At 49.1% G+C, this 230,686-nt stretch carries 204 protein-coding genes, 1 pseudogene and 1 riboswitch (1 of these 206 only partly in view); of the genes and pseudogenes, 80 read left to right on the top strand and 125 right to left on the bottom strand.

Annotated features, from left to right (window positions below):
* Window positions 1–170: 170 nt before the first annotated feature.
* Together IYN85_RS14005 and IYN85_RS14010 are read left to right on the top strand one after the other, a co-directional pair.
* Window positions 171–1,340: an ATP-grasp domain-containing protein gene (locus IYN85_RS14005; RefSeq protein WP_196159528.1), complete on the top strand. Its 1,170-nt coding sequence runs from the start codon at window positions 171–173 to the stop codon at window positions 1,338–1,340.
* Window positions 1,341–1,345: 5 nt separating this feature from the next.
* Window positions 1,346–2,329 carry a polysaccharide deacetylase family protein gene (locus tag IYN85_RS14010; protein ID WP_196159529.1) on the top strand — a complete coding sequence of 328 codons (984 nt, stop codon included), beginning with the start codon at window positions 1,346–1,348 and terminating at the stop codon, window positions 2,327–2,329.
* Here the strand turns inward: IYN85_RS14010 and IYN85_RS14015 are convergent.
* Window positions 2,326–3,777, bottom strand: a complete 1,452-nt coding sequence (locus IYN85_RS14015; protein WP_196159530.1) for an archaeosortase/exosortase family protein — start codon at window positions 3,775–3,777, stop codon at window positions 2,326–2,328. The genes IYN85_RS14010 and IYN85_RS14015 overlap by 4 nt on opposite strands.
* A 129-nt stretch (window positions 3,778–3,906) precedes the next feature.
* Here IYN85_RS14015 and IYN85_RS14020 point away from each other — a divergent pair, with 129 nt between their 5' ends.
* The 4 genes from IYN85_RS14020 to IYN85_RS14035 all read left to right on the top strand — a co-directional run bounded on the left by IYN85_RS14020 (window position 3,907) and on the right by IYN85_RS14035 (window position 9,413).
* On the top strand, window positions 3,907–5,307 hold the full coding sequence (locus IYN85_RS14020; RefSeq protein WP_196159531.1) for a FemAB family XrtA/PEP-CTERM system-associated protein: 1,401 nt from the start codon (window positions 3,907–3,909) through the stop codon (window positions 5,305–5,307).
* A gap of 165 nt (window positions 5,308–5,472) precedes the next feature.
* Window positions 5,473–6,441 (top strand): polysaccharide deacetylase family protein, encoded by a 969-nt coding sequence (locus tag IYN85_RS14025; RefSeq protein ID WP_196159532.1) that lies wholly within the window; start codon window positions 5,473–5,475, stop codon window positions 6,439–6,441.
* Window positions 6,442–6,524: 83 nt separating this feature from the next.
* Window positions 6,525–7,607 (top strand): GNAT family N-acetyltransferase, encoded by a 1,083-nt coding sequence (locus tag IYN85_RS14030; RefSeq protein ID WP_196159533.1) that lies wholly within the window; start codon window positions 6,525–6,527, stop codon window positions 7,605–7,607.
* A gap of 348 nt (window positions 7,608–7,955) precedes the next feature.
* On the top strand, window positions 7,956–9,413 hold the full coding sequence (locus tag IYN85_RS14035; RefSeq protein WP_196159534.1) for a caspase family protein: 1,458 nt from the start codon (window positions 7,956–7,958) through the stop codon (window positions 9,411–9,413).
* A 156-nt stretch (window positions 9,414–9,569) separates the two neighbouring features.
* On the opposite strand, the gene IYN85_RS26415 is transcribed toward IYN85_RS14035, so the two are convergent.
* Window positions 9,570–11,177, bottom strand: coding sequence for a formyltransferase family protein (locus IYN85_RS26415; protein ID WP_196159535.1), 1,608 nt, complete (start codon window positions 11,175–11,177; stop codon window positions 9,570–9,572).
* A 104-nt stretch (window positions 11,178–11,281) separates the two neighbouring features.
* The gene (locus IYN85_RS14045; protein WP_196159536.1) at window positions 11,282–12,289 is read right to left on the bottom strand and encodes a GNAT family N-acetyltransferase; all 1,008 of its coding nucleotides are present in this window, start codon (window positions 12,287–12,289) and stop codon (window positions 11,282–11,284) included.
* Window positions 12,290–12,462: 173 nt separating this feature from the next.
* On the opposite strand from IYN85_RS14045, the gene IYN85_RS14050 reads away from it, so the two are divergent.
* From IYN85_RS14050 to IYN85_RS14085, 8 genes are all read left to right on the top strand, one after another.
* A complete protein-coding gene (locus IYN85_RS14050) occupies window positions 12,463–12,702 on the top strand; it encodes an acyl carrier protein (protein ID WP_196159537.1) in 240 nt (79 codons plus the stop codon).
* 20 nt (window positions 12,703–12,722) lie between these two features.
* Window positions 12,723–13,898: an acyl-CoA dehydrogenase family protein gene (locus tag IYN85_RS14055; protein ID WP_196159538.1), complete on the top strand. Its 1,176-nt coding sequence runs from the start codon at window positions 12,723–12,725 to the stop codon at window positions 13,896–13,898.
* Between the two features lie 54 nt (window positions 13,899–13,952).
* Window positions 13,953–14,927, top strand: coding sequence for a DUF1839 family protein (locus tag IYN85_RS14060; RefSeq protein ID WP_196159539.1), 975 nt, complete (start codon window positions 13,953–13,955; stop codon window positions 14,925–14,927).
* Between the two features lie 8 nt (window positions 14,928–14,935).
* Window positions 14,936–17,350, top strand: coding sequence for a hypothetical protein (locus tag IYN85_RS14065; protein ID WP_196159540.1), 2,415 nt, complete (start codon window positions 14,936–14,938; stop codon window positions 17,348–17,350).
* Entirely contained in the window at window positions 17,350–19,140 is a 1,791-nt protein-coding gene (locus IYN85_RS14070) for an alpha/beta hydrolase (RefSeq protein WP_196159541.1), read from the top strand. The genes IYN85_RS14065 and IYN85_RS14070 overlap by 1 nt, the downstream gene beginning before the upstream one ends.
* 13 nt (window positions 19,141–19,153) lie before the next feature.
* Window positions 19,154–19,399, top strand: a complete 246-nt coding sequence (locus tag IYN85_RS14075) for an acyl carrier protein (protein WP_196159542.1) — start codon at window positions 19,154–19,156, stop codon at window positions 19,397–19,399.
* Window positions 19,396–21,024, top strand: coding sequence for an HAD-IIIC family phosphatase (locus tag IYN85_RS14080; protein WP_196159543.1), 1,629 nt, complete (start codon window positions 19,396–19,398; stop codon window positions 21,022–21,024). The genes IYN85_RS14075 and IYN85_RS14080 overlap by 4 nt, the downstream gene beginning before the upstream one ends.
* A 112-nt stretch (window positions 21,025–21,136) precedes the next feature.
* Window positions 21,137–22,699, top strand: a complete 1,563-nt coding sequence (locus IYN85_RS14085; protein ID WP_196159544.1) for a hypothetical protein — start codon at window positions 21,137–21,139, stop codon at window positions 22,697–22,699.
* Window positions 22,700–22,737: 38 nt separating this feature from the next.
* Here IYN85_RS14085 and IYN85_RS14090 read toward each other — a convergent pair whose 3' ends face one another.
* From IYN85_RS14090 to IYN85_RS14115, 6 genes are all read right to left on the bottom strand, one after another.
* The gene (locus IYN85_RS14090) at window positions 22,738–24,279 is read right to left on the bottom strand and encodes an amino acid adenylation domain-containing protein (RefSeq protein WP_196159545.1); all 1,542 of its coding nucleotides are present in this window, start codon (window positions 24,277–24,279) and stop codon (window positions 22,738–22,740) included.
* Between the two features lie 14 nt (window positions 24,280–24,293).
* On the bottom strand, window positions 24,294–25,391 hold the full coding sequence (locus IYN85_RS14095) for a hypothetical protein (RefSeq protein ID WP_196159546.1): 1,098 nt from the start codon (window positions 25,389–25,391) through the stop codon (window positions 24,294–24,296).
* Window positions 25,392–25,481: 90 nt separating this feature from the next.
* Window positions 25,482–26,333 carry a polysaccharide biosynthesis protein gene (locus tag IYN85_RS14100; protein ID WP_196159547.1) on the bottom strand — a complete coding sequence of 284 codons (852 nt, stop codon included), beginning with the start codon at window positions 26,331–26,333 and terminating at the stop codon, window positions 25,482–25,484.
* A gap of 17 nt (window positions 26,334–26,350) precedes the next feature.
* On the bottom strand, window positions 26,351–27,862 hold the full coding sequence (locus IYN85_RS14105) for a chain length-determining protein (RefSeq protein WP_196159548.1): 1,512 nt from the start codon (window positions 27,860–27,862) through the stop codon (window positions 26,351–26,353).
* Window positions 27,862–28,497, bottom strand: a complete 636-nt coding sequence (locus IYN85_RS14110) for a polysaccharide biosynthesis/export family protein (RefSeq protein ID WP_370592204.1) — start codon at window positions 28,495–28,497, stop codon at window positions 27,862–27,864. Before IYN85_RS14110 ends, IYN85_RS14105 begins: the two co-directional genes overlap by 1 nt.
* Complete coding sequence (locus tag IYN85_RS14115; RefSeq protein ID WP_196159549.1) at window positions 28,497–29,903, bottom strand: TIGR03013 family XrtA/PEP-CTERM system glycosyltransferase; 1,407 nt, start codon at window positions 29,901–29,903, stop codon at window positions 28,497–28,499. Before IYN85_RS14115 ends, IYN85_RS14110 begins: the two co-directional genes overlap by 1 nt.
* A gap of 210 nt (window positions 29,904–30,113) precedes the next feature.
* Between IYN85_RS14115 and IYN85_RS14120 the strand changes: the two genes are divergently transcribed.
* The 4 genes from IYN85_RS14120 (at window position 30,114) to IYN85_RS14135 (ending at window position 34,349) form a co-directional block, all read left to right on the top strand.
* On the top strand, window positions 30,114–31,037 hold the full coding sequence (locus IYN85_RS14120) for an XrtA system polysaccharide deacetylase (RefSeq protein WP_196159550.1): 924 nt from the start codon (window positions 30,114–30,116) through the stop codon (window positions 31,035–31,037).
* A gap of 21 nt (window positions 31,038–31,058) precedes the next feature.
* Window positions 31,059–32,351, top strand: a complete 1,293-nt coding sequence (locus IYN85_RS14125) for a nucleotide sugar dehydrogenase (RefSeq protein WP_196159551.1) — start codon at window positions 31,059–31,061, stop codon at window positions 32,349–32,351.
* Window positions 32,352–32,375: 24 nt separating this feature from the next.
* Window positions 32,376–33,383 carry an ExeA family protein gene (locus IYN85_RS14130; protein WP_196159552.1) on the top strand — a complete coding sequence of 336 codons (1,008 nt, stop codon included), beginning with the start codon at window positions 32,376–32,378 and terminating at the stop codon, window positions 33,381–33,383.
* 111 nt (window positions 33,384–33,494) lie between these two features.
* The gene (locus IYN85_RS14135; protein WP_230390741.1) at window positions 33,495–34,349 is read left to right on the top strand and encodes an MBL fold metallo-hydrolase; all 855 of its coding nucleotides are present in this window, start codon (window positions 33,495–33,497) and stop codon (window positions 34,347–34,349) included.
* A gap of 13 nt (window positions 34,350–34,362) precedes the next feature.
* Here IYN85_RS14135 and IYN85_RS14140 read toward each other — a convergent pair whose 3' ends face one another.
* The 4 genes from IYN85_RS14140 to IYN85_RS14155 all read right to left on the bottom strand — a co-directional run bounded on the left by IYN85_RS14140 (window position 34,363) and on the right by IYN85_RS14155 (window position 37,063).
* Window positions 34,363–35,313, bottom strand: coding sequence for an AEC family transporter (locus tag IYN85_RS14140; RefSeq protein ID WP_196159553.1), 951 nt, complete (start codon window positions 35,311–35,313; stop codon window positions 34,363–34,365).
* 171 nt (window positions 35,314–35,484) lie between these two features.
* Complete coding sequence (locus tag IYN85_RS14145; RefSeq protein WP_196159554.1) at window positions 35,485–35,865, bottom strand: DUF3461 family protein; 381 nt, start codon at window positions 35,863–35,865, stop codon at window positions 35,485–35,487.
* A 140-nt stretch (window positions 35,866–36,005) separates the two neighbouring features.
* Entirely contained in the window at window positions 36,006–36,536 is a 531-nt protein-coding gene (locus IYN85_RS14150) for a hypothetical protein (RefSeq protein ID WP_196159555.1), read from the bottom strand.
* A 23-nt stretch (window positions 36,537–36,559) separates the two neighbouring features.
* A complete protein-coding gene (locus tag IYN85_RS14155) occupies window positions 36,560–37,063 on the bottom strand; it encodes a hypothetical protein (RefSeq protein WP_196159556.1) in 504 nt (167 codons plus the stop codon).
* A gap of 186 nt (window positions 37,064–37,249) precedes the next feature.
* Between IYN85_RS14155 and IYN85_RS14160 the strand changes: the two genes are divergently transcribed.
* The 7 genes from IYN85_RS14160 to IYN85_RS14190 all read left to right on the top strand — a co-directional run bounded on the left by IYN85_RS14160 (window position 37,250) and on the right by IYN85_RS14190 (window position 43,407).
* The gene (locus tag IYN85_RS14160) at window positions 37,250–37,534 is read left to right on the top strand and encodes a hypothetical protein (protein ID WP_196159557.1); all 285 of its coding nucleotides are present in this window, start codon (window positions 37,250–37,252) and stop codon (window positions 37,532–37,534) included.
* Between the two features lie 84 nt (window positions 37,535–37,618).
* Complete coding sequence (locus IYN85_RS14165; RefSeq protein WP_196159558.1) at window positions 37,619–40,414, top strand: monovalent cation/H+ antiporter subunit A; 2,796 nt, start codon at window positions 37,619–37,621, stop codon at window positions 40,412–40,414.
* A gap of 1 nt (window position 40,415) precedes the next feature.
* Complete coding sequence (locus IYN85_RS14170; protein ID WP_196159559.1) at window positions 40,416–40,778, top strand: Na+/H+ antiporter subunit C; 363 nt, start codon at window positions 40,416–40,418, stop codon at window positions 40,776–40,778.
* The gene (locus IYN85_RS14175; protein WP_196159560.1) at window positions 40,775–42,298 is read left to right on the top strand and encodes a monovalent cation/H+ antiporter subunit D; all 1,524 of its coding nucleotides are present in this window, start codon (window positions 40,775–40,777) and stop codon (window positions 42,296–42,298) included. The genes IYN85_RS14170 and IYN85_RS14175 overlap by 4 nt, the downstream gene beginning before the upstream one ends.
* On the top strand, window positions 42,285–42,785 hold the full coding sequence (locus tag IYN85_RS14180) for a Na+/H+ antiporter subunit E (RefSeq protein ID WP_196159561.1): 501 nt from the start codon (window positions 42,285–42,287) through the stop codon (window positions 42,783–42,785). The genes IYN85_RS14175 and IYN85_RS14180 overlap by 14 nt, the downstream gene beginning before the upstream one ends.
* The gene (locus IYN85_RS14185) at window positions 42,779–43,048 is read left to right on the top strand and encodes a K+/H+ antiporter subunit F (protein ID WP_196159562.1); all 270 of its coding nucleotides are present in this window, start codon (window positions 42,779–42,781) and stop codon (window positions 43,046–43,048) included. Before IYN85_RS14180 ends, IYN85_RS14185 begins: the two co-directional genes overlap by 7 nt.
* Window positions 43,049–43,059: 11 nt before the next feature.
* Window positions 43,060–43,407, top strand: coding sequence for a Na+/H+ antiporter subunit G (locus tag IYN85_RS14190; RefSeq protein WP_196159563.1), 348 nt, complete (start codon window positions 43,060–43,062; stop codon window positions 43,405–43,407).
* A gap of 57 nt (window positions 43,408–43,464) precedes the next feature.
* Here the strand turns inward: IYN85_RS14190 and IYN85_RS14195 are convergent, their stop codons facing one another.
* Window positions 43,465–43,977 carry a DNA-deoxyinosine glycosylase gene (locus IYN85_RS14195; protein ID WP_196159564.1) on the bottom strand — a complete coding sequence of 171 codons (513 nt, stop codon included), beginning with the start codon at window positions 43,975–43,977 and terminating at the stop codon, window positions 43,465–43,467.
* A gap of 2 nt (window positions 43,978–43,979) precedes the next feature.
* On the bottom strand, window positions 43,980–46,142 hold the full coding sequence (uvrD, locus tag IYN85_RS14200; RefSeq protein ID WP_196159565.1) for a DNA helicase II: 2,163 nt from the start codon (window positions 46,140–46,142) through the stop codon (window positions 43,980–43,982).
* Between the two features lie 189 nt (window positions 46,143–46,331).
* On the opposite strand from uvrD, the gene IYN85_RS14205 reads away from it, so the two are divergent.
* Entirely contained in the window at window positions 46,332–49,076 is a 2,745-nt protein-coding gene (locus IYN85_RS14205; protein ID WP_196159566.1) for a bifunctional diguanylate cyclase/phosphodiesterase, read from the top strand.
* Between the two features lie 305 nt (window positions 49,077–49,381).
* Window positions 49,382–49,573, top strand: a complete 192-nt coding sequence (locus IYN85_RS14210; RefSeq protein ID WP_196159567.1) for a PA3496 family putative envelope integrity protein — start codon at window positions 49,382–49,384, stop codon at window positions 49,571–49,573.
* Window positions 49,574–50,370: 797 nt separating this feature from the next.
* On the opposite strand, the gene dctP is transcribed toward IYN85_RS14210, so the two are convergent.
* Both dctP and IYN85_RS14220 read right to left on the bottom strand, forming a co-directional pair.
* Complete coding sequence (gene dctP, locus IYN85_RS14215; protein WP_196159568.1) at window positions 50,371–51,261, bottom strand: TRAP transporter substrate-binding protein DctP; 891 nt, start codon at window positions 51,259–51,261, stop codon at window positions 50,371–50,373.
* 271 nt (window positions 51,262–51,532) lie between these two features.
* Window positions 51,533–52,075 carry a gamma carbonic anhydrase family protein gene (locus IYN85_RS14220; protein ID WP_255533747.1) on the bottom strand — a complete coding sequence of 181 codons (543 nt, stop codon included), beginning with the start codon at window positions 52,073–52,075 and terminating at the stop codon, window positions 51,533–51,535.
* 54 nt (window positions 52,076–52,129) lie between these two features.
* Here IYN85_RS14220 and IYN85_RS14225 point away from each other — a divergent pair, with 54 nt between their 5' ends.
* Window positions 52,130–53,647 (top strand): Ppx/GppA phosphatase family protein, encoded by a 1,518-nt coding sequence (locus IYN85_RS14225; RefSeq protein WP_196159569.1) that lies wholly within the window; start codon window positions 52,130–52,132, stop codon window positions 53,645–53,647.
* A 20-nt stretch (window positions 53,648–53,667) separates the two neighbouring features.
* Here IYN85_RS14225 and ppk1 read toward each other — a convergent pair whose 3' ends face one another.
* The 11 genes from ppk1 to IYN85_RS14280 form a co-directional block, all read right to left on the bottom strand.
* A complete protein-coding gene (gene ppk1 / locus IYN85_RS14230) occupies window positions 53,668–55,761 on the bottom strand; it encodes a polyphosphate kinase 1 (RefSeq protein WP_196159570.1) in 2,094 nt (697 codons plus the stop codon).
* Window positions 55,762–55,915: 154 nt separating this feature from the next.
* A complete protein-coding gene (gene malG / locus IYN85_RS25940; RefSeq protein ID WP_230390742.1) occupies window positions 55,916–57,175 on the bottom strand; it encodes a maltose ABC transporter permease MalG in 1,260 nt (419 codons plus the stop codon).
* Between the two features lie 18 nt (window positions 57,176–57,193).
* On the bottom strand, window positions 57,194–58,774 hold the full coding sequence (malF, locus tag IYN85_RS14240) for a maltose ABC transporter permease MalF (RefSeq protein WP_196159571.1): 1,581 nt from the start codon (window positions 58,772–58,774) through the stop codon (window positions 57,194–57,196).
* A 255-nt stretch (window positions 58,775–59,029) separates the two neighbouring features.
* Window positions 59,030–60,211 (bottom strand): maltose/maltodextrin ABC transporter substrate-binding protein MalE, encoded by a 1,182-nt coding sequence (gene malE, locus IYN85_RS14245; RefSeq protein ID WP_230390743.1) that lies wholly within the window; start codon window positions 60,209–60,211, stop codon window positions 59,030–59,032.
* A 329-nt stretch (window positions 60,212–60,540) separates the two neighbouring features.
* Window positions 60,541–60,717 carry a hypothetical protein gene (locus tag IYN85_RS14250; protein WP_196159572.1) on the bottom strand — a complete coding sequence of 59 codons (177 nt, stop codon included), beginning with the start codon at window positions 60,715–60,717 and terminating at the stop codon, window positions 60,541–60,543.
* Window positions 60,718–61,049: 332 nt separating this feature from the next.
* Entirely contained in the window at window positions 61,050–62,801 is a 1,752-nt protein-coding gene (locus tag IYN85_RS14255) for a methyl-accepting chemotaxis protein (RefSeq protein WP_196159573.1), read from the bottom strand.
* Window positions 62,802–63,027: 226 nt separating this feature from the next.
* Window positions 63,028–64,299 (bottom strand): hypothetical protein, encoded by a 1,272-nt coding sequence (locus IYN85_RS14260; RefSeq protein WP_196159574.1) that lies wholly within the window; start codon window positions 64,297–64,299, stop codon window positions 63,028–63,030.
* A 56-nt stretch (window positions 64,300–64,355) separates the two neighbouring features.
* Window positions 64,356–64,817, bottom strand: a complete 462-nt coding sequence (locus IYN85_RS14265; protein ID WP_196159575.1) for a hypothetical protein — start codon at window positions 64,815–64,817, stop codon at window positions 64,356–64,358.
* A gap of 150 nt (window positions 64,818–64,967) precedes the next feature.
* Window positions 64,968–66,197 carry a phosphoglycerate dehydrogenase gene (serA, locus tag IYN85_RS14270; RefSeq protein WP_196159576.1) on the bottom strand — a complete coding sequence of 410 codons (1,230 nt, stop codon included), beginning with the start codon at window positions 66,195–66,197 and terminating at the stop codon, window positions 64,968–64,970.
* Window positions 66,198–66,298: 101 nt separating this feature from the next.
* Window positions 66,299–67,297, bottom strand: coding sequence for a glutathione S-transferase family protein (locus IYN85_RS14275; protein ID WP_196159577.1), 999 nt, complete (start codon window positions 67,295–67,297; stop codon window positions 66,299–66,301).
* 27 nt (window positions 67,298–67,324) lie between these two features.
* Window positions 67,325–67,921 carry an FMN-dependent NADH-azoreductase gene (locus IYN85_RS14280; protein ID WP_196159578.1) on the bottom strand — a complete coding sequence of 199 codons (597 nt, stop codon included), beginning with the start codon at window positions 67,919–67,921 and terminating at the stop codon, window positions 67,325–67,327.
* Window positions 67,922–68,255: 334 nt separating this feature from the next.
* On the opposite strand from IYN85_RS14280, the gene IYN85_RS14285 reads away from it, so the two are divergent.
* Together IYN85_RS14285 and IYN85_RS14290 are read left to right on the top strand one after the other, a co-directional pair.
* Window positions 68,256–69,362, top strand: a complete 1,107-nt coding sequence (locus IYN85_RS14285) for an ABC transporter substrate-binding protein (RefSeq protein ID WP_196159579.1) — start codon at window positions 68,256–68,258, stop codon at window positions 69,360–69,362.
* Window positions 69,363–69,366: 4 nt separating this feature from the next.
* Window positions 69,367–71,337, top strand: a complete 1,971-nt coding sequence (locus IYN85_RS14290) for a sensor histidine kinase (protein WP_196159580.1) — start codon at window positions 69,367–69,369, stop codon at window positions 71,335–71,337.
* Between the two features lie 96 nt (window positions 71,338–71,433).
* Here the strand turns inward: IYN85_RS14290 and IYN85_RS14295 are convergent, their stop codons facing one another.
* Entirely contained in the window at window positions 71,434–71,850 is a 417-nt protein-coding gene (locus tag IYN85_RS14295; protein WP_196159581.1) for a cytochrome c5 family protein, read from the bottom strand.
* A gap of 169 nt (window positions 71,851–72,019) precedes the next feature.
* Between IYN85_RS14295 and aguB the strand changes: the two genes are divergently transcribed.
* On the top strand, window positions 72,020–72,943 hold the full coding sequence (gene aguB, locus IYN85_RS14300) for an N-carbamoylputrescine amidase (protein ID WP_196159757.1): 924 nt from the start codon (window positions 72,020–72,022) through the stop codon (window positions 72,941–72,943).
* Between the two features lie 405 nt (window positions 72,944–73,348).
* Window positions 73,349–73,474, top strand: a complete 126-nt coding sequence (locus IYN85_RS26170; RefSeq protein WP_255533748.1) for a hypothetical protein — start codon at window positions 73,349–73,351, stop codon at window positions 73,472–73,474.
* An 86-nt stretch (window positions 73,475–73,560) separates the two neighbouring features.
* Here the strand turns inward: IYN85_RS26170 and IYN85_RS14305 are convergent, their stop codons facing one another.
* The 3 genes from IYN85_RS14305 to IYN85_RS14315 all read right to left on the bottom strand — a co-directional run bounded on the left by IYN85_RS14305 (window position 73,561) and on the right by IYN85_RS14315 (window position 78,989).
* Complete coding sequence (locus IYN85_RS14305; protein WP_196159582.1) at window positions 73,561–75,765, bottom strand: ATP-dependent helicase; 2,205 nt, start codon at window positions 75,763–75,765, stop codon at window positions 73,561–73,563.
* A 507-nt stretch (window positions 75,766–76,272) separates the two neighbouring features.
* A complete protein-coding gene (locus tag IYN85_RS14310) occupies window positions 76,273–77,604 on the bottom strand; it encodes a TldD/PmbA family protein (RefSeq protein WP_196159583.1) in 1,332 nt (443 codons plus the stop codon).
* Entirely contained in the window at window positions 77,604–78,989 is a 1,386-nt protein-coding gene (locus IYN85_RS14315) for a TldD/PmbA family protein (RefSeq protein WP_196159584.1), read from the bottom strand. Before IYN85_RS14315 ends, IYN85_RS14310 begins: the two co-directional genes overlap by 1 nt.
* A gap of 167 nt (window positions 78,990–79,156) precedes the next feature.
* Here IYN85_RS14315 and IYN85_RS14320 point away from each other — a divergent pair, with 167 nt between their 5' ends.
* A complete protein-coding gene (locus tag IYN85_RS14320; RefSeq protein ID WP_196159585.1) occupies window positions 79,157–79,411 on the top strand; it encodes a DUF4404 family protein in 255 nt (84 codons plus the stop codon).
* 90 nt (window positions 79,412–79,501) lie between these two features.
* Here the strand turns inward: IYN85_RS14320 and rmuC are convergent, their stop codons facing one another.
* Genes rmuC through IYN85_RS14335 form a run of 3 tightly spaced genes read right to left on the bottom strand, consistent with a single transcriptional unit; the run spans window position 79,502 to window position 82,095 of the window.
* Entirely contained in the window at window positions 79,502–81,019 is a 1,518-nt protein-coding gene (rmuC, locus tag IYN85_RS14325) for a DNA recombination protein RmuC (RefSeq protein WP_196159586.1), read from the bottom strand.
* Between the two features lie 10 nt (window positions 81,020–81,029).
* A complete protein-coding gene (locus IYN85_RS14330; protein ID WP_196159587.1) occupies window positions 81,030–81,674 on the bottom strand; it encodes a TIGR01621 family pseudouridine synthase in 645 nt (214 codons plus the stop codon).
* Window positions 81,661–82,095 (bottom strand): SRPBCC domain-containing protein, encoded by a 435-nt coding sequence (locus tag IYN85_RS14335; RefSeq protein ID WP_196159588.1) that lies wholly within the window; start codon window positions 82,093–82,095, stop codon window positions 81,661–81,663. Before IYN85_RS14335 ends, IYN85_RS14330 begins: the two co-directional genes overlap by 14 nt.
* A gap of 58 nt (window positions 82,096–82,153) precedes the next feature.
* Between IYN85_RS14335 and IYN85_RS14340 the strand changes: the two genes are divergently transcribed.
* The gene (locus IYN85_RS14340) at window positions 82,154–83,137 is read left to right on the top strand and encodes a hypothetical protein (RefSeq protein ID WP_196159589.1); all 984 of its coding nucleotides are present in this window, start codon (window positions 82,154–82,156) and stop codon (window positions 83,135–83,137) included.
* Between the two features lie 9 nt (window positions 83,138–83,146).
* On the opposite strand, the gene IYN85_RS14345 is transcribed toward IYN85_RS14340, so the two are convergent.
* Entirely contained in the window at window positions 83,147–83,452 is a 306-nt protein-coding gene (locus tag IYN85_RS14345; protein ID WP_196159590.1) for a PilZ domain-containing protein, read from the bottom strand.
* Between the two features lie 263 nt (window positions 83,453–83,715).
* On the opposite strand from IYN85_RS14345, the gene IYN85_RS14350 reads away from it, so the two are divergent.
* The gene (locus IYN85_RS14350; protein ID WP_196159591.1) at window positions 83,716–86,373 is read left to right on the top strand and encodes an EAL domain-containing protein; all 2,658 of its coding nucleotides are present in this window, start codon (window positions 83,716–83,718) and stop codon (window positions 86,371–86,373) included.
* 34 nt (window positions 86,374–86,407) lie between these two features.
* Here IYN85_RS14350 and IYN85_RS14355 read toward each other — a convergent pair whose 3' ends face one another.
* From IYN85_RS14355 to mnmG, 15 genes are all read right to left on the bottom strand, one after another.
* On the bottom strand, window positions 86,408–87,325 hold the full coding sequence (locus IYN85_RS14355) for a DMT family transporter (RefSeq protein WP_196159592.1): 918 nt from the start codon (window positions 87,323–87,325) through the stop codon (window positions 86,408–86,410).
* A gap of 85 nt (window positions 87,326–87,410) precedes the next feature.
* Window positions 87,411–88,421: a class 1 fructose-bisphosphatase gene (fbp, locus tag IYN85_RS14360; protein ID WP_196159593.1), complete on the bottom strand. Its 1,011-nt coding sequence runs from the start codon at window positions 88,419–88,421 to the stop codon at window positions 87,411–87,413.
* A gap of 378 nt (window positions 88,422–88,799) precedes the next feature.
* Window positions 88,800–89,225: a F0F1 ATP synthase subunit epsilon gene (locus IYN85_RS14365; RefSeq protein WP_196159594.1), complete on the bottom strand. Its 426-nt coding sequence runs from the start codon at window positions 89,223–89,225 to the stop codon at window positions 88,800–88,802.
* 23 nt (window positions 89,226–89,248) lie between these two features.
* Window positions 89,249–90,649 carry a F0F1 ATP synthase subunit beta gene (gene atpD / locus IYN85_RS14370; protein WP_196159595.1) on the bottom strand — a complete coding sequence of 467 codons (1,401 nt, stop codon included), beginning with the start codon at window positions 90,647–90,649 and terminating at the stop codon, window positions 89,249–89,251.
* 21 nt (window positions 90,650–90,670) lie between these two features.
* Entirely contained in the window at window positions 90,671–91,537 is an 867-nt protein-coding gene (gene atpG, locus IYN85_RS14375) for a F0F1 ATP synthase subunit gamma (RefSeq protein ID WP_196159596.1), read from the bottom strand.
* A gap of 42 nt (window positions 91,538–91,579) precedes the next feature.
* Window positions 91,580–93,124 carry a F0F1 ATP synthase subunit alpha gene (gene atpA / locus IYN85_RS14380; RefSeq protein WP_196159597.1) on the bottom strand — a complete coding sequence of 515 codons (1,545 nt, stop codon included), beginning with the start codon at window positions 93,122–93,124 and terminating at the stop codon, window positions 91,580–91,582.
* A gap of 13 nt (window positions 93,125–93,137) precedes the next feature.
* Window positions 93,138–93,674 carry a F0F1 ATP synthase subunit delta gene (locus IYN85_RS14385; RefSeq protein ID WP_196159598.1) on the bottom strand — a complete coding sequence of 179 codons (537 nt, stop codon included), beginning with the start codon at window positions 93,672–93,674 and terminating at the stop codon, window positions 93,138–93,140.
* A gap of 11 nt (window positions 93,675–93,685) precedes the next feature.
* Window positions 93,686–94,156 carry a F0F1 ATP synthase subunit B gene (locus tag IYN85_RS14390; RefSeq protein WP_196159599.1) on the bottom strand — a complete coding sequence of 157 codons (471 nt, stop codon included), beginning with the start codon at window positions 94,154–94,156 and terminating at the stop codon, window positions 93,686–93,688.
* Window positions 94,157–94,207: 51 nt separating this feature from the next.
* Window positions 94,208–94,435: a F0F1 ATP synthase subunit C gene (gene atpE, locus IYN85_RS14395; RefSeq protein ID WP_196159600.1), complete on the bottom strand. Its 228-nt coding sequence runs from the start codon at window positions 94,433–94,435 to the stop codon at window positions 94,208–94,210.
* 104 nt (window positions 94,436–94,539) lie between these two features.
* Window positions 94,540–95,433 (bottom strand): F0F1 ATP synthase subunit A, encoded by an 894-nt coding sequence (gene atpB / locus IYN85_RS14400; RefSeq protein WP_196159601.1) that lies wholly within the window; start codon window positions 95,431–95,433, stop codon window positions 94,540–94,542.
* Between the two features lie 32 nt (window positions 95,434–95,465).
* Window positions 95,466–95,870: an ATP synthase subunit I gene (locus IYN85_RS14405; protein WP_196159602.1), complete on the bottom strand. Its 405-nt coding sequence runs from the start codon at window positions 95,868–95,870 to the stop codon at window positions 95,466–95,468.
* A gap of 257 nt (window positions 95,871–96,127) precedes the next feature.
* Complete coding sequence (locus tag IYN85_RS14410) at window positions 96,128–97,018, bottom strand: ParB/RepB/Spo0J family partition protein (protein ID WP_196159603.1); 891 nt, start codon at window positions 97,016–97,018, stop codon at window positions 96,128–96,130.
* A gap of 6 nt (window positions 97,019–97,024) precedes the next feature.
* Window positions 97,025–97,840, bottom strand: coding sequence for a ParA family protein (locus tag IYN85_RS14415; RefSeq protein WP_196159604.1), 816 nt, complete (start codon window positions 97,838–97,840; stop codon window positions 97,025–97,027).
* An 18-nt stretch (window positions 97,841–97,858) separates the two neighbouring features.
* Entirely contained in the window at window positions 97,859–98,488 is a 630-nt protein-coding gene (gene rsmG, locus IYN85_RS14420; protein ID WP_196159605.1) for a 16S rRNA (guanine(527)-N(7))-methyltransferase RsmG, read from the bottom strand.
* The gene (gene mnmG / locus IYN85_RS14425; RefSeq protein WP_196159606.1) at window positions 98,485–100,371 is read right to left on the bottom strand and encodes a tRNA uridine-5-carboxymethylaminomethyl(34) synthesis enzyme MnmG; all 1,887 of its coding nucleotides are present in this window, start codon (window positions 100,369–100,371) and stop codon (window positions 98,485–98,487) included. Before mnmG ends, rsmG begins: the two co-directional genes overlap by 4 nt.
* 234 nt (window positions 100,372–100,605) lie before the next feature.
* Here mnmG and IYN85_RS14430 point away from each other — a divergent pair, with 234 nt between their 5' ends.
* Window positions 100,606–101,970 (top strand): hypothetical protein, encoded by a 1,365-nt coding sequence (locus tag IYN85_RS14430; protein WP_196159607.1) that lies wholly within the window; start codon window positions 100,606–100,608, stop codon window positions 101,968–101,970.
* A 43-nt stretch (window positions 101,971–102,013) separates the two neighbouring features.
* Here IYN85_RS14430 and IYN85_RS14435 read toward each other — a convergent pair whose 3' ends face one another.
* Window positions 102,014–104,404 (bottom strand): Lon protease family protein, encoded by a 2,391-nt coding sequence (locus IYN85_RS14435; protein WP_196159608.1) that lies wholly within the window; start codon window positions 104,402–104,404, stop codon window positions 102,014–102,016.
* A 166-nt stretch (window positions 104,405–104,570) separates the two neighbouring features.
* Between IYN85_RS14435 and IYN85_RS14440 the strand changes: the two genes are divergently transcribed.
* A complete protein-coding gene (locus IYN85_RS14440; protein WP_196159609.1) occupies window positions 104,571–106,013 on the top strand; it encodes a hypothetical protein in 1,443 nt (480 codons plus the stop codon).
* 322 nt (window positions 106,014–106,335) lie between these two features.
* On the opposite strand, the gene IYN85_RS14445 is transcribed toward IYN85_RS14440, so the two are convergent.
* The 5 genes from IYN85_RS14445 to IYN85_RS14465 all read right to left on the bottom strand — a co-directional run bounded on the left by IYN85_RS14445 (window position 106,336) and on the right by IYN85_RS14465 (window position 111,654).
* Window positions 106,336–107,187, bottom strand: coding sequence for a thymidylate synthase (locus tag IYN85_RS14445; protein WP_196159610.1), 852 nt, complete (start codon window positions 107,185–107,187; stop codon window positions 106,336–106,338).
* Window positions 107,184–108,026: a prolipoprotein diacylglyceryl transferase gene (lgt, locus tag IYN85_RS14450; protein ID WP_196159611.1), complete on the bottom strand. Its 843-nt coding sequence runs from the start codon at window positions 108,024–108,026 to the stop codon at window positions 107,184–107,186. Before lgt ends, IYN85_RS14445 begins: the two co-directional genes overlap by 4 nt.
* A gap of 77 nt (window positions 108,027–108,103) precedes the next feature.
* Window positions 108,104–109,318, bottom strand: coding sequence for an acyltransferase (locus tag IYN85_RS14455; protein ID WP_196159612.1), 1,215 nt, complete (start codon window positions 109,316–109,318; stop codon window positions 108,104–108,106).
* A 98-nt stretch (window positions 109,319–109,416) separates the two neighbouring features.
* Window positions 109,417–111,246 carry a protein kinase gene (locus tag IYN85_RS14460; RefSeq protein WP_196159613.1) on the bottom strand — a complete coding sequence of 610 codons (1,830 nt, stop codon included), beginning with the start codon at window positions 111,244–111,246 and terminating at the stop codon, window positions 109,417–109,419.
* A gap of 90 nt (window positions 111,247–111,336) precedes the next feature.
* Window positions 111,337–111,654 carry a GIY-YIG nuclease family protein gene (locus tag IYN85_RS14465; protein ID WP_304627156.1) on the bottom strand — a complete coding sequence of 106 codons (318 nt, stop codon included), beginning with the start codon at window positions 111,652–111,654 and terminating at the stop codon, window positions 111,337–111,339.
* Window positions 111,655–111,686: 32 nt separating this feature from the next.
* On the opposite strand from IYN85_RS14465, the gene IYN85_RS14470 reads away from it, so the two are divergent.
* The 4 genes from IYN85_RS14470 (at window position 111,687) to IYN85_RS14485 (ending at window position 118,080) form a co-directional block, all read left to right on the top strand.
* A complete protein-coding gene (locus IYN85_RS14470) occupies window positions 111,687–113,126 on the top strand; it encodes an efflux RND transporter periplasmic adaptor subunit (protein WP_196159614.1) in 1,440 nt (479 codons plus the stop codon).
* Complete coding sequence (locus IYN85_RS14475) at window positions 113,123–116,200, top strand: efflux RND transporter permease subunit (protein WP_196159615.1); 3,078 nt, start codon at window positions 113,123–113,125, stop codon at window positions 116,198–116,200. Before IYN85_RS14470 ends, IYN85_RS14475 begins: the two co-directional genes overlap by 4 nt.
* Window positions 116,201–116,550: 350 nt before the next feature.
* Window positions 116,551–117,342 carry a transporter substrate-binding domain-containing protein gene (locus IYN85_RS14480; protein ID WP_196159616.1) on the top strand — a complete coding sequence of 264 codons (792 nt, stop codon included), beginning with the start codon at window positions 116,551–116,553 and terminating at the stop codon, window positions 117,340–117,342.
* 84 nt (window positions 117,343–117,426) lie between these two features.
* Window positions 117,427–118,080 (top strand): NAD(P)H-binding protein, encoded by a 654-nt coding sequence (locus IYN85_RS14485; RefSeq protein WP_196159617.1) that lies wholly within the window; start codon window positions 117,427–117,429, stop codon window positions 118,078–118,080.
* Here the strand turns inward: IYN85_RS14485 and IYN85_RS14490 are convergent.
* Complete coding sequence (locus IYN85_RS14490; protein ID WP_196159618.1) at window positions 118,054–118,566, bottom strand: hypothetical protein; 513 nt, start codon at window positions 118,564–118,566, stop codon at window positions 118,054–118,056. The two genes, IYN85_RS14485 and IYN85_RS14490, sit on opposite strands and share 27 nt — an antisense overlap.
* A gap of 124 nt (window positions 118,567–118,690) precedes the next feature.
* On the opposite strand from IYN85_RS14490, the gene IYN85_RS14495 reads away from it, so the two are divergent.
* Window positions 118,691–120,193: a YifB family Mg chelatase-like AAA ATPase gene (locus tag IYN85_RS14495; RefSeq protein ID WP_196159619.1), complete on the top strand. Its 1,503-nt coding sequence runs from the start codon at window positions 118,691–118,693 to the stop codon at window positions 120,191–120,193.
* A 41-nt stretch (window positions 120,194–120,234) separates the two neighbouring features.
* Here IYN85_RS14495 and IYN85_RS14500 read toward each other — a convergent pair whose 3' ends face one another.
* Window positions 120,235–120,996: an exodeoxyribonuclease III gene (locus tag IYN85_RS14500; RefSeq protein ID WP_196159620.1), complete on the bottom strand. Its 762-nt coding sequence runs from the start codon at window positions 120,994–120,996 to the stop codon at window positions 120,235–120,237.
* Between the two features lie 194 nt (window positions 120,997–121,190).
* Between IYN85_RS14500 and pyrE the strand changes: the two genes are divergently transcribed.
* From pyrE to IYN85_RS14520, 4 genes are all read left to right on the top strand, one after another.
* A complete protein-coding gene (gene pyrE / locus IYN85_RS14505; protein ID WP_196159759.1) occupies window positions 121,191–121,841 on the top strand; it encodes an orotate phosphoribosyltransferase in 651 nt (216 codons plus the stop codon).
* Between the two features lie 110 nt (window positions 121,842–121,951).
* Window positions 121,952–122,554, top strand: coding sequence for a DUF4124 domain-containing protein (locus tag IYN85_RS14510; protein ID WP_196159621.1), 603 nt, complete (start codon window positions 121,952–121,954; stop codon window positions 122,552–122,554).
* A gap of 115 nt (window positions 122,555–122,669) precedes the next feature.
* On the top strand, window positions 122,670–123,479 hold the full coding sequence (locus IYN85_RS14515) for a DUF547 domain-containing protein (RefSeq protein WP_196159622.1): 810 nt from the start codon (window positions 122,670–122,672) through the stop codon (window positions 123,477–123,479).
* Complete coding sequence (locus IYN85_RS14520; protein ID WP_196159623.1) at window positions 123,476–124,177, top strand: TVP38/TMEM64 family protein; 702 nt, start codon at window positions 123,476–123,478, stop codon at window positions 124,175–124,177. The genes IYN85_RS14515 and IYN85_RS14520 overlap by 4 nt, the downstream gene beginning before the upstream one ends.
* A gap of 80 nt (window positions 124,178–124,257) precedes the next feature.
* Here the strand turns inward: IYN85_RS14520 and IYN85_RS14525 are convergent, their stop codons facing one another.
* Window positions 124,258–124,407, bottom strand: coding sequence for a hypothetical protein (locus tag IYN85_RS14525; protein WP_196159624.1), 150 nt, complete (start codon window positions 124,405–124,407; stop codon window positions 124,258–124,260).
* Between IYN85_RS14525 and IYN85_RS14530 the strand changes: the two genes are divergently transcribed.
* The 4 genes from IYN85_RS14530 to IYN85_RS14545 all read left to right on the top strand — a co-directional run bounded on the left by IYN85_RS14530 (window position 124,406) and on the right by IYN85_RS14545 (window position 128,014).
* Window positions 124,406–125,032, top strand: a complete 627-nt coding sequence (locus tag IYN85_RS14530; protein WP_196159625.1) for a transporter substrate-binding domain-containing protein — start codon at window positions 124,406–124,408, stop codon at window positions 125,030–125,032. The genes IYN85_RS14525 and IYN85_RS14530 overlap by 2 nt on opposite strands.
* Window positions 125,033–125,257: 225 nt before the next feature.
* The gene (gene lysA, locus IYN85_RS14535; protein WP_230390744.1) at window positions 125,258–126,514 is read left to right on the top strand and encodes a diaminopimelate decarboxylase; all 1,257 of its coding nucleotides are present in this window, start codon (window positions 125,258–125,260) and stop codon (window positions 126,512–126,514) included.
* A 7-nt stretch (window positions 126,515–126,521) separates the two neighbouring features.
* A complete protein-coding gene (dapF, locus tag IYN85_RS14540) occupies window positions 126,522–127,346 on the top strand; it encodes a diaminopimelate epimerase (protein WP_196159626.1) in 825 nt (274 codons plus the stop codon).
* A 5-nt stretch (window positions 127,347–127,351) separates the two neighbouring features.
* On the top strand, window positions 127,352–128,014 hold the full coding sequence (locus IYN85_RS14545; RefSeq protein ID WP_230390777.1) for a DUF484 family protein: 663 nt from the start codon (window positions 127,352–127,354) through the stop codon (window positions 128,012–128,014).
* 31 nt (window positions 128,015–128,045) lie between these two features.
* On the opposite strand, the gene IYN85_RS14550 is transcribed toward IYN85_RS14545, so the two are convergent.
* Together IYN85_RS14550 and IYN85_RS14555 are read right to left on the bottom strand one after the other, a co-directional pair.
* Window positions 128,046–128,939 (bottom strand): aspartoacylase, encoded by an 894-nt coding sequence (locus IYN85_RS14550; RefSeq protein WP_196159628.1) that lies wholly within the window; start codon window positions 128,937–128,939, stop codon window positions 128,046–128,048.
* Window positions 128,940–129,022: 83 nt separating this feature from the next.
* On the bottom strand, window positions 129,023–129,592 hold the full coding sequence (locus IYN85_RS14555; protein WP_196159629.1) for a hypoxanthine-guanine phosphoribosyltransferase: 570 nt from the start codon (window positions 129,590–129,592) through the stop codon (window positions 129,023–129,025).
* A gap of 129 nt (window positions 129,593–129,721) precedes the next feature.
* Here IYN85_RS14555 and IYN85_RS14560 point away from each other — a divergent pair, with 129 nt between their 5' ends.
* Together IYN85_RS14560 and IYN85_RS14565 are read left to right on the top strand one after the other, a co-directional pair.
* A complete protein-coding gene (locus IYN85_RS14560; protein WP_196159630.1) occupies window positions 129,722–130,231 on the top strand; it encodes a dihydrofolate reductase in 510 nt (169 codons plus the stop codon).
* A 412-nt stretch (window positions 130,232–130,643) separates the two neighbouring features.
* Complete coding sequence (locus IYN85_RS14565) at window positions 130,644–131,315, top strand: pirin-like bicupin family protein (RefSeq protein ID WP_196159631.1); 672 nt, start codon at window positions 130,644–130,646, stop codon at window positions 131,313–131,315.
* A 236-nt stretch (window positions 131,316–131,551) separates the two neighbouring features.
* Here the strand turns inward: IYN85_RS14565 and IYN85_RS14570 are convergent, their stop codons facing one another.
* A complete protein-coding gene (locus IYN85_RS14570; RefSeq protein WP_196159632.1) occupies window positions 131,552–131,923 on the bottom strand; it encodes a VOC family protein in 372 nt (123 codons plus the stop codon).
* Window positions 131,924–132,039: 116 nt separating this feature from the next.
* The gene (locus tag IYN85_RS14575; protein WP_196159633.1) at window positions 132,040–133,269 is read right to left on the bottom strand and encodes a multidrug effflux MFS transporter; all 1,230 of its coding nucleotides are present in this window, start codon (window positions 133,267–133,269) and stop codon (window positions 132,040–132,042) included.
* Between the two features lie 342 nt (window positions 133,270–133,611).
* On the opposite strand from IYN85_RS14575, the gene IYN85_RS14580 reads away from it, so the two are divergent.
* A complete protein-coding gene (locus tag IYN85_RS14580; protein WP_196159634.1) occupies window positions 133,612–134,700 on the top strand; it encodes a Glu/Leu/Phe/Val dehydrogenase in 1,089 nt (362 codons plus the stop codon).
* Window positions 134,701–134,764: 64 nt separating this feature from the next.
* On the opposite strand, the gene IYN85_RS14585 is transcribed toward IYN85_RS14580, so the two are convergent.
* The 4 genes from IYN85_RS14585 to IYN85_RS26420 all read right to left on the bottom strand — a co-directional run bounded on the left by IYN85_RS14585 (window position 134,765) and on the right by IYN85_RS26420 (window position 138,935).
* Window positions 134,765–135,190, bottom strand: a complete 426-nt coding sequence (locus tag IYN85_RS14585) for a GNAT family N-acetyltransferase (protein WP_370592208.1) — start codon at window positions 135,188–135,190, stop codon at window positions 134,765–134,767.
* 31 nt (window positions 135,191–135,221) lie between these two features.
* The gene (locus tag IYN85_RS14590) at window positions 135,222–135,707 is read right to left on the bottom strand and encodes a DinB family protein (protein WP_196159635.1); all 486 of its coding nucleotides are present in this window, start codon (window positions 135,705–135,707) and stop codon (window positions 135,222–135,224) included.
* 66 nt (window positions 135,708–135,773) lie between these two features.
* A complete protein-coding gene (locus IYN85_RS14595) occupies window positions 135,774–137,888 on the bottom strand; it encodes a molybdopterin-dependent oxidoreductase (RefSeq protein WP_196159636.1) in 2,115 nt (704 codons plus the stop codon).
* A gap of 153 nt (window positions 137,889–138,041) precedes the next feature.
* Window positions 138,042–138,935, bottom strand: a complete 894-nt coding sequence (locus IYN85_RS26420) for an AraC family transcriptional regulator (protein ID WP_196159637.1) — start codon at window positions 138,933–138,935, stop codon at window positions 138,042–138,044.
* 138 nt (window positions 138,936–139,073) lie between these two features.
* Between IYN85_RS26420 and IYN85_RS14605 the strand changes: the two genes are divergently transcribed.
* Window positions 139,074–140,270: a sugar efflux transporter gene (locus IYN85_RS14605; protein ID WP_196159638.1), complete on the top strand. Its 1,197-nt coding sequence runs from the start codon at window positions 139,074–139,076 to the stop codon at window positions 140,268–140,270.
* A 187-nt stretch (window positions 140,271–140,457) separates the two neighbouring features.
* Window positions 140,458–142,134, top strand: a complete 1,677-nt coding sequence (locus IYN85_RS14610; RefSeq protein ID WP_196159639.1) for a bifunctional protein tyrosine phosphatase family protein/NAD(P)/FAD-dependent oxidoreductase — start codon at window positions 140,458–140,460, stop codon at window positions 142,132–142,134.
* A 628-nt stretch (window positions 142,135–142,762) separates the two neighbouring features.
* Here IYN85_RS14610 and IYN85_RS14615 read toward each other — a convergent pair.
* Together IYN85_RS14615 and IYN85_RS14620 are read right to left on the bottom strand one after the other, a co-directional pair.
* Complete coding sequence (locus IYN85_RS14615) at window positions 142,763–143,065, bottom strand: hypothetical protein (RefSeq protein WP_196159640.1); 303 nt, start codon at window positions 143,063–143,065, stop codon at window positions 142,763–142,765.
* A 158-nt stretch (window positions 143,066–143,223) separates the two neighbouring features.
* Window positions 143,224–143,946: an SDR family NAD(P)-dependent oxidoreductase gene (locus tag IYN85_RS14620; protein ID WP_196159641.1), complete on the bottom strand. Its 723-nt coding sequence runs from the start codon at window positions 143,944–143,946 to the stop codon at window positions 143,224–143,226.
* A 202-nt stretch (window positions 143,947–144,148) separates the two neighbouring features.
* Window positions 144,149–144,321, top strand: a riboswitch (cobalamin riboswitch).
* A gap of 114 nt (window positions 144,322–144,435) precedes the next feature.
* Here IYN85_RS14620 and nrdD point away from each other — a divergent pair.
* Together nrdD and nrdG are read left to right on the top strand one after the other, a co-directional pair.
* Window positions 144,436–146,568 (top strand): anaerobic ribonucleoside-triphosphate reductase, encoded by a 2,133-nt coding sequence (nrdD, locus tag IYN85_RS14625; protein ID WP_196159642.1) that lies wholly within the window; start codon window positions 144,436–144,438, stop codon window positions 146,566–146,568.
* Window positions 146,565–147,074 carry an anaerobic ribonucleoside-triphosphate reductase-activating protein gene (nrdG, locus tag IYN85_RS14630; RefSeq protein WP_196159643.1) on the top strand — a complete coding sequence of 170 codons (510 nt, stop codon included), beginning with the start codon at window positions 146,565–146,567 and terminating at the stop codon, window positions 147,072–147,074. The genes nrdD and nrdG overlap by 4 nt, the downstream gene beginning before the upstream one ends.
* A 317-nt stretch (window positions 147,075–147,391) precedes the next feature.
* Here the strand turns inward: nrdG and IYN85_RS14635 are convergent, their stop codons facing one another.
* From IYN85_RS14635 to IYN85_RS14730, 20 genes and pseudogenes are all read right to left on the bottom strand, one after another.
* On the bottom strand, window positions 147,392–147,715 hold the full coding sequence (locus tag IYN85_RS14635) for a hypothetical protein (protein WP_196159644.1): 324 nt from the start codon (window positions 147,713–147,715) through the stop codon (window positions 147,392–147,394).
* A gap of 91 nt (window positions 147,716–147,806) precedes the next feature.
* Window positions 147,807–148,265, bottom strand: a complete 459-nt coding sequence (locus IYN85_RS14640) for a RidA family protein (RefSeq protein WP_196159645.1) — start codon at window positions 148,263–148,265, stop codon at window positions 147,807–147,809.
* 54 nt (window positions 148,266–148,319) lie between these two features.
* On the bottom strand, window positions 148,320–148,784 hold the full coding sequence (locus IYN85_RS14645; protein WP_196159646.1) for a GNAT family N-acetyltransferase: 465 nt from the start codon (window positions 148,782–148,784) through the stop codon (window positions 148,320–148,322).
* A 132-nt stretch (window positions 148,785–148,916) separates the two neighbouring features.
* Window positions 148,917–149,492, bottom strand: coding sequence for a histidine phosphatase family protein (locus IYN85_RS14650; RefSeq protein WP_196159647.1), 576 nt, complete (start codon window positions 149,490–149,492; stop codon window positions 148,917–148,919).
* A 322-nt stretch (window positions 149,493–149,814) separates the two neighbouring features.
* A complete protein-coding gene (locus tag IYN85_RS14655; protein ID WP_196159648.1) occupies window positions 149,815–150,342 on the bottom strand; it encodes a hypothetical protein in 528 nt (175 codons plus the stop codon).
* 259 nt (window positions 150,343–150,601) lie between these two features.
* Complete coding sequence (locus IYN85_RS26425; protein WP_196159649.1) at window positions 150,602–150,760, bottom strand: ATP-dependent Clp protease adaptor ClpS; 159 nt, start codon at window positions 150,758–150,760, stop codon at window positions 150,602–150,604.
* Window positions 150,761–150,964: 204 nt separating this feature from the next.
* A complete protein-coding gene (locus IYN85_RS26430) occupies window positions 150,965–151,267 on the bottom strand; it encodes a site-2 protease family protein (protein ID WP_196159650.1) in 303 nt (100 codons plus the stop codon).
* A 444-nt stretch (window positions 151,268–151,711) separates the two neighbouring features.
* Window positions 151,712–152,221, bottom strand: a complete 510-nt coding sequence (locus IYN85_RS14670) for a hypothetical protein (protein WP_196159651.1) — start codon at window positions 152,219–152,221, stop codon at window positions 151,712–151,714.
* Between the two features lie 127 nt (window positions 152,222–152,348).
* Window positions 152,349–152,651: a GNAT family N-acetyltransferase gene (locus tag IYN85_RS26435; protein WP_196159762.1), complete on the bottom strand. Its 303-nt coding sequence runs from the start codon at window positions 152,649–152,651 to the stop codon at window positions 152,349–152,351.
* A 182-nt stretch (window positions 152,652–152,833) separates the two neighbouring features.
* Window positions 152,834–153,229, bottom strand: coding sequence for a hypothetical protein (locus IYN85_RS14680; protein ID WP_196159652.1), 396 nt, complete (start codon window positions 153,227–153,229; stop codon window positions 152,834–152,836).
* 85 nt (window positions 153,230–153,314) lie between these two features.
* Window positions 153,315–153,743 (bottom strand): hypothetical protein, encoded by a 429-nt coding sequence (locus IYN85_RS14685; protein ID WP_196159653.1) that lies wholly within the window; start codon window positions 153,741–153,743, stop codon window positions 153,315–153,317.
* A gap of 48 nt (window positions 153,744–153,791) precedes the next feature.
* Window positions 153,792–154,169, bottom strand: coding sequence for a hypothetical protein (locus IYN85_RS14690; RefSeq protein WP_196159654.1), 378 nt, complete (start codon window positions 154,167–154,169; stop codon window positions 153,792–153,794).
* A 155-nt stretch (window positions 154,170–154,324) separates the two neighbouring features.
* A complete protein-coding gene (locus IYN85_RS14695) occupies window positions 154,325–154,663 on the bottom strand; it encodes a hypothetical protein (protein ID WP_196159655.1) in 339 nt (112 codons plus the stop codon).
* Window positions 154,664–154,762: 99 nt separating this feature from the next.
* Window positions 154,763–155,290: pseudogene (locus IYN85_RS14700) on the bottom strand (CbrC family protein).
* A 115-nt stretch (window positions 155,291–155,405) separates the two neighbouring features.
* Complete coding sequence (locus IYN85_RS14705; RefSeq protein WP_196159656.1) at window positions 155,406–155,870, bottom strand: hypothetical protein; 465 nt, start codon at window positions 155,868–155,870, stop codon at window positions 155,406–155,408.
* A gap of 198 nt (window positions 155,871–156,068) precedes the next feature.
* Window positions 156,069–156,701 (bottom strand): hypothetical protein, encoded by a 633-nt coding sequence (locus IYN85_RS14710; RefSeq protein WP_196159657.1) that lies wholly within the window; start codon window positions 156,699–156,701, stop codon window positions 156,069–156,071.
* Between the two features lie 103 nt (window positions 156,702–156,804).
* Window positions 156,805–157,128, bottom strand: a complete 324-nt coding sequence (locus IYN85_RS14715; RefSeq protein WP_196159658.1) for a hypothetical protein — start codon at window positions 157,126–157,128, stop codon at window positions 156,805–156,807.
* A 698-nt stretch (window positions 157,129–157,826) separates the two neighbouring features.
* Window positions 157,827–158,312, bottom strand: coding sequence for a JAB domain-containing protein (locus IYN85_RS14720; RefSeq protein ID WP_196159659.1), 486 nt, complete (start codon window positions 158,310–158,312; stop codon window positions 157,827–157,829).
* Between the two features lie 116 nt (window positions 158,313–158,428).
* Window positions 158,429–158,779, bottom strand: coding sequence for a hypothetical protein (locus IYN85_RS14725; protein ID WP_196159660.1), 351 nt, complete (start codon window positions 158,777–158,779; stop codon window positions 158,429–158,431).
* Window positions 158,780–159,406: 627 nt separating this feature from the next.
* A complete protein-coding gene (locus IYN85_RS14730; protein ID WP_196159661.1) occupies window positions 159,407–159,772 on the bottom strand; it encodes a cupin domain-containing protein in 366 nt (121 codons plus the stop codon).
* Window positions 159,773–159,991: 219 nt separating this feature from the next.
* Here IYN85_RS14730 and IYN85_RS14735 point away from each other — a divergent pair, with 219 nt between their 5' ends.
* From IYN85_RS14735 to IYN85_RS14745, 3 genes are all read left to right on the top strand, one after another.
* Entirely contained in the window at window positions 159,992–160,390 is a 399-nt protein-coding gene (locus tag IYN85_RS14735; RefSeq protein ID WP_196159662.1) for a hypothetical protein, read from the top strand.
* 350 nt (window positions 160,391–160,740) lie between these two features.
* Window positions 160,741–164,232, top strand: coding sequence for a discoidin domain-containing protein (locus tag IYN85_RS14740; protein WP_196159663.1), 3,492 nt, complete (start codon window positions 160,741–160,743; stop codon window positions 164,230–164,232).
* 150 nt (window positions 164,233–164,382) lie between these two features.
* Window positions 164,383–165,162: an AraC family transcriptional regulator gene (locus tag IYN85_RS14745; protein ID WP_196159664.1), complete on the top strand. Its 780-nt coding sequence runs from the start codon at window positions 164,383–164,385 to the stop codon at window positions 165,160–165,162.
* Window positions 165,163–165,364: 202 nt separating this feature from the next.
* Here the strand turns inward: IYN85_RS14745 and IYN85_RS14750 are convergent, their stop codons facing one another.
* On the bottom strand, window positions 165,365–166,864 hold the full coding sequence (locus tag IYN85_RS14750) for a cytochrome-c peroxidase (RefSeq protein WP_196159665.1): 1,500 nt from the start codon (window positions 166,862–166,864) through the stop codon (window positions 165,365–165,367).
* A gap of 81 nt (window positions 166,865–166,945) precedes the next feature.
* On the opposite strand from IYN85_RS14750, the gene IYN85_RS25955 reads away from it, so the two are divergent.
* Together IYN85_RS25955 and IYN85_RS14755 are read left to right on the top strand one after the other, a co-directional pair.
* The gene (locus tag IYN85_RS25955; protein WP_230390745.1) at window positions 166,946–167,149 is read left to right on the top strand and encodes a hypothetical protein; all 204 of its coding nucleotides are present in this window, start codon (window positions 166,946–166,948) and stop codon (window positions 167,147–167,149) included.
* Window positions 167,146–167,391, top strand: coding sequence for a DUF2200 family protein (locus IYN85_RS14755; RefSeq protein WP_370592212.1), 246 nt, complete (start codon window positions 167,146–167,148; stop codon window positions 167,389–167,391). The genes IYN85_RS25955 and IYN85_RS14755 overlap by 4 nt, the downstream gene beginning before the upstream one ends.
* A 710-nt stretch (window positions 167,392–168,101) precedes the next feature.
* Here IYN85_RS14755 and IYN85_RS14760 read toward each other — a convergent pair.
* Entirely contained in the window at window positions 168,102–168,977 is an 876-nt protein-coding gene (locus IYN85_RS14760; RefSeq protein WP_196159666.1) for an HDOD domain-containing protein, read from the bottom strand.
* 265 nt (window positions 168,978–169,242) lie between these two features.
* Between IYN85_RS14760 and IYN85_RS14765 the strand changes: the two genes are divergently transcribed.
* Window positions 169,243–170,157, top strand: coding sequence for an MBL fold metallo-hydrolase (locus tag IYN85_RS14765; RefSeq protein WP_196159667.1), 915 nt, complete (start codon window positions 169,243–169,245; stop codon window positions 170,155–170,157).
* On the top strand, window positions 170,139–170,957 hold the full coding sequence (locus IYN85_RS14770; protein WP_196159668.1) for a LysR family transcriptional regulator: 819 nt from the start codon (window positions 170,139–170,141) through the stop codon (window positions 170,955–170,957). The genes IYN85_RS14765 and IYN85_RS14770 overlap by 19 nt, the downstream gene beginning before the upstream one ends.
* A 26-nt stretch (window positions 170,958–170,983) precedes the next feature.
* On the opposite strand, the gene IYN85_RS14775 is transcribed toward IYN85_RS14770, so the two are convergent.
* From IYN85_RS14775 to IYN85_RS14785, 3 genes are all read right to left on the bottom strand, one after another.
* Window positions 170,984–171,325, bottom strand: a complete 342-nt coding sequence (locus tag IYN85_RS14775) for a hypothetical protein (RefSeq protein WP_196159669.1) — start codon at window positions 171,323–171,325, stop codon at window positions 170,984–170,986.
* Window positions 171,326–171,569: 244 nt separating this feature from the next.
* The gene (locus IYN85_RS14780) at window positions 171,570–172,553 is read right to left on the bottom strand and encodes an MDR family oxidoreductase (RefSeq protein ID WP_196159670.1); all 984 of its coding nucleotides are present in this window, start codon (window positions 172,551–172,553) and stop codon (window positions 171,570–171,572) included.
* Between the two features lie 82 nt (window positions 172,554–172,635).
* A complete protein-coding gene (locus tag IYN85_RS14785) occupies window positions 172,636–173,484 on the bottom strand; it encodes a M90 family metallopeptidase (RefSeq protein ID WP_196159671.1) in 849 nt (282 codons plus the stop codon).
* A gap of 670 nt (window positions 173,485–174,154) precedes the next feature.
* Here IYN85_RS14785 and IYN85_RS14790 point away from each other — a divergent pair.
* Window positions 174,155–175,138 carry an LLM class flavin-dependent oxidoreductase gene (locus tag IYN85_RS14790; protein ID WP_196159672.1) on the top strand — a complete coding sequence of 328 codons (984 nt, stop codon included), beginning with the start codon at window positions 174,155–174,157 and terminating at the stop codon, window positions 175,136–175,138.
* A gap of 79 nt (window positions 175,139–175,217) precedes the next feature.
* A complete protein-coding gene (locus tag IYN85_RS14795; RefSeq protein WP_196159673.1) occupies window positions 175,218–176,051 on the top strand; it encodes an HDOD domain-containing protein in 834 nt (277 codons plus the stop codon).
* Window positions 176,052–176,062: 11 nt separating this feature from the next.
* Here the strand turns inward: IYN85_RS14795 and IYN85_RS14800 are convergent, their stop codons facing one another.
* Window positions 176,063–176,725, bottom strand: a complete 663-nt coding sequence (locus IYN85_RS14800; protein WP_196159674.1) for a dienelactone hydrolase family protein — start codon at window positions 176,723–176,725, stop codon at window positions 176,063–176,065.
* Between the two features lie 204 nt (window positions 176,726–176,929).
* Here IYN85_RS14800 and IYN85_RS14805 point away from each other — a divergent pair, with 204 nt between their 5' ends.
* Window positions 176,930–177,319 (top strand): STAS/SEC14 domain-containing protein, encoded by a 390-nt coding sequence (locus IYN85_RS14805; protein ID WP_196159675.1) that lies wholly within the window; start codon window positions 176,930–176,932, stop codon window positions 177,317–177,319.
* Window positions 177,320–177,330: 11 nt separating this feature from the next.
* Here the strand turns inward: IYN85_RS14805 and IYN85_RS14810 are convergent, their stop codons facing one another.
* Window positions 177,331–177,942, bottom strand: a complete 612-nt coding sequence (locus tag IYN85_RS14810; protein WP_196159676.1) for a hypothetical protein — start codon at window positions 177,940–177,942, stop codon at window positions 177,331–177,333.
* Window positions 177,943–178,077: 135 nt separating this feature from the next.
* On the opposite strand from IYN85_RS14810, the gene IYN85_RS14815 reads away from it, so the two are divergent.
* Window positions 178,078–178,302, top strand: coding sequence for a YecH family protein (locus IYN85_RS14815; protein WP_196159677.1), 225 nt, complete (start codon window positions 178,078–178,080; stop codon window positions 178,300–178,302).
* On the opposite strand, the gene IYN85_RS14820 is transcribed toward IYN85_RS14815, so the two are convergent.
* Window positions 178,284–178,976, bottom strand: a complete 693-nt coding sequence (locus IYN85_RS14820; RefSeq protein ID WP_196159678.1) for a response regulator transcription factor — start codon at window positions 178,974–178,976, stop codon at window positions 178,284–178,286. The two genes, IYN85_RS14815 and IYN85_RS14820, sit on opposite strands and share 19 nt — an antisense overlap.
* Window positions 178,966–180,780 carry a HAMP domain-containing sensor histidine kinase gene (locus IYN85_RS14825; RefSeq protein ID WP_196159679.1) on the bottom strand — a complete coding sequence of 605 codons (1,815 nt, stop codon included), beginning with the start codon at window positions 180,778–180,780 and terminating at the stop codon, window positions 178,966–178,968. The genes IYN85_RS14820 and IYN85_RS14825 overlap by 11 nt, the downstream gene beginning before the upstream one ends.
* Window positions 180,781–180,823: 43 nt before the next feature.
* Here IYN85_RS14825 and IYN85_RS14830 point away from each other — a divergent pair, with 43 nt between their 5' ends.
* The 5 genes from IYN85_RS14830 to IYN85_RS14850 are packed head-to-tail and all read left to right on the top strand — an operon-like array spanning window position 180,824 to window position 186,727.
* Window positions 180,824–182,119, top strand: a complete 1,296-nt coding sequence (locus tag IYN85_RS14830) for an efflux RND transporter periplasmic adaptor subunit (protein ID WP_196159680.1) — start codon at window positions 180,824–180,826, stop codon at window positions 182,117–182,119.
* Between the two features lie 2 nt (window positions 182,120–182,121).
* Window positions 182,122–182,796, top strand: a complete 675-nt coding sequence (locus tag IYN85_RS14835; protein ID WP_196159681.1) for an ABC transporter ATP-binding protein — start codon at window positions 182,122–182,124, stop codon at window positions 182,794–182,796.
* Window positions 182,793–184,151 (top strand): ABC transporter permease, encoded by a 1,359-nt coding sequence (locus tag IYN85_RS14840; protein WP_196159682.1) that lies wholly within the window; start codon window positions 182,793–182,795, stop codon window positions 184,149–184,151. The genes IYN85_RS14835 and IYN85_RS14840 overlap by 4 nt, the downstream gene beginning before the upstream one ends.
* 10 nt (window positions 184,152–184,161) lie before the next feature.
* Complete coding sequence (locus IYN85_RS14845) at window positions 184,162–185,460, top strand: ABC transporter permease (protein ID WP_196159683.1); 1,299 nt, start codon at window positions 184,162–184,164, stop codon at window positions 185,458–185,460.
* Window positions 185,453–186,727, top strand: a complete 1,275-nt coding sequence (locus IYN85_RS14850; RefSeq protein ID WP_196159684.1) for a TolC family protein — start codon at window positions 185,453–185,455, stop codon at window positions 186,725–186,727. Before IYN85_RS14845 ends, IYN85_RS14850 begins: the two co-directional genes overlap by 8 nt.
* 16 nt (window positions 186,728–186,743) lie before the next feature.
* On the opposite strand, the gene IYN85_RS14855 is transcribed toward IYN85_RS14850, so the two are convergent.
* From IYN85_RS14855 to xdhA, 9 genes are all read right to left on the bottom strand, one after another.
* The gene (locus IYN85_RS14855) at window positions 186,744–187,226 is read right to left on the bottom strand and encodes a GNAT family N-acetyltransferase (RefSeq protein WP_196159685.1); all 483 of its coding nucleotides are present in this window, start codon (window positions 187,224–187,226) and stop codon (window positions 186,744–186,746) included.
* A 685-nt stretch (window positions 187,227–187,911) separates the two neighbouring features.
* A complete protein-coding gene (locus IYN85_RS14860) occupies window positions 187,912–189,102 on the bottom strand; it encodes a urate hydroxylase PuuD (RefSeq protein WP_196159686.1) in 1,191 nt (396 codons plus the stop codon).
* 166 nt (window positions 189,103–189,268) lie between these two features.
* Window positions 189,269–190,570, bottom strand: coding sequence for a guanine deaminase (gene guaD, locus IYN85_RS14865; RefSeq protein ID WP_196159687.1), 1,302 nt, complete (start codon window positions 190,568–190,570; stop codon window positions 189,269–189,271).
* A 2-nt stretch (window positions 190,571–190,572) separates the two neighbouring features.
* A complete protein-coding gene (gene uraH / locus IYN85_RS14870; RefSeq protein WP_196159688.1) occupies window positions 190,573–190,908 on the bottom strand; it encodes a hydroxyisourate hydrolase in 336 nt (111 codons plus the stop codon).
* A gap of 1 nt (window position 190,909) precedes the next feature.
* The gene (uraD, locus tag IYN85_RS14875) at window positions 190,910–191,416 is read right to left on the bottom strand and encodes a 2-oxo-4-hydroxy-4-carboxy-5-ureidoimidazoline decarboxylase (protein WP_196159689.1); all 507 of its coding nucleotides are present in this window, start codon (window positions 191,414–191,416) and stop codon (window positions 190,910–190,912) included.
* On the bottom strand, window positions 191,413–192,765 hold the full coding sequence (allB, locus tag IYN85_RS14880; protein WP_196159690.1) for an allantoinase AllB: 1,353 nt from the start codon (window positions 192,763–192,765) through the stop codon (window positions 191,413–191,415). Before allB ends, uraD begins: the two co-directional genes overlap by 4 nt.
* Complete coding sequence (gene xdhC / locus IYN85_RS14885; RefSeq protein WP_196159691.1) at window positions 192,752–193,639, bottom strand: xanthine dehydrogenase accessory protein XdhC; 888 nt, start codon at window positions 193,637–193,639, stop codon at window positions 192,752–192,754. The genes allB and xdhC overlap by 14 nt, the downstream gene beginning before the upstream one ends.
* Window positions 193,629–195,983 (bottom strand): xanthine dehydrogenase molybdopterin binding subunit, encoded by a 2,355-nt coding sequence (gene xdhB, locus IYN85_RS14890; protein WP_196159692.1) that lies wholly within the window; start codon window positions 195,981–195,983, stop codon window positions 193,629–193,631. The genes xdhC and xdhB overlap by 11 nt, the downstream gene beginning before the upstream one ends.
* Complete coding sequence (gene xdhA / locus IYN85_RS14895; RefSeq protein ID WP_196159693.1) at window positions 195,970–197,418, bottom strand: xanthine dehydrogenase small subunit; 1,449 nt, start codon at window positions 197,416–197,418, stop codon at window positions 195,970–195,972. The genes xdhB and xdhA overlap by 14 nt, the downstream gene beginning before the upstream one ends.
* 208 nt (window positions 197,419–197,626) lie before the next feature.
* Between xdhA and IYN85_RS14900 the strand changes: the two genes are divergently transcribed.
* The 6 genes from IYN85_RS14900 to IYN85_RS14925 all read left to right on the top strand — a co-directional run bounded on the left by IYN85_RS14900 (window position 197,627) and on the right by IYN85_RS14925 (window position 205,443).
* Window positions 197,627–199,156 (top strand): ABC transporter ATP-binding protein, encoded by a 1,530-nt coding sequence (locus tag IYN85_RS14900; RefSeq protein WP_370592209.1) that lies wholly within the window; start codon window positions 197,627–197,629, stop codon window positions 199,154–199,156.
* Entirely contained in the window at window positions 199,156–200,235 is a 1,080-nt protein-coding gene (locus IYN85_RS14905) for an ABC transporter permease (RefSeq protein WP_230390746.1), read from the top strand. Before IYN85_RS14900 ends, IYN85_RS14905 begins: the two co-directional genes overlap by 1 nt.
* Entirely contained in the window at window positions 200,235–201,161 is a 927-nt protein-coding gene (locus IYN85_RS14910; protein ID WP_196159694.1) for an ABC transporter permease, read from the top strand. Before IYN85_RS14905 ends, IYN85_RS14910 begins: the two co-directional genes overlap by 1 nt.
* Before the next feature lie 34 nt (window positions 201,162–201,195).
* Window positions 201,196–202,263 carry a BMP family ABC transporter substrate-binding protein gene (locus IYN85_RS14915; protein WP_196159695.1) on the top strand — a complete coding sequence of 356 codons (1,068 nt, stop codon included), beginning with the start codon at window positions 201,196–201,198 and terminating at the stop codon, window positions 202,261–202,263.
* A 327-nt stretch (window positions 202,264–202,590) separates the two neighbouring features.
* Window positions 202,591–203,523: an isopenicillin N synthase family oxygenase gene (locus IYN85_RS14920; RefSeq protein WP_196159696.1), complete on the top strand. Its 933-nt coding sequence runs from the start codon at window positions 202,591–202,593 to the stop codon at window positions 203,521–203,523.
* An 804-nt stretch (window positions 203,524–204,327) separates the two neighbouring features.
* Window positions 204,328–205,443, top strand: a complete 1,116-nt coding sequence (locus IYN85_RS14925; RefSeq protein ID WP_196159697.1) for an extracellular solute-binding protein — start codon at window positions 204,328–204,330, stop codon at window positions 205,441–205,443.
* 72 nt (window positions 205,444–205,515) lie between these two features.
* On the opposite strand, the gene IYN85_RS14930 is transcribed toward IYN85_RS14925, so the two are convergent.
* Both IYN85_RS14930 and IYN85_RS14935 read right to left on the bottom strand, forming a co-directional pair.
* Complete coding sequence (locus tag IYN85_RS14930; RefSeq protein WP_370592210.1) at window positions 205,516–207,429, bottom strand: rhamnogalacturonan lyase B N-terminal domain-containing protein; 1,914 nt, start codon at window positions 207,427–207,429, stop codon at window positions 205,516–205,518.
* A gap of 249 nt (window positions 207,430–207,678) precedes the next feature.
* Window positions 207,679–208,248: a phosphoribosyltransferase gene (locus tag IYN85_RS14935; RefSeq protein ID WP_196159698.1), complete on the bottom strand. Its 570-nt coding sequence runs from the start codon at window positions 208,246–208,248 to the stop codon at window positions 207,679–207,681.
* 66 nt (window positions 208,249–208,314) lie between these two features.
* Here IYN85_RS14935 and IYN85_RS14940 point away from each other — a divergent pair, with 66 nt between their 5' ends.
* Complete coding sequence (locus IYN85_RS14940) at window positions 208,315–208,878, top strand: phosphoribosyltransferase (RefSeq protein ID WP_196159699.1); 564 nt, start codon at window positions 208,315–208,317, stop codon at window positions 208,876–208,878.
* Here IYN85_RS14940 and IYN85_RS14945 read toward each other — a convergent pair.
* From IYN85_RS14945 to rplK, 15 genes are all read right to left on the bottom strand, one after another.
* Entirely contained in the window at window positions 208,870–210,108 is a 1,239-nt protein-coding gene (locus IYN85_RS14945) for an allantoate amidohydrolase (RefSeq protein ID WP_196159700.1), read from the bottom strand. The genes IYN85_RS14940 and IYN85_RS14945 overlap by 9 nt on opposite strands.
* Window positions 210,098–211,327, bottom strand: a complete 1,230-nt coding sequence (locus IYN85_RS14950) for an alanine--glyoxylate aminotransferase family protein (RefSeq protein ID WP_196159701.1) — start codon at window positions 211,325–211,327, stop codon at window positions 210,098–210,100. Before IYN85_RS14950 ends, IYN85_RS14945 begins: the two co-directional genes overlap by 11 nt.
* A 4-nt stretch (window positions 211,328–211,331) precedes the next feature.
* On the bottom strand, window positions 211,332–212,156 hold the full coding sequence (locus IYN85_RS14955; RefSeq protein WP_196159702.1) for a sulfite exporter TauE/SafE family protein: 825 nt from the start codon (window positions 212,154–212,156) through the stop codon (window positions 211,332–211,334).
* 55 nt (window positions 212,157–212,211) lie between these two features.
* Window positions 212,212–213,777, bottom strand: coding sequence for a gamma-glutamyltransferase family protein (locus IYN85_RS14960; RefSeq protein ID WP_196159703.1), 1,566 nt, complete (start codon window positions 213,775–213,777; stop codon window positions 212,212–212,214).
* A complete protein-coding gene (locus IYN85_RS14965; RefSeq protein WP_196159704.1) occupies window positions 213,774–214,991 on the bottom strand; it encodes an amidase family protein in 1,218 nt (405 codons plus the stop codon). The genes IYN85_RS14960 and IYN85_RS14965 overlap by 4 nt, the downstream gene beginning before the upstream one ends.
* 499 nt (window positions 214,992–215,490) lie before the next feature.
* Entirely contained in the window at window positions 215,491–216,684 is a 1,194-nt protein-coding gene (gene tuf / locus IYN85_RS14970; protein WP_196159705.1) for an elongation factor Tu, read from the bottom strand.
* A 31-nt stretch (window positions 216,685–216,715) separates the two neighbouring features.
* Window positions 216,716–218,812: an elongation factor G gene (gene fusA, locus IYN85_RS14975; RefSeq protein WP_196159706.1), complete on the bottom strand. Its 2,097-nt coding sequence runs from the start codon at window positions 218,810–218,812 to the stop codon at window positions 216,716–216,718.
* A 25-nt stretch (window positions 218,813–218,837) separates the two neighbouring features.
* The gene (gene rpsG / locus IYN85_RS14980) at window positions 218,838–219,308 is read right to left on the bottom strand and encodes a 30S ribosomal protein S7 (protein ID WP_196159707.1); all 471 of its coding nucleotides are present in this window, start codon (window positions 219,306–219,308) and stop codon (window positions 218,838–218,840) included.
* A gap of 123 nt (window positions 219,309–219,431) precedes the next feature.
* Complete coding sequence (gene rpsL / locus IYN85_RS14985; RefSeq protein ID WP_196159708.1) at window positions 219,432–219,806, bottom strand: 30S ribosomal protein S12; 375 nt, start codon at window positions 219,804–219,806, stop codon at window positions 219,432–219,434.
* 160 nt (window positions 219,807–219,966) lie between these two features.
* Window positions 219,967–224,163 (bottom strand): DNA-directed RNA polymerase subunit beta', encoded by a 4,197-nt coding sequence (gene rpoC, locus IYN85_RS14990; protein ID WP_196159709.1) that lies wholly within the window; start codon window positions 224,161–224,163, stop codon window positions 219,967–219,969.
* Between the two features lie 58 nt (window positions 224,164–224,221).
* A complete protein-coding gene (gene rpoB / locus IYN85_RS14995; RefSeq protein WP_196159710.1) occupies window positions 224,222–228,304 on the bottom strand; it encodes a DNA-directed RNA polymerase subunit beta in 4,083 nt (1,360 codons plus the stop codon).
* A 283-nt stretch (window positions 228,305–228,587) separates the two neighbouring features.
* A complete protein-coding gene (gene rplL / locus IYN85_RS15000) occupies window positions 228,588–228,950 on the bottom strand; it encodes a 50S ribosomal protein L7/L12 (protein ID WP_196159711.1) in 363 nt (120 codons plus the stop codon).
* Between the two features lie 81 nt (window positions 228,951–229,031).
* Window positions 229,032–229,526: a 50S ribosomal protein L10 gene (rplJ, locus tag IYN85_RS15005; RefSeq protein WP_196159712.1), complete on the bottom strand. Its 495-nt coding sequence runs from the start codon at window positions 229,524–229,526 to the stop codon at window positions 229,032–229,034.
* A gap of 204 nt (window positions 229,527–229,730) precedes the next feature.
* Complete coding sequence (gene rplA, locus IYN85_RS15010; RefSeq protein WP_196159713.1) at window positions 229,731–230,426, bottom strand: 50S ribosomal protein L1; 696 nt, start codon at window positions 230,424–230,426, stop codon at window positions 229,731–229,733.
* Window positions 230,426–230,686, bottom strand: the 3' portion of a protein-coding gene (gene rplK, locus IYN85_RS15015) for a 50S ribosomal protein L11 (RefSeq protein WP_196159714.1). It continues 174 nt past the right edge of the window; the window shows 261 of its 435 coding nt (coding positions 175–435); the start codon falls outside the window, past its right edge; its stop codon occupies window positions 230,426–230,428. Before rplK ends, rplA begins: the two co-directional genes overlap by 1 nt.

Here is a 230,686-nt window from a genome sequence, read left to right on the forward strand (position 1 = left end):
AGAACCGCACGACAACTGTGCACTCCAGCCCCAAGTTCACGTGAAAAACCGATTTATAAGCCCCTCGTCCATAACTAGAGCGCGACTTATCCACATTCAAAGGCTTAACCTCTATAATTTAGGCCAAAATTCATTAAAATAGCTTGGGTTTATAACTACAGGCTATTGGAATGGATTCTAACGCTTTTCGATTTTTAATTTTGGACGCTAACCAACGGAGCGCTTTGGCAGTCACGCGTGCACTTGGTAAGCACTTCCCTTGCTCTAGAGTTGAAACAGCGGAGAGCCGATCCGACGCTTTGGCGGGAGCATCAAAGTATTCCAAAGCGCAATGGACTTACCCTGATACTGCAGTTCAACCCAGAGAATTTGTAAACTGGCTTAGAAAACACTGCGAAGGTAATAGGTATGATTTGATACTGCCTATGACAGAGATTACCTGCCAACTAATTCTTCTTCATAATGAACTAGCGCACCTGCCGGTAGCATTAGCTCCTATAGATACTGTCATGAAGATCGCCAACAAAGCCAACTTAGTTAAACTGGCGATTAAGAATGATATCCCTGTCCCTAAGTCGCAATATTTTGAAAATGCCAGTCAGTTACAAGTTGACAACCTGGCATTCCCCTGCGTTTTAAAACCTGCTTTATCGAAGATATTCACTGGCTCTAGCTGGATCTCAACAACAGTGCAAATCGTCAAGTCGCTGCACCATTTAGAGCAGATTCTTGATCAAGAAGCATACCTGCACGAATATCCTTTCATGATTCAAGAGTACATACCTGGTCACGGCGCAGGATTATTCTGCTTATACAACCAAGGCGAACCCGTCCAATTTTTTGCACATCAACGCTTGCGTGAAAAACCACCTGAAGGTGGTGTCAGCGTCCTGAGCCAGTCTGCGGATGTCGATGAAACCCAAAAGAACATAGCTGTCAGGCTACTCAATGAAGCAAAATGGCACGGCGTTGCAATGGTTGAGTTCAGGGTTTCTAGTGATGGAACGCCCTATCTGATGGAAGTAAACACTCGCTTCTGGGGATCCTTACAACTCGCGATCGATAGCGATGTGAACTTTCCAGTCCAGTTAGTCAGCATTATGCTCGGGATACCTTTTAAAACGGTAGAATCCTATAGAAAGCAACAACAACTCCGATGGCTTTTGGGTGACCTTGACAGTCTTTATATCTACTTAAAGCGGAAGCATTCCATTCGAGACAAAATGCACAGAGCGATGAGTTTTTTACTTCCTCGGTTTAATCGTCGCAAACACGAGGTCAACCGTACAGGGGATTTCCGCCCCTTCCTCCGAGAACTTAAACAATACTTTTCAGGTTAAATGACATGAAAAATACGATAAAAAGCGCCCTGGATATTGTCTGCGACTTGTCTGGCCCACACCGCTTTTCAGCGTCAAAAACACCTAAACTGTGGGTATTAATGTATCATCGCGTCTTACCAGCCACAGACCCTCGCTACGCTTCAGAGGAGCCTGGCATGGTCGTCACTCCTGAAACTTTTGATATGCACTTATCAGAAATAAAGAAGTTTTTCGAGGTGGTCGCCCTGGACGAATGGATGACAAAGCTTGAACAAGGCGCTTACTTACCGCGTAAAGCATGCGCGATTACATTCGATGACGGCTGGCGAGACAACTACCAATATGCGACACCATTATTAGAGAAGCACCAACTCCCCGCTACCATATTCATTGTTCAGAATAAAATAGGGACAACTTTTAATTTTTGGCCAAACAAGGTAGCTGAGCAGTTGCTAGCGCAAAGCAACTCACTCAAAAGCCACCCTCTTTTTGCTCAAGCCATAGGCGAACTCGCATACCCACTTAATAGAGAGTGCATTGCGCAGATAATCGAGAAACTAAAAGAGCATTCTGATGCGGAAATTTACGAAGCACTACAAACAGTGAGTGATCAACAGCGGGAGATCCGATCACTCATGAACTGGGAAGAAGTGAAAGCTCTAAATAACAATGAGCTTTTTAGCATTCAGAGCCACACTAACAACCATTTTCGACTGGACAATTCCCTTTCTGAGGAAACCTTACTGAATGAAATCGTACACAGTAAACGCGAGATAGAAAATCAACTCAAAACAGAGGTTCGTCACTTCTGCTACCCCAACGGCGACTATTCCCATGCCGCTTTAATGAAAGTGAAAAGCAACTACAAAGCAGCTGTAACGACAAAACACGGCATAAACAAGGCCAGCAATCTTGAACTCCACGAGCTTCTACGAATATCAATTCACGAAGATGCAACCAACAGTCCGTTAAAGTTCAGAGGAAAACTGTCTGGATGGCGCAACTAAAGCCTAGCCCTAGCCTCACTTATCCAGTGTTCGACTACATTGGTATTTCGACTGATGAAGTTTAGCTCCGCCGAACAAGTATCACTCTTACAAGTGACACTGGAATACCAAAGAGCGACGGTTTTATTACCTTTCATGATTTCTGCAAACTGTGCGATTTTTGTTTCTGTAGCGCTTACTGCGACTGAGCTACCCACGATGTTGGTATGTAGTACCAGCAAACTCCGCCCCTTATGCTTAATAACATCAGCTAGAAAAGGGGTTTTCTCTGCAGTTACGAACATAACTGTTGGCACCACATTGCCAGAAGTACTTAGGCGATTCTCATCAGACACCAGCTCCTTACCTTGCTTCTGAATGTAATAGATAAGTAGACCCTCATTCCAGTACACAGAGTTTGCATAACGAACTGACTGCTCTGCAGCGTCGAATCCACCGTATACTGGGTAGTATATCTGTTCATTCGCAATTGAAGCCTGATTATCTTTAACCTGCGGGTTCGAATCGATACTAGAAATCAACACAATTGGGACAAGCAGGATTAAGAAAGGCAATATAAAAAACCACCTTTCAATGCTCGAAGACTCACTGTGGAAGCAGAAGTTCTCTCGCTGCTCTGGAACCCACCGTAAAAAGAACAAGAAAAGGAGGAAGAACAAGCTGAATATAATCCACCCAAAATAACCATGATCCGAGACCAGAGGGTGCTGCATTTCACTGTAATGAGCGACAAGAATGAGCAAATAGACGCGTATCCAATTGCCTACTATTGAAAAAAACACCAATAACGCTGTTGTAGCAACCAGATGGGTAAACTTATATTTTTTAACTAGCCCGTTAATACCGCCTAAAGCCACCCCCATCAAGAAAAAGCTCAATCCCGCACAGCTATTTGCGATCATGACAGTCCCCGAAGGCAATGAAAACGAATATCCATCGATATAGGCAGGTATGTGCAACATTCGAACGAAGTACATATTCACATATGTTGTCACATTTCTTAACATGGGCAGCAGCACCTCCCAAACCGGCAGCGTCAAGGTCAATAGCGCTAATGGCACGGCCACGCGGCGAATACCTTGATATGTCATTGGTATCGTCACCAGCAACGCTACCGCCAACCAAAGACTAATTTGCTGCAAAATCATTACCTGCATCGCATAACCCGCAGCCCAAAAGCCATAGGGAATAAGCAAAAGAGGAAGGCGCCAAAGAAAAGATGACTGAGGTACAGGCTCTCGAAGCACCGCAGAAACAATATAGTAACCGCAAACAACAATCAGCAGGTAGCCATGAGAATAGGCCTCATCCCATTTGATCCATCGACTGTGCAGATCAAATGCCGCATCACTCATTCCCAAAAGAATGAAGAAGAAGCTGATCGAAAAAGAGACCAGTCGAACGATCCTTTGGCCATCCTCAAACTGCAACAAAATCCTTTTTAACACTGAATCTCACCTGCCTTGATTACCACTGAAAAACAACATTGCCCTAAATTGATATGTTTAAGTACAATAGCAAGTTAATCGTATATCTTTACCTCCAGCACTTACACGCAATTACAATGGAATGTGATCATGAATGCAAAGGATGTGCTAGCTGCACCTCATCAATACTTGCCAACTTTAGCACTAGTCAACTCAGAATCCCAATCAACTTTATTGGCATTGTCAGAGAAATTTACAAAGCAAAAAAAGGCACTAAAATCCGCCTCAAAGCAAAAGAAAACCCTAACTCCAAAGTTCAAACAACTACAGGGTAACCCTGAGTCCCTGGCAATGTTAAAAGCCGAGATGGCACATATTTCCGCCAGCATTAAAGAAATTGAACTTCAACTGAAAGAGACTGTTAAACAGACTGAACAGCTGATCGCGCAAGCACAGGAAGTGCAGAGCCTACCTTCATACCCGCCTTGCTTTGACCAACCAACAGAACATTACAATGGTAGTTTTACTATTGCGGAACTCGATGACAGCGACAGGGCTCAATGGAATAAATACTTGAAGCAAAACATCGATTTAACAAACACCTATCAGCTTACAGACATATTCGACACTATTAGCTCCGCTTTCAAACACCCATCAATAACCTTGATTGCCCGTAGTGATGATAACCAGATAATTGGAGGACTCACATTGACGGCAATGAAGAGCAGACTGTTTGGAGAGCACCTAGTTTCAACACCTTTCTTCAATTATGGAGGGCCGGCTAGTCGCTTCATAAACGTATCAACTGAGCTCATCAGATCAGCCGCTGAACTAGCCAGCCGTAAAACTCTGGGTCTTGTTGAAATACGCACAACCTTTCCTTCCCTACCATTTCCATGTTCTGACAAAAAAGTCAGTATGGTGAGGCGTTTAGAATCATCGACCGCCGAATTAAACAGCGCACTCGGCACCAAAGTACGTGCGCAGATCAAAAAAGCCAATGACTATAATCCAAAGATTCGCTTTGGCGGTTTGGATCTTCTCGATGACTATTACGCAGTTTTCTCTCGCAACATGCGAGATCTTGGAACCCCAGTATACGGAAAGAAATGGTTTAGATTGATATTGGAATGCACAAGTCTCGATACAACTGTCGCAGTGGCGTATGTATCGGGCAAGCCAGTATCCTGTGGTTTTCTACTTGGACATAACAATACTCTTGAGATACCGTGGGCTTCAACACTTAAAAGCGCTAACCACATGAACATAAACATGTGGACATATCATCAAATATTGGAGTTTTCTGTAAAAAACGGGTATCAATTCTTCGATTTTGGGCGATCGACTAAAGATGCCCCAACATATCGTTTTAAAAAGCAATGGGGAGCAGAACCCATCCCTCACTACTGGTATTACCCTGGAGCTTCGGAAACGATTAATACCGCTAACCCAGACAACCCAAAATACAAGCTGCTCATTACAATATGGAAACGATTACCTCTTTTTGTAACGAACTTAATAGGCCCGACGATAATTAAGTCTATACCATAGACAGATTAGAATTGAGACTCATTCACAATTATTTTCTTTAGATTTTCTAATTTTTGTGACACAGTTATATCTATTCTTGTTCACTGCTAGCGATTGATGATGTTAAGGAAGACGCTCACCACGATTGCAGTTAGTACCTTGGCAAGCCGCCCCATCAGTGCTGTCATGCTACCTGTAAGAAAACACAGCATCCCCATATTTATGCTGCACAGGCCAAGTGACCCGAAACTTGGGGTTTCCGGTCATTCCCAGCAATTCATTAGTGAAGCTCTCAATTTTGTGAAAAAGTCAGGCTACACTGCCATTTCGCTGAGAAAATTGGTAAATTCAGCGGTTAACGGTGACCCACTGCCCAAAATGTCAATTTGCTTCACAATGGATGATGGGTTTTCAGACCAAGCAGAAAAAATTCTACCAATATTCGAAGAATATCAAGTCCCAATCACATTCTTTCTAGCCACAGACATGCTGGATCGGCAATATTGGTCATGGGACTTTCAATTGGATTACGTTATTTCTAGAACATCATTAAAGCAATTGAACGCCATCATTGCTGGCAAACCTTTCAAATCGACTCTAGGCAACCCAACTGACAGGAGAAACCTCATTCGAAAAGTGAGGTCCCACCTTAAAACAAAAGGGATTGATGTATCTCGTCGAGAGGTTTTACACATTGCAAACGTACTGTGTGTAGATATCCCTAAAACAGCCCCAGCGTCATTTACCCCAATGTCATGGGATCAAGCACGTGAGTTGGAATCTGACTTTGTTGAATTTGGTCCACATAGCTGCGAACACTCCATTCTAACCCAGTTAGATGGTGACCAAGCGAAGCGTGAAATCGAACACAGCTGGCAAAGACTTAAAGATGAGCTCACCAATCCTACACCCATTTTCTGCTACCCAACTGGCAGAGAAGGTATGGATTTCACTGAAAGGGACAAGATCTTAGTGAAAAATAGCGAACTAACCGCTGCTGTATCTGCAGACCCTGGTTACGCAAACCTCAATTCATCAGATCTTGACCTATATGCCTTGAAACGGTTTAGTTTCCCAATGAATGATTTGACACAATTCAAGCAGTACTGCAGCTGGATTGAGCGAGCCAAGGAAATTATCACTGGCAGGATTTGATTCCAGTCAATACCCAACCTAAGCTTATCGTACAAAATCAAAATGCCCAGATATTTACTCTCAAGGAACTAGGGTAGCGGCTAATGACATCAGAATCGAACTATCGTTTTAAAAAAATTGCAAACGATGCAAGCCTGCTTGACTTTAAGGATCATTGGCAACAACTCGTTGAAACGTGTATTGATAGCAGCTTCGTCCATGAATTTAACTGGCTGCATTCAGTTGCTACTATCCTAACGAGAAATGTAACGCTCGTAACTGCATTTTGTGAAAGCAAGCTCATTGCCATATTTCCAATCGATCTCTCCTGTTCTAAAGTTTTAACAATTCCGTACTGTACGCAAACAGATCTAGTCGATTTCATCATCGACCCGAAGCATTGTAACGAGGCACTGGCAAACGGCTTCCTTAACTATCTATCTTCATTAAGACCTGGATGGAAGCTACTTAAATGCTCTCCAATTAGAACGACTAGTGGAGCTGCCCAGTTACTAGGCAACGCAAAAGCTTTTAAACATATAGACCCTCATCTTTCTAATTATTTTTTTAACACGACATCACCTGAAAAATGTACCAGAATCTCAAAAAAACAAATTAAAAACATAACTAGACTTCAGCGCAAACTGGAAGCCACAGGGGCGCAACTACAAATGCACGAGACAACTCTTGCAGAATTTATTGAGCTGGAGAATCTCAGCTGGAAAGGACAAGTAAGCCGGTCGAACATCGAAAGCGATCAAAAAACACTTGGATTCTATCGTACTCTTTGTGACCGTTATGCAAAGACGGGCCAATTGAAGATTGTCGGGCTCTTTGACAACCAAAGGTTAATTTCCGGTCAATTAGCCTTGCAAAAATCAGGGCGCCTTTCTATTCTCAAGATTGCATACGATCCAGAATATGAGCAATACTCCGTCGGTAGCATATTATTAGGCATGACTATTGATATGGCAATTCAAGATGAAAACATCTTAGAATGTAATTTGGTTACTGGCCCTTCTTGGGCAAAAAGGTGGCATCCCGAATCCATTGAAGTTAATGAACTGATAATATTCAGAAGCAGTATTTGTGGCGCGCTAGGTTACATCAAAGCAGTACTTAAAGACGCTCTTAGACCGATAAAACTACAGATACTAAACCTACTATCTAGCGGGTCTAAACTTTGATACGTTTTCTTTTCTTGGCAACCATCTCTAGTGCACTCCTTGTTTTCGCTTCCATCCTACCCGACATCCTAATTGGATCGGGTGAATTAATTCAAGACTGGGAATTCGGATCTAAACGAAAACTGGCACTTGACCTAATGAGCTTTACGGTCCTTTTAGTTATACCTTACTGGACGACTATTGGAATAACCCTACTTCTCAAACAGAGTCACTTTCATCGAATATCTTTTATAGTTCCTCTTTCTTCTACAATTTTACTAGCAATACTGTCCCACGTTCAGGTGGGATTACTCCTGGCATGGGCATTAAGCCTTTCAGTTTTTTTCTCATTTCACATTAGGTTTCATCGTGAAGATATTAGGAACTAATTCTTTTTTACTACCTGTCGTTATGAGCTTAGTAGCATTTGCACAAGCCAATGACTATGCAGTCATTATCGGTGGCGGATCCAATCCCTCAAAGACCCAAGTCTCAATAGAGGCGAATGCTATTTGGTTTCAGCAAATAATGTCTGACCAACAATTCCACGATATCAAAACACTTTTTGGTAGTGGTCGCGAAAACGCTTACGAAGTCATGATTCCAAGCGCTAAGCATTATGCCTCGAAAGACAATGCTATTGAAAATGTATTTTCCACTACAAAAGATATTCAGTCTGATTTTCGAAAAATATCAGATCTTCTTTCGGTTGACCTGCCCGCCACCCCACAATCCATTACAAACTACTTTAAAGAAACCATTGCAAAGCCATCTAACGGTGACTCTGTATTTATGATTTACAGTGGACATGGTGGTCGAGCCAGTACTGATCCAGAAAACTCCCTATTACTATGGGATGATACTCGCTTAACTGTTAATGCTCTCTATCACACACTAAAATCTCAACCCAATGACTCTACCGTCAGATTTATTTTGCCTCAATGCTACTCTGGTGCTTTCGCACTATTACCTTTTAACAACCTGAATCCCAAAGATGGCCTAAAAAGCAATGGCCAAGTTTGTGGCTTTACTTCAGTAGCGGAGGACTCAATTGCAGAGGGATGCACTGTTAGTATTAATACCGATGAATACAGGGACTATGGCAGTGCAATGATGAGAGCAATTACCAACTCAGATCACTCAGGATTCGCATTAACCATCGATGCAGACTTTAATAAAAACGGGAATGTTTCGTTACGCGAGGCTCACCTATACACTATCGGGCACACTATCAGTACTGACATACCCCGCTCAACGAGTGAAGTATTCCTACTTTCGACTGAAAGATGGTATGAACGCTGGCAATCTTATCAACCGAAAGGCGAACTCAATGAATTTGACCATGTAGCGATAGAACTGTCGATGGATTTTGACTCCGCATTTGGAACTATCGCCTATAACCGCGAACTCAACTCACGCGTTACCACATCACATACATCCTATTTAGCATCTGAGAAGATGATCCAAGAACAGGAAGAATCAATAAGCTCTATTAAGACAAAGTTGCGCGAAGAAATTCTATCACTATGGCCACAGCTAGCCTCCCCATATCGTTCAGACTTCAGCGACTTTTATCGCGACCATAGACTAGAAATAAACCAATGGATCGAGCAAAAAGATTTATATCAAGACCTAGTGAATAGCTTGTCTGATCTTGAGCACTTTAAGCAAAATGCAGTCGATGATTTGCGTAGTCACATTAGATTTCGCCGAATACAGCATCTCCTTAAATTAAGCAGACTCCATGAGTCTATCAACAACAAAGATCGCGAGATAAATCAGCAGTATAACAAGTTACGGCAATGCGAAGAATGGGAACTACCTTGATTTCTCGTTTATTCAAAATCTCCGCAGGTGAAGACTGCGCGGTAAGAAAAATTAGTTAAGACACATGTTTTCTTATCACTGCAGTCGCCAAAAAGTGAGTAAGGGGTCCTGACCCGAGGCTGCCATAATATCCGAGTTTTTTAAGTACTAAGATCTTCACAAATAGATAGTCGGACACTGTTGCCCCAACTTAATCTTTAATCTATTTATGGAAAACTTCACGAACGCCAGGATTCCTTTTCTCCGGGAGAAGGAAACGAAACCATCAGCCACATAAAACCGTAGCTCTCCCTTAATAGTATGGAACCCATGCATTCCATCGGTTTCACATTCCTGATAACCTGAGACCTGATAAGGTAACCAACCTCTATATCCTATTGGACTAGGAAAGAGCTCCGGCCACTTTTGAATATAAGAACAGACCCTCATCAGCTGGCCTGCCAACCAACAGTCAAGTGGGCATTCTTTAATCCAACGATTTAGCGTAACCTGTTTTGCGAAAACAGTGTCCGACTGAGCTGGCTGCTCCACGCTAGAAACACCACCCTCCCGACTCGCAATCACAAGCAATTGACTGAGTACACTAGCAGCATTACTACGAGCAAGCATCGACCTTACATATTTGCTCGAATCTACAGCAATAGGAAAGGCTTGCTGAGCTAATATAGCACCGCGATCGATTCCTTCATTCACAAGATGAACCGTAACGCCTGTGGATTGAACTCCATCCCAAGCCTGCCAGAACAAAGGCAAGCCACCCCGATAAGACGGTAGCAAAGATGGATGTATATTCCACGTTTGTTTTTTCGGTGCCTCAAACACGTTCCGATGCAAAAGAGGCGCGCCATAGGAAATCAGGTAGTCGATCCCCGCTTGCCTTATCGAATCTTTGATAAAGATGTCATCACCAGAACTAAAATTCATGTAGCCGACACGGCGATATCGACACCAATCTTCCAAGTCTAGATCACGATTTAGTCGATATAGTATCCGCTTCTTAAACTTCTGGATCATTGAGAAATTTGGCGCGCCGCAATCAATTACTAGCTTCAGTCCGGCTGTAGAGAACGCCACTTCGAGAGCTGGATTAATGAAGGGAGTAATAAAAGCAATGCTTGGCACGCTACCTGTTCTCTCAAATTCAGGTCCTGGCAAACCCAACCAATAATCTTTCTTTTGTACGAATGGGCGATACCGGTTAAACCAATTTAACCGGGAATAGCAATACCCCATTGCCTGCCCCGACCGGATAGATGGAAAATTATTCCAAGCGATCGCGGACAGAATCCCGCGTTTACCATTCGTTTGAGCATAATCAAGCGCAGCCTTAACGATTCCAGATCTTACGCCTTTTCCTCTGAAGTCGCTGTGGACCCAAGCTCCATACCCACAAATCCAATCTGAATTAAAAAAAGCATACACCGAATCGCTATGGTGATATGGCTTTAACGCATACCAGCCCAAGGCCACGAGCCGATCAGACACAAAGCCACCGATACAAATCGATACGCCATCAATAATACGTTGAACATCCTCCTCTTTGCAGTGAATCTCAGCAGAATACATAGCTTCGCGAAGCTTTTCCGGAGATAACACTTGAGTTTGCACGGCTATCAAAGGCGCTGAGTTACTGGACCAAGAGCTTAATGTATATAGCCTTTCAATTCTTGAAATTCCAAACTTGCCTACAATAGAATTAAGCACCTCTACAATAAAGCAGCGAACTCCATACTCACGCAAAACTGACTTATATGCCTCAAACACAGCTATTCCCTTATCATTCAGGCCAATAATGCATCACAAGATGTTTCTTGTGTGCTCAAATGTCGATCAACGTTAAACTCAACACGGTATAAGTCTAAAGACGGTCATCTATTAGACCTCCGAAGTTCATTAATTTGATATAGCCATTGCAACCATTTCGGCTTAACGACTACAAAGTCAGCAAGCTCAATTGCTGATGTTGCGAGCTTTTGCTTATACGCTGTATTCTTGCCTTGACCAGCCAGCATGTCATACCAGTAAATACCTGGCTTCTTCATAGCATCTTCTATCGAGTAGCCTAAGTGCAACAAACCAAGTGATAGCCCTTTGCTCAATGATTGATCGTAACCAAGCTGCAAATTAAACACTCTGTTGCCGTATTCAATATCGAGTGCAACAGACACAACTCGCTGGTCGAGTTTCAAAGCGGATAGATTCACAGCCTTATTCTGTTTGCCAAGATTTAATAATAGCGTTTTAACGAAACTCAAGTTTTTGCCTTGAAAACAAGGTTTTGACCACCTCGCTTCATGAAAATGATTTAAAATATCTATGAAAGCATCAACATCAGGCCACATGTTCCCAACAGTTACGGTGCCCATTGTTTTTAGTCGCGTTCTGCGATTAAAGACTTTTGCCCTCGTATTCCCGGACAGCTGAAAAAGGTAGCGTTCAAAGTCCCCTTCTCTGCAATCCACTGAATAAGCCAGCTCTTTGTTGCGAACAACTAATTGACACCCAGATTTAGCGACCAGAGAGGCTATCACTTTAGCGGTAGGCCCTTGGACTATGACATCTGGTATTATCATTTGCCCAGCGAAACTCGTTATAGCCTGAGCAACGATAGCCTCAGAGAACCTTTCCGATATCTGAAAATATTCGCTGCGTACACCCGAGTTTGCGTCTGAATGACTGCCACATGGAACGAAACTATCAACATAAAGCCATCCTTTTAGCTGCTGAGTAACCTGGTAAAAATGCTTATGATGTGGAGCATCAGACATTTGAATTGGATTGCTGCCCCCCCAAACATCGGTCCAGGCAGAATGCCAAGCATCACTCTGAAACAAGTTACTGTTTAGATCTAAGTCATACCCACGAAGCAGCAACAAAACAACACCCTTTTTTATAGTAAACACAAGGTCCCAACAGCTTGCATTGAGGGAAAAGGTCTATTAAAACTCATATGGAACGGCAAAAAAAAATGGAAATGGTTCACATTTCGCATTAGCATATCTGCACATAAAAGATATACTAACCTTCCAAATTCTCAAGGAGTAGAGATATGTCAATAGATCGCATTCGTAACATTGTCGCCGAAAACGTCAAACTCGCCAAAAATATCGCTGAAATCAGCAACAACGATGACCTTTATTCATTGGGCTTAACCTCTCTGACCACTGTTAATCTAATGTTGTCATTAGAGGACGAATTCGACGTTGAGTTTGACGATGCCATGCTGTCAAGACATACATTTGAAAGCATAGCGGCATTAAACGAAGCCATATCTGAATTACTCGACTAATTTCCTCAAGGAGATCGCACATGGAAGCGCTCACAGCCCGCAGCTTTGAACAACTCAAGTCAACAATGCACGAAATAGGTAGCAGCGTTGTATCAGAACATGCCACAGATGTAGATGAAAAAGCGAGATTTCCTGATGAAGCGTTTTCTGCGTTCAAGCACAACAAACTGCTTAGTGTCTATGTACCCAAGGAATACGGGGGAGACGGATTAAACATCACAGAAGTTAGCGAACTTTGTCGCATTCTAGGCCTTTACTGTGGTTCTACTGCAATGATCTATGCAATGCATCAGATCCAAGTTGCCTGCATTGTTCATCATGGACAACAAAGTAGCTATTTCCAGTCTTATCTGCAGCAGATAGCCGAGAATCAGCTGTTACTAGCGAGTGCAACGACCGAAATTGGCGTTGGCGGCGACCTTCGATCCAGTATCTGTCATGTCGATATCGATGGTGAGTCATTTACGATAGAGAAAAAAGCGCCAGTCATTTCCTATGCATTGAACGCAGACGCCATTTTAGTTACCTGTAGAGCCAATAAAGAAGCGCCGGCCAGTGATCAGGTTCAGGTTGTGATTAATAAAAGTCAGCTGGAACTCGAGCCTATATCAGGTTGGGACACTCTGGGGTTTCGCGGCACGTGCAGCAGCGGCTTCATCCTTAAAGGAAGTGGCTCGAAAGATCAAATTCTGCCTACCCCGTTTGCATTAGTCCTCTCTCACAGTATGCACCCAGTATCTCATCTTACTTGGGGCTCTCTTTGGACCGGAATCGCTCAAGGAGCTGTAAATAAAGCCCGGCAGTCTGTTCGAGATATGATGCGTCGCTCAAACGAAATGCCACAGATTACCGCTATCCGTTTGGCTGAGTTGGACGAAGTCCTGTTCAGCATGAAAGGCGGTGTTCAAATGGCATTAAAAGAATACCAATCCATACTCGACAGCCAAAATCTATATAAAGCAGAAAAATATGGATTTTCAACCCAAATCAATAATGTAAAAACACGCTGCTCTGAACTTATCGTAGATGTAGTTGGAAAGGCTATGCTGGTAATCGGTATCAATGGCTACCGAAATGACAGTAAATACAGCCTCAGTCGGGAATTAAGAGATTCTTATGGAGCTGCACTTATGGTAAACAATGATCGCATACGCGGACATAACGCAACAATGCAGATAGCGATTAAAGAAAGCTGACACGCGGTAAGCGACTCAACTAGACAAACCAATCGCACGCCAACGGAAATTGACATGCAGCAAATAAGAACACTGGACGTTCAAACTTATCAACCTCACTATATTCACGGTCCAAATCGAATTTGGACCGAAACCAATTGCTACGTGGACGTAGTGATTGAGCTCATACATGCCTTGGGCTTCGACCCAGTCGCAGCACTACCCTTTACATTAACTGTTGATTTCGAAGGCGATCAATGGACCTTCTTTAAATATTCACACCAGGATCTATTTGAGCTTTATGGACTTGAGATACAAGAACTAAACCCTTGGGAAAACCTTGAAGCTCATATTGAGAAGCAGATAGGTATGGGTCGGCCCGTTTTGGTCGAACTTGATTCATACTATCTGCCAGATACAGCAGGCACGACATATGGTAGCGAGCATGTTAAATCCACGGTCGCTGTAAATGCAATAAGCGTACAAGAACAACGGCTAGGTTACTTCCACGGGCAATCTTACTATCAATTACAAGGCAATGATTTCCGTAATATTTTTCAGACCAATGGCATAGAGCACCCAAGAATCCTTCCACCTTATATTGAGCTGGTGAAACTGCACAAAAAGCCTTCAGAAATCACACTGCAAGAAACCGTTGATAAGTCACTACTGGCTCTTGAAAGGCAACTCAAATATCTACCAAATAGAAATCCGTTTGAGTCTTTTCTTTGCAGCTTTGAAAAAGATTTGCCTAAGTTAAAAAATGCAGGAATAGAGCACTTTCACCAGTACTCTTTTGCAACATTGAGGCAGTTAGGCGCATGCTTTGAACTTGCCTCTACATACCTACAATGGCTATCCATTAATACCCCTCTGGACTTACAGGTAGCCGTAGAATCCTTTTTAGAAATTAGCAAGCAAAGCAAATCGATGCAATTCCAACTAGCAAGAGCGGTAAGCCGAGACAAGCCAGTATCCCTCGCTACATTGGAAGCTATGGGTAACCAATGGCAAATTGCCCAAAGTGAATTACAAAGAAGTCTTGGGTAGAAACATCCATGGAAAACTGCGTATTAAAATGGACGCTCACAGGCTATGACGATGACTCAAGCCAGCCAATCGTACAACGCGTTATTGATAAAGCTAAGAATGTTAACTCTGTTTTTCCCGAAATAACGAATGCTGCTGACTTACGCTGGGTCTATGAGACCTCAATTGAGCTCAAAAATTCAGAGGAAAATCAGTTAAACTTCAGCGCTCTATCACCACAGACCAGAGTTTTTATCGATGGAGAACTCTTGCATACTGCGTGTAATCGATTCCATCAGCACAAAGTACGCTTACCAAATACCGAAACAAGAAAATACAGTATTCGAGTCGAGTTTCCATCACTAAATGAAAAACTGTCGGAAAAAAAACCTCGTCCACGATGGAAAACCAATCTTGCAAATAATAACTTGAGGTTTATACGTACTAGCTTGCTAGGACATATCGTTGGCTGGGCAGCCCAGACGCCAGAAATCGGTATTTGTGGACCCGTAACTATTGAGTCGAGCCCAAAAACAGATGCAGATCAGTTTGCTTTCCGCGCTACCGAAAAAAATGGAATCGCGATACTGGATTGCACCAATAACAGTTTGCATTCGGTAAAAAAAATCACAATTAAAACAGGCAACAGAGAGTATATCCATGAGTGGCTTGGAAACCAAAAAACAATTCAAGTTGCTCTACCCGACCTCGAATTATGGTGGCCACATACTCATGGCAAACCAGCTTTACACCAAATAGATATCAATATCCAATTCGCCAGTTCAAGTTTATCTATTAAACAAGTATGCGGCTTCAAAAGTTCAGAACTGATTGACAGTAATTTGGCACCTAGATTTAGCATTAACGGTCAGTCATTTTTTGCACGCGGTGCGTGCTGGACACACAGCAATATAACTGATTACCAGTTTGATGAACTTAAAACCGAAAAGATACTGAAGAACGCAGTCCAGCTCGGTTTCAACATGATCCGGATCGGGGGCACTATGACTTACGAAAACAGTCGCCTCTATGAAATGTGTGATGAACTAGGGATATTAGTCTGGCAAGACTTTATGTTCGCGAATTTCGATTACCCTGACTCAGAAGAATTTAGAGAACTAGTTAAACCTGAATTGCAATTTCAAATTAACCGACTAGAAAAACATGCCTGTGTTGCGATTTGGTGCGGCAATAGTGAAGTCGAGCAACAGGCCAACATGGTAGGTATTTCGACTGACGAACACATACTACCTCTTTTCTACGATTGGATTCCTGCCGAACTCTCCAATGCGAATTCAAAGCTACCGTACGTGCCTTCATCACCATTTGGTGGTGACTTCGCTTTCGACACAAACATTGGTTTATCACACTACTTTGGCCTTGGCGCATACAAACGAGATGAATCAGATTTAGAGCTTTCAGATGTAAAGTTTACCTCTGAGTGCTTAGGTCATTCTCATTGTCCAGACATTAGTGAAACCAAAACGATCTATGGCACCCCAACACCAAACACAACATCTTCAGCATGGAAACATGGTGTACCCAGAGACGCCAACGTTGGCTGGGATTTCGAGGACATTCGCAATCACTATGTTGAAGGTTACTTCGGGATAGAACCGTCCAACCTCAGACAAGTAGATACCGCAAGGTATTTGGAAATTAGCCGAGTAACGACGGGGTACCTATTGGCTCAAGCATTTAATTTTTGGCGAAGCGACAGAAGCAAGTGCAATGGAGCTCTTATTTGGTGGCTAAATGACTTATATCCAGGATCGGGATGGGGACTGATATCGGCAAGCGGTAGAATGAAACCAGCTGGCTATATATTAAAAAGTCAACTTCAACCAATTCATTTATCGATAATTGATAACGGTCTTAATGGCCATAACATCTGTTGGCAAAATGAAACCAATACAGATATTGAAACAACTATTAAGGTACACTGCGTTAAAACATATAGAGATCACATTGAGCACTTCCCCACTGAAGTTAGCCTATTATCGAACAGCCGTGGGTGCTTTTCCGTTAATAGCATTATAGGCCAGTTCAGAGATACAACTAATGCGTATAGTTTTACGCCAGAAGCGTGGGACGCCATTGCAGTATCAATGGAATACCAGAGCAAGACAATATCCTATGTGCATTTTCCAAGCGGACTAAATTTGCCAATGAAAACAAACTTAGAAAACTTGAAAATAGATATAGAACATAGGATACAGAATAATGAGCTCCTAATTATGCTTAAGTCAAATGCGCTAATTGCATTTGCTGAAATAACAATTAGAGGAATGCAACTGCAGGAAAATTTTCAAACCTTGATTCCAGGCGTTAGTCATTCTTTTATAGCATCCCCTGAAAATGGCATCCTAGGCGACGAGTATTCTCTTGTTGTAAAGGGTACGAACATGATTGCGTCTAAAAGACTATCGTTGAGTTTGCAGTAATGGATTTTGAGAATACAACTAAAAAACCCTCCTGGTTGCGGGCTGGGGATCAAAGTATTTTCTATTGGTACTATAAACCAGTTGATTGCAAAGCGAGCGTATTGTTAGTACCGTCAATCGGACATGAGGCATACCATTGTCATAGATTTTATAACCGATTAGCCGAAGTATTGTGTGCAAATAACATTGAAGTAATCCGATTTGATCTTCCAGGTACGCAGGATTCATTAGGTACGGTCACTGACAAGCAAACTTTCACTTGCTGGCCAGAATGCCTGTCGCTGTTAGAATCTCAGTTCCAAGAGAATACAGATTTAACCTTAATTGGATTTCGAATGGGCGCCACTATCGCGGACTTTTTTTGCGGTAGAAGTAGTCGAGTTCAGCGCTTTATTGCTTTAGAACCGGTTCTTTCTGGGAAGAGATTTTCTAGAGAAATAAATGCAACCAGTCGCGTTTCAGAAACCAACTCCCTAGCCGAGGATTTTCTTGAAGCTGGCGGATTTCAATACACTCATGAATTTCTAGACTGGATTAGTACGCTTAAACTGGATTTCAGCGCAAAGAAACAAAAAGTACTAGTCTATACGAAGTCAGAGAGAACCCGAAAATCCTTAGAACGACTTAATTTAGAGCATGTTAAGACTCAAACACTACGGCACTATGAAGATATCATCGCCGAGCCACAATTCACGAGAATTCCTGAAGATTTAATTTTTAGCATTGTTACGGAAATTACAGATGAGCAACCAACAAAAGTAAGAAAGCCAGTTGCTTTACGCCTTTCGGAGAAAGCTAAAGTTGAGGGCAATGATTTCATAGAATCCTGCTTCACAGACTCACTGGGCCAATTTGGAATCATAACATCTCCAACCACTACTCAGGTGAACAGACGATTGTTATTTGTTTTGGTCAACTCAGGAAGCGGAACACATACTGGCCCGAACCGGGTATACGTAGAAATATCCCGGAGCTTAGTGCATTCTGGGATTACTACAGTAAGATTCGATATGAAGAATCTAGCCGACAGCTATACCATTGGCACAGAACAAGAAAACCATTGCTACCCAAAAGAATCTACGCACTACTATGACGCAATGATTAAGGCTTTAAAGCTCGAGTATCCTGACTACACATTTGTCATTGGAGGAATCTGCTCTGGCTCCCATCATTCATTTCACTATGCATTGAAACATGGTACCAATGTCTCGGCGGCAATCTGCATTAACCCGCTGACATTCTATTGGAAAGAAGGAATGTCTCTTAAGACACCAGAGGAGCAAAGGACTACTGTCGATGCTAACTATTACGCTAATGTAATCCGAGATCCAAATGCTTGGATTAAGTTACTAAAGGGAAAGGCGAATGTCCGGTATATATTGCTATTCATTCAGCGATTTATTACAAAAAAAACATCGAACTTAATTTCTTCCATGAAAGAAATATTACAACCCATACCTAATACAAGGTTTAATTGTGACATTGCTACAATAAGACAGTCGAATACCAACCTTGAATTCATAATCTCAGACAGTGATCCAGGTTGGGGGCTCATTAGAGATAATAGTATGCTATCGAAGGTTAAGTTCTTAAAGCGCTTAAGGGTAAAAGGGCACACGATACCCAGGGCAAATCATACTTTTTCGTCACAAGAATCACGAAGAAAGCTTTGTTCATTACTAGCTGAGATTTTATCTCAGTACATATCTGACTCCGAAAGCAAATTACTGCAAACTAAACTAAGTTCGAGCTCACTTCCTAACTCTAGCGCTCGCGCTAGGGAACTTTAGAAAGGATATACCTATGGAAATGCAACAAATTGAATCCATCACCAAAGAAGTATTCGAATGTTTCTTCACGAATCATAGTGATTCAGAGTTGTCTGAATTGAAGCGGGATATCAGCGACCAGTGGGATTCCATGTTGCATGTTAATCTGATCTCCGCCTTGGAAGGCGAGTTTGATGTTGTAATCGATACCGCAGCCGCAATCAACCTGAATACAATGCAAGATTGTGTAACACTTATTTCGGCCCTAACAGAAGAATGAAATTCTTAGAAGCGAAGAAAACTATAGACAAGTTAAACGACAATGCTGACATTCAGACAGTATTGTTAGCAACTTCATTTCAGTCTGATGCCATTGACATCTATCTTCAGGCTCAATTTGCATTAAGAAACTTCAAGTTAGTTCTTGAGCACATACCCTTTGGAAATTTTCAACAGTTTATAAATGACAATGCAAAAACTGATCGAAGAAATTTGGCAATTATCTATCCTTGGGATGTGTTACCGCAGTTAGATTGGCGCTTGGGCTACCATGACTTTAAGGAAGATCTCGAATCTCTCCTGGAGTTAGCCAAAAAAAATTGTGTAAAAATCTCTAGTCGAGTGGATTTTGGTGTCTACTTAGACGTCCCTGGTAAACCTATATTCCAGCATGATAGTGACAACCAGTTAATTCAGCTCTATATCAAAAGACAGTTAAGGTTAATGGGCATTAATCTGCTAGAGAATATTGATTTTGATTTGGCCAATTACTTACAAACTGGCCAACCCTTCAATGGACGAACTATAAGTCTCCTTGCGAATGAGCTTTCTAAAACTTACTTCTCAGGTATCGTCGAGCTTAAAAAAATACTAGTTACGGATCTGGACAATACAATATGGTCAGGAATTATTGGAGAAGATGGTCCTAACGGAATACAGTATGATGCAGAAGGGGCAGGATACCCTCACTATATTTACCAGTCTTTGTTGAAGACATATAAAGGCAAAGGAATACTATTAGCCGCAGTAAGTAAGAATGATCAAGATCTAGCAGAATTACCCTTCTTGCAAAACAAGATGCTCCTGAATAAGCGTGACTTTGTCGCAATTATTGGTAACTATGAAGCAAAATCTGCACAAATTGCATCGCTAGCAACGAAACTTAACCTTGGACTGGAATCATTCGTTTTTGTTGATGATAACCCCCTTGAAATTGCCGAAGTCCAAAAAGCCCTCCCAGAAGTCACAAGCCTACTTTTCTCGGCAGATAAAGACTCTTACGTCTCTTTACTTAGGGTACTAAATTCATTATTTCCAGCAGAAGCATTCTCAGAAGAAGACGCAAATCGAACTGAGCTCTATCAGGCAAAACTCAATAGTGATCTCGCTGTACAATGCGCGGGCTCCGAACTAGGCGATTTTCTAAATAGCTTAGAAATGCAACTATCAATCAGGCCTGTTACTGATTCATTAGCCGATCGAGCATTTCAATTGCTCAATAAATCAAATCAGTTCAACCTTAATGGATTAAGAATAACCGAAGATGCCAAGCATAAAATTTTGAATGATAATCTCGTCGTTTTCACTGGATCACTCTCTGACAAATTTGGTAGACACGGAGAAGTCATTACTGCCGTTGTTGATAGAGACTGCATTACCTATCTCGCCATGTCCTGCAGGGTATTGAACCGCACTGTAGAGCACGCTTTCATATCAGCAATTATGCAACACCTAGACATAAATTCAATTAAGATGAACTACCTCGAAACGGAAAGGAATACTCCTATGCAGAAGTTCATGAAGAACCATTCGTCTGCAGATAAAACCCTTGAACTAAGTAGCTTGCAAAACGACTCTAATTTCAACTATCAAAATTTTAATATAATTATTCCTGAAAATGACTAGTCAGCTCTCATGCTGGATAAGCTCCGGCCAATACCACATATTTACTTTCGTCTACCAGAATAGAGGGACTCGCGCACCGATACTCATTATTCCTCCGATTGGCCCGGAGTATATGCATAGTAAAGCCACTATTCGGCAGCTCGCGTACAACCTTGCAGAAAACGGTCACAGTGCATGGACCTTTGACTTTCCTGGTTACGGAAATAGCAGTGGGATGTTGCCGCTTGAAAACGCTATAGAAGACAACGCTGTTGTAATCAAAGATTTAAATCGCCATATCAAGGAACAGACAGGCAGCACCCCGATTCTTATTTGCCTTCGTAGCGCTTCACTTCTTCTCAGCAGAGATCTATTGGAAGACCATGAATCAGGAATCGTATTTTGGCATGCCTATAGTCAGGGTGCGGCATTCGTTCGCGACCTCGAGTTGATAGATCACAGTTTAGGGCTGTCTTCTTCGGATCCAAAACTAATAGTCGCAGGCGGGTATCCTTTTAAAGTTTCAGAAATTGAAAAACTAAAGCTAGCGAAACTGGCTTCACTTGAATGCCCTTCAGTTCAGAAGGCACTTTACATTCATGCTCCAACAGTCAGACGGTTCTCTTTTTTAGACAGTATGCAGAAGGGGGGGACAAATATAGAGAAACTAGAGTCGTCTGATTTGAGTTTAATGATGCGATCTCCCGAAGTCTCAAAGATTGCTTGGAACGATGTCCGTGGCATTACCAATTGGGTATCTACTTTCACCGATCATGACGCGCTTGGGCAATTCCACACATCTAATCAGTTTTTTAACGACAGCAGTATTAGTGAACGAGTGTTAGCCACTCCAGATAACTTATTTGGAATATTAACTGAACCTACAAGAACAGAGGCTGAAGTATGCTTATTGATACCCAACACTGGCTCTGGTCATCATGCGGGACCAAATGGTTTACATACTTCACTTGCACGTAGTGTCGCCAGGAGAGGTGTTAGTGCCTATCGATTTGATCTTTCGAACTTAGGCAATAGCGGCATCCCAGCCACGAACAATAATCACGCCTATACAAAAAATGCGACACGGGATATTACAGCTGTTATCCAGCACTTGAAAACTAAGGGTTACAGTCGATTTATCTTATTCGGATTATGCTCTGGCGCCTTTAGTTCATTTGACTATGCACGGCAGAGCAAGGGTACAGACTTGGCCGCGCTTTTTCTGGTGAACAGCAACACGCTCTATTGGGAGGAAGGAGATGACCCCATCATCCCTAACTCGGCGGCTGAAGCGATCAGCGAAGCTTACTATAAAGACCAAGCACGCGATCTTAGTGCATGGTTAAAAGTGGCTAGAACACCAACTAAATGGCTACCTTTAACTAGGCGCATACTGCACGTTATCAAATCCAAAGCTCACGCCCGAATAGCAACCACACAAAATAGAACATCGAAACTTGAAAAAGATTTCACTCATATTGTAAATCAGAACACTAAAATATTTTTTTATTTTTCCCCCAACGAACCCGGCTATACTAATTTGAAGAATAATACTGGAAAAACCTTTCGCACGTTAATTAGTGACAGAAAAGTTGAGCTAAAGGTATGCGAAGCTGGCGACCATACTTTCACCACGATTGAAAGCAGAAGTAGCCTTATCTCTGAGGCTACGGAATATTGCTTACAGTATAAATAGAAGATGGCGGCTATAGTAACCGCCTATAATGACTAAGTTTATAGAGATTGACGGGCTTCAATTTCCATTAAGATTGCTTTTCTGTCATATTTCCCATTTGGAGTCCTTGGAAAATCTTTCTCGGTAGTAGCAATGACAGAAGGCACCATATAAGAAGGTAGTCGACTTTTCAGTTCTAGTGTCAACGAATCGAGGTCGTCGTTATCCTTCAGATTTACGAGTAGCGCCAGAAAGTCATCTCCATCACCAGTCCCCTTGCTAAAAACAACAACAGCCTCTAAAACCGTTTCAATCGCCTGAACACGAGACTCTATTTCGCCAAGTTCAATTCTATATCCCATATATTTTATTTGATTGTCTATTCGCCCAACAAAATGAAAATCCAGATTATCATCAATAGTGACAATATCACCAGTGCAATAGAGAGGGTCATAGAAATATTGATTTGCAGGGTTCTGTATAAACGAAAGAGAAGTTTTCTGCTCGTCTGCTAAGTAGCCATACGCAACTGAGTTGCCTCGAACCAACAACTCACCTTTAGCGCCAGATTGCTGAGATAACTGCCCGTTCTCAGCTCTCACAAATAGCTCCATGTTTGGACGAGCTTTGCCAATTGGGATACTCGTACATTCGGGCGAAGGTAAATCCACTATTCGATGAAAGCTACAATCAACGGTAATTTCAGTCGGACCATACATGTTGGTAAATCTTATGTTTGGGTATAGCATCATCCATTGCCGAATAACATATGGCGGCAAAACTTCCCCCGCAACTAAAACCTGCTGCAAGTAGCTGAATGAATCAGATTTTAGTCGCCTTGATTTCAGAAGCATGGTAAGAACTGACGGCACACAGAAAAACACCGTTATTCGGCTTTCTTCCAACCACTTTATCAGCCGAGGAAGCACGGCATTCAATCTTTCCGGGACAAGGTGCAGTGTCGCTCCAGTTTTGAAAGCTGTGTACAGGTCAAACGTAGAGTTATCAAAGTATAGAGGAGCATGATTGGATATCTCGTCACTTTCATTAAGATCATACTCTGCAACACACCAGTCAATATAATCTGTAACGCATTGGTGTGAGATCATAACACCTTTCGGAACACCAGTTGATCCAGATGTAAACAATACATATGCCAAGTCAACAGATAACGCTTCAGACACAGGCAGACTTTCAACCTCATTCGCCAGAGCAGAAACGTTGACGACTTCAATGTCAGTTCCTTCTAAATAAAGCAAAGCTTTTGCTTCAGCCTCCTCACTGACCAGGACTACCTTACTACCTGTTGCAGCTAATATGGCTTCAAAGCGGTCTTTTGGAGAATTGTAATCAATGGGAACATACGCAAACCCAGCCTTTAGAATACCCAAAATACACGTAATCGCGTCAATTGATTTTGGCATGAAAAATGGAATCAATCTTGGCTCGGTCGCCCCCTTGTTTTGCAGCAAACATGCTAATCGATTTGAATTGTGATCGAGTTCAGAATATGTCAGCCTGTCTCCATCATGCACTACTGCATACTTATCAGGAAAACGTTGCGCCGATTGAGTAAAGTACTCATGAATTCGAGTAACCATGTGCATCCCTTTTATTAAAATTGATAGCCCAAACCAAAGGAAACATTGTAAGTAGTAGAAACAGTTTCAGCTGTTATGTACTGAGCAGTTATAGACCTAGACCAATGTGACGACATGACGTCTTGATAGGAGAGCTCAGTTAGCAACACACTATCAGTTGAATTCCAAGTATTACTGAAACCCAGTTCTAGAATTGAATTTCTGGACAGAGCAAAGTCCAGAGAAACATCAATATTCCCGTTCTTTTCAACATTACTAGCATTAGAAAGGTTGTCGCGAAGTAAAGACTCTACTTCGCTCAGCTGAATCACGGCGCTTGCAGTCAACTTAGGAGTAAGACGATAGCCTTCAACGGAAAGAGCATATCGCGTTAAAGTTATTATACTTTGAACGGACAGATCGGCTGCGGGCTCGAAGGATTCGAAAAGTGAGATAGTATCGGTATTATCTTTTGTTAACGACAATGTGACCGTAGCAGGAGAAAGATCTCGCTGAACGACCAGATTCCAAATCAAGTTATTCGATCTATTATTAAGAAGTTCAGAATCAGATATACCTAAATATGCTGTGAGTGCTAATAAACTTTTTACGTATTGACCGCCAACTCCAGCTGAACGAACAATAGACCCAGAATCTATAGAAGCAATGTTCAATTGGGTGTTATAGCTGATACCCCGCGATGGATTGTACGACAACTGATATTCAGCGGTTAGTTGAGTTTCATTGAGATCATTCCCCATTGAATCCCAGACATGCCTTGTCCCAATTGACGAACCAAATAGTTGTCCAATCAAGCCTAAACCTACCGTCCTCATCTGCCCATTTAAATAAACCTGGTCCCGAGTCTGAGTAATATCGGTAAGAACTGAGTTATTTTGTTGACGTGATTGTTCAATCGACAGCGAAATGCTCGGCTGTTTTTCAAAGAAAGACAGGGTAGTTTCTCCTTGCCATTCAAAGCTGGTATCGCCTCTTTCGTATTCTACTTCACTGCTGATGCTTGAATTTAATTGTATCTGGGGATGTGCATAACGTAAATCAAAAGCAGGGGATGCAGATACTGAAGAACCGGTGTCGGAAAGCGCAACCTGGCTTACGACACCAAGATCCATGTTGATTTCAGACTGAACATAAGAAGTTAAAAGAACACCCAATAGCAGTGGGCTTATTTGCCGCTTTCGCATCAATCGTACTCTTAACATCTATTGTTGGTATACCACACCCGTGACATTTGCGGCACCAATGGCATCTACTGACTCTTCAATTTTATCAACACTTGCTGTCCCATAGGGGACGGTTAATACCGTGTGATCACAATATCGCGTCAATACACGCGCTTCACTACTAGACAGGACTGGCGGAGCATTAATGACGATAAAACGGTCTGAATACCGATTCTTCAACTCATAGACTAAATTCTGCATGGCCTTAGATGAGAACATTTCAACCGCTGCTGCAGGATTATTACCTGCAGGAATCACATTTACACGCTCAATTCCGCTGGGATATATTATTGATTCGAGAGAAAGATTATCGTCCTGAACAAAATCAGTTATACCTGCTTCAAACTTTGAGGTAACCAGACTTTGTAATTCAGTTCCATACGGATTACAGTCCACAAGTAGAGCTGAGGAAGAAACATCTAGTGAAAACGAAATAGCAAGGTTCATTGCAGTTACTATCGAGTTATCTTTCGCATCCACAGAACTTAACAAAACAGTTATATTTTGTGACTCACTTAAGTCTATAAGCTTGATTCGAAGTTCTCGATATGCATTTAAAACAGACCGATTCTTCATACCCGAATAAACTAGTTTCTTTCTTCTCATATCAGCAATACTCATCGGATTAGGATTACGCATTTCACTTAAAATTGCATTCCTATCCATGATTGTTGAGGATGGTACCAGATCAGAAATTACTTTCGATGCAGACTCCTCTTTTGTCGGCGCAGTATATGCATCTCTGTCTGGAGTCGCGGAAGGATTGGATGCATCAAGCTCACGCTTAGCTCTCTCACGTTCAAAAGCTTTAAATAACTTGCTTTGGGCCAAAACCAATTCTCCAATAATTAGATCGAAATTCCAATCAACGCCAGCACTCCAACACCATTGCTGAGAGCCGCGTATAGGACTAAATACAATATACAAAGTGCAGAGAGAACAATAAGACTGCGCTTACTAGCAAATTCACTTACAGCACTTTCATAAAGTGGAATAGTCGTAATTACATTTATGTGTGCAGATAGGTTGTCTGCCATAAAACTACCGGATCTAACCCGTGGATCCATCAAAACCATTGCAACCAATAGACCGATCGGAGTGATAAAGCCCAATACAGGTCCAATTAGTGCAAAATGCTTTAGCTGAAGACCGTCAGAGTGGACAGGATAGGAAGCTGGCTCGTGAATTTTGTATGAGACGCCCTGTCCCTCTATATCTAGAGTCATCGATAAACGAGCGCTTTCTCTGCGCTTCAGCATGTCCTCATATACTTCTTTAGTAACAGAGTAATCTCGTGTGAGATCCTTATATGTAGCTTGTTTTGAGGCGACTGTTTCCGCATTTGATAGTGCTATTTCCAAGAGTTGCTTAGTATTGGACAAGCGGTTCCTGGCAGCTTTTAAATCAGCCCGTTCACTGTTGATCAATTCTTTTAATTGCGTATATGCAGTATTTTCAACTTGTGTATATTGCTTGTTTTGCTCAGATTTCTCGACTATTGAATCTACTTTAACACGCAATGTTTCTATCTGATCTTTCAAACTAACAATATCTGGATGCGTATCCTGATAGCTCAACCTAAGGTCAGCCAATTGACGTTCAAATGATTCCAGCTGCCTTTCTTCAAAGCTTTCTTGTCGCTCTGTTTCTATCTTTAAGAACTCAGACTCTTTTGCCAATTCATCTTCAAAACTACTTAACCGCGACTGACTATCTTCTATTTCTAAGGTTAAAATTTGAATATCATTTTTGTAATTTGTAACTCTATTGGCAACACTATCTTCAGTAATGTCTATATTTTGCGCTGAAAACGCTTTTAAAGCATCTTCAGCTTCCTCAAGCTGTCTTTTATAGCTCGACACCTGAGCGTCGATAAACTCATATGCAGATTGCGACTCTTCACGTTTTTTTCGACTAGTTTCCATTAGGAATGCTTGCGTAACAGCATCTATAACAGAAAACGCCTCATCACGTGAAGATGATGAATACAGAATAGAAACATAGTCACCGTTAGCAGTAATCTTCATTTTGGCTCGAAGTTTTGCAACCGTGTTTTCGTTCTCGGGCAAATTTGCTTTCACCGCGACTGAGCGCATAATTCGTTCTGTAAAAATTATATCCCTGGCTTCCTTCGCCCGATCTATCTTGGTAATTTCTGCCTTCCCCTCAAGCAAATTTCCAATAATATTAGTAACATCTGCATGCAATACTACTCTCGATGTATAAGTCTTAGGCATAAAAAAGCCTGCCGCGAGTACCACTGACGAAACTAATATAAACAGAACCACAATTGCATAACGATATTTAAGAATCTCAATTTTCAAGGCAAACAAAAGCTCTTTGATGTTCGTCGGATCCATTAGAACTCACCTCTCCAAAATTTCTTCTCTGGTATTGTCAAAATATCTGACGGCTGCAAGTAGTAGTTGGTAGTGATATCACCTTCATCTAAAATGTCATTTAGATAAACTGGATACTCAACGTACCCGGTAGGCGTTAGTCGATTTAAACTCGCTCGATTTCCAGCTCCGTATGTACCAACGCCTCCTGCAGCAAGAACCAAATCCATGACTGTCATCCCGTCCACAAAAGCAACAGAAACAGGCTGATTTACCTGCCCCATGGCTCGAACCCTAAACTGGTAAGCGATGCTGACTGGAGTCTCAACCGTAACAGTCACCTCGGGCTTTTTAATCACTTCTAAAAGTGCTTCTCGTATAACTTCAGCCAACGCCTCCGGCGTTCGCCCTTCTGCTTCAACATCACCCATAAGCGGCATAGTGATATAACCATCAGGTCGAACGGTGACCGCTCTGCTCAAATCAGTATTACGCCAAATATCAACTCGCAACTGATCTGATACACCTATAACATACGGTTGTTGTTTATAGGTTAATTCTGGTTGAGAAATTTCATCCTTCTGACCCAAGAAGGCACACGACGACAAGAAAAGCCCAAGAACGAAGGATAAAAATGCATTCACTTTTGAATTCACTAATGTACTCCTTTACCGAGCAAGACTACTTCGACTGTCTGAATCATGATAAGTATATCCATAATAAAACTGTGATTTTTAGTGTAATACAGGTCGTATTCTAGCTTGCCTTTCGCATCTGCGACTGATGCACCATAAGGATAGTTCAGCTGTGCCCAACCCATAAGCCCCGGTTTCACAGCATGCCGATGACGGTAAAATGGAATTTCCTCATTTAATTGATCGACAAATTCAGGCCTTTCAGGTCTAGGGCCAACGAAACTCATTTCACCTTTAACCACGTTCCACAACTGAGGTATTTCGTCCAATCGAGTATTGCGAATAAAAGCACCAACTTTAGTGATTCGTGAATCATTCGCTTTAGCCCATACTGCTTTACCACCTTTTTCCGCATCCTGTCGCATAGAGCGGATCTTATATATTTTGAATGGTTTGCCATCTTTACCGGTACGAATTTGAGAATAGAGTATGGGTCGACCGGTTTCAAAAAAGACGAGTGCAGCAGCGAGGATAATGGCAGGTAGCAGGATGATTGCGAGCAGTACGCTGACGACTAAATCAAAAAGACGCTTCGCAAAGTCCCGTGACTTGGATACGCGAAATCCGTCTGAAAACACGATCCAAGAGGGTTGCAGGATATCCAGTTTCACCTGATTGAGTTCCCGCTCATAGAAACTAAGTGCATTAATAACTTCTATCCCGCTCAATTTACAACGAATAAACTGATCCAGGGGAAAACTTCCACCGTCGGAGCGGCGCCGTTCCTGCTGTGCAACAATAATTTCACTGATGCGGTTTTCTTTACAGAACTTCAGCCAGTCCTGTGGCTCATTCAGGCAATGTTTTGCATCAATCGCGTCATCAGACCGCCCAATATAGCCTAGCACACGAATGCTGAGGCCCCGCTTATTACGCTCATACGCTCGTTGCAACTCTCTCGCCGGTTTGCCCGTACCCAGTACAATGACCCGCCGCGACAATTGATCTGAATCCACCAATTGACTGAAAACCTGCCTTGCCGTCAAAGTCATCCCTGTGGATACCATAACGACCCAAAACAAATTGCTTCCACCAAGATTAAAAACAGGCCATATATAAGATAAAACAGTGATTCCCAGCGCACCAAGGAAGCAATAAGCAACAAGTGTCCGGAAAAACATGGCGGTAAACCCTTCACGCATCAATGCAAGGTAAACGCCCATGGCTAACGAACCACAGCTTAATAACAGAGCGTATGTAAGTGCGAGTAAAGGATTAGCTGGAATATGCGATTCAGGTACGACGTTTAACGCCTGCTGAATATTGAGCACGATATAAAAACTGGCAAACAGTAAAATGAATTCCAGACAGCCCAGAATCAGATAGGGGACATGCAAATAGTGCTTGCGAATGCGAATATAAGACACAATGGCTTCCTTGCTTTTGCGTTCGGTGACGGCATCCAGTCACCTTACAGAACTTTCTATGTGCCGGTATTTTGCGCTTTTCACACCAAAACTACAAGTAGCAGTATTATCAATACGCTATACAAGCAATCCCCTTTGGCGGTAGAATTTCCACTCAAGTAAGCATTAAGTTAGAAAACAAGTCACCTCTATGTTACAGGATGTAAAAAGATGTTGAATTCCAGGGATAAGAATTCGTTGAACTCACCCATTCATGCTATGACCATTGACGTTGAAGACTATTTCCACGTAGCCGCACTCAGCCAGGTTGTCAGCCCTTCACAATGGGATATGCAGCCGTCACGGGTTGTAAATAACACGCAACGATTATTAAAGCTTTTCGACGAAAAAAACATCAAGGCGACGTTTTTCATTCTGGGTTGGGTAGCGGATAAATTTCCGGACCTAGTGCGTGACATTGACCAACTAGGACATGAAATCGCTTCACATGGTTACAGTCACCAACTGATTTATTCGCAAAGCCAATCTGTATTTCGGGAAGAAACTTACCGTTCTAAAGAAATCCTAGAAAATCTTACACAAAAACCTGTTCTGGGATATCGAGCGGCAAGCTATTCCATCACAAAAAAGTCGTTATGGGCATTGGATATTTTGAGTGAACTGGGTTTTACATGGGACTCCAGCATATTCCCTATTTATCACGATAATTACGGTATTCCTGACACACCTGATCAACCCTATTTGATTCGAACCCGAAGTGGGGGAGAGATCCGGGAATTCCCAATTACATCCGCAAAAGTGTTAGGTTTGTCAGTGCCTGCTGCAGGTGGCGGCTACTTCCGCCAATTCCCTTACCCACTATTTCGTTACCTGTTCAAAACAGCAAGTGCAAACAATACAGTTCCAAAGATTTTTTATTTGCACCCATGGGAAATTGACGCTGACCAACCCCGGTTTAATGAAGCCAGCTGGTTCTCTCGGTTCCGCCACTACACTAATTTAGATAAGTGTGAAAACCGACTGACTCGTCTGATCGACGACTTTCAATTCGGCACCCTATCCGAAAGCCTTGATCGCTACCAAAATACTGAAACCTACACCAATCTGGAAAACGCATTGGTTAGGCTCGCCTGAATTAATTTGTAAGGAAACATTATGACTCAGCAACACAATCGCACCGTCTCCGTGATCGGTTTGGGCTATGTCGGCCTGCCTGTCGCTGTTGCCTTTGGCAAACAAAAGCAAACGGTAGGCTTTGATATCAACCCAAAACGCATCGCAGAGTTGCGTAATGGTATAGACAATACCCTGGAAGTTAGCGCGGATGAGTTAGCCGCGACAGATATCCTGTTTACCGCAAATGCAGAAGACCTGCGCAAAGCAGATTTTCACATCATCGGCGTTCCAACACCGATCAACGATTCAAAGCAACCAGACTTAACACCGCTGATAAAAGCATCTGAAACAATTGGCCCCCAATTAAAAAAAGGCGATATCGTCGTTTATGAGTCCACCGTATACCCCGGCACCACGGAAGAAGACTGTGTACCGGTTTTAGAGCGTACGTCAGGCCTGGTATGTGGTCAGGACTTCTTTGTTGGTTACTCCCCTGAACGCATTAATCCAGGCGACAAAGAACGGACTTTTACCAATATTCTAAAAATTGTATCTGGCCAGACTCCTGAAATTCTTGAAATCGTCGCGAAAGTCTATGAATCCGTCGTCAAGCCCGGTGTCCATCGTGCAGCCAGTATCAAAGTGGCCGAAGCAGCGAAAGTGATCGAAAACACGCAACGTGACCTGAATATTGCGTTGATGAATGAGTTATCGATTATTTTTAACCATATGGGCATTGATACACTTGAGGTATTGGAGGCCGCTGGCACGAAATGGAACTTCTTACCGTTCCGTCCAGGCTTGGTTGGTGGACATTGCATTGGTGTCGACCCGTACTATCTTACCCACAAGGCAGAGAAGCTTGGCTACCACCCAGACGTCATTCTTGCCGGCAGACGTATTAACGACGGTATGGGTGAGTATCTTGCCGGACAAGTCGTGAAGGAAATGATTGCGCACAACCAACCGGTTAAGGGTGCCAAGGTGGGCATCCAGGGCATAACCTTCAAGGAAGACTGCCCTGACATCCGCAATTCCAAGGTCATTGACGTTATCCGCGCACTTCAAAGCTGGGGGCTAGAAGTGATCGTGCACGATCCTCATGCAGACTCCGCTGATACCGAGCATGAATACGGTATTCGTCTAAGTGACAATAGTGAATTTACCAATCTTGACGCCGTCGTCACTTGCGTTGCACACCGCGAATACCGCAGTATGACTTCGAGTGATTTTAAACAGATGCTGAAGCCACAGGCCGGTGTGTATGACATCAAATCCATTATGGATCGAGACAGCTTTGCACGTGAAGGCGTGCGCTTGTGGCGTCTGTAAACACATAGTTTTGAGGAAATCGTCATGTACCTAGACCATTTTGGCTTCGAGCGTCATCCGTTCCGAATGGCCCCGGAAGAAGACTTTCTCTATATGTCGCGACAGCACTCAAGAGCCTTCGTTTTTATGGACTCCGCCGTCTGGAGTCCTGAAGGTTTTGTCGTGATCAGCGGGGAAATAGGCTCTGGTAAGACAACATTATTGAAAAAAATGATTTCGGACATTAAGGACGAAGTCACTTTGTTTCACATCGCTTACACAAATTTACAAGGCGATGACCTGTTTCAGTTGATTATGCAACAGGCTGGCATACGTGTTGCCGATAGCAATAAGGTATCCATGCTGTTTGCCATCAATGAGCATTTACGCCAACTGGCAGCCCGTGGGACACCAGTCTTGCTGGCGATAGATGAAGCACAGAACCTCACACATGAGAATCTCGAAGACATCCGAATGCTTGCCGGCATGGAGGGTCCGAACGGACCGATTCTTAGGGTCATCCTGCTGGGACAACCGGAATTAAAAGATAACATCGCCGATATTCCACAGTTGACGCAACGAGTTAAGCTCTTTTTTCACCTGGAAGGCCTCTCGTTTGAAGACACCCAACACTATATCTATCACCGTCTGACTGTTGCGGGATTCACCAATAAAGAATTGTTTCCGGAACCGATCATTAAACTCATTCACGAGAATTCCAACGGCATCCCTCGGCTGATCAATAAAATCAGTGATGGATTATTGCTTTGTGCATTTGCAGAAGACAGGTTCACACTGCAAGGCACTGACATTGATGAAATTCGCCATGAGCTGCTGGTTTCGACGGATGATATTATTCAGACCCGATCCAAAAAGGCGGCGGCAAGTGAAGCCACTGCGGCTGCTCAGTCTGCCGCTAATGGCAACGCGTTGGAGCGTATTGCCATGGCACTGGAAGGTATCGAAGCAAAATTGGATCATCTGGTGGACGCCAACAACCCAAAGATTCGACTCTTTGAGGAGGCCCGCAAGCGGCTGAAAGACGGCAATTAGAACGGGTTGGCTGTCAGCTGTTATTGACACATCAATCAGGTGAAACATCAGGACCGCGCTTGGCGGTCCTTTTTTTTGCCATTAAGGTGAGTGTTAAAACAAGGAACAGAGATGGCTATGAAACTAACATCACTACTTGGCAACTCCCAGAAACTAGACGGCGGAGCCATGTTTGGCAATGCGCCAAAAGCCTTGTGGCAACAGTGGTATCCATGCGACGAACAAAATCGCATACATCTGCAATGTCGCTGCCTGTTAGTACAGGAAGACGATCGGAACATTCTGTTTGAAACCGGCATAGGTGCTTTTTTTGAACCAAAGCTGAAACAACGCTTCGGTGTACAAGAAGACGAACATTGCCTACTCAACGCTCTATCTGAGTTGGGGCTCTCACCCAGCGATATCGATATCATAGTACTTTCACACCTACACTTTGATCATGCGGGGGGGCTATTGAAGGCCTACCAAGAGCTGAAAGCGCCCACACTCGCTTTTCCAAACGCACAAGTCATAGTTAGTGAAACAGCCTGGCAACGAGCGCTGAACCCGCATGCCAGAGATAAAGCCTCCTTTATTGCAGACCTTCAACCACTGCTCGAAGCATCCGGACGATTGGAGCGGGTCAGGGGTACACGCAGTGCTCTGTTGGGCGACCGTTATCGGTTCCACTACAGCGACGGCCACACTCCAGGCATGCTATTGACGGAAATCGAAACAGATGACGGCGCATTGGTGTTTGCGGCCGACCTGATCCCAGGCACCGCCTGGGTACATTTGCCCATTACCATGGGTTACGACCGGTTTCCAGAAATGCTGATTGATGAAAAACGCAGGCTGTTGGCAGACTTACACGCCAGAGGGGGCCACCTGTTTTTTACCCATGACCCGGAAATTGCGTCGGCGGCATTGCAACAGGATGATCGCGGTAAATTTTCAGCAGCGAACGCTGTACACAAGCTGGCTTAATCCAGATAAATGGTTATATCCAGTGCAGAGCTTTCATCACCACCAGCCCAAAACTGGTGGTGAACAGACTGCATACCGTGGTGACCGCGATTATACTGGCGGCCAAACTGGCATTCCCCCCCATCGCACGTACCATCATGTAACTGGCTGCCGCCGTTGGGGTTGCCATCATCAGATACATCACACCGAGCTCCATACCACGGAAACCTAGCAGATACGCTACAGTCGCCGCGAGGTATGGAATCACAATCAACTTTAAGACCGATGCCCAGGCGGTAACCTTGCCAGCCGAGACAAAACCAGCCCATGAAAGGCTGGCACCAATACTAAGCAAGGCCAGCGGCAACGTCATCTGAGCAAGATACCCCGCTGACTCCACGATAAATTCAGGCACATGAATCCCTGATACCCGCCAGCAACCGGCGATAACAATTGCAATAATCAGAGGGTTTTTAACCAAGCTTGTTAGGGTAGACAACACCACATTGGTGCTTTCGCCCGATTGCTTCCAGCGATTTAATGTCACCACAGCCAACACGTTATACAACAAAGACAGGGCCGCCAAGTAAATGGACGCGAGTGTCGCCCCCTCGGCACCAAAGGCACTAATGCAGAAACCCAAACCCACTATACCCATATTGCCGCGAAACGAGCCTTGCACGAAGACACCACGCTCCTCGCGAATGGCTGTGACCCAATGGCTGAGAATCGATAACACGACAAATGATGCCAGCGTAAACACGACACCAAAGCCGATTATTGTCCAATTGATACCTGAGTCCGCGTCGGCTTTGACAATACTGACGAACAGCAAAGACGGTAAAGCCACATTGAATACCAATTTAGATGCGCCCTTATTAAAAGGCTCATTAATCCAGTCCAGACGCATAAACAAAACGCCGAGCAAAACCAGAACGGCAATGGGTAGAGTAACTTGCAGTGAAAACAACAATAATGACAACACAGCTGGCTCCAGGAAAGATAAGGCTGATTCTTAAGAAATGGCATTAAATAGATTGCGACGAATGTCGACCAAGGTGGGCTTCAGAGGCGTCTGCATCTGGCTTTGCAGTGTATCAGAAGTCAATAGTCAGGACTGCAATGCAGACCTGACCATAATCAATAGAACTGGCAATTATAGACGTTCGAGATCAGCTTCAATTTCCGCGATCTTTGCACTGACAACCTTTTCCAAGTGGCTCAGGTCAGACAAAATCTTCTTCTTCAGATCCACTTCTTTCAAAACTTCACGCTTGGCGATCTGATCCAGTTCTTCTATGACGTACCGCAACGTCGATGCGATTTCACTGGTGTCATTGTAAGTGCCGGTGCCACTATCAACTTTCACTCGCTTTTGTTGACGCGGGTACTTGAATTTTTCACTGCGTGCAAAAAGGTCTCCCTTATCGCGCGAGTAATAGATTTTAAGTACATCACTTTTGCCTTCAGTACGAACGGTATATTTCTCGATGCGATCAACGTCGGTAATGCCGATAGCGGTTAAATTTGGGTACATGCATTCATCTCTTCACAGGGTTGGGTATAACGGACTGTTATCATTTAAGCCTAGACTAATATGAACACCTTTCCAATACGCGTGTCACATAGAGGAAAGGCTGGCTTGCTTACGCCTCGTAGTGATCAGTTTACAATCGATTAACGTACCCATCCGATGGCAAAATGAATAGCTGGTAATAAGGCCACATCGGCCGGATCATCCACTTTAAACAGCAACGCCGCGCCCAGTCCGAAGCTGACGTTGAATGTTTTCCAGCGCCAAAAATAGCCATGATCAATACGCGTTCGCAGTGCACCCTGCGCGTCAAGTCCGCACTGCTCCTGATCAATATCCCATAAACAGTAGGAACCTTTGTCGGAGTCATAGTAGCGCCCATCATAAACATCCTGACTGTAACCGACTTCAAAACCGGTCACCCAACCGGGCTGATAGGTTTGTTGCTCAAAGTAAGTCGCGCGTATACCGACATCGTAAAGTGGTTGATCGGTCGCCGAACGCGCATAGGGACCCACCGCCCAATGACTGTTAAGTTTCATATCGACAGCCAAATCAACATATTGGCTGCCGACGATCATAAATGGATCCGTCTGGATATTTAAAAAATCATCCGCTCGGCTAAACAATGGAAGTGTCAGCAGGAGTAGCATCACGCTCTTTTTCAATGTCATTTCAAAATTCCTTCTCATCAGCGTTAAAAGGCGCGGCCAATTGCGATTTCCCACGCGGGCAACATCCACGACTGAAATCCGTCATATCGGCTATCAGACATTTGCTCTGATTCCACCAGAAACTGCACCCCGATACCAAAGTTGGCATATATATCGCGCCAGAGAACCTGATATGTCTGTGTCAGCTTCAAGCGTGTTCTGGCGTAACGCGCGGACTGCAGATCCACCTTCACCATGGCATTGGAATGCCAACCGCTTGCAAAGACCCCCTCCTCAAACCAGTCCAGACGCACGCCAATTGAAGTCTCGTCCTGATTGTCAAAGCTTCCCCAACTGGCATCGTCCAAATGCCAAAACATCAGCCCAGCCGAAACCATCGACGATATCTGCCGATCCAGTTGCACATTCGCGTAACCGGCAGCCGCCATGGTTGGATCAATATGAACTTTATAATCAGGCTGTTCAGCAAGTGCCGACCCCGCACCCAACAGCCCCCCGACAACACCAAACAATGTACTGATTTTCATGAAAGATCCTTCTGTGCACACCACGAATAGTGCCAATATAATACACGCAATAAAAAATCAAAAACAAACAAAGATCAATAATACGCAACTTCAATAATAATTGACGGCAACTATACTGAATTTATTCAAATCACGACTAAAAAGCAGTTAGGATGATTCCCATTATTGTCGACCAAACTGAAATTTATGGCATTACACCTGAGACTTTTACAAATCGAAATGTATTTACCTAACGTATCTTCCACATCGGATTTACATCGCGCGTTGGGGCCACTTAAGCGGTTCTGCAAAGAACAGGATAATATTGCGTTGTCGATCGAATCATTCGATACCAACGACCGCGGACAGTTTTCCCTGATTGTTGCCGGTAACGACAAACGTAATGTCGAACAGGAAAGTGAACATCTGCTGGCGTGGATTGAATCCCGGATTAACGGGCAAAGCCTAGCATCGAACATTACCTGGCTGTAGACAGCGCGCGATCGGTTCGAACTTTGTTACAATTTACAGCTATTCTGAAACAAATCTAAAAAACTATACGGAGAGCAGGTCAGGATGAATCTGTATTGGATTCCGCTACTAACGTTTATCGGGTGCTTTATCCCGCTGGCAACTGTCAAATGGGGACGCAGTCTCTGCACGGCAGCGACAGCTTTGTTTCCAGCACTGGCGCTGCTCATTGTGCTGCAGAATCTAGGTGCGGTCCTGCATGGCGAAGATATACGCTTTAGCCAGTCATGGATTCCAGCCCTTGGTCTGGACATCAGCTTTCGGCTGGATGGCCTGTCATTGCTCTTTGCGTTGCTGATTCTGGGCATTGGTCTATTGGTTATTCTATACGCCCGCTATTACCTATCCGAAAAAGAACAAATGGGACGATTTTACGGCTACCTGATGCTGTTTATGACCGCGATGATCGGATTTGTCTTGTCCAACAATTTATTACAGATGTGGTTTTTCTGGGAGCTGACCAGCATCAGCTCATTTCTGTTAATCAGTTATTGGCATCATCGCAGTGACGCCCGCAAGGGCGCGCGTATGGCGCTCACCATTACTGGTGCTGGGGGTCTGGCGCTACTAGCCGGTATTGTCTTAATTGGGCAACTGCTCGGTTCCTACGATCTGGATGTCGTGCTGAACAGCGGCGATGCGATCCGTGACGCTGACAACTACTTGGTCATCCTTGTTTTGGTATTGCTCGGGGCCTTCACCAAATCGGCACAGTTTCCGTTTTACTTCTGGTTGCCTCACGCTATGGCGGCACCGACGCCGGTCAGTGCGTACTTGCATTCAGCGACCATGGTAAAGGCTGGTATATTCCTAATGGCCCGGATGTTCCCGGTCTTGGCTGGTACCGAAAGCTGGTTCCTGATCGTCAGCATCACAGGCTTATTAACGTTGCTCATTGGTGCCTACATGGCATTGTTTAAGCACGACTTGAAGGGTTTACTGGCCTATTCGACCGTGAGTCATTTGGGTCTTATTACTCTGCTACTGGGCATCGGTACCGATCTGGCTGCTGTCGCCGCTGTGTTCCACATTATCAATCACGCTACCTTTAAAGCGTCGCTGTTTATGGCCGCCGGAATTATCGATCACGAGACCGGCTCAAGGGATATGCGCCAATTGAACGGGCTGTGGAAATACATGCCACAAACGGCCACGCTGGCGATGGTCGCCGCGGCCGCTATGGCGGGTGTTCCGTTATTGAACGGATTCCTTTCCAAAGAAATGTTTTTTGCCGAAACACTGGATCAAAGTACGTTGGGTTCCATTTCCTGGATGATCCCCGTATTTGCCACCATTGGTGCCGCGTTCTCAGTAGCCTATTCGTTACGTTTCATTCACGACGTCTTCTTTAATGGTGAGCCGGTCGACTTACCGAAAACGCCCCACGAACCACCTAGGTACATGCGCGTGCCGGTCGAAATACTGGTTGGACTATGCTTGGTCGTCGGTATATTCCCGGAGCAAACCGTGGGCCATCTGCTGGCGGCGGCCTCAACGTCGGTTCTTGGCGGCTATTTGCCAGAATACCATCTCTATATCTGGCACGGACTGAATCTACCGTTCATCATGAGTATTATCGCGATGGCCGGTGGCGCTGTTTTGTACCTGAATAGACAACGCCTGTTTCGCTTTCAAGCGCATTTCCCTGAGCGCAATGAAAGCCAGTTATTTGATACGTCCGTTAAAAAACTGCGCGATTTCATCCGTGTCTTTTTAGCCTGGTTTGATAACGGCTCAACGCAGCGCTCTGTTTTCTGGCTGCTTTTTCTGGCCCTGGCTTTTACCTTGTTTCCATTAATGCAGTTAAATACCACTGCGGGGCACAGGCCACAGATTCCTGTGGATACTGTTATGTTAGCGGGTGCCACCTTACTCTGCGTTGCGTCTATCGCGACAGTGATCTGGCATCATTTGCGTCTGTTAGCGTTGTTGTTACTGTCAGTCGTTGGCATGATCGTTTCCATTGCGTTTGCCCTGTTCTCTGCACCAGACTTAGCACTGACTCAGTTGTCGGTTGAAGTCGTCACCATTGTCTTGTTGCTGCTTGCGTTATATTTCCTACCGCAACGCATACGAAATTACTCCTCACCAAGCCGCATTGTGCGCGACCTGTCTTTGTCTGTGCTGATCGGAGGAGTGGTGGGCACGATCACCTATGCATTAATGACTCGTCCGTTTGATACCATTTCGGGTTTTTTCACGGAAAATGCCAAGACCCTGGGTGGTGGCACCAACATTGTAAACGTCATTCTTGTCGACTTCCGGGGCTTCGATACCTTTGGTGAAATCACAGTACTTGGAATTGCTGCATTGGGTATTTATAAGCTGATTGCGCGTATGCGCCTATTCCAACTGCACGCCGATACCAATGGCCTGCCCTGGACAGAGGACAAACACCCGATTATGTTTCAGATCATCTCACAAGCGTTGTTGCCTCTGGCGCTGATGGTTTCGGTGTACATTTTTTTACGCGGTCACAACTTACCGGGTGGCGGTTTCATTGCGGGCCTGATTACCTCGGTCGCGATCATTCAGCAGTATATCGCACGGGGTTATGTCTGGTTGCAGGATCGCATCCGCATTAATTATCTCACCCTGATCGGTACCGGGCTCAGTATTGCCTTTCTGACCGGCGTCGGGAGTTTTATCTGGCAGCAACCGTTCCTGAAAAGCTGGCACGATTATGTGCACATTCCGCTGATTGGCGAGATTGAACTAGCCAGTGCCATGGCCTTTGACCTGGGTGTGTATCTCACCGTGGTCGGGGCGTCGATGTTAATTTTGGCGAACCTGGGCGGTTTGACCAGCAGTGAACGACTGCGCGTGGAGGATGATCAATAAGATGGAATTAATATTTGCATTGTGCGTCGGCATCTTAACTGCCTGCGGCGTTTACCTGACCTTACGTGGCAGCACATTTACGGTGGTCATTGGGCTGACTTTACTGTCTTATGCCGTGAATCTGTTTCTGTTTGCCAGTGGTCGCCTGGCATTAAATGCTGCCCCCATACTCAAGCAGGCAGAGCAACACACGGACCCGCTGCCACAAGCTCTGGTACTTACCGCCATCGTCATTGGCTTCGCCATGACCGCCTTTGCTGTCATCCTCGCCATGCGTGCCCGAGCTGACTTGGGTAACGATCACGTCGATGGGAATCCTCCGGAGTTGGAACAGACTCTGCAACATAAGGATAAGCGCTCATGAACCACTTGACAATTGCGCCTATTCTTATTCCATCCATCACTGCCATCTTAATGTTGTTACCTCCGCTTGCCGAACGCATTGTGTTGCAGCGCTGGTTGGCCTGGGTCAGCTTTGTCCTTTTATTGGCAGCGAGTACCGCATTGTTGCTACAGGTAGATCAGCAAACCCAAGTTTATTTGCTTGGAGGTTGGCAGCCACCCTTTGGCATTATGCTTTTGGCAGACCGGCTCTCAGTAATGCTGGTGACCTTAACGGCGTTTTTGGCGTTGTGCGCTTGCTTGTATGGCTCTGCGCATGAAGAAACCACCGGTCGCTTTTTCTATCCGTTGTTTATGTTTCAGGTCATGGGTATTAACGGCGCTTTCTTGACCGGCGATATTTTCAACTTGTTCGTCTTTTTTGAAGTCCTACTGATCGCAAGCTATGCGCTGTTGGTGCACGGCGGAGGCAAGGAAAAAACCAAAGCCAGTTTCCACTACATAACGCTAAACCTACTTGGCTCTGCTTTTTTTCTGATTGCGCTGGGTACGCTGTACGGAACCGTCGGAACGCTTAACATGGCGGATCTGTCTGCCAAAGTGCCATTGTTAGCCGCAGAAACACAGGCGATTGCCAAAGCCGGTGCCTTACTGCTGCTGTTGGTGTTTGGTTTAAAGTCGGCAATGATGCCTTTGCAATTCTGGCTCACTAGAACCTACGCGGCTGCAGCAGCTCCAGTAGCCGCGCTTTTCGCTATTATGACCAAGGTCGGCCTGTATTCTATTTACCGGGTTTTCGGTGGAATTTTCGGCGACAGTGCCGGAGATCTGGCCAACATTGCGACACCATGGATATGGCCGCTCGCCATAGCCACGCTGGTTTTTGGGATGCTGGGGGCCATAGCGGCACCTTCGTTGCGCTTGTTGACCGCCAATATGGTGTTGATCTCAGTCGGCACGCTGCTGCTCAGTTTTGTTATGAATGGCGGTCAATCACTCGCCGCAGGCCTCTACTACCTGATGCATTCAACGCTCGTAGCCGCGGCACTTTTTTTACTCGCGGATCAAATCCACGTTCAGCGCGGTCATGCCCAAGACCGCTTCGTGGTGTCTCGCCCTATGAAGCAGGCAGGTATTCTGGGCGCGTTTTACTTCACCGCCGCCATCGCGATCATTGGCTTGCCACCGCTGTCTGGTTTTGTCGGCAAGGCGTTACTTTTACAGGGCGTCACTGATTCCTCGGAGAGGATCTGGGTCTGGAGCAGCTTACTGATCAGCAGCCTGTTTGCGCTCATTGCCTTCAGCCGAGCTGGAACCTCGCTATTCTGGCACTTGTCGGGTAGCAAATCGGGCACTGAAGTCGCCAAACTAGCGCAATTGGTCGCCATTGCACTGCTGTTATTGGCGTCGCCGTTATTAACCCTCTTCGCTGGACCAGTCACATCCTTTACCGAACGAGCCGCACAGGATATTCGCCAGAGCACCGTACTCGTCCAACAGGTGATTGCAGAATCTGAGGAGTTAACTTATGACACCCACTAATCGCTCATGGATACCAAGCACATTTAACTTCGTACTGCTGTTTGTGGTTTGGTTACTTTTGACCAATAGCTTTACGATCGGCAACATTCTTTTAGCGACGTTTCTGGCTTGGGGCATTCCTTTTCTGATCAGTGGACTGCAATCGGAAACGTCTCGGGTCAAAAAACCACTTAAAGCGGCTCAGTATCTATTCATCTTGTTGTGGGACATCATAATCTCCAATGTTGTGGTTGCGCGCCAGGTGTTAGGCAACACCCACCATCTGCAGCCGGGCTTTCTAGCCATTCCTCTCGATCTGACCGACCCGCTTCCCATAACCTTGTTAGCTAGTACCATCTCGCTGACGCCCGGTACCGTCAGTACCGAAGTGTCTGTCGACTTGAAAACGTTGTATGTCCACGCGTTGAATGTCGATGACGAGCAAATTCTGATCGCCAGCATTAAGCAGCGTTATGAATCGCGATTGAAGGAGATTTTCGGATGCTAGAAAACACAGTCTTGGCGGTCAGTGCGGCCATCGGCGTATCGCTGCTTCTTAACCTCTGGCGCTTCATGAAAGGGCCACACATGCTGGACCGTATATTGGCACTCGACACCATGTACATTAACGCCATTGCACTCATCGTTTTGCTGGGTATCTACATGGGCTCACCGCTGTATTACGAAGGTGCGCTACTCATTGCAATGTTAGGCTTTGTCAGCACATCGGCGGTATGCAAATTTATTTTGCGTGGCGACATCATCGAATAGGTCGGAATAACATGATAATTCTCGAATATTTAACGGTTATTTTTCTTTTAATTGGCGGTTTTTTTCTGCTGGTAGGGTCCATCGGTTTGTTCCGCTTACCGGATTTCTACATGCGACTGCATGCACCGACCAAAGCGTCTACCCTGGGGATAGGGTCCATTCTCGTGGCATCCATCATTTTTTACAGTTTCAAAGGAGATGGCGTCAGCATCAAAGAATTTCTCATTACCCTGTTTATGTTTTTAACGGCGCCCATTACCGCACACATGCTGTCGAAAGCTGCACTGCATGTACGTCAACCGCCGCGGCCAGACACTCTCAATATCGATCAGTTGGAAAACATCCGTGATCGAAAATAGTCGAAACCACTGGTTAGAAAGACTATCGGGTGTTAACGGTCAGCAAGAACAATAAAATTAGTGCCGGTAAACCAGATCCAGCGCTGCATGCCAGCGTTGCAGTTTTTTCTGGAATGGCATTGCAGCATAGGCAGGACTGGTCGATGGCAGGGTGAGAACGCTCACTTCTCCTTGCGTCGAAATCCCACTGAAGTGCTTGTTAAATTCCCGACCCGCAGTACCACCATTCAACAAGATCAACGCGACCTCCGGGTGTGACTGCAACCAGTCGGCAATTGGGTTCACCTGAATCGTTTGCGTTCTTATCTCACTGTCGAGGCTGCCTGGTCGCTCGCAACGCTGCAACACGTCCCACAGAGCTACCTGATGACGATTCAATTGAGCCAACCTCGTCTCGTAAGCCAACGTCGGATTAAATTGAAAATACGCACCCATGATCGGCCAGAAAGCATTGCGCGGATGCGCGTAATACTGAACGGCCTGCAATGAAGCCACGCCGGGAATCGACCCTAACACCAGAACCCGTGCTCCGGACTTTGCTTCAGGCTCAAAGGATTGAATCAGCGACACTGTTACAACGCTTGAAGATTGGCGTATTGCAGCATAAGCGTGCGTTCTTTTCCATCATCAAAAGCCACCATGACCCGGGTCTGTGCACCGCCACCTTCTGCATTGACAATGACCCCTTCGCCAAACATGGCATGTGACACTCGCTGACCTATGGCCAGCCCGGCATCTTCGACGGCGATCTGCTGCTGCATGCCAAAATCGACCGGTCGTGAAACAGTAGAGCGCAAACGTACTTCACTGACCAACTCCGCCGGAATTTCACGCACAAAGCGTGACAGCGTATTGAAGGTTTCGCTGCCATAAAGACGGCGGCTCTCCGCGTACGTCAGGGTCAGTTCTTTCCGCGCCCGGGTAATGCCAACATAAGCCAGTCGCCGTTCTTCCTGCAGACCGCCAGGATCACCCATCGACATTTTGTGCGGAAACAGATTTTCTTCAAGTCCGGCCAAAAACACATGATCAAACTCCAGGCCCTTGGCACTGTGCAAGGTCATGAGGTTTACACTGTCTTCAAATTCATCCGCCTGCGCATCGCCTGCATCCAGTGAGGCTTCGGAAATAAACTGCGCCAACAATTCAGCAGAGGTATCAAAATCCAGTTCGGTCGAAAAGCTTTGCGCCGCACTGATCAACTCATTCAGGTTTTCGACCCGGGCCCGACCCTTCTCCCCTTTCTCTTTCTGGTGATATTCGATCATGCCGGAGGCATCGTTAACGAACTTAACCATGTCGCCCAGATCATTCTGCTCCAGCACCGCCGCATCCATATCGGTGATCAATTGCATGAAGTTTTCTAACGCATTGGCCGCCCGCTTGGCTAAAACCGTATTGGTCAATGCCATTTCCGCCGCCTGCCATAAGGAGCAACCCTGATCACGGGCCAACACCCGCAATGTTTCCAGAGTTTTATTGCCGATACCGCGCGGTGGCACATTCAGGATACGCTCCATCGAAGCATCGTCCTGCCGATTCAAAATCAATCGTAAATAAGCCACCGAATTGCGAATTTCCATTCGCTCATAAAAGCGGACGCCGCCATAAATGCGGTAAGGCACCTGCAAATGAATTAACGACTCTTCTAGCACGCGGGACTGGGCATTAGATCGATACAGTAACGCAATCTGTGTGGGATTGACGCCGGATTCTATTAACCGGTTCATTTCATCGGCGATATAACGGGCTTCGTCCTGCTCATTAAACCCCGCATACAGACGGATCGGATCACCTTTTTCACCATCTGTCCATAAGTCCTTACCCAGTCGCCCCTGATTGTTCTGAATGACCGAATTGGCCGCTGCCAGAATGGTGGAGGTCGAGCGATAGTTCTGTTCCAACCGCACCACCTCAGCATTCTGGTATTCCAATTCAAAACTCTGGATGTTCTCGACTTTCGCGCCGCGCCAACCGTAAATGGACTGGTCATCATCACCGACAATGGTCATGCTGAGCTTATCGCCAATCAACACTTTCAACCAAGCGTACTGAATGTCGTTGATGTCCTGGAATTCGTCTACCAGCACATGAGTAAAGCGCGACTGATAGTGCTCCAAAACGGAAACGTCGTTCAACCACAATTCGTGGGCGCGCAACAGCAATTCGCCAAAGTCAACCAAACCACTTTGCTGGCAGATTTCTTCATAACGGGTGTAGATTTCTTTAACCGTGTCCTGATACCAATCCCCGTGCGTCAGCACATACGCTGCCCGGCGACCTTCATCTTTCTGTCCATTAATAAACCACTGCACCTGTTTCGGCTGAATACGATCATCGAGAATGTTCATCTCTGCGATGATTCGTTTTACCAGCCGCAATTGGTCATCACTGTCCATCACCTGAAAATTTTGCGGTAATTTCGCCTGCTGCCAATGCGCTTTCAGTAACCGATGAGCCAAACCGTGAAAGGTGCCAATCCACAACCCATGAGATGAAGTTTCCAGCAAAGTCTCAATCCGGCTTTTCATTTCTCGTGCCGCTTTGTTGGTAAAGGTGACCGCTAACACGCTGTAAGGCGAAGCCAGCCCAGCCGCAATCAGCCAGCCGATACGATGAGTCAACACTCGGGTTTTACCGGAACCTGCGCCGGCCAATACCAACAAATTCTGAGCATCACTGGTGACGGCTGCACGTTGTTGAGGATTCAGGGTATCAAGTTGTAATGAGTTCATGACGGGCTACTGTATATAAAAACAGGCAGAGTGTATCAGATGCGAGTATTTTTCACAGGGGGGCCTGGCCCGCCAATAAGCCCCATAACTCAAATAAATCGTGCAAATCAGTCACTAGAACACTGCTTTAAAGCGGTCTTTATGCGATCCTATGCCTATACTGAACTGAACCATAAAAAATAAGAATCTATGCAGTCGACCAACGAAACACTCCGATACCGGAGAACACAGATATTGCTGAATAACGCCCATATGTTTTGGTGGTCTTCTATAGCATTGAGCCTGCTGTGTGCAGTCACTTCCATGCTGATTACCGCGTCCTTCAACGCGGTGGGCGGGGCGGTACTAATCTGTCTGATTTCCGCAGCGGGTCTGTTTTCCATTGATTACAGTCGAAAAATGCTCAAGCAAAAACCCTTCTGGAGCCCGTTTCTTTGGTTTGCGGCCTTGATCAGTGCTAATGCCGTATTGTGGGGACTGACTGCCCGTAATGGGGGGCTGTGTACGACATTGGCAATTGCAGAAGCGGGTTTTGCGGGCGTATACCTGGTGTCTCACGGTCGCCTGATGATTGCCGGTATTGCGCCGGTGGCCTTCATCCCGATCCCGTTTTTATTATGGAATCATGATGCTGTCCTGTTTCAGGTTCACTTTCCACTGATGCTGTTGATTATTGTGGCCAGTTGGCAAGGGCACCGTCTGGCGGTGCGCAATACCCGCACCGAAATGGAATCTGAACGGCTTAACCGTCTGCTCACCGACAACCAGTCGCAGTTGCAATCTAAGATCAAGAAACGAACATCGGAAATTGAACAAGCCAACAAACGCCTCAGTCTTGAAGTGCAGTTACGTAAAGAAGTCAATCAGGCATTGATTCAAAGCGAGGAACAACTCAATCTCGCAATGACAGCCTCGGGTATCGGATTCTGGGACTGGGACATCCTCAACCGCAAAGTCTACCATTCCGACAGTGAGCGATTTTTCGGCAATGGCGATTCATTAACAGAAGATCAGTTTTCTTTGTCCGATCACATCGTTCAGGAGGATATTCCCGCGGTACGCAAAGCCATGAGTGCGCACCTCAAAGGTCAAACTGATTATTATCAGGCCCGCTACCGCGTCTTGCTGCCAGACTCCAATCAGCCACGTTGGTTAGAAGATATCGGTAAAGTCACCGAACGGAATGAAAAGAACATTGCCACACGGATGATCGGAACCCGACGCGACATCAGTAAAGACATGCAATTACAAGAAGACCTGAGTCTGTCTTCCAGCCTGTTTAATAACAGTTCTGAAGGGGTCTTCGTACTCGACGCTCACCAGCATTTCCGTACCTGCAACCGTGTTTTTTGCCAGATATTCGGCCGCCAGAAAGGCGAGCTGATTGATCAGCCATTGTTCGATGTCATCCGCACGGAGCAAAACCACCGGATTAGCCAGGGCATGGTCAATAACGGACGCTGGAGCGGCGATCTGATGGCGATGCGCACCGATAACGAACGTTTTCCGTTGTCCTTAACCCTGACAACCATTCGCCGTGACGACAACAGCGTGTCGCATTATCTGGGCATCTGCCGGGACCAATCCGAGTCGCACCGTTCGGAAAAAGAAATCCGTTATCTCAACAATTACGACAAACTCACGGGGTTGTTCAATCGCGCTTATTTCCACGAAGTGTTACGACAGTTTCGTGAGCATCAGCCATTGCAGGATAATCACTATGCCGTATGTGTGTTGAATCTGGACCGGTTTAAATCGATTAACGAAAGCCTCGGTTTGGAAGTGGGTGATCAGTTACTGAAAGACCTGGCGGCTCGTTTGAGTAATTTCGAGGAACCGATCCGGCAAATTGCCCGTCTGGCCAGCGACGAATTTGCCCTGGTTATTGAATATGAGCAGGACAGAGACGCCCTGCTAAAGACCTTGGAACATTTGCAAGCCGAGATTACCCGCCCATTTTTGGTCAGTGAGCATGAGCTCATCGTCACCGCCAGTATCGGGGTCTGCATCGTTCAGGAAGGCAATATTGCCCAGTTGCTGAATCACGCCATTGCCGCTATGAATCAGGCTCGCTACCAAGGGGGAAATAACTACCAGTTTTATCACCAGAAGCTGGCCACCTCACCTTTGGAGCGACTGCAGTTGGAAAAAGCGCTGCGCAAGTCCATCGCTAATAATGAATTTTCAGTCAGCTATCAACCGAAGATGAATCTACACACAGGCATCATTGATTCTGTCGAAGCGCTGGTCCGCTGGCGCCACCCGCACAAAGGGCTTATCGAACCGGATGATTTTATTCCGCTTGCCGAAGAAACCGGCTTGATTTCCGCTATAGGTGAGCAGGTTCTCAACAAAGCGTGCATCGAAGCCGCAGCATGGCGGGAAAGCGGTTTTGGCGACATATCCATCTCGGTGAATTTATCCAGCCACCAAATCCGGCGAGACGATCTGTACGACGTGGTACACAACGCCTTGCGCAACTCCCAGTTACCAGCGGAGTACCTGGAGCTGGAATTGACCGAAGGCATGCTGATGGAAGATATTAATCACGCGCAAGACTTCCTAAACCAATTACGCTCTCTTGGGGTGCGTTTAGCGCTCGACGACTTTGGCACCGGCTATTCGTCACTGAGTTATCTCAAGCGATTGCCGATCGACACGCTGAAAATCGACAAATCTTTTGTCGCTGAAGCCCGCAATGGACAGACCAGTCCGATCGTGGAGGCGGTGATGGCCATGTCAGAAAGCCTGAGATTGAATGTGGTCGCGGAAGGCGTCGAAACCAAAGAGCAGCTGGATTACCTGGAAAAACTGGGTTGTGACTACGCACAAGGCTATTTCATCAGCCGAGCATTGCCAGCCTCTGAGGTCTTAACCCTAATCCGTCACAGCAATCTGCAGACGCTGACTCAGTCCAGCGATTCCGTGCATTAACGACAGCGCTCAAATCCGGCAGACCTCAAGGTCTGCTCTGGTCACAGAATTCGGCGCTTGACTTCTGATATTTTAATATATTCAACACCCCTTCAAATTGGGCATCATTCTTGCTTTTTATAGCGAAGTCTTTTATTCCTATTTCATTTAGTAACAAAGATGTTGTGGAGGCTTCGATCCATTTCACAGAACTGAAACAGGAATAAACTAGACTAAGACGCCAACGCTGAGATCCAGCGGCAGCGCCAACAGCAGTACTGATTTAATAACAAAAATCGGCAGTCGCCACGAAGGAGCTAAACACCATGTCTACGAACCTGTTTGAGCTAGAACTCGCCAACATTGAAGATAACATTCTTCATAAACCCGCTGATGCCAGTGAAAACAAGCGCAACGAGAATCACCGCCGTCTCGCCGCGCGACGGGCCATTGAGGACCACCTGGAGCAGCAACGATTGCGAAGCGAATATCAGGATCTGGAACTTGAGATATATTAGTCCTTGTTCACTTGAAAAGGGCGCCAGAAGGCGCCCTTTTTTTGTGCGACGAATCCCCTGAATGATCCAGAAAGTATCTGTTTTCTTGTCTTGCGAACAGGCAAAGTTTCCAAATATAGAATCCTCAATCAACACCGGAGGTAACAACACATTTAGTTTCAAGTGTTACTAACCGTTACCTGTTAGCCGGGAGTAGGATGAATGGTACTTACATAGGCTTGTCCAATGGAATTTGCATCAATGCGTAACTTCGTTTCACTGAGGTTTTTTACTTAAAGTACTAAATCTGTTTCGAAGACTATGGTTTCGTTTTTAACCAAAAGATCTTTTTCCCAAGGGGAGACCCCCTTGATCCGGTCTTCACCAGAGTTGAAGTCGTGAAAATCGAATCGAAGACCTTCGCTCATAATAGATCCCCCCCCCTTCTTTCGCCCGCGTTGGTATTCTGCCTTATTTGTATTTTCTTCGAACGGTCGCTTGAGCGTGCATCCCTACACGCGCGGTGTTTGCAAGGGCATCCATGCCCTTGAATCCGTAGCGACGCACCAATTAAATCAACCAAAGCAGATTCGACCGAATGGTTAATTACGCCGATACCGGCAATGTCTTTCAATTGATGAGTTTGAACTATTTATAGAACAGAGGCATAGAAAACCATATCTATCGCGAAAATAACGGCACCGTCTGTCACCATCTTTCAAACGACCACATGAAGCAATGTCACGGAATGAGACTATTGCTGCATACATATTCTAAATCAGCTTAAACAAGTACCATTCGGCGTAGGATTCGCTGTTTCAGCGTTGGCTGATGCGCAAGTTTTGCAAATCCTTCTCGCTGAAGGTTTGCGGGGTTAAGAGCTGTTGGATCGCGTCACGCGCGCGCTGATTACTGACGCGTAATCGGATGTCCAAGTTCTCCGCCCATTCGGTCAACAAACCCCGAGCCAGCTCGCGCTCCTGCTCTGAAAGCCTGTTCAGTGTTTTTTCCGGAATGAGCAACATACCCCAGGTATAGATAACTGGCGTCTGGGTCACGTAGTTGAAACGGCTGTGCCAATTCAAAGTCAGCGCGGCGGCAGGTGGGGCAATCAACGTATCGATCGCGCCGGTATCGAGCCCGGTCAGGACATCACCGATGTTCATGACCAAGTACGAGATATTCAATTCACGAGTCATCCGCTGAATATCGGCGGTATTGGGCAACCAGAGTTTGGCATCCCGTAGAGCCGACAGGGTCGGGATTTTCTGTTTGGACATCAGATAGGAAAATCCACCGTCCAGCGGACCAAAGCCCAACCAGCCGGCATCCAGCAGTCGCTGCCGGAATTCCTCATCAACCTCGTCACGCTGTCGATAGACCTGATCCAAACTATCGAACTGAAACGGATCGCTGAGATCACTGACATCGGCTTCCAGATTTTCAAGCGTTGCGGCGCTGACCAGGGCGCCCTGCAGTTGGCCAATGCGGATCTTCCGCAACACTGTTGCATCATCGCCCATCACGCCACCGGGGTAGACTTTCAGCGTGATTTTGCCACCCAACGCAACGTTCAGCTGCTCAGATAATGTCTGCAGAGAAACGACAACCTCGGAACCCGGAGGATACAGAGTGGCCACTTTGATAGTCGTCTGTGCCAACCCAGCCAATGGAGCCAAGACAAACAGCAATACCGCACAAATACGCATAGGAACCTCATCGTTATTAACGTCATACGGCCAGCTGTCCTATAAGGATTGCTTTGACCGCCGTTCATCTCGTGATGCGCCGATCGAACTGCCCAGACCTACTGCCCAAATCTTTCAATAAAGCTTAGTAACGGTGTCACCAGCGCCCCATGTGGCCATAGAATGGGGCAATGTCACCGGGCAGCCCCCCGACAAGACGACCGGAGATAAAAACACGTCCAACCTACCCCAACTAAGTGACAACCGTATGACGTTGCATCGGCTCGTCTGTTCAGTCGGTCAACCCTTCGGTCAGATACTCATTTTTCAGTTTCACATAGTTGCCTGCGGTGTATTTGAAATAAGATTTCTCTTTATCACTCAACGGGCGAGCTTTCTGTACAGGGCTGCCTTTGTACATATAGCCGGACTCAAGGCGTTTACCGGGCGGTACAAGAGCGCCAGCCGCAACGATAACCTGATCTTCAACGACTGCACCGTCCAGGATAGTTGCACCAATACCAATAAGCACTTCATTGCCGACATGACAGCCGTGTAAACATGCCTGATGTCCTATGGTGACGTCATTGCCGATGACCAATGGATGACCCTCCGGGTTGTAGTCACTGGCGTGGGTAATATGCAACACCACACCATCTTGAACCGACGTTCGCTCCCCGATGTGAATGCTGTGCATGTCGCCCCGTATAATAGCACCCGGCCAGATTGACGAATCGGTGCCAATAGTGACATCCCCCAAGACATAGGCTTGAGGTGAAATCATCACCCGATCGGCAATGGCCGGTTGTACTCCCCGAAATGAATGTATCGCCAAAACACCTTCCCCTTTACTATAGTTAGAATTGATTCCAAGAATTTGAGCAGCCCCATGTTAAAACTTTCCGGATTCTGGCGACATCGAAATGAAGAGATTGCCGCCATCGACCTCGGTTCCAACTCCTTTCACATGATTATAGCCCGCGTGGCCGATGGGCAAATCAGCATCATTGACCGCCTGAAAGAGACCGTCCGTTTGGGTTACGGACTTGACGAAGACGGGAATCTCGACGAGCTGTCACAGAAAAGAGCACTGGATTGTCTGGAAAGATTCGCGCAGCGCATCAAGCATCTGCCCCCGTCGAGTGTCCGCGCCGTGGGAACACGTACCTTGCGAATGACGAAAAATGTTTACCCGTTTCTGGCCAAAGCCGAACGTGCGTTGGGGTTCGATATTCAGATTATCGCTGGTGCGGAAGAGGCTCGCTTGGTGTATCAAGGCGTTGCGTTTGGCCTGGAAGACGACCAGCAAACCCGTTTGGTAATTGATATCGGTGGTGCCAGTACCGAACTGATTATCGGAGAGGATTTCACGCCTATCTCACTGGAATCCTTGGGCATGGGTTGCGTCTCGATCAGCAAACGCTTCTTTGACTCCGGCCAAATCACCGCAGCGTCGGTACGCGCCGCCGACATCTACTGTCAGCGTAAACTGGAACCCATCCGTAGCAGTTTCCGCCGCAGTCAATGGCAACGGGTCATCGGGTGCTCAGGCTCGATCAAATCCATTTCCAGCGTACTCGAACAATTGAACGGACATCCGGCCATCACGCCTGAAGGCATTGATCAGATACTGCAACAGTGCCTGGCAACGGGCACGATCGACGAACTCAAACTACCTGGGCTCAGTAGCGACCGGCAACCGGTTTTCATTGGCGGATTAATCGTGTTGCGCAGCTGTATGAATGCGTTAAAGCTGGACAGCATGGAAGCTTCGCCTTGGGCGTTACGTGAAGGCGTCTTGTTTGACCTGCTGGGGCACGACTCGATGTCTGACATGCGCGAACGCACAGTCATGGAAATGGCGAAGCGCTTTCACGCTGACCTTGATCATGCTCAGCAATGCAACAACGTCGCCCAAAAAATGCTCGCGCAGATCAGCAAGCAGGTGCCGCTGGATGAACACTGGTCCCGATACTTACATTGGGCCTGCCTGCTGCAGGAAATTGGGTTAGACATAAACCACGATAAATTCCATGTCCACAGCGGCTACATTATTGAAAACAGCCACCTCGCCGGTTTCGGACATGATGAGCAACATCGTTTGACCTGTTTGGTACGCAACCAACGTAAAAAACCCGATTGGTTGCAGATTCAGCGATTACCCGAAGAAGAACACACTAGCTTTACTATTGTGTTGCACATTTTCCGGTTGGCTTGTGTACTGACGCGGGCTCGCAATGATATCCAGGATATCGGTTGGTCGCTGAGTCTGAAAGCGTCGTCTTTGGCGTTCAACGCGCCGCCGGTATGGTGGGAAAGCCAACCGCTCGCCGCGGCGGATCTCAATGCGGAAGTCAGTTACATGAAAAAAAGTGAACTCCAGCTGGTGCTCAATCAACCCCAATGACCGACACTCTATGCAGCCGCTCAATTACGAGCGGTTGCCGCGGTTAGCAAACTCATTTGGGCCGAAATAAGTTCTTCACCCTCCAGCGCGGTGACCGGGTGATAATCGCCCTGACTGTCCAGTTCCCACGCCTGCACATTATCGAGCAGATAGAGTTCCAAGTCTGCGATTACCTTGTCCCGATTCTTCTTAGACAACAACGGGAAACCTGTTTCCACACGGTGGAACATATTGCGCATCATCCAATCCGCACTGGCCAGAATCACTTCCGGATCGCCATCGTTGTGAAAACAAAATGCCCGAGTATGCTCAAGAAACCGCCCCACCACAGAGCGAACGGTGATGTTATCGGATACACCGGGAATACCGGGGCGAACCTGACAAATACCCCGGATAATCAGATCGATCTTCACCCCGGCTTGACTGGCTTCATACAGCTTATGAATCAATTTTTCTTCGGCCAGTGAGTTCATCTTGGCAATGATCCGTGCCGCTCGCCCATCTTTGGCAAATTGAATTTCGCGGTCGATATGACGCATTAATGTTTTATGCAGCGTAAACGGCGCCTGCAGGACTTTGTCGAGTTTCGACACCCGACCCAGACTGGTCAGCTGCAAAAAAATTCGGTTCACATCATCTCCGATCTGCTTATTGGCGGTAATCAATCCATAGTCGGTATAGATGGTGGCCGTTTTTGGGTGGTAGTTCCCCGTTCCCAAATGCACATAGTGACGAAGACGGTTCTTTTCCTTGCGCGCTATCATCAACAATTTAGCGTGCGTCTTGTAACCGAACACCCCGTACACAACGTGGATACCGTATTCCTGCAAACGAGTTGCCAGTGCAACGTTAGCCTCTTCGTCGAACCTGGCCAGCAACTCAATCACCACTGTCACTTCCTTACCGGCGCGAGCTGCAGCAACCAGCGCATCAACGATGATCGACTTGGCACCGGTTCGATATAGCGTCTGTTTGATAGTCACCACATCCGGGTCCTTGGCGGCTTGTCGGATCAGATCAACAATCGGCAAAAAGGAATCGAACGGGTGTTGCAAGAGCACATCGCTGCGCGCAACGGAATCAAAGATACCGCTTTTGCGTCTCAAAACCTTAGGGTAATGAGGTTCAAACTGGGGGTACAACAGATCCGGGCGATTCACATGATCTATCAGCTCCAACAACCGGTTTAAATTAACCGGACCATTCACCCGGTAACAATCCAGCGCCCGGATTTCAAACTGCGCCATCAAAAAATCGACCATTTCCGGTGGGCTGTTCTCAGCCACTTCCAAGCGGACTTCATCGCCGTATTGACGATAAACCAACTCACCTTCAATCGCGCGGCGCAAATCATCCGTTTCTTCTTTATCGACAAACAGGTCGGAATTTCGTGTTACTCGAAATTGATAAGACCCTTTTACTGTCATGCCAAAGAAAATCTCATCCATAAAGTAGTGAATGATCGATGACATGAACACGAACTGGTTACCCGTTTCAACATCGGGCAACTCCAAACGGACCAGGTTTGGCAACGACCGAGGGCACTGCACTATAGCGCGGCCACTGTTGCGGCCAAACGCATCTTTACCTTGCAAAAACACCATGAAATTAAGTGATTTATTCAGAATTCGGGGGAACGGATGCGCGGGATCCAAACCGATGGGGCTCAACAGGGGGAGCACTTCGTGATGAAAGTAATCTTTCAACCAAGCAATCTGCGCTTTATTCCAATTCTCGCGCTTGACGATTTCAATACCTTCGGCCGCCAGCAATGGCAGCAGAACATGGTTGAAAATGTCATATTGACTATCGACCAATTCATGCGCAAAACTAGCAATGCCTTCAAGCTGCAGCTCCGGCGACAAACCATCTATATCCGGTAAGGTCGAGCCGGCTTCGTGACGCTCTTTCAGGCCTCCAACGCGTACCTCAAAGAACTCATCGAGATTGGTGCTGGAAATGCAGAGAAACCGCAGTCGTTCCAGCAACGGAATACTATCATTTTTGGCCTGTTCCATGACCCGCTGATGAAATTTCAGCAAGGACAGTTCCCGGTTTAGAAAATGCTCCGGGCCAATGGTCACTGTGTCTGGTAGCTGCTCTACATCCGTCATTATCAATCCTCACTTCGATAGACCTATCCTATCTGAAATCGCGCGCAAGATAATGACAATTATATGACAGTGTTTGAGTGTTCGCTGAAAACTCGTCACAGCCAAAAACAAAAAAAGCCCCGTGGGGCTTTTCAGAACAACAATTCAGAGAGACTTATCCCTTAACGCCGCCCGATGTCAGGCCACCGACCAGGAATTTCTGTGCAATCAGAAACACAATGGTAATTGGGATGCCCGCCAACACGGCCGCTGCCGCGAAGTCACCCCACAACTGGTTCTGTGCTTGAATATACTGCTGTGCGCCAACGGCCAAGGTCATCTTATCGATATCGGAAATCAACACCGATGACAGAGCATATTCATTGACAATGCCAATGAAGGTCAGAATAAACACAACGGCCAAAATGGGGACACTCAATGGCAACAGAATACGGTAAAACGTTTGCCATGGTGTCGCACCATCAATCGACGCAGACTCTTCCATCGCCGGATCAATGGTGTCGAAATAACCGATGATCATGAAAATATTCAACGCCATCGAACCCATGTACCCGATAATCAACGCGGAGTGTGTGTTCAGGCTCATGAAGCCAATGAAGCTACCCAGTTTTTCAAAAATCAGGTACAAGGCCGCGAGAAACAACGTTGCCGGAAACTGTTGTAAGACCAACAGCGTCTTCAACATCGGACCTTTGCCGGTGAATCCCAGCCGGCCGAAAGCATAAGCACTGGTGGTAGACAGCAACAACACCAGAATCGACGTGATAACCGCGACTTTCACCGTATTCATTAACCAGCTCAATACTGGAAACGGCGGTTCAGATACATAAGCCCCACCATATTGAATTGTAGTGCGGGAAGCGCCCGCCGGCATCGCCGGGATGTCCAGCTTACCTTGCAGCCTTCCATCGGGTGTCACAAACAGCACGTCATCGCCATAGGCAGCTGCGTTTTCAGCCAAATCGAGGATGATGTCAGTGCGACCAAGATAACCCTCTTTATCAGCACCGGGCACCGTAACTTTGTCGCCAACGTTACTCAAAAACGACACTGCCAGGTAGGACTTCAACGGGAAATCCGCTTCGTCGAATTTCGGGTTCGCCGTGAAGCTCCAGGAACCGTCCGCGTTCACAGTGACATCACCAAGACCGTTGTTGAAGGACACTTTCGCCTGTCCATCGATATCTTTTTTCAACGGGTTCATGCCGGTGTAATTCTGTTCTAACGCCAACGCCCAATGCTCTAAAGTGGGGTTAGAAGGGAATAAAAAGTTTTCTGGGTCGACCAGCGTGTGCCCGGTCCGGAAGGAAATAGACACCACATACGCCAACGGATAGATGACGAAGAACAAAAACGTCAGTAAGAATAAGTGCACGCCAATAACACGAGCAGTGTGTGATTTAGATTTAACCATGATTTATCTCTCCTGCTCTTATTTCTTAATGCCGACTTCAATTTTAGCGGCTTTCAAATAGGCGATTGCAAAGATACCAACCATCATAAAGATAAAGGTCGAGACCGTAGCACCCAATGCGAAGTCTTGAGTGTCACCCATAAACGCAAGACGGAACGCATAGTTCACCAGCAGATCGGTTTCACCCGCTTGTGGCGATGAACCAATGATGATGGGCTCGCCACGTGTTAACAGCTGAATCAGTACGAAGTTGTTAAAGTTAAACGCAAAGGATGCAATCAACAGCGGCAACATGGGTCGCAATACCAGTGGAAAGGTAATCTTAAAGAAATTTGTAATCGGGCCAGCACCTTCCAGGCTGGAAGCCTCATACAGATCCTTAGGAATAGACTGCAACATACCCAAACTCAAGATGAACATGTAAGGGTAACCCATGAACAAGTTGACCATAAGAATCATCATACGTGACATATTCGGGTCCGCGTTCCAGGATGGCGCAATATTGAATAGCAGTTCCAACACATGGTTGATTTGACCGAAATTCTGGTTAAACAACGCCCGGAAAATCATGATCAGAATGAAACTCGGTACCGCATAAGGCAGAATCAACAACACTTGATACAGACCACGGAACTTGATCGGCTCCCATTGCACGAAACTGGCGATCATCATGCCGAGGAAGAAGGTAAACACCACCGTAAAAATGGCGAAGAACATGGTCCAGGTAAAGATCTGCAGGAAGGGGGCAAACATACCGTCTTCTGTCAGCACCCGGACATAGTTGTCGAAACCTACATTGGTTTGGAAACCGGGAGTGAAATAGGAACCTTCAGAATCGAAGAAAAAGCCTTCGTCCATATCGGCGGTCAATACGATACCGTCTTTCTGATTGACGATTTTATACGGATCGGTTTCATCGGCTTGCCATAAAGGATACTGTTCCGCGTATTCACGCAATTTAGACTTCGCCAGTACCGTCCCATTTGGTAACTCAATCTTAACGTTGGACAACTCGTTTCGGTAAGTAATGGTGGCATTGCGCGGCGCTGACTCTAACGCAGGCTCCATTAAGATACTGGACGCCTTAACGACGATGGCCTCCAAATGGGTCATGTCCACCGCTTCGTCGGTCATGTACATGTTGCCCGCTTCGTCTTCCAGGGCCAGGAAATAGCCGTCTGAGTCGGCGTCCAGGTACAGGTCTAAATCGAACTTGTGAGAGCCTTCAGCCACATACGTTTGCTGCAAGAAATAGGCTTTAGATTGAGCGAATGACAACAGGTGAAGGTTGGATTTGTTGGTGAAGGTCAACCCCAGCGTGTACATGATCGGAAAAATCACAAACACGGTAACGCCTACTAAACCCGGAAAAACATAACGCCAGACATAAGCGCGGTTGGACAGAAAAACAAAGGCAAATAATGCCGTAAACACCAGAATCATGGTGCCGTAGAGCATTTCACCTTGCGCGTACATCACCAAAGTAATGTATAAGAAGAAGACCGTTAAAGATCCTACCACTGCGTATTGTAGCCAGGTTTTCCATCGTGCTTGGGTCGCCGCTTCGGGCACCATCGGGATGGCGTTAGCGTTTGCCATAGTTAACCTCTTCATAACGTTCCATTCGTAAATAATGATTCAAAAACCAAAGTGGCTTTTCAATCATCACTCTTCTGAGTGCGTATATTAGTGTTTTCCACCGGAATTGCCGGTTGGCATTGGGTGGATTTTCCCGAAAAAATTGGGTGGATTTTTGTAAAAAAAAAGAGCTTAAAACCCTTGCAGGTATTAAGCTCCTTTGCGTTTTCAGGTTGAGCCGTCCCATAAGGACGGGCTCAGTTTTTAAATCAGCACTTACTTAGTGATACGTGCTGCTGCGTCGTTCAATGCTTCTTCAACGCCCTGACGGCCTTGAGTGATCGCAGTCAATGCAGGGCCCATGTTGCTCCAGAAAGCACCCATTTCAGGGATATTCGGCATAGGTTCACCAGCTTGCCATACTTTGTATGCATCAGCCAAAGTGTCGTTTTCTTTCGCAAGAGACTTCATGAATTTCTTGTGAGTAACGGCACCCAACGCGCGGTCATCATTAACCAACGCCAGACCTTCTTCCTGCAGCAAGTAACCTTCCAGGAATTCAACCGCCAAGTCTTTGTTTGGCGTAGAAGCGTTTACAGCAGCTGAAAGTACACCAGTGAAACCAGCAGGTGTGCCTTTGTCAACTTTAGGGTATGGACCAATGATCATGTCGATACCGGCTTTTTCATAGTCTGCCCACGCCCAAGGACCATTGATGACACAAGCGACTTCGCCCGCTTTAAATGCTGCGTCGAATACACCGTAATCAACACCTTCTGGCATAACTCCGCTGTCGATCAGGTCTTTCATCATAGACGCGCCAGCGACGGCACCAGCATTCGCCATACCAGTAACTTTAGGGTTGTAAACGCCATCAACGTTTTCAAATGCGAAACCGCCTTCAGCAGTCAGGAAGCCATACGTGAAGTAGGTGTTGTTGTAATCCCACATCAACGCTTTCTTGCCGTCAGCTGCTAACTCAGCTGCAGCTTTCTTAACGTCATCGATTGATTTGAAAGGCTTCTTAACGATGTCTGCGTTACAGATCTGAGTTGGACCTTCAATCGCGATTGGGTAACCAAATGTCTGACCGTTGTACTGTACAGCACCCCAGAAAGCATCATCCAAGTCTTTCATGACGTCTTTGCTTGGCTCTACTGGAGAGATCAAACCAGACTTAGCCCAGTCACCAAAACGGTCATGCGCCCAAATAAAGATGTCTGGACCTTTACCAATAGAAGCTTCTTGTTGGAATTTTTCTGTGACAGAGTCAGGTGTTTCAACCTTCACCGCAACACCGGTGTCCGCAGCGAAGTTGTCGCCCACTGCCTGCAAACCGTTATAACCTTTATCTGAGTTGATCCAGATTAAAAGGCTGCCTTCTTCCCAAGCTAGGGCTTGAGTACCCATAGTTGCACCAGCGACGGCCAATGCAGTAACAAGCGTTTTCTTCATCATAATTGCGTTTCCTGTCTTATTGTTGTTGTAGAGAGTTACCTCTTAACGGAGCTTAAATTAACTGCAATTCCTTAGCGGTTGAAGACCTCTTTTTCCGTTCTAAGGTAAAATCCACCTAATCAAACCCCCGGCGTATCGGGTGTGCTTTTCTAAGCTAAAGTTCGACTTTAGCCATAGGTGGAATCGTGACACAGACCGCTGAACCACAACTGAATGATAGGATTCCCATCTGGCAGGAGAGGTTTTCACATTCGAATCGCTTATTCGGTTTTCATCACACATAAAAAAAAGAGACCGAAGTCTCTTTTTGAATTGGCACTCATGGTGGGTCAGGCATCGTCAAGTATGGAGTATCGGGCCTGCATTTGGTACGCCAGCAAGAAACCAAACAAAGCTCCAAGTGCACAAATAACTGAATCACGGAAAATACCATTATCAATAAAGACCATCGCCGCTCCCAGCATAACGCAAGCCACCACGACCACCATCAAGAATAACCACTTCATACCCAACTCCTGAATGCCCGATTGATGGACATTTCTAATTGATCCAAAACCCATGAATTGGATTGTAGTCACTGATAATTGTGATGCCATTCACAAAAACAATTTTCTACGCACTGACCTTTTTTTGACACATCGCAAAACAAGCAGATCAAATTGACACGCTAAAAAAGCGAGAAAACATCCTTGGGATGTCAACAATTTGCCACCTTAGCGCAGAAGGTTTTTCGTGAGGGGTAAACACTTCGAAGTAAAGAAGGGGTATTGAGTCATGTGGGGAAGTATAACTGGCCGGGCCAACCCTTCGTAGTAGCTGACCCGGATCCTGATGAGCCTTATCGCGTAACGAAGCTGTCCACCAGCGATTTCAATTGCTCACTGATATCCCGCAGTGATTCCGCTGCACGTTCACGTTTTGAGGCGTTCTCTGACAGTTCACTGACCTGCGAAGAAATGCGGCTGATGGATTCGTCGATGCTACCGGCCACTTCGGACTGTTCACCCGAGGCTTGGGCAATCTGTCCGTTCAATTCATTGATCTGCTCTACCGCATTGGCAACTTCGGCCATAGTGTCGGCGGCTTCGCGGATGCGTTGCATGTTTTCCAGTCCACTGCTTTTGCTTTTTTCAATTTCAGCCACTGCCGATTGAGCACCTTCCTGCAACTTGGCTACCGTTTCCTGAATTTCGATGGTGGATTGATTGGTTCGGCTGGCCAAGTTACGCACTTCATCGGCGACGACAGCAAAGCCTCGACCCTGCTCACCGGCACGCGCAGCTTCAATAGCGGCATTCAATGCCAAGAGATTGGTTTGCTCGGAAATACCGCGAATCACGTCCAGCACACTGCCGATTTCGTCCGTGTTTTTAGCCAGATCATCGATCACCTGCGCAGCAGCCGTCACCCTATTAGTCAGATCTTCCAAACTGGCGACGCTGCGTTCCATAGTCTGCCGACCCGAATTGGTGGTTGTTTTCGCGTCTGCGGCAAGGTCAGAGGCCTGATCCGTATTCTGTTTAATATTGTGGGCAGAGGCAGACATTTGTGTTGTAGCCGTGGCTACCATATCGGTTTCTTCCTGTTGAGCGCGCACGCTGGCTGAGAGTTCAACACTGCCACTGCGCGCCGAATTGGCAATGGCCATCAGATCGCTAGCGCTTTCAGACATACGTTCGATCGTGCCCTGGAATTTGTTCATCATCGAATCGAAGGCATTCGCGATATAGCCCAGTTCGTCTTTACGGTGGTATTGGGTTCGTAGCGACACATTATTGGTCGATTCAATGTTCTGGATGACTTGGGTCAGGTTACGGATCGGAATGAGCAAGCCCCGTAAAAAGACTAACCCCATCACCGCGCCAATCACCACCACAATAAAGGTCACCATGATCGCGGCGCGAACGCTGGTATCCACCTGTTTACGAATCAAGGTTCCACCCTGATCGACCACTTTACTGGCGGCCGCTACGTTACCCGCAGCATCGACCACCAGCTGCATCGCATCTGCCTGCTGCGCGACGTATTTTGAGCGCAGAGTGTTGAGCAGAGTCGATACTTTGTCAGACTGATCTTTGGCACCCTGTGCCATTGATGCCCCCATTGACACCGAATTAGACTCGTACATGACAAACATACGCTCAACATAAAGTTTGTAGGTTTCCAATTCTTCCCGAACGGACGCAAAGACTTCTGTACTGGCCGGGTCCTGAGATTCCAGATCCGCCAACTGACTGAGTAGCTGCTGTTGCAATTCACGCCCCGTCTCAACTGACTCAATCAACAGGGTGAGTGCCCCTTGAAAATACCAGTAATTCATATCGGCAATGGTGGTAATCGCGGCGTTGATTTTATTCACTCGCTCGATGACCGATTGCGCATCCTGAATCGAAGTTTGCTGCCGTTCGACCAGTGTTATCTGACTATCGATTTGCTTGGCCTGTTCGGCAACCTGCCCGTTGATCCCTCGAATCTGCCCAACAATAAACGCGTTCGCAACCAGCACGATCAATATAATAACCGACACTAACGCAATGGTTTTCACTTTGATCGTGAACCCATTACCAATTTGAATAGGGTTAGCTGCCATTTTCATACTCCGAATAACACTGCGATTGATTCAAGCGTAGCACTCTGTATCGGTTCTGCTGTGGAAACGCAGGTCAGAGCCGTTCGGTGCCTTAACTGAAACGGTTACACTGGTTTTGACATCGTTGCCGTGACGATGAGTCTAAACAGGTCATGGATAGATAACGGCCACAAAACCAATTTCTGAAGTTTAGAAAGCAATATAATCCCCGCAAGTTGAATCCAACTTAGGGTAGAAAGGACCACTGCGCTGAGCTGGAGATGTCTGAAACCTGGGTAAGATCTGCTGACCATATCCACCAGGACTTACGACGGTATGGCAATGCTTCGGGCAGGTCCAGTTCATTGGGCAGTTGCAGCGCCAGGTACCTGGCATTAGCCTGTTCAACGACCGCGACATTCCGCCCGGTCAAATGCCGCCACCACCGAGTCATCAACACCAGTCGACTCTCCTGGCTGAGCTGTTTGGTTAAGAAGCCCTGTTGAATCGATACCGGCATCTCGCTTTGGGAGAAGTCCATCTTTAACCAAGACGCGAATCGCCTGGTCTTTGTCAATACGTCTTCCGACGCCCATAACGACTGAACCTGGTCGAAAAGATAATCCGGAAAGGGTTCGTTAAAACGCGTTTCAATGGTGGCCGGACGCAAGGCAATGTGTGCCCAATGCGAGGGGATGGACAGACTCACCGCCACGGTTCTGTTGGCGGTCGGTACTTGGTAGCCAACCGAGGTAAAATCGTTCGTTGCGGCGCGGTGGTTTTGTGATACCCAGCGGACCGATTGCGTCTTGCCCCCCCAGTCGCCGGGCGTGAACGTGAGATCCGATGCCGAGGTCTCGCTCAAGGCTAACCAATGGTACCCGTTCTGCACATACAGCGGCCAATCGCTCACCGCACGGCAGGCCAGCAACACGACCCACTGCTCACCGGCGCGGGCGAGCTGAACATTGAACCCCGCCTGTTTCCAAAAAGACGTCAGAAAGGCGTTTTGCTGATCAGGGCTAAGCGAGGTGGCGCTGTATAAGCCAACGAGTTTGACCACTTCATAGTCACTCCAGCCGGTTTCCTGCTGCACCGCCATAACGCGCTGAATCAGGAAGGTTAAATCCCGGCTTAGCCAGCCTTGCACAGCCTCGATAAACGCAAGATTAGGCACGGACAAAGGGGTTAACTCTGGCAGTTTGAGCGTTTGACCAGATTGCTCAACAACAATACCGGTTTGCGATACATTGGGCGTTCGCCTCACCACCGGCGCTGAAAACACCTGCTCGGCCGTGCCCCTCATTGGCGCAACAGGAACAGACGAAACAGCCTGCTCAACTGGATCTAGCGTTATGGATGCTCGGTAGCGGATTTGAGTGACGCTGACAGTGCTCGCTGTGGGATTGGTAAGAAGGGCCAACCATGTACGTTCAGCAGATGTCAGCAAACGTTGCCCCTGAAACTGATTTTCGTAAGACTGCCACAGCAAGGAAGGGTCGCCGACTGAAGCGGACATGACTTGCCCGCACAACACAAGAATGATCAGTGTACTGTACCGTCTCTTCACCGGGCTCAGTCCACTGCAGGTGCCAGCCCTAAACGGGTTTGCTGTTCAATCTCGTCAAGCGTCACAGGTAAACCGATCAGCAACCAAAGGTAGCCTTTAGGGCTAACCCGGCTGCGCACTACCCTGGATTGCTCGACCAACCAGGGTAGCAAATATTGCTGCGCGGCAGCCCGTTCAGACTCACTACTGAACCACTGTTGCGACCATTGCTCGGACCACTGTTCCAGTTGATCGTTCAAGGTTAATTCTATGCGCTCGCTGACGGAAGTATCGGATGGTTCGGAAGAGCGCAATACAGTTAACGGAAAACCAGGAATCGTCGCATCACAAAGAAACGCTGGACCGGGCGTTCGGGGACTGTCCGGAAACGCGCAGCGGGATAATTCGGACTCCACTGAGCGCGTGCTACAGGCCGTTAATGCCAACAGAAGAACCATTAATATCGAAACATATCGCGCAGCGTTCATACATTGCACCTTTTTCAAACTGTATAGATAGCAAATGGCTGACTGAATAAAGCACCATTAACAGCGATGAACAGGCGAGATAAACGATCCATTCACCTTTTGGTGACAGAGCAGCCAGTTGCCTGCCTGCTCAGTTTGGCGTAAGAAGACTTAAAACAAAACCCGTGCGCGCAAGGTTCCTTTGACTTCCAGTACTTTTTCCAACGCTTTTTGCGAACACTCCTGGGCAACATCGATTACAACGTAACCAATTTTATCGGAAGTCTGCAAATATTGCCCCATGATGTTGATGTTGTTGCTGGAAAAGACCTGGTTAATCTCAGACAGTACACCCGGAATATTTTCATGAATATGCAGGATTCGGTGCGCGTTCGGATGAGCTGGTAGCGCCACTTCCGGAAAGTTAACCGCCGACAGACTGGTCCCGATGTCGGAATAGGTAGCCAGTTTCTCAGCGACTTCGATACCAATATTGTACTGTGCTTCCTGCGTGGAACCACCGACATGTGGGGTCAGAATTACGTTATCAAACTCGCGCAAAGGGGAGACAAATTCGTCGTCATTAGATCGTGGTTCGACCGGGAAGACATCGACCGCGGCACCCAATAGCTTTTTACTGCGCAATACGCCAGCCAAGGCATCAATATCGACAACCGTACCGCGTGCCGCGTTGATGAAGACACTGCCTTGCTTCATCGCAGCGAATTGCGCTTCACCCATCATCCACTTGGTGGAATCCGTTTCAGGTACGTGCAGTGTCACCACATCCGATTGACTCAACAACTCAGTGAGTGAGCCGACTTGCCGGGCGTTACCCAACGGCAACTTGGTTACGATGTCATAAAAAATGACTTCCATACCCAAGCTTTCGGCCATGATACCCAACTGTGTACCGATGCTGCCGTAACCGACAATACCCAAGGTTTTACCACGGATCTCAAAGCTGTCGGTGGCGCTTTTAATCCAGCCACCCCGGTGACAGGACGCATTTTTCTCAGGAATACCGCGCAGCAATAAAATAGCTTCAGCAATCACCAATTCTGCAACCGATCGGGTGTTGGAAAAAGGCGCATTGAAGACTGGAATGCCGCGCACAGCTGCCGCATCCAGATTAACCTGGTTGGTGCCAATACAAAAACAACCGACGGCCACCAAACGCTCAGCTGCGGCAAATACTTGCTCAGTCAGCTGGGTTCGCGAGCGCAGGCCAACAAAATGTACGTCTTTGATTTTTTCGACCAACTCATCTTCAGGTAAGGAACCCTTCAGATATTCAATGTTGGTGTAACCGGCTTTTTGAAAAGTATCCAGCGCACTTTGATGCACGCCTTCCAACAATAAGATTTTAATCTTACTTTTATCCAGAGAAGTTTGAGTCATCGTTAGGCTCTATGGCGAAGTTTAAGCGCGCGAATTCTATCACAGCCATTAGCCGGTTGATGACCCAATTTTGCAATGCAATGGTTTAAAAATTGCGTTTTTTAAACCTTCTGAAATCTTGACCGATCGTGCGGCAAACTCAGGTCCTGTATTGGGCCCTTCGGAATGACACCTGTTGGATTGATCGTACGGTGACTGAAATAGTAATGGCGTTTGATGTGGGTGAAGTCGACAGTGTCCGCCACAGCGGGCCATTGATACAGAGCTCTTACGTAATTTGACAAATTGGGGTAATCCACAATCCGCTTTGCATTGCATTTAAAATGCCCGAAATAGACGGCGTCAAAACGAACGAGAGTGGTGAACAAGCGCCAATCCGCAACAGTGACTTGAGAACCGACCAGAAACTGCTGGCGAGACAGACGGTCTTCCAGCCAATCCAGACTCTCAAACAGCTCATTGAAGGCCTCGTCATAGGCTTCTTGTGTCGTCGCAAAGCCAGTTTTGTACACACCGTTATTCACGGTGTGATACACCCGTTCATTCACCGCGTCGATCTCAGACCTGAGTTCAATGGGGTAGTAATCATCGGTATTCCCGGTCAAACCGTTAAACGCCGAATTCATCATCAGGATGATGTCCGCACTTTCATTACTGACAATCGTCTCTTGCTGTTTGTCCCACAGCACCGGCACTGTTACCCGGCCGCTGTAGTGCGGATCTGCCCGAGTATAGAGTTCATGATAACAACGGCTGTTGTACAGATGGTCCTTTACCAGTGCATGGCTATCGATTTCAGGGCCGATAAACATCCAGCCCTCTTCCAGCATATCGCTGTGCACTACGGAGACCGATACGTGCTCGGTCAATTGTTTTAGCTGGCGCATAATCAACGTTCTGTGCGCCCAAGGACAGGCCAAGGATACATACAGATGATAACGCCCGCTTTCGGCTTTGAAGCCAGCGTTACCGGTCGATCCCGCACTGCCGTCTGGCGTGACCCAATGACGGAATTGCGCTTCACTGCGGATGAACTTACCGCCGCTGGCTTTGGTGTCGTACCACTTATCGGTCCACTGACCATCTACAAGCAATCCCATCACTGCACCTCCTGCTGTTAAGTTGGTCTAAGCGAATTCAACCAATTCGGTCTCGAATTTTGACAAACTTTCTGCTTTCGCGCTGTCACCCATATTCAATCCCTCAACATACACAATACGAACGTCTTGCAATCCGATGAATCCGAGAATCGTGCGGATGAAGGGGGTTTGCGAATCCGACGGCTGCCCCTGATGCACGCCACCTCGCGCAGCAACCACGTAGACGGGCTTATCAGCCAGCAAGCCTTTAGGACCCTGCTCAGTATAGGTGAAGGTAACACCGGCCCGCGCCAGTAAGTCGAACCAGCTTTTCATCTGCGCCGGTATACCGAAATTGTACATGGGCAAACCGAGAACAATGGCATCGGCCTCTTTGACTTCCTCAATCAGCAAATCCGACAGCGCAACGATCTTCTGTTGGGCAGCGGTTCGGTTTGGCGCATCGCTGTTCAGTGCCATAGCCACTTCAGCATCGAAATATGGCAATGGTTGAGTGGATAAATCGCGCTCGGTCACGATGACGTTTTCGGCTTCACGACTCAGCTTATCAACGACTTGCTTGACCAACTGAGTCGAGTTGGAGTGGTCGCCAAAAATGCCCGACTGTATGGATAAAATTTTCATGATGTGCTCCGATAATTAGATGGTTAACGGTGCATAAGATACGCCCTGTCCGTCGTGTTAAAAGCGGGAGATATTGACCTTCACCTTCAAATTTCCTGAACAATCAACCTGTCTGTCGCAGCGAAATACCCGAGCACAGCCAAAACTAAGGTTGTAAGATCAATTCCCGGTATACAAATGACGCGTCATCCCTACAAATACCAGCAGAGTCCTACTCTTAAACGGACTACCCGCGAATGCCGCTCAAAAAAATCAACGTGACCCAAGGACTCTTTAGACAAACGTCAGGCTCACTTCTACACTCAATTCAAGTCGTTAACCGTTTGGCTCATCCATGCTACGTCACTTTGGATTACTGTTGTGCTTACCCTTATTTGCCTGTGATCAATCAGACACAGTCACTATCGGCTTCGTCGGTAGCTTAACCGGCTCCACCGCGGATATCGGCAGCCAGGCCAGAAACGGCACCATCCTTGCCGTTGAGCATTGGAACGAAGCTGGCGGTATCAACGGCAAAGCCATCGAACTGGTAACAAAAGACGATAAAAACGAACCTGATATTGCCCAGTTGAGCTTTAATGCTCTGGTCGAGCTGGGTGTGGCTGGCATCATCGGCCCCACAAGCAGCAGCAACGCAGAAGCGATCATACCGTTGGCCAATAAGGCTCAGATGCCAATCATCGGGACAACCGTTACGTCTGATTTGTTTAATGATCAGGACGACTACTTTTTCCGGCCTGCGGCTTCTACCCGTTCAGGTACCGAACAACTCAGCGACTTTCTAACTGCCCAATTTTCTATTCAACACTATGCCATTATCACCGACCTGAGCAATGCAGCCTTTACCGGTAGCTGGAAAGCCCAGTTTGGGCAATGGATGCGCGAGAAAGGGATTGAACCCAATTTTGAACAGGATTTTGTCTCCGGCGATAACCTGGCTTTACTCGACGTATCGCAGCAATTAGCGCTGATGGATACCGATCTGATTGTTCTGGTCACCAATGCTCGGGACTCTGCCTTATTAATCAAACAAATCCGCAGTATTAACACGAACGTGCCGATTGCCACCAGCGCATGGGCCGGTACCGACGAATTTCTGCGTTTAATCGGACGTGATGGCGAAGGATTGATCATTCCCCGCTATATAAATGATGCCAGCGATTCTGAACGGTTCCGGCTTCTGCAGGTCCAGTACGAAGAGCGTTTTCAACAACGTATGGGCTATGCCGCGCTGCTCGGCTATAACGCCAGCCAACTCTTGCTGACGGCCATGACTCAGAAAGATAAAAAACAATCGATTAAGGAGTACCTGTTATCAACGAAGGTGTTTGATGGCGTGTTGGCGGATTTTGAGCTCAATGAATTTGGCGACGAAGTGCGCAATGCCTTCTACTTCATCACAGAAGTCCGGGATGGTCAGTTTATGACCTTGGAGCCATAAGCCGATGCGCCGCACTCTGTTTCTGGAGTTGCTCCGACAGCAGTTCACTGTCGCGCTGATACCGATCGTCCTAATCGGCGGCGTCGCCTACCAGATTCTGTTCCCACGGTTAACCGAAGAGCTTCGTCAAAACCGGCAGACACTTGCGCTGTCCGTCGGCGAGCAGGTTGAGGCTCGCTTGGCGTCCTCTGAAGATCACCTGAAGTTGATTGCATTGGATATCATAAACAACCCTAACGCGGCTTCTCTTGCCAACCGGCTCGATGCCTTTGTCCAAGTGTCCGATATTTTCGAGGCGATTTACGTGACCGGTATGGACGGCAAGATCGACCACATTGGTCTGCCGATTGCTGACATTAGTACACGTCGCCTGTTCCAGGATATGGACGTTTCATTTACGGCACTGAGCGCGGAACAACAGCCTTTGGAGCCGGGCCGTTACTATTGGTCAAACGTGTTCATATCGCCCATCAGTGGTCAACAATCGGTGGCATTGTTCACCGCCATCGGCACCAGCCATCTGATTGCGGAAATCGATCTTCGCGAACTACCCTCGTTGTCGCAACGCTTGTCTCGCGGGGAGATTATGGTCTTACTATTGGACGACAAAGCGACATTAATCGCACACCCAGATATGGATATCAGTCAGCAACAGTTCAGTCTAGGATACGCATCCCTGTTCACGGAAAACATGGCATCTTTGCGTACCGGTACTTTCATATGGAACAGCATCGAACAGTTTGCGACAGTTGTGCCTTTAGCAGCCACTCGTTGGCAAGTTGTCGTCTCACAACCGCTGACGTCTTTCAACGCCACCATACAGTACCTAACAGTAATCTGGCTGCTGCTGGCCAGTGCGACTTTCGTCATCACAGCGTTCATCGCCTATCGGACAGCCGTTCGAGAAAGCAAGCCTATTACCGAACTACAAGCGATGACTGAAGCTGTGTCCCAAGGGAATTATGATGTACCGCGAATTGAAACGCACATTGACGAATTCGAAAGCGTGTCTAATGCCTTCATTGCAATGGCCTCACAAATCCAATCCAGAGAACGTGAACTGAACGACTTGAATACCGCACTGGAAGGCCGGGTGGCTGAACGAACGGCGGAATTAATGAGCATTAACGAAGCATTGACCAACAGCGTGTTACGACTGGAAACCACTATGGAACAACTGGTGCAGTCCGAAAAGCTGGCATCGTTAGGTAGTCTGGTTGCAGGTATCGCCCACGAACTGAACACGCCCATCGGCAATGCAAAAATTGCGGTGACCTCACAACAAGACTATATCCGCGATGTCCGACAAGACCTCGAACAGGGTCGGCTGACCAAAAGTTTATTGGATCAATTCATGGAAGATATTGACTCGACTGCCGATATGGCACTGCGCAACATGAATCGTGCTTCTGATTTAATCCGCTCGTTCAAACAGGTCGCTGTCGATCAAACCAGCTCCAACCTGCGGACGTTTAATCTGGCCACGGTCATCAATGAGGTTCTGGTCACCTTGCGACCGACACTCAAACGATCGCCGGTTCATGTCGAAACTCAAGTACCCGCAAATATCGACATGCATTCATTACCGGGATCTGTATCGCAAGTGCTGACAAACCTGATTAACAACGCTGTGCATCATGGCCTCAGCGACAATCACAAAAGCCTGACCATTAACATTTCGGCGGACCTCAAAGATGACTTAGTTCTGCTCACGGTGCGGGACAATGGCATTGGCATGCCGGCAGAAAATATCAAACGTGCTTTTGATCCATTCTTTACGACAAAAATGGGGCAAGGCGGCAGCGGACTGGGATTGAATATCGTACACAGAATGGTCAGAGGGATGCTGAAGGGCAATATTGAACTCACTTCCAGGGAAGGTCAGGGAACAACCTTTGTCATGACATTGCCGCGTGATGTCACTGGACAGCTGTCAGCGACACAAGCAAATGTCATGATGAATCACCATGGCTAATACGCATAGCCCTCAACAGCGGGTAAATACGTCAGGCACAAAAAAAGCGCCGCAGCGCCTTTTCTATTTCCACGATTAGGTTATCGACGACTTGGGTTACTGCACAGACGCAACCATGTGGTCAACCGCTGCCTTCACTTCTTCATCGCTTAACGAGGCATTGCCGCCTTTGGCTGGCATCGCGTTAAAGCCAGCAATCGCGTGGGTATACAGGGTATCAACGCCCTGTGCAATACGCGGCGCCCATGCTTCTGCATCTGCCAGTTTGGGCGCATTCAGCGCACCAGTACCATGGCAGGCGGCACAGGCAGTGGTATAAACTTCATCGCCGCTCTTCGGACCGGCACTTTCGGAACTGGCAACAGCTGCTGTCGCGGTTTCACAAACCTGGCCTTCAACACAGACATTTCCAGCGGGTTTTAAACGTTCCGCGACCTGTTCTTCATAGCTTTTTGACTCAGCAATCGCAAAGCCGACAGCTAAGGTGGCAACCAACACGAGCAGTTTTTTCATGAGTTTATCCGTTCCATTAACGTCATTATTCTAAAAGTCGGGCGATTATAGCGACTATGCCCCCTATGAACAATTCTACGAGCGGAAGATGCAACGGATACTGGATCGAAACAGCCCCTTTTCACTTTCAAATCGCTGTTTTTCAACTATGATGGCTGCTTTTAACCGAATGCAGACGTTTGCTGATCTGCATCGCTTCGAGAGGATAGGATACGTGAGAAAGGTCACCGTCGCTGCTACGCAAATGCCCTGCGGATGGGATGTTGCCGATAACATTGCGCGTGCAGAAAAACTGGTGCGCCAGGCTGCAGCCGAAGGCGCGAATATTATCCTGCTGCAGGAGCTGTTTGAGCGGGTGTATTTTTGCCAGTATCAGCGGGAAGCATTCCGAGCATTTGCAACGCCAATTGATGAGAACCCCGCTGTGGCTCATTTTCAGACTATTGCCCAGGAACTCAACGTGGTATTGCCAATCAGTATTTTTGAGCGAGCCGGGCAGGTATCGTTTAACACGGTTGTCATGATAGACGCCAACGGTGACATTCTGGGCATCTACCGCAAGACACACATTCCAGATGGCCCCGGGTATTGTGAAAAATTCTATTTTTCTCCCGGCGATACCGGCTTCAAAGTCTGGCAAACGCAATTCGGACGCATCGGTGTCGGTATATGCTGGGATCAGTGGTTTCCCGAAACTGCGCGCGCCATGGCCTTAATGGGCGCAGAAATGCTGCTCTACCCAACCGCCATCGGCAGTGAACCTTACAATGATGCGATCGACTCCAGCGGCCACTGGCAACGTACCCAGCAGGGACACGCGGCTGCCAATGTAATGCCGGTGATCGCCAGTAACCGTGTTGGGCGCGAAGAAATCGAAGATTCGCACATCACTTTTTACGGCTCTTCATTTATCGCCGATGCAACCGGTGCCATGGTAAAAACACTCGATAAAACCGAAACGGGGGTTATCTGCGCCAGCTTCGATCTGGAAGCTCTCGATCAACTGCGTCAGGAATGGGGCCTGTTTCGGGATCGTCGCCCCAGCGAGTACAGCCCACTGCTCACCAAAGATGGCGTTCACCAAAGCCGATAATCAACCTTCCCTTTTCTGACGGTTAGAATCGACAGCAACCGGTGACTCATGTCATCGGTTGACTTTCAACTTCCTACGATCTTCAGTTCGGTGCTTTTTGCACCTTGAGTTTCCCATCATGCAGAACAAGCGGCCAATCCCTCTCAGCAATTCTTTAAACGCCGTTCACACCTTCAGCGTGCTCAGTTGGCAACACTTATGGCTACAGTTCACACGCTGTTCATTTGATCGTTTAAATCGGCAATAGTGTGACTTCTTTGGCAGTTTATTCCTTTGTTTCATCTAATCTGGCCACACCCACGACAAAGACGGGTGTCTCAAGTGCTGTTTTTTCTTGCAAGACAAGCCGGGCGATTCAACACGAATCGCCGACAGTAAAGGATGGGTACCAGAGGAGGAAAGGTTATGCCCAATCGAAGTCTCGCCATAAAACAACAACAAGCTTATCGTCAGATTCTGGCACTTACCGTCGTTGGCGGTGCCGTTATTCTGTTGCTCGGCACCATGATCGCGATGATGTATCTCCAATAAAAAAACGCCTGCTACTCACTGAGAAATTCCCCCTGTTAAAGTTTGCCATCACCGCTCAATGCACCCGCGCTGCGAGCGGTTTTTTTTTAACCCGGTAAAATATCCAGAATGGGCAAGACAATTGCTCGATCAAACGATCGTTGGCGAGTGTCACGCACAAACTGAATGACAACCCGCTGTGTGTCTTCCTGCACAATTTGCCCAAGACCGAGACTCGGGTGCCTGACCGTTCTGTTGAGTAATTCTGTCGTCGAGGTCGTTGCCCGCCAAGACACGGGTCCCAATGATTTCACCACGGCATAATGTTCCACACTGGCCTGATGCATCCCCGCAGGTAACACAGCGGGAGAATCGGGCTGCTGCAACCAACTGAGAAAGGGCGACAAACCCGAAACATAGTCGATGGGCATCAACGGCGAATGGTCACTCACCTGTTCGGCGAGCGGTGTCACCAAAATCAGCGATTGTTTCGCCCGGGTCATCGCGACATACAACAGCCGCCGCTCACTCGTCACACTGGCTGGAATGGTCATGTCGCTGTCGGGCTGATAGGGATAAAACCGATGGTTGAACTCAGGAATTATCACGCACGGCCATTCCCGCCCTTTCGATTTATGAATCGAGGTGATTAACAGGGCATCTTGGTCGTTCGGCGTTTTACGTGCCATCAGCTCGGCCAATTGCGCCGATGCGCTGGCCAATGGCCATTGCTGCTGACGCACAAACATAGCAAAGGCTTTCACCGTCGCCACCTGGTCCTCGACCGCAGCGGCCGAAAAAGCGTTATCCCGCAATGCCGACATATAGTCTGTGGCCTGAATCCAACCCTGAATAAGATTGTAGGTATCCCCCTGTCCGCGCTCGGCTTTATCGATCCAACGTGCACGTTCAAAAAGTGCCTCACTCTGATACGCTGACAACGGCTCAGGTACCGCATTGCGCAAAGCTTGTCCCCAGCGGGTGGGTGCATGCGCCAATGTTTGAATCAGCTCGTCAACAATACTCTTTTTAATCTTCAGGTAAGGTTGTGTCAGCAGCGATTGCCAGGCAATGCGTCGTGTTTTCAAGTTCCAGTCACCTGCCTGACCGCTGGCCAGCTGCAGCAAAACCCGAAACGGACGCAGTTCATGCCGCTCCAGTACCGTCTGATGATTATCCAGGCGAAACGGTATGTTATTCGCCAGCAACAGCAGTTCCAACCTGGCGCTGTTAGCCCACAACCGGTTGATCACGGCAATATCGGATAACGGATACTGTTCTGACCACTGCACAATGGAATTCAGTACCCCTTGGGCACTGTCTTTAGCAGGCAATAATTGCACATCGGTAGCGCTGGCGGCTTCGTGCGATATGCACTGGGTTCGCTTCGATGGGTCGGGATAGTTGCCGGCAATAACCTGGTTCGCCAACAGGCTCAGACCGTCGCCAAAACGAAACGTATGGCTGAGCTGATAGTCCTGACAATCGCGAAAGATCTGCTCAAAATGTTGCGTCAGAAGAGTGGGTTTAGAGCCCCGGAACTCGTAAATGGTTTGATCCGGGTCGCCAACCACCATCACTTGTGCCACGTCGCCAGCCAGGGTTTCCAATAAGAAATGCTGAGCCGGGTTTATGTCCTGAAATTCGTCAACGATGATCTCCGCCATGTGCCCTGAAAACTGCTCCGCCAGGGCAGGATCTTTGCGGAAACGCTGCACCGGTTCGTAAATCAGATCGGAAAACGTCAAGCAGCCCTGCTCTTTTCGCCAATCCTCAAAGCGGTAAAAAGCCTCGATAAAAAACTGACATACTGCAGGCAGACCAATTCGCTCAAATACAAGTTCCGGGCTGTCCAATGAGCTTTTCACCAGTTCGAAATAGGCGACAGCGGGCTCTACCCATTTTTTCTTCCGGGTCAGCACATCGTCGGCGATCGATTCATCAGCCAAATGACGCAGAATTCGCCACGTCGCCGACTCGATGTCAGCGTCTGCCATCAGGTTTTTGTTGAAAGCTGGCATGTCACCCTGACGGACCAAGGTTTGACAGATGCGATAACCCAGCGAATGAAAGGTACGGATATCTGGGGTTGTATTTCCCTGCAGGGCAATGCCCAAGCGACGTTCAAAATCAACCTGCGCCGATTTGTTATACATCAGAACCAGCAGGCGACGCGGATTAGCGCCGTCGGACAGTCTTTTTTGCACATACGCCGTAAGGGTTTGGGTTTTGCCGGAACCGGCCACTGCGATGATACGAGCGTGCCCACCGCCATGGTGGATAATCGTCTGTTGTTCGGTGGTGTATTGCACAAAAAAAACCGGCGCTGAAAATCGGAGGTCGCACAGAATAGCAGATTTTAGCCTGTGCGGCGTGGCTCGCTAGGATAAACCGGGTTGACCCGAATGGTACTTACTTAACCAGATTTAATTCATGTCATCAGGTTTTGTTTAATACAGTGCCATAGTTTCATTAGGATATTTGCGCCGTCAAGGGTCAGGTATGGAAGAGAAGCAAAGCGGGCGACATACAGGGGGTTAAAATCGATTAAAAGCGAAGCCCCAATGGGCTTCGATTCGATTTTAACGACTTCACCCCTGGTGAAGGCCGGATCAAGGGGATCTCCCCTTGGAAAGAAAAAACCTCCGAAACATTCATTAAGAACTGCGAACGAATCGTCAGATCTGACTGGTTATTCAGGACAAGGGATACACAGTACAACCAGATCGCAGATGCCATTGAAATAAAAAGTCACATGCCAACTAAGTACGAACCGTTCAGGTTACCCCCTGCCCATGCCCAACATTGGCCTTTTAACGCTACTGACCGGTAACGGAAAGATCGGCAAAGCGGATCGGCGCCATGCACGAGGATCGGCTATCATTCCACAGCATCTGATTCCCGACAGTAACCACCTGGTTGAACATCTGATACAGGTTACCGGCAACGGTGACACCCCGGACCGACTGCACCCGTTCCCCGTTCCGCCACAGATAACCAGAGGCGCCACAGCTAAAATCACCGGATATTGGCTTAGTACCACTGTGCAAACCGTCCAATTGGGTTACTTCAAAAACACAGCCTTCATGCAGTTGGTCAGGGCTAGCATCGCCGGCCAGTAAATGTAACTGATGCAATCCAACGGAGAGCGCCGCTTTTGCACTACGTTGCGCGTGAGCAGTATTAGCGACGTCAAAATAGGCAGCGGTCGCGGAGTTATGCGCCAAAGTTTTCAGCACACCGTGTTCGACCAACGTGACTGGTGCTGTGCAAAAACCTTCTGCGTCAAAGGCTTCATAACCCAAACCGGAGATGTTCCGGGGTTGATCCACAAAATTCAATCGCCGGTCAAAAACAGCCTGTCCCAACTTGTCACGCATCGGGTTTACCTGATCCATGGCAGCCTTGCCCGACCACATCAGACTGAAGGCACCCAACAGTTCAGCCTGTGTGTTCGGCGCGAAGATCACATCGTATTGACCGCTTTGAATCGGTCCGCCCGCGAGCAACGCGCGTGAGTCATCATAAGCGGTCGTGACAATCTGCTCGGCATTCAACTCGAGAAAATGTCGGCCAGCCATCACTCCTGGCGCCATGGCCGTTTGGCCGTTATTTTCTGCCAAGGGGTACGCATAAGCCATTATCCGCCGCGCCTGTTGCTCGGTGTGTCGGCCATAAGAATTGAACAGCGCCTGAGTGTAGGTCACGTCGGAGAGTGCATTGTAGGGCACGTTTCGAATTCCCTCGCGAGCGAGCAGTTCTTGCTCTATGCCAACGATAAAGTTGATTTTTGCATCGATATCCGTGTCATCTTCCGGCAGTAACGAAGGTTCTTCCGCACGTTCCTGGCCACTAATTTGCGGGATGCGTTCATGTTGCTGCGGTGCTTGAAAACGTGCATTAATGAGCGCCTGACCCACCATGAACTTGAGCGATTCATCGTCAACCGCTTCCGACGACGCCATACCAACCTGGCCGTCACTGACCACCCGCAGACCTACAATGAACGAGGAATTCACCGAATGTTCGTCCAGGCGGCCATCTAACGCCTTCAGGGTCAGAGACTGCGAAGTTTGCATAACCAAGTCTGCCTCGGCGTTTTGTTGGGTAACCCAGTGCAGGACTTTTTCGGCGATCTGCTGAGTACTCATCAGGCATTACCTCCAACCAAAATGCGGTCAACCTTGATCGCGGGCTGCCCTACGGTGGTTGGAATCGCACCACTCACCGAACCACACATACCGCACGCCAACTCCAGATTGTCGCTGACCATAGAGATTTCCTTCAACACTTTCGGTCCCGTCGAGATCAATGTCGCCCCCTTAACCGGGTATAAAATTTTACCGTTTTCCACGTAATACCCTTCCTGTACGGCGAAGTTAAATTCCCCGGTTCCCGGTTTCACCGAACCGCCACCCAGGTGCGATGCATAAATCCCCCGATCAATGGAGGCAATCATGTCTTCAAACCGATCATCACCGGCTTCTATAAACGTATTGCGCATGCGCGAGGCAGGGGCGTATTTATAGGATTCGCGACGGCCACTGCCCGTCCTGGCGTAGCCGGTCTTTTCACTGCCTAATCGATCAACCAAAAAGCTAGTCAGCTGCCCGTTCTTAATCAGTTGAGTGCGTTGTGTGGCCATGCCTTCATCATCAATATTGATCGAACCCCAGGCATTTTTCAGGGTACCATCGTCAACGGCACTGACCTTGGTGTGCGCGATCTGCGCACCCATCTGATCATGAAATACGGAAGCTTTTTTCGCGACGGAGGTGGTTTCCAAAAGATGACCGCACGCTTCATGAAAAATAACGCCACCAAAACCATTACCCATGACTACCGGCATTTCGCCTCCGGGACAGGGGCGCGCAGACAGATTGACCAGAGCCTGGCGGCCTGCTTCGGCACCCAACGCGGCAGCATCTACTGCATCAGCGAGTTCCCAGCCTTGTAGTCCGCCCATGTCTTTCTGCCCATGTGCCTGCGCGCTACCGTCGGAGGCTATCGCTACCATCACCGCTCGAACATAGTGCCGGGTATCTTCAACATGCAACCCTTCGCTGTTGAACAGCGCGATGTGCTGTTCTCGCTGTAACTGCGTGCCTTTGGTTTGAGTGATTTGAGCACCTGCCCGTTGGGCCGCCCGGCTGGCAGCGAGCAGAAACTCAATTTTGGCGTCGATCATGGCATCTGCAGATAAAGGCTTTAAACCCGAGTGCAATGCTTCAACCTGCCGGAAATCAAAGGCGGTCGCCACCACTTTTGGGTCGCGCCGATCCTTGACGGCCAACTCATTGGCGATTCGTTTGAGTTCGTCCGCGTGTGGCTTATTGGTATAGCCATAAAGCACTTTGCCCGCGAACACCATGCGCAGACCAATACCGAATTCGACGCCAGACTGCACGGAATCGACCTTTTCGGATAAGGTCGTCAGCGTCGATCGCAACTGACGTTCGACAAACAATTCGGCGAAATCGGCCCCAAGACTAAGTGCGTAATCGATCACGGAACGGGCAACTTCCGGGCTAAGCATAGGATTTCCTCTGATGAGTTGAGAACAGTGCAACGATAGCAGATCGTAATCGCTGAGCCGAGTACGTGACGGAAGTCTGATACGGATCAGAAGTAGAACGATAATTCAGACACAGTTCAAGCGGTTCTTTGCTATAGTCTTAGCAACCTCCTCAGAAGGAAAGCACTATGCCAAAACAAGAACTGAAAAGCCTTTTTCAACGTTTGCGTGATCACTTACCCGAGGGTGAAGCCAGCGCCCAACAGAAGATGCTGATGGATCAGATTGCTTACCATTTACACGACGAAGGCAGCCCGGATCCGGTCGATCCGAGCTTACGCAGTTCGGTTGAGGCGTTGATCGGCGATATCGAAACGGACCATCCGAAAAGTGCCGCCATTGCCAAAAATATTCTGGAAACACTGGCATCCATTGGTATTTAAACCGGATCAGAAAGGGCGTGGCACTTGGGCTCTACCGTGACAACACAATTTATCTTAACGGCAGCCGACATGCGCCAATTTCGAGTTGACCTAGCCGTTTTTTGCTAACGCATCCAACCCGTCTACCGGTTCTGAGGCCTCGGATCCGGTATCGCGCTCCAAACTGAAGCTCGGCGCCAGCGTTTTACTGACCGGCGCACCATAGTCCTTCAGGCGGTTCACGTAACTGATCATGGAACCCCGCCCCTCGGTCAGGCTGCTCATCGCGTCATGAAACGATTTATCGGCGCCGGATATCTGCTGACCCAGTTTTTCCATTTTATGGCTGAATACCGCAACTTTGTCGTAAATTTTGCCGGCCAGGGCATACAGCTCTTTGGCGTTTTCGTTCTGACGTTCGAGCGACCAAAGATTGGCGACCGTGCGTAATGTTGCCAGCAGCGTGGTAGGCGTCACCACAACGATATGACGTTCAAAAGCTTCATTGAACAGGCTGGGGTCGGCTTCAAATGCCGCGATAAACGCGCTTTCGATGGGCATAAACATCAACACGAAATCCGGTGCATTGAGGGCTGGTAAAGCGGGGTAGTTTTTATCACTTAAATTGCGAATGTGCTGGCGTATGGCACCGACATGTTCCCGAAGCGATTGTTCGCGGCTTCGTTCATTTTCTGCACCCACGACCGCCTGATAGGCATTCAGGCTGACCTTACTGTCGACAATAATATGCTTGCCTTCTGGCAGATGAATAATGAAATCCGGACGGCGATTGCGCCCCTGTTCATCTTTGAAATTAGGTTCGCGTTCAAACTCACGTCCTTGCTGAAGACCGGCACTTTCGAGAATACGCTCAAGCTGCAGTTCGCCCCAATTGCCCTGCAATTTCTTGTCGCCTTTCAGCGCCCGAGTCAAATCCCCGGCCTGTTTATGCAACTGACTGTTCAGATCTTTTAACAATCCTAACTGAGCCAGCAGCTGAGAACGCCCTTGGGTATCTTGGGTGTGAATGTCATCCACGCGTTTGCGAAACTGCTCAATCTGTTTATTGAACGGATCCAACAACGCCGTCAACGATTGCTGAGAAGCTTCGCTGAAGGTACGCTGTTTCTGCTCGAAGATCGCATTCGCCACTACGCTGAATTCTTTGCTCAACTGTTCTTTGGCGTCCTGTAAAAGCGCCAGTTGTGCGGCATGGTGTGCAGCTTCGCTTTCTGCGCGCGCCTTTAGGTCTGCAAGCTGGTTTTCGGCCAGCCGCAAGGCTTCACGGGTCTGCGTCAGCAGCGCATCTTTTTCGGTCAATTGGTTTTGCAGGGATTGAAGCTGAGCCATTTGCGCGCTGAGAGCGGCAACCTTAGCTTGATACTGACTCAGTTGACGCTGCAGATCCTGAGCCTGATCCCGACTTTGATCGAGGGCGTTTTCGCGCTCGATCAAGGTCGATTTTAAGAACGCATGCTGTCCCAGGATCTGAGTATATTGCCGATCCAGTGCGTCATAGCGACGCTGATTGCGGTGCATGACCAGGGCCAGAATCAACAGTGCGGGAATGAGACCGGCGCCGAGGCCGATAAGCAGTATCTGGAAATGCGTAGTTATCCAAGTCAGCAAAATATGTCCTTCAGGTGTGTTCAAGCGAAGCGGTTGCCCATTTCTGTTGCCAGTCTTCATCCGGCTCAACGCAAACCTGAATCATCCGCCCTTGATAGTCAAATTGCAGTTGCCAGGCGTGCAGATACAAACGTGCTGCTTCGGTACCACCATATAGCGTATCGCCAAGGATCGGGCAAGCCAGGGATTTCAGCGCCACGCGCAGTTGATGCGTTTTCCCCGTTTTCGGTGACAATACGAAACCCCGGTTGCCATCGTCGAGTGCGAGGCTTCGAAATTGGGTGATAGCCGGACGCTCATTGGTGCGCAGCAATTTCCATTGACTACGCCGACTCGGCGCCATGTCGCCCTTTACCCACCCCTGTTTTTTCTTTGGTTTCCGGTCGCTGATGGCAAGGTACGTTTTCTGGATCTGACGCTGGGCGAACGACTGACTTAACAGCCGATTGCTCTGCTCGTGCTTGGCAACAATCAGCAAACCAGAGGTTGGTTTGTCTATTCGATGAACCGGGTACGCCGTGGCTTGATGTTGCTCATTCAACCAAGCCAATACACTGGGCGCGTTGGTGTCCCGTTGTACAGTCCAGCCGATAGGCTTGTTCAGGATCCAGAAATCGACGTGGTCGAACACCAACGATGGTTCAGGTCCAGGCATTTAGGTCTTCATCGTCCAGGGTGTCAATTTCTTGCTGAAGCTGATCGCGCAACCGCTCCATCCAAATGCCCCATTGCGTATTGAGGCGAGCAAGCTGTTCAGCGGATTTGCGCAAGTCACGATGCTCTGCGATCAAACTGAGACCGGCTTCTTTGCGTCCTATTCGCCAGTGCACCAAGGTGTTATGAAAATCATCTTCACCTTGCACACATAGCCATTCCAGCACCTTGTCCGGTACTTCTTCAACCACGCGAAACACCAACGTCACGTCATGGTCTTCATGCTGGAAGCGCCAACTATCACCGCCGTGAATGGATATTTCACCGGGCCACCAACGATTCAACCCAGCCCTCGTTGTCAACAAACTCCAGACACGGTCGGGCGAAGTCATCACTTCAATTTCATGATAAAGTGTCGTCATTATTTTGTCCGTGAGCTACAAGTTAAGGTAGCCCTTAAGTCTAGCAGGTTCCCTCTGGATGCTTAACAATCTATTTATTGAACATGCATTAACCATGCGTCCGGAAGGCTCACTGAATCATTTGCCGGTCAACACTCTGCTGCTGAGCCCTCAGGACCCTTTACTGAATCACAAACAAGTGACTGGTGCGACATTGGTATCGCGCAATGCATTGTTGACACTGCTGAGTGACAGCGGACATCCTTTGGCTCACTCGGTGCGCCAGTTTCTGACCGAATTTGATGCTAATAATCCACAGGATCGAGCGATTCTGGACATCTTTGCCGGGCGTTTCACGGCCATCATTAAAACCGCACGCGGTGGTGATCACTGGCGTTGTGGAAGTGATTTTCAACAAGCCTTAACCCGTCATTGGCAGCAGTGCCAGACGTTGACCATTTCCGGCGGCCTAACCTCGCATCAGTTTGGTCTGAGCCTGGCGGAGCGGATTGAAGCCAATTTCGCCGATCTGGTGGTTATCAGCTCGCCGTGGGGCGGCTTAACCGCACTGTATGGCCTGGCGCAAACGGTAGGTCAGCGCGATGATTTATTGGTGATGGATTTTGGCGCGACAGGCGTAAAACGCGGTATTGCCCGCAAATACGGGAATCGCCTGGAACTGTTACCCGACTTGAAGGTGGCGCCTTTTAAAACGGATGGGCTGATTCGAAAAGAAGCATTATTGGAAATGTTCCGTAACACCCGGGACATGCTCGATCAGTCCATGCCTGTCGCTATCAGCATCGCATGCTACCTGCACCAGGGTCATCCGTTCGATTATCACAGTGGCATCTATCATCGTCTGGGAGACGATTGCCACCATCTGGCGACGGATTTACATGAGCAATGGCTACCGGATTGTGGCTTGCAGGGTTTGGCGCTGCTAGAACATGACAGCACCGCTGCCGCACTGGCCTTCCGGTTTAAACACCCTGCGATGATGGTGACCCTTGGAACGGGTTTGGGCTCTGCGCCCTGCCCGATAAGTGGCACCCCTGAATAGTCAGCTAATTTAACCGGATTCGGAACGCTTTGGTGAGGCCTCGGGGTTAACTTCACTTTGCTGAAGAAAACGGACGCCCACCCCGTCTTGTGCCACTCGCTCGACCTGCATCCAGACTTCGACCAACTGACCGCGCTGCAGCATTTTGCTGCGGAACAACATACCCTGCTGCAAAGCCACCTCTGGACTCAAAAACCGCAGAAGAGCGCCCGTGCTCGATATGTTCAAACAGGCACACTGGCATTCCCGACCTTGTCGGTCTTGTAGCGTCAGTGGTATTTCAATTTTATCGAAACGGGGTGCCCTTGAATCCATGTGCGGTCACTCTTTACGGTGCGCGAAAACGAGTCATTAAAGATGAAAATCACGCAACCGTCTACCCTATGACTTAAACAACCTCGTAAACCGAGGCCTCAGTACATCTACAGAAAGTGTCAGCCATGAATGTCGCTTCATTAATGTTTATGGCATTTGCTGACAGAGGCCAGATGCTGTCTATACTGCAGTGAGATGCAATCTATACTTGATCAGACAATATTCATGATGGAACCATTCAACCCGATACTTTGGGGGCAATTTTGCTTCCGATACTAAAAATGGCCCTGATCGCGGTCGCACTGGCGTGTCTGGTGTTGATTCCTTTTACATCATCACCCTGGCTCGATGTTACTTTAACGCTGGCCGCGATAACCGCAACCGTGGCGATCATCCTCGTTCACGCGACGAATGTATTGCCATTCCTCATGATCATGGCCGCTGCACCGATTATTCCTTTCGTAAAATGGTTTGAACCTGCCTTTGAAAAACAGGCAATTGAATCCGAAATACAGGCACTGAACAGTGAACTCGACGTAGTCGAAGGTAGCATCAATCAATTTTTTCTGAACAACGCCTCGGCACTTGAGTCCATTGAAGTATTGATCGGCCATGAACAGGAGATCGATGACGCTCTCTACCAACGATGGCTGTTGCAGATTCTGCCGGCCGCGCGCAATCAGTTTCTGAATGTAGCCCTGTCTAGAGATCTCGTTATTGAACATGTTTATCCGAGGACCGATACCAACTTGAAGGTCATCGGAGTGGACCAGGCGAACATTCCTAATCAGGGACTGTTGTATAAATACGCCGCCAGCACACGGCAACCCTTGATTATTGGTCCGGTGATGCTACTACAGGGTGTGCCTGGCATTATCTATGTCCGTCCGGTAAAGGGCACTGACGATTTAATTTTGGCCGGGGTTCTGTCACTTGATTTTTTACGCACGGATCTGGAGTTATTGTTGCCAACCTACGTGCGACTGGGCGTCGATATTTCTACGCTGGCGGTGAGTTATCCATTAATGGAAACGCCAGATACCAATGCACTGAATCAACTGGAACGCTCATTGAAATTTGGCGAAATCGACGTATCCCTCAAGGTATCCTCTACCCAAGTTGACGACATTATCAACAGAACACAGACCATCACCCGAACGTCTGCGGTTGCGTTTTGGCTCGCTATCTCGCTCATTCTCAGCCTGCAGCATATCAACTACCGTATGCGAGAGGCGCAGCGACAAGCGCTGAAGAAAAGTGAATCGAAGTTCGTTGCAGCGCAAAGGCTGGGACAAATGGGCTCCTGGAGCAGCGACGATAGCGCCACCATGATTTTATCGGAACCATTGCAAGAACTTATACTGACCACCAGTGAGACGATGACTCTAGACGACTTCTTCTCCCGGCTGCATCCTGCGACCCGCGAACAGGAAAGCAAGCAAATTCGCCAGTTTCTGAACAGCGACAAAAAAAATCTAACCATCGAGCATCAATTGAAAGCCAATGATGACTATCGTTGGTTTGAGCATCGCATTGCGAAGAGTAAAGAAAAAGGCTGTACCGGCATACTGAGGGATGTGCACACGTTGCGCAAACGCGATGAACAGGTAGCACTGCTGGAATCCTTCGACTCATTAACCGGTGCGGCGAATCGGCATTACTTCAAACAGCTCACCATTCAGAATCTGGCAGTGTGCGAACGAAGACGTACCACGCTCGCACTGGTTCTGGTCAATATTGATGATTTCCGCGCGATCAATGAAAAACACGGCCATGTCATGGGCGACGAATTACTCAAGCAAGTGACTCACCGATTGCAATCCAGTTCCCGCAAGTCTGACACCATTGCCCGCTTATCGGGAGATACTTTTGCGATTGCCTTAGTGGACATCGGTAAAAACAAGCAGTCTGTTCTGGTGATTGAGCAGATCCTGCGTCGATTGAAAGAACCTTATGTGCTGACGGAAGACATTTATCCGCAATTCACTCTGGGCGCATCTATGTATCCTGACGACGGCTACAACTATGACACTTTGCTGCGCATGGCTGAATCTGCCCTCAGCTCCGCTAAGTCTCACGCTCGTGGTCATTATCGGTTTTATTCCGCTGAACTCAGTGAACAAACGGATCGGCGTCAGAAAGTTCTGGCGGCCATACCTGCTGCTATTCGCAACAATCATCTGTCATTGGTGTATCAGCCGCGCGTGAACAGCCACCTCACAACAAATACCACGAGTATGGAAGCACTGGTGCGCTGGAATGACCCTGAATTAGGTTTTGTTTCACCGGGTGAATTTATTCCGATTGCCGAACAAAGCTCACTGATCGCCGATATCGGTCAATGGGTCATGGAGCACGTCTTTGCAACGGTTGCCCAATATGGACATGCAATTCCCGAGCAACTGTCCATTTCCATTAACCTGTCACCTCGGCAACTGGAAGATTCTGGACTGGTCACCGTTGTTAAAGAACTTGTGCAAAAATACAAAGTCAGAGCGTGTCAGTTTGAATTGGAAATCACCGAGTATTCTATCTCCGAAGAATCGGAGGCAGTTTTGAACAACATGCGCGAATTGAATGCCATGGGTTTTCGTTTTGCGTTGGACGATTTTGGCACCGGTTACTCCAACCTGGGAATCTTACAATCACTACCCTTGCATGTATTAAAGGTGGATATGAGCTTTATCAGAGCCATTGGCGCTTCTGACAAATCGGATGAACTGGTCAAAGCCATTGTCAGTATCGGACATACTCTGGGCTTGAGCGTGGTGGCAGAAGGTGTCGAAAGCGCGGCACAGGTCAGTTTTCTGCGCGAGTTGAATTGCGACGAGTTACAAGGCTTCTATTTCTTCAAACCAACGGCCATCGAAGACTTGCTACCGCATCTCAGTATTGAGCAACACAAGACTGAGATGCGATAAGCGGCGCGTAATTGTATGTTCTGCGGACAATTATTCAAGGACTGACAGCAGCGGTTCGACGGGAAATCAACAACGCACCAGCAACACCGACAATCACTACCGCGATCCCAATCCATTGCGCCAACGAAATACTTGCGTGCAGGAAGATGATCGACAGTAACGCGTTAAATAGTGGAGCGGAGGTCACCATTAACCCGGCGATGGTGGCATCGCCAATTTTGACGGCCGCATTCCAGCACATAAAGGACACGATGGACGGAAAGACAGCCACAAACAGTACCGACCACCACAGCGTTCCCGAAGGAACAAACACTGGTTCAGTGACGATATCGAAGACCCAAAAAGGCAAGATTAACAAAGTTCCGATGCCCACAAAGAAGGTTAGCAGACCTATCATATCCACGGCCTGGTGCGGCATTTTTTTCAGCAGCACCGAATAAAGCGCCCAACTTGTAATCGCCAGTACCATCAGCACCTCGCCAACACCCGCTGACTGGCCAGAAAATACCTGCAGCGGATGTCCATCCGTCACTACGGTCATGGCTCCAGTCACAGCGACCGCAGACATCACCCATTCCATCAAGGTTTGTCGACGACCGCCAAACACACTCGACACAATGGAAATACTTAATGGCATTAGCGCAAGCATCGCACCAACCTTGACTGGCTCGGTATACTCCAGCGACCAATACTGCAAGGTGTTGTAAAAGGTAACGCTGAGCACCGATAGCGCTATTAATGCTAACAGATTCTGACGGTACCAGAGTCGTTGTCGCAAGATTCTGGGGATACCAAATGGAGCCAAAAAAACAAACGCCAAACTCCAGCGAAATTGAGATAAGGTAAATGCCGGTAAGCTGGCGATGGCGGCCTTTCCGACAATGGCATTAGCCGCCCAGAACAGATTAGCCACTGCCGCTAACGCGGCAGCGATCAAAACAGATTGTCGCAAGAGTAACCCCTGATTGTATTATTGTTTTCGACCTACTATAGCGGAAAAGACTTAGGGTCTCCTCCGCCATAGGTCGCAGATTGAATCAGGAAAATTCGCGCAGGAACCGTTCGAGTTTGTTGACCATGTTGACAGAGCCAACAAAGAAAGGGACACGCTGATGCAGCTCGGTCGGATTAATGTCTAGCACGCGTTCAGAAACACCCGCGATTGCTTTACCACCCGCTTGCTCTGCCAAGAAAGCCATTGGATTACACTCATACAACAAACGCAATTTGCCGGACGGATGCAGCGACGACGATGGATAAAGAAAAATACCACCTTTGATCAGATTTCGGTGAAAATCTGAGACCAATGACCCAATATAGCGGCTGGTGTAAGGTCGGTTCGTGCGTTGATCTTCCACCTGACAATACTTGATGTACTGCTTCACGCCATCGTGGAAATGCACATAGTTACCTTCATTGACCGAATAAATCACACCGTCTTCGGGGTAAGTCATATCCGGATGCGACAAACAGAAAATTCCGAGACTAGGGTCATAGGTAAACCCATGAACACCGTTACCTGTACTGTAGACCAGCATGGTAGAGGAACCATAGATAACATAACCGGCAGCGACCTGAGCATTACCAGGTTGCAGGAAGTCTTCTTCGGTCACCGGTCCACCAATGGGTGACAAACGTCGGTAAACAGAAAATATGGTACCTACGGACACATTCACGTCGATATTCGATGAACCGTCAACGGGGTCAATTAACACCACATACTTGCCATTCAGATTCAGGCCATCATCAAAGTGAACGTAGCTATCCTCTTCTTCCGATGCCAGGCCACAAACTACGCCACGTGCGGCTAAAGCCGTTTTAAAACGTTCATTCGCATAGACATCCAGTTTCTGCTGCTGCTCGCCTTGAATATTTTCACTGCCAACACCGCCAGTAATATCCGCAAGGCCAGCCTTGTTGATTTCGCGATGAACCAGTTTTGACGCTAAACGAATGGATGCAAAAATTGACGACAGCTCCCCTGTCGCATCGGGGTATTCAGACTGCTTTTCGATGATAAATTCACCGAGAGTTTTGGTAATTTCCATATTGTCTCCGCTGGAGATGCCAGGTTGATAGTCGTATTTGCCCAATTATTTTGTAGTTGTTAAACCCGATAAACGAGTTCGGCGGCTGGGCTCCACAGTATCGTGTCCTGAATCTCTCGTATCGTTAAGATACCGAGCTACTGCAGGGCCGGACTGTCTTGGGATAGTAACATAGCAGGATTTTTAAACACCGACTGTAATAGTCAGTATTTTGTGGACAAATGATTGGCGTACACACGTTCCGGAACCTCAAACGTTATCTGCGCGAATACCAGAGATCGACAAAGTCTGAGTTAAACTGGAACTCTGGGACGATGACATAATAGAGCGGACAAAAAAAAGCGACCGATTGGCCGCTTTTTTATGACAAAGGATATATTACTTACCTAGTGCCTTTCGTGCTTCTTTGATGGTTCGAAGCTTACCAATGGCTTTCGCCAGTTGGGAAGCAACCTCAGCAAACTCTTTGCTCGCCATTTTATCTGCAATCTGTTTTTCTGCAGCATCTTTGGCGCGATTGGCAGCGGCTTCATCAATATCTGATGCGCGCACCGCCGTATCTGCCAATACAGTAATCAGGTTAGGCTGTACTTCGAGATAGCCACCTTCAACATAGACCACTTCATCATGACCATGCTGTTTTACCATATGCACTGGACCCGGACTTAAACGAGTCAACAAAGGGGCGTGGCCAGGTTTGATACCCAGCTCGCCCTGTTCACCGGTACACACCAAAATCTCGACAAGGCCTGAAAAGACCTTCTCTTCGGCACTGACGATGTCACAATGTACTGTCATAGCCATAGTGCTGTTACCTCCGGTGCCGATTAGCTGCGAGCGTTGTGCGCTTCAACAACTTCTTCGATTGAACCCTTCATGTAGAAGTCTTGTTCTGCAATGTGATCGTATTCGCCATCCAAGATACCTTTGAAACCACGAATGGTGTCCTTCAAAGAAACGTATTTACCTGGTGCGCCTGTGAACACTTCTGCCACATGGAATGGTTGTGACAAGAAACGTTCAATCTTACGAGCACGGCTTACAGTCAGTTTGTCTTCATCAGACAATTCATCCATACCCAAAATCGCGATGATGTCCTTCAGTTCTTTGTAGCCCTGAAGAACACCCTGCACGCCACGGGCAACATCGTAATGCTCATGACCGATAACCAATGGGTCCAACTGACGTGAAGTTGAGTCAAGTGGGTCAACCGCAGGGTAAATACCCAGTGCAGCGATGTCACGAGACAATACAACAGTTGCGTCCAAGTGAGCAAAGGTGGTTGCTGGAGATGGGTCAGTCAAGTCATCCGCAGGTACATATACCGCTTGCACAGAGGTAATAGAGCCCGCTTTTGTTGACGTAATACGTTCCTGAAGAACACCCATTTCTTCTGCCAACGTCGGCTGATAACCTACCGCAGAAGGCATACGACCCAACAGTGCCGAAACCTCGGTACCTGCCAGAGTATAGCGGTAAATGTTATCGACGAAGAACAAAACGTCACGGCCTTCATCACGGAACTTCTCTGCCATAGTCAAACCAGTCAACGCAACACGCAGACGGTTACCCGGTGGCTCGTTCATCTGACCGTAAACCATCGCAACTTTTGATTCAGGCAGGTTATCCAGTTTGATAACACCCGCATCAGACATTTCGTGGTAGAAGTCATTACCTTCACGAGTACGCTCACCAACACCAGCAAAAACAGACAAACCTGAGTGTTCTGTTGCGATGTTGTTGATCAACTCCAGCATGTTTACAGTTTTACCAACACCGGCACCACCGAACAAACCAACTTTACCACCCTTGGCAAACGGACATACCAGGTCAATAACCTTGATACCGGTTTCCAGAATGTCTTGAGATTGGGATTGCTCTGCATAAGAAGGGGCATCACGGTGAATAACCGCGCGCTCTTCTGTCTGAATGTCGCCACGCTCGTCAATGGGGTTACCCAAAACGTCCATGATTCGACCCAGTGTCGCAGAACCAACCGGTACCGAAATACCTGCGCCAGTATTGCTGACATTTGAACCACGCTGCAGGCCTTCAGTAGACCCCATCGCAATGGTACGTACAACACCGTCACCCAGCTGCTGCTGAACTTCCAGTGTAATGCCCTTGGCATCAATAATTAGTGCGTCGTAAACCTTTGGTACGCTGTCTCGTGGGAATTCCACGTCGACAACAGCACCGATGATTTGCGTAATACGTCCGCTACTCATGTTTGTGTCCTCTTAAATCCGTTATTGCACCGCCGCAGCGCCGCCAACAATTTCGGAGATCTCTTGAGTAATGGCCGCTTGACGCGCCTTGTTATACTCAAGCTTCAGGTTATCGATCAAATCACCAGCATTATCGGTTGCGGCTTTCATTGCCATCATCCGAGATGCCTGCTCGCAGGCTCCGTTCTCAACAACACCCTGATACACTTGGGCCTCGATAAAACGGGACAAAAGACCATTCAACAGTGATTCCGCATCCGGCTCATACAGGTAATCCCATGCATAGGCCCGATTGGTATCATCATCGCCTGACTTCAACGGCAACAACTGATCAATTCTCGGTTTCTGCACCATGGTGTTTACGAATTCGTTGTAAACGACATGCAGTTGGTCGATCTTGCCGGATTCAAAATCATCTAACATGACTTTGACACCGCCGATCAAGTCCGCCACCGCAGGTTGCTCACCGACGTGAGTAATGGAAGCCACTACGTCGAAGCCACGTGCTTTGAAGAACCCTGTGCCTTTACTACCAATGGCACAAACCTGAGTCTCAACGCCTTTTGCTTTCAGCTCTGCTGCTTGTTTAGCAACCGCTTTAAACAAATTGACGTTAAGACCACCACAGAGACCACGGTCAGTGGAGACTACAATGTAGCCTACACGCTTTACTTCACGTTCTCGCAGATAAACGTGTTTAAACTCAGTATTCGCATTCGCTAAATGCCCAATCACCGCACGGACTTTTTGTGCGTAAGGTTGACTGGTCAGCATACGATCCTGAGCTTTACGCATCTTACTGGCGGCAACCAATTGCATTGCCGACGTAATTTTACGCGTATTATTAATGCTATTTATCTGCGTTCGTATCTCTTTTCCGACTGCCATAGCATTAGCCTCAGTTAGTGGCCGCTTACGCGGCCTGATTCATTACCAGCTTTGAGTTGCCTTGAACGTATCAAGGGCAGACTTAAAGGTTCCGGCGATTTCATCATTCCATGCACCTGATTCATTGATGTTTTTCATCAAATCGGCATGTTCGGAATTCATGTAAGCATGCAAAGCCGTTTCGAATGGCAGTACCTGATTCACGTCAAGATCTTTCAGATAACCTTCGTTAGCTGCATAAACTGACAAAGCCATCTCACCCACCGTCATTGGTGAGTATTGATTCTGCTTCATCAGTTCGGTTACACGAGCACCGTGCTCTAACTGTGCTTTAGTTGCTTCGTCCAAGTCAGACGCAAACTGCGAGAAAGCAGCCAGTTCGCGATACTGAGCCAATGCAGTACGAATACCACCGGCCAGCTTTTTAATAACTTTGGTCTGCGCTGAACCACCGACACGTGAGACCGAAATACCGGCGTTCATTGCAGGACGGATACCCGCGTTAAACAAGTCAGTTTCCAAGAAGATCTGACCGTCAGTAATCGAAATTACGTTGGTAGGTACGAACGCAGAAACGTCACCACCTTGAGTTTCAATGATTGGCAGTGCGGTCAAAGAACCGGTCTTACCTTTCACTTCACCTTTAGTAAACTCTTCTACATACTCAGCGTTAACGCGTGAGGCGCGCTCCAACAAACGGGAGTGCAAATAGAAGACGTCCCCAGGATAGGCTTCACGGCCCGGTGGACGACGTAACAAAAGTGAGATCTGACGGTAAGCAACCGCTTGCTTAGACAGATCATCATAAATAATCAGGGCGTCTTCACCGCGGTCACGGAAGTACTCACCCATAGAGCAGCCGGCGTATGGTGCAATAAATTGCATTGACGCGGGTTCGGACGCTGAAGCCACAACAACCGTTGTGTATTCCATTGCGCCATGCTCTTCCAGTTTACGTACCACGTTAGCAATGGTAGAACGCTTCTGGCCAACAGCAACATAGACACATTTAATGCCTGTGCCCTTCTGCGCCAGAATAGCGTCGACGGCCAATGCGGTTTTACCCGTCTGACGGTCACCAATGATCAGCTCGCGCTGGCCACGGCCGATAGGTACCATGGAGTCAACTGCCTTATAACCTGTCTGAACAGGTTGATCGACTGATTGACGGGCAATAACGCCTGGTGCCACTTTTTCGATGGGGTCTGTCAACTTTGCGTTGATGTCACCTTTACCATCAATAGCATTACCCAACGAGTCAACGACACGGCCAAGCAATTCAGGGCCCACAGGGACTTCCAGAATACGACCGGTACATTTACAGGTTTGGCCTTCCGCTAAGTTCTTGTATTCACCAAGAACAACGGCACCAACAGAGTCTTGCTCAAGGTTAAGCGCCATACCAAAGACGCCACCTTCAAATTCGATCATTTCGCCATACATCACGTCGGCGAGACCATGAATACGTACAATACCGTCGGAAACCCCAACGATAGTACCTTCATTTTGTGCTTTAGAGCCTGTATCCAGTTTCGCGATACGCTCTTTGATAATGTCACTGATTTCTGAAGGATTCAGGTGCTGCATGCGTTTTCCCTCATTAGGAATTCATTGCGTCAGCGAGTTTCGACAATTTTCCGCGAACGGAGTCGTCGATAACAAGATCGCCAGCTTTTATGATTACGCCACCGATAAGTGCCGAATCGACGTTTACGTTTAGAGTCACTACGCGGGAAAATTTCGCGGTTAACTTTTCAACTAACGTTTTATGCTGTGCGTCGCTGAGTTCAAATGCACTGGTTACAACTACGTCAACACTCTTTTCGTGATCTGCCTTCAGCAGTTCAAATTGAGCGCTGATTTCCGGTAGTAATGCGAAACGATCGTTCTCTGCCAACACGGTCAACAGATTAGAAGCGCCTTCATTACAGTCTTCACCGGCTACATCCGCAATTGCTTTCGCTTTAACCAATGCGCTTACTGACGGACTGAGAATCAACTCGGCCACTTTGTCAGTTTTCGTAATTACCGCAAGCGTTTGCAGGGCTGTTGACCAACCGGCGATATCGCCGGAATCAACTGCGGCTGAAAACGCAGCCTTAGCGTAAGGTCGGGCGAGCGTACTTAATTCTGCCATGTTCCGTCCCCTTACAGCTGCGCTGCCAGCTTATCCAACAACTCGCTGTGTTTGCTCTGATCAACTTCAGCCTGCAGAATTTTCTCTGCACCGGCTACCGTCAATTCAGCTACCTTGGCCCGCAGTTCTTCGCGCGCCAGATTGCGTTCTTTGTCCACATCAGACTGTGCGGCTGTGACGATTCGTTTGGCTTCTGCTTCTGCTTCTGCCTTAGCCTCGTCAACAATAACGGCCGCACGGCGATTGGCTTGCTCTATCAGCGCCGCTGCCTGCTCTTTCGCTTCGCGAATTTTGCCGGCTGCGTCGTGTTGAGCAACTTCCAAAGCCTTATCTGCACGTGATGCAGCATCGAGACCTTCGGCAATTTTCTTCTGACGCTCTTGCATGGCGGCCATAATTGGCGGCCAGACATATTTTGCGCACAACACGACGAAAATAGCGAAGACGATGATTTGGCCAATAAATGTTGCGTTAAAATTCACGCCATCACCTCGTTAATAGTTTGTGGAAAGTCATCACTTACGAAGTGAGAATTAAGCACCAACAACGAAGATCAGATACATCGCGATACCAACACCGATAATTGGAATCGCATCGATCAAGCCAGCAACGATGAAGAACTTGGTTTGCAACATTGGACCAAGCTCAGGCTGACGAGCCGTGGACTCAAGCAATTTGCTACCAAGCAAACCAACGCCGATTGCAGCACCGATTGCACCTAAACCCATCATTAAGCCAGCGGCAAGGAAGATAAATTCCATGTGTTTCTCCTAGTTTTTTTTAATTACCAAGTTTTGTGTTTTAAGTAAGGGTATAACCCAGTTTGCAAGCAGCTGCTAACGAGCACAGCCCCCTGCGAATTCTATTAATGATCTTCATGTGCCTGCGACAGATAAACGATCGTCAGCACCATAAAAATAAAGGCTTGCAATGGAATGACCAAAATGTGGAACGCAGCCCATGCCAATTGCATTACACCACCCAGCACACCGAAAATGATACCCCCACCGAACATCAGTGCGATCAGGATAAAGATGATTTCCGCTGCATAGAGGTTACCGAACAATCGCAAACCGAGTGAAAATGGTTTCGCGATCAAGCCGACTAATTCGAGTGGCAGGTTGAACCAAATCAACCATGGGGTATTAAATGGCGTGAATGACAGCTCTTTTATAAAGCCAAAGCCTTTCACTTTAAAGGAGTAATAGAGCATCAAGATAAAGACAAATACCGCGGTACCCAGGGTAACATTCGGGTCAGTTGACGGCACAATCTTCTGGAATTTGACACCAGCCTGTTCAAGCAACCATGGCACCAAATCCACCGGTAAAATATCCATCAGGTTAGAGAGTAGCACCCAGCAGAATACCGTCAACGCGATCGGAGCTATCCAAGGGTTACGTCCATGAAAGACGTCACGAACGTTGTTGTCGACGAACTCAACGATGGTTTCAACAAAATTTTGCATACCTGTGGGTACGCCCGCGGTGACCGATTTGGCCACACGCCAGAAAACCAACAGAAATACCAAACCAAGTCCTATTGACCAAGCCATACTGTCGACATTGATTGCATTAAACCCCATGGCTTTCGCTTCGGCACCACACTGTGCAAAGCCCCAGTGTGCTTCTGTTACGGTGTGCCCGTCACAGGTTTCTGCACCTACTGGCAATTTCCCATAAGTCAGATTGGTTAAGTGATGCTGGATATACTCCGAAGCATTCGCGTAACCGTGTTCCTCGTTTCCACTACTCGCCATAAAAACCAAAGCCCCTTAATTTTAATGGATGGCTATGAAGCCACTCTTTTAACTAAAACCGGTAACAGAAGTGCGCCCAGGGTATGCACAAAAAAGACACTCAAGTAGAGCACTCCTGCGTTTAATTCATCTATTTTAATTACGGCGAGCAAACTACCTGCAATTATGATCAGCCACTTACCCCACATTGCGCTATAGGTTGCCGAGATGACTAAACCTACGTTACCGCTTCCAAAATGGCGCAATGCTCTGAAACTGTAAAATGCCTGGCCTGCAATGCTAATCAGCCCACCTAATGCTACCGACGCACCAATATTGGGTGCTACTAAAATGCCGACTAAAGTACCTATCATCGTGACCAACATTTCAATCAGTAATACCCGAGATGCAATAGGTCGGCTGATTGTCGTTTGACGATGTACCTTAAAGTATGACATTTATCCTGCTTTCTTGTGACAGGCGCTATCGGTGCCAAAATTTGAGCCGCAGAGTATATTGGGTTCCCAGCACCGCATCAACCAGTTGCCGTAACCTATTGTTGCCAATCGATGAATGACGTACATCAATAGTCGTAATGATGATATTACGCGTATTTTGTATACCAATTTTCCTACCAAGAGTAATCGACATATTCCGATGACCTCGCGAGGAACTCTTGCCATCCATACAATGCGTTGTAAAAGCGCTGCAGGCCTTATTTTACGTGCTCCAGAATGCCATCCAACTCATCAAGGCTGGTGTACTTGATAGTTAGCGATCCACGTCCGCCGGCACCATGCTTAATTTGCACAGAAGCTCCAAGGCGCTTAGACAGCATCTCTTCCAAACGCTTAATATTTACGTCATGTTTAGAATCATTCTTAGGCAGTGAGACTTTGTTCGGTTGGGAAAGCGACCGAACCAGGGCTTCGGTCTGGCGTACGGTCATACCTTTCGCCACTACCTGACGTGCCGCTTCGATCTGCTTTTCACCGGGCAAGCCCAGCAAAGCACGGGCATGACCCATTTCCAAATCACCATGCTCAAGCATTTTTTTAACTTCGGTTTCCAGGCTGATCAAACGCAGCAGGTTGGTCACCGTTACCCGGGATTTACCCACGGCTTCTGCCACTTCCGCCTGGGTCAAGTCAAATTCTTTCTGCAGACGCTGCAATGCGATTGCTTCTTCAATAGGGTTAAGGTTTTCACGTTGAATATTTTCGATCAGTGCCATGGCAATGGCATCTTCATCGGCAACGTCACGGATTACCGCCGGAATAGTATCCAGGCCAACCATTTGCGATGCTCGCCAGCGGCGTTCTCCGGCGATTAACTCATACGTTTGGGGTCCTAGCGGTCGCACAACAACCGGTTGCATAACCCCCTGAGCGCGAATAGAGTTCGCTAACTCCTCCAACGCATCGGTCGACATGTCTCGTCGTGGCTGGTACACGCCCCGCTGCACCCACTCGATGGGTAGGTGCTTTAACGTTCCATCTGTTTCCTTAACATGCTCAACCGGCTTCTCAGATATCTCTTTGACTTCGGCCTGGGTCGTTATCAGAGAACCAAAATTGCGCCCTAATCCTTTCTTTTTCACTGACATACCTACTTAACCCGTTACCTTTTCAATATCACTGGAGACGGAGATGTCCGCCTTTTCGCCTTCAACACGGCGAATGAATTCCCCGGCCAGAGCCAAATAAGACTTGGCGCCGGTCGAGGTCTTATCGTAATGCAGCGCGGGCATCCCATAACTGGGCGCCTCAGCCAAACGGACATTACGGGGAATAACAGCGCTGTAGACTTTGTCACCAAAATATTCTTTCAGCTGATCGGATACATCATTGGTCAGGGTGTTGCGTGGGTCATACATAGTGCGTAACAGACCACCGATCTCTAAACCGGGGTTCACTACCTTCTGAATTTCGCCAATGGTTTCCAGCAGCGCCGCAAGCCCTTCTAACGCATAGTATTCACATTGCATGGGGATGAAGATGCTTTGTGCAGCGGTGAGTGCGTTGACGGTCAACATATTGAGCGAGGGCGGACAGTCAATAAATATGTAGTCGTAATTCTGTTTCACTTCGGCCAGAGCATACTGCAGACGATGTTCTTTCATCTTCATCGACAACAGCTCTACTTCGGCGGCGGTTAAGTCACCGTTCGCAGGCAACAAGTCGAAACCCGCCTGCTCTGCATGGACAATGGCCTCGGCGCACTGACATTTACCAGTGAGTACGTCATAAGCGGACAATTCAAGATCACTTTTATCGACGCCACTGCCCATGGTGGCATTTCCCTGTGGGTCCATATCGACCACCAGCACTTTGCGCTTCATGGCAACAAGAGATGCCGGCAAATTGATTGCTGTGGTGGTTTTGCCAACGCCGCCTTTTTGGTTGGTAATAGCGAAGATATGACTCAAGGCAGTTTCCTTTATTGGTTACTTAAGACCCAATTCAACAAGATGACGTTCACCATCCGTACCTGGGACCTGTAATGGTTTTACAGCGATTAACGTTACATCAGCCGGCAGTTCCGCGAGTTCGGCTTCAGGGAACTGACCTTTCATGGCCAGAAAACGACCATTTGGAGCCAGCAAATGGCGCGAAAAGCTTACCATATCAGAAAGGGTAGCGAACGCTCTAGACGTAATCTGCGCAAATTTGACATCGGGCTGCCAGCTTTCCAGACGGTGATGTACCACAGTGACGTTGTCAGCACCCAAAGACATTTTCACCTGATTCAGAAACCGGGTTTTCTTGCCGTTACTGTCCAACAACCAAACCTTCAATTCAGGTTTGATCAATGCGATGACCATACCCGGCAGTCCAGGTCCGGTGCCGACATCAATTAAGTCACCGTCGCTCAGGGTGTGCACCATGCTCAGACTATCGATTAGGTGGCGGTCGATCATCTGCGCGGCGTCACGGACCGAGGTCAGGTTATACGCTTTATTCCACTTAACCAATAAGGCGTGATAGGCCAACAAACGCGCTATCGCTTCCTCTGGCAACTCCAATGTGAGCCGCTGCAGCCCACGCTCTAACTGTGCTTTAAATGCTTCGGTCATGCGCTTTGCCGACTCGCATTATGTTTTTTAATGTGTACCAGCAACATCGAGACGGCGGCTGGTGTCACACCGGATATACGCGATGCCTGGGCCAGCGTTTCCGGCTGAACCTCTTTCAACTTCTGTTTCACTTCGTTCGAAAGGCCACCAATGGCGTCAATGTCCAGCGTTGTTGGCAGTTTCATGTGCTCATGTCGACGCATGGTGTCGATTTCATCCTGCTGACGCTGAATGTAACCTTCGTATTTAGCGGAGATTTCCACCTGCTCCTGTTCAGCAAAGTCCAACTCAACGTCTGGCGCACTAGCCGCATGAATATCGCGATAGGTCAGCTCGGGTCGCTTCAGGAGATCCCGCAAACTGAACTCACGAGCCAAGGCCTGCGGCAGTTTTTCAGCCAACACAGCAGCTGCGTCAGATTTCGGTTGCACATAGGTCGTGCGCAATCGCTCCTGCTCCCGGGCAATGCTTTCCTGCTTAGCGCTAAATGCAGCCCAGCGCTGATCATCAACCAAACCGAGTTTACGTCCGGTTTCGGTCAGGCGGGCATCTGCATTATCTTCTCGCAACAGTAAGCGATATTCCGCTCGGCTGGTAAACATACGATAGGGCTCGCGGGTACCCATAGTAATGAGATCATCAACCAACACCCCTATGTAGGCTTCGTCACGGTGGGGATACCACATCTCCTCACCCTGCGCCTTACGGGCCGCATTCAAACCAGCCAGCAAACCCTGTGCACCGGCCTCTTCATAGCCCGTGGTACCGTTTATCTGACCGGCAAAAAACAGGTTCTCAATAAACTTGCTTTCCAGCGAGTGTTTCAGGTCCTGTGGGTCGTAGTAATCATATTCAATGGCATAGCCCGGTCGCGTAATGTGCGCATTTTCGAACCCTTTCATGGTTCGGATAAAATCGACCTGAACATCAAACGGCAAACTGGTTGAAATGCCGTTCGGGTAAAGTTCGTAGGTAGTCAATCCTTCGGGCTCAACAAATATCTGATGGCTGGTTTTGTCCGCAAACCGAGTTATTTTGTCTTCAATCGATGGGCAATAGCGTGGCCCGGTGCCTTCGATATTGCCGGAATACATGGCCGAGCGACCGAGGTTATTGCGGATAATGTCGTGCGTTTGCTCGGTGGTGTGCGTGATGTGGCAGCTCACCTGGCGAGGGTGCTGTTCGACACGCCCCATATAGGACATGACCGGCAACGGTGAATCGCCGGGTTGTTCGACCATCACACTGAAATCAACCGAACGAGCATCAATTCGTGCCGGCGTTCCTGTTTTCAGGCGCCCAGTGCGCATGGGTAATTCTTTCAGGCGTTCCGCCAAGGAGATACTGGGTGTATCGCCCATTCGGCCGCCCGCGTAGTTGTCGGTGCCCACGTGAATTTTACCGTTCAAGAAGGTGCCGGCCGTCAAAACGACCGATTTGGCCAAAATTCGGATGCCGGTTTGGGTGACCGCACCAATGACTTTGTCACCCTGCAGAATCAGGTCGTCGGCTGCCTGAGCAAATACGTCCAGATTGGGTTGTTGTTCGACAATTTGTCGGATAGCCGCGCGATACAGCTGGCGATCCGCCTGTGCCCGGGTTGCACGCACGGCTGGCCCTTTACGGCTGTTCAGCACACGCCATTGAATGCCCGCGAGATCCGTCGCGCGGGCCATCGCACCGCCCAAAGCATCAATTTCCTTCACCAGATGGCTTTTACCAATACCTCCAATAGCCGGGTTACACGACATAACACCAACGGTATCAATATTATGCGTCAATAACAGGGTCTGGCTGCCCATACGCGCGGCGGCCAAAGCTGCTTCAGTACCGGCATGGCCACCACCAATGACAATGACGTCATACTGTTTCGGAAAATCCACTTATCACCTCAATTACGGGACAGGAACTGGCTGCACTCAGACCAGCTTGAATTCAAAAGGGTGCGGGATTATACGCAGTTTTTTCCAGTTTAGCAGCCTAAAAATTAATCAAACACCCACCATAACGGCGTTCTACTGCGACGCTTGAAACCGAACAGCCAATACTGAAGCAACCTTGCATGTCAGGAAAGCTGGCTATACTGCAAATTGGGCAGGTTAAGAGGTGGATTCGACATGGGTAGACTATGGCTGGCTTTATTTTTCATCACCTGTTGCGGCTCGGCAATGGCAGCGGGCAACCTGCTCCTGGTCACCGACTTGAGCGATGAGAACCTCAATTACCGACCTGACCTGCGTTTGATTGCCACGAATGCTATAAATCGCTTGCAGGACTATGAAGTCGCGAACGCAAAGACCGCAGTCCGACCCAACAGCGCCGAAGCAATAGGAGCCATGATTGACGCTGCAGCCAAAGCGAACTTGCAGGCTGTTGCCGTTGTCACGCTTTACAACAAAGGCCGCAAGGCCACAGTAACTGCCTCTATCTATAACGTTGGTACCGGCGAACTGGTCATTCAACGTGCGTTGGAATTTCGTTTTAAGGAGATTCCCGCTTTATTGGCACAACTCGAGTACGAACTTCCTCTGATGCTGAAACGCGAATTCCGCGAATTGGGATCGGTGGTGAAAGTCACAGCCGATCAGGTCTATTTTGACCTCGGCGCTAACGCAGGGATTGAAGTAGGCCAGATTTTCCGCGTATTCCGCCGCGGCACCGAAATTAAGAGCAGCAGCGGTGAAAGTTTTGGCTTTGTCGATGAACAGAGCGGCATTCTGGAGGTCACTGACATCAGTTCAATCTACTCCGTCGCCGACATCCGCCTGGGCCGCCGCTCCATTCGCAATAACGATTGGGTCGAGCTTGCCGATCAAAGCATTCAGATTCAAGGTAAGGTGCTGTCTAAGCTGGACGAGCAAGTTGCCATTAATATTGGCCGTAAAACCGGTGTGGTGCCAGGCGCTTATTTTGCCGTGTATAAAGACATCAAGGAAATCGATGAAAACGACGCATTCCGAGAAATCATAGGCCGCATCCGCATTACCGATGTCGATGCCAATGGAGCGCGCGGCGAAATCGCTCGGTCCGATCATTATCGGCTGGCAAAAGCGCTGATTAACGAAGGTGACACCATTGAAGAAGTCAGCTATCTACATCGCAACCAGCTACTACTTGGACAAACAAGCTTTGGCATTTTGGGCGATACCCAATCCATCTGGAATGCCGGACTCAACGTTGAATCCGGTTTCAGCAGTGACATGGCATTCCGTTTTCGTGGCGCCTATGGTAGCAATTGGTTTGTCAGTACTGGGGTAAACGCCGCGCTGGATCATTCGGAGAGCTTTCGCTACGGGCTGGATTTTGTTTATGGTACGGATGGCTTTGGCACCTACCTGTTCACCGATGCCAACATTCCCACGCCACTGAACCGTTATGTTCTGTTTGCCATCGAGGCTGGGTACCTGATCGGTGCCAATGAGGATGTGGAGGGTCTATCTGTTGGTCTGAGTGCCAAGTTCGGGCTGGACAGTTTGTTTTAAAACGGACAGCTATCAGCACCCGGCTGATAGCTGGTCGCTGATCTCACTCTTCTTCCGTTTCCTGGTAGAGCTCAAACAGAGTCTTTAGCGCTTTTTGTGCTTTGCCGTTCAGCGTTTCCGGCGGGAATTCACCTTTTTCATTTGCGATACCGGTTTCCATTTGCATCAGCAAGTGCAACGCCTCATAGACGTGACGAACCGCGTAGATATGAAACTTCCCACTTTGTACCGCGTCGATGACATCTTGGTGCAGCATCAGGTGCTTGATATTGTCATGGGGGACAATAACGCCCTGCTTCCCATTCAGTCCCCGGATTTCACAGAGCTTGAAAAAACCCTCGATCTTTTCGTTAACGCCACCAATGGCCTGCACTTCGCCGAGCTGGTTCATCGAACCGGTAATCGCAAAACTCTGCTTGACCGGCGTCTGCGTAATGGCGGAAATCAATGAACAATATTCCGCCACGGTCGCGCTGTCACCGTCGATGTAGCCATAACTTTGCTCCATAGCGATATGTGACGATAAGGTCAGTGGAAAGCTGCGACCAAATTCATGCCCCAGAAACCCGCTGAGAATCATCACGCCTTTACTATGAATGGATTGACCCAGCTCGACTTCCCGTTCGATGTCGACAACTCCTTTACCGCCAACGTGCACGGTAGAAGTGATGCGCGCAGGAGAACCAAAGCGACTTTCGCCAATTTCCATCACGGTTAAACCATTCACGCAGCCAATGCGATCTCCTTCGGTATCGATCAAAATTGTGCCTTCTTCAATTTCCATCAACATCTGATCAGCAATTCGGCCATTGCGATACTCGGCCGCTTCCAGGGCCGCAGATACATGCGTTTCGTTAATCAATCTGGCATCCTGATGTCGGCAGATAAAATCCGCCTCTGCAAACACCTTAAATACTTTAACCACTTGCGCAGACAACCGCTGCTGATGCTCCGCTTCACGCAGGCTGTATTCGATCAGTTTTTCAATGGCTGCCTTAGTTAAAGGCTTAAAGCCCTTTTCTTCGCCGTAATCCTTAATGCGCAGAATGAGGTTGTCGATGTTGTCTTTGGTACGGGGAATGAAGCTGTCGAAATCGACTGGCACACGAAACAGCTCCATAAACTCAGGGTCCCACTCCTGCAACTGATAATATATGTCGCGGGAGCCAAGCAGAATCACCTTAATATTCAGCTTGATTGACGCTGGACTCAAGGTCACGGAATGCATCAAGCTGGCATCCGCATAGGGTGATTCCATTTTCAGTTCTTTGGTTTTTAGCGCCATTTTTAGCGCATCCCAGGCAAAGGGTTCCATCAGCAATTTTTCTGCGTCAAGAATCAGATAGCCTCCATTGGCTTTTAACAGACTGCCAGGACGAATCAATTGATAGTTGGTAATGGGGATACCCTGTTGTGTGGAATATTCGATCCGACCAAACAGGTTCTGGTAGGTTGGCAGCATTTCATAGACCACTGGCGCACCACTATTGATGTCGTGCTGCATCATCAGATTCGGGATAAGCCAATGCTCCAACGATTTGCGACGATCCTGATCAGTGCGGGTATCCGACAGAGATTCCTCAGCGAACAGATCGACAATCAGCTGTGGTAAGTGGTGTTTTATAGCGCGGATGAACCGCAACACTGACAGCAAACTCTGATTCTTAACTTCTAAGTCTTTCAACAGCGGTTTAATTGCCTGCTGAACGGTTTCCAGATTCAGCTGACGTAGCTTCTCTGAAGATTTGCGTCGCCAGGTGGGTAATTCCAACACCTGTTCGTTCAGATATTCTTCAATGTCGTTGATCCGACTCTGAAACTCGCTGCGGATCTCTTCAGGCAATTGAGCAAATTCCGTGTCATCCAGCGCACGACCCTCAACAACCGGCAAGAGCATAACCGAGCCACCATCAGACACCACGGCGACTTCTTTTTCATTGGCAAATCGCTCGACCATCTTCAGTGCAGCGTCGTACTTCTGGTTAAAGTCGCGATCAATCGCAGAACGTTTGCGTTGATAGGTCGGACTTTCAAAAGCGGCTGGGAAAGTGTCCATCAGATCATTCAGGAATTGATTGATCTGAGCCTTCAGTTCATCTCCCCGTCCAGCGGGAAGCTCCAGCGAGTTCGGCTCCCGAGGGTTCTCAAAATTATTAATGTAGGCCCATTCACTCGGTGCCTGTTGTGACTCTGCCAATTCCCGTACGTATTTAGACACCAACGATTGCCTACCTGTTCCGGTATCGCCCATCACATAGAGGTTATAACCACCGCCTCGCATGGCGATGCCGAATTCCAACGACTTTTTGGCTCGTGGTTGACCCAGAAAGCTGGAAACGCCCTCTAAATCTGCCGTTGATTCAATGTTTAGGTAGCTGAGGTCAATGTGTGCACGAAGCTCAGTCGCGCTTAACGGGGCAATCTTTGTGGTCATTCAATGGAGCCTAATACGGAGTTTTGACTAGTATGTCACACCCTGAACAAGAGGTAGAAGTGTTTCATAGCTTTCAAATTGACACCCATAACCGGCAAATCTAAGCTTTACACTTTGGTCAGACTTGACCTCATCTGTTCACACGTCCAAATTGGGAGTCATCAACATGAAAAAGAAATTACTTGTCAGCGCAGTGGCCTTTGCCACATTTTCAACTGCTCAGGCATCCACATTTTTGTCACAGGATCCCGTCGAATCCGTCTATGACTACGACACAGCCTTTGATAATCCTGCGTACCTAGCAACAACAGAAAATCAGCTATCATTCAGTGATTTCGGTACAGCCGGATATGTTAACAACGCATTTGGCCAAAAAATCGGAATACATGTTGGGCGCCTGAGTACGAACCTGGGTAATACCATAAATAACGTCGATTTATTTTGGGCTGGAAATGTCGGCATTGGCGCTGTTGGTGTACGAGTTGGTTACGGTTTGGATACCAATAAAGACGACTTTAAACAGGACTTCTTAACTACCGACGGTCTGAGTTCGTTAAATGTAGATGCTTTAACCGATTATGACTATTTTGAAAATGATGGCACAACGACAATTAATGTTGGCGCTGCGGATACAGCTAGTCTGGATGTGGATGCGAATGAAACGGTCAACAATGCCAGCATGAGCCAAATTCAAGCTGGTTTAAAACTGAATGACTTGCCTTTAGACCTTGTTTTCAGTTTCTCGCTACCGACGTCAGATGAGACAGACACGTTTAACGTGACCGATGTTTATAATACAGACGGGCAAACTACGGCGACGAATCGAACCACTAACACACTGGAATACACGGAAGGAACGAAACGAACTGGAGGTTTGATCACGTCACTTAGCGGTCGATTCCAACTACGTGACGACATGTTTGTTCTCGGCGCATTGAGCATTGATAACAATGAAACGACAGAAACCATTTCAGCAAGTTTTGACGAACTTGATATTGATCTTACTGGTCCTACGACCAATGTCGATCAGCTCACTGAAGAAGAAACAAAGTCAGTAGTTGCTGACAACAATACCACCTTAATGCTGGGTCTGGATCATCGAGTTGCTTTGGGCGCCGCAAAGTTCAAGGTGCAACCTTCCGTTTGGTATACCAGCAGCAAAACAGAAACCAAAAATAGTGTTGTAAAAGACACATTTACGAATACCCTTAACGCCGCAGCCAACACAACAGCAGCTACTGGTGTAACCGATCTTGAACTCATTGAGAGCACTAACATCACCGGTAATATAGCCGTGCAGGCTGAGTATGCAACCAGTGCAAAATGGATTTGGCGGGCTGGCACCACTATCGGTCTGCTGGATATCAATAGCACGACAACAACAACCAAAGTTAATAAAGTAAATCAAGCAGCTGATGGCTATGAAGAGGATTATGTACAAATCAACTCCGAAGCCACCGATGTAGAGTTCTTGAACTTTACTAACACATTGAACCTAGGCTTCACCGTTAAGGCTAATGATATCGTTTCTCTGGACGTCAATCTGGAAAGCAATCAGAACGCGTTACAAAACTGGACTGCTGATTTCGGCCTAAAAATTCTTTACTAATACTCTATAAATGACAACTAAAAAACCGGCGCCGGCCGGTTTTTTGCTAGGGCAACTCTGAATAATTGCTATCTACCTCAGCGGGTGAATAAATGCGCAAAGTTCGATGCAATTTCTGCAGGCAATATTCATCATCTTGGCAAAGGACTGAACAAAGAAATTGGCCATTTCAGCCCCGCCCTCCAGGTCCTTCAGATCGATGACTGAGCTTTGTTTTGTGTTTTGAAAAGGACTCGCCATTCCCTACAACACACGCTTCACTCATTTTTCGATCTGATAGGTCTGAGGTGATTTGAATTAATCAGAATTGCCCTAGGTGCGACTAGACTGAAAACGGATATGCAATCGCCGGGTGGTGTTCGTACCCTTCCACACTGAAATCATCCATCGTGACCCAGGTTTCTAAATCCTCAAGTGATTTGATGTCTGGATTAATAATCAATTTTGGGGAAGGAAAAGGCTCACGTTTCAATTGCACGTCGCGCATTAACTCAAGCTGATCTTCGTAGATGTGTGCATTAACAATTTTATGGTAAGCCTTACCTGGTTTGTGACCGGTAATCTGCGCCACTATGGCGAGAAAGAAAAATACCTGGACCTGATTAAAATTCAAACCCAGTGGAACATCACAGGATCGCTGATAGCTGGTGAGATACAGGGTCTCGCCCAGCAACGAGAAAGTATGCGTATGCATACAGGGTCGCAAGCACCCCATATGAAACTCACCAGGATTATAAAAGCTCAGGATCTCGCCACGATCATCAATTCCTTTTTTCAGGTTATCGACAATCTTACGCAGTTGATCAACACTGCCACCATCCGGTTTCGCCCAAGCGCGCCCCTGCACACCATAAACTCGCCCCATGTCATCGTCGCCTTTACGATGCGAGTTCGCCAGCCATGCGGCGTTGTCGTTGGCGTTCGCATCCCAGGTTTTAGTGCCCAGTTTGCGGAAATCCGCCGCGTTATCGTAGCCGCGGATATACCCAAGAAACTCAGCGATGGCCGATTTGTAAAAACTCTTACGTGTTGTGATCAGGGGAAAGTGATTGTTGGCAACATCGTATGTCAGGTCAGCATTTATGACGGTCAGGCAGCGCTTACCGGTTCGTTCATTTTCAATCCAATGACCTTCATCGATGATTCGCTGACATAAATCCAAATACTGCTTCATTTTTTCTTACCTTTCTTTGCGCCCTGTGTTTTTGGATGTTTTACCTCAACCACCTCAAATACCGGCGTTCGATACGCGAAAACCATCATGACCGCACCAATGAACACCATCGGCAAACTAAGCAACATCCCCTGAGTCAGGTAACCGCCCAATAAATAACCAATATGCGCATCCGGCTCCCGGAAGTACTCCGCAATGGTACGCAGTACCCCATATCCAATCATGAACATAGCTGCAACGGACATCCGCGGGCGAGGTTTGCGACTGAACCACCACAGAAACACAAACAGTAGAAACCCTTCACCCGCCATTTGATAAAGTTGCGATGGGTGACGCGTCAGCGAATCGACATTCGGAAAAATCATGCCCCAGGCAACATCGGTCGGCCGGCCCCACAGTTCTCCGTTTATGAAGTTGCCAAAACGGCCAAAAAATATCCCCGGAGGTACCAGCGGCGCAACAAAATCGCCAACGGTAAATATGTGTTTTTTCTTGTTCCGGGCAAACAGAATCACGGCAGCCGCCACGCCTAAAAAGCCACCATGAAAGCTCATTCCACCTTCGTTGATTTTGATCAGATACAGGGGGTTTTGTAAGAACAAATCCATATGGTAGAACAGAACATAGCCAATTCTACCGCCTAATATGATGCCGACGACGATATAAAACAGCAGGTCTTTAACTTCATCTGGGGTGAAATTGCGCCAAGCATCCCGCCCCGCTCGCCAGATACCCAGGTACTGCCCCGCCAAAAAGCCCAGCAGGTACATAATGCCATACCAATGAATTGACAGAGGTCCAATACTGAACGCGATTGGATCAAATTGTGGGTGAACCATAGTGACGGAAACCTCAGTAAATCGATAAGGGCGCCACTATATCAGATCGTTTCGAAATCATTTAGCAGGTCTAGGAACTATTCTCTGGCCAATAGACCTATTATTTTGTTTCGAGGTCGACCCGAAAACCAATCCAAGCAAGGCTTCTCGACACGGTACCAGGACAAAGTTGCAATACCGATGGTGAAGGTGATTGTCACTATCATTGCGATAAACCAATCTACGAGTGGCATCCCCCCATTAAAGGTAAAAGAAGGAAATAACCAAACGGTCACCCATTCTATTACCAACATATGCCATATATAAATTCCAAAGGAAATTTTTGCAATAAACCTAAGTGGCGCAAAGTCGAACACCCGAAACAGATGAGTTGTCAATGGGAGTATTGCTAGCCACAATCCTATTAAACTGGGAAATACAGGCCAAAAATACAAGCTGTGAAACACACCGCTAAATGAATCATCAATTGTAAAAATCATTACAATTCCAGCAAATAGGGACAAAATAGTCCCTAAAATTAGATAAATATCGAATTTTCCATGCTGTTTCCATTTCGCATGAGCATAGATGTGTAACGAACCAAAAATAATTCCAATGACGAAATGATTAAATAGTGAAAAAGGATTGGTATATGGCATCCACGATCGCGCATATCCAATAATTCCATAATCCCACCCTATAAATCTGGTTGGAATGCCTACAATGCTAACCCATATTAAATGGAAGAAGATGGACAATAGCCCGACGACCAATATAAAGCATAAAGCCGCAGAATATTTAAGTGATGGGAAAAAGTGGAATAGTATCATCATGCTGACTAAAAGCATGGCATAGCAAAGGACCTCAAACCCGATAGACCACAGGGCCCCGTTTATGTCGGCCGGAAATAATGTGACTGGGTGAAAGCTGTTTAAAAACAAGAATGCGGATGTGAAACGAACAATCAGCTGACTGTCAAACACCGATATAGAGCTGGACAAGGCATAAAATGTGGTCACTGTGAGCACAAGATAGTAGCCAGGGGCAATGCGGGCTAAACGCCTTTTAATAAACTCGGTGTAACTCGGTCTTTTCGTCGAATAAAAGAGAGAACGCCAGAACGGAATGGACAACAAATAGCCACTGAGAACAAAAAAAATTGAAACACCCGCTTGACCAAACTCTCCGAAAGACTGAACAAGCTTGCTTAACAGTGTTTCTGACGTTGGTAGGCGAGGCAAGGTGTGGTGAGCCAGCACTAAAAGGCAGGCGATCGCCCGCATCCCGTCAAGGCCTTTAATTCGATAATTCATTAGGCGTCATGTCCTTTGATTTTTACTACTTCCTTTCAATACATCATAACTAGCTTTTACATCACGATCCAGTAATGTCGAAGATGTATCGTATAGCATCAACTTCTAACAGCATTCAAAGGGTTTCGGGGATAATAACGTTCAGGACAACTGCTAATATGCTCGAAGAAACGGGTATCCTTGTAGGGCATTTTCATAAACCCGCCAATACCAATACCCCGGATATCCTGAACCGCGTTCAGAATATTCAGCAAATGCTGGCTGAATTCCTGCTCTCGGCTGGGGTCGAGCAATCGATAGTAATTATGGATTTTCAGATTCTTCGGCAATGCTTCAAAAATGATACAACCGGTATGATGAATATCATCCAGCGCCTGAATCTCCTTCATGATGCTGTCTGGCAGTACTAAGTGCTCATCCGGATCGCGACCGTCTTCAAAGTATGAGTGCATTTTTTCATTTAAACTGCCTTCCGGCGCTGGCGTGACACTGAACGGAATACGAATACGCTTGGGCACCCGAAACGGTTGTTGCTCTGATACTCGGTCAATATGGATCGTATCGCGCGCATCGTACATCACAGCCTTGAAAGTGCCTTCCTGATAGAGCGCTCGAGCCAGTGACACCATGCTGTTCAGCGCTTGAATAAAGGACTTCTTCATCTGTACATCGAATAAGCTGAACGCCGATTCAATGCGAATACCATCCGTCTGCCATTTAACCGTTAGCCCACCCACAATCGGGAACCGACCCAGCCGAGATACCGCTGCGACAAAACCTTTTTCAGTCTCACCCATGCCCTGTAAATAGTTCTTGTAATATTTGTCGAGCTGCTCGTCTTCAATGGCATCCACATCAATATCCGGATGCTGCTGACGTAAAAAAGACTTACGCGAACTGTACACGACGGTATCTATATTCCGGTCGGTGTCGCCGATCCAGACCGGAAGTTTTGGCACCGGACCCGGTTCGCGTAGCTCTGGTAACACCAAGTGCTGCAGGCGCCCCATGTGACTCAGGAAATAGTCAGCCGCTTCGTGCTGCTGTTTTACCTCATGATTCATCATGCCGTTCAAGATCTTAGCGAATTCCAATGGCAACCCTAACGACAATGGCGTCACGACCTTGCGGCCAAAACGAGCCCCCTGTCCGGAGGCTAAAGCATAGAGGGTGGCAGCCACGCCCTGTTCATCGAAGCGTGGGCTGGAAAGCCCACCGTTCAGCTGATCATCGCCAATAAAGTAAATATCCCCTAACTTGGCATTGGTTGATTGCAAGTCACTCGACATCAGATCCATGACGCCATTCGCCATAAACTGGCCTTGAGCATCGAGTTGAGCAAACACAGATGAACCCCAATCCACCAGCTGAATGGTTTCGGTTTGATCATCATAGACAAGGTTTGAAGGTTTGATATCACCGTGCACAATGGGTCTATGCAGACGGTCTTCCGTCTGAAAATGTCTCAGGTAGAGAAGCAGTTCGGCCAACTGAGCGGCTATTTTTACCGTCAATCGAGGGGAGAAACTGCCGTGCTGTAGGGTATACCAGTCCAGATCCCTGCCTGGTGCCCGAGTCATCACCAGAATCCGTTGCTTACCCACACGCACATAATCAATGACTTTAGGTATACGAGGGTGGCTCAACAACGACTGAATATAGCTTTCTTCTTCTAGCCGATCCTGAACGTGCTGAGGCAGGTTAATGCGCGAAAACTTAAATACCAACTCCGTTCCAGCCGATGTCGTGCCACCAAAGACAAACCCAAAAGCACCTTTTCCGATCAGCTCAATATCCTGGTAACCCAAGCGTTCCAACTGTCGGATGCACAGTTTAATCCAGGCCTTGAGCTTGGCGGCATCCTGATGTGACAGCAAATAGATACTTTGCTCTTCAGGTATGTAGAAGTGTTTTAAATTATGTTCCATCGCCGCAGTTTAGAAGCAAAGCCAGCTACTGGGAACGTTCGCGCTAAAAGAAAAGATGTATGTGAGGCGTGCAGCTTTGGCTATAGACCTCTAGCCCCTATCTTCTTGTTCCAGGATCAGCCGATGTTTCCCAGCTTTCGGCAATTTTCGTAATTGATACTCACGTTTTGAAGCCTCCGAACGGTCGTCACAGGTCTCTGAATACACCAGCCTGACCGGACGTCTGCTTTTGGTATATTTTGCACCCCCGGCCTGGTCACCGTTGTGTTGAGCCAGTCGACGATCTAGATTAGTGCTAATTCCCGTATAGAGCGTGCCATCACGACACTCAACGAAATAAACCCACCATTGTTGTTTTGTTGAATTCGCGGCCATTTTTCTTGCACATTTGACGTTTAGATTGGACATAATTTTGTCTGTCCGCACAGAGTATAAAAGCAATGATAAAAAAACTCGCGATTTCCGTGTTTATTTTGGCCTTGGGCATAGCCGGTTATCAATGGCTGAACAGAGACAGTGCGCCCAGAGCCGGTGGCCCGCGCCCAACGACGACATCGGCACAAACTGCGTCGCCACAAACGCCTCCAGCACCAACACCACAACCAGCGAATTCCGGCCAGGAATCGCCTAATCTTCAAAAACCGAGTGGCCAGTCCCAAACGAACAATGAGACCAATCCGAACCTTGCGGAGAATGCCAATGCCGAACGCCCTCAACAGCGTCGAGGCGGCGGCATGGGTATGAATGCAGGTATACTGGCGCGCCAGGCTTCTACGTCGGTGGAAGTTATGCGCTCTGTTCCGCAACAGCACATCGCCAAACTCAGTGTCTTCGGCGTCATTGATGCTCAAACGGCCACGGCATTGACCGCGACCAGTGGCGCAAGCGTCATACAGGTGCACCGACAAGAGGGTGACCGGGTCAGTACCGGAGATCTGCTTATCACACTCGCCAGTGACAATGCCCAAGAACAACTGAGGCAACGACGCGCCGCCCTGTCCGAAATTGATGCCCGTATCCGCAATGAACAGAAAAAACAAGAACATGACCTTGCGGCACTCGAGCTGGAGCGTGAATTACTGCGCATCAGTAAAAATTCCGTCGACCGATTCACCAGCTTGAATGCCCAGCAGTTGAGTTCGAATACCGACTACGAAACTGCCTTGCGCAGTTATCAGAGCCAATTACTGTCGGTGCAGAACCGAGAGCTGATCATCGCCCAGTACGATGACAACATGAAACAATGGCAAGCCCAACGCGCGCAGTTGCAGTCACAGATCCGCCAGTCAGAGCAATTGGTCACAGAGTTGATGGTACGTGCCCCGTTCAATGGTGTGCTGGCAAAAATAAATGTAAACGACGGTCAGGAAGTCCGTGCTGGCGATACTGTCGTTGAACTGTATAACCCAGACAGTTTAGCCTTGTTTGTTCGAGTGCCTATTCGCTATCGGTTGGATCAGAATCAGCTGTCCGACCTGAATGCCATAGATGATCAGGGTATCGTATGGCAGGCCAAGGCCATTCGCCCGGTAAATGAATCGGGCGCTCAACGGCTGACGCTCATTCCGGCTTCCGGTCAGGAAATTGAATCATTACCCGGCACACATTTATCACTGACATTGAGCTACCCATTACCGAAGCCCACCATCGATGTTCCGTTAACAGCTGTTTACGACCAGCAGCGAGTGTACAGTTTAGACCGAGACAGCGGTGCCATTCAGGCAAACGACATAACCATTCTTGGCCGCTCAGAGTCCGGCTATCTGATTGATGCAGAAGGACTCAAGCACGGTGCTCCGATTGTGACCACCCGGCTTAAAAACCCCGTCACAGGCATGCGGGTATCGCCGTCGCGAGGGCAGCAAGGAGACCGGTCATGAACCGTTGGATCGAGTTATTTGCCAGCCATCGCATTGCCGCCAACGGCGCAATGATCATTATCGTGGCAGCCGGCTTATGGGGTATGTCCCAGGTAAACAATCAGTTTTTTCCAGACTTTGAATTCGAACGAATTAACGTGTCGGCCAGCTGGAATGGCGTCAGCGCCGAAGATATGTACGATGTTGCCGGTGTACCGTTACAGCAGGCGCTGCTGGGCATGCCCGAGATTGAGTCGCTGACAACACGGGCCCGAGAAGGGCGGGTTGATCTCTCCATCGGCATTAGCGATCGCGCGGAGAGCCTGTCCAGTGCCGCCGACCTAATTGAGACAACCATCAGCGGCGTCGCCTTGCCATCCGATATGGAGTCGCCACGCGTCAGCACACCGCAACGACGGGAATCAGTGGCCGACATATTGGTCTACGGCGATGTCGAACGCGACGAGTTGGCGGCGCTTGCGTACCGTATACAAACCGGATTGCTGACCGCAGGTTTTGCGCAGATCAACCTGTCTGGCTTGCCACAGCAGCAACTGGAAATTACCGTCGATATGACCGCGCTGCTCGACACCGGACTGACGCTGAGCCAAATCGCTGCAGCAGTCAACAATGAATATACTCCGCAACCGGCCGGTACCACCGAAAGCAACAGCATGACATTACAATTACGCAGTCAAACCGAGCGTATTGACTTGCAGAGCCTGCTGGACACGGTCATTTTCACCTGGTCGGATGGCAGCGCGTTGAGACTGGGCGATATAGCCGGTGTTGAACGCGTCATCAGTCGCAATTCGAACGAGCTTTATTACCAAGGCAAACCAGCAATACGCCTGTCTCTTTTGCGTACTGCCGGAGAAGACACTCTAGAAAACGCCGAGTCGATGCAAACCTGGTTGGCCGAATTCGAGCCAACCTTACCGGCTTCGGTGCAACTGCACGTTTATAACGAAACCTGGCAGATCGTCGCATCACAGCTGTCCATGCTGCTGAAAAATGGCGCACTCGGCATGGCGTTGGTGTTGATTTCATTATTCTTCTTTTTAAATACCCGCTTGGCTTTCTGGGTTGCTATAGGCATACCAATCAGTTTTATGGCCACGTTCCTGTTTATGTCCCAGACCGGCACCAGCCTGAACACCATCAGCCTGTTTGGCTTCATGATTGCACTTGGAATCATCGTGGACGATGCGATTGTGGTGGGCGAGCAAACCCGCGCCTATCAGCAACAGGGGCTGCCAGCCAATATTGCCGCAGTCAGAGCGGCGAAACGCATGTGGCCTCCGGTGCTCGCCTCCAGCTTAACCACCATTGCCGCGTTCTTGCCATTAACCTTGATTGGCGGCCCCATTGGTCGTTTGGCGATCGATATACCAATTATAGTCACCATAGCCATTCTGGCGTCACTAATTGAATGCTTTCTGATCTTGCCCGGTCACCTGTCACACAGCCGCCACAAAGCAGATCGCCCTATCCGACTGCGTCTCGACGCTGGGTTTAATTATGTACGCGATCGATTATTCCGACCGGTAGTCCGAGCAACTTTGCGCAACCGAATGATTTTACTGGCGTTCATTCTGGCTAATTTCATCCTGGCCATTGGTTTAATCACCAGCCGGACAGTACCGTTTCAGTTTCAACCCAATGTCGAATCACCATCCCTCTCGGTAGGCGTAACCTTCGCGGAAGGCGTTGAGGCAGCGAAAGTCGATGGATTTGTTGATCACCTGACAGAGCAACTGCAAATATTGGAGGACAACACCGGTTACGACTTCATCAAAACGGCTGTGGTCACCAAGAACCTAGGCAATAAGGTTAATCAAGCCCGCATTGATGTAGAACTGATCAGTGATCAGAATCGTCCTTACACCAATCAGGAACTGGTGAATCAATGGCGAGCACAAACCGTACTGCCATCGGAAATCGACACCATTAGTTTTGGCCGGGGGCGCCGCTTCGGTAGTGACAGCGGCGATATTGTGATCAATTTGTCCGGCCACAACATCGCAGACCTGAAAAACGCATCGTTATCATTGCAGACGCAGTTAAACCGAGTGAACGGCTTATCTGACGCAACCGACGACCTGCCCTACGGTGATGAACAATTACAATTTTCACTGACACCTCTGGCACGAAACCTGGGTATCAGTGAAGCCAGCATTGCCCAGTTTCTGCGCCAGAACTTGGAAGGCGTTATCGCGACGGAGCAGGTAATCGGCTTGCAAACCCTCACCGTCCGAGTGTTGCTGCCCTCCGCACAACGCAGCAACCTACCTGCTTTGCTAAGCCTGCCTTATCGCATCGCCAATGGCGAACTCATTCCACTGGATGATCTGATAGACAGCCGCTACACACGGGGGCTAAATCAAATCAGCGCGGAAAATGGTGTTATTTCGTTAAACGTCCTCGCCACACTCGATGACTCACTAATGACCAGTAATGATATGTACGGTTTGCTGGAAACCGATGTATTACCCGCATTTCAGGCGCAATTCGGCACCATTGACGCACAATTAAGTGGTCTAGCACGTGAACAGGAGGCTTTTTTTACCGATACGCTGTTAGTATTGCTGGCAGTCTTAGCGCTCATTTACGGGATTCTGGCCTGGGTTTTTGAAAGCTGGATCTGGCCGCTGGCGATTCTGGCAACCATTCCGTTTGGCTTAACAGGCGCTATATACGGCCACTGGTTAATCGATTTACCGCTGTCATCGTTATCCGTTTTGGGGCTGTTTGGTTTGGCCGGTATAGTGATCAATGACAGCATTGTGCTGGTTACTGTCTACCGAGATTTACGTCACGAAGGATTGGAAATGTTAAGCGCTCTTGAGGAAGCCGTGGCCAGTCGTCTGCGTCCAGTGATTCTGACCACTCTGACCACCATGGCCGGACTCGCCCCGCTGTTGTTTGAAACCAGCCTGGATGCTCAGTTCCTAAAACCGATTGCAGCTGGATTGGTGTTTGGGCTATTAATGGGTACTTCCCTGATTTTGCTGTTTGTCCCCGCGATGTTGCTTTCTCTGGAGCAGATCGTGGCGGCCGTAGGGCGCTTGCGCCATAAAGCCATCTCGATCTGAATAATGAGGTTAGGTCATCGAGACCGGCGACAGCCCCCCCCTACTGTACGGCCAATTACCGTTTATACTGGGCTGACCCTCAATGATTTTTCATTAATTTGAGAAAAATCGTGTCTCTTTTTTGAAATCTATGTCACTTTCAGGCGTAATAGACTGGTGAACCCATAATAATAAGCGATTTATACGTCACGGAATGCAGGTCACACAGACGTCCGATTGACTGGGAAGGCGCCAAGATACCTTGGTTCAACGGACGGAATGGGATGATACGCAAAGTCCTGAACACGATTTACCGCGACCCCTCACTGGCGTAAGCCACGGTCGTTATCGCAATTTAACTGAGAGTACATATGAATAAGAAATTATTAGCCCTGGTCGGCCTCATCATCATCGGCACTGCATCTGCAAGTGGCTGGTTGTTTTTCCTTCCCTCTTCATACGATTTATCCAAATACGACAAAATCACCTTCGGAGTTGACGCGCCTTACCCGCCTTATGAGTTTTTTAACAGTAAAGGCGAATTGACTGGCTTTGAAATTGAGCTGGGCAACAAAGTATGTGAATTCCTCGAATTGAAATGCGAATGGTTGGTGACCCCTTGGGATACCATTATTCCCGATCTGAATGCCGGAAAATTCGACGTCATTATGTCGTCTATGTCCATTGAAAGTGAGCGCGCAAAACAGGTCGATTTCAGCAAGCCATACTATTCCACGCCTTCCGTATTTTTTGCTCGTCGGGGAGAAAACATCGGTGGCCATTCTGCGCGTCAACTGACTGGCAAAACCGTGGCGGTACAACGTGGAACATTGCAGCACGATTACATGCTGGCAGAATATGGCGATGACGTGAAAATTATGGCCCTGGATGGCTGGGAAGACGTCAGTGCCGCCTTCCGTGCCGCGGAAGCAGATCTGGTATTTACCGACTACCCTCAGTGGGAAGAAGAATTTTTCCTTGAGAAGGTCTATGAAATAGTCGGTGACACCGTTAGCCTCGGTAAAGGTGTAGGCCTAGCGTTCCGTCAAGACGACGATGACTTGCGCAAAGCCATGGACGCGGCCTTGGAAGAACTCAAGGAAAACGGTGAATATCAGCGTATTCGTCGTAAATATTTCCTATACGACATCATGGTTAAGTAACCGTCAATCAAAGCAAATATACTCAAACGGGCCAATGCACATCGGCCCGTTTTTTTTGCATTGAATTCACAAGGGGATGTTGCAATGAGCCACATGATAGTCGCCGGTTCCACGGGGTTAATTGGAAGCCATATCGCACAACAATTAACCGACCCACAACAACGGGTCACCTTGCTGTCTCGACGAAAAATATCGCCGCCTCACGTTCACCAGCAAACCAATATTGACTACTTTACCTCTGGCCAGTTACCCGCCAGCACATCCATTCAAGACACCGTATTCTGTGCCTTGGGTACAACCATAAAAAAAGCCGGCTCAAAACCAGCCTTTGAACAAGTAGACTTGACACTCGTGGTTGAGTTAGCGACAGCGGCGAAAGCCGCGGGTTTTAAGAAATTTGTCGTGGTATCGAGTTTAGGCGTAAAGCCGGACACAACGAATTTCTACCTGGCCACAAAAGCAAAAATGGAAGCCGCTTTAACCGATCTGGGATTCGCATCGCTTGTCATCGTTCGACCATCGCTGTTACTCGGGCAACGTTCTGAGTTTCGCATGGGGGAACGGTTTGCGGAATTTGCAGCAACCCTATTGTCGCCGTTATTCAAAGGAAAGCTGGCGCGTTATAAGCCTGTCCAAGCCGAGGATGTTGCCCGGGCGATGATTCACTTGGCGACGCATGAAACCACACCGGTCTCGGTGGTGGAATCCGAATCAATCCAACAGTTGGCAGCCCAATAAGGACACCAACTGCCAGCCAGAGGCTTTCTTCTCGATCACCAGGCATTCGTTGTTGCTGATGATTTCCCGACGCGATAAATCGGTTTTCTCAAAGTTCAGCAACTCATCGGGCATTTCACGTTGTTGCAGATAACTCGTCAGCCAACGTAAAAACTGCTTGTCATTGGTCAGGAAACTGCTGGCTTGAGGCAGCAACAATTGCGCGCTGGCCTGCGGGTCAGGGACCCCGGTTTTGGACAAATCATCAATCAGCTGACGCAGGGTTATCTGCTGTGCCTCTGCACGGATCGACTCGACATCCACCTCCGCAATTTTCAGCGACTCGGACTGGTTCACCACTCTTAACAAATGCTGCATCAAAGCCTGAGGTTGGGCGGAATAGTTGTGATAGTAGCGGTAGATCGCAAAACTGGCCAACAAGGCTAGACAGACGAAGATCAGCGCGGTAATTTGATGAATTCGTTTTGACGTTGTAACGATATACACAATTTCAGTTTCTTAAAGTCTTAATCAGATAAACACGATACCAAGGATTTGTCGGCCAGCCAGTCGAGCGCTAACCGATAACGGATACGTTGTCAGACTTTACTCAACAAAGCAAGGATGTCCTATGCCACTCGCAGTGACATACAGCCGCGCGCATATCGGAATGGAGGCTCCTCTGGTCACCATTGAAGCGCATCTATCCAGTGGATTACCTGCCTTTAATATTGTCGGACTCCCCGAAGCGGCGGTACGTGAAGCCAAAGATCGGGTTCGATCTGCCATACTCAACAGCCAATTCGATTTTCCCAACGGTCGCATCACCGTCAACATGGCACCGGCGGATTTACCGAAACAGGGAGGTCAGTTTGATTTAGCGATTGCACTGGGTATTTTGGCCGCCAGTGAACAGATAGATGCCGCCAAACTTACCCAATACGAATGGTTGGGTGAGTTAGCGCTAAGTGGTCATCTGCGCAAAGGTCCTGGCGCTTTGCCTGCCGCGATCAGTTGTCTGCGAGATCGTCGGGTTTTGGTCTGCAGCCCGGAAAATGCTCAGGAGGCTTCATTGGTAGCCAACGCCTCTGTGTTGGCGGCAGAGCATTTACTGCAGGTCGCTCGGGCACTGAAGGATGATCAATACCGGTTAACCGAACCCCAGTTTCAACCGGAAGCCGCGCCCGCCCATTACCCGGATCTGCGCGATGTTAAAGGGCAACAGGCAGCACGCCGCGCTCTGGAAATCGCCGCTGCCGGTCGACATAATCTGCTTTACTTTGGTCCGCCAGGAACCGGGAAAACGCTGTTGGCCTCACGTTTACCAGGTATCTTACCGCCCTTGAACGATGACGAAGCACTGGAAATAGCGGCAGTGCAGTCGGTCTCCGGCGTTCCCCTAGAATGGCGTCGCCGACCGTATCGGGCGCCCCACCATACCGCTTCTGCTGCGGCATTGATCGGTGGCGGCAGCGTGCCACGCCCGGGAGAAGTCACTCTAGCCCATCGCGGTGTTCTATTTTTGGATGAGTTAGCGGAATTTCCGCGTACGGTATTGGATGTGCTCCGCGAACCGCTGGAAAGCCACGAAGTGTGCATTTCACGCGCGGCCAAGCAATGTACGTTTCCTGCCAACTTCCAACTGGTCGCGGCGATGAACCCATCGCCTGGTGGCTATGCGGCGGACGATCCGCGCTCGCATCGGTACAACGCAGAACAGATACAAAAATACCTATCGCGGTTGTCGGGGCCGTTTCTGGATCGAATAGACCTGCATATCGAAGTCCCCTCACTACCCAAAGAAGTCCTGATGGCTAACGAAACACCCGAAGATTCCGCCACGGTACGTCAGCGTGTCATTGCGGCCTGGAATGTGCAGATGACCAGACAGGGCTGTGCCAATTCAGCCTTAACGGGCAAAGCATTGGAACAGCATGCCATGTTAGGGGAAAGTGAGTTTCAGTTGCTCGACAAAGCAATGGATAAACTCGGCCTGAGCGCTCGGGCATATCACCGCTTGTTGCGCGTCGCTCGTACCATTGCTGATTTAAATGGACAAAACCACATTGACCGACAGGCCATCATTGAAGCATTGAACTGCCGGCAATTGGAGAAATTAACGGGCCGGCAGTAAGTGAAGAAAAAGAAACAGGGACGACCATCTGTGATGGTCGATTACAGATCCATATCGTATTCGATAACCACCGGGCAGTGCGGGCTTAAACGTGGCTCGCGGAGAATCTGCGCACTGATGACGAAATCGGCCAGGTTCGGGGTGATCAATTGGTAATCCAACCGTGAACCATTGGCCTGCGCTTCATCGAAAGGCCAGAAGGTGTGCTGACGATCCTTCTTATTCAGCAGACGGAAGGCATCCACAAAACCAATGGGGCCAAGCGCCTGGTCCATCCAAGCTCGCTCTTCCGGTAAAAAGCTGGGATCGCGCTGATGGCGTTCCCAATTGCCCAGATCGACAGAACGATGTGCGATCTGATAACAACCGGCAAAAATAAAATCACGGCGTTTACGGCGCGTTCGCTTTAAATGTTGTTGCAGAGCGTCCAGATATTCCAGCTTGCTGTCGATATCTTCCAGATACAAAGCTTCAGGCACCCACACGGAAGCCACACTGACGTTGTCGAAATCGGCCTGAATGAAGCCACCTTCCAGATCATAAAGCGGGTTACCAAAGCCACGAATAATGGCCTTCGGCATCGTGCGGCTATAGATGGCAGTGCCCGCGTGGCCATCTTTTTCAGCATCGAAGAAAAATGCGTTGTAACCGGGGACTTCCAGAAACGCCTCAGGTAATTGATATTCCTTAGCCCTAGTGTCCTGAACACAAACCACATCTGCATCCTGCTGCTCTAACCATTCTAAAAAACCACGCGCAGCTGCATTGACAATGCCATTTACATTAAGGGTGATGACCTTCATCTGTTCCTTCCAATCGTATTCTTCGCACTATAATACCGGACACCGTTCAATACGAGCAGTGCGCCGAACTGCGTATGTTACCTGAATTTGCGGTACAATGCGGCCAAATATCGTCTGATGACACTTATATTCTTTATTGTTTTTGAAAGGCCTGTTGAATGAATAGTACAAAATCCACGCAAAGTACAGTGGCACTGCAAAACTGGCAGCAAGAATTTATTGATTTTTCCATTTCCAAGAACGTGCTCCAATTTGGGGATTTTACGCTAAAGTCTGGCCGTCAAAGCCCCTACTTTTTTAACGCTGGACATTTCGACGATGGTTTGTCGCAGCAGAAGCTGGGCGAAATCTACGCGCAAACCCTGTTAGATTCTGGCGTCGAATTTGACATGATCTTCGGACCTGCATACAAAGGCATTCCATTGGCGACATCGACCGTGTACGCACTCAGCGCAAAACATGACCGCAATGTGCCTTTCGCTTTTAACCGTAAAGAAGCCAAGGAACATGGCGAAGGGGGAAACCTGGTGGGTGCGCCCCTGCAGGGCAATGTCGTTCTGGTTGATGATGTTATTACCGCGGGGACAGCCATTCGCGAAACCCTGGCCATTCTCGAACATCACCCCAAGGCAACATTGGTGGCGGCTGTGGTCTTGATTGACCGGATGGAGCGTCTCGCAGACTCGGAATTGTCGGCCATTCAATCATTGGAGCGCGATTTTGGCTTGCGTATTCTGCCAGCCATCCGCCTGGATCAGATTATGGCGCATATCGCCACGAAACCCGCGTTTGCGGAATTTTTACCGCAAATGGAAGACTATCGCCAAAAGCACGGTGTCGCCTGACGCGATAGTGAATTAAGCTATGGTTCAGATGTGATCGTATACGCTGTCCACCAAATTCGAGAATCGTAAATTGAGACGTTAATTCTATGACCTTTATTCGCAGTCTGATTATGACATGTATTTGCCTTAGCACCGCCGCATACGCGGGTCAGTTTTACCGCTGGGTCGACAGTGAAGGCAACACCTTCATTCAAAGCAGTATTCCGCCAGAATACGTTGCCGGTGGCTATGAGGTTATCGATGACAATGGCGTAGTCCTGAAAACTGTTGCACCTCAGATCAGTGACGCGGAGCGTCGTGCCAATGAGGCCGCGACGGTCTCCGCTGAAATGCAACGTGCGCGGGACGAAGAATTGCTCAAGCTTTATCGTTCCCCGTCTGACGTCGACCGGGCCATGAAGACCTGGCTGTCTCGTATGGATATGGAAGTACGCGTGAAGCAAAACCGCATCCGCATCAAAGAAAACGAATTTGATACTCTGCAAGCTAGAGCAGCGAACCTCGAAAAAACCGGGCAGGCGATCGATGAAGAACTGCTGGGAAAGATGAAAGCTATCGAACTAGAAATCGCCCAATTCAAACTGGAAATCCGACAGGTCGAGCTGCGTCAGGATGAGTCTAGGGCTGAATTCATGCTCGATCGCGAGCGTATGGTTGAGTTGTGGCAGATATTGCATGATGAACCTTGGGTAGAGCCAACCCCTTCCGAATAAGCAGCCACATTGGCTGCTTTTTTTTGGCCAAACGATTGAGTTATCCATCTTTCACTGGTCTTTGAACTAAATCCGTTCGTACTGGTCAGACGCTCAGACACTTTGGAGTATAAAAATGTTACGTGTATTTTTAGTCTGTTTGCTGTCTTGTTCGGTAAGCATGGCAGAAGTACTGCCTGAATGGTCAGGCTGGAATGACAACAATAAGGCAACGGTTGATCACGGCCTTTGGCAAACCTTTCTTGACGACTATCTGCGCAAAGATGATTTTGGCCAAACTTACTTTGCTTATGCGCAGGTTAGCTCAACAAAACAACAAGAACTGGAACGTTACATCCAAAGCCTTGAAGACACCGACCCATTAACCCTGAATAAAAACGAGCAAAAGGCTTACTGGTTCAATCTGTATAACGCGACCACGGTCAGGATTATCCTGCAAAACTATCCTGTTACCAGTATCCGCAAAATCGGCGGACCTTTCGGAGGTTTTATTCCAAGCGGCCCATGGAAACAGAAAGTGGTCGAAATTAATGGCCAGCCACTGAGCCTAGACGATATAGAACACGCCATTGTAAGGCCGAAATTCAACGATTACCGGGTGCATTTCGCGCTGAACTGCGCAGCAATGGGCTGCCCCAATCTGGCACAAAACGCCTACACCAGCGCGAATATCGAAGCGCTGCTATCAGAGGGGACACGCAGTTTCGTCAATCATCAGCGAGGGGTACGATTTCAGGGCGGGACATTGATCGTGTCGAAAATATTCGATTGGTATCAAACCGATTTTGTGGCCTCTGAAGACGAACTGACCACCTTTCTTGCTCAGTTTGCGGAACCAAAACTAAGAGCGCAGCTCAAAGGCTATACAGGCAACATAAAATATGAATATGACTGGTCATTAAACGAAGTTCGGGACTCACAATGAAAAAATTTATATTACTGGGCGTATTCGCCATCGCTGTCGGCGCTTATTTTTATTTCGATCTGGGACAATGGCTGACATTGGATCAGCTCAAAGCGCAACAAACCGGGCTTGAGCAGTACCGTGCCCAGCATCCCGTCTTAGTGGCTTTGGTCTATATCCTTACCTACATCGTTGTCACCGCCTTGTCTCTGCCCGGCGCGACTATCCTGACTTTGTCCGGCGGGGCGATATTTGGCGTGGTATGGGGCACTGTTTTCGCCAACATTTCCGCCACGATAGGCGCTACACTAGCCTTTTTAATTGCCCGTTTTGTCATTGGGGACTGGGTGCAACAAAAGTTTGGTGAACGTATTAGCGTTATCAACAAGGGGATTGAACAGGATGGCGCCTTTTATCTGTTTTCATTGCGACTGGTCCCCTTGTTTCCGTTCTTCATCATCAATGTTGTAATGGGGCTGACCAAAATTAAAACCCTGACCTTCTTTTGGGTCAGCTCCGTCGGCATGATTGCCGGAGCAGCCGTTTACGCCAACGCCGGGACACAACTGGCGAAGCTAGACAGCTTGGCAGGCATTGCTTCACCGGGTTTATTGATTTCGTTCGCCCTGCTTGGCCTGTTTCCGTTAATTGCCCGTAAAGGGCTCGATTGGCTGAAATCCCGCCGGGAAGCCTTGTTAACCGCAGAATCCGAGCGCTAGCCAACTATTGAACAGCCTCTGGTCAGCATCGGTTCTCCCCGACTGGCCAGAAAGTGCTAAACTGAGCAAACATTTATCAGTCAATGGGCGCCTTGGTGTTGCCGTTGTAGTTCCGTTTCAATGCGATTTCTTGCTTTACTGTTCAGTTCTTTTCTAATTTCAAACAGCGCTTTCGCCGACGCTAGAGCAACCTTGACCGTCGTATCGGATATCTGGCCCCCTTTTGTCATGGAATCTCCAGAAATGCCCGGTGTTGACGTGGAAGTGATGAGCGCCGTATTGGACCAACTGGGTTACGACGTCGATTTCAGAATCTACCCGTGGAAGCGCGCTCAGTTGATTACAGAAAGTGGTGAAGCGGATGCACTGTTGGATGTCTTCATCACCGAACCACGCAAAGCACTCTACTGGTTTCCGGATGAGCCCATCAGCAGCACCGAAACCGCTCTGTTTTGCCAGAATTGTGATCCAGACCAGCAGGTCACGGAAGCCGATTTCGAGCGGCGAACAATGATCATCAACCGGGGTTATCAATACGCTCGTTTTGGCAATAACCCCAACATTCGGAAATTCGAAGTGAACAACTTCGAACAAGGCTTCAAAATGCTGATCAGCGGTCGAGCGGACTATTATCTGGTCAACCGCACCGTAGGCCAGTTCACTCTGAACCAAATGAACCTGCAATACGTGCACCCTTTGAAGATGAAAATTGATGACCCTTCCGATGTTTATCTCGCCTTTAACAAAAGCGAAGCACTCAAGCCCATCAGCGACGCCTTTGCGCGCCAGCTTCGACAATTTAAAAAGACAGAGGCCTACCAGCGTATTCTTGCCAAATATGGAATACAGCCCTGACAAAACAAGCGTTCGCAGCCATGCGCCCTTTCGGTATACTGCCCCTTTTTAATTCCATCAGGCTCCTGACTATGCGCTCATTCCTGCCGACGCTCTTTTTGCTTATGTGTTCCATCACAATATTAACGGCCTGCGGAAATAAACCGGTGCAACTTGAGCTACCCAGCGAAACGCCAACAACCGCCGAGAACGCGGCACCGACCGGAAATTAAAAGGCTTTACAACATGACAATAGTTCCATTTCAGTATCAGAACAATGAACTCCAGGCTGAGCAGGTCTCGGTTGCTGCGTTGGCCAAGCAATACGGAACGCCACTGTATATTTACTCCCGTACCGCGATTGAGCAGCAATTCGATGCCTACCAGGCAGGCCTGGGTGATCACCCTGGGTTAATCTGTTACGCCGTTAAGGCCAACTCCAATCTAGGAGTACTCAGTGCCTTGGCAAAGCGCGGCGCCGGATTTGATATCGTTTCCGTCGGTGAATTAGAGCGGGTTTTAGCCGCAGGTGGCAACCCTAACAAAATCGTTTTTTCTGGTGTTGCCAAAAAAGCTGATGAAATGGCGCGTGCGCTGGAAGTGGGTATTCACTGTTTTAACGTGGAATCGAGCGCCGAGCTTGAACGCCTGAATCAGGTGGCCGCTTCGTTGGGCAAAATCGCCCCGATCTCCTTACGCGTCAACCCGGATGTGGATGCGAAAACGCACCCCTACATCTCAACCGGCTTGAAAGAAAACAAATTCGGGGTCGACTTCCGCCAGGCCAAATCCTTCTATCAACGCGCTCAAACCCTTGATCATATCAAGATCGTTGGCATGGATTGCCATATTGGCTCTCAATTGCTGGAATCGAAACCGTTTGAAGACGCAGTGGATCGTTTATTGGCCTTAGCGGATGAACTAAAAGCGGAAGGCATCGAACTTGAGCACATCGACATGGGTGGCGGTATAGGAGTGAAGTATACCGACAAGGACATCGAACCGGATGTCGCAGCCTATATTGCACGGCTGGTGAACCACCTGAAAGATCGGAAGCTGGCACTGGTCCTGGAACCCGGTCGCAGCATTGTGGCCAATGCCGGTATTCTGGTCACCCAGGTTGAGTATCTGAAAGATAACGGTGAGCATCACTTCGGCATCATCGATGCGGGCATGAACGATCTGATCCGACCGGCGCTGTATCAAGCCTGGATGGACATCAAGCCAGTCAAAATCACCAACCAGGGCAAATCAGCGCAGTGGGATATTGTTGGCCCCATATGCGAAACCGGCGATTTCTTAGGCAAAAACCGAGCCTTGTCTCTGCAGGCTGACGATCTGTTAGCCGTGATGTCGGCGGGCGCCTATAGCTTTGTCATGGCGTCCAACTATAATACCCGGGCACGTCCTGCCGAGATTATGGTTCAGGGCGAGCTGCACCAGGTGGTGCGACAACGCGAAACAATAACCGATCTTTGGGCGCTGGAGTCCATTGTAGACTGAGGTATCAATGCGGCTTAAGTTCACAAAAATGCATGGACTGGGAAACGACTTCATGGTCATCGACGGCGTCACCCAGAACGTTGAGCTCAATGCCGAAGATATCGAACGGTGGGCAGACCGACACTTTGGTATCGGTTTTGATCAACTGTTGTTGGTAGAGCCACCCACACGTCCTGACAGAGATTTCCGTTACCGAATCTTCAATGCCGATGGCAGCGAAGTGGAAAATTGTGGCAATGGCGCTCGCTGTTTTGCCCGTTTCGTCCTGGATGCTCAGCTCACCAATCGGCACAACATCCGCGTTGAAACCGCCGGCGGCGATCTGGAGCTGCAAGTTCAGGATGATGGCCAAGTCACCGTTGACATGGGCCGCCCACGGTTACGTCCTGAAAAAATCCCCTTTTTGGCCACCGACCGGGCGTTGCTTTACCCCTTGACCGTCGGTGACCAAACCCTGCAAATCAGCGCAATAAACATCGGTAACCCCCATTGTGTATTGCGCGTAGACGATGTTCTCACAGCCGATGTCGAAACCTTGGGACCGGCCATTGAAAGCCATTCGGCCTTCCCTCAACGGGTGAATGCCGGATTTATGCAAGTGGTTGACCGAAGCAAAATCCGCCTGCGCGTGTTTGAACGCGGTGTTGGTGAAACCCTGGCCTGTGGCACCGGCGCCTGCGCGGCCGTGGTTGCAGGGATTATCAACGGCTGGCTTGACGATACGGTTTCTGTCACACTGCCCGGTGGTGTTTTAACCATTCACTGGCCCGGCGAAGGCAACATCATGATGACCGGGCCTGTCAGTCGAGTATTCGAAGGGGTTTTGTCGTGACTGAAATGTACGACCCGATTGAAGTATCCGAAGACGATGTGGTGCGTTACCTGAAACAGCATCCGCACTTTTTCGAAGACCAGCAAAACCTGCTTAAAAAGCTGCATCTCAAACACGACAGTGGTATGGCGGTATCTCTGATTGAGCGTCAGAATCACATCCTGCGCAAAGAAAACACTGACCTGATTGACCGTCTGAATCAGTTTATCCGCGTCGCTCAACGTAACGACCAGTTGTTTTTGAACCTGCAAACGCTGGTCGTCGAGTTGATCGCCTGCCGTTCCATTAACGAAATCAGCAAAACATTGAACCGTGTACTCACCGAACGCTTTGACGTCGATGACGTGCAAATGGTGTTAACCAACCGGTTAACCACCGACGGTGACAATTGGCTCTATTGCGACACCGACACGCTGGTGAACCATTTCCCAGCGGCTATGAAAGAAGCCCGCCACGAATGTGGCGAATTTGACCTGCAAGCCCGACAATTGCTGTTCGGCGACAGTGAGATCAAGTCCGTGGCAATCGGATCCATCACCAAAGATGGCAAAGGAATTGGCATTATTGCGCTGGGTAGTCGCTCCGCCAGTCACTTCCGCTCCAGTACGGACACCCTATTTCTCGGGCACTTAGCCAAAGTAGTCAGCCAGCTGCTGGTGACGCTATAACGCAGGCTATGCACACCGATAGCGGGTGTGCTCAGCCCGGTTTGCGTTCTATCTGAATTTTTTCCATCAAGCTTAAGCCCACGTGCGCGTCGTAGTAGGCGGCTTCGTTAATGAACGCCCCGTAAACAACGCCATCGCCATCATAGGGCAGCGTTTCGCCGTCGAGCGTCATGAAAAACGGATCCCCTGGCGCGATGGGCTGATAATCCTGATCCTGCAACGCCGGGTGCAACATGGCTGTGATCTCACCTAATTCATTTTCCGGTAACTGCACTTTGCGGATGAAGCGATAGCCTTCACGCCGTTCCGGTAAATCCGGGACCGTGCCCAAGTTGTAGGCTTCGAGATAATCCAGGCAATGCAGAACGGCGGTTTTAGTCTCATTATAGACATCGGCCCGCAGCAGACCTTGCGGAATAGGACCCACCTCAATCAAAAATCCGTTGTGTCTTCCCAGGGAGGTCAGAAAGTTATCTTCCAGGCGGTCAGCAGGGTCAAAAAACAGCGTGGCGTGAGGCATTTTCTGTTGCACGTAAAACGCCATGCCCACCACCAAAGGATCATCGGTATTGAAAATCAACGACATGCCCATATTGGCCGTGGTCGTGTGCAGGTCAATAACAAAATCTACACGAGGATCTTCTTTCGGACCCAATAACGCGTTTAGGGATTTCGCGCGGTTCTGTTCATAGCCGCACAGCTCGTGATTGTTCAGATCCGCCAGTTTAAATTGGCGATTCAAATCCTGATCGATATAGCGCCGGTTCTGAGCATTGGCCTTCGGATTGGCCAGATGCATTTCGGTCACGAAGCTGCTGCGCGCCACTTCTTGGGGTTTCTGCCGCCAATGCTTGAGCAGATGAACGCCAGTCAGCTCGTTACCATGCGTACCACCGGTAATCGCTACGTGTTTGATTGAAGCCATGTCTGTGCAACCCTTTGAATGAGATAAAGCATGGGCCAGTGTATCGGGCTTCACGCTGCCCGACCAGTAGCCCAACGTGACGTTTACCGTCCCTTAACCGCGTAAACGCCGGGTGCGTTACGCCAATAACCTTTGTAATCCATACCGTAGCCAAAGACATAGCGGTCTTCACACTGCAAGCCAATGTAGTCCGGAATAATATCCGGCCGAGCTTTGCGATTGTGTCGCTTATCGACCAGCACCGCGATATGAATGTCACCAACCTCTTCGGTTTTAAAATGATCGACAATCGCGCCCAACGTGGCACCTTCGTCGTAAATGTCGTCAACAATAAGAATGTTGCGACCCTTGAGGGTCTGGTGAGGACGAGTACGCCATTGCAGTTTAGGCTCCGGATCGGGTTCAGCCTCTGTCTCGCCATAACGGGTGGCGTGCAAATAAGATATTTCCAGCGGAAAGCCCAGTTTGGTGACCAGTTTGCCGGTGAGTACCATGCCGCCGTTCATCACGCTGAACACGATAGGATTTTTGTCGGCCAGGTGTTCGCTGATACCGGCGGCCATGTTGTCGATAGCGCGCTCGACCTGAGATTCAGAAAACAGGCATTCAGCGTCCTGCATGACCTGTCTAATTTCGGAGGGAATGGAAACCATGTTTGTCTCTTGTGTGCTTGCGGATAATTAACGCGGGCTAAGCCCAGCGGGTTGTTATGATACACTGCGATTTTCGGCTGCAGTATAGCAGACCCCTCTCAGACAACTGAACCAGCACAGGAGTTCATCATGCGCATCGCCATGATTTGGGCAATGGCGGAAAATCGAGTGATTGGCCGCGACAACAAACTGCCATGGCATCTGCCGAACGATCTTAAATATTTCAAACGCCTGACCACCGGCAAGCCAGTCATCATGGGCCGTAAAACCTATGACAGCATCGGTCGGCCACTGCCAAACCGTATCAACATTGTGGTAACGCGTGATCCGTCGTTTTCCGCGTCTGGTGTGAAGGTCGTACACGATCTGCAATCGGCTATCGACCTTGCAGAAGCGGAATGCCTGATCTCTGGTGCCGATGAAGTCATTGTGATGGGGGGCGCTGAAATCTACCGTCAGGCTTTGCCGTTGGCAGACCGATTGTACATCACCTTCGTCCACGCTCAGGTCGACGGCGACGCCTATTTCCCGGAGTTCGACTTGAGCGCTTACCAGGAAATAGGCCGGGATGGTTTTCAGGCCGATGGTCCTAACCCGTACGATTATTCTTTCTGCATCTTCGACAAAGTCGCCCATTAGTGTCCTGTGTCTGAAGTTCGTATCGTTTCAGAGCTCATGGGAAGCGCTAGTACAAGGCGCTCTTCGTAGAGAATATCGAGATCTTTTCAAGGAGAGCAACGCCGTAATAGTGTTTTCCATGAGCTCCCTTCGGGCGCGACATTCAAGCTCTCTAGCGTTGTTCTGCCTCTTGCCAATGGAACAACCATTAACTGCGAGACACGCCTAGCTATAGAACTTGAATGGCACGCTGAATTCATGCGAACTTCAGACTCAGGACACTAGTGTCCTGTGTCTGAAGTTCGTATCGTTTCAGAGCTCATGGCACTACCGCCACGTTCAGGAAATTTGAACGTGGCTGACGAATTCTTTCGCTATCCTGTCCCCGTTCTTCCTCCTATTCTGCTGCCAACAAACAGACAGGAGAAGCAACATGACATTTCGAGCGGCAAACGAACGTGGCCGGGCAAATTTTGGCTGGTTGGACAGCCATCACACCTTCTCTTTCGGACACTATTACGACCCGAAACACATGGGAATTTCAGCGCTGCGGGTGATCAACGACGATGTGGTCGCGCCGGGCACCGGCTTTGATACGCACGGTCACCGTGATATGGAAATATTGTCTTATGTGTTGGATGGGGTTATCGAACATAAAGACAGCATGGGACATAAACAGCAGATCAGCGCCGGAGAGTTCCAGATCATGAGCGCCGGTACCGGGGTGACACACAGTGAGTACAACGCCTCGAAGGACGCGCGACTGCACTTTTTACAGATCTGGCTGTTACCGAATCAAATGAACGTGACTCCAGCCTATGGTCAGAAAACTTTTGCAAACACGGCGGGTTTAACGGCCATTGTTCACCCTTCAGCCGACGGCGCCCTGCGTGCGCACAGCGACGCCCGGGTGTATCGATATCTGGGCGGACAACCCGCAGCGATGACCAGTGACGGCCAACAGTTTTACGTGCATGCCGTGACCGGACCAATCCAGGTGGGGCTCACGACACTGCAGGAAGGCGATGGTCTGCACGTTGCGCAGAACGAACTGCACATTACCGGCGAGGCGAATACCGAAGCGCTGGTGTTTGACCTGCCCTAGTGGTCCATGCGTGAAATGAGGTAAGTAAAGCGCATAGCAATTGCGCCGAAGGCAAGGTGGAAAAGCAAAGGCAAAGTGGTGCTCTGTCGAACTATTCCAACGCAGGCTTCGGTACGAGAGTGAAGCGATCTGCCACCTTTTTTCCGCATGGCCTACTTGTGTCCGGAGTCTAAAGTTCGCATGTCTTCAGCGCTTCCCATGAGCTCTGAAACGATACGAACTTCCGACTAAAGACACTAAACGTGTTGATCGATTAAGATCGCATTACCGTCTGGGTCCAGCAGAGAGATGTGGGCCGGTCCTGAACCGTCTGGGTCGGCCGTTTCTTTCAGTTCAACACCCTGGCTTTGCAGGTGCCGTTGAATAACGCGTACATCGTCGAATGCATTCAAGGTTTGTGCATCCTGATCCCAGCCTGGGTTAAAGGTCAACACGTTGCCTTCAAACATGCCCTGAAACAGGCCAATAATATGGTCACCGTTTTTCATAATCAGCCAGCGTTGATCTTCTTCACCGCCGAATTTTTCAAAACCGAGTTTTTGGTAAAAAGCTTTTGAGGCCTGCAAGTCTTTCACACTTAAGCTGACCGAAAACGCACCAAGTTTCATCGTGTCCTCCTTTTAGTTCAGATTCAGTTGATGGACTGCAAGCTCATCCACAAGGCAGGGTACCCCGTCTGAAGCCGAACAAAAAGGCTGCTTCAATTACTTGTTTTCAGCTCCGATTACGCCAGCGGGGAATCGTCGCTGTGTCGAATCAACAGAATCAGCACAAGCGCCAACACAGCGCACACACACAGACCTATTAAAATAGGCAACAGCGTGTCATTGAAAAACCAACCCACCACACCGGACACCAAGACCGCGACGACGTTAGAAACCGAACCAATAACTGCAGCACCAATACCGGCCATGCGACCCAGGGGCACCATGGCCAGCGAATTCAGGTTACCAAACAGAATGCCCACGCAGAAAAACATGGCAAAGCCCAGCCCCATAAAGATTACCAGCGGAGGTACGCCCTGATAGAAGAACGCGATTACAACCAGAGTGGTCGCCAAAGTCAGCATCCCCAGTAAGCCCAGAATCGACAACCGTTGCGCACCGAAACGCATAACCAGAGAGCTGTTGGCCAGAGACGCCAGCCCGATGCCGAAAGCCAGTGCCGCGAAGTAGTATGGGAAGTTATCCCCCAATTGATAGATGCCCTGAAAGATTGCCTGCGCTGACGCGACATACGACAGCAACCCGCCAAAGACCAGACCCGCTGTAATCGAGAAGCCCAGTACCCGTGGGTGCTTGAGCACCTGTAATGCGGTTTTAAGAACGCTGCCCAAGCGGAACGGACGGCGGGATTCAACCGCGAGCGTTTCCGGCTGACGGACATTCAGCCACAGCGCGGCAAAGACCGACAAGCCAATAAACAACGCAAAGATTGCACGCCAACCCCAGAGATGGAGTATGCCCTGACCGACGATCGGGGCAATCATGGGGACCAAAATAAAGACCATCATAACGAACGACATAACACGCGCCATTTGATCGCCCACGTATTTGTCCCGAACCAACGCCATAGATGCGATACGCGGACCGGACACGCCGATGCCCTGAATCACGCGCCCAAGCAATAGCATGGGCAAGCTGGTGGCCATCATCGACACCACCGACCCCACGCAAAACAGCGCAATGCCAGACAAAATACCAAAACGACGACCATAGGCGTCGGACAGCGGTCCAAACAACAATTGTCCGAAGGACATTCCGAAGATCAGCGAGGTAATGACCCACTGTGTCTGGCGGTAGTCAACCACCGATAAATCATCAGCAATGTTGGGCAGCGCAGGCAACATCGCGTCAATGGATAACGCGACTAACGAGGTGATGAGCGCAATAAGGGCAATAAATTCCGGCAGCGATGGGCCGCGCACTACGGGCTGAGTCGTCGAAATGGTCATTGGCTTCCTAAAATCTGTTTACGGGTATCCAAACCGCCGGTTCTTTATCAAAAAGACAGGCTGAAATGAAAAAGGGAGCGGATGTTAACACAGATGAACGGACAGTTTTTAACCAATTTACGGAGCGTTACAACCGCGATTTGGCAACAAAAGCGTACGGACAAACGCCTTCAAAATTGGGACCTTTGCCGTCTGGGATCTGGACACCCGCGACAGGCGGTTTATGTTTAACAAAGGGCCTGTTACCACAAGTAAAGAGGCCCAACGATTATAACCGCTCACAACACAACAGCCGACGCAGTGATCCTGCCGAACGCGCATAATAGAGAGAAGGACTGGGCCATGAGTTTTTTTGACCACAAAGACTTTGACAATCACGAACAGGTAACCTTTTTTACCGACCCGAAAACCGGTTTAAAAGCCATTATTGCCATACACAACACCACCCTCGGTCCATCCCTGGGCGGCACACGATTTTACCCTTACGCCAGCGATGAAGACGCCCTGACCGATGTTCTGCGGCTATCGCGCGGTATGACCTATAAATCCGCCATGGCGCGATTACCCCTGGGTGGTGGTAAATCGGTCATCATCGGTAACCCGAAAACAGACAAGACCCCGGAATTGTTACGTTCGTTTGCGCAAAGCCTGAATCGACTGGGTGGCCGTTACATTGCTGCAGAAGACTCCGGCACCTCCGTTGCCGACATGAAAATCATCCATGAAACGTCGAATCACGTGAGTGGCTATCATGAGAAAAAAGACGCCCACGGCGGCAACAAATCGGGCGATCCATCGCCGGCCACCGCTTACGGTTGCTATCTCGGCATCAAAGCGGCGGTAAAACACCGCCTGAATCTGGATACATTAAAGGGTTTAACCGTGGGCATTCAGGGCTTGGGTAACGTCGGCTACCGACTGGCTGAAATGCTTGCGAAAGACGGCGTCAAGATTGTCGCTTGCGACATCAACGACGAGGCGCTAAGTAAAGCGGAAGCTGAATTGGGCGCAACCATCGTCTCCCTGGAGGATATCTACAGCGCTGAAATGGACGTGTTTGCCCCTTGCGCACTGGGCGCCTCAGTAAACCTAGCGACGGTTGATAAACTGACGGCCAGTATCATCGCCGGCAGCGCCAACAATCAGCTCGACACGCTGTCGACAGGCGAGTTACTGCACGCTCGCAACATCTGCTATGCACCGGACTACGTCATCAATGCCGGCGGTATTATCGATGTCTGCTATGAACAGATCGGTCAATATGATCCTGCTGCGGTGAACAAACACATCGAGGGTATTTACGACACCCTGATGGAAATTTTCCAGCGTTCGGCGGCGGATAATATTCCGGCGTCGCATCTGGCAGACACCATCGCACGGGAACGGTTAGCCGAAAAGCACCCTGTTGTTGAGTTCAAACAGACGGCATAACCAAAAAAAAAAAATGCAGCCGCTCTGGCTGCATTTTTATTGTCTCGTCCTGTTGTTGGCATGCTCAGTCTGCGATCAAATAATCCGAGCGCCCCGGGTATCGTGCCATGGCTGTTTTGTGCTTTTTAAAACCCAAACTCCTGTAGAAGTTCACTGCCTCAAACGATGAAGTCAATCCGGTTAAGAGTGCTTCGTTTCCTTCACGCAGCGTTTCAATCAGCATCCTGCCTATTCCCTGTTTCCGGTACGCTGGCAATACCGCAACGTCATGAATCCAGGCATAGCATTCGCCATCGGAAATCATCCGGCCCGCACCGACAATTCGACCATCCTGCCAGCCGGTGACATAGCGATAACTGTTCTCATAAGCCCGCCGGATTTTCGCCAAATCACGACGTTTACCATGCCCCAGAAACATATCCGTTTCGTCATAAAGATCGACCAACAATAGCCAATCCTGTTCCTGTAACAACGTTTTATACTCAATCACACGAAAGTCCTTAACCGAAAGGTTAGCGATTTTAAACCCTGCGCTGCGGCTGCGACATATGCAGAAAGCGTGTGAAAATATCGATGGGCTTATCGACACCACAGTCGGCGAGGATCATACCGATGTTCCCGCGATGATAGGCGCCATGGATCAACAGGTGCGACAATATCTCGCGCACCGTCATATTGCCCTTGTCACCGTCGGTAAAGGTGAATGAGACAAGCCGGTCCAACGTGTCGTCGGTGGCTTTCGCAACGTAATCGATAAACCACTGATCGCTGTGAGCAATATTTTTCTGCAACTCAGTCAGCAAAGGCGTCTCATCGGTATTTACCCAATGGTAACCATGTTCTTGCTGCAAAATGTGCGCTTTAAAAATCTGATCCGTCACATAGGTATGGTTGAGCAATCGCACCGCCAACCGGAACTTTTCTGGGAAGGTATCAGAATCGATCTGACGGATGTGGTCAATCAACTCGGCGTTTGCCCATTTTTTGTAGTCGTATTCATTCTGCATCTTACACGCTCCCAGGTGATCACCGGTAATCTGCCATATTTTCGACGACCGTCAAAGATGTCTGTCTCACAACTCGCCACTCACGGCAGATATTGCCACCGGCGTGCCATTAAACGCTGCGTTACCGGTCAGCTCGTCGATCCGGTTCGGGTCCGTGATGTCATTTATACTGACACCCGGCTGCGATTGGGCAACGTGCATTTGAGTGCCCGACCGGTTGTGCCCCCAGCCCTGCGGAATACTGACCACACCGGGCAGAATGTCATCGTTAATCACGACCGGTAATTCAATGGTTCCAACTCGTGACGCCACGCGAACCTGTTGCCCGTTTTGCACGTTCAACACAGCCGCATCGTCACTGTGCATCTGCACCGTGACCGGGTTCTTGCCTTTCACCAATCTTTGCGAATTCTGCGTCCAGGTATTATGACTGCGCGCCAAACGTCGACTGATTAATGTAAAAGGAAAGTGTTCGCGCAACGCATCCTGCTCCTGTTGCCAACGACTCAACCGGGGTAAATCGGCGACAAAAAAATCCGGTGCGAGAACGATCCGTTCATCGTCGGTTTGAATACGCTGCATCAGGCACGGTTGCAACGCGCCAAGGTCGACACCGTGAGGATTGTCCCGGAGCGTGGACAAGCTCATGCCTTGTTCAGCGTAGGCGCCCTGTTTTAAACCGGCATCCAGAATCTGTTCCGGTGTTGTGTCATCGTCTGCCATACCGGTCAACGCCAGCGACAGTGCTTTCAAAATTTCCCAGTCATAACGTTGCTCGTCTTTTTTGGGGAATAAAGGTTCTGAATATTTCGCGGTATTGCGCACGGCGAACGCGTTAAAAAACAGATCATAGTGCGGCACTTCCAGCCCGGTGGCGGCCGGTAAAATGATGTCAGCGTGTTGCGTGGTTTCGTTGATGTATATGTCTACGGCGACCATGAAATCGAGACTTTCCAGCGCGTGCGCCAGACGCTCACCGCCCGGGCTGGATAACACCGGATTACCGGCAATGGTCAGCAGCGCTTTAATCTGCCCCTCGCCCGAGGTGAGAATTTCGTCGGCCAGAGTCGCAACCGGGAACTCGCTGTTGAAATACGGCAAGTTGCGCACCCGGCTGTTAAAACGCCCATAATTCCCTGGCTTGCCTTTTTTCGGGCGAACCATTTCAAAGGCAGGTTGCGGGAACATTGCCCCACCGGCACGATCAAAATTCCCGGTAATTATGTTCAGTGCATTGGTTAACCACTGACAGAGACCACCAAAGGTCTGCGTCGACGCGCCCATACGGCTGTAACAAACAGCGCTGTCAGCATCCGCGAAATCCAGGGCCAGTTGCCGGATGGTTTGCGCGGTTGTGCCACAGGTGTGCGCGACACGTTCGGGCGTAAAGTCACGACTGACGGCTTCCAGCTCGGCCAAACCGTCCACGTGATCGGCCAGATGCCTCAGGGACACTCGCTGCTCAGAAAACAGCGTCTGGATCATGGCCAGTAACAGCAGCGCGTCGGTTTCCGGTCGGATAAACAGGTGCTGGTCTGCTTTTTTCGCGGTTTCCGTCCGTCGAGGATCAACCACAGCGACTTTTCCGCCGCGTTCCTGAATCGCTTTCATGCGCCGTTCCACACCCGCCGCACTCATCATACTGCCGTTGGAGACCACCGGATTGCCGCCAATAATCAACCAAAAATTGGTACGGTCAATATCCGGCACGGGAATCAGTAACCCGGCCCCGAGCATGAAATTCGACGCCACATGGTGCGGTAACTGGTCCGCCGACGCGGAACTGAAGCGGTTAAAAGTGCCTAGCGCCTTGAAAAACGTTGGCAAGGTCAGCGCATTGCCATAGTTATGCGCGTTCGGATTCCCCAGATACACGGCCACCGCGTTCTGTCCGTGCGCTTGCTGAGTCGCCCGTAATCGCTGGGCAATTTCAGTTATCGCCTCCTCCCAACTGATGTCCTGCCAGCCGTCGGCGGTGCGCTTTAGGGGTGTTTTTAGTCGGTCAGGGTCGGTGTAATAGTCCTGCAAGGCGACCGCTTTCGGGCAAATATGTCCCTGACTGAATGGATCTTCCTTGTCGCCTTTGATCGACAGGATTTCACGGCCCCGATGTTCAATCACCAGGCCACACATGGCCTCACAGATATTACAGGTGCGATAGTGGCGCTGAATCTCGCTCATGTTGCTCTCTCATTCGTTTGTTGTTGTTTTTATTCGACCAGCGCTACAGCTTGAAACGGATGGCGGTAATGCCTCTATCGTGGCGGGTGAACTCGCACGGCGCAAGTTTGCCCCCGAATTAATGAAATTCGTACACAAAAAGCGATTAAAACGTCAAGCCCTGGCCCGCACGGATTTGTCGGATAATGCCTGCGCATTCACATATCGCTGACGAAACTCCCTCGGTGTCATCGCTTTGCATTGACGGAAATGACGGTTGAAGTTCGACAGGTTCAGAAAACCGACTGACTCGGATATCAGCGCAATAGGGCGCTCGGTATTAATCAGTAACTCACAGGCCTTACCGATACGGTATTGTTTCAGATGTTCGGAGAAACTTTCGCGGTAGTGTTTACTGAACAAACGTTGCAGGCTGCTTTTACTGGTGTGCAATTGAGCAGCCATCTGCTCGATAGTGATCTGTTCGTGGTAATGCTCATCGATAAATTGCGCAATGTGCGCAACGCGGTCCTGATCTTTACTGTCCACCACCAACGCCAGAGGTCCGTATTTATTCATTCGCTGGCGCTGCGCATTGGCCATGACGATTAACACTTCGAGGAAACGATGGCTTTGCAGGCTGATATCCAAATCGTCGAAGTTTTCTATCAACGCGTTCACCGCCTCGGCGGTGTGGGTGTCAAAGAGCAAGCCATGCCGGGCATCGGCCAGCAGGGTTTCCAACACGCTCAACTCAGGCATAACCGCCAGAATCCGGTTGACCCAACCCGCGCTGAACCACAATACATATGCATTGTTCTGATCAAACTGCCCCCGCGATTCCATGTAACTGGTGTGGGGCAGATGCGGTCCAAACATGGCCAGGGTATTGTGATGAAAGTCACCACTGTAGTTACCCGCAAACAGCTGGCCATGACTGTGCCGCAACAGGACGATCTCGTATTCCAGGTGGTAGTGCCAGTCGAAACGGCTTTGCGGGTAATTCATAGCCTTGAGCCGCCAATTGAAATGACGTTCACGACTCACTTGCTCGATATATGGCTTCACTTGCTCATTTGCCCCACGAAGTACGCTAAAAATGAAACGATAGTATCAGTAAATGCACCCTGCTCACCACTTTTTGCAGTGGGAATCCGTACGATTTGCCGCCTGCAATATCTATGTTGTTATCAGAAACGAGGCTCTATGCTGCACCCTACCCGTTTATTGTTTTTAACCGCGACCTTCTTTTGTGGGCTCGCCTTTGCGTTTATGTTTCCGCTGGTCAGCCTGTATCTGGTCGATGAGATCGGCACCAGCCCGCTGGTCATGGGCCTGTTCCTGACCAGCATGGTGTTAAGCAGCATTGTCGTGTCCGCTTATATTGGTAAAAAATCGGATCAGGGCTGGCGGCGCAAGCGCATCATACTGGTGGCGCAGGTCAGTTATGCGCTGGCCATGCTGGTGTTTATCTTCACCCGGGATCTGGCGTTCGCCTTTGCGGCGGCGATCTTATTGTTGAGCGTCAGTGGTGCCACGTTGCCACAGATTTTTACCATGGGCCGACTCTACGCCGACCGTGATATCAAAACCGGCGGCAGCCTGTTCATGTCGTTGATGCGTGCAGGCATTGCGGTTGCCTGGGTCGTTGGCCCGCCACTGGCGTTTCTGGCAAAAGAACACTTTGGATTCAACGTGGCGTTTTCGCTGTCGCTGATCAGCGCCCTGCTCATGGTGGCCATCGTCATGTTATTGCCGGAAATACAGGCAACAGAGCACGCCGAAGACAGCGCCACCGTGAAAAAAGGCTGGTATCGGAATCGCCCCATGGTGCTGTTCTTACTGAGCACCGCCTTAATGTTCAGTGCAATCAACATGTACATCAATTCCATTCCACTGTATCTGGCCAAAGAGCTGGCTGTCGGCTCACATTGGGCGGGTTATTTCATGGGCCTTGCCGCCTTTTTTGAAATCCCGTTTATGGTGTTGGCCGGGCTACTCGGTCCGAAGCTTGGCAACAAGCGCTTGATGGTCGTCGGCCTCGGTTTCGGCACCGCCTTTTTTATCGGTTTATTGCTGGCGGACTCCGTCGCCCAACTGCTGTTCCTGCAATTATTCAACGGTGTCTACGTGGCCATTATTGCGTGTCTGGGTATGCTACTGGCGCAAGATCTGATGAAACGAGAAATGGGCATGGCGACAACCCTGTTCAACGGGGCTCAGCAAGTCAGCATGCTTATCGGCAACCTGACGGTCGGACTAGTCGCACAGTTCTTAAGTTACTACGCCATTTTTTATGTGTGCGTAGCGGTCACGTTAGTTGCGTTGCTGCTGTTGTTATTGGTGAAAGAAGAACCCCCATTGCGGCAAACCGCGACCCCAGAGTGTGCGCCTGCAGGCTGAACCGGCTAGATTTCCTACAAACCCTGCTCGACACTGGTTCGGGTAGGGGCCTACTTCCTCATTCGTCAACACAAACCAACCTAGGATTGTCGTCACTCCCTGTACAGAACAATTTCCGACCAAAGTCTCTGTAGTATATTAATAATATCTATATTAGAATTATCTAATAATACAAGAGGAGCTTCCCATGGAAAGCCGCGCAATTACCGAAACCCTGAGCATATCTGGCCAAATCAGCATTGCCGATGTGACCTCACTGGCCCAGGCCAATGTCAAAACTATTATTGTGAACCGTCCGGACGGCGAAGGTCCGGACCAGGTTAATGTCGAAGAAATTCAAGCCGCTGCTGACGCGCTGGGCATAAACGTGCACTATCTGCCGGTCACATCCGGTGCGGTGACCGACGAACAGGCGCGTGAATTTGGAACGCTGCTGAGTAACGCTCAAGGCCGCGTCCACGCCTATTGCCGCACCGGCATGCGCAGCGCAACTTTGTGGGCCATTCACCGCACAGCCGAAGGTGAAGGTTTTGAATACATTCAGAATCGATTGGCTGAAGCCGGTTACGACATCAGCGGGTTAGCGGGTCGGTTAACCGGCTTTACCGGCAACGCAGAACATATTCCGGCGTATGATGTCGTCATCGTCGGGGCAGGTGCCGGAGGTCTGGCAGCCGCCAGCAGTATCCGCAAACGTGACCCCCGCCTGCGCATCGCGCTCATTGATCCGGCCGACACCCATTATTACCAACCCGGCTGGACATTGGTCGGCGCGGGCATCTTTAAGCCAGAGAAAACCAGACGCCCCATGGCCCGGTTGATTCCTACCGGCGTGGAGTGGATCAATTCCGCTGTTGCTCTGTTCGAGCCAGAAAAGAACCAACTGCAATTGGAAGGTTGCCGCCCGATCAAATACAAACAACTGGTTGTTGCCGCCGGTTTGAAACTGGATTGGGACGCCATCGACGGGCTGAACGACACGCTCGGCAAAAATGGCGTCACCTCAAATTATCGCTACGATCTTGCTCCCTACACTTGGGATCTGGTGCAAAACCTGAAGCGCGGCAAAGCAGTTTTCACGCAACCGCCGATGCCAATCAAATGCGCCGGTGCACCTCAAAAAGTCATGTACTTATCATCGGATCACTGGCGTGACCAAGGCACACTAAAGGACATCAAGGTTCAGTTTTTCAATACCGGACCAGCTCTGTTTGGCGTTAAAGAGTATGTCCCTGCTCTGATGGAATACATCGATAAATATGGCATTGAACTGACGTTCCAACACCAACTGGTGAAAGTCGACGGACCCAACAAAAAAGCCTGGTTTAAGCACGTCGGTGAGAACACAGAAGAGGCACTGATTGAAGTCGACTTTGACATGCTGCACGTCACACCGCCGCAGGTCGCTCCGGACTTTATCCGTGTCAGCCCGTTGGCAGATGAGGCCGGCTGGGTCGACGTCGACGCCCATACACTGCAACACAAACGCTACGAAAATGTCTGGGCACTGGGCGATGTCATGAACGCACCGAACGCCAAAACCGCTGCCGCTGCGCGAATGCAAGCACCCGTGGTTGCTTACAACCTCGTCAACGCCATGCAAGAAGGTAATCGGCAGTCGCTTTATAACGGCTACGGCAGCTGTCCACTGACCGTTGAAAAAGGAAAAATTGTCCTCGCCGAATTCGGTTACGGTGGCAAACTGCTGCCCAGCTTTCCGAACTGGGTCATCAATGGACTTAAACCCACCCGCGCGGCTTGGTTCATGAAAGAACGCCTGTTGCCGGAAATCTATTGGTCTCTCATGCTCAAAGGCCACGAATGGATGATTAAACCCACCATTCAAGACGCCGAGTCCGCATAACGATCAATTCAAAAAGCACCAAAACGCCAGCCAGCTCTGGCGTTTTTTTAATCGAATTATTAGCAATAGTCAGACGGAAACTCGCTAAAAGACATTGCCAACATCGGCGCTTGTTTAGTTTTTTCCGCCTTTCAAACGACCACGCGAAGCAATTCGCGTCTCACAAGTTATTCAAGCAGGGATGCTTGCGCAAGTGAGTCGGAAATGGCGGTCCGACGTTTCGGTGGCCGTCGCGAACGACCTGTCGAAGACGAAATTGAGAAGTGTGATCACTCGTTTGTGGCGGCGGCTGGGATCGTTAAGGGCCGAGCCCGAATCGTCGGAACGATTCGGTCCTTGACGGCGAAAAACTCCCAACGAAACCAGGTCACTGCATGATGCAAACGCTAAAGATAAAAACCAAATACGCTTAAGTAAGTGCCATTCGGATCGCCCCCTAGGAAAGAAAGAACCTCCGAAAGACTCTTTCATTCAGAACTATAAACGAATCGTCAGATCTGACCGATTCTTCACGGCAAGGGACACACCGTTAAACCAGTTCGCTGCTGCTTTCGCAGTGAAAATTGACACACCAATTAAGCGGAAGAAAGTGCCATTCGCGCAGACCCGTAGGTAAGAAAAAACGACACTACAACGTAATCTGATAGCCCGCCATGGACAACAATCGATGACAGTAAAACAACATCACCACACACATAATGATAAATATCGCTTCGCCAAATAACTGTTGCCACAAAATATGCCAGCCAAAACGACCAATATAGCCATACACTAAAACCCAGAAAACAAAGCCGCTGAATAAGGGGTAAAATCCAGCAAAAAGATCAACACTCATTTGGTTGCTAAAGGGGAGTGCCCACACTTTAATGACCGGCAGCAGTAACAAAAGAAAGGTTGCCGCGGATAACCGCATTCCATTAATTCTGTTCATTCACATCCCACTTCTGATCCCTCTCATGAGCGTACGATGTTGTATCTTCGATGAAAACCGATAAAGGTCACTTTATGATCAAGTTCTAAAAGCAGAGTCAAATACCTTTATTCAACTTCACGTCTTCGCGCCCAGCAATCGTTATCAACAACAGTCCCTTAACCCGCGATCATCATCCGCTCAAACAATGATGGCAGCCAACGATGCAACCGCAATCCCCAACGCGCTTTGCCAACCGCAATGGTGGTGTGCCCTGCCTGCCATTGTCGAATAATTTCTTGCGCCACCCAATCGGCCGACACGGCTTGTTCACTATTGCCTTGCTCCCCCAAGCCCGTTGCCGTTACCGGAGGCAAAACCTCAACAACATTCACGCCAGTGTTACGGCATTGAAACCTAAGTGAATGCGTTAGGGAGCGCAATGCCGCTTTCGACGCGTTATACACCGGCGTACTTTGCTTCGGGGCGACCGCCAAAACCGATGTCACATTAATCAACCAGCTTTCTGGTTGAGCCATTAACCGCGGTAGCAATAATGCACTCAGTGCCAACGGTGCATGAAAGTTAAGGTTCATTTCCTCGTGCAGATAATCCATGCTTTGCGGTTGCAAAACGTTCCATTTATTTTGCACTCCAGCGTTGTTGATCAGCACACTCAACTCCGGAAAACGTTGCGCGAGATCCGTCGCCAGATGCCTAACCAGGGTGAGATCGGTTAAATCGGCCACGACGGTGTCCACACCGTAACGCTGGCGCAATTCGGCGAGCTTCTCATTGTCGCGAGCGACAGCGATCACCCGATTATGTTGCGCCAGTTGAGCGGCCAATGCCTGGCCAATTCCACGTGTCGCTCCGGTAATAACAATGGTTTGATTTTTCATGAAGCGTCTCTTTAAGAGTGAACCATGATCATCCCCTAGGCTTATCCGCTGTTCCTTAAACTGGGTTAAGAAATCATGCTACCGGAGTAGACAAACCAAGGACTAAACGGGAAACGCGGGTCATTTGTTTATCTCAACATGACTCAGATCAGCGAACCAGCACATTCACCAACCCTCAAAAACACCATATATTGACTTAAATACAACATAGACCACTATATGTGGTGTCAGAAAAGGGAATCTTGTGAAAAACAAGAGCTGCCCCCGCAACTGTAATGAACGAGCTAACCAAGGTAACCACTGGCATCACGCTGGGAAGGGTTGGAAAGCGCGGAGTTCAGAGCCAGGAGACCTGCTGACACACAAAGAGAAGTCGCGCATAAAGCCGCCGACTTCATTAATCCAATCTGGGCGGGGCGCACCAGAGTCACCGGAAACCGTGCACAAGGTGGCGCATGCCTGTCCATTATCATTCGGGGTTGAGTGATCATGCCAGAACACGTCATCAAACGAGACGGACAGACGATTCCGTTTAACATCCACCGCATTGAAACCGCCATCGTGAAAGCCATGGGCTCGGTACAATGCCACCAAACCCATCTGCTGCCTTTATTATGCACGGACATCGAACGCGAACTATCCGGGCACCAGCCGTGCGATATCGACACCATTCAGCAGGTCGTCGAAGCTGCGCTCATCCGCCACCGGTTAGTGGATGTGGCGCGCAGCTACATTGCCTACCGTCGCACGCGGGATATCGAACGCGAACGACGCAGCAAACTGAATGATGACATCGTTGGCCTTATTTCCCGACGCAATTCCGCCTTGCTTAACGAAAACGCCAACAAAGACAGTTATGTCATACCCACACAGCGCGATCTGTTGGCGGGCATTGTTGCCCGCCATATCGCCAAAACCCAATTGCTGCCTCAGGACGTTGTGCAAGCGCACGAGCACGGCGATATACACTATCATGATCTCGACTACGCCCCTTTTTTCCCAATGTTTAACTGCATGTTGGTGGACTTGGAAGGCATGCTCACGCAAGGATTCCGGATGGGCAATGCGGAAATCGAACCGCCGAAATCCATTACCACAGCGGCGCATGTCACGGCGCAGATAATCGCCCAGGTGGCTTCGCATATTTACGGTGGCACCACCATTGACCGCATCGATGAAATTCTCGCACCGTACGTGACCGCCAGTTTTCACAAACACTTGACCACCGCCGAACAATGGAACATTGCCGACGTAAACGCCTACGCCATGCAGCAGACCGAACGCGAATGTTTCGACGCTTTTCAGGCATTGGAATACGAAGTTAACACGCTGCACACCAGTAATGGCCAAACCCCATTTGTGACTTTTGGGTTCGGTCTGGGCCAGGGTTGGCAGGAACGACTGATACAAAAAGCTATTTTAAAAGTACGTTTGGCCGGGCTCGGCCGAAACCGAAAAACGGCGGTATTTCCGAAACTGGTGCTCGCCATTAAAGAGGGACTGAACCGTTCAACCAACGACCCCAACTACGATATTAAACAACTCGCACTGCAATGCGCGTCGCAACGCATGTACCCGGACATACTCAACTATGATCAGGTGGTGCTTGCCACGGGATCGTTCAAAACGCCGATGGGTTGCCGCAGTTTCCTGGACAACCGTCAACAGAATTCCGAGCACCCGCACGCCGGGCGCAACAACCTCGGTGTGGTCAGTATTAATCTGCCGCGCATCGCATTACTGGCCGAGCAAGACAGTGCACGTTTTTTCGCGTTGCTGCACCAACGATTGGCGCTTTGCTTCAGCGCGTTGATGTCTCGCGTTGACCGGTTAAAAGGCGTTAAAGCCAGAGTGGCACCCATACTGTACATGGAAGGCGCCTGCGGAATACGCCTGAAGGCCGACGACGATATTTTCCAACTGTTCCACGACGGGCGAGCGACCGTATCACTGGGGTACATCGGTCTGCACGAAACCGCGAATGCGCTGTTTGGGCGTGAACCACACATCTACGACTGTGAGCACAAACAACGCTTCGCCATTGCGGTGGTGGAAACGCTCAAACAAGCCACCGACCAATGGCGACAAAAAACCGATTTAGGGTTCAGCTTGTACAGCACCCCAAGTGAGAGTTTGTGCGCGCGGTTTTGCGAACTCGACACCAAGGAATTTGGCGTCATACCGGGCGTGACCGACAAAGGCTACTACACCAATTCCTTTCATCTGGATGTGGAAAAAAAAGTCACCCCTTACGATAAGATACTGTTTGAAAAACCCTACCCACGCATCGCCAGTGGCGGCTTCATTTGTTACGGTGAGTTTCCCAACCTGCAACACAACTTGAAAGCACTCGAAGATGTCTGGGACTTCAGCTACCGACACGTGCCCTACTACGGCACCAACACCCCTATTGATGAGTGTTTCCGCTGTGGTTTTCAGGGTGAATTCAACTGCACGGCAAAAGGCTTTTGTTGCCCCGCCTGCGCGAACCATGACCCGCAAAGTATATCGGTGACCAGACGCGTTTGTGGTTACCTGGGCGCACCAAATGCGCGACCGTTTAATGCCGGTAAGCAGGAAGAGGTAAAGCGGCGTGTGAAGCATTTGGCGACTCCGTTATGAACTATCACGCCTACTACCCTATTGATGTGGTGAATGGCCCCGGAACTCGCTGCACCCTGTTTGTATCCGGCTGCGAACACCGGTGCCGGGGCTGTTACAACGCTGCAACATGGAACCCCCACAACGGATTACCGTTCACGCCTCAACTCGAAGAACGCATTCTGCAGGATCTGGCCGACACCGATATTCCACGCCAAGGGTTGAGCTTGAGTGGCGGTGACCCGTTGTACCCAGCGAACCTCAGCGCTGTGTTTTCGTTGGTAAAACGAGTTAAACAGGAATTACCCGACAAAGATATCTGGTGCTGGACGGGTTACCGTTTGGGGCAGTTAACCAAGCAACAGCAACGTGTGCTGTCGTTCATCGACGTGCTGATTGACGGACCGTTTGTTGAACCCCTCAAAGACCCCAGATTGGTTTGGCGAGGAAGCCAGAATCAGCGCGTTGTACCCATCGCCGCTTGGTTGGCGGCGAACCATCGGGTGGATACTCAATCCATTGGTTGAAAAAGCGTTGTTGTGCACGCATTTCCAACAACGCTTGCCTAACAGGACCAAGGATGGTCCAAATAGGGTTAGACCGCAGAAAGCCCGCATGAAAAACCGCTAAGAAAATTTGCTGCGAAACATAAAATACACGGCGGCCACCAAGCATAACCCGGCCCACAAATAGGGTAACTCTGATCAATTCACTTCATTCCTATCAGATCGAAGGATGAGCGAAGCGTGTGTTGCAGGGAATGGCGAGCCCTTTTCAAAACACGAAACAATACTCAGTCATCGATTTGATAGGTCTGAGCTGATTTGAATTAATCAAAGTTGCTCTAGGGCTTCTCGAACTTCGTAAACATATAGAAGCCGCCAATGCCCACCAATACAAGAAACCAACAAACTGCTTCTACAAAGGGAATATCGAACAGCGCGACTCCAAAAAGAAAATCAATCCATACGATTGAAAATAAAGGGAGCATAAACGCGAACATCCAATTACTCCACTTACTACTCAAGGTTACTACCTCGCCACAATGCGGGCAGACTTTTACAGTCTGCGATAATTCGTACCATCGATAACGCTCTTTCAATGGTTTCTTCTTGACCTGCATTAAAGCAACGGGCTTCCCACACCAGGGGCAGATTTTCTGTAACATTAAACGCATCCCAACTTCAAAGTAATCCCTCAAAAAGCTCTTTCGTTTCGTGAACTCTGTTTTCTGCAGAAATCGCCGACAACGAAAAACATCAAATCAATTCAAAAATCGAATCAATCACCAACGGCAGATTCGCCCGGACGGACATTGCACCAAACACCGAACGTGCGTGCAGTCCCCTTTCGCCAAACACCTCGACCATTAAATCTGAACAACCATCCAATACTTTTGGGTGTTGTTCAAACTGTGCTGTGGCATTGATAAACCCCTGCAACTTAACCACCCGTGCAACCTTATTCAGCGTACCGAGTTCATGTTGCAGCGCCGATAGAATATCCAGGCCTGTCAGCCGGGCAAACTGGTAGCCTTCTTCCACACTGTAACGCTCACCCAACTTCCCTTTCGGGACCTCAGCCAACCCTGCGACCGGCCCTTTACCGGAGACAAACAGCAGGTTCCCGGTTTGCACAACATTGGCATAATTACCCTGAGGGCTGCTGGCAATAGGCAACTGCAGCCCAAGCTCGATAATGCGTTGATCAAAATCCACCGTGACTCCCCTATTCTTCCATTAATACGATTGTTCTCAACCCCGCCCTACATACTACAACGGCTGGTACATGTACCCGTCTAGGTCGGTAAAACCCGCGCGTTCATAAACGCCTTTACCCAGTTCAGAAGCATGCAGCCGGACGGACGAGAAATTCAACGCTTTCGCTTCCTCAACCAGCAAATTCAGCAAATGCGACGATATGCCCTGCCGCCGGTGAGGTACCCGCGTATACATATTGGTAATGTACGCGATTCGACCCGTGGGGTTACTGAATGTGGGCGGTAACTGATAAAAGCAGAGCCCGGACGTACCCACAATGCTCCCATCGACAACGGCGACCCAACAGATCAATGAACCATCTGCCAGGCCAACAGTAAAGTAATGCGTCAGTTCTGCGCGGATATCCCTGATTTCCGGGTAACCCTCATCAACCAACTGTTGGATGCGACAGTCCACTAATTGCGGAATATCGTCAGCATCCGCCTTGCGGTACGTGACGTTGTTGGTAGACGACATTGGAACTCCTTGCAGATAAATGTGTTGTTAAACAGAGCCAGACACGGTTGATATCGGGTTGCCTCAATCTACTATTTGAGACCTGGGTCGAGAGCAGTGGTTGGTTGCAACCAATGCCACCGGATACCAGCATTAACAGCAAACCAAGCGCGTTATGCCTGGATCAACAGGCTCAAACAGGTGCGCCGATTCATTGAAAAACTCAAAATCCCAACTGCCGTTATAGGTTAACTTGGTTACTCCGGTATACGCCATATCATGCCCGAACGATTTGCCGGTCAGCTTCTTTAATAAATACAGAATGAAACAACCATGGGCGACAACAATCACCTGATCGTTACCGGCCAACGTCAGCAGGTGATTATCTATAAAACGCTGCACCCGTTCTTTTTGCCGCTGGAACTCCGCCAAATCGGTATTGCCCAGGTTTTTACCGATGCATTCACAGAATATTTCCCGAATCTCGGACAACACCGAGTGCTTAGCCGCACTGACATTCAGCTGGTCAAAGGTTTCAATTGCGCGAAGGTAATCGCTGCTATAGGAATGGCTGAAGTTCAGGTGGGTAAAAACACTACGCAATCGCTCCGCCTGAGTAAGCCCGAGCCTGGTTAATGGCTTGTCATACTCATTTTTGGGTGTATAGGTAACTTCGTTGATGCGTTCATCACCGGCCTCTCCGTGCCGGACCAAATAAACTGTGCTCATGATACTTTTTAAAATCCTTTTCGTTGATCGATTTGCTTCATGCGATGGAATTACACTAAACCTTTTTGAATACGAGATAGGGCTATGAAACACGCCCTGTAAACACAGTAATGCGGGGTTGGTTGATTACTTTTTAACGCATGCTAAACCGCATTAAGAAAATCTAATATAACCGACTACCCAATTCGATAAAACAGGGTACCCCCTCTCTTCTTTGCAATTCAATGACTCATACAGTCAGCACAGTAGATCTGACCTTACCGAATTATTTGTGCAGACCTAAGGCCACTACCAGAGCTACCAAAAGTGTTGCACAGTGAAACTAATACCCTTGAGGCCTTTGCCCGATCCCAACAACCTCTAACTGCCCAAACGCATTGTAATAGACATGAAGCATAGGACCGTTGTTAGCCTGCACATTAAAATGCGCGACCATGCCGTCGTTAAAGCCATGATGCAAGGCCCACCCTTCAAAGCCGTGGTGCCATTGACCCACTATGGCATAGTGGCCGTTCACAATTGGTGGCAAATTAATAATTTGGTTCAACGCCAACGCATTAACTGGCGCATTATTTGCTATGTTCGGGTAGGGAGCCACCAGAGGTTGCTGAGCCTGTGCTTGAGGCTGTGGTTGTTGCGCTTGAGGAACAAAGTCTGCTGCATTAGGGTTTAACCCCTTCTTTTTTCCTCCGTTCATTTGCATCATCAACTGTAAGGTTCTCTGCTCCTTAACGGCTGGTCTATTATCGACGATGTTGTGCGCTTGTTGACTACTACTCGTGTTCTTATTGTCTACCGTGCTTGCCGTGTTTTGCTTCTTTTCTTCTGTACTGCCTGCGTATATTTTCATAAACACCCTCACTGGTCCTTTTGATTTCTACTTTACATATAGCGTTTCGCTACAGCAGCAAACTTGACGCAGTAAAGTTAATAAAAATTTTGATAGATCTTAATACTATTGAACAGTATAGACAGGGCGTTCCAGGAGGAACCTATTCAACATGTAAATTAATTTACGCCTTTACAACCTTACAGGCAAAGGAGAATCCGTACTTACTCGCTTCCTTTGCAATTAGCTCCACTAAATTAGTAGCACTCAGGGCGTCCAATCAGCCGAATCGAGCATACCCGTTCCTATGCACTTCCACCGTTAAAAGTGCAGCACTCAGATCGTTTAGATTTAAGTAGTTTCTGAATACATCGATAACGAACTCAAACTCAGTTGTGTCTTCGTTCTCGAACTCCAGTTGGACTAAACTGTCATTCATTTGGTCACGATCTATAAATTCAGCGTCAGCCAGTGGTTTTTCAAAATCATACCTTCTTGCAGCCCTAACCTTTCTCGCGAATGCGAGCAGACCAAAAAAGCTTTCCCGTCACTTTCAATACCCAAGCCTTTAACACGAGAAGGCAGAATATTCAACAAGCCTAATCCAATTGAAAACCACCCATTCACAAATAAAAAACCCATTCTAAGTGAGAAAATGGAAACTGATAACCGGTAATGAACCGACAACTAAATTAGACAAAATACCACTGGAAATGATCACCAATTCACCCAGTAAAGTGGTTTTTTTAGATTGCTTTCGTACTTTACATATCCTGTTACCAGATCCCTCCGAAATACAAAAAACGTACTTTTCTTCTTTTCGTTCGATAACATTTGGACCCACAACAAAACTATTAACCTTATGTCCGTTCCATAGAATGGCCACCAGATGACCCAGCTCATGGATGAGAACTGAAACAAGAATGCTGGAAAAATATAAGAACAAAAATTTTTAGCGCTACCAAGCCTAAACCCTTCCTGTATGAAAAAAGAATTTTCCCAGAGAGCTTTTGCTCCTAAAATAGAGATATATCATTTAAAACCGACCGCCAAACTGAAAATAGATACAAAAAATTGCGACCAAGCTTATTACCAAAAGCAAACCATAAAGTAGGAAAATCTTATTTTCTAGATTGTGACTCACACTTCGCTTAAAGAAAAACCGACTCAGAAAAATGATTTGCACAGGGATCGAAAAGAGGTAGAAAACAGCACCAGAGGAATTACTGGAACTCGCTTTAACCGCATAGAACTGGTAAACCCCGAAAGAAAAAGAACATACAATACCGGCAACGAACACCAACAAGATATCTTTTCTTACAACCATAGTCTTTTACCTTAATAGCACTATTAAAAAAACACAGTAATTACCAACTAAAAAAAGGACTCTTCATTTCCCGAGGACACCGGTGGCAACGAGGAAGATCACCAGCAGCAAAAGCGCGATAGATGAGCCGATAATCAAGACCCTATCCGGCAACACTAACGAACGGTCTTTCTCATCTATCGTATGAACGACATTTAAATTCAGATGACGTTCAATAAAATCGCGAAATAGCGAATTGCTTTGCGCAAAGTTAAACTCTTGCTTGTGGGACCGCCAAAACACAACAAATCTCTTTGGCACCTCACCTGAGCCGTAAGATTCTATGCGTATGATATCTCGCACTAAAATACTGACCGGCTTGGTAAGAAGGTTTCTTTGAACCTTGAGATACTCACCCGATATACTGGCGATGGGTCGAACGACCAACAGCACCAACATCAATAGTAAAAATACCATAAACACTATGCCTATCGGTCTACTAGACGTTTCATCGAAGAAAATAGCGACATAGAGCAACAGGATTACCGGATAAATAGAATCAACCTTACTTCTTTTCAATGAAACAGTTTTCATCACTATTCTAAATACCTCAATTTAACACAACTTGTTGCCATCGAAATTATTCGATGGTTAACAATCCGGGAGTACCATGCTACGCGATACATCTCCCAGAATTTTTGTCTGATTTACTACCAAGACGTCAACTCGTCGCTTTATCTTTTTTAAAGTACAACCGGTTGACACCATCCTCCCCAAACTCGTTACCTACCTCAACATAAGCAAGCTTCAGGATTATCCGCTTAGAAATGAGGTTCGTCTCTCTGACGCAGGCCTTTACGCACAACGCGCGCAACGAAAATGCAAAATCCGTAAGAGCCGTGACGATTCCTGTCGCCAGACCCAAACCCCAAAAACTCGGGTTCAGGACATATCCAATTTCATAATCCTCATGTTCAATTGGAAAGAGAATCAGCTGAGCGTTAACTTTCTGCCCTTTTTGAATCCGTGCTTAGTCAATGCCTTGTCGTACTCGTTTTGGCTGTATAGGTAACATCGCTGATACGATCGTCACCGGCCTCGCCGAGCCGGACCAAATAAACTGTGCTCATAATGCATTAGTGCCCTTTTTGTTAACTGCGACGCGGATATTGGTGGGACAACTTGCAAACGTGCCCTGCTCACTAATTAACCAAGTTGAACATCCTTAAATTCTGGCCTACTTTCAAAAAGATTCATAAAGTAACGACAGCAAGGATCAGAAGCGTCCATTTTTTCACGCCCTAATAATTTATCGTAAAAACTACGGTGCTTAACGACCTGAAGGACCCACTCAACTTCACCCTCTTGCTTTTCGCCGACTTCCAACAATGCACAAGAACCAATTAAATAAGATTTACCCTCGAAATAAATCTTACAATACCAACCCCAATCTTCTGGCTCAGGCTTTGCAAAAGTCAGTTCAGCTAAGCTTTCGCTCTGTAGCCATTCAAGCAGGGATAATCCGTAAATTGGATTAATCGGATTTTCTCTTTCTGCTGCCACGTCAAACAAGGAGGTTTTGAAATGTATGGCTTGATTCATGGCTTTCCTTGCTACTAACGTTTCCGTTTAAGGTTAATTGGTGCGAAGCAGAAACTAATCCACAAGACGGGCCTGTTACATTTAATCAGAACAATCCGAGGAACTTCTTTTTTCTAATAGGTTTATCTAAAGGTCGACCAAAATCACTCAGTAACTCAGCATCCAAAGAGTCAGCCAGTTTGAAAAGTAGATCTAGATGGTTCTTTCCGTTTTGACCGACGTCTATTACACCTTGACGAAACCTCAACTCAAGAACCTCTTCAGGGTTTTGTATTCGAAAGTAAAACAAGTGCTCACCAGAATTGAATGAATCTACTGAACTATCATATTCACCTGATAACTGAAGATCTGCTGCGGCATTGATACTTATTAAATGGTCGCTATAGTTACTGAGCTCCGCTTTTACAACATTTTCACGAAATAGAGTGCTATTAAATTCTGACTCATCAACAAGTTCATGAGGTGCAATTTCCCCTCTTACAGATATTTGTTGTTGATTCCTTCTTATACGCATGTTCTACCTCAAATGTAACGCCTTACTCAGCGCCCTGGAGCTAATTTTTTATGTGATTTCAAAAAGTACCTTTTCCCTAAATTCAAATTCCGGGAAGATGATTTCTGATAACTTTAGGCCTTTGGAATCTTCGTGTTTTTTCCACTGATCCCCGTCCCAACAGGTATAAATTTGGTACTTGAATCCTTTTAATACTCCAGCTGAAATCAGGTAACCCAGAGCATCATAGTCTTTCTGGATTTGGACTTTTTCAATCCCATCTGAAGCTCCTTCCTTGATAAATCCACAGCCACATCCTTGATGGGAACCCAAAGAATAAACGTGCTCTAAAGAAAATTTTTTCCGTATGACATCTTCGCCTTCCGACAAATCGGTCAAATGAATACTCGGGTGATGCTCATCCCATGCTAACTGCGACAGTTCCATACTACTTGCTAAGTAAACTACAAGGCACATATAACTCTCTAAAACACATAACTCAAAACTAGCGGTGAGCGACGAAGGAGCGAATCCAAGGCCCGCCGCGAACCGACTTTAAGCGAGCCTGATGGTGCCGGGCCCTGTTGAATTTGTAAAAGCCACTAAACAAACTGCGCAACAATTGGCATTAAACTTAGGAATAGTACTATTGAAAATCCTATTACAAGAGTGCTTATTATGAATTTTTTCCAACTTGCCATTGTTTCCCAAGAGGCAGATAGCGTTGCAAGTTTTCCACCTGTAAGTAGTTCTATAAGCCCGACTACCGCATAGGCCCAGAGAATCACTGCCAACATCTTTGTAAAGCTAACCGCCACCCCTGTCGCAGCCAAAAAAGTAATTACAGCAGCACTTGGGACTGCAACTAAAAATTTTTTCCTTCCAGATGCCTGGGATAGAGGTGTGTTTTGACTTTCTTTTTCCGAGATAGTATTACCCAATTTAGAGCTCCATAATCTGAATTTAACGCCCGCACTTGCGGCTGGTTTTGAGCGCAGCGGAAAAACAGTCCGACCACATGCGCTTGTTAACTTTTGGCACTATGCAAAATCCATTGTGTAAATGACTTCTGAACAGTCAGTGCACTTGAACTTGTAGACTGCTGGATTACCACCTTTCTCATAATGCTCAAGGATATTTTGCCATATCTCCGAATTTATCATTTCTGTTCGGAGGAAGGTCTTTAGCGCCTCACCTTTCAGATTAGTCAGTTCCTCTTTCTCGGCGTCGCCGTGAAACTCTCAAGGGGTTCCACAGTGGGCTTGCCATACCTCTTGCTGCCAAGAGTTATAACCCGGCGTTCTCTCACATATTTCAGAGATTACCTCTTTAGACACTCCAGCTTCTTGCAGCGGATAATCATCAGAGAACATACCATCGAATTTTTTTGCTGCTGAGCCATCTGCTATGCACCAAGGGCAGATAAACTCAATTTCTTCTTCAGCATATAGATTAGAGGCATATATGTAACCTCTAGCTTCACCACAGCATTCACAAGTTTCATTGCTTTCTTTGATAGCACCCGTCGAAATCGGGTCTGGATGATATTTAAACTTCGGGAATTCCATGATTTCTCCTGAGAAAGTTAACGTTTTTCAACACCGGCGAAATTGCGCGCAGCCTGATTGAGTCCAATGCCCACCGCGTAGTGGATTTGTGGGCGGGTGATTGAATTTGTTAGCATTATTTCTTCCAAAATAACCACCAAGGTTTGTCTTTTATTGGCTTGTCGGTTTCAGAATGTGCGGGACGTGGGTTGCCTTGGTCATATATATGCAATACTTGCTCATCTCCAGTTTTTCCATTTATGTCTACTTCAACTATTGAGGCATAAAAGTCAATTTCTTCTTGATACTCTTCGAACCCATCAAGCCAGTAAAATCCCACAATACCTTCACCATTCTCGTTCTCGATGAATGATATAGCTTCAGACGGGAAAAAAGTCGATGATTCTGAGCCCTGAACTCCAAAAAAATAACCAACATGTCTATTTCTTTCACTAACTTCAATCTTTAACTCAATCAGGCCAATATCATCACAAGAAGTCTGGTATTCAGTGATTGGTGATACTCCTCTGACAATGTTAGCTACTTGCCAATTGGGGTCTCTGCAACTCGACGGCTTTTGGTTCAGGTAATTCTTCACCATATTGAATAATTTCTAAAGAAATGTAGTCGCTATTTTTTTTGCTAGAGTCAAAATATGAGAATCGATCACCCACTGTGCACGCGTAACCAAAAACTGGAAAAGCAAGAATTAAAGAGAGAAATCTAGGTAGCGGCATTATACTTCCATTAAACTAACGTTTTTCAGTAACGGTGGATACTAATCCACAACACGGTTTTGTTAGGTAGCTCGTAATTTATTCGCAACCTGCGTAAATGTGCTTTCAAAAATTTCCCTTGCTTTTTCTGTTAGGCCGACCCAATTAGTACGGTCGCCAAGTTCGACAAATCGAACTTGCTCACTAACGCGAATTAGTGACAATAACAGTGAGTAGGCATCATTCTCTTCATAGAAAGATACTTTCTCAGACATTAGATTTATATACTCAATTATTTCTTCAGTGGTGCGTACTACGCAATTAAATTCGGATCGGGGTTTTCTAACTGAAATATTTTCGATAGGTAATCTAACGTCTTTTATGTAATTGAGTCCACTCCTTACTATTTCTACAAGTGAGAAGTCATTGAATAAATACAAATCTTCATTTGCAAATGCCTCAACCATCATGTTATCTCGCACGGCCGCTCCTACTACTGAAATTAGAAATGAATAATCATTGATAAAGAGAACAAATGAATGGTTTGGAAGTACAAAAGGGTTTGTTACTTCGGGTATGATCGCTATTCTTTTTTCGAGGTTATAAGCAATTTTAGGATATCCAAACAAATTGTCCTCAATTTCATTTTGAAATGACTTTGGAACTCCAAGTTCATCCAGTACATGTACGGTCGCTACCTCATAAGTGAAGTCCATAGTAGATACCTAACGTTCGACTTTGTGGCGAGCGACGAAGGAGCGAGTCCATTGGCCCGCCGCGCTAGCGGTTTCTGGCGGGGCAACTTGCAACAGTGTCTTGTTAGCTTTCAAGCTCAAGCTCCTTATACCGCCATAGAAATGCCTCATGAATCTCTTCTTGCTCCCACTGGTAGGACGATATTGTTCCCTTAGTGACGAACTTGCCCCAACCCCATCCCTCTTCAACAAAGTTGAAATAGAGACAATAATTTTGAACCACGGCGATTACCCAAAACTCTTCATCGAAGTTGTACTGGTTCTGCGTCCATAGTATCGGCTCAACTTGGACGTCATCCCAAACAGAGGAAAGCTCGGAACCAGAAATTACCTTTTTTGCCTCTGAAAGCTCATTAAGAACTTCCTTTTTGCTTAAGTTATCTCTCATATACTAGAAGCTAACAGTTTCATATGCCGCCACTGCGGTTTTTTCCGGCGCCGCATATGCAGAATTGGTTTCTGTTCATATTCGGCTCAATGTCAGTCATATTCGGCGGTGCAAACACTATTGTCAATCTGATCACCCTAAAAAACCGCACGAGCGGTTTATACCGAAATACTCGTGCGCCTGAAACGCCCTATTCATGAGGGTTAGTTTAATAAGCGGGAAATGGTCATTCTGTTTTCGCCTGGGTTTTGCCGCGCGTGCATAGATATCCTGGCATTTCCCGGAAAATGCGGCGCAACGGCTTTTTTAGCGCGAATGTGGCTTTCTTTTTAAGTGACTGGGCAAAGGTTACCCGTAATTGGGGAGAAAACGCGAACCATGGGGGTGGTTGCATGGCTGACTTCGCTTCAAAAATTCAATTGTTGGCCTAAAGACCAACCAACATAATCGGTGCGTCTGCGCATTGCGCCGAAGGTTACTGCGCAGAGGTACTGGTTTGTCGGGCTGACGCCGCGACTTACAAAATCATTGCCCCTTCGACTGCTTCGCGCTCTGTGCGAACGAAAGGGGCTTATAGTTTCGCGTCTCTAGGTTGCAAAGCCGGATTCAGCGTAGACATTTTAATTTGTCAGGCTGAAACCCGTCCCACTAAGATATCGCCTCTCCGCGTTGCTCCGAAGGCTCCTACGTATATCGATTTACACCAAACCGAGTCTGGCGAGTGAAGTGGTGTTCATTCGGTTGTAGCCATTGTTATTGCTATCCGCTTTGGTGATGAGAAAGAAGTCGTCCAGCCATATGGAGTATTCCAGTAGGCGGTCTTTTATTCGCGTGGCTTCCAATAAGTGTTTGTCTTTGATTGATAAGTTTCCTTTCGGGTTGTGGTGAATGAGTATTAAACGAGTAGCGTTAGCCTGAATAATGTGGCTGATGAGTAAATTGGTGGTGAGTTCTTTCAGTGAGAATTTACCGGTGAGAATGGGTCGGCTTTCCAAAAGCACACTGCGGGTACTGAGCATAAGTGCGTGAATGGCTTCGTGTTTTAAGTGGATGAAGGTGTTGGCGATGTATAGCTCGGCACGGGCGATGCTATCGAGTATAACCGGGTTGGGTTTTTCCAGTTCACGTTGGTGGGCGTGGGTGAACAGCAGTTCAACGTCGATATTGGTGATTTTTTTGTACATGGTTTTCTCGCTTTTCGTTAGTTCGTTTTCTGTTTTTAAGCATCAGAAACCTTGCCTGCGTGCGCAGGCAAGATGTGTGGCTAAGCAATGTGTTCTGTGTATTAGTGCGTGTGCTGTTATTTTTTGCGCGGGTACAGCGCGCGCGTTTTGTACAGGCGTAACAGCTGTTTATAACTCACGAATGTCACGGAACACGGCTTTAGCCGCATCGAATTTGGAAAAGCTCCGGTGTACAACGCCAGGGCAATACGAAAACGCCACCAGTGTAGGGCGCGTAAATACGCGGGGTCGGTTTCTATCTGTGGGTTTCGGTGCCGGTTGGCCATTGTTTGTTTTACTGCGGGGTCACAAGGGTTTTTCGCTTCAACGGGGTGTTGAAGGTCGCTGTTTTGTGCGCTTAGTTTTTCTTGTGAGAGGATTTTTTCTTGGAACGAGCGGTGCTCTAGCTTAGAATCTTGCTTAGCCATAATTGATATCCATAGTATCGGTTGTGGTTAGCTGCCCTTGAGTGTTGACGCACTCTTGGGTAGCGCTTAGTTTTACGCTACTTTCTTTCTGTTATTTGCCTCCTGAATTTTCTGAAAAGCCAACCTGTATAAAACACTGGGTGAGGAATGAACACAATTTATTTTTTGTGTGAGGTGAGGTTATTGTGATGGGCGTCTAAAAAATTTGGTTTATTCAAAGTGTAGATGTGTTTTTTTCATCAGATTGATGGCCTTGGGTTTTCATCGTTTTATCGAGTTTGAATTTAAATTTGTGGCATTTGGATATTTCAAGACGTGGTTTAATTATGTATTTTTTTTTCAAGGGGGCAGCCCCCTTGCACCCCCGTTTGTCGCCCGCTTTGGCTCTCTTCCATAACTGACACATCGCTCGAACGGTCGCTTGAGCGTGCGCCGACAAGTCGGCGATCCCTGCACGCGCGGCGCTTCCAAGGGCATCCCTGCCCTTAAATCCGTTGCGGCGTGTCAGCTATGTCAGCCAAAGCAGATGCGACGGAACAGCTATTTACGCCTCATCTACCAATATTGAATGTGCCGGTTCGTACTCGCTGTCGAAAACGTGGCGATCAACACCACTTTGCCGAACGCTTAAACCCAAACATCGTCTTCTGCGGTAAGCTCGGATTCGACATCGCCTGTATTCTTTGTGCCTCTGGGTTCTACGAACATTATTTTGCATTCGTGCTCTGCGAAGGGCTTGTGCTCTACGCCCTTCGGAATCACGAACATTTCCCCTGCTTCTAAGTGCACCTTTCCATCTCGAAACTCAATATCCATTGCGCCTTCAATAACAATGAATACTTCGTCGGTATCTTGGTGATTGTGCCAAACAAATTCATTTTTAATTTTGGCAAGTTTGAACTGATAGTCGTTCATTTCAGCAACGACACGAGGTGACCAGTGCTCAGAAAATTTTGAAAACTTTTCCTTAAAATTTATGGCTTTCTTTTCCATTGGGCTTCCTTATAAGTACCTTTTAATTGGCGCGAGCTAGTGAAAGATATTTAACGCCCACGCAAAACCGTATTTTGACCAGAGTTATCCTATTTTGTAAAGCGAGCCTGAACAGAAGGTTCCCGAAACATCGGACCGCCCGGTGCTGACTACAGCATACGCAGCCTGTGAATCGTGAATTGTTTCGCGCAGTCGTTTGAAAGGCGGTGAAAGACTGGCTTGAGCCGCCAACTCGAAAGACATTTCTACAACCGATTTCTTTCACGCCAATTTTTGAAAACCTCATCGCATTCCATTGCAGACACAGGTGTAAATAACCATTCCGTCGCATCTGCTTTGGCTGATTTAATTGGCACGTCGCAACGGATTCAAGGGCATGGATGCCCTTGTAAGCGCCGCGCGTGCAGGGACGAGCGCTCAAGCGACCGTTCGAAGAAAGTGGCAATTAAAGAAGAACACCAAAGTGGGCGACAAAAAGGGGGTTCAAGGGGATCGCCCCTTGGAAAGAAAAAACTGAACTGTCTGCCAGCACAAACATCAATTATCTGCATCGAATGCAAAAAATATCCCGACCGCCCTCGTGCCTCGGTTGTTCGCTCCTACAAAACGAATAAATAACCACTTTCGGTATAGGTGTAAATAACCATTCCGTCGCATCTGCTTTGGCTGAATTACTTGGCAGGTCGCAACGGGTTCAAGGGGATCGCCCCTTGGAAGGAAAAAAACTAAACCACCTACCCGCACGAATACCAAAAGAATTAAGGTAAAAAAAATATCACGACCGCCCTCACTCCAACGCTGTCCAATGTTACTGGCGTGTTATCGGGTGATTTCCTGTTTTGGTCAATTCATCACGATTTTGGTCAGTCATCTACGGGTTTGGTTGGTTTGCAGATTGTTAGACTGCGTGCTTGAGCTCAGAAGAATACGCACAGAAGTACTCCAACAAATATAACTACGGAGGTCTTATGATCTACAAAACCAAACTGCTGACATCGGCTGTACTGATGTCTTGCGCGACGCCTTTGTGGGCACTCGATTACAACGATGCCTATTGGGCAACACCGAATACCAATGCGGATTTCGTGGACCAATTCGACGGTAGTACGCTTGACCGCAGTAAGTGGAAGGTAGAAAGCGATGTGTTTGTAAACGGTGAGGATATCGATTACCAGGATGTAGAATTCCCGGCGGCGGATTGGACCATTCGTACCGGTCAGCCGGATGCCGGTGCGACCGATGGGGCGGTGCTGAATTTAAAAGCGCGCTTTATGGACGGTGAAATTCAGGATTACTACAACAAAGATGGTAAACCGTTGTTCATACGTTCCGGTCGAATTGAGTCGCAAATTACCGACGACACTACCTTTACCTACGGGAAGTTTGAAGCACGAATTAAGATGCCACCGGCCCGTCATGCGGAGTTTCCAGCCTGGTGGTTGTTAGGTAATTACCCGGATGTGGGTTGGACGGCGTGTCAGGAATTGGACATTGTCGAGTTCACTGGGGCGAATCCAGATTTACTGCCGCAAACCTTTTGGACAGCGCCTTACACGGTACACGGTGGCGTTGGGCTGTCGTATCAGAATCTGGGCATTCCAGAGCCGAGCAACAGTTACAACACGTTCGGTGTGATTAAAACGCCGGACAAGGTGGAGTGGTATGTGAATGGCGTGCTGACGCAGACGTTTTCACGTGAGAACCAGGGGGACGATCAACCCTGGCCTTATGTCACACCGATGCGGATGATTCTGAACCACGCCATCAGCCATGTGGAGTGGCCGGACGTGGGTCATTACCTGAAATGGTCAACCGATCCGAATGTGGCGAATGCGACGGGCGGTTCGTATGTGGATGCGCAGGGTGTACGTCAGTACGAATACCTCGATGTGGCCGCGATGGATGCCAACATCGGTCGCGACGGTACCGACTTCCTGATCGACTACGTCGCCCATTGGCCGCTGCCAGCGTCGGAACCGACAGCGAAATACGTGGACGATTCCAAGTCCAGTTTTTTCCGGGAGAGCAACAACACAAAAGGGTTTTATAATCTGAAAGGTTGGTTGGCGCCGGTTGCGGTAACGGGCGATGCGTACCAGGATACGGGCTACCCGGATGAATTGCGCAATAACGGGCCGGACAACGCGGCCGACGGTTATGTCGGTTCGAAATGGGCAACGCCGGCCGACGATGAATTGCACTGGATCGATATCGATTACGGCAGCGATAAGCTGATCGATTACCTGTGGATTGAATGGGGTTGGAACCTGCCAGCAGCGTACGACATTTATGGCAAGCGCGACGGCGGTCAGTGGGAGTTAGTGACCACCCGCGAACAAACCAGCACCAGCTGGGCGACGCACACCATGCCTATTCAGAAAACTTTCCGCCAGTTAAAACTGGTCACCAAAGGGCGGTTGGATAAGGCCAACCCGATCTGGCTATTGGAAGTCATGGCCTTTGAAGATGTGGCCGACCAATACCCCATGCCTGCGGGCACCGTGATGAAAGACCCTGCGGTTAACGTACTCGACAATGGCGATTTCAGCTCAGGCATACAAGGTTGGACACGCGAAGCGTTTAACGGCGCGGACCCGGTGTTTAACACAGAGTCCGGTGCGGCGGTGTTAAGCCTGACCAATGCTGGCGCGGACGAAGGTTCGGTGCAGTTGCATCAATCTGGGTTTACGCTGAAGCGCGATTACCGTTATGAATTGAGTTTGGATGTGACTTCAGACGCGGCACGCGAATTCGTGGTACGGGTATCGCAGGACGACCTGAATCCTTCTCCGGCCATGACCGCGTTGAAAGAAACAGTGTCGTTAACCGGCGTACCGCAACACCTGACGTTCAGCTTCGATTACACCGGAATGAATGCACCGGGTCGCGTGGCGTTTTTAATGGGCAACCTCGGTACAGTGGGTTTGAGTCTCGACAATGTAGTGCTGCGACGTACGGTTTACCTGGGCACGGGTTTACCGAGTGTGGCGGCTCTGGATGCGACCAATCTGGTCAGCACCAGCGCGGGTTGGGAAAACGAATGGTGGGGTGTTGCCAGCCGGGCGATAGACGGTTCACTGGCGACGCGTGCCAGTGGTAACGACGGTGTTGCCGAAGGGCAAGACCTGTCCTTGAAGGTGCGCATTCCGGAATTTTTTGAAATTACCGAAGTGTTGGTGGCGGGTGACAATTCACCAGAGCGCAGCCTGGATCAGTTCAAGGTGAATTTTGGCAACAACCAAACCATGCTCGATTGGACACCCAGCACGACCGATGGCGTTTATGAGTCGTTCTCGCAGTTCGCGCAGTCACCTGCAGTCGGCGAACGCGATTTCGAGTTTTTCTTCCGGCCACCGGCTGGCGGTTTGGTTGAGGTCACCGACGTGCAGTTGATGGCGATCGACCACAAACCTTACCGGGTGTATGTATTGCCACTCACGGACGGCGGCAGCATCAGCCCGGCCAGTGGTGCACGCTATGCCATGACGAAAACCGATTCAGCTACCTACACGTTCAGCGCCGACCCCGGGAAAGTGGTGGCCGATGTGTTGATCGACGGTGTGTCGGTCGGTGCGGTCAGTCAATTCACGCTGAATAACATTGATCAAACCCACACCATTGCCGTGAGTTTCCGGGATGATGTCACGCCACCACCGGGCCAGAACATTGCGTTGCTGGCGAGCGCCACCGCAAGCAGTGCGCTGCAACCCGTTGCGCTGATCAATGACAACAGTGAGACCAGCCGCTGGGAATCCACCTTTGATGTGGCGACGGCCGACGTTGTACTGGACTTTGGCACTTCGGCGTCACTGACCTCCGCCAGCCTGATGTGGGAAGCCGCGAATGCGGGCAGCTATAACGTGCTCGGTTCCAACGACGGTCAAACCTGGACTCCGTTGTACCAACACAGTGGCGGTCAATTTGGAGCGCGTACCGACACCTTCGCACTGAGCGGCAGCTACCGGTACCTGAAACTGGAATGTGTGTCGCGCAGTGCTGGCAACAACTGGGGCTACTCGGTATACGAGTGGCAGGTTACGGGTTTACTGAATGGCCCTGTCGACCCGGTGGACAAGCCACTCACAGTCAGCGAGGCAACCGCCAGCAGTGAAATGCAGGCGGCAGCGCTGGCGGTGGATGCCAACGCCGGTACCCGTTGGGAAAGTGAGCACGTTAACGACGGTCAATGGTTGCAACTGGACTTGGGCAGCGTGAAAACCGTGCACGGTTTAAACGTGAACTGGGAAGCGGCGAACGCTCAACAATATGAAGTGTTGGTGTCGACCGATGGTCTGCAATGGGATTTGGCGGCACTGAAAAACGGCGGTACGTTTGGCAACCGTGAGGATTCGTTTGAACTTTCGGAGTCGGCCCGATACCTGCGTTTGAATATGTTACAACGCAGCGTCGGTAACAATTGGGGGTACTCCATTTACGAAGTCAGCGTGACCGGTTATTAATCCCCTGCAGTCGTAGCAGTGTTGTTTTAAAAAAGTTAATGCCGAAAGGCGTTAGCAAAAAGTCGTAGCGAAATCGGAACCCAAAGTGGTTCCGATTTTTTTGGTTCTGTGGCAAGGTGAGGCTCGATTTTAAGACAGTGAGGTTCGACGTTGTCTACCAGTAACGTCATTGGTCTTTGGGCACTTATGCCGTTCCGTACCGGCAATCAACGCTTTGCGTCCCGTATCATAAAACCCAAACACGAAGAATTTGAAATTGTGCTGTCTGGTCGCGCCGTCTTTGAAAAAGACGGTCAGGAAACCTTGGTGGGTGCCGGCGATGTTATCTGGATGCACGAAGGCGAACAAACCATTCACAGTGACCCGGACGGCACGCCCTATGAATGCGTGGTGCTGTCTTTTTTGGTGAAAGAAGCCCAACCGCCCAGCGATGGAAATTTGTATCGTTGGACAGGACCATTAACACCAAAGCAGTTTACCGATGACGCCCTGCACTGCCTGCAACGGTGCCGTTACGATTCGCTCACCTATTGCCATTACCTGTACAGTGCCTGCCGTTTGCACTTAGTGCCCTTTGCCGAAGCCAACCAACATGGCGGCAGCCGACTGGATGGTATTCTGAATTTTTTGCAAGTGAACATCCGCGAACATTTGAGCACCGAAAGCATTGCGGAAAATTTTAATCTGACCACCAATCAATTGAATTATCTGTTTCATCAGGAATTCGGTTTGCCGCCGTACCAATACTTAAAACGCTTGCGCCTGCAACGCGCGGAAGCATACCTGACAGAGACCGACAAACCGGTCAAGTGGATCGCCTATATGTGCGGCTACCAAAGTGAAAGCGGGTTTATCCGAGCCTTTGGTAAAACACATCAAATGGCGCCGTTGGAGTATCGCCAATTGCACGGTAGCGCGTCATCAGCCTAATTTTTAGGATCGCTTTAGATGTGGCCGTTCAGACAACCACTATAGAATCCATGATGAAGGCTAGTTTGGTGCATTAAAAACGAGTCAGTGCTTGTTATCTCGACAGGGTTATCCCCATTTTCTGGGGATAACCCTGTCGATAACAACACGGGAATGCAATATCGACCGCCTCTGCCGCGTTGTTCGTTTTGCGACCGGCGATTTAAATCTGGGCGTCGAGTACTTGCCCGTCCGGATTATCCAGAACAGGGTCGGCGTCCCAGGGTGTCAGGCATTCTTCGTCGGCGGCGCATGGGTCGGTCAGGCTGTGCAAGAAGGCCACCAGGTCGCGCTGTTCGTCGGCGCTGAGGTTGATGTCCGGCAAGCGAGGGGCGTTAGCGTCATTGGGTTGATTTCGCAACTCGGTGAGCGCACTGGCAGAGTGTGTTTGTGCATTGCTGTAAAGTTGCGCGCAATTATTCAAGTGTGAAAACTGCGGTAATTCACACCAGTCGCGGTTACTGAAAAAGCTGGCGACTTTCAGTTCAGGGTCGTTGTAATGGGCCACGACGTCATCCAGGGTCGCGTAAGTGCCGGCATGTCCGTATGGCGCGGTGAGTGCCACGTTCAACAAAGACGGGGTGCGAAAGCGATAACGGTCGCGTCGTTGGCCAGTGAACGATTCCCGTCCGGTATCGCCATTGGTATTGTCGGTTAAAGGACCAAACTGAGGGAACGCTACCTGGTGGAAGCCTTCATCGGTAAAGGTGGGTCCACGGTGACACCGCACACAGTCGGCACCGCCGGAATTAACATCAGAGAAAAACAGTACCGCGCCGCGTTTCTGAGCGTCTGTTAACGCGTTGTCGTCGCCACTGACATAAGTCTGAAAGGGCGAGTCTACAAACACCATACTGCGTTCGTATTCGCCAATGGCAAAGACGATGTTGGCAAAGGTTACCAGTGTTTCTGCCGACGCATTGGAACCAAAAGCCTGCTGAAACTCATTCAGCCATTCGTTGCGGTCGAAGGCATCTGGGTGTGCGCCGTAACTGCCGAGGCGCTGTGCCAGGTGACTGCGCACCTCCGCCGTGGTGCTGTTAGCTGCAAAGCTGGTGTTGAGCATTTCATCTTCATTGACTACCGGAAAACCTGCCTGGGCGGCGGCCAGTGTGGTACCGGCGTTCGCGTCGACCTGATTAAAACCAGAGTCCGGCGTGCTAATGCTGCCCTGATCAATGAACTCAACGCGGCCATCCCAGAACAACCGCTCACGCCACAGGCCGGTATTAAAGACGGTTGGGGCGTTGCGGCCCACGGCGAAGTCATTGTTGGTGGCGCGGCGGAGTTCACCCAGAATAGTGGCGTCTTCCGCGTTCACACCGATAGACACCGAAAGCGCATCCGCACCACCCAGTTCCGGGTAATGACAGCTGGCGCAGGCCACGTTCAAATCGCCACTGAGTGACTGACTGAAAAATAGCTTCTTACCCAGCTGTGCGATGGGCGACTGAATGTCCGGCAGGTTGGCTGGAATTCGAATCGGCCGATCCAGGTTCCGCATGCTCAGTAACTGGCGCAATTCCGTGTCGTTCACACGTTCGCTCGTTGCGTTGTCGAGCGGGTCTTCGCTGTTGTTCGCCGAATCGGCGGCTTGCAAGATTTCATTGCAGCCTGTTAAAAACACAAGCGCGCTGGACAGCAGTAAGATACGCAACGACATAAGTCACCTCGGCATTCATTGATGGAATCCTTACTGTAATGGAAAAAACTTCGCAGATTGTGCAATGAATAAGGAAATAATGTGCAACCGCGCCGTGGCGGCGAACCGGTAAAAAAGCATGTCGTCGCCAAAGTGCCTGCGCTAAACTGCCCCGATCACTGTACGCACGTGGAAAACCACATGACCACCACCGCCAAACACGACGAACGCATGGCTAACATGATATTCGGCTCTGTTTACCCCATGAGAAGGGTCGCACCCAGGCAGAACTGGATAACGTTATAGAGTGGCTAACCGGGTTCAACCCCGCGCGGGTTCAACAACTGATTGCAGAAGAAGAGTCCTTTAAAACATTTTTTGAGCAGGCCACGTTAAACCCGAACGCACACCTGATTACCGGTTCAATTTGCGGTCACAAAGTACAAGACATTGAAAACCCGTTAACACAAAAAGTTCGCTATCTCGATAAGTTGGTGGATGAGTTAGCCAAAGGCAAAAAGATGGAGAAGATCTTACGTACTGCCTAAGGATCGGCATTGTGATGGGTAGGGTTTTTTAAAGGGTATGCAAAAGAGAATTACATTTTAATAAGAGGATTTCTTGGAGGATTTTTCTTTCCAAGGGGAGATCTACCATGGTACCTACTTTTGCATTGGCATCATTCTTTTGAGATTTAGTTGGAAGATTGTCTCCGTCAAGGGAGGAACCCGTCCGACGATTCGGGCTCGGCCCTTAACAATTCCAGCCGCATGAGTTGCCTTCAGGAGAGATATTTCTATAGTTGATTTCTGCTACACCTTCATTTGACCAACCAATCGAAAGCCATTGCCGATATCGGCGTAAATAACCGCTCCGTCGCATCTGCTTTGGCTGAATTAATTGGCAAGTCGCAACGGATTCAAGGGCATGGATGCCCTTGGAAGCGCCGCGCGTGCAGGGACGCACGCTCAAGCGACCGTTCGAAGAAAGTGACAATTAGGGCAGAATACCAAAGCGGGCGACAGAAGGGGGGTGCAAGGGGATCTCCCCTTGGAAATAAACTTCCAATAAAACCATGCCTCAGAATAATGTTAATGATACAGATATAAGCGAACTACGCTTAAGAAATCAGCATCCATTCTTTCATTAAAAACCATTAACGAATCGTCAGTTCTGGATAATTCTTCACGACAATGAATGCGTAGTTGTACCAAGTTTCAAGGACTCCTGAAATTTTAATTTGGCTTCTAAGCAAAACTTAAAATGTTATTCCCCTTACGGGTCCAAGTTCGTCCAGCAAGAAGGATTCGAGGTCTTGATAGTCATCGTCGCTCAACACAAAATGCGACAGTACCGCTTCCTGAACCAGGCTCCATTCATTATCTTCGGTCTGACGTCGATGCTTGCTCATGACGTTGTCGCAGATTTTGAGCAGCGCAAATAAGTCTTTGATCTGCGGGTCGATGCCCGTTTGCGTTAACAAGTCATGTTCGTGATGCATCAAAATAAATTGACAGATAATTTCCGGGAAGTGCCAACTGCGCGCGACAAAATAACCCACAATGGCGTGGTTGGTGTTGAGGCTGTCGTCTTCCAGTTCGGTAAATTCATGGTCGGCGTACTCATTAATCCGACGCAGAATTTCCTGATAATCGTTGAAATGCATAGAGAGAACCGGCAAACCGCAATTGTGAAATAAACCGGCACTGTAAGCGTATTCTTTGGGTAGACGGCTGAGCATATTTAAACGTTCAACGGTTAAAGACATGAGCGCGGCAATGTCTAACGACGTATCCCAATAGCGTTCCATCGAAATGCAACTCGGTTTGCCGAGCATGGCTTGCCGATATTCATAAAATGCCACCAGGTTTACGACGTTGTCGACGCCTAATAACATGGCGGCTTGCACGATGTCGACGACGGTTTTGTTGAACCCGTAGATGGGCGAATTAATGGTTTTTAACACAAAGGCAGAGATGCCGACATCGGTCGAGATCAGGTCGGCCAATTTCTTCACAGAAAAATCTTTTTCATTTTGTCGCAGTTGCTGAATTTTAAGCAAAACCTCGGGCTGGGGCGGCACCATGAGCCCTTTTACAACATCTTTGGCTTTTTCTTCGGTGACATTAAACATCTGATTTTTCACTTTTTTCAGGTGATGACGCAAATTGCGTATTGATCGCCGAGCGCAATATACCGGCAAAGAACGTGTCAGTAACCCGTTCAGCTTAGTACAGCACCCCCAATGCTGCACTCCCTCGAAAGGATTAGGTCGTTGGCTTATCCGCAGCACGCCACGTATAGCAACATATTAACTATGGATAATAGATATATATTATATTTTAACTATTATTAAGCTCGTCTTAGACTGGCACGACATTCAAAACCGAGTAACTTCCATGCGATTTTTCCCACTAACAATCCTACTATGCCTGGCTTCCCTGACATGGGCTGATGACACACGGAATGAACAGCCTCTTTCGTTCAGCTTTATCACCACCAGCTACGCCAACCCAACGGCAGAAGCCTTTCTCGTCAAAGGCGGTCGACTGTGGCACCAACGAGCGCTGGTGCAAGGGGCGGTGTTGGTGCAACACAACGACAGCCTGTTCTTATACGACGCCGGTTTAGGTAAAAACATTGACGCGCAATTCGCGGAATTCTCCTGGCTGGGGCGCAAGATATTTGCCCACAGCGCGGTAACACCGGTCGCGGAGCAATTACAGGCGGCAGGCATTCCGCTCACGCAGATCGATTTTATCGTGCCTTCCCATCTGCATTGGGACCACGCCAGCGGTTTACCGGACTTTCCCGAGACGCCGGTCTGGGTGCAGTCACAGGAACTCGCCGCCGCCCGAGCCGGAACACGTCCGAGCTTTCTGCCTGAGACCTTAACGGAGTCCGTCAACTGGCAGGCTATTAGCTTACCTGCCCGTCCCTTCTTAGGTTTTGAGCGCAGTCTGGACGTGTTTGGTGACGGTACCGTGGTTCTGGTGAATCTGCCCGGTCACACCGCAGGCCAGCTTGGCCTGTATTTAGAGCTGTCGGCGAATGAGCGTTACTTTTTTATCGGCGATGCCACCTGGACTGTGAAGGGTATACAGAACAACAAAAAACGTTCCTGGCTGATTAAACGGCTGGTGAAATTAAATGATGACGAACAGCAAACACAAGATACGCTGGATCTGCTGCATGAACTAAGCTTACAGGATCCGGATCTTGTGATCGTGCCGGTGCACGATGAACAACAGGTGGCAACCTTGCCACAATTCCCTCAAGGACTTGCAGGGCCATTATGGAAATCAGAACCTTAAAATATTTTGTCAGTGCCTATGAGACCGGTTCCATCACCGCCGCGTCTCAGGCCTGCCACGTCGCCCAACCATCCATTTCACAAGCCATACAGAAACTGGAAGGTGAACTGCATTGCACCCTGTTGATCCGTGAAAAAACGGGGGTAACGCCCACAGAGGCGGGAAATCTTCTGTACCAACACGCTAAACGGCTGCTGGCCGACAGTGACTCGATTATCAGTCTGTTCAAACCGGCCCCGAGCAAGACCAAGCGCTTGGTGAACCTGGATGTGCATTTACCGTTAAGCCGGTTCAATTGGGTATTGGATGTGCTGAGCAAAACGGCCAAAGACACCCGTTGGCATTTTGTGAATGACACACCCAACGCGGACTTGCACCTTTGTTCTATCACCCAATGCCCGCCAGGTTACGACTTCATTCCACTGTGGAAAGACGACTATTGTTTGCTGACGCCAGACAGCCTGCGCTTCGACTTCAAAACAACGGGATGGGAAGGTTTACAGAAACTTGAGTTCATTGAGCGACCCTTTTGTGAAAACCGGCATTTGTGGGTCGCACTGCAACAACAGTTGGGCCTGACCTTAACGGTGAGCGCGCAGGCCCCAACCGAGGAATGGGCGCAGCTGATGGTCGCCAAAGGCTTCGGTGTCTGCTTCGCACCGATTCCGTCGGATAAGGTGGCTGGGATTCGTGTTGTGTCGTTGCCCTTTTTTGACGATTTTGAACGACCAACCCGGACCTTGGGTTGGGCCGTTTCACCCGGTTACGAGAACCGGGAGATTTTAGTGGGTGGTCGCTGAGTTAGCGTTGACCATAAATTGGATAATTAAGAATTATTTAATTGAGGAGACGATGGTGGTGAAATACTGCTCGAAGCAATAAACATGAGATCGGTTTGCATAGCACCACCACTTTTAACAGACCATGTTGACAGAGTAAAAGAGTTTTCATCAACTGATTCCACGACAACTCTCGCGTTGTCGCTCATGGGGGTTGCCACTACCTGAAACTCTAACTCCGGATGCGAAAGCCCGAGATTATGGGTTACTTCATAAATTTCACTTTGTCGTTTTTTAAATACGGTCCACCCGGGAATACCCTGAACTGGGACAGGTTCATTAAAACCATCAACAGCATTTAATTTCGCGGAGAAAATTGTCTTTGACATGATAATATCCTTTTAACGTTTTCTAAAAAATGACCCGACATTCAGAACCTAGCAAGCAATCCTGATTCATCTTCCGTCACAAATTGGTCGAGTACTATAAAACAGACTCCAGGCATATATTTTATGGTTATCTGTTTTTTGCGACCCTCTTGGCAAAAAACAAACTTTTTTGAACGATAAACCAAACTAGCCCTGAACCATTTTATACAGGCTGATCCCAACAAGCGAAGAAGCTGCGTAGTTCTCACTTGTTAGTATTAACAACCACACGACCACGAATCTGACCGGCCAGCAATTTCTCCGCCGCTGGAATAGCCTCAGCCAAGGTGATCTCCTGAACGATGTCATCCAGTAGCGAGACATCCAAAACCTCGGCAAGTCGTTGCCAAGCTTGCTCGCGGTCGGCCAAGGGACGCATCACACTGTCCACACCCGCCAGTGTCACACCGCGCAGAATGAATGGCATAACCGTGGCCGGCAGATCATACCCTTGAGCCAGGCCACAGGCGGCCACACAGCCGCCATATCGCGTTGTTGCACACACGTTGGCGAGCGTATGGCTGCCCACCGAGTCGACCGCACCGGCCCACCGTTCTTTTCCCAAAGGCCGGCCCGGTTCAGACAGCTCCGCCCGGTCGATAATCTCTGTGGCACCGAGTTTTTTCAGGTAATCGGCCTGATCGACACGCCCAGTCGACGCCACCACCGTGTATCCCAGGCTCGCCAAAAGGCTGATCGCAAAACTGCCCACACCGCCATTGCCTCCGGTGACCAGCACAGGTCCGTGTTCAGGCGTCACACCATGTTTTTCCAGCGCCATCACACAGAGCATGGCGGTATAACCGGCGGTACCGATAGCCATCGCCTGCCGCGGACTGAACCCGGAAGGCAGTTTAATCAGCCAGTCGCTGTTTAGGTTGGCTTTCTGCGCTAAACCACCGCTGTGAACTTCACCAACGCCAAAACCATTTAGCAGCACCGTATCTCCCACACTGAAATGACTGCAGTCACTGCGAGTGACGGTGCCGATCAGATCAATACCCGGTATCAGCGGAAACTGACGCACCACAGGGCTTTTACCGGTGATGGCTAACGCATCTTTGTAATTCAATGTGCTGTATTGCACATCGACGCTGACGTCCGTTTGCGGCAACAGCGTTTCATCGATGCTCTGCAAACTGGTGCGGTATCCGGCTTCGTCTTTTTCGATTAACAACCCCTGAAACATACAACCTCCTGAGTCTTGTGGTGACGTAGTGCACACACTGTAAAGTGATCTGTGATATTACCCAATCCGACCTTAGCCGCATCTAAATTAAGCTCAGGCAACAACGTTTATATTTTTTACCACTGCCGCACGGACATGGACCGTTCTTGCTGAACTGTTTGTCTTGTTGAATGTCTTGGACACTTTGTTGATAGAAGGCTTCTAACGTAGCACAGAGTTGCGGATGCTTCTTTTGCAACATCATCGGTCGCTCAAAAAAATATTCGCTGGCGACACTGAAAAATTCCGCAGGATTGGTCGCGCCATAATCGCGAATATTGCTTTCCTTCGTGTGGATATCGGCAATTTTCTCATGCACAAATTCGAACCAGGGAATGGCGTAGGTGTGATCATACAAGCGCTCGGGGAAGCCATCGCATGCGCCGTCTGCCATGTCGATTAAATGAACAAACTCATGAATTCCGACATTCTCTTTGTCATTTTGGTTTTCAAACCCCAAGTATAGATGCGGCTTACTCAACGCCAGCTTACCCGCCATCGGCCCGGTTCCAACCATACCGGATATGCGCGCATTGGGTCCACCGCAAACGAAGTTTTCATCGAAGGCTGCGGGCAACAGGTGCACCGCCTTCAAATTAAAATAGTGCCATTTGGGAAACGCCCACACCGGAATAATGGCACTGGCTGCCACCAGCAACTTGTCTTCATCTGTGACGTCCACCGCAACACCGCCTTCAACCGCCGTAGAGTGTAAGAACAGCAGCACACGTTTTTCGAAAACGATGCGATCTTCCGCGCTCAAATTCGCGTAAAAACCGACTTTTTTTTGCAGATAATCAGACCATCTCTGCTGCCAGATCTGGCCGTGTTGCGGCAACGGCTTTCGGAACAATCCCGATATCCAGTTGGAAATTTGGTTCAATAGCGACATGACGACTCTCAATTTCACGAAGGGAAAAATCCTAACACGGATCCCTGCCGGTCAGTGAGTTGACTTGATATAAAAAAGGAAACTCGCTGTCACAAGCGAACAGTGATATCAACTAAAAATATCGCCATGACCTCGTAAACCCCTCGTGTGCTGACAGGAACACCGACGCGAGCGATCGAAGTTAAGGGCACCTCTAAAAAGTCCGTCGATCTCTGCGCGTGTGCTAGCAGCGTGCAAAACAAGGCGAACACTGAAGGGAATGGTGAGTCCTTTTCAAAGCGTTTAACGAAGGTTTGTGCGTTGCTAGCCCGCGCCCGTTGGGGATTTAAGAACGAGCTTATGCAACGCCATAAACACTCGTTCAATCAACTCGTGTGGCATTGGGTCTTTGTGTGAAAAACTCAAATTTCCTTTTGCATTTCGATACGGTGTCAGTGCCTCGATCAATAACACATCTTCCGCCACCGGAGGGTAAATTCAGATGTGTTTTTTTTAAAAGCGGTAAAATAGAAAACGCTAGCCCAAAAAATTTCATCATAGGTCGAGAGTTTTGGAATACCGCGATTTTTGAGCGATAGGGTGACATTTTCGAGCTAACGTCGGTGCCCTTGTTTCCGGGCTGAACGCCCTTAAATACAGTAGCCAATCTTTCTGTATTTGGGCACCCAACATGATCCCGTTCTCCATTCTTGACCTTGCCACCATTACCGAAGGGGTGTCCGTTGCGGACTCTTTAACCATGACCCGAAACATGGCCATGGAGGCTGAGGCGTTGAACTTCAAACGTTACTGGTTGGCGGAGCATCATGGCATGAAAGGTGTCGCCAGTTCCGCCACCGCAGTGCTGTTGTCTCATATCGGTGCAGCGACGTCGAGTATCCGTATAGGTGCCGGCGGCGTGATGCTACCGAACCATTCTCCGTTGGTGATCGCCGAACAGTTTGGTACGCTGGCGGAACTCTATGGACCGCGCATTGATTTAGGCTTGGGTCGGGCTCCGGGCACCGATATGCGCACGTCCCAGGCATTGCGACGGAACAGTGACACATCGGTAGACCAGTACCCGAATGACGTTCAGGCGTTGCAGCTTTATTTGAGCGATGCCGAACAACCGGTGATCGCGGTGCCGGGGCAGGGCACGCACGTTCCCCTGTGGCTACTCGGTTCCAGCCTTTACAGTGCTCAGTTGGCAGCGCAACTGGGTCTACCCTATTCGTTTGCGTCCCATTTCGCGCCCGATTTACTGACCGAAGCACTTGAGGTTTACCGACGTTATTTCCGCCCCAGCGAACCGCTGGAAATGCCTTTATCCATGGTTGGCATTATGGCGGTACTGGCCGATACCGAAGCAGAAGCGGCTTATCTTTTTACGTCGGTACAGCAAAAGTTTCAACAGATGCGCACCGGCGGTAACACGCCGTTTCCGGCCCCCGTCGATAGCATGGATGGCCGCTGGACGGCGGCAGATAAACAAATGGTCGACCACGTACTCACCTATGCGTTAGTGGGAACCAAGGCGTCGGTTAAACCAAAACTGGAACGCTTCCTGTCGATGACGGAAGCCGATGAGTTGATCGTATCGATTCCGGTTCATGATGCCAAAGCAAGGTTACACAGTTTACGTTTGCTGGCCGAGTTGCGAGACGAGCAATAAGTCCTCAATGAAGTTTCTCATTGCAGGTTGAAATTTCAGACTAGACTTTCCGCATGACTGATAAAAGCAGGAAGTCTTTATGTCTGAAGCCAACTCTCAGCTTGAAACGGTACGCGCAACGCTGACCAAACGTATTGCCCAGAACGATGTCGACATTCCATTATTACCGGAGGTCGCACAGAAAGTTTTAGGTCTGACCCAGGATGCGGGTTCTGACGCCAGTCAGTTGGCCACGGTGATACAAAGTGATCCGACTCTGGCAGCCCATATTCTGCGCATAGCAAACTCACCCGCCTACTCACCCAATGGCAATATTTCATCGCTGCAGCAGGCCGTCAGCCGTCTGGGCATGATCGTTCTGGCTGAGGTGGCTATTGCTGCCAGCGTAAACGCCACCCTGTTTCACGCGCCTGGATTTGAAAAGCGAATACAGCAGATCTGGCGTGATTCACTATTGACCGGACTGTGGTCCAAAGAGGCCGCACGGGCGTGCCGACGCAACGTGGATACCGCATTCTTGTGTGGATTGCTGCACAACATCGGACGGCCGATGCTGTTGCAATGGGTGACCAATGGCGAGTCTGTGTTAAACGAAACCGACACCTTAGAATTGGAAGAAGCGCTTTTTTTGGAGGCAAATCGGGCGATGGTGCAAGCTTGGCAGTTGCCAGATATAGTTTTACAGGGCATCACGCAATACCCGATGGAGGTGAAAACCATGCCGGAGATCGCGGTGTTGGTTCGTGCCGGACGGATGCTGTGCCAATGGAGTGCCGCACCGGATAGTGAATTGTCTGAGCACCCGGACTACAAAAGTATCGTTACGGTACTGAACCTTTACCCTGACACCGTGGCCAACATCAAAATGCAATATAACGATGTACACGCCACATTGGAGGTAATGCGCGGCTAGCCACGCAATGGTCATGGCATCGTCAGATACCGCTCAAAAAACGAAGCCGCACGAGCGTGGGCCAGACCGGCTGCCTCGGGCATGTATGAAGGCCGAGCGTCATTGGCAAATGCATGACCCGCGTCGTACCAATACACCTCAATCTCCGGCAGCGAGCGTTGCACCTGATCGATCACGTCCTTCGGCGTATGTCCATCTACACGACCAAAGTGGCCCTGAAACGGCGCCTTGAGCGGCAGTCCGAGATATTCCGGTAAGCGGGTCCCATAGAAAGACACAGCCGCGTGAATGTCGAGTGTTTGCGCGCAACGTAATGCCAGACCGCCGCCCCAACAAAAACCCACAACGCCAACTTTTAAATTCTGTCCACCGAGATAGTCCACGACCGCGGCGATGTCTGCCACAGTGTTTTCCAAGGACAATTGCGCGACTGTCTGTAACCCCTGCTGAGGTTGCTCAAAAGGTATCACGGTCGGTGCCGCGACTCGATCAAACAACGCCGGGACTGCCACCAGATAACCGAGATCGGCATACCGGCGAGCGACGCCCTTCAGCTGCTCGGTGACACCGAAAATCTCCTGCAGAATAATGACCCCACCTTTGGCTTCACCGGTGGCAGGTTCAATCCATACGTTCAGTTCATGTCCATCACGACTCTTCAATTGCGTTTGCATAACATGGGTTCCTAGTGTCCTGAGTCAGAAGTTCAAAGGTTCAACGCGCAACAGACGTCAAACAGAATAATGGTCTTTTTGGTGTGCATTCGGCGGGTATTTATACACGATCACTCGTAGCAAACCAGCTTTTTGACAGGCCTCTGGCTGGAAATTTCAGGGTTTCGGACTATTCTGCTGTCAGCAGTAGCCGCAGGACGCCGTATGCCGAGTTCCCGAATCCATTTCAGCATTGACCCCAATCGCAATCTTATTACCGCTGTCAGCGAACCCACTCTCGATTATGTCGACTTCAATCTCCATCTGAAAGAGCTGGCGCAAGATCCTCTTTTTGATGGCAATCAGGACGGTTTATATGATTTTTCGGCAGTGGAAAAAATTTCCGGTGACCCGGGTTTTTGGGAGCAAACCGCCGATGCCATTAACAACCATAAAGACGTGTCCCGTGAACCCAAGGTGGCCATCGTGACCGGCGGTAAACGCCGGTTGGAAGGTGCGTTCGATGGCTGGAAAGTGATGATGAGTTTAAGCCACGTGCGATACGAAACGTTCAGTAACGTAGAACAGGCAAACGCCTGGTTGGGTATCGAATGAATCCGACCCATTCAACCGGTATCTTTGGTCAATTCTTCAAACAATAACATCAATATCAGGTAACCGGAGGCACTCAACGCAGGCTCGGATTCCGTTGACACAAAAACCCAATCTGACGATTGCATAAACCGCTTCAATGAGGCCAAAACTTTATTACCCGGTAACGGCGCATTCGGGTCTTTTCTTCTATCCAAATACCCGACAACCGCGTCGCCCTCAAACAAAACCCAATCGGTTGAGGAGGGTCCTAACAGCAAATCCAATTTGCTTTCAGTCGTGTTTCGCAAATGAAAGGTGCGAGCGGAAAGGGCATCGGTGACGGTCATCACATCGCGCCCAAACGGGTTCATGGCTTTGACCAAAGACATTCGAGCATAGGTATATAACGGTAACTTCTTTGCATCGGACAAGGTCCACTCAGACGGCATGATTTTGCGGTTCGGTGCTAACGTCGCGACATCACCTAAGTCGTTTTGAACGGTAATCGCATCGTGAGACACATAGCCAAACACATCGCTATGAGCGAGCGTTTTTTGTGTGGCTTCATCGATCACCTGATAACTGCGTTTATAGCCCTTCTGCCTTAGTTCCGTGTTGTATGCACTGGACAGTCGATATTCCATCTTGGTGAACCTCATGGCGTTGTTGATGACCGTTTGTGTCGAAACACAGGCGCCGTCATCGCTTGACTGTTCTCAAGGTAAATCGGTTTGCATTGCGCTGCAATAGTGACATTTCAAAACAGGGAAAGCGCCATCATGCAAACGCACGTTCATGATATTTTAACTGTGCTGGCTAACCATCCGGGACCACACAGCCGCGAATCGTTGGAGCAGACGATCATCGGGACGTTCGGGGAAGAAATGCGTTTTCATTCCTGCGCCAATGAGGGTATGACCGCCGGTGAGGCGGTCCAGTTTTTAATTCAACGTGGCAAGTTTACACCGCAGGAAACACCCGATGATCAGCAAACAAATTTATAACCACGATTGCGTAACGTGAACAGATGCTTGGCCACCGGCACATCGCCGATTTTTTTACGCAACCAGGCCACGTGCACATCCACGGTTCGGGTGCTGACGTCGGATTCGATACCCCATACTTCGTTGAGCAGTTCGTCGCGACTGAAAACACGATCCGGGTGGTGCACAAAGAAAGACAGCAAGCGGTACTCCTGCGCGTTCAGGCTCACCACCTGCTCTCCGCGGGTCAGCTCTCCGGTGGTATCGTTCAGGATGAAGTCACCAAAGTGGTGTTGCTCAGGTGCGGCGCTTTTATTAATTGAGTGTTCACCCGCTCTGCGCAGCAAGGCTTCCATACGAGCAAGCAGGATCTGCATGTCAAAGGGTTTGGTCAGGTAATCATCCGCCCCCAGTTTCAAGCCCATGATGGTATCAATATTGGTGGTGCGCGCTGTCAGCATCAGAATGGGCGACCTTACTTTCGCTTCTCGCAGCGACTGGCAAATCTGAAAACCGTCTTTGCCGGGTAACATCACGTCGAGCAGGATAATATCGAATGCGCCTTCGCGCGCGGCTTTCTCACCTTGCAGCCCGTCCGCACAATGTGTGACCCGACAACCTTCGGCCAGCAGACGGTCCTGCACCATAAAGGCTATCCCCTCATCATCTTCAATGAACAGAACATCAGCGTTCATCAACAATCTCCAACGGCAGTTCCACGGTAAAACAGCAACCTTGTTCGGTTGGCCCGGTATCGCTTTGATAAGGGCTCTGCAAGGTGACAGAGCCATTCAGTATGGCAGCGGTTCGCTGCACCAGACTCAAGCCCAGCCCGGTGCCCGGCAATTGCTCTTGTTCGCTGCGCGCACCGCGCACAAATGGCGCAAACACCTTGCGCTGTTCTTTTTTGGCAATGCCGGGTCCGTTATCGGCGACACGCAGTCGCAACGTATCTGACGACGGCACATCGACCTGAATCCAAACATGTGCCGGTCCAGTTTTCGGTTTGGCGTGAATCAGCGCATTCATCAGCAGGTTCTGGGCAATAACCCGAACCGCATCGACATCGATATTCATGGAGTAGTCGAGGTGTTGTATGGCCAGATGACAGGTCACGTTCTGTTCGCTGGCCAGTTGCACGAGAGGTGAAAACAACTCCTCAAAAAACGCACTGCCTTGGACCGTTTCCAATTGCTGGCTGTCTCGGCCCGGCAATCCGGAAAAAGTTAAGGTGGTGTCGATCATGCGCGACAGGCGCTTACTCTGCTTGCTGATCTCCAAACCGTAGCGAGTAATGCTTTCGGGCGAGGTGACCATGCCGTCTTTTAAGTTGTCTGCGGCGGAACGGATCACCGTAAGCGGCGTACGCAATTCATGGCTGATGGTCGCAATAAAATCCCGCTCCCGTTGTTGCTGTGCGCGCATGCGACGGGTCATGCCGACCAAGAGCAGAACCGTGACAGTCAACAACCCCAACACCAAAATCGAAAACACACTGTTCCGCCATTTCTGAAACGCTATTTGTTCGGTCAACGCACCTTTTGGTGAGTAAACCGTGAGCGCGATGTCGGTATCTGCGATGGTCGTTTCAGTTTGCTGAATGGCATTGAGGATTCCGTCGAACAACCAAGCAAAATCACGATCGAATTGAGAACGCGGATTCGCGTTGTCGTCGTTACCGGGTCGTTGCCGTCGTTCCGCCACCGGTATTTGCATAAGCCGGGTTAAGGGCAAGGTCAATTCCGGCGCCTGAGTATCGGGAATAATTCCGACCTGCAGCAACACGGTGTTGCCATAGGCAATGCGGTAATCGTAATTCAACAGCGTTTCGGCCAGAGCCGGTTGCAACAGTGTTTTGGTCAGCTTAGTCAGATCCAGCGTGACTATTCGGATTTCCAAGTTCACGCTGTCAGCCTCACTGCGATGACCGCTGATCAGCAGAAACTGATTGGCGGTACGCTGCCTGCCAAAGAGTCGTTCCAGATCAAAGGGACCACTGCGGTCCGGGGTGACGGCCTTAAAGGTCTCCACCCAAGTGTGGCGGGCATCGGTTGTTGGATACTCCGGCCATTGTTTCGACACCGGAATCAACAATACCTCTTCAACAAGATCACTTTGGGTTTGTCCGGCTTCAATATCCCGATAAACGGCTTGCAGTTCATTGCGGATGGTGTCTATGCCTTGGGTGAGGGTCAGCGCCAACTCTTTCTGCCCAGACAACAACGCACTGGCTGAGGCTTGGTTCAACCAGTTGATCTGTTGCCGCACTAACAACGCCAGCACCAGTAACACGACGGATACCAGCAGCAGGAACCAACCATTGGCGGATGTCAGACGAGGCGCGATGTGTTTCATCAAAGTCGATTTCGTTTTCATGCCTTCAGTGTAGCCTGCTTCGCCACGTGCCCCGAGCCCCTTTGCGTCACTTTTTACAAATTTAACATAGCGTTTACCCCGGCTTAACCCAGCGCAATAACCGCGCGGATATAGTGGTGTCATGCATTTTCTGACCATTTTTCCGAACCAAACAGGACAACCCACTATGACTGCCATTGTGAATACCGACAGTGTCAAACCGGCACGCAGTGCCGGGGCGAAAAAGCAAAGCCAGTTGGCCATGACCGTAATTGCGGCACTCGCCATTGCGGGCGGGGCCGCTTATTACACGCTGATTCCCCGCGATACGGGCTATGTGCTGACCGACTACGACACCGCCGTTGTGACCTTAACGGACCTGGTGCAAACCGAACAGGCCAGCGGCACCACGCAGATTCCACGCCAGATGGTGCTAACCAACCCGCAGGAAAGCTACGCCGACCAATTGTTGGTCGCGGTCGGTGACACAGTGAGCAAAGGCGATGTACTGGCCGAACTGACCGTACCGGACCTGGATGAAACCATTGAAGACCTACGCGCCAGCATGGACAGCGCAAAACTATCGCTGCAGCGCTTAACGTTGACGCAGGTAATCGAAAACGAAAATCATGCCGATCAGATTGTGCAGCTGAAATCGGACATTGAAACACTGAGCAAAACCGTGACCAAGTACGAGCAGCTGGTTGCACTGAACAGTTTGCCGGTGACCGATCTGGAAACCAAACAGGAAGAACTGGCCGACAAGCAACGTGAACTGGCCGAAACGTTGCGCAGCAACGAGCGAAACCAGCAATTACAGGCATACGATCTCGCCGCCAGTGAAGCCAATGTCGACACCATTGAACTGAAATTAACGCGCGCGCTGGCCGACAAAGAGGCCACCCGCATTAAGAGCCCGATGGCTGGCGAAGTTCTGAGTATCGCCAGTGAACTGTCGGTGCCCGGCAGCGCGATTGAGATGAATGCAGAACTGTTCACCATCGCCGACCCGAGCAGTGTGGTCTTCAATCTGGCATTGGCCGAAGAGTATTCCTCGTTAATTTCGATGCAGGACCCGGTTGAAATCAACGTCGGCTCCAGTTGGACCACCGGTACCATCAGTGCGATTGGTAAGGTGGCTCAAACTTCATCGGACGGTCTCGGTGCCACCATCGATGTCGATGTGACACCAAACGACAGCAGCGCGAATTATCTGTTGGGCAGCACCGCGGTGGGCGTCTTCACGCTTGGCACACAGCCGGATGTACTGACCTTGCCACGAGGCTCCTACCTGACCACCGGCGGACAAAAATACGTGTACCGCGTCATCGGCAATCGCGCTGAAAAAGTCAGTGTAAAAATCGGCAGTATCGAAGGTAACACCGTCCAGATCCTGTCTGGCCTGAGTGCGGGCGACACCGTCATCACCTCCGGCTATCAAAACTTCATCAATGAAACCAACATCACTTTAGCTGGGGAATAATCATGATCCGCTTAGAAAACATTGCCAAAAAATACGACCTGGGCGGCACCAATGTCAGCGCTCTGGATGACATTTCCTTCACCATTGAACAGGGTGAGTTTGTTGCCATCATGGGACCATCCGGTTCCGGCAAATCGACCCTGATGAATATTCTGGGCATCCTGGATAATGCCAGCAGTGGCGCTTACTTTCTGGAAGGACACAACATCACCAGCCTGCCCGATAAAGAACAGGCGCGCATCCGCAACCGGCACTTTGGTTTTATCTTTCAGAGTTTCAACCTGTTCCCGGAATTATCTGCGATCGAAAACGTGATGTTGCCCATGAGCTACGCCGGTATCGGTTTTGCCGAACGCAAACAGCGTGCAGCAGAGCTGCTTGACCGCGTTGAGCTGTCGCATCGCATGACGCATTTACCGACCATGCTTTCTGGTGGTGAACAGCAACGTGTGGCCATTGCCCGTGCACTCAGTAACCAACCCAACCTGATACTGGCCGACGAACCAACGGGCAACTTACCAACCGACAAGGGTCAGGAAATTCTCGACATTCTGACGGAATTGCACCGCAGCGGCACCACCATCGTGATGGTCACGCACAACGACGCGCAGGGCGACATGGCCCAGCGTGTCATCAATATTCAGGATGGTTTACTGCACAGTGAGGTCCGCCGATGAAAACACGTGAAGACTGGACGCTCAGTCTGCGCATGCTGTGGGCGCACCCGTTAGAGTCTCTGTTACTGGTACTCGGTTTGGCCATTGCCATTGGTGCAACCACCTCTGGATTGGCCATGGTCGAGAAAGCGCGTGTCGACGGTGACGCTTTGTTGCAGTTGCCGGAATACCGCGAAATTGTGGTCTCCAGCCGCGAATCGTCTGATCAGATGACCACACCGGTGGTGTTAACTCAGGATGAGACCGTGACGTTATCGATTGATGATCTGGAGGCGGCGCAATTGTCGCCAGACATTGAATTCGCCTACCTGGCCGAACGCACCCGTTTACGCTTTAACACCAGCGATATCAATTTCGCACCACCGGATGCACCACCAGAGACGAGTGACACAAACAGCAATCCGAACTCGGCGGCAGCTGACGTCAGCACCGAAAACGCCGCATTTAACGAACGTCCGCCGTTGGAGTTTGCGACCGTGGAAGGCCCTCAGCCGCAACTCGATGAAGTGTCCGGTTATTCAGTCACCACCGACTATTTTCCAGCGATGAACCTGACCATTGCTGACGGCAGTTTATTCACGGAAGCCGACTTGCTTCAGGGTAACAAAGTGGTGGTGTTGGGTGCTGAACTGGCAAAAACTTTATTTGCCGATGGTGAAAATCTGAATCGCCAACTGGCGTCCTTTACCAACATTTACACCATCATTGGAACGTTACAACCCACGGGCACGACCCTGGACGCCATGGTGTTTATGCCATCGCGATTGGCGCAGGACAACACGGGGGCTTTGGCCTTCCGAGGACCCGGTGGTGGCAACAACACAACGTTACATTTTGCTGTGAATGACGCGAGCAAACTCAACGCTGCCGCCGAGCAGTTAAGCAGCTGGTTCGATACGACATACGGCGTGGGCAATACCGCCACCAGCGTACCTCGCTCGGCAGTTGAACAGGCGATCGATCGCAAAGAAAAAACCGCATTGATGACACTGATTCTGGCCTTAGCCGGTTTGTTAATCGCCAATGTGAATGTTTCCAACATTTTGTATTCGCGAGCCATTCGTCGACGCAAGCAGGTTGGTATTTTAATGGCGCTGGGAGCTTCGCGCCGGCATATCTTCAATTTATTTTTGGGTGAAAGCGGTGTCGTGGTCAGCCTGGGGGCACTTGCGGGTATGGCGATTGCGTTCGGTTTTTCTGTGTTACTGATGCAGTCCGGCACCGATGGCGCGTTACCTGTGTACGCAATCGTACTCGGCATGTTGGCCGCTGCGGGCATTGCCCTGTTATTTACCCTGGTACCGGCCGTTTACGCGGCGCGCATTCCACCCGCCGTTGCAATCCGAGTGGAATAGGAGCTGAACCATGAATGTTTTTTTTGAAACTCTCGAAAACTTGCGGAACAATCCGTTTAAATCGCTCATTACTTTTTTATCACTCGGCATTGGCGTGGGTATTCTGATTTTCGCGCTGAGTATCTCCACCCTGTTTACCCAGTTATTGGACACCAAAGTGAACGCCGAAGGTGTGGTCTATACCGTCAGCAATACCGAGCTGCAAGCCGACGGCACATACGAACGCGTCCGCCCGGCGCAACTCGATATGCAGGCTTCCAACCTGGTGACCGCAGGCGTTTCTGGCGCCACGGAAGCAGCGGTACTGATGCCGACGCCGTTTAATCAGGTCACCACGCACGGTCAGAAATATCAACTGCGCACCGTGGTGGGCACGAGCGAAGCGTATCTGGACGTAATGGACCTCGACTTGCTTTCTGGACTGTCGATGAGCGAATCGGACGTCGACAACGGCAGCAAAAAAATGTGGTTGTCTGAGAGTACCGCCATTCTGTTGTTTGGCTCTGCCGACAGCGCCATCGATCAACAGGTACAAACTCCTGCCCGTACCTTTGGTCCGCGTAACAACAATGCAACGCAGGCACCCACACTTTATACCATCGCCGGTGTATACGAAGACGCCGATGAACTTAAGCGTACAGCCTATGGTATTGCCGATATTATCGTGCCTTATACGGCTGCTTTTCAGGGGGGTGACGGTAACGTTAGCCGCATGCTGGAATTTATCGCCAGTACCTTCGTCGTAAAGGTGGCTGACAACGATAACGCAGACGCACAGATCCGCGATGTATTAACTCTGGAATACGGTGACGATATTTCCCTGAATATATGGGAAGGCACTATGCAATCCCCCTCCACCACACTTCAGGACACCCGCGATAGCGTTCAGAGTTTTACTTTGGTGATTAACCTGCTCGGGTTCATTTTGCTGGTGTCCGGCGCAATCGGAATTCTCAGTATTATGTTGGTGGAGATACTCGGTAAACGACGCGCCATTTCTCTCGAGCGTGCCCTCGGTGCATCAATACCCGCAATCGTTCAGAAATTCTTTATGCAATCGCTCGTCCTCAGCGGCATCAGTGCAATGATCGGTATCGCCCTGGCTTACTTCTTTGCTGCCCCATTGACCGACATGGTTGCGGCGGTTTTCAACGGGCTGGAAGCCAGCGAGTTGGGTGATTCATTGATTCAACCGATCGCAATCGGGGTGGGCGTCTGCTCCGCGTTGTTGTTTGGCGGTGTCTTTGGGGTGCTGCCTTTAATAAGCTTGGCGAAACGCCCGATCGCGGAGGGTTTGCGAGATGCGTAATGTCGTAACTCTACTTTCCGCGACCCTGTTGCTTTGTGTTGGATCTGCCTTTGCCGTTGATCTGGACCGACTGCCACTGTCAGAGATTCAGCAACAGGCGATAACCAATAGTCTGACACTCAAGACCGATGATTGGACATTGTCACAACGAGCGGACGCTCTGCAAAGTGATTTGTTGGACCGTGCCAGCATCAGCACCAGCGCGCTGACACAGAAAAATCTGCAACAGGATTTGCCGGCCACCACCGTGGTCACTGTAAAAGGGGATGTGGCGTTGACGTCAACCTTATCTGTCAGTGCGCAAATCGACAGTAACCAACAATCGTCTGTCTCATTCAGTTACAGCCCGTTTGCAGATGACTTTGTCAGTGCCAGCGAACGTGAACAATTGCAACAGGCAAAACTAACACTGGCCTATGACCAACTCACTTTGGTTAACAATGTTGAGCAAGTGGTGTTAGCGGTCATCAAGGCTGAACAAACGTTAAACCTGACAGAACAGAATGCGACATTAACCGCCGCGCAGGAACAGTCCAAACGCAGTTTACTGCAACAGGGTATGGCCAGTGCCAGCGATGTTGCCGAGGCTACCCAGCAACGCGTCAGCGCACAACAGGCGGTATACGCCGCGCAGCTCTCCCTGTTGGATTCTCAACAAGCGTTGCAGGTACTCGTCGGTACTGACGTGGTGGTCCCGGACATTAACGTTGAAACGCTCACCAAACTGATTTCTCAGCGCTCGAAGCAATTAGCGACACTATCCGTGGAAACAATTCAGTCTAAAAACATCGAGCAACTTTTGCTGCAACAGCAAACGTTAACGAGTGATATGGCAGATATTCATGTCTACAACCCAGATGTGCGTCTTACCGGCGAATACGATATTGATGACAACGCCGTAAAACTGGGTGTCAGTCTGAGTTTCAGCCGCAGCCAATTCGGTGCCGATACCCTGACCGACCTCGATCAGGAACTGGCGTTAAAAACAATGGAGCTTGCCCAACAGCGCGACCAATTACAGCAACAGTACCAGCTGTTAACACAGAAACTTGCCCTAAGTGAAAGCGCACTTACCGCCCGGCAATTGGAAGCTGCGCTTGCCGAGCAAGATTGGCAGGAAATGATCTTATTGCAACAGCAGGGAGACCGTACGCTTCTGCAAGTTGATCAACAGAACTACTTAAAAAATCAAGCAGACCAGTGGGTGTTCGAGGCATTGATGGAGGTGTACTTAGCACAGAATAATTTGGCGATGTTATGGCGGTAACTTTTTCATCAGTAGTTCAGCAAATGGATTGACCGGTATAGCGCAGTTCGATCTCATCTTCGATGGGCAAACCCTGTTCACTCAGCAAAGGAATGCTGGGTTTAATCTTCCGGGCCAATGCCACCGCTCCGTGATGAACACGATGCAAACGAAACCCCCTTTTCATATAGAAATTCAATGCATTGAGGTTATCGTTAGTCGTAAACAGAACAATCGGATTTGAGTGAGGCAAGAGTTGGGACAAGCATTGATCAAGAAGCGCAGTGCCAATTCCCTGGTCCGGCACAACAGCATCAAGCGAAACGATCTCGCAATACTCTGGCGTGATCGTAAAAGTCACCAAGCCAACCAATTGCCGGTCTTCCTCTGCCACAATGGCTGACAACTCACTCAACTGACGTACCTTGCCCTGTGTAACCATGAACGTATCACCCCAATGCTCGGCAAAGAAAGAACATATTTCAGGCGTATCGGCTTTGGGTATAAAACGAAATCTCATTGTCTTAGCGTTTCATTGAGTGTAGATCGCACTATAAACCAACCGCAACATAGAAAGGAACCTCAAAAATCACACAAGATTCAGCCGTTTTAAGGTGGCTAGCCCGAATGCTACTTACTTAAGCAGTAATTGTTTTATCTTCGGCATATGCTGCATTTTTTCGACTTGGTTCCATTGGGAGGTTTTCGCCGTCAAGGGTCAAACCGTCCCGACGATTCGGGCTCGGCCAGCTCACTAGTACAGGCATCCCTGTTTGAACAAACTGTAAGACGTACATTGTTTCCAATGGTCGTTTGAAAGGTGGGAAAACAGAGAGTTGAGTAGCTTTCTCAACAAATAGAACCAACCTCCAAATCCCAAAAACCTAGGGCTGGCGTAAATAACACAACCATCGCATCTGCTTTGGCTGACATGACTGACACATCGCAAGGGATGCAAGGGCAGGATGCCCTTGCAAGCGCCACGCGTGCATGGATGCACGCTCAAGCGACCGTTCGAAGAAAGTGTCCGGCTTGGCAGAAAACCAAAGCGGGCGACAAAGGGGGTTCAAGGGGATCGCCCCTTGGAAAAAAGCAACCACCCATGAACAGAGTAACGAATCTTCCCCGCTGAATCATGCTCGCTCAACGCCATCAAGTGCGTTGAGTTTTGCATAAATCGTAAAGAGCAGCTAATAGCTTTCGACTTATTTGTCCATCAACCAAGCACTTAACAGCAGTCGCTCTTCTTCTGTCATCTGCGTTAAGTTCCCCAATGGCATATCTTTTGCGACCACCGCGCGTTGAAGGATTTTCGCTTGTGCTGCCTTGGTTTGTTCTGCTGTCTCTAAAACGAGACCGCCCGGTGCGGTGGTGAACATTTCTGAGCTGGGGTTTATCGCATGACACGAAGTACAACGGCTTTCGATAATCGCCATGCCTTGCTCGTCGCTTACGTCAATGCCCGCGCTGTTTTTCTGAGCAGCGATGGCATCCCAGGGCGCGATGACCAGCATGATGGCAAAGAAGGCGATCAGTCCTGAAATTAAAACCTGCGGCTTTTTAACGCCCTGATGTTTTAAGTTGAAGTAGTGACGGATCCACATGCCGTTCACAAACAACGCTACCAACACCAACCAGCCGTAAGGGTGTGCGTAGGTAAACGAAAAGTGATTACTGAGCATGATGAAAATTACGGGCATGGTAGCGTAGTTGTTATGCACAGAACGTTGCTTACCCAGCAAGCCGGGTTTGCTGTCCGGTACACGACCGGCGGCAATTTCACTCACCATATAACGCTGCCCCGGAATAATGGTGGTGAAGACATTGGCGGCCATACAGGTACCGATTAACGCGCCCACATGAATATAGGCCGCCCGATCCGACAGAAATTGATCCAGCCCCCAGGTCCAGAGTGCCAGCAAAGCGGTGATAACCGCCGCAAACGCCAAACCATTTTCGACCAGCTTCGTCCGACATAACAATTCATACACGGCAAATCCAATCACGATACTGGCGATGGACAGACCAATGGCAGGCAGCGCGGTGAGTGCAGATTTACCTGGGTCGAGCAAATAAGCATCGGCACCAATGTAATAGAGCAGGCTGAGTAGCAAAGCGCCGGTGATGAACGTCGTGTAGGCTTCCCATTTGAACCAATGCAAAGTGGTTGGCATCTGCTCCGGCCCCAGGGCGTACTTGGCGACTTCGTAAAAACCCCCGCCATGGACAGCCCATAAGTCACCCTTAATGCCTTTGTCTTTTTTCCATTGTGGTGGTTCCTGCAGGTTGTTATCCAGCCAGATAAAATAAAAGGATGCGCCGATCCAGGCGATGCCGGCAATCACATGGAAGTAACGCAACACCAGGTGCGCAACCTCAAGGAAATAACTGATCATGATGAGTGACTCTCTCTGCTTTTTTAGTTTTTCGTTTTTTGCGTATCAGTTTATATTTTTGGTTTTATCAGCGCGGCGACTAGACCGCGCCGTCTGGCATGTTTTGCATCAGCGGTGCATCGGCGCACCGCTTCCTTTCGGACGTTCCCGGCAATGCCGTACGGTATTAACGTTGATGAACCTTCTCGCCATTTGCGTACGTCGCGAACACACTGCGATCATCACCCAACATCATCAGGGCAAACAGCTTTTCATGAATGCCCTTGCAACGCTGCAATCGGAAGTCCATGAAAGGCGTACCGGCGTAGTCGAGCACGGCAATGTCTGCTTCGCAGCCCACTTCCAATTGGCCGATAATGCCTTCCAAATCCAGTGCGCGTGCGCCACCCAAGGTGTTCAGGTACAGCCCTTCGAAGGCCGACAGTTTGTTGTTCTGCAACTGCTGAACTTTGTAGGCTTCATTGTAGGTTTTCAGTAATGAGAAACTGGAGCCGCCGCCAACATCGGTGCCCATACCGACCTTAATATTGTGTTCACGCATCTGCTGAATATTAAACAGACCCGAGCCAATAAACAGGTTGGAGGTTGGACAATGCGCAATCGCGGTGTCGTTATCCGCCACACAACACAATTCCCGTTCATTGAAATGGATGCCGTGCGCCAACACACTGCGCTTGCGCAGCAAGCCAGCGTCTTCGTACACGCCGACATAATCTTTGGATTCCGGGAACAGTTCTTTAACCCAGGCACATTCGTCGACGTTTTCCGATACATGGGTGTGCATGTACACATCCTCGTATTCGTCTAATAATTTCTTACAGGCCTGCAATTGTTCCGGTGTTGACGTGGGCGCGAAACGTGGCGTGACGGCGTAGCTGAGACGATCCACACCATGCCATTTTTCAATTAAAGCTTTAGAGTCGGCATAGCCGCTGGCGGCGGTATCCTGCAGATCATCGGGACAGTTGCGATCCATCATCACTTTGCCACAGATCATGCGCAAACCTTTTTGCTGGGCGACCTCAAAAAACGCATCGACCGATTGCGGGTGCACGGTACCGAACACCAACGCGGTGGTGGTGCCGTTTTTTAGTAATTCGGAGAGAAAAACATCGGCGACCATCGAACCATGAGCTTTGTCGGCGAACTGTTTTTCCGTTGGGAAAGCATGTTCAGTGAGCCAGGTCAGCAACTGTTCGCCATAGGCGGCAATCATTTCCGTTTGTGGGTAATGCACGTGTGTGTCGATCATTCCGGGAATGATCAGCTTATTGTCGTATTGCACGAGGTCAATATCAGGGGACTTCGCAGCCAGCGCCAACGCCTCCTCTTTGCTGCCACGTTGGGTGATCTTGCCGTTTTCAATCAACAGCGCACCCTGCTCAACGTAGCGCACCGCAGACTCGCCTGCGTGTGCAGGATCATCCAGAAAATCCAACAGGTCACCGATAATAATTTTCTTACTCAAACTTAACTGCCTCGATAGGTGGAATAGCCAAATGGCGTCAATAACAGCGGGATGTGATGATGGCGATCATCACGTCGCGCGAACACTATATCCGCGAACGGATAGAAACTCTGATCACCGAAATAAGATTCAATGTCAAAGGTTAACTTGTAAGTCGCATAGGGCAAGTCGGCATCGGGTATCGACCATTGCATGATGCGGCCATCCGCGTCCGTCGTGCCCTGTGCCAGAGGCGTCCAGTTATCGTCGTCAAGTCGCGACAGCGTTACCGGCACGCCAGCAGCGGGTTTTCCCAGTGCGGTGTCGAGAATATGCGTGGTAATCAAACTTTTAGTCATGTTATTCGCTCACGAGTTTCTGTAATCGCAACCGGGTGATTTTACCCTGTTCTGCTGCGGCTATGCGCAACTCAGTTGCCGGATCATTCGGCAAGCGCGCTTCGAGTAATGCCAGCATTTCGGTCGCACTTTTACCGGTTGCGCAGACAATAAAGATGTAGCCAAACTTAGCGTAGTAGGCATCGTTGAGTTCAGCCATGCGCTGCAGCACGGCATCGTCTGCCGCGCTCATACCGGATTGCTCATGCCCGGCAAGACTGGCGGTATGGGCGAACTTTTTCTTCAGCGTGGAGACATCACCAATACGAGGGTGACCTTCAAAGGCTTCCAGAATATCGCTCTGTGTTGCGCGCTGCCAAACCGCATCGGCACTGTCTAATAAGGCTTGCGTATTATCAAAGGGTCGTTCGGCCAATACCCCATCCAACCACCCGTTCGCGACGCAGCACGTTGCCAATTGAACACGCGCTTGGTCCTCATGCAAAGTATTCAATTCAGTCAACGTCATTGCACGGCCTCTTTCAATAACGCCCGCCCGCGCGCCGAACCGACGAATTCGCCCTGCTGATAAATGGTTTGTCCGGCTAACAGCGTCGCCACCACGACGCCCTGTAATGTTTTTCCCACATAGGGCGAAATTTTGTGACGGTGATGAATAATCTCCGGTGTTACCGTGAACTGGCCGTCGGGATCGAAAACACAAAAGTCTGCTTGCTGGCCGATGGCGATACTGCCCTTGTTCGTCAACCCGGTTAACCGGGCAGGCCGTGCAGACATTAACTCGATTAATTGCGTTAAGCTCATGCCTTTGTCCTGAGCGTGTGTCCACAACAACGGCAAACCAAACTGCAAACCGGATATGCCACCCCAAGCTTTTTCCAGGTCGCCGCTATCGATGTTTTTCAGCTGTGGTGTACAGGGGCTGTGATCGGACACCACACAATCGATCGTGCCATCGAGCAACGCCTGCCAGAGCAAATCCTGATTCGATTTTTCGCGGATCGGCGGGCAACACTTGTACGTCGCTTGCCCATCGGGAATAGTTTCGGCCTCTAACACAAGATAATGTGGGCAGGTTTCCACGGTCAGATTCAACCCGTCGGCGCGCGCCTGCTGGATCATGGGTAACGCTTCGGCTGAACTCAGGTGAACAATGTGTGCGTGCGGTTGCAGTCCTTCAGCAATCAGCGTTTTCATAACCCGGATCACCATGGCAATGGCGTCATTCTCCCAGGCGGGTGGGCGGGTTTTCAGGAAACTCTGGTAGCTTGACGCGATGGACATCGGCTCGCTGTGCGCATGATCCAGCTCAGCATGCACCAGGTGCGGCATGCCGCGTTTCGCCAGTTCACGCATGGCATCGGTTAGTTGCGTTTCATTAACGAACTGAAATTCATCGATGCCGGAGTGAATGGTAAAGGACTTGACGCCCAATACCCCGGCGTCCAACAGGTCTGGCAACTCACCGAGGTTATCGGCGGTGGCGCCACCCCAAAAGCCGGCGTCGATCCAGAGTTTGTCGTCCAGCACCGCCAGTTTTTCCTGCAATGCCTGCGCCGTAATGGTTACCGGGATACAGTTCAGAGGCATGTCCACGACCGTCGTAATGCCACCGGCTGCGGCGGCGTGCGTGGCGGTGTCAAAACCTTCCCAATCGGTTCGGCCGGGCTCATTAATGTGTACATGACTGTCGACAATGCCTGGCATCAATACGCGTTGCTGATAGTCAACCACCGGAATATCATCGGCGTGAAAGTCGTACGCCTCTATGGCAACAATCTGCCCATCACCAACAATGACACTGGCAGCGCGTTCGCCTTCTGGCGTGATCACTCGCTGGCTTTTAAACATCATCATATTCAACGTTGGTCTCCACTGTCTGCAATTCTGTTTTCAAAGTTTTCCATGGCAAACCCTGTCGCAAACGTTTGTGCGCGCCCTGTTGATACAAAGCAATCAGCTGACCACAAATCGAGACCGCCACTTCCATGGGCAGCTTGCCGGTCACACTTGGTAAACCGACCGGGCAGGTCATGAACTCAATACGCTCAGGTGAAAACTGTTTGTGCTGCAAGCGCAGACGGAATCGTTTCGCTTTGGTCTGCGAACCGATTACACCGAGAAACGCCGCATCGTCTCGCTTAAGAATCTTTTCAGTCAGCGCGAAATCCAACTGATGGTTGTGCGTCAACACAATAAAGGCGGTACCGGGTAACGCATGCCGAACCTGTTGCTCGGGTTCATCGTCAATAACCACCGTGACATTCTGTGGCAACTGAGCGGGAAATAATTCAGCGCGGCTGTCGATCCAGCGTACCGTGACCGGCAGCTGCCCCAACAGCGGGATCAGTTGACTGGCGACATGCCCGGCACCAAAAACATCGATCGCCAGCGCATCGTGCGTCATGCGCTCAAACAGAACACTCACTGATCCGCCACAACATTGCCCGAGGCTGGCACCCAGCGGAAAATGCTCCAGTCGCTGCGCATCACCCTGTCCGCTGAGCATTGCACGAGCGGTTTCGATAATCAGAAATTCCAGATGCCCGCCGCCCACGGTGTCGTATATCGAATCCGCGGTGACCACCATTTTGGTCCCGGCTGCGCGCGGCACGGAACCGGCGGTACCCATCAGTGTCACCAACACGTAATCGGTTTGCCCGGCGCTCAATTGATGCACGGCTTCCGACCAACGTTGTGGATGAAACCCGGCATGATCTTTATTCAGCATGGTTCACCTCCTCATGATGTTGGCGCAGCCATTGTTGCGCTTGCGTGACGGCGTTCAGCAATCGCTCAGGGGTTGCGGGGGTATTCAGTTGCGGCGCGAAACGATAATCGGTGACGCTGGCGAGAGCATCTCGCAGCGCGCACCAGACACTGTTGGCCAGCATGAACGGTGGTTCACCGACGGCTTTGGATCGGAAAACGGTGAACTCTGGGTTTTCTGAATCAAACAACTGTACGTTGAATTCCGCCGGAGTATCGCCAATGGCCGGAATTTTATAGGTTGCCGGACCAAAGCTGGTCAGTTCGCCGGCGGCGTTCCATTGCAGGTCTTCGGTGGTTAACCAACCCATGCCCTGAATGAAACCCCCTTCGATCTGGCCGATGTCGATGGCCGGATTCAACGAATGTCCAACGTCGTGCAGAATATCCACACGGGTGATGCTGTTCTCCCCAGTCAGCGTATCCAATTCAACTTCGGTTAACGCCACTCCATGCGAAAAATAAAAGAACGGTCGACCTGCGCCTTTTTCAGCATCGAAGTGAATTTTCGGAGTCGAATAATAGCCATTGGCCGACAAGGAAATACGGTTCATGTAGGCAGCGTTTGCAACTTCTTTAAAACTGAAATGCTGTTTGCCGACGGTGACCTTTCCGTTAATAAAATGAATATCACCGGCGTCGACTGAATGTTGCGTCACTAAAAAATCGATCAGGCGTTGTTTGATTTTAGTCGCGGCATCGAGTGCGGCCATCCCGTTTAAATCGCTGCCGGAAGATGCTGCCGTTGGCGAGGTGTTAGGCACTTTGTCGGTACGCGTCGCCGAAATGCCTATCTGACTGACATCGACACCAAAGACTTGTGCCACCACTTGCGCGACTTTGATGTTCAGACCTTGCCCCATTTCCGTTCCGCCATGGTTCAGGTGGATGGAGCCGTCGGTATAAACATGCACTAACGCCCCGGCCTGATTCAAATGCTGCGCGGTAAACGAAATTCCAAACTTAACCGGCGTGAGTGCAATGCCCCGCTTCACCACCGGCGATTTAGTATTGAAGGCACGTAATGCTTTACGCCGTTGGTGATAATGCGCCTGATCCATCAACCGATGCATCATGTCATCGACAATGAACTGCTCGACCGGTTGGTGATACGGCGTGACGTCACGCCCAGGTTGATAGAGATTCGCCATGCGCACATCGAGCGGGTCTTTTCCGAGATAGCGGGCAATATCATCCATCATTGCTTCGGCCATGATCATGCCCTGCGGTCCGCCGAAACCACGATACGCCGTATGGCTGACGGTATTAGCACGGCAACGGTTCCCGGTGATGCGCACATTCTCATAAAAATAGCTGTTATCGGCATGGAACATGGCGCGGTCGACAATGGAGTCCGATAAATCCGGGGAATACCCACAGTAACCATTCAACACCATGTCGACTGCTTTAACGATACCGTTGTCGTCGAAGGCGACGTCATAGGTGTTAAAAAATGGGTGCCGCTTGCCGGTCAGGCGGAAATCATCCGCGCGCGCCAAACGCACTTTGCAGGCTTTGCCGGTATGGTAAGTGGCTAATGCAGCGAGTACCGCCCACGGCGCTGCTTGAGTTTCCTTGCCACCAAAACCGCCGCCCATGCGACGCATTTCCACAGTCACCGCATTAAAGGGCTTGCCCAGTACTTCGGCGACCAGGTGTTGCACTTCGGTCGGGTGCTGTGTGGAACTCTTGACGAAAATACCGCCATCGTCGGTCGGCGCGGTCAGTGCGACCTGGCCTTCAAGGTAAAAATGCTCCTGGCCACCAATGCTCAATTCACCCTGCAACCTATGAGGCGCGCTGGCAAAACCTTGGTCGATATCACCACGCACGAAAGTCTGCGGCGGGCGCACCCAATCTTTGCTGGCGATCGCCTGTTGAATGTCGAGCAGCGGATCGGCTTTCAGGTACTCAACCTGCACCAGTCGCGCTGCTTTGCGCGCCACCTCGTAGGACGTTGCCACCATCAATAAAATCGGTTGACCGTGGTAACTGATGTCCTGTTCGGCGAGCAGAACATCGCCGGGAAATATCGGGCCGATGTCTTTTTTACCCGGAATGTCATCGGCGCTGAGAATTTTCACCACCCCGGGGCAATTGAGCGCTACACGCGTGTCGATCTTTTGTATGCGACCACAGGTGATAGTCGACATGACCGGATAGGCATACAGGCAATCGGCAGGCACCGGGGTGTCGTCGACGTAATGAGCACGACCGGTAACCTGCGCGACGGCGCTGTCATGTTTGATCGATGTGCCCACGACATTATGCTGGTTCGGATTCAGTTTGGTTTCAAAGTGCCGCATGGGAAACCCTCGTTATGGTTTGTTCCGATTGTTCCAGCCAGAAGCGCTGCAACAGGTTCCGGCACGTCGTTAGGCGGTAATCACGTGATGCCCGGACATCGGTCATTGGGTTGAACGCGTGCACGAGCACATCGCCTGCCTGTTCCATGACAGCCTCAGTAAAAGGTTTGCCGTCTAAAAACGTCTCCAGATCCTGTGCTGCAGCCGGGGTTGCGGCCATACCACCAAAGCCGGTTTTAACGTTTCGCATTACCCCATCAACCTGTTCAAAGGCAATGGCAAGCAACACTGCGGAAATGTCGTCTTCCATACGTTTGGAAATTTTATAGCACGCCAGTGTCAGCGACGGCGGACGCGGCGGAATACGCACCGCGACAATAACTTCGTTGTCCGCCAAGACCGTTTTACGGTACGCCAGGAAAAATTCACCGACCGGAACCGAACGCTCACCGTGAGCATTGGCCAGAATTAATTGCGCATCCAGTGCCATCAGCAACGGTGCCGGGTCGCCAATGGGTGAGGCATTGCCGAGACTGCCGCCCAGTGTGCCTGCGTTGCGGATTTGCGCCGACCCCAGACGATGAAACATTTCTTTCGCTTCCGGGTAACGCGCGCACAGCGTCGGCACCAGATCGGCATAGGTGGCAGCGGCCCCCAAAGTCAGCCCGGTTTCGTCGTCGCGAATATGCTGCAGTTCGGCGACCTCAATTACGGAAATGAGGGTGTCGTAGTCGCGCAGTTGTTGGGTAAATTCCAACGCCAGGTCAGTCCCGCCGGCGAGCAGTTTTGCCTGCGGATACTGGTCTTTCAACGCCAGTAAATCCGGCAGAGATTGCGGCAGGAAAAATTGTTGCCCGTTATGAGTTAGGCAAGGTTCAGGGTTTAATGGCCGTTGAAAAAACTGATCGGCAGCCTCGGTAAACGGATCCGCCACACGCGGGAACTCATACATGTGCTGACAGGCTTCCAAAATGGGCCGGTAACCGGTACAGCGACAGAGGTTACCGCCAAGCTGTTCAATCACCGTCGCACGGCCCGGGTATTCACGGTAGTTCAGGTATAACCCGAACATACTCATAATAAAACCGGGTGTGCAGAAACCGCATTGCGAGCCGTGGCATTCCACCATCGCGCGCTGGACCGGATGCAACTGCTCAACGGTGGTGGCCGACATATCGGACAGAGCATCGACGGTGATCAGATGTTTACCGTGCAGATTTCCCAGCATTAATAAGCAGGCATTCATGCTTTGGTAACGCACACCGTCACCGGTGCTTGCGCCAACAATGACCGTGCAGGCACCACAATCGCCCGACGCACAACCTTCTTTGCTGCCGGTCAGCCCGCTTTTGGTGCGCAGCCAATCCAGTGCGCTCGTATTCGGTGCCACGTCATCAATCTCAACGGGCGTATGGTTTACTAAAAATTCAATCACGTTGTTGCCTCTACCAAACTCTTGGCGACCGCAATGCCTGTATCTCGCATGTTTCCGGCCACTCTCTCTGTTTTGTCTTTATTTTTCTAAAGTTGGTTAGCTTCTTGCATTTTATGTACCAGAATCTGACCGCTTGGTCAGCTCACTAAGAATAACACCGAATGACGCTAAATAAAGTAGCCGTAACGATAAAACACAGGTGGTAACGGTGGATAACACGAAACGACTGGAAATGATCGGCATTACCAAGACCTACCCGGGGACGGTCGCAAACGACCAGGTCGCATTATCGATTCGCCACAGCGAGATACACGCCCTGCTCGGCGAAAACGGAGCTGGGAAAAGCACATTAATGAAAATTCTGTATGGGGTGACCAAACCGGATACCGGCACGATTATCTGGAATGGTAAAGAAATTCGCCTGGCCAACCCAGCGGATGCGCGCGCCTTGGGCATCGGCATGGTATTCCAGCATTTCTCCTTATTTGAAACGCTGACCGTGCGTGAAAACATTGAACTGGCGTTGGGCAATCAGGCGGGAAATTCCGCCACATTGGCGACGCGCATCCGTGAAACCTCGGAAAAGTACGGGATGCCGCTGGACCCGGACCGTCGAATCGCGTCATTGTCCACCGGTGAAAAACAACGGGTAGAGATCGTTCGTTGTTTGTTGCTCGATATCCAGTTACTGATTCTGGACGAACCGACCTCCGTGCTGACACCACAGGAAGTCGAGCGTCTTTTTGAGACTCTGCGCCTGCTCAGCAAAGAGGGGTGCTCCATCCTGTTTATCAGTCACAAACTCCACGAGGTCACCGCCCTGTGCGAATCCGCCACCATTTTGCGGCACGGCAAAGTGTCGGGGAATTGTGAGCCCAAACAGGAAACCCCGGCGAGCATTGCCCGCATGATGGTGGGTGAAGACACACCGATAACGCACAACGCCAAACGGGCTATCGGTGGCGCTGACTTCCTGCAAGTCCGGCAATTGTCCACGACCGCTGCCGATACCTTCGAGATTGCGTTGAAGAACGTGAATTTCTCTGTCAAACAGGGCGAGATTGTCGGTATTGCTGGCGTAGCCGGAAACGGCCAGGAAGAGTTGTTAAAAGCGTTATCCGGTGAGCAACCCTATGGCTCTGAGTCCATCTGGTTCGCTGGTACCGCCGTGGATGCCCTGTCGCCCATGCAACGCCGACGCTTGGGCATGGCGTTTGTTCCCGAAGACCGGCTCGGTCGCGGTGCGGTTCCAGAAATGAGTCTGGCGGAGAACACCCTGCTGACCAGTTTTGACTCTGGTTTGCTCAAGAAAGGGTTCATCCATTTTCCGTCAGTGACCAAACTGGCAAAACGCATCATTCAGACGTACAAGGTTAAAACCCCCAACGAACTGGCCGCGGCCAGCAGTTTATCGGGCGGAAATTTGCAGAAATTCATTATCGGCCGCGAGGTTGAACAGGCACCCAAGTTGCTGATCATGGCACACCCCACCTGGGGTGTGGACATCGGCGCCCAGGTGGCGATTCACAACACCATTTTTGCGCTGCGCGAACAAGGCTGCGCGGTGCTGGTCATCTCAGAAGATTTGGACGAGCTGTATAACATCTGTGATCGGCTCGGGGCGATCTGCGATGGTCAGGTATCACCCTTTGTTGCAACCGATGACTTACCGCTGGCGCAGCTCGGACAATGGATGGCGGGCGATTTTGCCGCGGATGCGCAGGAGGTCGCTGCCTGATGATCCGACTCGAACCCCGTCCGGCAATTTCCGGCTTCTGGACCTACGCCTCACCGGTCACCGCCGTCTTATTAACCCTCATTACCGGCGCGTTTTTGTTCGCGGCGCTTGGGCAAGCACCGCTGGAAGCCTTACATATTTACTTTATCAGCCCAATTGCTGACTGGTATGGCATAACAGAACTGTTTGTTAAAGCGGTACCCATTTTGCTGTGTGCTTACGGTCTCGCTTTGTGTTATCGCGCTGCGGTTTGGAACATCGGTGCCGAAGGCCAGTTACTGATGGGCGGCATTTTTGCGTCGGTAATCGCCGTGCAGTTTGTCGACTCCGACGCGTGGCTGGCCATGCCAATCACCATGTTGGCTGGCGTTGCTGGTGGCATGGTGTGGGCTGGCATCGTGGCTTTTCTGAAACTGAAAATGAACACCAACGAAACGCTCAGCACCATCATGATGAACTACATCGCGTTGAATTTATTACTCTACAGCGTGCACGGTCCGTTAAAAGACCCCCATGGTTTTAACTTTCCGGAAAGCGCGCTGTTTGGAGACAGTACCCTATTGCCCATTCTGTTTGAGGGCACCCGCCTGCATCTGGGATTGGCCTTTTCGCTGCTGGCACTGGCCGCTACCTGGGTCTTCATCAGCCGTTCGTTTATTGGGTTTCAGATTCAGGTCATGGGTCAGGATCAGGCCGCGGCCAAAATGGCAGGGTTCAATAAAACCAAATTGGTGCTGACGGTGCTGTTGATCTGCGGTGGACTCGCAGGGCTGGCCGGTGCGGGTGAAGTAGCCGGGCCGATCGGCCAGTTGGTGCCACACATCTCCCCCGGCTACGGTTATTCCGCCATCATCGTCGCCTTTCTCGGGCGCTTGCACCCTGTCGGCATCACGTTAGCCGGATTGCTGATGGCACTGATTTACATGGGCGGCGAAATGTCGCAGATATTTCTGGGTCTGCCCAACGCCATTACCGGTGTTTTTCAGGGGCTGATCCTGTTTTTCCTACTGTCCAGTGATGTGTTGATTCGCTATCGCATCCGCTGGGCATCTAACCCGATGAAAGCCGGAGCCGCCTGATGGATTTGGATCTTCTTACGAATATTTTGTACCTCACCATCCGCACCGGAACGCCGCTGTTGCTCGTCGCCCTTGGTGAGTTGGTCTGTGAAAAAAGCGGCGTACTGAACCTCGGCCAGGAAGGCATGATGTTAATGGGTGCGGTGGTCGGATTCATCGCCGCGTTCTATTCCGGCAATGTTTATCTGGGTTTTGCGATGGCGGCTTGCGCGGGCATTGCCATGTCATTGGTGTTCGGCTTTGTCGCCGTCACACTCAACGCCAATCAGGTGGCCACGGGACTGGCACTGACCATTTTCGGTACCGGTTTGTCGGCCTTTATCGGTGCCAGCTTTGAGGGCAAAACCATTACCGCACTGCCAACCTTAGCGGTTGGTTTTGTGGAAACCATTCCCCTCATTGGCCGCCCCTTGTTTGCCCAGGATGCCATGGTGTATTTCAGCTGGATTCTGTTTATCGCCATTTATCTGTTTTTCAAACAAGGTCGAGGCGGATTGAAAGTTCGCGCCGCTGGCGAGAACCCTACTGTAGGCAGCAACCTAGGCTTACCGGTTCTGAAAATCCGCTATCTGTCGATCATGTTTGGGGGCGCTATGGCCGGACTTGCCGGCGGCTATCTGAGTCTGGCCTACACGCCGTTATGGACCGAAAACATGACGGCGGGGCGCGGCTGGATTGCCTTGGCTCTGGTCGTTTTCGCCAGCTGGCGAGTCGGACGCATCATGCTCGGCGCATACCTGTTTGGTTTTGCCAGCATTATGCATTTGGTTTTGCAGGGCTTTGGTCTGTCCATTTCATCCAATTTACTGGCAACGCTGCCTTACGTTGCCACCATCGTCGTTCTGGTGTTTCTCAGTAAAAACATCGAACGGTTGAAACAGTTTGAGCCAATGGCGTTAGGCAAGCCGTGGCACAAAACACACTAATCAGTCACCACTGGTCACAGCAAGAGAGAGTATTATGAAAAAAGCGATCACCACACTGGGCTTAGCCCTGGGATTAACCGCCGCAACCTCGGCATTAGCCGCAGACCCCGTTAAGGTCGGCTTCATCTACGTCAGCCCAACCGGCGAAGCCGGGTGGACCTATCAGCATGACGAAGGCCGTAAAAACTTAGAAGCCGTGTTCGGCGATAAGGTTGAAACCACCTTTGTTGAAAACGTGCCCGAAGGCGCGGATGCGGAACGCGTATTAACGCAATTGGCCAAGAGTGGACACGATTTGATTTTTACCACGTCTTTCGGCTACATGAACGCGACGTTGAAGGTGGCCAAAAAATTCCCGAACGTAAAATTTGAACACGCGTCCGGCTATAAACGCGACACCAACGTAGCAACATACTTTGACCGCATCTACGAAGGACGTTATCTGTCTGGTGTGGTGGCAGGTCGTATGACGAAAACCGACACCATTGGCTATATCGGCGCGTTTCCGATTCCTGAGGTGATTCGCGGCATTAATGCGTTCACTCTCGGTGCGCAATCGGTCAACCCTGACATCAAAGTGAAGGTCATCTGGGTGAATACCTGGTTCGATCCATCCAAAGAACGTGAGGCAGCCGAGACCATGATCAACCAGAATGTTGACGTGATCACCTTCCACACAGATTCACCGGCGGCGGTTCAAGCAGCAGAAGAAGCGGGTGTCTACGCCGTGGGTTACCATTCGGATATGAGTGCCTATGGTCCTAAGTCACACCTGACGGCTGCGGTACACAACTGGAATGACTATTACGTGAGTCGTGTACAAGCAGTGATGGATGGCACTTGGTCGTCGACGGACACCTGGGAGGGTATCGCCTCCAACATGACAAACATTGCGCCCATCAATGCCTCGGTTCCCGCTGACGTTATTGCCGAAGTCGAAGCCCTGAAAGCGAAGATCGCATCTGGAGAGATGCACCCGTTCACCGGACCTTTAACGAATCAGGCTGGGGAGTCTGTGCTGGCGGAAGGTGAAGTCATGAGTGACGGCGATCTGCTGGGTATGAACTATTACGTCGCCGGTGTGGAAGGCAAGCTGGAATAAAACATCCTTAAGGGCATCTCTAAAAAGTCCGTCGATCTCTGCGCGTGTGCTAACAACGTGCAAAACAAGGCAAACACTGAAGGGAATGACGAGTCCTTTTCAAAGTGTTTAACGATGTTTTGTGCGTTGTTAACCCGCGCCCTGCGGGGAGTTAAGAACGAACTTATGGCATTGTTGAAAATTCTTAACTTAGCCCGCTAGGTTTGCAAATTTTCGCCTCGCCCGAAGTCCGTTCTTAAATCCAGAGTCAGATGGACTTTCTAGAGATGCCCTTAAAACAAACCCAAATGCGAGTGCAACGCCCGCGTTTGGCAAGAGATGAATACTATGCTTACCGTACCCGTTATCGATTTCAGTGCGTTCCTCAATGGAACAGATCGTCAGCGTGTCGCTGACGACATTCTTCAAGCCAGTCAACAGATTGGATTTTTTTACCTGAGTAATGTGGGTATCGCCGACGCCGAAGTCACCAAAGCCTTTCGTGCTGCGCACACGTTTTTCCAATTACCTGCGTCCGAGAAAAATGCTCTCGCCTGGCAAAACGCCGCGAGCAACCGAGGCTACATTGCGGTGAAACGAGAGACATTGGACCCAACCCAGAAAAGTGACTTAAAAGAAGCGTTTAACCTTGGAACACAATGGCAAGAGCAAGACCCATCGCACCCGGCCAAAAACAAATGGCCAACCGGGCTTGCCGAATTTAAAGAACAGCAACAGCTATTTATCCGCTTATGCACCGACACGGCGAATCAGGTATTACGCGCGTTGGCGCTTTCTCTGCACATTGATGAAGAATTTTTCGTGCGCGCGCATGATCAGCAGGAACATACGTTCCGCCTGTTGCACTATCCGCCGATTCCAGACGATGTGGTGTTACAGGATGGAGAAAACCGCGCCGGTGCGCATACGGACTACGGCAGCATCACGCTGTTATTTCAGGACGACGTTGGCGGTTTAGAAGTTAAAAAAAAATCCGGCGAATGGGTGACTGCGCCGTCAATTCCTGGCACCGTTGTTGTTAATACCGGCGATCTGATGCAACGCTGGACGAATAACGTGATTTCCTCGAATCCTCATCGCGTTCGGCAACCCGAGAAAAGCCGCAAAAAATCTCGATATTCCATAGCCTTTTTTTGTACGCCCAACCGAAACCAACTCATTGAAACGATACCCGGTTGTACGGCACTCAACCCTGACATTCATTACGAGCCCGTCACCACTCAGATTTATATGGAAGAACGTTTGAATCGAACCTATTGAAAGTTTTCGGCTGAAAGCCGAATGGTAATTGCTTAAGCAGATGTAGTTTATATTTTCGGCATTTTCTTCATTTAGCGACCTTTTTTCGTTGGGAGATTTTCTCCGTCAAGGGCTGCGCCGGTTCGACGATTTGTGCTCACTTGTTCAAGCATCCCTGCTTGACCAACCCGTGAGACGAGAAATGCTTCGTGTGGTCGCTAAAAAAAGGTGGTGAAACAGCCGTATGAATCGCCATTTTAGCGATTATTTCTAAAATCGATTTCTGTCAAACCATCTTTTGACCTACTAATCGAAAGCCATTGCCGACCATGGTGTAAATAACCGCTCCGTCGCATCTGCTTTGGCTGACTACATTGACACGTCGCAACGGATTCAAGGGCAGGGAAGCCCTTGTAAGCGCCGCGCGTGCAGGGACGCACGCTCAAGCGACCGTTCAAAGTTCGTGTCAATTCAGGAAGAGTACCAAAGCGGGCGACAAAAGGGGGGGTAAAATCGATTAATAGCGAAGCCCCAATGGGCTTCGATTCGATTTTAACGACTTCACCTCTGGTGAAGGCCGGATCAAGGGGATCGCCCCTTGGAATGAAAAACCTCCGAAAGATTCTTTCATTCAGAACTATAAACGAATCGTCTGATCTGATTGGTTTTGTATGACGAGGGATGCACAGCTAAACCAGACCGTAGGTACTCTCGAAATGTAAATCTCCATGCCGATTACGCTAAATCAAGTGCCTTTCGCTGAAAGCCCCACCTCCGCGAATATTAGACTATGCTTGATAACAACTTATAAAGAGAACCACCATCATGAGAGTGCTAATTATCAATTTGCTGATGCTGGGCCAGTTGGCGGGTGCAGCGACGTTACGGGTATTAAACTGGTCAGACTACATTGACGAAGCGTTTCTGATCCAGTTTTCACAGCAGTTTAATGTCGAGGTCGACTACGTAACCTATGAGGATGTCGATCAGTTTGATTTCCAGTTTTTCCTCAGCGAAACACAGTTCGATGTGGTGTTTCCACCCATCGACTCAATGCCAACCATGATCGACCGCGGCCTAACAATCCCGCTAAATAAAACTTGGTTGCCTAACCTGAAGCAAATCGATCCCACCCAATTGCAGCGCCTTTCAACATACGACCCAGGTAATCAATTTGCACTACCCTACCTGTGGGGCACTACCGGGTTGGGTGTAAATGTCGACAAAGTTAAAACCGTACTCGGGGTGGATGAAGTGCCGCCGAGTTGGGCGCTGATATTTGATCCGCAGTACGCACAGAAACTTCAAGCCTGCGGTATTTCGTGGTTAGACAGCGAAATTGAGATGCTGCCTCTGGGCCTAAACTACTCTGGTCGGGATCCTCAATCTACATCTCGCACCGACTTTCGCACAGCCGAAGGACTCCTCAGCCAGGTATCTCCATTCGTACGTAGCTTTACTTCCGAGACATATATGGAACCCTTCCGCGATGGCCAACTGTGTGTCGTGGTTGGATATTCGGGTGATATCTATCAGGCAATTTTTGAAGCGGAAGAGTCAAACAACGGACAGAATCTGGAGTACATCATTCCCAAAGAAGGCACCTTTGTTTGGTTCGACCCGGTTGTTATTACCAGTAAGGATAACACCCGATTGGCGCATGAGTTTGTGAATGCTTTAATGGATCCAAAAAACATTGCCGGTATCACCAACTACGTGTGGTACGCGAACGCCGTTCCTGCGTCGTTGCCGTTTATCGACGACGATATAAAAGAAGATCCATCGATCTATCCCGATAAGGAAACGGCTGATAAGTTGTTCGGCTATCCAGTCTATGAAGACGGCACCTTACGCACCATGACCCGACGCTGGACCATCGTAAAATGCGCAGCCGGTCAGGAGTGTCTGGTGCCGTTGGAAGCGATCCCTTCCAGTCAATGATCCGCCAAGCCCTGAATCGCGGCGAAGACGAATCAGGGCAAGGCCTGTAATGCTGAGCGGAACATCAACCGATTAACGTCGGTTTACACCCATAAAGCGTGCTGCGACTCTTCCGGGCAGGAGCAACATCGTCAATAAGAAGACAAGAGGAAACGGCACGGCACCAATCGACACGTTAATAACCTCAGTCTCGTCTTTCTGTTCATCATCGGCAGCCGAGTCGCTGTCGTTTCCATTGCCATCGTTAGAAGAATCATCTTCTGGGTCGTCCGGTACTTCAGGAACTTCCGGTTCATCCGTCACGGGCGGTTCGTCCACCTCATCGGCTTCTGTTGCCAATAAATCGATGGCGTCGACGCTGAACGCAGGCGACAAAAACTGTTGGCCGCCACTGCCACTGATCACCTCTAATGTCAGGACATTCCATGCCTCAGCATCCGCCTGCCAGGCACTGGCCGGAATGGCATAAGTGAACGTTGTATTGTTACAACGGTAGGAACCCGTCGTCAGTGATCGTGTCTTGGGTTGTACCGATGCCGCTTTAATGTCCGACTGCCAGCCATTCACTTTTATCCGCGCTCTACCACCGGAAAAGGCACAGGTAATACCGATTCTTAAAATGCGATTTTGTTGCCGTTCAGCCTCAGTTAATTTGAACTGAATCCGATATTGGTTATTGATGTCTTTCCAAAAATAAGCAGGGAAATCTGCGTCAACATTCTCGCCAATGGTAAAAAGACCGGAGCCCCAAGATTCGATCCGAGAGTCAGACGGATGCATAATTGTCAGTTTGTCACCGTTCAGAAATTCTGTCGGCGAACCGTCCCAGGTGCCAATTCGCCAGACGGCTGCGTCGGTGTCTGGATCGTGCTCAATGGTGTGCGAATTCAAAATAGTCGTTTCACCGGCAACCACTGTCACCTGTCTCGCCAATACCGACAACTCGTTTTTGTAGAGTGTCATAGTGTATTCACCCGGACGCATATCCGGGCTTTTAAAATAGCCGGTTGCGCTGTCTGGCGTCGTCCAGTACTGGGCCGTCTCGTTAGCAAACCCAACGGTGTATTCCGACGCACTGTCGCGACCATGAATAGCCACCATAGCGACCTTACCTCGTTCCGATGGCGCCATATACCCGAGTAAATCCAGCTTGGAAAACCAAGACGTATCAACCGCTCCCGGTTCTGAGCCATCCGTCACCACAAAGGTATAGTCGTTTAAGATGTGTGTCCGAAATGCTTCCGTCTGTGTTTGACCATAATTCACAATGTAAGTTATTTCCTGATCGCCACCACCTTGGTTCAATAAACTACGGTAGAATGGTCCACCTGATCCGCCTTCCTGATTGCCACGCACAACCCACATGCCCACATTGCTGCCCGTAGCGCCGATAAACTGCCAGTCTTTCAAGCGCATATTGGAGTAATGTTTGGACCGGGTTTCCCCATTTGGCAACGCGAAAATGTCAGACGCTTCCACGGTAGAAACGGTACGGCTGATATTCGAAGGTTCAGGACCGTTCGGCAACAGATTCGCATTGAGCCGCAGAATGTAGCGGACGTGTCCATGAATATTTGGCTCTGTGGTGAAATAGGTTGCCATGTAAATATGCGGATAACCATTGCGTGCCATATAGTAGTGCGTTAAATCCCCTGCCTTGACGGTAACCACCACAAATTGGTTTTCAACGACTCGGGCATCCACGGTTACTGCACTTACCCCCGAATAAAGCCAGTCAAAACCGGAGTTTACCTGTGAACCCCGTGATTGATTCTGATACTCAACACCATTGAATTTCAGTGAGGCAATATCGCCTGCGGATTGAACACTGACGCCATTATCCAAACGCCGGATCTTAAACGTCAGCCCTGCTCCCGTATCCACATCAAAATACTGCTGCGTGGTGGTCAGCCCAAAATCGGCCATGGCCAGTAACGGAAAAAAAGCAGCCATTATGCTGCCCAGAAGGGTTTTAAATGATTTCACTCATCAGTCCTTATATTGATTGAGTGCTTAAGGTAACTGGTTTCGTCAGATCAAATCAGAACGGGCTATCAGTTCTTAAAAGATTCTCAACTTCCTTGCTAAAAGCATGAACAGCCTCACAACTTTTTATTGCTGGAGCACTGATGACAGCTATGTCAGTAAACAATGAACACCGAAATCGACGCTCAAGTTCGCGCGTTCGTGAAAATTACTCATAACTGGCACCGGATGGATCGACTGCTGACCGCTTCACTTGCCCTGCAACACCGCATGCAAGCCCGGTTTGTTTTCTTTAATCTCTTCGGCACTCAACCCTTGAAGTTCATACGGAAACACTAACCAGTCATCGGTGGCATGTAATACATAGTGTGGCGTTGTTTGTGTCCGTTGATAACCATTACGCTGATACAAAGTGGCAATACGGATGTCTGCAGGGCAGTTTTTTTTCAGTTGTTTTCGTAACCGGTTTATTGTCGACTCAATACTTAAACCCGTACTGTATACATCGTCTACGATCAGTAGCGCATCGTCTGCGTTTAAATTTTCGATCAGATACTGCGTGCCATGCACCCGAATGGATTCCGGTTCGCTGACCATGGATTCATAGCTGGGCAATCCTTTATAAGACGTTCGAACCGAAATGTGATCGGTTTCAATACCCAGAGTCTGCAAACACTCCTGCACATAAATACCGACAGCACTGCCACCGCGCCAGAGACCGACGATAAAGGTTGGGCGAAAACCTGACTCAAATATCTGAACACCCAGACGAAATGAATCCTGTATAAGCTGATCTTCATTGAGGTAGATTTTTTTCATCGCTTACCTGTCCGATCTAATAGTTACTGCGTATGATGTTGTGGTTAATTCGCAAGAGTTCTGGTCATGGAAAAAACCTATTTATCCGGTGAACAACTGTTGATGGATTCGTTCACCCTGGCGAAAAAAGTATTGGACAGCGGCTTCCGTCCCACCTTTATCATTGCACTGTGGCGTGGTGGAGCGCCGATCGGCATCGCGGTACAGGAGTTCCTCAGTTACCACGGCATCGTAACCGACAACATTGCCATCCGTACCTCGTCCTACGCGGCCGGAATCGATCAGCAAGCAAGAACCGTCAAGGTTCATGATCTGAACTATCTGATTAAAAATGTTCAGGACCACGACAAACTCTTGATCGTCGATGACGTATTCGACACCGGCCGTTCCATTGCTGCGGTGCTCGATCAGTTAAAAGCCAAGACACGTCGTAACATGCCAACAGACGTGCGTATTGCGATCCCATTTTACAAACCCAGTCGCCGAGAAGTTGATTTCGAACCCGACTACTTTGTTCATGAAACGTCGGCTTGGCTTAAGTATCCACATTCCCTCGAAGGCCTGACGGTTGAGGAAATCAAAACGCATCGGCCAGAGCTATACAGCATTCTGAAAGCGCACCTACTTTAGAGCTTGTAACATTAAGGCTTCTTTCATCACGTTAAACGCCAACCCGATATCGTCGGCAATTACCCGTTCATCCGGGTGATGGCTGATCCCTCCAGGGCTGCGGAGAAACAACATACCAACCGGTGCGACCGAAGCAACGGCCATCGCATCATGACCTGCGCCCGACGGTAAGGTTGGAATCTGTAAACCGGCATTGCGTGCAGCCTGATGAAATTGCTGCTGAATGTGATTATTACAAAGAACGGCGGGCGCTTCGTGATACCAATCGAACTCACAATTTAATTGACGTTGTGCGGCCATCTGTTGCGCGAATGCTTCGATGCGCAGCACCAACGCGTCACGGTCGGCATCGTTTAACGCACGGACATCCAGCGTTAGAGTACAGGCGCCAGCAATGACATTCGCAGCGCCGGGTTTAACGTTAACATTACCGACCGTGGCGACTTCCTGGTGTTGTCCGCCTCGCGCGCTGGTTTCAATAAACTGAATCAACTCTGCCGCCCCGGCCAATGCGTCTTGGCGCATGTGCATTGGCGTAGTACCCGCGTGTCCGGCTTGGCCTTGAATACGAATGTGCGCGCGCTTGGCGCCCGCAATACCGGACACCACCCCTAACGGTTGCTGCAACGCTTCTAACACCGGTCCCTGTTCAATGTGAACTTCCCAATAGGCAAGAATATCGCGCGCATTAAGCGTCGCGGCAGACGTTTGATCGGCTGACAATCCAAATTCCTGAAGAGCATCTGCCATGGTTGTCCCGCTCCGGTCAGTCAGTTGCAACCAGTGACTGGCAAACTGACCGGCAAGCGCTTTCGAACCGATCAGCGTCGTGCCAAAACGCGTGCCTTCTTCGTCGGCAAAGCCAACCACATCAAGATGAAAGGGCAGCGGTGCCTGATCGGAAAAATAACTCAACAACTCAACTGCCAGCAGAACGCCGAGAATACCGTCGTATTTACCCGCGAATGGCACGGTGTCCAGGTGCGAACCCAGAATCAACCTGGGGACATTTTCTTTTGCTGCAGGCAGCCGACCCCACTGGTTACCCACGCTGTCTTGCCAACTCATCAGCCCCGCGTCGTTGAGCCACTGAGCGACCTGCTGATTTGCGGCTCGATGCTCCGGGGTCAGGTACTGGCGCAAGACGCCATCTTCCAGCTCACTGAACTGTGCGAGCTGATCACAGCGCGCTAATACTCGGGCAACGATGTCCTGTGTTTTAGCCGGCATTGGCGTACCACGCTAACGCGGCAGTGGCGGCTTCGCCCTTCGGACCACGATAACCATTCGCTGCTAAACAGGCGTCTAAACAGGAGAGTGTTTGCAACACCGCCGATTTTCGCGCGTTGTATCCCATGGTGCCGATGCGCCAGACTTTGCCGTGCAAGGGACCAAAGGAGGTACCGATTTCGATACCGAAATCCATCAGCATCTGCGAACGGACGGCATCTCCATTCACACCGTCAGGAATATACACGGCGACGACATTGTTCATTTTATGCGAAAGGTCACCGAAAGTTTTTAATCCCAGCGCCTGCAACCCTGCGAGCATGGCGTCGCCATGCAGCTTGTGCCGGGCGATACAGTTATCGACACCTTCTTCAAGGACAATGCGTGCGCATTCCGACGCTCCATATAACATGGTTGTCGCTTCGGTATGATGATTCAGACGCTCTTCACCCCAGTAATCGAGAATCATCGGCAAATCAAAATAATTAGAACGGATAAAGGGTTCTACACCATCCTGATGGGCTTCTGTGCGGATGCCTGCCTCAACTCGACGACGTTTGCGAATCCAATCTACAAACCGATCACTCAAGGTAATGGGCGCAGAACCAGACGGACCACCCAAACATTTTTGCAACCCAACGGACACGGCGTCCAGTTGCCATTCATCCGTTTTAAACTCATTACCCACGATAGACGCTGTAGCATCCGAATAAAAAAGCACATCGTGTGCACGACAAATCGCGCCCAGTTCAGACAAAGGCTGACACATAGTTGTAGACGTATCGCCCTGCACAATTGCCAGCATTTTAGGCTGAACTTTTTTAATGGCTGCTTCAATTTGCTCCGGCTTAAAAACGTCGCCCCAAGGCACTTCAATGGTGTGAACCTCAGCACCGGCGCGTTCAGAAATTTCGGCCAGCAGATGTCCGAAGCGACCGAAAACAGGTATCAGAACTTTGTCACCCGGCCGTATGGCCGACACCAGCACCGCTTCGATACCGGCACGCGAAGTGCCGTCGATCAGCAATGTCCATTGTTGTTGGGTTTTAAACACCTGTCGGTAGCGTGCCATGGTTTCATTCATAAAACCCGTCATGGCTGGATCGTATTGCCCAATCAGCTGAGCCGACATGGCCCGTAAGACTCGGGGGTCGGCATTGATCGGACCCGGGCCCATTAACAGTCTTGGTGGTGGATTCAAAGCTTGTGTGTTGATCATAGACTTAGGCTCCTACCACCTGAATTAACATACGGGCACCAGTAAAAAACAGCACTATTGCGAAGGCTTTTTTCAATTGCTGAGGATTCAGTTTAGCGCCAATTTTGGCACCGACCGGTGCAAATAAAATGGTCAGCGGAATGATAAACAGAAAGGCAGGGATATTAACCAGACCCCAGGTGCCGATTGGTGCATCGATGGGTGTTTCACCAACAACCAGCAAGGTCAAGACACCGGGCAAGGCGATCAGTAAACCGAAAGCGGCAGCGGTGCCCACCGCCCGATGCGCAGCAACGTTAAACGACGTCAGTAACGGGACACCAATCGTACCACCGCCGATGCCGATCATCACCGACAACCCACCCACCGAAGTTGCCATCATGGCTTGCCCGAGCTTTCCGGGCAGTTGATTGAATAACGCCGGAGCCCCGGAGCGAAACAACATATTCAGACTCACTAGCAAAGCGATAATGCCAAACATCCAAGTCAGAAAGTTACCGGAGACCGACGATGCCAGCAAGCTACCGCCAATGGCCGCCACCAAAATGATACCGCCCCAAAATTTCAACAACTCGACATCCACATTTCCTTTGCGATGGTGCGCGCGGATCGACGAGATGGCCGTGGGAACGATGGTCGCCAGGCTGGTGGCGGTGGCAATCGCCATTGCGGAGGCCGCACTGACACCGAAGCCCTGTAACAGAAAATACAACACCGGCACGATCACGATACCCCCACCGACGCCCAATAGCCCGGCGAGTATCCCGGCAAACATGCCGGTGGCAATCAAGGCCACACCAATGGGCCACGCATTTAATAATTCGGTCATTACTCTCTCACTGTTCTTTGTTGTTGATTGTTATTTTCGATAGTTGTTTTGGTTTTTAAGGTTGTTCGATACAGGCTTTGCCGTCTGATCGGGGATCGGTGGCGGCATCAAGCTCGACCACATTATCCGCAATCGCTCCGGCGTGCCCCATCATTTCGTTGACCGCGGGAACTGGCTGCCATTGGTGCCCTAAGGCCGTCAGTTGCTCACCCAGTTCATCGGCAATATTCTGTTCAACTTTCAGGTCATGACTGCTGTCGCCCCAAGTGCGCCCCAGTAGCCAACGTCCTTCAGCGATTGCTTGTTGCAACGATTTCTTTTGCCAAACATACCGGCTGAACACAGTGGCCTGGGTTTGCGGCTGTCCTTCCCCTCCCATCGTGCCGTAGCTTAAACGACGGCCGTCGTCGAACAGGGCCATGGCAGGGTTCAATGTGTGCCTTGGTTTTTTTCCGGCACCGAGACAGTTGATGTCGGCCGGTTCCAGACTAAAACTGATGCCGCGATTATTCCAGACAAAACCCGCACCATCGATAACAACCGCCGAGCCGAACTCCCAGTAAATACTCTGGATAAAACTCACGAGCTGACCGTGACTGTCACGCGCACCCATCCAAACCGTGTCGCCATGTTCAGAGGTAAAGGGCCACGGCTTGGCTCGCTGCATATCGATATGCCGCGCCTTTTCGACAAGTCGTTCTGACGTCAGCGCGCGATGATAGTCCGGTGGTACGTGGGCAAGATCTGCGAGAATACGTCCACGATCGGTGAAGCTCTGCTTGGTTGCTTCAACGATGAGGTGCATCCACTGCGCATCGGTGTGCACTTCAGCACGGCGTTGTTCGATCATCGACAGAATCTGCAATGAATGCACACCTTGTGTTGGTGCCGGTAAATTGAAACAACGTAGACCATCGAGCGTCAGTCGCAAGGGCTCCACCATTTCCGCTTGCGTTTGCGCAATATCGAGCGACTCCAGCGGGCTACCCACCGCCGCCAAGGTGGCGTTGATCTTAGATGCCAACTCGCCTTGATAGAAATCCTGTAAACCACGCTCAGCCAGTTGCCGGAAAGTGGCCGCGAGCTCCGGATTTTTGAACAGATCGCCTTTTCGGTATGGACGTCCGTCAGGGGCATACAGTCGTTGAAATGACGTAGGTATGGCCGGCTCTGCCAATACTTTATCAATGGCGTCCTGCAGACTTTGGGTTACTTCGATTCCCGTCTCGGCCCATTGGATGGCCTGTGCCAACAGCGTTGACAGCGGCAATGTCGCGCCCAGATCCTGAGCCAGCGCCTGCGACCAACCGGCGATGGTGCCTGCTTGCGTGATGCAGGCACGACCGCCACGGTCGGGTATCGGATTATCGGCTGAATAACAGGACAGGTTCTGTGCTGCCCGGCCGCAGGCATCGATTGCCATAGGCTGAGTGGTACCCCGGTTGTGTACCAGCCAGAAGCTGTCACCTCCAATGGAGTTCATATGCGGGTACACCACAGTTATCACGGCCGCTGCAGCGACCATTGCTTCGGTTGCAGTGCCACCAAGACGGAGGATGTGCATACCGGCATCGGTTGCGGCCCAATGGGGTGCCGTAAAGGCGATGTCAGATGTACTCATCGGTTCAAGTCTCCATTCCAATGATTCGTGACGGCTTCAGTCAGGTCAAGCAACCCGTAATCATTACCCGCCAACTGCAGTAAAGAAAAACCGTAAGGATGTGAAACACCTCGACCATGCGCCTGAGGCATTAACGGTAAATGCACCTGCGCGGCCCCGGTTAATCCGGCAATGGCCGTCAGCGTTAACAGACGAGGTCGCAACAGAGTAGTGTCTTCGCCCAGCGCCGGTGCAGTAGTAGGAGTTGTCGGCAAAAACAGCGTCACATCATCCGCCAGTATATGACTTAACGAACTTTTAAAACTGGCGCGCACGAACTCTGCATCGCGAACTTCGCAATCAGTAATAGCCAGCGCCATTTCAATACGCGCTTGCACCGCCGCAGATAGGCTGGGTTGTACCTCGTCGATCCATTTGCCGTGATAATTGGCAATTGCTCTACCCTGCAACACCCGGAAAACGTCACTGATGCCGTGATAAGCCCGGCTCAAACCCAGATCAACCATTCGCACCTGATCGAAACAGGGCACAATGCGTGCCAGTGCGTCGACTAACGGCGCTTTTAATGAGCTATCCACCAATTCAAAAAGCTGTTCATCAAAAACCAAAACCGATGATCTCGCGCTACGACTTTTAGGAACCAGTATGTGACCCACACGATTCAGAAGCTCGGGGTCTTGAGTAAACCACCCGACAGTATCAAACCGCGGTGCCAAACCAATTAAACCATGAGTGCTAACGGCGCCGTGTGATGGCCGGATACCGAATAAACCACAGTATGAAGCCGGCACCCGCACAGAACCGCCAGTATCGGTTCCCAGGCCGATATCTGCCCAATGACTGGCGACCGCCGCCGCACTGCCCATACTGGAGCCACCACTGGCGTGACCGGGTAGCTTTGGATTTTCCGTTTTACCGTAGTGCTCGTTGTTGCCTTCTAACGAATAAGCCAGTTCATCGGTATGAGTAAACCCGGCAAATTCCGCACCTTCATCCATCAGCAGACGTATGGCGGTTGCGGTTTCTGAAGCGGGACGATGACTGCTTAGCCAATCCGGACACCCCGCCGCATTGGGGTACCCTTCGATCGCGTATAAGTCTTTCACTGCCAGCCGCTGACCGAGCAGTGGACCTGTGGTTGAGGTCGACCACCGACTGGGTCCATGTGTGCAAAATCCTGCGGCGCTTCTCATATGCTGAGTGACTGAATTCATGAATAGGGCCTGCTAATCTAACCAAAGTTGTCCATTTGGACAACTAAGCATAAATCTGGCCATCTTTGTGTTTCCGCTGTTTAACGGCTTTTCGCTGCAAAATGGCTCACGATTCAGTTGTAGATTGGTGCATCAAGAAATCTGGCGTTCCAATTCAGGGCACTGAAGTAATTGAAGAGAGCTGAGACGCGAGTGGTAAGGCATCCCGATGTGAGATGTGAGTGGTCCGGCATCCCGGCCTACTGTGCGGCCTTAGAGCACGCAACTTGGTTCGTACTATTTCCGTTAAACAACAAAAAACCCGCCGAAGCGGGTTTCTTGTGAAGCTTATTGCTTAATCAATCGATTACTCGATGATCTTAGCAACAACGTCGCTGGTCCGGCATCCCGGCCTACTGTGCGGCCTGAAAGTACGCAACTTGGTTCGGGCCGCTTCCGTTAAACAACAAAAAACCCGCCGAAGCGGGTTTCTTGTGAAGCTTACTGCTTAATCAATCGATTACTCGATGATTTTAGCAACAACGCCCGCACCTACAGTACGGCCACCTTCACGGATCGCAAAACGCAAGCCTTCGTCCATCGCGATAGGAGCAATCAATGTTACTTCCATCTTGATGTTGTCGCCTGGCATAACCATTTCTACGCCTTCAGGCAGTTCACACGCTCCAGTTACGTCCGTTGTACGGAAGTAGAACTGAGGACGGTAACCTTTGAAGAAAGGAGTGTGACGGCCACCTTCGTCTTTTGACAGAACGTAAACTTCTGCTTCGAAACGAGTGTGAGGCGTGATAGAACCTGGCTTCGCCAAAACCTGACCACGTTCAACGTCATCACGCTTAGTACCACGCAGCAACGCACCAATGTTCTCACCCGCACGACCTTCGTCAAGCAGCTTACGGAACATTTCAACACCGGTTACGGTTGTTGTGGTGGTTTCTTTGATACCAACGATCTGTACTTCGTTACCGGTGTTAACGATACCGCGTTCAACACGACCCGTTACAACTGTACCACGACCAGAGATTGAGAATACGTCTTCAATTGGCAACAGGAATGGCTGATCGATTGCACGAACTGGCTCAGGGATGTATTCATCCAGAGTTTCAACCAGCTTCTTAACAGCAGTTGTACCCATTTCGTTGTCGTCTTTGCCTTCCAACGCCATCAGTGCAGAACCGATAACGATAGGCGTGTCGTCGCCTGGGAATTCGTACTGTGACAACAGGTCACGAACTTCCATTTCAACCAGTTCCAACAACTCTTCGTCGTCAACCATGTCAGCTTTGTTCAGGAAAACAACGATGTAAGGTACACCAACCTGACGAGACAACAGGATGTGTTCACGAGTCTGTGGCATTGGGCCGTCAGCAGCAGAACAAACCAGGATCGCGCCGTCCATCTGAGCAGCACCGGTGATCATGTTCTTCACGTAGTCGGCGTGTCCAGGACAGTCAACGTGCGCGTAGTGACGAGTAGGTGATTCGTATTCAACGTGTGAAGTTGAGATGGTGATACCACGCTCACGCTCTTCAGGCGCGTTGTCGATGCCGTCGAAAGCAACGGCAGCACCGCCCCATACTTCTGCACATACGCGAGTCAACGCAGCAGTCAAAGTGGTTTTACCGTGGTCAACGTGACCGATTGTGCCCACGTTTACGTGGGGCTTAGTACGCTCAAATGTAGCCTTGCCCATTTGGATTTCCTCTAGTGTTAGCGCTAACTAATTAAGATTGCTTAATAATTGATTCCACAACGTTCAACGGCGCTTCTTTATAAGCACCAAATTCCATTGTGTACGATGCACGACCCTGAGACATGGAACGCAAGTCCGTTGAGTATCCGAACATTTCAGATAACGGTACTTCAGCGTTGATTACCTTGCCTGCTGGGCTGTCCTCCATGCCCTGAACCGTCCCGCGACGACGATTCAAGTCACCCATTACGTCACCCATGTAATCTTCAGGGGTAACGACTTCAACCTTCATGACCGGTTCCAGAAGCGCAGGGTTTGCTTTGTCCTTTAACTTCTTCACGGCCATAGAGGCTGCAACTTTAAATGCCATTTCGTTGGAGTCAACGTCATGGTAAGAACCGTCGTACAGAGTGGCTTTTAACCCGAGCAACGGATAACCCGCGAGGATACCGTTCTTCATCTGCTCTTCGATGCCCTTCTGTACCGCTGGGATATACTCTTTCGGTACGGTACCGCCAACGATCTCGTTAACAAATACCAAACCTTCTGCGTTTGAATCTTCAGCGGGTTCAAACTTAACAACAACATGACCGTATTGACCACGACCACCAGATTGGCGGGCGAACTTGGAATCAATATCAGCTGAGGTACGAATACGTTCACGGTAAGCGACCTGCGGTGCGCCCACGTTACATTCAACTTTGAATTCACGCTTCATACGGTCAACAATGATGTCCAGGTGAAGTTCACCTTGTCCACCAATAATGGTCTGTCCGGTTTCTTCATCGGTATGAACACGGAAAGATGGATCTTCCTGAGCCAGTTTGCCCAGCGCGACACCCATCTTCTCCTGATCCGCTTTTGAACGCGGCTCTACCGCAACCGAAATAACCGGTTCAGGGAAGTCCATGCGCTCAAGCGTAATGATACGGCTTGGGTCACAGAAGGTATCCCCAGTGGTTACATCTTTCACACCAATTAAAGCGCCGATGTCACCGGCCAATAACTCTTTGATTTCTTCACGGTTATTAGCGTGCATCTGCACCATACGACCAACACGATCTTTCTTGCCACGAACCGAGTTATAAACCGCATCACCGGACTTCAACACACCGCCGTAAACACGAACGAATGTTAACGTACCAACAAAGGGGTCTGTGGCAATTTTGAAAGCTAATGCAGCGAAAGGTGCACTGTCGTCAACATCGACAGCATGCTTGGTTCCATCTTCCAATTCACCTTCGATAGCTTTCACTTCGGTCGGTGATGGCATGTACTCAATCACGCTGTCCAGAACAGCCTGCACACCTTTGTTTTTGAATGCCGATCCGCAATGGGTCAATACAATTTCACCGTCCAGAGTCCGTTGACGAAGACCTGCTTTGATATCATCTTCGGTCAGGGTTTCGGTTTCCATGTATTTTTCCATCAGCTCATCGTTGGCTTCAGCAGCCGCTTCAACAAGCTTAAGGCGGTATTCTTCCGCGATGTCCAGCATATCTGCAGGAATGTCGCCGTAATCGAACGTCATACCCTGATCTTCTTCCGTCCAATGAATGGCTTTCATCTTGATCAGGTCAATCACGCCGCTGAAATCATCTTCAGCACCGATTGGCAACTGCAGTGGTACCGGGTTAGCACCCAACCGGTCTTTCATCTGCGCAACAACACGCAGGAAGTCAGCACCCGCTCGGTCCATCTTGTTCACAAACACCATGCGCGGAACGCCGTATTTGTTTGCTTGACGCCAAACGGTTTCGGTTTGTGGCTGTACACCGGAAGAGGCACACAAAACAACAACTGCACCATCTAATACACGCAGAGACCGTTCAACTTCAATGGTGAAGTCGACGTGCCCCGGTGTATCAATGATATTAATTCGGTGCTCATCAAACTGAGCACCCATTCCACGCCAGAAACAAGTGGTCGCAGCAGAGGTGATAGTAATACCACGCTCTTGCTCCTGTTCCATCCAGTCCATGGTAGCTGCGCCATCATGAACCTCTCCGATTTTATGAGACAAACCGGTATAGAACAGGATTCGTTCCGTAGTCGTTGTTTTACCAGCGTCTACATGGGCAACGATACCAATGTTTCGGTAACGTGCCAGTGGAGTTTTACGAGCCACGACTCAGTCTCCGTTTCAGGTTAAATTAGAAGCGATAATGAGAGAATGCTTTGTTGGCTTCTGCCATCTTATGCACGTCTTCACGTTTCTTAACAGCAGCACCTTTGCCTTCGGCGGAATCCAAGATTTCACCAGCAAGACGTTGACGCATGCTTTTTTCACCGCGCTTACGCGAGTAATCCACCAACCAACGCATGGCCAGTGCTTCACGACGAGCAGGACGTACTTCGACAGGAACCTGATAAGTAGCACCACCAACACGGCGAGATTTAACCTCAACCAGTGGCGCGATACTTTCGAGTGATTTTTCGAACATTTCGATAGGGTTGTCATGACCCTTTTCTTTTACGATGTCTAATGCACCATAAACAATTTTTTCAGCGATAGATTTCTTGCCATCAACCATGACGTGGTTCATGAACTTCGCTAATGTGACATTACCAAATTTTGGATCTGGCAATACTTCTCGCTTGGCGGCGACGCGTCTTCTTGGCATTGATAAGCCCCTTAATATTAGGTCTTCAGGCAGATCTGAGATCATTGATACACGCGTCTTTTCAGAACTTTGTATCAGACTCAGCCTTACTGCTTATTCTGAGACTAAAAAATTTAACAACGATTACTTCTTAGGTCGTTTTGTACCGTACTTAGAACGGCCATTCTTACGATCGTTAACGCCTGATGTATCCAAGGCACCACGAACGGTGTGGTAACGAACACCTGGTAAGTCTTTAACACGACCACCACGGATCAGGACAACACTGTGTTCTTGCAGGTTGTGACCTTCACCACCGATGTACGAAGACACTTCGTAACCGTTAGTCAGACGAACACGACATACTTTACGCAATGCTGAGTTCGGTTTTTTTGGTGTAGTAGTGTATACACGAGTACACACACCGCGGCGTTGTGGACATGCTTCTAATGCCCGAACCGCGCTTGCTTCCACTAGACGCTTACGCGGTTTGCGGACTAGCTGGTTAATTGTAGCCATTTAAGCCTCTTTCTCTCATTTCACTTCGCATGAACTAACAGTACCCGGTCAGACAAGCTACCCGGGTACTGAAAGGTGCGCGATTTTACGTTATCGCACATTTCTTAGTCAATAGCAGACTGAAATCGGTTATAGAACACCGGTTCAGCCCGCGTACTGTCTACTTGTTTAACGCCTGGCTCAGTGCTGCTTCGACTTCCTGAGCACTGATAGACGGCTTTTCACCGGTACGTTCGAGACGCTTACGCTTACGTTCTGCGTGGTACGCCAAACCGGTACCGGCTGGGATCAGTCGACCCACAACCACGTTTTCTTTCAGACCGCGTAGATAATCCCGCTTACCGGTTACCGCACCTTCGGTCAGAACGCGTGTTGTTTCCTGGAACGATGCCGCTGAAATGAACGACTCCGTTGCCAAGGATGCCTTGGTAATACCCAGCAATACGCGTTCGAACTTAGCTGTAATCTTGTTCTCTTCGTTTGCTTTGTCGTTACCTTCAAGCAGGTTCATGTATTCAACCTGATCACCCTTAATAAATTCAGTATCTCCACTGTCTGTAATCAGAGCTTTACGCAGCATCTGACGACAGATAACTTCAATGTGTTTGTCGTTAATGACAACACCCTGGAGTCGGTAAACTTCCTGAATTTCTTTAACGACGAACTTGGCCAGTGCCTCAACTCCAAGAACTCGCAATATATCATGCGGATTCATCGGACCGTCGGACAGAACCTCACCCTTCTCAACACGTTCACCTTCGAACACGTTCATCTGACGCCACTTCGGAATCAGCTCTTCATAGCCTTCTGAACCGTCAGTCGGCGTAATAACGATACGCTTCTTACCTTTGGTTTCTTTACCGAAGGAGAAGGTGCCACTGATTTCCGCCAGAATCGCCGATTCTTTTGGTTTACGGGCTTCAAACAGGTCAGCAACTCGTGGCAGACCACCGGTGATGTCTTTGTTACCGCCAGATTCTTGCGGAATACGGGCAATAACGTCACCAATCTGCACTTCCGCACCACCGGACAAGCTCAACAGAGCACCATCTGGCAGGAAGTATTGAACAGGCTGATTCGTGTTACCAATCATGATGTCATCACCATTGGCGTCGACAATCTTGATCAATGGACGAATTTCTTTACCCGCTGCATTTCGCTGCGCCTGCGGAATCACTTCCGTGGTGCTTACACCAGTCAGCTCATCGACCTTGCGGTTAATGGTAATACCATCATCCATGCCAATGAACTGAACCTTACCAGCAACTTCCGACACGATTGGGTGTGTGTGTGGGTCCCAGCGAACAATCACGTCACCGGCATCGACTTTGGCACCATCCTGCACAGCAACCACAGAACCGTAAGGCAACTTGTAGCGCTCACGCTCACGCCCGTGTTCGTCGGCAACCGCCAACAAACCCGAACGGGAAACCACCACCAAATGGCCATCTGCACGGGTAACCGTTTTAACGTTATGCAAATGCACTTTACCGGCCTGCTTCACTTGTACGTTATCAATGGCTGATGAACTGGACGCCGCACCACCAATGTGGAACGTACGCATTGTCAACTGTGTACCCGGTTCACCGATCGACTGTGCCGCGATAATACCAACCGCTTCACCGATGTTGATGCGGTGGCCACGTGCCAGGTCACGGCCGTAACACTGCGCACAGATGCCAAAACGGGTTTCACACGTGATGGACGAACGAACCTTAATAGTATCGACACCCACACTGTCAATCTGCTCGGCAATTTTTTCATCAATCATGACGCCAGCGCGGATAATTACATCATCCGTTGCCGGATCAATAATATCTTCCGCAGGAACACGACCTAGCACCTGAGTACCCAAACCAACAACAACGTCACCGCCGTCAATGATAGGCTCCAGGGTAATGCCGTTTTCGGTACCACAATCCAGTTCGGTCACGACCACATCCTGCGCGACGTCAACTAGACGACGGGTCAAGTAACCAGAGGATGCTGTCTTCAATGCGGTATCGGCCAAACCTTTACGCGCACCGTGCGTCGAGATGAAGTATTCACCAACGGACAAACCTTCACGGAAGTTAGCCTTAATTGGGTTTTCAATGATCGAGCCGTCTGGCTTAGCCATCAGACCACGCATACCCGCAAGCTGACGAATCTGGGTTGCACTACCACGAGCACCGGAGTCGGCCATCATAAATACGGCATTAAAAGAGTCAGTTTCAACTTCGTTGCCATCACGGTCGACGGTCATTTCCTTAGAAATACCTTCCATCATCGCTTTGGCAATCTGGTCGTTGGCACGAGACCAAAGGTCAACCACTTTGTTGTATTTCTCACCCTGAGTAATCAAACCTTGGGCAAACTGCTCTTCAACTTCCTGAACTTCCGCTTCTGACGCGGCCAGAATATCGTATTTGGCTTGTGGGATAACGAAGTCGTTAACACCAATCGATGAACCGGATTTCGTTGCATAGCTGAAACCCATGTACATGACCTGGTCGGCAAAGACGACGGTTTCCTTCAGACCCACGGAACGGTAACACTCGTTCAGCAAGCCAGAGATCGCCTTCTTCTTCATCGGCTGGTTGACCATGTCGAATGGCATACCGTCTGGCGCAATCGAGAACAGGATCGTTCGACCAACGGTAGTGTCTTCGATAGAGATTTTCTCTTCGCGGGTACCGTCTTCGTTAATCTTAACCTGGCGAATACGAACCTTAACGATCGCTTGCAGGGCAACCTGACCTGCGCCGTAGGCTCGCTGCACTTCTTCAATGTTGGCGAACACCATGCCTTCGCCTTTCGCATTGACGCGCGCACGGGTCATGTAATAGAGACCCAACACAACGTCCTGCGACGGAACGATAATCGGTTCACCGGAAGCAGGTGACAGAATGTTGTTGGTCGACATCATCAGCGCACGAGCTTCAAGCTGAGCTTCAAGCGTTAGCGGAATATGGACTGCCATCTGGTCACCGTCGAAGTCCGCGTTATAAGCCGCACACACCAGAGGGTGAAGGTTAATCGCTTTGCCTTCGATCAATACAGGTTCGAATGCCTGAATACCCAAACGGTGCAACGTTGGTGCACGGTTCAGCATGACCGGATGTTCACGGATCACTTCGTCGAGGATATCCCAGACGATAGGTTCTTCGCGCTCGACCATCTTCTTAGCAGCTTTGATGGTAGTCGCCAGACCACGGTGCTCAAGCTTGCTGAAGATGAACGGCTTGAACAATTCCAACGCCATTTTCTTCGGCAGACCACACTGGTGCAGACGCAGAGTAGGACCAACCACAATTACCGAACGGCCAGAATAGTCAACACGCTTACCCAATAAGTTCTGACGGAAACGACCTTGCTTACCTTTGATCATGTCAGCCAGGGACTTCAGCGGACGACGGTTCGACCCTGTGATGGCACGACCGCGACGACCGTTATCCAACAGCGCGTCTACAGACTCCTGCAGCATACGCTTCTCGTTACGCACGATGATGTCCGGAGCAGAGAGCTCTAACAGGCGCTTCAATCGGTTGTTACGGTTAATCACGCGCCGATACAGATCGTTCAAATCAGACGTTGCGAAACGACCGCCATCCAGAGGCACCAGAGGACGCAGATCTGGCGGCAGAACCGGCAGAACGGTCATCACCATCCACTCTGGGTTGTTGCCTGACTTGTAGAAGGCTTCCAGAAGTTTCAGACGCTTGGACAGCTTCTTGATCTTGGTTTCAGAGTTGGTCGCAGGAATTTCTTCACGCAATGTCGCAATTTCACCTTCGAGGTCGATTGCTTCCAACAATTTCTGAACGGCTTCCGCACCCATGCGAGCGTCGAAGTCGTCACCGAATTCTTCAATGGCTTCGTAGTACTCTTCATCGGTCAGCAGCTGCGCTTTTTCCAGACTGGTTAAGCCTGGATCGATCACAACGAAGCTCTCGTAATAGAGAATGCGTTCAATATCACGCAACGTCATGTCCAGCATCAAACCGATGCGGGATGGCAGTGACTTCAAGAACCAAATGTGTGCAACAGGCGCAGCCAGTTCGATGTGGCCCATGCGCTCACGACGAACTTTCGCCTGAGTCACTTCTACGCCACACTTCTCACAGATAACACCACGGTGCTTCAAACGCTTGTACTTACCACACAAGCATTCGTAATCTTTGATAGGCCCAAAAATACGGGCACAGAATAAACCATCACGCTCAGGCTTGAACGTACGATAGTTAATAGTTTCCGGCTTCTTCACTTCACCAAAAGACCATGAACGAATCATGTCCGGTGAGGCAAGACCAATGCGGATAGAATCGAATTCCTCGGCCTGGCCTTGTGTTTTCAGCAGGTTTAATAAATCTTTCATGTTTCAGCTCCACAGGGAGTTGGCAACCGGGCAGCCATTGCTGGCTGCCCACCGTTCATCACTCTTCGTTTTCCAGCTCGATATCGATACCGAGAGAGCGGATTTCTTTCACCAATACGTTGAAAGATTCCGGCATGCCCGGCTCCATACGGTGGTCGCCGTCGACAATGTTTTTATACATCTTCGTACGGCCATTCACGTCGTCCGATTTCACTGTCAGCATTTCCTGCAAGGTATAAGCGGCACCGTATGCTTCCAGTGCCCATACTTCCATCTCACCAAAACGCTGACCACCAAACTGAGCTTTACCACCCAGAGGCTGTTGTGTGACCAGACTGTAAGAGCCGGTAGAACGGGCATGCATTTTGTCGTCAACCAAGTGGTTCAACTTCAGCATGTACATGTAACCGACTGTCGTTTTGTTTTCGAAGAGGTCACCGGTACGTCCGTCCCACAGCTGGATCTGACCGGAGTCATCCATACCTGCAAGGCGTAACAGACCTTTAACTTCTTCTTCTTTCGCACCATCGAACACCGGCGTTGCAATAGGCACACCTTTGCTGAGGTTTTTCGCCAGTTCACGGATTTCATCATCCGAGAAGTCGCCGAGGGTTTCGTTACGGTAGCCTTTACCGGACTGATTATAGATCTGGTCCATAAAATCGCGGATTTCAGCAATACTGCGCTGTTCTTCCACCATCTCGTTGATACGATCGCCCAGACCTTTGGCAGCGGCACCCAAGTGCGTTTCCAGAATCTGACCAACGTTCATACGTGACGGTACACCCAATGGGTTCAGAACCACGTCAACCGGGTTGCCCTTTTCGTCATACGGCATGTCTTCGACAGGCATGATGACGGAGATAACACCCTTGTTACCGTGACGACCCGCCATCTTGTCACCAGGCTGAATGCGACGTTTAACGGCAAGGTAGACTTTAACGACTTTCAATACGCCAGGCTGCAGATCATCACCTGACTGCAACTTACGTTTTTTGTCGTCGAAACGCTCTTCCTGATCGTGCTTACGCTCTTTCAGTCGAGCTTCAGCAGCCTCCAACTGAGCAGCCAATGCTTCATCCTGCATGCGCAGCTTAAACCAGTCTGATCGTGGCAGAGCTTTCAGGTAATCCTGAGTCAGCACGTCACCTTTTTTCAGGTCTGGACCGCCAGCAACCGTTTGACCGACGAAGGCATCGTTCAATCGCTCGAACACGGTATCTTCAACAATACGGTACTCTGCATTAAGGTCTTTACGGAACTCTTCCAGAGCCTGACGTTCGATGTCTTTTGAGCGCTGATCACGCTCGACACCATCACGGGTGAATGTCTGTACATCGATAACGGTACCGCGCATGCCACCTTTAACACGCAAAGACGTGTCTTTAACGTCAGAGGCTTTCTCACCGAAGATCGCACGTAACAGCTTTTCTTCAGGGGTCAACTGTGTCTCAGACTTAGGCGTAACCTTACCCACCAGGATGTCACCAGGGCCCACTTCGGCACCGATGTACACAATACCCGACTCATCCAGCTTACTCAGCGCAGACTCACCGACGTTTGGAATATCCGCAGTAATTTCTTCAGGCCCTAACTTAGTATCACGAGCGATACAGGTCAGTTCCTGAATGTGGATAGAGGTAAAACGATCTTCCTGAACAACTTTCTCAGATACCAGAATGGAGTCTTCGTAGTTGTAACCGTTCCAAGGCATGAAGGCGATGCGCATGTTCTGACCGAGCGCTAACTCGCCCAGGTCAACAGACGGACCGTCTGCCAAAACATCACCCCGAGCAATCACATCACCCTGACGGACGATAGTGCGCTGGTTGATACAGGTGTTCTGGTTAGAGCGGGTGTATTTCGTCAGATTGTAGATATCGACACCGGCGTCATCTTCGCCAATTTCGTCGTCATCCACTTTAATAACGATACGCGATGCATCGACGTATTCGATAACACCACCACGATCCGCAACCACACAGACACCGGAGTCAACCGCAACATTACGTTCAATACCGGTACCTACCAGCGGCTTATCAGACTTCAGAGTAGGAACCGCCTGACGTTGCATGTTCGATCCCATCAAGGCTCGGTTAGCGTCATCGTGTTCCAGGAATGGAATCAGCGAGGCCGCAACAGATACTACCTGACGAGGTGATACATCCATCATGTCGACTTTTTCAAGCGGTGCCATGGTGAACTCATTCTGGTGACGAACCTGAACAAACTCGCCTTGAATCATGCCATTGTCATCAACAGGCACGTTTGCCTGTGCAATGGTGTGGCGTGCTTCATCAATCGCAGACAGGTAGACAATTTCATCGCTGATCTTGCCATTCTCAACTTTACGATAAGGTGTTTCCAGGAAACCGTAGCTGTTGGTACGCGCATAAGTAGAGAGCGTATTGATCAAACCAATGTTTGGACCTTCCGGCGTCTCAATAGGACATACCCGGCCATAGTGCGTCGGGTGTACGTCACGCACTTCGAAACCGGCACGTTCACGGGTCAAACCACCAGGTCCTAATGCAGAAACACGACGCTTGTTGGTAATACCGGACAGCGGGTTGTTCTGATCCATAAACTGAGACAGCTGAGAAGATCCGAAAAACTCTTTAATCGCAGCAGCAACAGGCTTGGCGTTCACCAAATCCTGAGGCATCAAGCCTTCGCTTTCTGCCATGGATAGTCGCTCACGAACCGCACGTTCAACACGCACCAGACCGACACGGAACTGGTTTTCAGCCATCTCACCGACTGAACGTACACGACGGTTACCCAAGTGATCGATGTCATCGACGGTGCCGTGGCCGTTACGGATATCTATCAATGTTTTCACAACATCAACGATATCTTCACGGGACAGGGTGCCCTCACCCACGTCTTCTTCACGTCCCAAACGACGGTTGAACTTCATTCGACCAACAGCAGACAGATCGTAACGGTCTGAGGTAAAGAACAGATTCTGGAATAAAGTTTCCGCAGATTCTTTTGTTGGTGGTTCACCAGGGCGCATCATGCGGTAGATTTCGACCAATGCTTCTAACGGCGTGCTGGTCGGGTCATTACGCAAGGTGTCAGAAATAAAGGCGCCACAATCCAGATCGTTGGTGTACAGAGTTTCGAATGATCCAATACCCTGCTCTTTAATCTGTTCCAATACGTCTGGCGTGATTTCATCGTTACAGTTAGCAACGATTTCACCGGTCTTGGCATTGACAATGTCTGTCGCCAGCGCCTTGCCATACAGGTAGGAGTCGGGAATGATAACTTTGTCCAATCCAGCCTGTTCCAACAGACGGATGTGCCGGGCCGTGATTCGACGACCTTCTTCGACAATAACATTGCCTTCAGCATCTTTGATTTCAAAGCCAGCGGTCTCACCTTTCAGGCGATCCGCAACGATCATCATTTCGATGACTTCGCCACTCACCGTGTAGGACACACGTTCAAAGAACATGTCCAACATTTCCTGGTTTGTGTACTCAAGCGCACGCAACAGAATGGTTGCTGGCAACTTACGGCGACGGTCGATTCGGACGAAAACCTGATCCTTCGGATCAAACTCGAAATCCAACCATGAACCACGGTAAGGTATAACACGAGCAGAATGCAGCAACTTACCGGAGCTGTGCGTTTTGCCTTTATCGTGATCAAAGAACACACCAGGAGAACGGTGCAACTGGGAAACAACAACACGCTCGGTACCATTGACGATAAAGGTACCGTTGTCCGTCATCAATGGGATTTCACCCATGTAGACTTCCTGTTCCTTGATATCCTTGATTGCTTTGCTCGGCGAGTCTTTATCATAAATGATCAGACGCACTTTCACTCGCAACGGAGCAGCATAAGTAACACCACGCAATTGACATTCTTTCACGTCAAACGCTGGCTTGCCCAACTTATAGCTCACATATTCCAGTGCAGCATTGCCAGAATAACTGACAATTGGAAAAACAGATTTAAAGGCAGCATGCAAGCCACTATCTTGACGTTCGGCGGCGTCAAAATCTGCTTGCAGGAAACTCCGATAAGAGTCCAATTGAATTGCGAGCAGGTATGGAATATCCATAACGGGCTCAAGTTTACCGAAATCCTTACGAATTCGCTTTTTCTCGGTGTAAGAGTATGCCATCAGCAATCCCCAGCTTGTTCACCAACGGTGTGTCTGAGTGGTTGAACCGCAAAATGCGGCTTATCGGAATACAGTTGTCAGCAGACAGGTCTAACAACTCCGACTTTCACTTCCTGTGCGCTCGTTATATGAGCCCCAGTGCCTAAGCACTTAATCCTGTAAATTAACCCAATTTGAGCCAACTTAGAAAACTAAATCCTGTAAGACAGGAAAAGGCCGGTAACCAAACAGGCTACCAGCCAATATCAATTGAATGACAAGAGCGCCATCCAATGCGTATGAATTACTTCAATTCTACGCTAGCGCCAGCTTCTTCAAGCTTAGCTTTGATTTCTTCAGCTTCTGCTTTCTCAACGCCTTCCTTCAATGGAGAAGGAGCGCCGTCAACCAGGCCTTTCGCTTCTTTCAGGCCAAGACCTGTGATTTCACGAACAACCTTAATAACGTTAACTTTCTTGTCGCCAGCAGCAGTCAGAACGACGTCGAAGTCAGTCTTTTCTTCAGCAGCGGCAGCAGCAGGACCAGCAACAGCGGCAGCTGCAGCAGATACGCCAAATTTTTCTTCCATTGCTTCGATCAATTCTACAACGTCTTTTACAGACATTTCAGCAACAGCATTGATGATATCGTCTTTAGTCAGAGACATGACTTAATTCCTAATCTGTTTGAGGCTTCGCCCCAATAAACCGTTAAATAAACTACGCAACTCTCATTAATTGAGGGTAAATTACGCAGCTTCCTGTTCTTTCTGGTCGCGCAATGCGGCCAACGTACGTACCAGCTTGCCTGCAGATGCTTCTTTCAGAACCATCATCAGTTTCGCAATTGCTTCGTCGTAAGTTGGTAAGCTTGCCAATGTTGCGACAGGTGTAATTTCACCTTCGAACATCGCAGTTTTTAATTCCAGCTTTTCGTTTGTTTTCGCAAAGTCATTCAGAATACGGGCGCCCGCACCTGGATGTTCCATTGAGAAAGCAATCAGCGTCGGACCGACAAAAGAGTCAGCCAGGCCTTCATAAGAAGTGCCTTTAACCGCGCGGCGAGCCAGCGTATTACGTACAACCTTCAGCCATACGCCATTGTCGCGAGCCAGCTTACGCAATGCAGTCATGTCATTCACTGCAACGCCACGTGAGTCTGCAACAACTGCAGACAGGGCGCCTTGCGCTTGCTCTTGTACCTCAGCAACAATCGCTTTTTTGCCTTCGAGATTCAGTGCCACTGAAAAATCTCCTGTTAACAGCCCGGAAACCGGGCCTACCTCTTTTTCGATTCTTGCGAATCGACCTGTTTAACGGCAACAGAGTAAGCTCATAAAATATGTGCTCGGGTTACCGTCTGCGTAGGAAATTAAGAATGTAACCATTCACCTACGGTCTTTGACTGTGCGAGCGATGCCGAAACACCCTCACACCCCAAAGTTCGTTTAGACGCTTAAAGTGCTCTGGTCGATAGTGACACCAGGACCCATAGTGGTCGACAGTGACACCTTCTTCACATAAACACCTTTAGCAGAAGCTGGCTTCAGCTTCTTAAGATCAGCAATCAACGCTTCTGCGTTTTGCTTGATGGCTGCTGCGTCGAATTCAATTTTACCGATACACGCGTGAATAATGCCGTTCTTGTCAGTACGGAAACGCGCCTGACCAGACTTCGCATTCTTAACGGCGGTTGCAACGTCAGCGGTGACAGTACCAACCTTAGGGTTTGGCATCAGACCACGTGGGCCCAACAATTGACCCAGCTGACCGACAACGCGCATCGCATCCGGAGAAGCAATAACAACACCGAAGTTCAGGTCACCGGCTTTCATTTGCTCAGCCAGATCATCCATACCTACAGCTTCTGCACCCGCTGCCTTAGCAGCTTCAGCGTTTTCACCCTGAGCAAAAACAGCTACGCGGACGTCTTTACCAGTACCGTTTGGCAATACAGTAGAGCCACGAACGTTCTGATCCGATTTACGAGCGTCAATACCCAAATTAACAGAGATATCAACAGACTCTTTAAACTTAACAGTAGACAGCTCTTTCAACACTGCTACAGCTTCTTCAAAACTGTAAGCCTTGGTTGATTCAATTTTTTCCTGCGCTAAACGAGCGCGCTTAGTCAACTTAGCCATCACTCAACACCCTCAACGTTTAGACCCATGCTACGAGCGGTACCTGCGATAGTACGCACTGCTGCGTCCATATCAGAAGCCGTCAGGTCAGGATTCTTAGTAGTCGCAATCTCTTCCAATTGAGCACGGCTAACCGTACCTACTTTCTGAGTATTTGGACGACCAGAACCACTCTTGATGCCTGCCGCTTTCTTCAACAGAATAGAAGCTGGCGGAGTTTTGGTGATAAAGGTAAAGCTACGGTCTGCATACACAGTGAT

The organism is Reinekea sp. G2M2-21, from assembly GCF_015687175.1.
Lineage (GTDB): Bacteria > Pseudomonadota > Gammaproteobacteria > Pseudomonadales > Natronospirillaceae > Reinekea.

What these genes read in the sequence shown, in the direction of transcription:
- IYN85_RS14315 (WP_196159584.1), bottom strand. Translation starts at nt 78,989, where the DNA reads ATGCTTAGCCCGGAAGTTGCCCGTTCCGTGATCGATTACGCACTTAGT.
- IYN85_RS14650 (WP_196159647.1), bottom strand. Translation starts at nt 149,492, where the DNA reads ATGAGCACAGTTTATTTGGTCCGGCACGGAGAGGCCGGTGATGAACGC.
- IYN85_RS14030 (WP_196159533.1), top strand. Translation starts at nt 6,525, where the DNA reads ATGACATCAGAATCGAACTATCGTTTTAAAAAAATTGCAAACGATGCA.
- IYN85_RS14955 (WP_196159702.1), bottom strand. Translation starts at nt 212,156, where the DNA reads ATGACCGAATTATTAAATGCGTGGCCCATTGGTGTGGCCTTGATTGCC.
- IYN85_RS14025 (WP_196159532.1), top strand. Translation starts at nt 5,473, where the DNA reads ATGCTACCTGTAAGAAAACACAGCATCCCCATATTTATGCTGCACAGG.
- IYN85_RS14775 (WP_196159669.1), bottom strand. Translation starts at nt 171,325, where the DNA reads ATGTCAAAGACAATTTTCTCCGCGAAATTAAATGCTGTTGATGGTTTT.
- malG (WP_230390742.1), bottom strand. Translation starts at nt 57,175, where the DNA reads ATGGTTAAATCTAAATCACACACTGCTCGTGTTATTGGCGTGCACTTA.
- IYN85_RS14690 (WP_196159654.1), bottom strand. Translation starts at nt 154,169, where the DNA reads ATGGAACTGTCGCAGTTAGCATGGGATGAGCATCACCCGAGTATTCAT.
- IYN85_RS14520 (WP_196159623.1), top strand. Translation starts at nt 123,476, where the DNA reads ATGAAAAAATTTATATTACTGGGCGTATTCGCCATCGCTGTCGGCGCT.
- IYN85_RS14605 (WP_196159638.1), top strand. Translation starts at nt 139,074, where the DNA reads ATGCTGCACCCTACCCGTTTATTGTTTTTAACCGCGACCTTCTTTTGT.
- IYN85_RS14835 (WP_196159681.1), top strand. Translation starts at nt 182,122, where the DNA reads ATGATCCGCTTAGAAAACATTGCCAAAAAATACGACCTGGGCGGCACC.
- xdhB (WP_196159692.1), bottom strand. Translation starts at nt 195,983, where the DNA reads ATGCGGCACTTTGAAACCAAACTGAATCCGAACCAGCATAATGTCGTG.
- IYN85_RS14715 (WP_196159658.1), bottom strand. Translation starts at nt 157,128, where the DNA reads ATGAGAGATAACTTAAGCAAAAAGGAAGTTCTTAATGAGCTTTCAGAG.
- IYN85_RS14845 (WP_196159683.1), top strand. Translation starts at nt 184,162, where the DNA reads ATGAATGTTTTTTTTGAAACTCTCGAAAACTTGCGGAACAATCCGTTT.
- IYN85_RS14055 (WP_196159538.1), top strand. Translation starts at nt 12,723, where the DNA reads ATGGAAGCGCTCACAGCCCGCAGCTTTGAACAACTCAAGTCAACAATG.
- IYN85_RS14545 (WP_230390777.1), top strand. Translation starts at nt 127,352, where the DNA reads ATGTACGACCCGATTGAAGTATCCGAAGACGATGTGGTGCGTTACCTG.
- IYN85_RS14470 (WP_196159614.1), top strand. Translation starts at nt 111,687, where the DNA reads ATGATAAAAAAACTCGCGATTTCCGTGTTTATTTTGGCCTTGGGCATA.
- IYN85_RS14550 (WP_196159628.1), bottom strand. Translation starts at nt 128,939, where the DNA reads ATGGCTTCAATCAAACACGTAGCGATTACCGGTGGTACGCATGGTAAC.
- rpsL (WP_196159708.1), bottom strand. Translation starts at nt 219,806, where the DNA reads ATGGCTACAATTAACCAGCTAGTCCGCAAACCGCGTAAGCGTCTAGTG.
- IYN85_RS14225 (WP_196159569.1), top strand. Translation starts at nt 52,130, where the DNA reads ATGTTAAAACTTTCCGGATTCTGGCGACATCGAAATGAAGAGATTGCC.
- IYN85_RS14730 (WP_196159661.1), bottom strand. Translation starts at nt 159,772, where the DNA reads ATGGAAAAGAAAGCCATAAATTTTAAGGAAAAGTTTTCAAAATTTTCT.
- nrdG (WP_196159643.1), top strand. Translation starts at nt 146,565, where the DNA reads ATGAACTATCACGCCTACTACCCTATTGATGTGGTGAATGGCCCCGGA.
- IYN85_RS14645 (WP_196159646.1), bottom strand. Translation starts at nt 148,784, where the DNA reads ATGTCGTCTACCAACAACGTCACGTACCGCAAGGCGGATGCTGACGAT.
- IYN85_RS14285 (WP_196159579.1), top strand. Translation starts at nt 68,256, where the DNA reads ATGCTACGTCACTTTGGATTACTGTTGTGCTTACCCTTATTTGCCTGT.
- IYN85_RS14070 (WP_196159541.1), top strand. Translation starts at nt 17,350, where the DNA reads ATGGATTTTGAGAATACAACTAAAAAACCCTCCTGGTTGCGGGCTGGG.
- IYN85_RS14290 (WP_196159580.1), top strand. Translation starts at nt 69,367, where the DNA reads ATGCGCCGCACTCTGTTTCTGGAGTTGCTCCGACAGCAGTTCACTGTC.
- IYN85_RS14850 (WP_196159684.1), top strand. Translation starts at nt 185,453, where the DNA reads ATGCGTAATGTCGTAACTCTACTTTCCGCGACCCTGTTGCTTTGTGTT.
- IYN85_RS14950 (WP_196159701.1), bottom strand. Translation starts at nt 211,327, where the DNA reads ATGATCAACACACAAGCTTTGAATCCACCACCAAGACTGTTAATGGGC.
- IYN85_RS14275 (WP_196159577.1), bottom strand. Translation starts at nt 67,297, where the DNA reads ATGGGATTGCTTGTAGATGGTCAGTGGACCGATAAGTGGTACGACACC.
- IYN85_RS14120 (WP_196159550.1), top strand. Translation starts at nt 30,114, where the DNA reads ATGTTGAATTCCAGGGATAAGAATTCGTTGAACTCACCCATTCATGCT.
- nrdD (WP_196159642.1), top strand. Translation starts at nt 144,436, where the DNA reads ATGCCAGAACACGTCATCAAACGAGACGGACAGACGATTCCGTTTAAC.
- IYN85_RS14680 (WP_196159652.1), bottom strand. Translation starts at nt 153,229, where the DNA reads ATGAATCAAGCCATACATTTCAAAACCTCCTTGTTTGACGTGGCAGCA.
- IYN85_RS14615 (WP_196159640.1), bottom strand. Translation starts at nt 143,065, where the DNA reads ATGAACAGAATTAATGGAATGCGGTTATCCGCGGCAACCTTTCTTTTG.
- IYN85_RS14440 (WP_196159609.1), top strand. Translation starts at nt 104,571, where the DNA reads ATGAAAAAGAAATTACTTGTCAGCGCAGTGGCCTTTGCCACATTTTCA.
- IYN85_RS14785 (WP_196159671.1), bottom strand. Translation starts at nt 173,484, where the DNA reads ATGTCGCTATTGAACCAAATTTCCAACTGGATATCGGGATTGTTCCGA.
- IYN85_RS14820 (WP_196159678.1), bottom strand. Translation starts at nt 178,976, where the DNA reads ATGAACGCTGATGTTCTGTTCATTGAAGATGATGAGGGGATAGCCTTT.
- fbp (WP_196159593.1), bottom strand. Translation starts at nt 88,421, where the DNA reads ATGGAAATTACCAAAACTCTCGGTGAATTTATCATCGAAAAGCAGTCT.
- IYN85_RS14465 (WP_304627156.1), bottom strand. Translation starts at nt 111,654, where the DNA reads ATGTCCAATCTAAACGTCAAATGTGCAAGAAAAATGGCCGCGAATTCA.
- IYN85_RS14145 (WP_196159554.1), bottom strand. Translation starts at nt 35,865, where the DNA reads ATGTACCCAAATTTAACCGCTATCGGCATTACCGACGTTGATCGCATC.
- IYN85_RS14655 (WP_196159648.1), bottom strand. Translation starts at nt 150,342, where the DNA reads ATGAAAATATACGCAGGCAGTACAGAAGAAAAGAAGCAAAACACGGCA.
- IYN85_RS14135 (WP_230390741.1), top strand. Translation starts at nt 33,495, where the DNA reads ATGGCTATGAAACTAACATCACTACTTGGCAACTCCCAGAAACTAGAC.
- IYN85_RS14840 (WP_196159682.1), top strand. Translation starts at nt 182,793, where the DNA reads ATGAAAACACGTGAAGACTGGACGCTCAGTCTGCGCATGCTGTGGGCG.
- IYN85_RS14790 (WP_196159672.1), top strand. Translation starts at nt 174,155, where the DNA reads ATGATCCCGTTCTCCATTCTTGACCTTGCCACCATTACCGAAGGGGTG.
- allB (WP_196159690.1), bottom strand. Translation starts at nt 192,765, where the DNA reads ATGATGATGTTTAAAAGCCAGCGAGTGATCACGCCAGAAGGCGAACGC.
- IYN85_RS14635 (WP_196159644.1), bottom strand. Translation starts at nt 147,715, where the DNA reads ATGTTACAGAAAATCTGCCCCTGGTGTGGGAAGCCCGTTGCTTTAATG.
- IYN85_RS14940 (WP_196159699.1), top strand. Translation starts at nt 208,315, where the DNA reads ATGGAAAAAACCTATTTATCCGGTGAACAACTGTTGATGGATTCGTTC.
- IYN85_RS14905 (WP_230390746.1), top strand. Translation starts at nt 199,156, where the DNA reads ATGATCCGACTCGAACCCCGTCCGGCAATTTCCGGCTTCTGGACCTAC.
- IYN85_RS14445 (WP_196159610.1), bottom strand. Translation starts at nt 107,187, where the DNA reads ATGAAGCAGTATTTGGATTTATGTCAGCGAATCATCGATGAAGGTCAT.
- IYN85_RS14335 (WP_196159588.1), bottom strand. Translation starts at nt 82,095, where the DNA reads ATGACGACACTTTATCATGAAATTGAAGTGATGACTTCGCCCGACCGT.
- IYN85_RS14430 (WP_196159607.1), top strand. Translation starts at nt 100,606, where the DNA reads ATGGGTAGACTATGGCTGGCTTTATTTTTCATCACCTGTTGCGGCTCG.
- lgt (WP_196159611.1), bottom strand. Translation starts at nt 108,026, where the DNA reads ATGGTTCACCCACAATTTGATCCAATCGCGTTCAGTATTGGACCTCTG.
- IYN85_RS14150 (WP_196159555.1), bottom strand. Translation starts at nt 36,536, where the DNA reads ATGACATTGAAAAAGAGCGTGATGCTACTCCTGCTGACACTTCCATTG.
- tuf (WP_196159705.1), bottom strand. Translation starts at nt 216,684, where the DNA reads ATGGGCAAGGCTACATTTGAGCGTACTAAGCCCCACGTAAACGTGGGC.
- IYN85_RS14725 (WP_196159660.1), bottom strand. Translation starts at nt 158,779, where the DNA reads ATGGCTAAGCAAGATTCTAAGCTAGAGCACCGCTCGTTCCAAGAAAAA.
- ppk1 (WP_196159570.1), bottom strand. Translation starts at nt 55,761, where the DNA reads ATGACGGATGTAGAGCAGCTACCAGACACAGTGACCATTGGCCCGGAG.
- IYN85_RS14670 (WP_196159651.1), bottom strand. Translation starts at nt 152,221, where the DNA reads ATGAAAACTGTTTCATTGAAAAGAAGTAAGGTTGATTCTATTTATCCG.
- IYN85_RS26170 (WP_255533748.1), top strand. Translation starts at nt 73,349, where the DNA reads ATGCCCAATCGAAGTCTCGCCATAAAACAACAACAAGCTTATCGTCAG.
- IYN85_RS14130 (WP_196159552.1), top strand. Translation starts at nt 32,376, where the DNA reads ATGTACCTAGACCATTTTGGCTTCGAGCGTCATCCGTTCCGAATGGCC.
- atpG (WP_196159596.1), bottom strand. Translation starts at nt 91,537, where the DNA reads ATGGCAGTCGGAAAAGAGATACGAACGCAGATAAATAGCATTAATAAT.
- IYN85_RS14365 (WP_196159594.1), bottom strand. Translation starts at nt 89,225, where the DNA reads ATGGCTATGACAGTACATTGTGACATCGTCAGTGCCGAAGAGAAGGTC.
- IYN85_RS14515 (WP_196159622.1), top strand. Translation starts at nt 122,670, where the DNA reads ATGTTACGTGTATTTTTAGTCTGTTTGCTGTCTTGTTCGGTAAGCATG.
- IYN85_RS14010 (WP_196159529.1), top strand. Translation starts at nt 1,346, where the DNA reads ATGAAAAATACGATAAAAAGCGCCCTGGATATTGTCTGCGACTTGTCT.
- IYN85_RS14860 (WP_196159686.1), bottom strand. Translation starts at nt 189,102, where the DNA reads ATGATCAGTTATTTCCTTGAGGTTGCGCACCTGGTGTTGCGTTACTTC.
- rplA (WP_196159713.1), bottom strand. Translation starts at nt 230,426, where the DNA reads ATGGCTAAGTTGACTAAGCGCGCTCGTTTAGCGCAGGAAAAAATTGAA.
- IYN85_RS14050 (WP_196159537.1), top strand. Translation starts at nt 12,463, where the DNA reads ATGTCAATAGATCGCATTCGTAACATTGTCGCCGAAAACGTCAAACTC.
- rpoB (WP_196159710.1), bottom strand. Translation starts at nt 228,304, where the DNA reads ATGGCATACTCTTACACCGAGAAAAAGCGAATTCGTAAGGATTTCGGT.
- IYN85_RS14770 (WP_196159668.1), top strand. Translation starts at nt 170,139, where the DNA reads ATGGAAATCAGAACCTTAAAATATTTTGTCAGTGCCTATGAGACCGGT.
- IYN85_RS14265 (WP_196159575.1), bottom strand. Translation starts at nt 64,817, where the DNA reads ATGAACGCTGCGCGATATGTTTCGATATTAATGGTTCTTCTGTTGGCA.
- malE (WP_230390743.1), bottom strand. Translation starts at nt 60,211, where the DNA reads ATGATGAAGAAAACGCTTGTTACTGCATTGGCCGTCGCTGGTGCAACT.
- IYN85_RS14105 (WP_196159548.1), bottom strand. Translation starts at nt 27,862, where the DNA reads ATGGATCCGACGAACATCAAAGAGCTTTTGTTTGCCTTGAAAATTGAG.
- IYN85_RS14765 (WP_196159667.1), top strand. Translation starts at nt 169,243, where the DNA reads ATGCGATTTTTCCCACTAACAATCCTACTATGCCTGGCTTCCCTGACA.
- IYN85_RS14180 (WP_196159561.1), top strand. Translation starts at nt 42,285, where the DNA reads ATGACACCCACTAATCGCTCATGGATACCAAGCACATTTAACTTCGTA.
- IYN85_RS14060 (WP_196159539.1), top strand. Translation starts at nt 13,953, where the DNA reads ATGCAGCAAATAAGAACACTGGACGTTCAAACTTATCAACCTCACTAT.
- IYN85_RS14160 (WP_196159557.1), top strand. Translation starts at nt 37,250, where the DNA reads ATGGCATTACACCTGAGACTTTTACAAATCGAAATGTATTTACCTAAC.
- IYN85_RS14310 (WP_196159583.1), bottom strand. Translation starts at nt 77,604, where the DNA reads ATGAGTACTCAGCAGATCGCCGAAAAAGTCCTGCACTGGGTTACCCAA.
- atpD (WP_196159595.1), bottom strand. Translation starts at nt 90,649, where the DNA reads ATGAGTAGCGGACGTATTACGCAAATCATCGGTGCTGTTGTCGACGTG.
- IYN85_RS14405 (WP_196159602.1), bottom strand. Translation starts at nt 95,870, where the DNA reads ATGTCATACTTTAAGGTACATCGTCAAACGACAATCAGCCGACCTATT.
- IYN85_RS14005 (WP_196159528.1), top strand. Translation starts at nt 171, where the DNA reads ATGGATTCTAACGCTTTTCGATTTTTAATTTTGGACGCTAACCAACGG.
- dapF (WP_196159626.1), top strand. Translation starts at nt 126,522, where the DNA reads ATGCGGCTTAAGTTCACAAAAATGCATGGACTGGGAAACGACTTCATG.
- IYN85_RS14020 (WP_196159531.1), top strand. Translation starts at nt 3,907, where the DNA reads ATGAATGCAAAGGATGTGCTAGCTGCACCTCATCAATACTTGCCAACT.
- IYN85_RS14780 (WP_196159670.1), bottom strand. Translation starts at nt 172,553, where the DNA reads ATGTTTCAGGGGTTGTTAATCGAAAAAGACGAAGCCGGATACCGCACC.
- IYN85_RS14705 (WP_196159656.1), bottom strand. Translation starts at nt 155,870, where the DNA reads ATGGTGAAGAATTACCTGAACCAAAAGCCGTCGAGTTGCAGAGACCCC.
- xdhC (WP_196159691.1), bottom strand. Translation starts at nt 193,639, where the DNA reads ATGCTGAATAAAGATCATGCCGGGTTTCATCCACAACGTTGGTCGGAA.
- IYN85_RS14595 (WP_196159636.1), bottom strand. Translation starts at nt 137,888, where the DNA reads ATGAGCGAGATTCAGCGCCACTATCGCACCTGTAATATCTGTGAGGCC.
- IYN85_RS14910 (WP_196159694.1), top strand. Translation starts at nt 200,235, where the DNA reads ATGGATTTGGATCTTCTTACGAATATTTTGTACCTCACCATCCGCACC.
- IYN85_RS14805 (WP_196159675.1), top strand. Translation starts at nt 176,930, where the DNA reads ATGCCGAGTTCCCGAATCCATTTCAGCATTGACCCCAATCGCAATCTT.
- uvrD (WP_196159565.1), bottom strand. Translation starts at nt 46,142, where the DNA reads ATGAACTCATTACAACTTGATACCCTGAATCCTCAACAACGTGCAGCC.
- IYN85_RS14250 (WP_196159572.1), bottom strand. Translation starts at nt 60,717, where the DNA reads ATGAAGTGGTTATTCTTGATGGTGGTCGTGGTGGCTTGCGTTATGCTG.
- IYN85_RS14210 (WP_196159567.1), top strand. Translation starts at nt 49,382, where the DNA reads ATGTCTACGAACCTGTTTGAGCTAGAACTCGCCAACATTGAAGATAAC.
- malF (WP_196159571.1), bottom strand. Translation starts at nt 58,774, where the DNA reads ATGGCAAACGCTAACGCCATCCCGATGGTGCCCGAAGCGGCGACCCAA.
- IYN85_RS14795 (WP_196159673.1), top strand. Translation starts at nt 175,218, where the DNA reads ATGTCTGAAGCCAACTCTCAGCTTGAAACGGTACGCGCAACGCTGACC.
- IYN85_RS14530 (WP_196159625.1), top strand. Translation starts at nt 124,406, where the DNA reads ATGGAATCTCCAGAAATGCCCGGTGTTGACGTGGAAGTGATGAGCGCC.
- rpoC (WP_196159709.1), bottom strand. Translation starts at nt 224,163, where the DNA reads ATGAAAGATTTATTAAACCTGCTGAAAACACAAGGCCAGGCCGAGGAA.
- IYN85_RS14960 (WP_196159703.1), bottom strand. Translation starts at nt 213,777, where the DNA reads ATGAGTACATCTGACATCGCCTTTACGGCACCCCATTGGGCCGCAACC.
- IYN85_RS14205 (WP_196159566.1), top strand. Translation starts at nt 46,332, where the DNA reads ATGCAGTCGACCAACGAAACACTCCGATACCGGAGAACACAGATATTG.
- rplL (WP_196159711.1), bottom strand. Translation starts at nt 228,950, where the DNA reads ATGTCTCTGACTAAAGACGATATCATCAATGCTGTTGCTGAAATGTCT.
- IYN85_RS14090 (WP_196159545.1), bottom strand. Translation starts at nt 24,279, where the DNA reads ATGGTTACTCGAATTCATGAGTACTTTACTCAATCGGCGCAACGTTTT.
- IYN85_RS14085 (WP_196159544.1), top strand. Translation starts at nt 21,137, where the DNA reads ATGCATAGTAAAGCCACTATTCGGCAGCTCGCGTACAACCTTGCAGAA.
- IYN85_RS14750 (WP_196159665.1), bottom strand. Translation starts at nt 166,864, where the DNA reads ATGTCGTTGCGTATCTTACTGCTGTCCAGCGCGCTTGTGTTTTTAACA.
- aguB (WP_196159757.1), top strand. Translation starts at nt 72,020, where the DNA reads ATGCAGACGTTTGCTGATCTGCATCGCTTCGAGAGGATAGGATACGTG.
- lysA (WP_230390744.1), top strand. Translation starts at nt 125,258, where the DNA reads ATGACAATAGTTCCATTTCAGTATCAGAACAATGAACTCCAGGCTGAG.
- IYN85_RS26425 (WP_196159649.1), bottom strand. Translation starts at nt 150,760, where the DNA reads ATGAATGACAGTTTAGTCCAACTGGAGTTCGAGAACGAAGACACAACT.
- IYN85_RS14480 (WP_196159616.1), top strand. Translation starts at nt 116,551, where the DNA reads ATGAATAAGAAATTATTAGCCCTGGTCGGCCTCATCATCATCGGCACT.
- IYN85_RS14510 (WP_196159621.1), top strand. Translation starts at nt 121,952, where the DNA reads ATGACATGTATTTGCCTTAGCACCGCCGCATACGCGGGTCAGTTTTAC.
- atpA (WP_196159597.1), bottom strand. Translation starts at nt 93,124, where the DNA reads ATGCAGCACCTGAATCCTTCAGAAATCAGTGACATTATCAAAGAGCGT.
- IYN85_RS14435 (WP_196159608.1), bottom strand. Translation starts at nt 104,404, where the DNA reads ATGACCACAAAGATTGCCCCGTTAAGCGCGACTGAGCTTCGTGCACAC.
- IYN85_RS14810 (WP_196159676.1), bottom strand. Translation starts at nt 177,942, where the DNA reads ATGGAATATCGACTGTCCAGTGCATACAACACGGAACTAAGGCAGAAG.
- IYN85_RS14915 (WP_196159695.1), top strand. Translation starts at nt 201,196, where the DNA reads ATGAAAAAAGCGATCACCACACTGGGCTTAGCCCTGGGATTAACCGCC.
- dctP (WP_196159568.1), bottom strand. Translation starts at nt 51,261, where the DNA reads ATGCGTATTTGTGCGGTATTGCTGTTTGTCTTGGCTCCATTGGCTGGG.
- IYN85_RS14525 (WP_196159624.1), bottom strand. Translation starts at nt 124,407, where the DNA reads ATGACAAAAGGGGGCCAGATATCCGATACGACGGTCAAGGTTGCTCTA.
- IYN85_RS14170 (WP_196159559.1), top strand. Translation starts at nt 40,416, where the DNA reads ATGGAATTAATATTTGCATTGTGCGTCGGCATCTTAACTGCCTGCGGC.
- IYN85_RS14800 (WP_196159674.1), bottom strand. Translation starts at nt 176,725, where the DNA reads ATGCAAACGCAATTGAAGAGTCGTGATGGACATGAACTGAACGTATGG.
- serA (WP_196159576.1), bottom strand. Translation starts at nt 66,197, where the DNA reads ATGACTCAAACTTCTCTGGATAAAAGTAAGATTAAAATCTTATTGTTG.
- IYN85_RS14255 (WP_196159573.1), bottom strand. Translation starts at nt 62,801, where the DNA reads ATGGCAGCTAACCCTATTCAAATTGGTAATGGGTTCACGATCAAAGTG.
- IYN85_RS14720 (WP_196159659.1), bottom strand. Translation starts at nt 158,312, where the DNA reads ATGTACAAAAAAATCACCAATATCGACGTTGAACTGCTGTTCACCCAC.
- IYN85_RS14455 (WP_196159612.1), bottom strand. Translation starts at nt 109,318, where the DNA reads ATGAATTATCGAATTAAAGGCCTTGACGGGATGCGGGCGATCGCCTGC.
- IYN85_RS14175 (WP_196159560.1), top strand. Translation starts at nt 40,775, where the DNA reads ATGAACCACTTGACAATTGCGCCTATTCTTATTCCATCCATCACTGCC.
- IYN85_RS14155 (WP_196159556.1), bottom strand. Translation starts at nt 37,063, where the DNA reads ATGAAAATCAGTACATTGTTTGGTGTTGTCGGGGGGCTGTTGGGTGCG.
- IYN85_RS14710 (WP_196159657.1), bottom strand. Translation starts at nt 156,701, where the DNA reads ATGGACTTCACTTATGAGGTAGCGACCGTACATGTACTGGATGAACTT.
- IYN85_RS14260 (WP_196159574.1), bottom strand. Translation starts at nt 64,299, where the DNA reads ATGTCCGCTTCAGTCGGCGACCCTTCCTTGCTGTGGCAGTCTTACGAA.
- IYN85_RS14340 (WP_196159589.1), top strand. Translation starts at nt 82,154, where the DNA reads ATGCTTAACAATCTATTTATTGAACATGCATTAACCATGCGTCCGGAA.
- IYN85_RS14495 (WP_196159619.1), top strand. Translation starts at nt 118,691, where the DNA reads ATGCCACTCGCAGTGACATACAGCCGCGCGCATATCGGAATGGAGGCT.
- IYN85_RS14760 (WP_196159666.1), bottom strand. Translation starts at nt 168,977, where the DNA reads ATGTTTAATGTCACCGAAGAAAAAGCCAAAGATGTTGTAAAAGGGCTC.
- rpsG (WP_196159707.1), bottom strand. Translation starts at nt 219,308, where the DNA reads ATGCCAAGAAGACGCGTCGCCGCCAAGCGAGAAGTATTGCCAGATCCA.
- IYN85_RS14280 (WP_196159578.1), bottom strand. Translation starts at nt 67,921, where the DNA reads ATGAAAATTTTATCCATACAGTCGGGCATTTTTGGCGACCACTCCAAC.
- IYN85_RS14620 (WP_196159641.1), bottom strand. Translation starts at nt 143,946, where the DNA reads ATGAAAAATCAAACCATTGTTATTACCGGAGCGACACGTGGAATTGGC.
- IYN85_RS14610 (WP_196159639.1), top strand. Translation starts at nt 140,458, where the DNA reads ATGGAAAGCCGCGCAATTACCGAAACCCTGAGCATATCTGGCCAAATC.
- IYN85_RS14965 (WP_196159704.1), bottom strand. Translation starts at nt 214,991, where the DNA reads ATGAATTCAGTCACTCAGCATATGAGAAGCGCCGCAGGATTTTGCACA.
- atpB (WP_196159601.1), bottom strand. Translation starts at nt 95,433, where the DNA reads ATGGCGAGTAGTGGAAACGAGGAACACGGTTACGCGAATGCTTCGGAG.
- IYN85_RS14590 (WP_196159635.1), bottom strand. Translation starts at nt 135,707, where the DNA reads ATGCAGAATGAATACGACTACAAAAAATGGGCAAACGCCGAGTTGATT.
- IYN85_RS14945 (WP_196159700.1), bottom strand. Translation starts at nt 210,108, where the DNA reads ATGCCGGCTAAAACACAGGACATCGTTGCCCGAGTATTAGCGCGCTGT.
- IYN85_RS14565 (WP_196159631.1), top strand. Translation starts at nt 130,644, where the DNA reads ATGACATTTCGAGCGGCAAACGAACGTGGCCGGGCAAATTTTGGCTGG.
- IYN85_RS14345 (WP_196159590.1), bottom strand. Translation starts at nt 83,452, where the DNA reads ATGGATTCAAGGGCACCCCGTTTCGATAAAATTGAAATACCACTGACG.
- IYN85_RS14330 (WP_196159587.1), bottom strand. Translation starts at nt 81,674, where the DNA reads ATGCCTGGACCTGAACCATCGTTGGTGTTCGACCACGTCGATTTCTGG.
- IYN85_RS14065 (WP_196159540.1), top strand. Translation starts at nt 14,936, where the DNA reads ATGGAAAACTGCGTATTAAAATGGACGCTCACAGGCTATGACGATGAC.
- IYN85_RS14075 (WP_196159542.1), top strand. Translation starts at nt 19,154, where the DNA reads ATGGAAATGCAACAAATTGAATCCATCACCAAAGAAGTATTCGAATGT.
- IYN85_RS14830 (WP_196159680.1), top strand. Translation starts at nt 180,824, where the DNA reads ATGACTGCCATTGTGAATACCGACAGTGTCAAACCGGCACGCAGTGCC.
- IYN85_RS14410 (WP_196159603.1), bottom strand. Translation starts at nt 97,018, where the DNA reads ATGTCAGTGAAAAAGAAAGGATTAGGGCGCAATTTTGGTTCTCTGATA.
- IYN85_RS14935 (WP_196159698.1), bottom strand. Translation starts at nt 208,248, where the DNA reads ATGAAAAAAATCTACCTCAATGAAGATCAGCTTATACAGGATTCATTT.
- IYN85_RS14475 (WP_196159615.1), top strand. Translation starts at nt 113,123, where the DNA reads ATGAACCGTTGGATCGAGTTATTTGCCAGCCATCGCATTGCCGCCAAC.
- IYN85_RS14295 (WP_196159581.1), bottom strand. Translation starts at nt 71,850, where the DNA reads ATGAAAAAACTGCTCGTGTTGGTTGCCACCTTAGCTGTCGGCTTTGCG.
- IYN85_RS14740 (WP_196159663.1), top strand. Translation starts at nt 160,741, where the DNA reads ATGATCTACAAAACCAAACTGCTGACATCGGCTGTACTGATGTCTTGC.
- IYN85_RS14555 (WP_196159629.1), bottom strand. Translation starts at nt 129,592, where the DNA reads ATGGTTTCCATTCCCTCCGAAATTAGACAGGTCATGCAGGACGCTGAA.
- IYN85_RS14570 (WP_196159632.1), bottom strand. Translation starts at nt 131,923, where the DNA reads ATGAAACTTGGTGCGTTTTCGGTCAGCTTAAGTGTGAAAGACTTGCAG.
- IYN85_RS14185 (WP_196159562.1), top strand. Translation starts at nt 42,779, where the DNA reads ATGCTAGAAAACACAGTCTTGGCGGTCAGTGCGGCCATCGGCGTATCG.
- IYN85_RS14125 (WP_196159551.1), top strand. Translation starts at nt 31,059, where the DNA reads ATGACTCAGCAACACAATCGCACCGTCTCCGTGATCGGTTTGGGCTAT.
- uraD (WP_196159689.1), bottom strand. Translation starts at nt 191,416, where the DNA reads ATGACGTTGACTGAATTGAATACTTTGCATGAGGACCAAGCGCGTGTT.
- IYN85_RS14320 (WP_196159585.1), top strand. Translation starts at nt 79,157, where the DNA reads ATGCCAAAACAAGAACTGAAAAGCCTTTTTCAACGTTTGCGTGATCAC.
- IYN85_RS14815 (WP_196159677.1), top strand. Translation starts at nt 178,078, where the DNA reads ATGCAAACGCACGTTCATGATATTTTAACTGTGCTGGCTAACCATCCG.
- uraH (WP_196159688.1), bottom strand. Translation starts at nt 190,908, where the DNA reads ATGACTAAAAGTTTGATTACCACGCATATTCTCGACACCGCACTGGGA.
- IYN85_RS14825 (WP_196159679.1), bottom strand. Translation starts at nt 180,780, where the DNA reads ATGACACCACTATATCCGCGCGGTTATTGCGCTGGGTTAAGCCGGGGT.
- rsmG (WP_196159605.1), bottom strand. Translation starts at nt 98,488, where the DNA reads ATGACCGAAGCATTTAAAGCACAGTTAGAGCGTGGGCTGCAGCGGCTC.
- atpE (WP_196159600.1), bottom strand. Translation starts at nt 94,435, where the DNA reads ATGGAATTTATCTTCCTTGCCGCTGGCTTAATGATGGGTTTAGGTGCA.
- IYN85_RS14385 (WP_196159598.1), bottom strand. Translation starts at nt 93,674, where the DNA reads ATGGCAGAATTAAGTACGCTCGCCCGACCTTACGCTAAGGCTGCGTTT.
- IYN85_RS14920 (WP_196159696.1), top strand. Translation starts at nt 202,591, where the DNA reads ATGCTTACCGTACCCGTTATCGATTTCAGTGCGTTCCTCAATGGAACA.
- IYN85_RS14500 (WP_196159620.1), bottom strand. Translation starts at nt 120,996, where the DNA reads ATGAAGGTCATCACCCTTAATGTAAATGGCATTGTCAATGCAGCTGCG.
- IYN85_RS14855 (WP_196159685.1), bottom strand. Translation starts at nt 187,226, where the DNA reads ATGAGATTTCGTTTTATACCCAAAGCCGATACGCCTGAAATATGTTCT.
- IYN85_RS14080 (WP_196159543.1), top strand. Translation starts at nt 19,396, where the DNA reads ATGAAATTCTTAGAAGCGAAGAAAACTATAGACAAGTTAAACGACAAT.
- IYN85_RS14560 (WP_196159630.1), top strand. Translation starts at nt 129,722, where the DNA reads ATGCGCATCGCCATGATTTGGGCAATGGCGGAAAATCGAGTGATTGGC.
- IYN85_RS14485 (WP_196159617.1), top strand. Translation starts at nt 117,427, where the DNA reads ATGAGCCACATGATAGTCGCCGGTTCCACGGGGTTAATTGGAAGCCAT.
- IYN85_RS14165 (WP_196159558.1), top strand. Translation starts at nt 37,619, where the DNA reads ATGAATCTGTATTGGATTCCGCTACTAACGTTTATCGGGTGCTTTATC.
- IYN85_RS14580 (WP_196159634.1), top strand. Translation starts at nt 133,612, where the DNA reads ATGAGTTTTTTTGACCACAAAGACTTTGACAATCACGAACAGGTAACC.
- IYN85_RS14460 (WP_196159613.1), bottom strand. Translation starts at nt 111,246, where the DNA reads ATGGAACATAATTTAAAACACTTCTACATACCTGAAGAGCAAAGTATC.
- IYN85_RS14925 (WP_196159697.1), top strand. Translation starts at nt 204,328, where the DNA reads ATGAGAGTGCTAATTATCAATTTGCTGATGCTGGGCCAGTTGGCGGGT.
- IYN85_RS14685 (WP_196159653.1), bottom strand. Translation starts at nt 153,743, where the DNA reads ATGCGTATAAGAAGGAATCAACAACAAATATCTGTAAGAGGGGAAATT.
- IYN85_RS14190 (WP_196159563.1), top strand. Translation starts at nt 43,060, where the DNA reads ATGATAATTCTCGAATATTTAACGGTTATTTTTCTTTTAATTGGCGGT.
- IYN85_RS14575 (WP_196159633.1), bottom strand. Translation starts at nt 133,269, where the DNA reads ATGACCATTTCGACGACTCAGCCCGTAGTGCGCGGCCCATCGCTGCCG.
- IYN85_RS14095 (WP_196159546.1), bottom strand. Translation starts at nt 25,391, where the DNA reads ATGGATCTTGGTGTCGTAAGCCAGGTTGCGCTTTCCGACACCGGTTCT.